Source organism: Bacillus sp. FAU18 (genome assembly GCF_056033885.1).
In genome coordinates this window covers 1,700,229-1,930,914 of the sequence record NZ_JBVYHZ010000004.1, presented here as the reverse complement: position 1 = coordinate 1,930,914, position 230,686 = coordinate 1,700,229, and the positions used below count along the sequence as shown (strand labels likewise).

At 44.9% G+C, this 230,686-nt stretch carries 224 protein-coding genes, 5 pseudogenes, 4 riboswitches and 4 other annotated features (2 of these 237 only partly in view); of the genes and pseudogenes, 157 read left to right on the top strand and 72 right to left on the bottom strand.

The genetic code is table 11. The features are described 5' to 3' along the window. From AC0OMU_RS20985 to dbpA, 32 genes and pseudogenes are all read left to right on the top strand, one after another. Window positions 1-179 carry the final stretch of a YwqH-like family protein gene (locus tag AC0OMU_RS20985; RefSeq protein ID WP_014478447.1) on the top strand. The gene continues 187 nt to the left of window position 1, outside the view, so the window shows 179 of its 366 coding nt (coding positions 188-366); its start codon lies off the left edge, out of view; the stop codon is at window positions 177-179. A gap of 11 nt (window positions 180-190) precedes the next feature. Further along, window positions 191-460, top strand: a complete 270-nt coding sequence (locus tag AC0OMU_RS20980) for a YwqI/YxiC family protein (RefSeq protein WP_003218942.1) — start codon at window positions 191-193, stop codon at window positions 458-460. A gap of 19 nt (window positions 461-479) precedes the next feature. Continuing rightward, window positions 480-2,210 carry a T7SS effector LXG polymorphic toxin gene (locus AC0OMU_RS20975; RefSeq protein ID WP_474241505.1) on the top strand — a complete coding sequence of 577 codons (1,731 nt, stop codon included), beginning with the start codon at window positions 480-482 and terminating at the stop codon, window positions 2,208-2,210. Window positions 2,211-2,235: 25 nt separating this feature from the next. Then, entirely contained in the window at window positions 2,236-2,649 is a 414-nt protein-coding gene (locus AC0OMU_RS20970) for a hypothetical protein (protein WP_015483915.1), read from the top strand. A gap of 162 nt (window positions 2,650-2,811) precedes the next feature. After that, the gene (locus AC0OMU_RS20965) at window positions 2,812-3,075 is read left to right on the top strand and encodes a DUF2247 family protein (protein ID WP_015483914.1); all 264 of its coding nucleotides are present in this window, start codon (window positions 2,812-2,814) and stop codon (window positions 3,073-3,075) included. 299 nt (window positions 3,076-3,374) lie between these two features. Continuing rightward, window positions 3,375-3,824 (top strand): hypothetical protein, encoded by a 450-nt coding sequence (locus tag AC0OMU_RS20960; RefSeq protein ID WP_474241503.1) that lies wholly within the window; start codon window positions 3,375-3,377, stop codon window positions 3,822-3,824. Window positions 3,825-3,834: 10 nt separating this feature from the next. Beyond that, entirely contained in the window at window positions 3,835-4,086 is a 252-nt protein-coding gene (locus tag AC0OMU_RS20955) for a hypothetical protein (RefSeq protein ID WP_163135992.1), read from the top strand. Between the two features lie 83 nt (window positions 4,087-4,169). Next, window positions 4,170-4,532 carry a hypothetical protein gene (locus AC0OMU_RS20950; RefSeq protein WP_474241502.1) on the top strand — a complete coding sequence of 121 codons (363 nt, stop codon included), beginning with the start codon at window positions 4,170-4,172 and terminating at the stop codon, window positions 4,530-4,532. A gap of 153 nt (window positions 4,533-4,685) precedes the next feature. Then, on the top strand, window positions 4,686-4,949 hold the full coding sequence (locus AC0OMU_RS20945; RefSeq protein WP_014665973.1) for a hypothetical protein: 264 nt from the start codon (window positions 4,686-4,688) through the stop codon (window positions 4,947-4,949). A gap of 112 nt (window positions 4,950-5,061) precedes the next feature. Next, entirely contained in the window at window positions 5,062-5,565 is a 504-nt protein-coding gene (locus AC0OMU_RS20940) for a hypothetical protein (protein ID WP_268548646.1), read from the top strand. Window positions 5,566-5,665: 100 nt separating this feature from the next. Further along, window positions 5,666-5,983 carry a hypothetical protein gene (locus tag AC0OMU_RS20935; RefSeq protein WP_474241501.1) on the top strand — a complete coding sequence of 106 codons (318 nt, stop codon included), beginning with the start codon at window positions 5,666-5,668 and terminating at the stop codon, window positions 5,981-5,983. Window positions 5,984-6,013: 30 nt separating this feature from the next. Further along, window positions 6,014-6,529, top strand: a complete 516-nt coding sequence (locus AC0OMU_RS20930) for a DUF2247 family protein (protein ID WP_474241499.1) — start codon at window positions 6,014-6,016, stop codon at window positions 6,527-6,529. 298 nt (window positions 6,530-6,827) lie between these two features. Continuing rightward, the gene (gene bglP / locus AC0OMU_RS20925; protein ID WP_041518130.1) at window positions 6,828-8,657 is read left to right on the top strand and encodes a PTS beta-glucoside transporter subunit IIABC; all 1,830 of its coding nucleotides are present in this window, start codon (window positions 6,828-6,830) and stop codon (window positions 8,655-8,657) included. Window positions 8,658-8,679: 22 nt separating this feature from the next. Further along, window positions 8,680-10,089 carry an aryl-phospho-beta-d-glucosidase gene (gene bglH, locus AC0OMU_RS20920; RefSeq protein WP_474241498.1) on the top strand — a complete coding sequence of 470 codons (1,410 nt, stop codon included), beginning with the start codon at window positions 8,680-8,682 and terminating at the stop codon, window positions 10,087-10,089. Window positions 10,090-10,191: 102 nt separating this feature from the next. Beyond that, complete coding sequence (locus AC0OMU_RS20915; RefSeq protein WP_003227162.1) at window positions 10,192-10,638, top strand: universal stress protein; 447 nt, start codon at window positions 10,192-10,194, stop codon at window positions 10,636-10,638. A gap of 152 nt (window positions 10,639-10,790) precedes the next feature. Next, window positions 10,791-11,726 (top strand): DMT family transporter, encoded by a 936-nt coding sequence (locus tag AC0OMU_RS20910; protein ID WP_046161098.1) that lies wholly within the window; start codon window positions 10,791-10,793, stop codon window positions 11,724-11,726. A 164-nt stretch (window positions 11,727-11,890) separates the two neighbouring features. After that, the gene (wapA, locus tag AC0OMU_RS20905; RefSeq protein WP_474241497.1) at window positions 11,891-18,895 is read left to right on the top strand and encodes a tRNA nuclease WapA; all 7,005 of its coding nucleotides are present in this window, start codon (window positions 11,891-11,893) and stop codon (window positions 18,893-18,895) included. Between the two features lie 61 nt (window positions 18,896-18,956). Further along, the gene (gene wapI / locus AC0OMU_RS20900; protein ID WP_003227169.1) at window positions 18,957-19,385 is read left to right on the top strand and encodes an immunity protein WapI; all 429 of its coding nucleotides are present in this window, start codon (window positions 18,957-18,959) and stop codon (window positions 19,383-19,385) included. Between the two features lie 321 nt (window positions 19,386-19,706). Next, window positions 19,707-20,177, top strand: coding sequence for a YxiF family protein (locus tag AC0OMU_RS20895; protein WP_003243092.1), 471 nt, complete (start codon window positions 19,707-19,709; stop codon window positions 20,175-20,177). Further along, window positions 20,171-20,539, top strand: coding sequence for a hypothetical protein (locus AC0OMU_RS20890; RefSeq protein WP_322839958.1), 369 nt, complete (start codon window positions 20,171-20,173; stop codon window positions 20,537-20,539). The genes AC0OMU_RS20895 and AC0OMU_RS20890 overlap by 7 nt, the downstream gene beginning before the upstream one ends. 50 nt (window positions 20,540-20,589) lie before the next feature. Beyond that, the gene (locus AC0OMU_RS20885) at window positions 20,590-21,006 is read left to right on the top strand and encodes a YxiG family protein (protein WP_322839990.1); all 417 of its coding nucleotides are present in this window, start codon (window positions 20,590-20,592) and stop codon (window positions 21,004-21,006) included. A gap of 119 nt (window positions 21,007-21,125) precedes the next feature. Beyond that, window positions 21,126-21,452: pseudogene (locus tag AC0OMU_RS20880) on the top strand (DNA-binding protein); the annotation flags it as partial. A gap of 72 nt (window positions 21,453-21,524) precedes the next feature. After that, on the top strand, window positions 21,525-21,977 hold the full coding sequence (locus AC0OMU_RS20875; RefSeq protein WP_072175368.1) for a hypothetical protein: 453 nt from the start codon (window positions 21,525-21,527) through the stop codon (window positions 21,975-21,977). Between the two features lie 17 nt (window positions 21,978-21,994). Next, window positions 21,995-22,483: a DUF2716 domain-containing protein gene (locus AC0OMU_RS20870; protein ID WP_080286160.1), complete on the top strand. Its 489-nt coding sequence runs from the start codon at window positions 21,995-21,997 to the stop codon at window positions 22,481-22,483. A gap of 25 nt (window positions 22,484-22,508) precedes the next feature. After that, entirely contained in the window at window positions 22,509-23,267 is a 759-nt protein-coding gene (locus AC0OMU_RS20865; RefSeq protein WP_087962066.1) for an Imm26 family immunity protein, read from the top strand. 20 nt (window positions 23,268-23,287) lie between these two features. Further along, window positions 23,288-23,770: a hypothetical protein gene (locus AC0OMU_RS20860; protein WP_124072589.1), complete on the top strand. Its 483-nt coding sequence runs from the start codon at window positions 23,288-23,290 to the stop codon at window positions 23,768-23,770. Window positions 23,771-23,796: 26 nt separating this feature from the next. Continuing rightward, window positions 23,797-24,120 (top strand): hypothetical protein, encoded by a 324-nt coding sequence (locus AC0OMU_RS20855; RefSeq protein ID WP_124072590.1) that lies wholly within the window; start codon window positions 23,797-23,799, stop codon window positions 24,118-24,120. An 18-nt stretch (window positions 24,121-24,138) separates the two neighbouring features. Then, on the top strand, window positions 24,139-24,435 hold the full coding sequence (locus AC0OMU_RS20850; RefSeq protein WP_322839959.1) for a YxiJ family protein: 297 nt from the start codon (window positions 24,139-24,141) through the stop codon (window positions 24,433-24,435). 15 nt (window positions 24,436-24,450) lie between these two features. Then, the gene (locus AC0OMU_RS20845; RefSeq protein ID WP_322839960.1) at window positions 24,451-24,906 is read left to right on the top strand and encodes a hypothetical protein; all 456 of its coding nucleotides are present in this window, start codon (window positions 24,451-24,453) and stop codon (window positions 24,904-24,906) included. Between the two features lie 17 nt (window positions 24,907-24,923). Then, a pseudogene (locus AC0OMU_RS20840) lies at window positions 24,924-25,052 on the top strand (hypothetical protein); the annotation flags it as partial. Between the two features lie 371 nt (window positions 25,053-25,423). Then, window positions 25,424-26,572: a rhamnogalacturonan acetylesterase gene (locus AC0OMU_RS20835; protein WP_047183428.1), complete on the top strand. Its 1,149-nt coding sequence runs from the start codon at window positions 25,424-25,426 to the stop codon at window positions 26,570-26,572. An 81-nt stretch (window positions 26,573-26,653) separates the two neighbouring features. Continuing rightward, window positions 26,654-28,093 carry an ATP-dependent RNA helicase DbpA gene (gene dbpA, locus AC0OMU_RS20830; RefSeq protein ID WP_474241489.1) on the top strand — a complete coding sequence of 480 codons (1,440 nt, stop codon included), beginning with the start codon at window positions 26,654-26,656 and terminating at the stop codon, window positions 28,091-28,093. A gap of 18 nt (window positions 28,094-28,111) precedes the next feature. On the opposite strand, the gene AC0OMU_RS20825 is transcribed toward dbpA, so the two are convergent. After that, the gene (locus tag AC0OMU_RS20825; protein WP_440156588.1) at window positions 28,112-29,398 is read right to left on the bottom strand and encodes an MFS transporter; all 1,287 of its coding nucleotides are present in this window, start codon (window positions 29,396-29,398) and stop codon (window positions 28,112-28,114) included. Between the two features lie 206 nt (window positions 29,399-29,604). On the opposite strand from AC0OMU_RS20825, the gene AC0OMU_RS20820 reads away from it, so the two are divergent. The 3 genes from AC0OMU_RS20820 to bglS all read left to right on the top strand — a co-directional run bounded on the left by AC0OMU_RS20820 (window position 29,605) and on the right by bglS (window position 32,239). Beyond that, window positions 29,605-30,285 carry a hypothetical protein gene (locus AC0OMU_RS20820; RefSeq protein ID WP_015483905.1) on the top strand — a complete coding sequence of 227 codons (681 nt, stop codon included), beginning with the start codon at window positions 29,605-29,607 and terminating at the stop codon, window positions 30,283-30,285. A gap of 95 nt (window positions 30,286-30,380) precedes the next feature. Beyond that, window positions 30,381-31,214, top strand: a complete 834-nt coding sequence (licT, locus tag AC0OMU_RS20815) for a transcriptional antiterminator LicT (RefSeq protein ID WP_377886084.1) — start codon at window positions 30,381-30,383, stop codon at window positions 31,212-31,214. 296 nt (window positions 31,215-31,510) lie between these two features. Continuing rightward, complete coding sequence (gene bglS, locus AC0OMU_RS20810) at window positions 31,511-32,239, top strand: beta-glucanase (RefSeq protein WP_024571825.1); 729 nt, start codon at window positions 31,511-31,513, stop codon at window positions 32,237-32,239. 157 nt (window positions 32,240-32,396) lie between these two features. Here the strand turns inward: bglS and citH are convergent, their stop codons facing one another. Further along, entirely contained in the window at window positions 32,397-33,677 is a 1,281-nt protein-coding gene (citH, locus tag AC0OMU_RS20805) for a citrate transporter CitH (protein ID WP_015385060.1), read from the bottom strand. Window positions 33,678-33,877: 200 nt separating this feature from the next. Between citH and AC0OMU_RS20800 the strand changes: the two genes are divergently transcribed. The 3 genes from AC0OMU_RS20800 to AC0OMU_RS20790 all read left to right on the top strand — a co-directional run bounded on the left by AC0OMU_RS20800 (window position 33,878) and on the right by AC0OMU_RS20790 (window position 37,094). Beyond that, window positions 33,878-35,938: a catalase gene (locus tag AC0OMU_RS20800; protein WP_474241483.1), complete on the top strand. Its 2,061-nt coding sequence runs from the start codon at window positions 33,878-33,880 to the stop codon at window positions 35,936-35,938. Between the two features lie 49 nt (window positions 35,939-35,987). Further along, complete coding sequence (locus AC0OMU_RS20795; protein WP_474241481.1) at window positions 35,988-36,278, top strand: hypothetical protein; 291 nt, start codon at window positions 35,988-35,990, stop codon at window positions 36,276-36,278. Between the two features lie 144 nt (window positions 36,279-36,422). Continuing rightward, a complete protein-coding gene (locus tag AC0OMU_RS20790) occupies window positions 36,423-37,094 on the top strand; it encodes a DUF3298 and DUF4163 domain-containing protein (RefSeq protein WP_474241479.1) in 672 nt (223 codons plus the stop codon). A 41-nt stretch (window positions 37,095-37,135) separates the two neighbouring features. On the opposite strand, the gene AC0OMU_RS20785 is transcribed toward AC0OMU_RS20790, so the two are convergent. After that, window positions 37,136-38,329 (bottom strand): NupC/NupG family nucleoside CNT transporter, encoded by a 1,194-nt coding sequence (locus AC0OMU_RS20785; RefSeq protein ID WP_003227216.1) that lies wholly within the window; start codon window positions 38,327-38,329, stop codon window positions 37,136-37,138. 127 nt (window positions 38,330-38,456) lie between these two features. Continuing rightward, window positions 38,457-38,558: riboswitch (purine riboswitch) on the bottom strand. Window positions 38,559-38,944: 386 nt separating this feature from the next. Here AC0OMU_RS20785 and AC0OMU_RS20780 point away from each other — a divergent pair. From AC0OMU_RS20780 to AC0OMU_RS20760, 5 genes are all read left to right on the top strand, one after another. Beyond that, a complete protein-coding gene (locus AC0OMU_RS20780) occupies window positions 38,945-39,793 on the top strand; it encodes a methyltransferase domain-containing protein (protein WP_474241476.1) in 849 nt (282 codons plus the stop codon). Between the two features lie 156 nt (window positions 39,794-39,949). Next, window positions 39,950-41,365: a GntP family permease gene (locus AC0OMU_RS20775; RefSeq protein ID WP_015385055.1), complete on the top strand. Its 1,416-nt coding sequence runs from the start codon at window positions 39,950-39,952 to the stop codon at window positions 41,363-41,365. Window positions 41,366-41,388: 23 nt separating this feature from the next. Continuing rightward, window positions 41,389-42,105, top strand: coding sequence for a CoA transferase subunit A (locus tag AC0OMU_RS20770; protein WP_014481335.1), 717 nt, complete (start codon window positions 41,389-41,391; stop codon window positions 42,103-42,105). After that, window positions 42,102-42,752, top strand: a complete 651-nt coding sequence (locus AC0OMU_RS20765) for a CoA transferase subunit B (protein ID WP_003243049.1) — start codon at window positions 42,102-42,104, stop codon at window positions 42,750-42,752. Before AC0OMU_RS20770 ends, AC0OMU_RS20765 begins: the two co-directional genes overlap by 4 nt. A 16-nt stretch (window positions 42,753-42,768) precedes the next feature. Continuing rightward, window positions 42,769-43,542 (top strand): 3-hydroxybutyrate dehydrogenase, encoded by a 774-nt coding sequence (locus AC0OMU_RS20760; protein ID WP_015483900.1) that lies wholly within the window; start codon window positions 42,769-42,771, stop codon window positions 43,540-43,542. A gap of 52 nt (window positions 43,543-43,594) precedes the next feature. Here the strand turns inward: AC0OMU_RS20760 and AC0OMU_RS20755 are convergent, their stop codons facing one another. From AC0OMU_RS20755 to AC0OMU_RS20715, 9 genes are all read right to left on the bottom strand, one after another. Continuing rightward, window positions 43,595-44,731 carry a 5-methyltetrahydropteroyltriglutamate--homocysteine S-methyltransferase gene (locus tag AC0OMU_RS20755; protein WP_047183418.1) on the bottom strand — a complete coding sequence of 379 codons (1,137 nt, stop codon included), beginning with the start codon at window positions 44,729-44,731 and terminating at the stop codon, window positions 43,595-43,597. 77 nt (window positions 44,732-44,808) lie between these two features. Further along, window positions 44,809-44,915: riboswitch (SAM riboswitch) on the bottom strand. Between the two features lie 68 nt (window positions 44,916-44,983). After that, on the bottom strand, window positions 44,984-46,117 hold the full coding sequence (locus tag AC0OMU_RS20750) for a 5-methyltetrahydropteroyltriglutamate--homocysteine S-methyltransferase (protein ID WP_327830236.1): 1,134 nt from the start codon (window positions 46,115-46,117) through the stop codon (window positions 44,984-44,986). An 81-nt stretch (window positions 46,118-46,198) separates the two neighbouring features. Continuing rightward, a riboswitch (SAM riboswitch) is annotated at window positions 46,199-46,305 on the bottom strand. 65 nt (window positions 46,306-46,370) lie between these two features. Beyond that, the gene (locus AC0OMU_RS20745) at window positions 46,371-46,859 is read right to left on the bottom strand and encodes an LURP-one-related/scramblase family protein (RefSeq protein ID WP_474241472.1); all 489 of its coding nucleotides are present in this window, start codon (window positions 46,857-46,859) and stop codon (window positions 46,371-46,373) included. A 127-nt stretch (window positions 46,860-46,986) separates the two neighbouring features. After that, the gene (locus tag AC0OMU_RS20740; RefSeq protein WP_041518123.1) at window positions 46,987-47,250 is read right to left on the bottom strand and encodes a hypothetical protein; all 264 of its coding nucleotides are present in this window, start codon (window positions 47,248-47,250) and stop codon (window positions 46,987-46,989) included. 289 nt (window positions 47,251-47,539) lie between these two features. Continuing rightward, window positions 47,540-47,668: a hypothetical protein gene (locus AC0OMU_RS20735; protein ID WP_003227241.1), complete on the bottom strand. Its 129-nt coding sequence runs from the start codon at window positions 47,666-47,668 to the stop codon at window positions 47,540-47,542. Between the two features lie 104 nt (window positions 47,669-47,772). Then, window positions 47,773-49,005: a peptidase T gene (pepT, locus tag AC0OMU_RS20730; protein WP_474241469.1), complete on the bottom strand. Its 1,233-nt coding sequence runs from the start codon at window positions 49,003-49,005 to the stop codon at window positions 47,773-47,775. A gap of 49 nt (window positions 49,006-49,054) precedes the next feature. Then, window positions 49,055-49,711: a two-component system response regulator YxJL gene (yxjL, locus tag AC0OMU_RS20725; RefSeq protein WP_327841021.1), complete on the bottom strand. Its 657-nt coding sequence runs from the start codon at window positions 49,709-49,711 to the stop codon at window positions 49,055-49,057. Next, window positions 49,698-50,918: a two-component system sensor histidine kinase YxjM gene (gene yxjM / locus AC0OMU_RS20720; protein ID WP_474241467.1), complete on the bottom strand. Its 1,221-nt coding sequence runs from the start codon at window positions 50,916-50,918 to the stop codon at window positions 49,698-49,700. Before yxjM ends, yxjL begins: the two co-directional genes overlap by 14 nt. Window positions 50,919-50,935: 17 nt before the next feature. Beyond that, entirely contained in the window at window positions 50,936-51,409 is a 474-nt protein-coding gene (locus tag AC0OMU_RS20715; protein ID WP_474241466.1) for a CcdC protein domain-containing protein, read from the bottom strand. Window positions 51,410-51,649: 240 nt separating this feature from the next. Here AC0OMU_RS20715 and galE point away from each other — a divergent pair, with 240 nt between their 5' ends. Beyond that, window positions 51,650-52,669, top strand: coding sequence for a UDP-glucose 4-epimerase GalE (galE, locus tag AC0OMU_RS20710; RefSeq protein WP_210215898.1), 1,020 nt, complete (start codon window positions 51,650-51,652; stop codon window positions 52,667-52,669). A 74-nt stretch (window positions 52,670-52,743) separates the two neighbouring features. On the opposite strand, the gene AC0OMU_RS20705 is transcribed toward galE, so the two are convergent. Then, window positions 52,744-53,286 carry a DUF4352 domain-containing protein gene (locus AC0OMU_RS20705; protein WP_120028571.1) on the bottom strand — a complete coding sequence of 181 codons (543 nt, stop codon included), beginning with the start codon at window positions 53,284-53,286 and terminating at the stop codon, window positions 52,744-52,746. A gap of 389 nt (window positions 53,287-53,675) precedes the next feature. Then, window positions 53,676-53,778: riboswitch (guanidine-I (ykkC/yxkD leader) on the top strand. Window positions 53,779-53,854: 76 nt separating this feature from the next. On the opposite strand from AC0OMU_RS20705, the gene AC0OMU_RS20700 reads away from it, so the two are divergent. After that, window positions 53,855-54,691, top strand: a complete 837-nt coding sequence (locus AC0OMU_RS20700; protein ID WP_181220309.1) for a YitT family protein — start codon at window positions 53,855-53,857, stop codon at window positions 54,689-54,691. Window positions 54,692-54,732: 41 nt separating this feature from the next. Here the strand turns inward: AC0OMU_RS20700 and AC0OMU_RS20695 are convergent, their stop codons facing one another. Further along, window positions 54,733-56,190: an aldehyde dehydrogenase family protein gene (locus tag AC0OMU_RS20695; RefSeq protein WP_474241464.1), complete on the bottom strand. Its 1,458-nt coding sequence runs from the start codon at window positions 56,188-56,190 to the stop codon at window positions 54,733-54,735. A 183-nt stretch (window positions 56,191-56,373) separates the two neighbouring features. Between AC0OMU_RS20695 and AC0OMU_RS20690 the strand changes: the two genes are divergently transcribed. From AC0OMU_RS20690 to AC0OMU_RS20680, 3 genes are all read left to right on the top strand, one after another. Further along, window positions 56,374-57,267 (top strand): PucR family transcriptional regulator, encoded by an 894-nt coding sequence (locus AC0OMU_RS20690; RefSeq protein ID WP_474241462.1) that lies wholly within the window; start codon window positions 56,374-56,376, stop codon window positions 57,265-57,267. A 120-nt stretch (window positions 57,268-57,387) separates the two neighbouring features. Beyond that, window positions 57,388-58,485 carry a maltodextrin ABC transporter ATP-binding protein MsmX gene (gene msmX / locus AC0OMU_RS20685; protein WP_003242648.1) on the top strand — a complete coding sequence of 366 codons (1,098 nt, stop codon included), beginning with the start codon at window positions 57,388-57,390 and terminating at the stop codon, window positions 58,483-58,485. Between the two features lie 104 nt (window positions 58,486-58,589). Continuing rightward, a complete protein-coding gene (locus AC0OMU_RS20680; RefSeq protein WP_038829093.1) occupies window positions 58,590-59,429 on the top strand; it encodes a polysaccharide deacetylase family protein in 840 nt (279 codons plus the stop codon). A 13-nt stretch (window positions 59,430-59,442) separates the two neighbouring features. On the opposite strand, the gene AC0OMU_RS20675 is transcribed toward AC0OMU_RS20680, so the two are convergent. The 3 genes from AC0OMU_RS20675 to cimH form a co-directional block, all read right to left on the bottom strand. Continuing rightward, entirely contained in the window at window positions 59,443-59,640 is a 198-nt protein-coding gene (locus AC0OMU_RS20675; protein WP_041520077.1) for a hypothetical protein, read from the bottom strand. 57 nt (window positions 59,641-59,697) lie between these two features. Continuing rightward, window positions 59,698-61,386 carry a M56 family metallopeptidase gene (locus tag AC0OMU_RS20670; RefSeq protein ID WP_181220305.1) on the bottom strand — a complete coding sequence of 563 codons (1,689 nt, stop codon included), beginning with the start codon at window positions 61,384-61,386 and terminating at the stop codon, window positions 59,698-59,700. Between the two features lie 121 nt (window positions 61,387-61,507). Beyond that, a complete protein-coding gene (gene cimH, locus AC0OMU_RS20665; protein ID WP_181220304.1) occupies window positions 61,508-62,860 on the bottom strand; it encodes a citrate/malate transporter CimH in 1,353 nt (450 codons plus the stop codon). Window positions 62,861-63,414: 554 nt separating this feature from the next. On the opposite strand from cimH, the gene cydA reads away from it, so the two are divergent. The 5 genes from cydA to AC0OMU_RS20640 all read left to right on the top strand — a co-directional run bounded on the left by cydA (window position 63,415) and on the right by AC0OMU_RS20640 (window position 70,366). Next, on the top strand, window positions 63,415-64,821 hold the full coding sequence (gene cydA / locus AC0OMU_RS20660; protein WP_474241460.1) for a cytochrome ubiquinol oxidase subunit I: 1,407 nt from the start codon (window positions 63,415-63,417) through the stop codon (window positions 64,819-64,821). Further along, complete coding sequence (gene cydB / locus AC0OMU_RS20655; protein ID WP_474241458.1) at window positions 64,805-65,821, top strand: cytochrome d ubiquinol oxidase subunit II; 1,017 nt, start codon at window positions 64,805-64,807, stop codon at window positions 65,819-65,821. The genes cydA and cydB overlap by 17 nt, the downstream gene beginning before the upstream one ends. Continuing rightward, on the top strand, window positions 65,821-67,524 hold the full coding sequence (cydD, locus tag AC0OMU_RS20650) for a thiol reductant ABC exporter subunit CydD (protein ID WP_474241456.1): 1,704 nt from the start codon (window positions 65,821-65,823) through the stop codon (window positions 67,522-67,524). Before cydB ends, cydD begins: the two co-directional genes overlap by 1 nt. Beyond that, complete coding sequence (gene cydC / locus AC0OMU_RS20645; protein WP_474241454.1) at window positions 67,521-69,248, top strand: thiol reductant ABC exporter subunit CydC; 1,728 nt, start codon at window positions 67,521-67,523, stop codon at window positions 69,246-69,248. The genes cydD and cydC overlap by 4 nt, the downstream gene beginning before the upstream one ends. A 287-nt stretch (window positions 69,249-69,535) precedes the next feature. After that, window positions 69,536-70,366, top strand: a complete 831-nt coding sequence (locus tag AC0OMU_RS20640) for an NAD(P)H-hydrate dehydratase (protein WP_181220301.1) — start codon at window positions 69,536-69,538, stop codon at window positions 70,364-70,366. Between the two features lie 14 nt (window positions 70,367-70,380). Here the strand turns inward: AC0OMU_RS20640 and AC0OMU_RS20635 are convergent, their stop codons facing one another. Further along, a complete protein-coding gene (locus AC0OMU_RS20635) occupies window positions 70,381-71,754 on the bottom strand; it encodes a cytosine permease (RefSeq protein ID WP_003244111.1) in 1,374 nt (457 codons plus the stop codon). A 211-nt stretch (window positions 71,755-71,965) separates the two neighbouring features. On the opposite strand from AC0OMU_RS20635, the gene sigY reads away from it, so the two are divergent. The 6 genes from sigY to AC0OMU_RS20605 are packed head-to-tail and all read left to right on the top strand — an operon-like array spanning window position 71,966 to window position 74,870. Beyond that, window positions 71,966-72,502 carry an RNA polymerase sigma factor SigY gene (sigY, locus tag AC0OMU_RS20630; protein ID WP_181220300.1) on the top strand — a complete coding sequence of 179 codons (537 nt, stop codon included), beginning with the start codon at window positions 71,966-71,968 and terminating at the stop codon, window positions 72,500-72,502. Continuing rightward, complete coding sequence (locus AC0OMU_RS20625; RefSeq protein ID WP_181220299.1) at window positions 72,495-72,815, top strand: YxlC family protein; 321 nt, start codon at window positions 72,495-72,497, stop codon at window positions 72,813-72,815. The genes sigY and AC0OMU_RS20625 overlap by 8 nt, the downstream gene beginning before the upstream one ends. Then, complete coding sequence (yxlD, locus tag AC0OMU_RS20620; RefSeq protein WP_015385026.1) at window positions 72,812-73,018, top strand: sigma Y negative regulator YxlD; 207 nt, start codon at window positions 72,812-72,814, stop codon at window positions 73,016-73,018. Before AC0OMU_RS20625 ends, yxlD begins: the two co-directional genes overlap by 4 nt. Next, a complete protein-coding gene (yxlE, locus tag AC0OMU_RS20615) occupies window positions 73,015-73,203 on the top strand; it encodes a sigma Y negative regulator YxlE (protein WP_003227293.1) in 189 nt (62 codons plus the stop codon). Before yxlD ends, yxlE begins: the two co-directional genes overlap by 4 nt. A gap of 6 nt (window positions 73,204-73,209) precedes the next feature. Continuing rightward, window positions 73,210-74,097 (top strand): ABC transporter ATP-binding protein, encoded by an 888-nt coding sequence (locus tag AC0OMU_RS20610; protein WP_181220298.1) that lies wholly within the window; start codon window positions 73,210-73,212, stop codon window positions 74,095-74,097. Continuing rightward, window positions 74,094-74,870 (top strand): ABC transporter permease, encoded by a 777-nt coding sequence (locus AC0OMU_RS20605; RefSeq protein WP_181220297.1) that lies wholly within the window; start codon window positions 74,094-74,096, stop codon window positions 74,868-74,870. Before AC0OMU_RS20610 ends, AC0OMU_RS20605 begins: the two co-directional genes overlap by 4 nt. On the opposite strand, the gene AC0OMU_RS20600 is transcribed toward AC0OMU_RS20605, so the two are convergent. Beyond that, complete coding sequence (locus AC0OMU_RS20600; protein ID WP_474241453.1) at window positions 74,867-76,069, bottom strand: MFS transporter; 1,203 nt, start codon at window positions 76,067-76,069, stop codon at window positions 74,867-74,869. The two genes, AC0OMU_RS20605 and AC0OMU_RS20600, sit on opposite strands and share 4 nt — an antisense overlap. Before the next feature lie 103 nt (window positions 76,070-76,172). After that, window positions 76,173-77,816 (bottom strand): catalase KatX, encoded by a 1,644-nt coding sequence (katX, locus tag AC0OMU_RS20595; protein ID WP_015385023.1) that lies wholly within the window; start codon window positions 77,814-77,816, stop codon window positions 76,173-76,175. Window positions 77,817-77,944: 128 nt separating this feature from the next. Between katX and AC0OMU_RS20590 the strand changes: the two genes are divergently transcribed. From AC0OMU_RS20590 to licH, 7 genes are all read left to right on the top strand, one after another. After that, a complete protein-coding gene (locus AC0OMU_RS20590) occupies window positions 77,945-78,535 on the top strand; it encodes a DNA-3-methyladenine glycosylase (RefSeq protein WP_003227303.1) in 591 nt (196 codons plus the stop codon). Window positions 78,536-78,563: 28 nt separating this feature from the next. After that, a complete protein-coding gene (locus tag AC0OMU_RS20585; protein ID WP_009968374.1) occupies window positions 78,564-78,722 on the top strand; it encodes a hypothetical protein in 159 nt (52 codons plus the stop codon). 162 nt (window positions 78,723-78,884) lie between these two features. Then, complete coding sequence (gene licR / locus AC0OMU_RS20580) at window positions 78,885-80,804, top strand: transcriptional regulator LicR (RefSeq protein ID WP_474241452.1); 1,920 nt, start codon at window positions 78,885-78,887, stop codon at window positions 80,802-80,804. A gap of 128 nt (window positions 80,805-80,932) precedes the next feature. Further along, window positions 80,933-81,241, top strand: a complete 309-nt coding sequence (gene licB, locus AC0OMU_RS20575) for a PTS lichenan transporter subunit IIB (protein WP_003218755.1) — start codon at window positions 80,933-80,935, stop codon at window positions 81,239-81,241. Window positions 81,242-81,256: 15 nt separating this feature from the next. Continuing rightward, window positions 81,257-82,615: a PTS lichenan transporter subunit IIC gene (licC, locus tag AC0OMU_RS20570; protein ID WP_251217805.1), complete on the top strand. Its 1,359-nt coding sequence runs from the start codon at window positions 81,257-81,259 to the stop codon at window positions 82,613-82,615. Window positions 82,616-82,633: 18 nt separating this feature from the next. Then, window positions 82,634-82,966 carry a PTS lichenan transporter subunit IIA gene (gene licA / locus AC0OMU_RS20565; protein WP_003227313.1) on the top strand — a complete coding sequence of 111 codons (333 nt, stop codon included), beginning with the start codon at window positions 82,634-82,636 and terminating at the stop codon, window positions 82,964-82,966. Next, window positions 82,963-84,291 (top strand): 6-phospho-beta-glucosidase LicH, encoded by a 1,329-nt coding sequence (gene licH, locus AC0OMU_RS20560; RefSeq protein WP_003244285.1) that lies wholly within the window; start codon window positions 82,963-82,965, stop codon window positions 84,289-84,291. The genes licA and licH overlap by 4 nt, the downstream gene beginning before the upstream one ends. A 32-nt stretch (window positions 84,292-84,323) precedes the next feature. Here the strand turns inward: licH and AC0OMU_RS20555 are convergent, their stop codons facing one another. The 7 genes from AC0OMU_RS20555 to AC0OMU_RS20525 form a co-directional block, all read right to left on the bottom strand. Then, window positions 84,324-85,415 (bottom strand): branched-chain amino acid aminotransferase, encoded by a 1,092-nt coding sequence (locus tag AC0OMU_RS20555; protein WP_181220295.1) that lies wholly within the window; start codon window positions 85,413-85,415, stop codon window positions 84,324-84,326. Window positions 85,416-85,555: 140 nt separating this feature from the next. After that, complete coding sequence (locus tag AC0OMU_RS20550; protein ID WP_474241451.1) at window positions 85,556-86,314, bottom strand: SDR family oxidoreductase; 759 nt, start codon at window positions 86,312-86,314, stop codon at window positions 85,556-85,558. Window positions 86,315-86,404: 90 nt separating this feature from the next. After that, complete coding sequence (dltD, locus tag AC0OMU_RS20545) at window positions 86,405-87,583, bottom strand: D-alanyl-lipoteichoic acid biosynthesis protein DltD (RefSeq protein WP_003227323.1); 1,179 nt, start codon at window positions 87,581-87,583, stop codon at window positions 86,405-86,407. After that, window positions 87,583-87,819, bottom strand: a complete 237-nt coding sequence (gene dltC, locus AC0OMU_RS20540; protein WP_003227325.1) for a D-alanine--poly(phosphoribitol) ligase subunit DltC — start codon at window positions 87,817-87,819, stop codon at window positions 87,583-87,585. Before dltC ends, dltD begins: the two co-directional genes overlap by 1 nt. A 16-nt stretch (window positions 87,820-87,835) precedes the next feature. Further along, entirely contained in the window at window positions 87,836-89,023 is a 1,188-nt protein-coding gene (gene dltB, locus AC0OMU_RS20535; RefSeq protein WP_003227327.1) for a D-alanyl-lipoteichoic acid biosynthesis protein DltB, read from the bottom strand. After that, the gene (gene dltA / locus AC0OMU_RS20530; protein WP_015385018.1) at window positions 89,020-90,531 is read right to left on the bottom strand and encodes a D-alanine--poly(phosphoribitol) ligase subunit DltA; all 1,512 of its coding nucleotides are present in this window, start codon (window positions 90,529-90,531) and stop codon (window positions 89,020-89,022) included. The genes dltB and dltA overlap by 4 nt, the downstream gene beginning before the upstream one ends. 17 nt (window positions 90,532-90,548) lie before the next feature. Next, complete coding sequence (locus AC0OMU_RS20525) at window positions 90,549-90,698, bottom strand: teichoic acid D-Ala incorporation-associated protein DltX (protein ID WP_003227330.1); 150 nt, start codon at window positions 90,696-90,698, stop codon at window positions 90,549-90,551. 149 nt (window positions 90,699-90,847) lie between these two features. Between AC0OMU_RS20525 and AC0OMU_RS20520 the strand changes: the two genes are divergently transcribed. The 3 genes from AC0OMU_RS20520 (at window position 90,848) to ywaC (ending at window position 92,855) form a co-directional block, all read left to right on the top strand. Beyond that, window positions 90,848-90,982, top strand: coding sequence for a hypothetical protein (locus AC0OMU_RS20520; protein WP_003227332.1), 135 nt, complete (start codon window positions 90,848-90,850; stop codon window positions 90,980-90,982). Window positions 90,983-91,145: 163 nt separating this feature from the next. Further along, on the top strand, window positions 91,146-92,081 hold the full coding sequence (locus AC0OMU_RS20515; RefSeq protein WP_015250916.1) for a 1,4-dihydroxy-2-naphthoate polyprenyltransferase: 936 nt from the start codon (window positions 91,146-91,148) through the stop codon (window positions 92,079-92,081). A 141-nt stretch (window positions 92,082-92,222) separates the two neighbouring features. Further along, complete coding sequence (gene ywaC / locus AC0OMU_RS20510; RefSeq protein WP_003222250.1) at window positions 92,223-92,855, top strand: GTP pyrophosphokinase YwaC; 633 nt, start codon at window positions 92,223-92,225, stop codon at window positions 92,853-92,855. A gap of 28 nt (window positions 92,856-92,883) precedes the next feature. On the opposite strand, the gene ywaD is transcribed toward ywaC, so the two are convergent. The 3 genes from ywaD to ywaE all read right to left on the bottom strand — a co-directional run bounded on the left by ywaD (window position 92,884) and on the right by ywaE (window position 96,413). Further along, window positions 92,884-94,251: an aminopeptidase YwaD gene (gene ywaD, locus AC0OMU_RS20505; RefSeq protein ID WP_015483881.1), complete on the bottom strand. Its 1,368-nt coding sequence runs from the start codon at window positions 94,249-94,251 to the stop codon at window positions 92,884-92,886. A 154-nt stretch (window positions 94,252-94,405) separates the two neighbouring features. Further along, window positions 94,406-95,647, bottom strand: coding sequence for a tyrosine--tRNA ligase (tyrS, locus tag AC0OMU_RS20500; RefSeq protein WP_080030703.1), 1,242 nt, complete (start codon window positions 95,645-95,647; stop codon window positions 94,406-94,408). Between the two features lie 41 nt (window positions 95,648-95,688). Then, window positions 95,689-95,903 (bottom strand) — a binding site (T-box leader). Further along, a complete protein-coding gene (ywaE, locus tag AC0OMU_RS20495) occupies window positions 95,898-96,413 on the bottom strand; it encodes a tyrZ transcriptional regulator YwaE (RefSeq protein ID WP_015385015.1) in 516 nt (171 codons plus the stop codon). (Overlaps the previous feature by 6 nt.) A gap of 149 nt (window positions 96,414-96,562) precedes the next feature. Between ywaE and AC0OMU_RS20490 the strand changes: the two genes are divergently transcribed. Further along, window positions 96,563-97,276, top strand: a complete 714-nt coding sequence (locus AC0OMU_RS20490; RefSeq protein ID WP_015483879.1) for a YwaF family protein — start codon at window positions 96,563-96,565, stop codon at window positions 97,274-97,276. Window positions 97,277-97,385: 109 nt separating this feature from the next. After that, entirely contained in the window at window positions 97,386-98,246 is an 861-nt protein-coding gene (locus tag AC0OMU_RS20485; protein WP_015483878.1) for a glycosyltransferase family 8 protein, read from the top strand. Window positions 98,247-98,298: 52 nt separating this feature from the next. Here the strand turns inward: AC0OMU_RS20485 and sacY are convergent, their stop codons facing one another. The 3 genes from sacY to epr form a co-directional block, all read right to left on the bottom strand. Continuing rightward, window positions 98,299-99,141 carry a transcription antiterminator SacY gene (gene sacY / locus AC0OMU_RS20480; protein WP_003244589.1) on the bottom strand — a complete coding sequence of 281 codons (843 nt, stop codon included), beginning with the start codon at window positions 99,139-99,141 and terminating at the stop codon, window positions 98,299-98,301. A gap of 53 nt (window positions 99,142-99,194) precedes the next feature. Further along, window positions 99,195-100,574 carry a SacY negative regulator SacX gene (gene sacX / locus AC0OMU_RS20475; RefSeq protein WP_474241450.1) on the bottom strand — a complete coding sequence of 460 codons (1,380 nt, stop codon included), beginning with the start codon at window positions 100,572-100,574 and terminating at the stop codon, window positions 99,195-99,197. Window positions 100,575-101,000: 426 nt separating this feature from the next. Continuing rightward, on the bottom strand, window positions 101,001-102,938 hold the full coding sequence (epr, locus tag AC0OMU_RS20470; protein ID WP_474241449.1) for a minor protease Epr: 1,938 nt from the start codon (window positions 102,936-102,938) through the stop codon (window positions 101,001-101,003). 227 nt (window positions 102,939-103,165) lie between these two features. Here epr and celB point away from each other — a divergent pair, with 227 nt between their 5' ends. Both celB and AC0OMU_RS20460 read left to right on the top strand, forming a co-directional pair. Then, window positions 103,166-104,500 carry a PTS cellobiose transporter subunit IIC gene (celB, locus tag AC0OMU_RS20465; RefSeq protein ID WP_474241448.1) on the top strand — a complete coding sequence of 445 codons (1,335 nt, stop codon included), beginning with the start codon at window positions 103,166-103,168 and terminating at the stop codon, window positions 104,498-104,500. Window positions 104,501-104,578: 78 nt separating this feature from the next. Continuing rightward, a pseudogene (locus AC0OMU_RS20460) lies at window positions 104,579-105,257 on the top strand (DUF2711 domain-containing protein). A gap of 238 nt (window positions 105,258-105,495) precedes the next feature. Here the strand turns inward: AC0OMU_RS20460 and glxA are convergent. Then, complete coding sequence (gene glxA / locus AC0OMU_RS20455; protein WP_015385006.1) at window positions 105,496-105,876, bottom strand: glyoxalase GlxA; 381 nt, start codon at window positions 105,874-105,876, stop codon at window positions 105,496-105,498. A gap of 120 nt (window positions 105,877-105,996) precedes the next feature. Between glxA and AC0OMU_RS20450 the strand changes: the two genes are divergently transcribed. Then, a complete protein-coding gene (locus AC0OMU_RS20450) occupies window positions 105,997-107,184 on the top strand; it encodes a class I SAM-dependent rRNA methyltransferase (RefSeq protein ID WP_474241447.1) in 1,188 nt (395 codons plus the stop codon). A 33-nt stretch (window positions 107,185-107,217) separates the two neighbouring features. On the opposite strand, the gene AC0OMU_RS20445 is transcribed toward AC0OMU_RS20450, so the two are convergent. The 4 genes from AC0OMU_RS20445 to AC0OMU_RS20430 form a co-directional block, all read right to left on the bottom strand. Beyond that, window positions 107,218-107,415 (bottom strand): YwbE family protein, encoded by a 198-nt coding sequence (locus AC0OMU_RS20445; protein WP_015385004.1) that lies wholly within the window; start codon window positions 107,413-107,415, stop codon window positions 107,218-107,220. A gap of 33 nt (window positions 107,416-107,448) precedes the next feature. After that, a complete protein-coding gene (locus AC0OMU_RS20440) occupies window positions 107,449-108,651 on the bottom strand; it encodes an MFS transporter (protein WP_367147445.1) in 1,203 nt (400 codons plus the stop codon). 102 nt (window positions 108,652-108,753) lie between these two features. Beyond that, on the bottom strand, window positions 108,754-109,431 hold the full coding sequence (locus AC0OMU_RS20435) for a CidB/LrgB family autolysis modulator (RefSeq protein WP_003227371.1): 678 nt from the start codon (window positions 109,429-109,431) through the stop codon (window positions 108,754-108,756). Then, window positions 109,413-109,799: a CidA/LrgA family holin-like protein gene (locus AC0OMU_RS20430; protein ID WP_003227375.1), complete on the bottom strand. Its 387-nt coding sequence runs from the start codon at window positions 109,797-109,799 to the stop codon at window positions 109,413-109,415. The genes AC0OMU_RS20435 and AC0OMU_RS20430 overlap by 19 nt, the downstream gene beginning before the upstream one ends. A gap of 105 nt (window positions 109,800-109,904) precedes the next feature. Here AC0OMU_RS20430 and cidR point away from each other — a divergent pair, with 105 nt between their 5' ends. From cidR to AC0OMU_RS20395, 7 genes are all read left to right on the top strand, one after another. Next, entirely contained in the window at window positions 109,905-110,810 is a 906-nt protein-coding gene (gene cidR / locus AC0OMU_RS20425; RefSeq protein WP_153529930.1) for a cidABC operon transcriptional activator CidR, read from the top strand. 7 nt (window positions 110,811-110,817) lie between these two features. Next, complete coding sequence (gene thiM / locus AC0OMU_RS20420) at window positions 110,818-111,636, top strand: hydroxyethylthiazole kinase (RefSeq protein WP_003244274.1); 819 nt, start codon at window positions 110,818-110,820, stop codon at window positions 111,634-111,636. Next, window positions 111,633-112,301 (top strand): thiamine phosphate synthase, encoded by a 669-nt coding sequence (gene thiE, locus AC0OMU_RS20415; protein WP_015483872.1) that lies wholly within the window; start codon window positions 111,633-111,635, stop codon window positions 112,299-112,301. The genes thiM and thiE overlap by 4 nt, the downstream gene beginning before the upstream one ends. A gap of 156 nt (window positions 112,302-112,457) precedes the next feature. Next, complete coding sequence (gene efeU, locus AC0OMU_RS20410) at window positions 112,458-113,903, top strand: ferrous ion permease EfeU (protein WP_015483871.1); 1,446 nt, start codon at window positions 112,458-112,460, stop codon at window positions 113,901-113,903. Further along, entirely contained in the window at window positions 113,900-115,057 is a 1,158-nt protein-coding gene (efeM, locus tag AC0OMU_RS20405) for an iron uptake system lipoprotein EfeM (protein WP_015384997.1), read from the top strand. The genes efeU and efeM overlap by 4 nt, the downstream gene beginning before the upstream one ends. Before the next feature lie 18 nt (window positions 115,058-115,075). Then, window positions 115,076-116,326, top strand: a complete 1,251-nt coding sequence (gene efeB / locus AC0OMU_RS20400) for an iron uptake transporter deferrochelatase/peroxidase subunit (protein WP_015384996.1) — start codon at window positions 115,076-115,078, stop codon at window positions 116,324-116,326. A gap of 89 nt (window positions 116,327-116,415) precedes the next feature. Beyond that, complete coding sequence (locus AC0OMU_RS20395) at window positions 116,416-117,036, top strand: DsbA family oxidoreductase (protein WP_014478353.1); 621 nt, start codon at window positions 116,416-116,418, stop codon at window positions 117,034-117,036. Window positions 117,037-117,048: 12 nt separating this feature from the next. Here the strand turns inward: AC0OMU_RS20395 and AC0OMU_RS20390 are convergent, their stop codons facing one another. From AC0OMU_RS20390 to slrA, 3 genes are all read right to left on the bottom strand, one after another. Beyond that, on the bottom strand, window positions 117,049-118,590 hold the full coding sequence (locus AC0OMU_RS20390) for a solute symporter family protein (RefSeq protein ID WP_167560656.1): 1,542 nt from the start codon (window positions 118,588-118,590) through the stop codon (window positions 117,049-117,051). Then, window positions 118,587-118,895, bottom strand: a complete 309-nt coding sequence (locus tag AC0OMU_RS20385; RefSeq protein WP_003222190.1) for a DUF485 domain-containing protein — start codon at window positions 118,893-118,895, stop codon at window positions 118,587-118,589. The genes AC0OMU_RS20390 and AC0OMU_RS20385 overlap by 4 nt, the downstream gene beginning before the upstream one ends. 442 nt (window positions 118,896-119,337) lie before the next feature. Further along, window positions 119,338-119,496 (bottom strand): transcriptional regulator SlrA, encoded by a 159-nt coding sequence (slrA, locus tag AC0OMU_RS20380; protein ID WP_003243648.1) that lies wholly within the window; start codon window positions 119,494-119,496, stop codon window positions 119,338-119,340. Between the two features lie 354 nt (window positions 119,497-119,850). Here slrA and slrC point away from each other — a divergent pair, with 354 nt between their 5' ends. The 4 genes from slrC (at window position 119,851) to galT (ending at window position 123,721) form a co-directional block, all read left to right on the top strand. After that, window positions 119,851-120,522 (top strand): transcriptional regulator SlrC, encoded by a 672-nt coding sequence (slrC, locus tag AC0OMU_RS20375; RefSeq protein ID WP_015384994.1) that lies wholly within the window; start codon window positions 119,851-119,853, stop codon window positions 120,520-120,522. A gap of 17 nt (window positions 120,523-120,539) precedes the next feature. Further along, a complete protein-coding gene (locus AC0OMU_RS20370) occupies window positions 120,540-120,923 on the top strand; it encodes a GtrA family protein (RefSeq protein WP_003227398.1) in 384 nt (127 codons plus the stop codon). Between the two features lie 80 nt (window positions 120,924-121,003). Next, window positions 121,004-122,176 (top strand): galactokinase, encoded by a 1,173-nt coding sequence (locus AC0OMU_RS20365; RefSeq protein ID WP_015384993.1) that lies wholly within the window; start codon window positions 121,004-121,006, stop codon window positions 122,174-122,176. Between the two features lie 3 nt (window positions 122,177-122,179). Beyond that, window positions 122,180-123,721: a UDP-glucose--hexose-1-phosphate uridylyltransferase gene (galT, locus tag AC0OMU_RS20360; RefSeq protein WP_015483870.1), complete on the top strand. Its 1,542-nt coding sequence runs from the start codon at window positions 122,180-122,182 to the stop codon at window positions 123,719-123,721. A 67-nt stretch (window positions 123,722-123,788) separates the two neighbouring features. On the opposite strand, the gene AC0OMU_RS20355 is transcribed toward galT, so the two are convergent. Beyond that, complete coding sequence (locus AC0OMU_RS20355) at window positions 123,789-124,034, bottom strand: GlsB/YeaQ/YmgE family stress response membrane protein (protein WP_009968363.1); 246 nt, start codon at window positions 124,032-124,034, stop codon at window positions 123,789-123,791. Between the two features lie 514 nt (window positions 124,035-124,548). On the opposite strand from AC0OMU_RS20355, the gene qoxA reads away from it, so the two are divergent. From qoxA to qoxD, 4 genes are read left to right on the top strand one after another with little or no spacing between them, the layout of a single operon-like run. Next, window positions 124,549-125,514 (top strand): cytochrome aa3 quinol oxidase subunit II, encoded by a 966-nt coding sequence (gene qoxA / locus AC0OMU_RS20350; protein WP_010886637.1) that lies wholly within the window; start codon window positions 124,549-124,551, stop codon window positions 125,512-125,514. 27 nt (window positions 125,515-125,541) lie between these two features. After that, a complete protein-coding gene (qoxB, locus tag AC0OMU_RS20345) occupies window positions 125,542-127,491 on the top strand; it encodes a cytochrome aa3 quinol oxidase subunit I (RefSeq protein WP_003227407.1) in 1,950 nt (649 codons plus the stop codon). Between the two features lie 13 nt (window positions 127,492-127,504). Next, complete coding sequence (gene qoxC / locus AC0OMU_RS20340; protein WP_015384990.1) at window positions 127,505-128,119, top strand: cytochrome aa3 quinol oxidase subunit III; 615 nt, start codon at window positions 127,505-127,507, stop codon at window positions 128,117-128,119. Between the two features lies 1 nt (window position 128,120). Beyond that, window positions 128,121-128,495, top strand: a complete 375-nt coding sequence (gene qoxD, locus AC0OMU_RS20335) for a cytochrome aa3 quinol oxidase subunit IV (RefSeq protein WP_015384989.1) — start codon at window positions 128,121-128,123, stop codon at window positions 128,493-128,495. 41 nt (window positions 128,496-128,536) lie between these two features. Here the strand turns inward: qoxD and ywcE are convergent, their stop codons facing one another. Continuing rightward, window positions 128,537-128,800 carry a spore morphogenesis/germination protein YwcE gene (gene ywcE / locus AC0OMU_RS20330; RefSeq protein WP_003227411.1) on the bottom strand — a complete coding sequence of 88 codons (264 nt, stop codon included), beginning with the start codon at window positions 128,798-128,800 and terminating at the stop codon, window positions 128,537-128,539. A 485-nt stretch (window positions 128,801-129,285) separates the two neighbouring features. On the opposite strand from ywcE, the gene rodA reads away from it, so the two are divergent. The 3 genes from rodA (at window position 129,286) to AC0OMU_RS20315 (ending at window position 132,497) form a co-directional block, all read left to right on the top strand. Next, window positions 129,286-130,467 carry a cell shape-determining peptidoglycan glycosyltransferase RodA gene (gene rodA, locus AC0OMU_RS20325; protein WP_015384988.1) on the top strand — a complete coding sequence of 394 codons (1,182 nt, stop codon included), beginning with the start codon at window positions 129,286-129,288 and terminating at the stop codon, window positions 130,465-130,467. 105 nt (window positions 130,468-130,572) lie between these two features. Further along, window positions 130,573-131,322: an oxygen-insensitive NADPH nitroreductase gene (gene nfsA / locus AC0OMU_RS20320; RefSeq protein ID WP_043858905.1), complete on the top strand. Its 750-nt coding sequence runs from the start codon at window positions 130,573-130,575 to the stop codon at window positions 131,320-131,322. Window positions 131,323-131,495: 173 nt separating this feature from the next. Next, a complete protein-coding gene (locus AC0OMU_RS20315) occupies window positions 131,496-132,497 on the top strand; it encodes an LLM class flavin-dependent oxidoreductase (RefSeq protein ID WP_015384986.1) in 1,002 nt (333 codons plus the stop codon). 37 nt (window positions 132,498-132,534) lie between these two features. Here the strand turns inward: AC0OMU_RS20315 and vpr are convergent, their stop codons facing one another. Further along, a complete protein-coding gene (gene vpr, locus AC0OMU_RS20310) occupies window positions 132,535-134,955 on the bottom strand; it encodes a serine protease Vpr (protein WP_474241446.1) in 2,421 nt (806 codons plus the stop codon). A gap of 529 nt (window positions 134,956-135,484) precedes the next feature. Between vpr and AC0OMU_RS20305 the strand changes: the two genes are divergently transcribed. After that, window positions 135,485-135,787: a hypothetical protein gene (locus AC0OMU_RS20305; RefSeq protein ID WP_080030757.1), complete on the top strand. Its 303-nt coding sequence runs from the start codon at window positions 135,485-135,487 to the stop codon at window positions 135,785-135,787. 39 nt (window positions 135,788-135,826) lie between these two features. Beyond that, complete coding sequence (sacT, locus tag AC0OMU_RS20300) at window positions 135,827-136,657, top strand: sac operon transcriptional antiterminator SacT (protein WP_003227423.1); 831 nt, start codon at window positions 135,827-135,829, stop codon at window positions 136,655-136,657. 38 nt (window positions 136,658-136,695) lie between these two features. Here the strand turns inward: sacT and AC0OMU_RS20295 are convergent. After that, a pseudogene (locus AC0OMU_RS20295) lies at window positions 136,696-137,465 on the bottom strand (formate/nitrite transporter family protein). Between the two features lie 301 nt (window positions 137,466-137,766). On the opposite strand from AC0OMU_RS20295, the gene scrA reads away from it, so the two are divergent. The 3 genes from scrA to AC0OMU_RS20280 all read left to right on the top strand — a co-directional run bounded on the left by scrA (window position 137,767) and on the right by AC0OMU_RS20280 (window position 140,930). Then, on the top strand, window positions 137,767-139,152 hold the full coding sequence (gene scrA / locus AC0OMU_RS20290; RefSeq protein WP_474241445.1) for a PTS system sucrose transporter subunit IIBC: 1,386 nt from the start codon (window positions 137,767-137,769) through the stop codon (window positions 139,150-139,152). Further along, entirely contained in the window at window positions 139,149-140,588 is a 1,440-nt protein-coding gene (sacA, locus tag AC0OMU_RS20285) for a sucrose-6-phosphate hydrolase (protein ID WP_474241444.1), read from the top strand. The genes scrA and sacA overlap by 4 nt, the downstream gene beginning before the upstream one ends. A gap of 93 nt (window positions 140,589-140,681) precedes the next feature. Continuing rightward, window positions 140,682-140,930: a hypothetical protein gene (locus AC0OMU_RS20280; protein WP_003243437.1), complete on the top strand. Its 249-nt coding sequence runs from the start codon at window positions 140,682-140,684 to the stop codon at window positions 140,928-140,930. A gap of 90 nt (window positions 140,931-141,020) precedes the next feature. Here AC0OMU_RS20280 and AC0OMU_RS20275 read toward each other — a convergent pair whose 3' ends face one another. Next, entirely contained in the window at window positions 141,021-141,836 is an 816-nt protein-coding gene (locus AC0OMU_RS20275) for a bifunctional hydroxymethylpyrimidine kinase/phosphomethylpyrimidine kinase (RefSeq protein WP_474222354.1), read from the bottom strand. Window positions 141,837-142,027: 191 nt separating this feature from the next. Between AC0OMU_RS20275 and AC0OMU_RS20270 the strand changes: the two genes are divergently transcribed. After that, window positions 142,028-142,834, top strand: coding sequence for a glycosyltransferase family 2 protein (locus AC0OMU_RS20270; RefSeq protein WP_047183375.1), 807 nt, complete (start codon window positions 142,028-142,030; stop codon window positions 142,832-142,834). 14 nt (window positions 142,835-142,848) lie between these two features. Then, window positions 142,849-143,526, top strand: a complete 678-nt coding sequence (locus AC0OMU_RS20265) for a uracil-DNA glycosylase (RefSeq protein WP_014478341.1) — start codon at window positions 142,849-142,851, stop codon at window positions 143,524-143,526. Window positions 143,527-143,550: 24 nt separating this feature from the next. Here the strand turns inward: AC0OMU_RS20265 and AC0OMU_RS20260 are convergent, their stop codons facing one another. After that, window positions 143,551-144,921: an aldehyde dehydrogenase gene (locus AC0OMU_RS20260; RefSeq protein WP_047183373.1), complete on the bottom strand. Its 1,371-nt coding sequence runs from the start codon at window positions 144,919-144,921 to the stop codon at window positions 143,551-143,553. 165 nt (window positions 144,922-145,086) lie between these two features. Between AC0OMU_RS20260 and AC0OMU_RS20255 the strand changes: the two genes are divergently transcribed. The 3 genes from AC0OMU_RS20255 (at window position 145,087) to AC0OMU_RS20245 (ending at window position 147,179) form a co-directional block, all read left to right on the top strand. After that, entirely contained in the window at window positions 145,087-145,404 is a 318-nt protein-coding gene (locus AC0OMU_RS20255) for a YwdI family protein (RefSeq protein WP_015483860.1), read from the top strand. Window positions 145,405-145,423: 19 nt separating this feature from the next. Then, complete coding sequence (locus tag AC0OMU_RS20250) at window positions 145,424-146,746, top strand: purine/pyrimidine permease (protein ID WP_021480922.1); 1,323 nt, start codon at window positions 145,424-145,426, stop codon at window positions 146,744-146,746. A 61-nt stretch (window positions 146,747-146,807) separates the two neighbouring features. Then, on the top strand, window positions 146,808-147,179 hold the full coding sequence (locus AC0OMU_RS20245) for a DUF423 domain-containing protein (RefSeq protein WP_003227446.1): 372 nt from the start codon (window positions 146,808-146,810) through the stop codon (window positions 147,177-147,179). A gap of 43 nt (window positions 147,180-147,222) precedes the next feature. Here the strand turns inward: AC0OMU_RS20245 and gerQ are convergent, their stop codons facing one another. Then, complete coding sequence (gene gerQ / locus AC0OMU_RS20240; RefSeq protein ID WP_014478336.1) at window positions 147,223-147,768, bottom strand: spore coat protein GerQ; 546 nt, start codon at window positions 147,766-147,768, stop codon at window positions 147,223-147,225. 319 nt (window positions 147,769-148,087) lie between these two features. Between gerQ and spsA the strand changes: the two genes are divergently transcribed. From spsA to bacF, 23 genes are all read left to right on the top strand, one after another. Beyond that, on the top strand, window positions 148,088-148,858 hold the full coding sequence (spsA, locus tag AC0OMU_RS20235; protein ID WP_047183372.1) for a spore coat dTDP-glycosyltransferase SpsA: 771 nt from the start codon (window positions 148,088-148,090) through the stop codon (window positions 148,856-148,858). Window positions 148,859-148,862: 4 nt separating this feature from the next. Further along, window positions 148,863-150,287 carry a CDP-glycerol glycerophosphotransferase family protein gene (locus AC0OMU_RS20230; RefSeq protein WP_047183371.1) on the top strand — a complete coding sequence of 475 codons (1,425 nt, stop codon included), beginning with the start codon at window positions 148,863-148,865 and terminating at the stop codon, window positions 150,285-150,287. A 20-nt stretch (window positions 150,288-150,307) separates the two neighbouring features. After that, the gene (locus AC0OMU_RS20225; RefSeq protein WP_327830259.1) at window positions 150,308-151,477 is read left to right on the top strand and encodes a DegT/DnrJ/EryC1/StrS family aminotransferase; all 1,170 of its coding nucleotides are present in this window, start codon (window positions 150,308-150,310) and stop codon (window positions 151,475-151,477) included. Then, window positions 151,478-152,347, top strand: coding sequence for an N-acetyltransferase family protein (locus AC0OMU_RS20220; protein ID WP_474241443.1), 870 nt, complete (start codon window positions 151,478-151,480; stop codon window positions 152,345-152,347). Further along, window positions 152,347-153,468, top strand: a complete 1,122-nt coding sequence (locus AC0OMU_RS20215) for an N-acetylneuraminate synthase family protein (protein ID WP_474241442.1) — start codon at window positions 152,347-152,349, stop codon at window positions 153,466-153,468. The genes AC0OMU_RS20220 and AC0OMU_RS20215 overlap by 1 nt, the downstream gene beginning before the upstream one ends. Then, window positions 153,461-154,183 (top strand): glycosyltransferase family protein, encoded by a 723-nt coding sequence (locus AC0OMU_RS20210; RefSeq protein WP_047183367.1) that lies wholly within the window; start codon window positions 153,461-153,463, stop codon window positions 154,181-154,183. Before AC0OMU_RS20215 ends, AC0OMU_RS20210 begins: the two co-directional genes overlap by 8 nt. A 2-nt stretch (window positions 154,184-154,185) precedes the next feature. Continuing rightward, the gene (locus AC0OMU_RS20205; protein WP_124059374.1) at window positions 154,186-155,205 is read left to right on the top strand and encodes a PseG/SpsG family protein; all 1,020 of its coding nucleotides are present in this window, start codon (window positions 154,186-154,188) and stop codon (window positions 155,203-155,205) included. Window positions 155,206-155,229: 24 nt separating this feature from the next. Further along, window positions 155,230-155,970, top strand: coding sequence for a sugar phosphate nucleotidyltransferase (locus tag AC0OMU_RS20200; RefSeq protein WP_014478328.1), 741 nt, complete (start codon window positions 155,230-155,232; stop codon window positions 155,968-155,970). Then, window positions 155,970-156,917, top strand: a complete 948-nt coding sequence (rfbB, locus tag AC0OMU_RS20195) for a dTDP-glucose 4,6-dehydratase (protein ID WP_474241441.1) — start codon at window positions 155,970-155,972, stop codon at window positions 156,915-156,917. The genes AC0OMU_RS20200 and rfbB overlap by 1 nt, the downstream gene beginning before the upstream one ends. Window positions 156,918-156,930: 13 nt before the next feature. After that, window positions 156,931-157,782: a dTDP-4-dehydrorhamnose reductase gene (rfbD, locus tag AC0OMU_RS20190; RefSeq protein ID WP_015250965.1), complete on the top strand. Its 852-nt coding sequence runs from the start codon at window positions 156,931-156,933 to the stop codon at window positions 157,780-157,782. After that, window positions 157,775-158,230 (top strand): dTDP-4-dehydrorhamnose 3,5-epimerase family protein, encoded by a 456-nt coding sequence (locus AC0OMU_RS20185; protein WP_003222100.1) that lies wholly within the window; start codon window positions 157,775-157,777, stop codon window positions 158,228-158,230. The genes rfbD and AC0OMU_RS20185 overlap by 8 nt, the downstream gene beginning before the upstream one ends. A gap of 323 nt (window positions 158,231-158,553) precedes the next feature. Further along, the gene (bslB, locus tag AC0OMU_RS20180) at window positions 158,554-159,018 is read left to right on the top strand and encodes a biofilm surface layer hydrophobin BslB (RefSeq protein WP_003227472.1); all 465 of its coding nucleotides are present in this window, start codon (window positions 158,554-158,556) and stop codon (window positions 159,016-159,018) included. A 176-nt stretch (window positions 159,019-159,194) separates the two neighbouring features. Continuing rightward, window positions 159,195-160,469: a glutamate dehydrogenase gene (gene rocG, locus AC0OMU_RS20175; protein ID WP_474241593.1), complete on the top strand. Its 1,275-nt coding sequence runs from the start codon at window positions 159,195-159,197 to the stop codon at window positions 160,467-160,469. Window positions 160,470-160,695: 226 nt separating this feature from the next. Further along, window positions 160,696-162,243, top strand: a complete 1,548-nt coding sequence (pruA, locus tag AC0OMU_RS20170; protein WP_474241440.1) for an L-glutamate gamma-semialdehyde dehydrogenase — start codon at window positions 160,696-160,698, stop codon at window positions 162,241-162,243. Window positions 162,244-162,316: 73 nt separating this feature from the next. After that, window positions 162,317-164,017 (top strand): M20 family metallopeptidase, encoded by a 1,701-nt coding sequence (locus AC0OMU_RS20165; protein WP_181220270.1) that lies wholly within the window; start codon window positions 162,317-162,319, stop codon window positions 164,015-164,017. Next, window positions 164,017-165,429 (top strand): amino acid permease, encoded by a 1,413-nt coding sequence (locus tag AC0OMU_RS20160; RefSeq protein ID WP_015483851.1) that lies wholly within the window; start codon window positions 164,017-164,019, stop codon window positions 165,427-165,429. The genes AC0OMU_RS20165 and AC0OMU_RS20160 overlap by 1 nt, the downstream gene beginning before the upstream one ends. A gap of 210 nt (window positions 165,430-165,639) precedes the next feature. Beyond that, window positions 165,640-166,878: an MFS transporter gene (locus tag AC0OMU_RS20155; RefSeq protein WP_015384960.1), complete on the top strand. Its 1,239-nt coding sequence runs from the start codon at window positions 165,640-165,642 to the stop codon at window positions 166,876-166,878. Between the two features lie 152 nt (window positions 166,879-167,030). After that, entirely contained in the window at window positions 167,031-167,645 is a 615-nt protein-coding gene (gene bacA, locus AC0OMU_RS20150) for a prephenate decarboxylase (RefSeq protein WP_009968341.1), read from the top strand. Beyond that, window positions 167,635-168,342, top strand: coding sequence for a 3-((4R)-4-hydroxycyclohexa-1,5-dien-1-yl)-2-oxopropanoate isomerase (gene bacB / locus AC0OMU_RS20145; RefSeq protein WP_113712951.1), 708 nt, complete (start codon window positions 167,635-167,637; stop codon window positions 168,340-168,342). Before bacA ends, bacB begins: the two co-directional genes overlap by 11 nt. 2 nt (window positions 168,343-168,344) lie before the next feature. Continuing rightward, window positions 168,345-169,106, top strand: a complete 762-nt coding sequence (gene bacC, locus AC0OMU_RS20140) for a dihydroanticapsin 7-dehydrogenase (RefSeq protein WP_322839986.1) — start codon at window positions 168,345-168,347, stop codon at window positions 169,104-169,106. Between the two features lie 18 nt (window positions 169,107-169,124). Further along, the gene (gene bacD, locus AC0OMU_RS20135) at window positions 169,125-170,543 is read left to right on the top strand and encodes an alanine--anticapsin ligase (RefSeq protein ID WP_063334837.1); all 1,419 of its coding nucleotides are present in this window, start codon (window positions 169,125-169,127) and stop codon (window positions 170,541-170,543) included. Then, on the top strand, window positions 170,540-171,724 hold the full coding sequence (gene bacE, locus AC0OMU_RS20130) for a bacilysin exporter BacE (protein WP_014481236.1): 1,185 nt from the start codon (window positions 170,540-170,542) through the stop codon (window positions 171,722-171,724). Before bacD ends, bacE begins: the two co-directional genes overlap by 4 nt. Then, on the top strand, window positions 171,725-172,924 hold the full coding sequence (gene bacF, locus AC0OMU_RS20125; RefSeq protein WP_173614351.1) for a transaminase BacF: 1,200 nt from the start codon (window positions 171,725-171,727) through the stop codon (window positions 172,922-172,924). Between the two features lie 15 nt (window positions 172,925-172,939). Here bacF and bacG read toward each other — a convergent pair whose 3' ends face one another. Both bacG and hemQ read right to left on the bottom strand, forming a co-directional pair. Continuing rightward, the gene (gene bacG / locus AC0OMU_RS20120; protein ID WP_038427997.1) at window positions 172,940-173,719 is read right to left on the bottom strand and encodes an NADPH-dependent reductase BacG; all 780 of its coding nucleotides are present in this window, start codon (window positions 173,717-173,719) and stop codon (window positions 172,940-172,942) included. A gap of 132 nt (window positions 173,720-173,851) precedes the next feature. Further along, window positions 173,852-174,616, bottom strand: a complete 765-nt coding sequence (gene hemQ, locus AC0OMU_RS20115) for a hydrogen peroxide-dependent heme synthase (RefSeq protein ID WP_003227507.1) — start codon at window positions 174,614-174,616, stop codon at window positions 173,852-173,854. 269 nt (window positions 174,617-174,885) lie between these two features. Between hemQ and pta the strand changes: the two genes are divergently transcribed. The 4 genes from pta (at window position 174,886) to AC0OMU_RS20095 (ending at window position 178,853) form a co-directional block, all read left to right on the top strand. Continuing rightward, complete coding sequence (gene pta / locus AC0OMU_RS20110) at window positions 174,886-175,857, top strand: phosphate acetyltransferase (RefSeq protein WP_015384952.1); 972 nt, start codon at window positions 174,886-174,888, stop codon at window positions 175,855-175,857. Between the two features lie 145 nt (window positions 175,858-176,002). Continuing rightward, window positions 176,003-176,902, top strand: a complete 900-nt coding sequence (gene cysL / locus AC0OMU_RS20105) for a cysJI operon transcriptional regulator CysL (RefSeq protein WP_014481233.1) — start codon at window positions 176,003-176,005, stop codon at window positions 176,900-176,902. Between the two features lie 48 nt (window positions 176,903-176,950). Next, a complete protein-coding gene (ywfL, locus tag AC0OMU_RS20100; protein WP_015483847.1) occupies window positions 176,951-177,796 on the top strand; it encodes an octanoyl-[GcvH]:protein N-octanoyltransferase in 846 nt (281 codons plus the stop codon). 166 nt (window positions 177,797-177,962) lie between these two features. Then, complete coding sequence (locus AC0OMU_RS20095; RefSeq protein ID WP_015384949.1) at window positions 177,963-178,853, top strand: carboxylate/amino acid/amine transporter; 891 nt, start codon at window positions 177,963-177,965, stop codon at window positions 178,851-178,853. Between the two features lie 143 nt (window positions 178,854-178,996). Here AC0OMU_RS20095 and rsfA read toward each other — a convergent pair whose 3' ends face one another. After that, window positions 178,997-179,773, bottom strand: coding sequence for a prespore-specific transcription regulator RsfA (gene rsfA / locus AC0OMU_RS20090; protein WP_015384948.1), 777 nt, complete (start codon window positions 179,771-179,773; stop codon window positions 178,997-178,999). Between the two features lie 213 nt (window positions 179,774-179,986). Between rsfA and AC0OMU_RS20085 the strand changes: the two genes are divergently transcribed. The 7 genes from AC0OMU_RS20085 (at window position 179,987) to AC0OMU_RS20055 (ending at window position 187,490) form a co-directional block, all read left to right on the top strand. Next, entirely contained in the window at window positions 179,987-180,211 is a 225-nt protein-coding gene (locus AC0OMU_RS20085; RefSeq protein WP_003222050.1) for a YuzB family protein, read from the top strand. 158 nt (window positions 180,212-180,369) lie between these two features. After that, window positions 180,370-181,671 (top strand): HD domain-containing protein, encoded by a 1,302-nt coding sequence (locus tag AC0OMU_RS20080; RefSeq protein ID WP_015483845.1) that lies wholly within the window; start codon window positions 180,370-180,372, stop codon window positions 181,669-181,671. Window positions 181,672-181,706: 35 nt separating this feature from the next. Beyond that, complete coding sequence (locus AC0OMU_RS20075; protein WP_003227524.1) at window positions 181,707-182,207, top strand: YwgA family protein; 501 nt, start codon at window positions 181,707-181,709, stop codon at window positions 182,205-182,207. Window positions 182,208-182,318: 111 nt separating this feature from the next. After that, window positions 182,319-182,789 (top strand): Rrf2 family transcriptional regulator, encoded by a 471-nt coding sequence (locus tag AC0OMU_RS20070; RefSeq protein ID WP_014478304.1) that lies wholly within the window; start codon window positions 182,319-182,321, stop codon window positions 182,787-182,789. Further along, a complete protein-coding gene (locus tag AC0OMU_RS20065) occupies window positions 182,789-184,198 on the top strand; it encodes an MFS transporter (RefSeq protein ID WP_015384945.1) in 1,410 nt (469 codons plus the stop codon). Before AC0OMU_RS20070 ends, AC0OMU_RS20065 begins: the two co-directional genes overlap by 1 nt. A 46-nt stretch (window positions 184,199-184,244) precedes the next feature. Then, window positions 184,245-184,473, top strand: a binding site (T-box leader). Between the two features lie 33 nt (window positions 184,474-184,506). Continuing rightward, window positions 184,507-184,728, top strand: a binding site (T-box leader). A 31-nt stretch (window positions 184,729-184,759) separates the two neighbouring features. Further along, window positions 184,760-184,981: a binding site (T-box leader), on the top strand. Between the two features lie 53 nt (window positions 184,982-185,034). Next, window positions 185,035-186,951: a threonine--tRNA ligase gene (thrS, locus tag AC0OMU_RS20060; RefSeq protein WP_015483843.1), complete on the top strand. Its 1,917-nt coding sequence runs from the start codon at window positions 185,035-185,037 to the stop codon at window positions 186,949-186,951. Between the two features lie 119 nt (window positions 186,952-187,070). Then, complete coding sequence (locus AC0OMU_RS20055) at window positions 187,071-187,490, top strand: MarR family transcriptional regulator (RefSeq protein ID WP_003227535.1); 420 nt, start codon at window positions 187,071-187,073, stop codon at window positions 187,488-187,490. A gap of 42 nt (window positions 187,491-187,532) precedes the next feature. Here the strand turns inward: AC0OMU_RS20055 and AC0OMU_RS20050 are convergent, their stop codons facing one another. Further along, on the bottom strand, window positions 187,533-187,721 hold the full coding sequence (locus tag AC0OMU_RS20050; RefSeq protein ID WP_003222038.1) for a 2-hydroxymuconate tautomerase: 189 nt from the start codon (window positions 187,719-187,721) through the stop codon (window positions 187,533-187,535). A gap of 108 nt (window positions 187,722-187,829) precedes the next feature. Between AC0OMU_RS20050 and AC0OMU_RS20045 the strand changes: the two genes are divergently transcribed. After that, window positions 187,830-188,489: a site-2 protease family protein gene (locus AC0OMU_RS20045; protein ID WP_003243167.1), complete on the top strand. Its 660-nt coding sequence runs from the start codon at window positions 187,830-187,832 to the stop codon at window positions 188,487-188,489. Further along, entirely contained in the window at window positions 188,471-189,022 is a 552-nt protein-coding gene (locus AC0OMU_RS20040; RefSeq protein ID WP_474241592.1) for a YwhD family protein, read from the top strand. Before AC0OMU_RS20045 ends, AC0OMU_RS20040 begins: the two co-directional genes overlap by 19 nt. Before the next feature lie 293 nt (window positions 189,023-189,315). Here AC0OMU_RS20040 and AC0OMU_RS20035 read toward each other — a convergent pair whose 3' ends face one another. Further along, complete coding sequence (locus AC0OMU_RS20035) at window positions 189,316-191,391, bottom strand: transglycosylase domain-containing protein (protein ID WP_474241439.1); 2,076 nt, start codon at window positions 191,389-191,391, stop codon at window positions 189,316-189,318. Window positions 191,392-191,593: 202 nt separating this feature from the next. On the opposite strand from AC0OMU_RS20035, the gene speE reads away from it, so the two are divergent. After that, entirely contained in the window at window positions 191,594-192,424 is an 831-nt protein-coding gene (gene speE / locus AC0OMU_RS20030; RefSeq protein WP_003227543.1) for a spermidine synthase, read from the top strand. A 60-nt stretch (window positions 192,425-192,484) separates the two neighbouring features. Beyond that, complete coding sequence (speB, locus tag AC0OMU_RS20025; RefSeq protein ID WP_003227545.1) at window positions 192,485-193,357, top strand: agmatinase; 873 nt, start codon at window positions 192,485-192,487, stop codon at window positions 193,355-193,357. A gap of 291 nt (window positions 193,358-193,648) precedes the next feature. On the opposite strand, the gene AC0OMU_RS20020 is transcribed toward speB, so the two are convergent. From AC0OMU_RS20020 to rapF, 6 genes are all read right to left on the bottom strand, one after another. Further along, a complete protein-coding gene (locus tag AC0OMU_RS20020; protein WP_015483840.1) occupies window positions 193,649-194,212 on the bottom strand; it encodes a hypothetical protein in 564 nt (187 codons plus the stop codon). After that, window positions 194,205-194,852 (bottom strand): ABC transporter ATP-binding protein, encoded by a 648-nt coding sequence (locus AC0OMU_RS20015; protein WP_015384940.1) that lies wholly within the window; start codon window positions 194,850-194,852, stop codon window positions 194,205-194,207. The genes AC0OMU_RS20020 and AC0OMU_RS20015 overlap by 8 nt, the downstream gene beginning before the upstream one ends. Before the next feature lie 1,476 nt (window positions 194,853-196,328). Further along, window positions 196,329-197,015, bottom strand: a complete 687-nt coding sequence (locus tag AC0OMU_RS20010) for a hypothetical protein (protein WP_236822444.1) — start codon at window positions 197,013-197,015, stop codon at window positions 196,329-196,331. 259 nt (window positions 197,016-197,274) lie between these two features. Then, window positions 197,275-197,751, bottom strand: a complete 477-nt coding sequence (locus AC0OMU_RS20005) for a hypothetical protein (RefSeq protein WP_015384936.1) — start codon at window positions 197,749-197,751, stop codon at window positions 197,275-197,277. Between the two features lie 227 nt (window positions 197,752-197,978). Continuing rightward, window positions 197,979-198,098, bottom strand: a complete 120-nt coding sequence (gene phrF, locus AC0OMU_RS20000; protein ID WP_041334633.1) for a phosphatase RapF inhibitor PhrF — start codon at window positions 198,096-198,098, stop codon at window positions 197,979-197,981. Then, complete coding sequence (rapF, locus tag AC0OMU_RS19995) at window positions 198,082-199,227, bottom strand: response regulator aspartate phosphatase RapF (RefSeq protein ID WP_047183349.1); 1,146 nt, start codon at window positions 199,225-199,227, stop codon at window positions 198,082-198,084. The genes phrF and rapF overlap by 17 nt, the downstream gene beginning before the upstream one ends. 2 nt (window positions 199,228-199,229) lie before the next feature. On the opposite strand from rapF, the gene AC0OMU_RS19990 reads away from it, so the two are divergent. The 3 genes from AC0OMU_RS19990 to AC0OMU_RS19980 are packed head-to-tail and all read left to right on the top strand — an operon-like array spanning window position 199,230 to window position 202,225. Beyond that, on the top strand, window positions 199,230-199,460 hold the full coding sequence (locus tag AC0OMU_RS19990; protein ID WP_047183348.1) for a hypothetical protein: 231 nt from the start codon (window positions 199,230-199,232) through the stop codon (window positions 199,458-199,460). Next, window positions 199,457-200,812, top strand: a complete 1,356-nt coding sequence (locus AC0OMU_RS19985) for a YncE family protein (RefSeq protein WP_047183347.1) — start codon at window positions 199,457-199,459, stop codon at window positions 200,810-200,812. Before AC0OMU_RS19990 ends, AC0OMU_RS19985 begins: the two co-directional genes overlap by 4 nt. 39 nt (window positions 200,813-200,851) lie before the next feature. Next, entirely contained in the window at window positions 200,852-202,225 is a 1,374-nt protein-coding gene (locus AC0OMU_RS19980) for a YncE family protein (protein ID WP_015483837.1), read from the top strand. Window positions 202,226-202,230: 5 nt separating this feature from the next. Here the strand turns inward: AC0OMU_RS19980 and albG are convergent, their stop codons facing one another. From albG to sboA, 9 genes are read right to left on the bottom strand one after another with little or no spacing between them, the layout of a single operon-like run. Then, window positions 202,231-202,932 carry an antilisterial bacteriocin subtilosin biosynthesis protein AlbG gene (gene albG, locus AC0OMU_RS19975; RefSeq protein ID WP_015384931.1) on the bottom strand — a complete coding sequence of 234 codons (702 nt, stop codon included), beginning with the start codon at window positions 202,930-202,932 and terminating at the stop codon, window positions 202,231-202,233. After that, window positions 202,929-204,209, bottom strand: a complete 1,281-nt coding sequence (locus tag AC0OMU_RS19970) for a M16 family metallopeptidase (RefSeq protein WP_015483836.1) — start codon at window positions 204,207-204,209, stop codon at window positions 202,929-202,931. The genes albG and AC0OMU_RS19970 overlap by 4 nt, the downstream gene beginning before the upstream one ends. Window positions 204,210-204,213: 4 nt before the next feature. Next, a complete protein-coding gene (albE, locus tag AC0OMU_RS19965; RefSeq protein ID WP_251217877.1) occupies window positions 204,214-205,374 on the bottom strand; it encodes an antilisterial bacteriocin subtilosin biosynthesis protein AlbE in 1,161 nt (386 codons plus the stop codon). After that, window positions 205,364-206,674 carry an antilisterial bacteriocin subtilosin biosynthesis protein AlbD gene (gene albD, locus AC0OMU_RS19960; RefSeq protein ID WP_063334822.1) on the bottom strand — a complete coding sequence of 437 codons (1,311 nt, stop codon included), beginning with the start codon at window positions 206,672-206,674 and terminating at the stop codon, window positions 205,364-205,366. The genes albE and albD overlap by 11 nt, the downstream gene beginning before the upstream one ends. Continuing rightward, window positions 206,667-207,386 carry an ABC transporter ATP-binding protein gene (locus AC0OMU_RS19955; protein ID WP_015384927.1) on the bottom strand — a complete coding sequence of 240 codons (720 nt, stop codon included), beginning with the start codon at window positions 207,384-207,386 and terminating at the stop codon, window positions 206,667-206,669. Before AC0OMU_RS19955 ends, albD begins: the two co-directional genes overlap by 8 nt. After that, complete coding sequence (albB, locus tag AC0OMU_RS19950) at window positions 207,383-207,544, bottom strand: antilisterial bacteriocin subtilosin biosynthesis protein AlbB (protein WP_003222006.1); 162 nt, start codon at window positions 207,542-207,544, stop codon at window positions 207,383-207,385. Before albB ends, AC0OMU_RS19955 begins: the two co-directional genes overlap by 4 nt. Before the next feature lie 12 nt (window positions 207,545-207,556). After that, complete coding sequence (gene albA / locus AC0OMU_RS19945) at window positions 207,557-208,903, bottom strand: subtilosin maturase AlbA (protein ID WP_474241438.1); 1,347 nt, start codon at window positions 208,901-208,903, stop codon at window positions 207,557-207,559. Window positions 208,904-208,927: 24 nt separating this feature from the next. Then, window positions 208,928-209,080: a bacteriocin-like protein SboX gene (gene sboX / locus AC0OMU_RS19940; protein WP_010886632.1), complete on the bottom strand. Its 153-nt coding sequence runs from the start codon at window positions 209,078-209,080 to the stop codon at window positions 208,928-208,930. Continuing rightward, on the bottom strand, window positions 209,037-209,168 hold the full coding sequence (gene sboA / locus AC0OMU_RS19935; protein WP_003222002.1) for a subtilosin A: 132 nt from the start codon (window positions 209,166-209,168) through the stop codon (window positions 209,037-209,039). Before sboA ends, sboX begins: the two co-directional genes overlap by 44 nt. A 312-nt stretch (window positions 209,169-209,480) precedes the next feature. On the opposite strand from sboA, the gene AC0OMU_RS19930 reads away from it, so the two are divergent. The 4 genes from AC0OMU_RS19930 (at window position 209,481) to fnr (ending at window position 213,712) form a co-directional block, all read left to right on the top strand. After that, window positions 209,481-209,909: a YwiB family protein gene (locus tag AC0OMU_RS19930; protein ID WP_003243604.1), complete on the top strand. Its 429-nt coding sequence runs from the start codon at window positions 209,481-209,483 to the stop codon at window positions 209,907-209,909. Then, window positions 209,906-211,576 (top strand): arginine--tRNA ligase, encoded by a 1,671-nt coding sequence (gene argS / locus AC0OMU_RS19925; RefSeq protein WP_015384925.1) that lies wholly within the window; start codon window positions 209,906-209,908, stop codon window positions 211,574-211,576. Before AC0OMU_RS19930 ends, argS begins: the two co-directional genes overlap by 4 nt. A 134-nt stretch (window positions 211,577-211,710) precedes the next feature. Continuing rightward, a complete protein-coding gene (narK, locus tag AC0OMU_RS19920; RefSeq protein WP_041518101.1) occupies window positions 211,711-212,898 on the top strand; it encodes a nitrate transporter NarK in 1,188 nt (395 codons plus the stop codon). Between the two features lie 97 nt (window positions 212,899-212,995). After that, complete coding sequence (gene fnr / locus AC0OMU_RS19915) at window positions 212,996-213,712, top strand: fumarate/nitrate reduction transcriptional regulator Fnr (RefSeq protein WP_003227573.1); 717 nt, start codon at window positions 212,996-212,998, stop codon at window positions 213,710-213,712. Between the two features lie 32 nt (window positions 213,713-213,744). Here the strand turns inward: fnr and AC0OMU_RS19910 are convergent, their stop codons facing one another. Further along, window positions 213,745-214,464, bottom strand: a complete 720-nt coding sequence (locus AC0OMU_RS19910) for a YwiC-like family protein (RefSeq protein ID WP_322839787.1) — start codon at window positions 214,462-214,464, stop codon at window positions 213,745-213,747. A 143-nt stretch (window positions 214,465-214,607) separates the two neighbouring features. Here AC0OMU_RS19910 and arfM point away from each other — a divergent pair, with 143 nt between their 5' ends. From arfM to AC0OMU_RS19865, 9 genes and pseudogenes are all read left to right on the top strand, one after another. After that, entirely contained in the window at window positions 214,608-215,084 is a 477-nt protein-coding gene (gene arfM / locus AC0OMU_RS19905; RefSeq protein ID WP_474241436.1) for a Crp/Fnr family transcriptional regulator ArfM, read from the top strand. 216 nt (window positions 215,085-215,300) lie between these two features. Then, window positions 215,301-218,987, top strand: a complete 3,687-nt coding sequence (locus AC0OMU_RS19900) for a nitrate reductase subunit alpha (protein WP_474241435.1) — start codon at window positions 215,301-215,303, stop codon at window positions 218,985-218,987. Further along, window positions 218,977-220,440, top strand: coding sequence for a nitrate reductase subunit beta (narH, locus tag AC0OMU_RS19895; RefSeq protein ID WP_038427984.1), 1,464 nt, complete (start codon window positions 218,977-218,979; stop codon window positions 220,438-220,440). Before AC0OMU_RS19900 ends, narH begins: the two co-directional genes overlap by 11 nt. A gap of 25 nt (window positions 220,441-220,465) precedes the next feature. Next, complete coding sequence (gene narJ / locus AC0OMU_RS19890; protein ID WP_181220262.1) at window positions 220,466-221,020, top strand: nitrate reductase molybdenum cofactor assembly chaperone; 555 nt, start codon at window positions 220,466-220,468, stop codon at window positions 221,018-221,020. Continuing rightward, on the top strand, window positions 221,017-221,688 hold the full coding sequence (gene narI, locus AC0OMU_RS19885; RefSeq protein ID WP_063334817.1) for a respiratory nitrate reductase subunit gamma: 672 nt from the start codon (window positions 221,017-221,019) through the stop codon (window positions 221,686-221,688). Before narJ ends, narI begins: the two co-directional genes overlap by 4 nt. A 191-nt stretch (window positions 221,689-221,879) precedes the next feature. Further along, window positions 221,880-222,085 (top strand): annotated as a pseudogene (locus AC0OMU_RS19880) (YitT family protein); the annotation flags it as partial. Between the two features lie 129 nt (window positions 222,086-222,214). After that, a complete protein-coding gene (gene cls, locus AC0OMU_RS19875; RefSeq protein ID WP_063334816.1) occupies window positions 222,215-223,717 on the top strand; it encodes a cardiolipin synthase in 1,503 nt (500 codons plus the stop codon). Window positions 223,718-223,805: 88 nt separating this feature from the next. Continuing rightward, window positions 223,806-225,533, top strand: coding sequence for an ABC transporter ATP-binding protein (locus tag AC0OMU_RS19870; RefSeq protein ID WP_047183341.1), 1,728 nt, complete (start codon window positions 223,806-223,808; stop codon window positions 225,531-225,533). 9 nt (window positions 225,534-225,542) lie between these two features. Beyond that, window positions 225,543-226,067 (top strand): dihydrofolate reductase family protein, encoded by a 525-nt coding sequence (locus AC0OMU_RS19865; RefSeq protein ID WP_003227595.1) that lies wholly within the window; start codon window positions 225,543-225,545, stop codon window positions 226,065-226,067. A gap of 41 nt (window positions 226,068-226,108) precedes the next feature. Here AC0OMU_RS19865 and AC0OMU_RS19860 read toward each other — a convergent pair whose 3' ends face one another. The 3 genes from AC0OMU_RS19860 to cls (AC0OMU_RS19850) all read right to left on the bottom strand — a co-directional run bounded on the left by AC0OMU_RS19860 (window position 226,109) and on the right by cls (AC0OMU_RS19850) (window position 228,633). Continuing rightward, window positions 226,109-226,381, bottom strand: coding sequence for a hypothetical protein (locus tag AC0OMU_RS19860; RefSeq protein WP_003227597.1), 273 nt, complete (start codon window positions 226,379-226,381; stop codon window positions 226,109-226,111). Between the two features lie 80 nt (window positions 226,382-226,461). Further along, on the bottom strand, window positions 226,462-227,424 hold the full coding sequence (gene uvsE / locus AC0OMU_RS19855) for a UV DNA damage repair endonuclease UvsE (RefSeq protein WP_474241434.1): 963 nt from the start codon (window positions 227,422-227,424) through the stop codon (window positions 226,462-226,464). Window positions 227,425-227,436: 12 nt separating this feature from the next. Further along, window positions 227,437-228,633 carry a cardiolipin synthase gene (gene cls, locus AC0OMU_RS19850; RefSeq protein ID WP_046340277.1) on the bottom strand — a complete coding sequence of 399 codons (1,197 nt, stop codon included), beginning with the start codon at window positions 228,631-228,633 and terminating at the stop codon, window positions 227,437-227,439. Between the two features lie 154 nt (window positions 228,634-228,787). Here cls (AC0OMU_RS19850) and AC0OMU_RS19845 point away from each other — a divergent pair, with 154 nt between their 5' ends. Further along, a protein-coding gene (locus tag AC0OMU_RS19845; RefSeq protein ID WP_015384910.1) for a heterodisulfide reductase-related iron-sulfur binding cluster crosses the window boundary here: on the top strand, window positions 228,788-230,686 show its 5' portion. 219 nt of this gene lie beyond the right edge of the window; the window shows 1,899 of its 2,118 coding nt (coding positions 1-1,899); it begins with the start codon at window positions 228,788-228,790; its stop codon lies beyond the right edge, outside the window.

Genomic DNA, 230,686 nt, shown 5'->3' with positions numbered 1-230,686 from the left:
TTGAAGATATTCGTGAAGGAATGAACAAAGCATATCAGCAAATCAAAAGCGATCAAGTCAGCGGAATCATCGAAAGCATAGAAGGAAAAATCCACTCATTAGAGGGCGATGTGTATTCTATAAGACGCCAAATCACGAGGATAGAGCATGAAATAGAGAAGGAAAAACATAAAAAGTGAGGTGAGCACAAATGGCACAGGAAATTAAAATGGTGTATGGCACAGTGAAGCAAGGGCTTTCTCAGCTCAAGAATTCAGCTGAACTCAAGTCCTCCTTGCCCGGCCATCTCTCAGGCAGAAACCATTTGAATGTTGTGAAGTCCATCGAGCAATTAAATAAGGACATCAAAGAGCTCACTGAAGCATATGCGTCTGTTCTGGCCAAGCATATCGCACAAACGGAAAGCGCGGTAAACGCCATGAAGGAAACGGACGAAAACATATCATCTTCCATGAAATAAAGCGCGGGAGGACAAGGGATTGAAAACATTAGATGTCCACGCTCTTCACGAGGGCATTCAGCATACGATTGAGAAACTGGACAAGCAAAAGCAACAGCTGGAGAAGCTGGAAAAAAGCGTTGAGCATCTGGCAGGCATGAAGGATGCGCTGAAAGGAAAAGGCGGAGATGCCATCCGGACCTTTTACGAGGAGTGCCACAAGCCTTTTCTCCTTTTCTTTGGCATGTTTATCGACGAATACAAAAAAGTGCTGAAACAAACACAGCATGCGATTTCCTCTGTAGAATCTGACTCCCACGGCATGATCGCAGAGGCTTTTCTCTCACACGATGCGAGACATGGGGTCAAGCATGCACGAGAAGTGACAGAGCAGCTCACTGACGCAGTCAATCGCCAGACATCAGCCATAGATCACATCGTCAGCCTGCCGACAGTCAATGATACCTTTTTCCGAATGGAAACAGAACAGGCTGAGCGACTGATTTCGGACACCCTGAATAAGCTCTTTCAATTTGACGGCCAGCAAACCCAAGCACTAGAAACCGCAAAATCAGATTTTCAAACGATGAAAAAATACATGGATCAGCTCGAAACGATGTACACAGGGCCGAAAATTGAAATCACAGGCTACAAAACCGGCTCTATTTTGAAATCACAGGAAGAAGAAAACATCAACCAAACCTTCGGCGGCATTAACTCTCAAATGAAGCAGCCGGATGATTCACCGATGGAGATGATGCTGAAGAAACTGGAGAAACATAAGCAATCAAACGTTGATTCTGTGATGATGGATGACAAACAACAGAAGATCGAGCGCGAGATTCATGCTGATGATAGTAATTTAACTGTATTACAGAAAGAAGCAGCAGCACACCCGAAAGTCTATGGAGACATACGGGTGATAAATGATAAAATATATAATCATAAAGGATTAAAAAAGATAGATACGATAGAAGTGATTGACGAACTAACTCGTGATACTGCAAGCATCGACTACGTCGGCGGCAAATATTATATATATGAAAACGGCCAAATTGTGAGAGAACTCTACGCTGGAGGGAAAAAGCGGCTAGAAGAAGTGTCTTACATTCCAGAGGATAAAGTAGGCGGAGCTAAGCCAATTGATTCGTTTCTTGCCGGAACTCAATATGAATTTATTGAGTGGGTAAGCCCTCAGGGTGCTGTTAAAAAATTGGCGGTCCGAGGCGGGAAGCGTGTTGTCACAGATGTGGCTAAACATGTTGCGGGGAAGGAAAGTAAGGGTGAGGTTAATAAGGTTGCTTCAAAGGGTGCGAGTGAAGGTAAGAAATTGGTATCTTCAAAGACGGTTATTAGCTCAGATATGGAAGCGAAAATATTGGAAGGACAACGTAAAGTTCCAAAAAATATTTTAATAGGTGGACATTCCTCAAGTATAAACAACGCTAATGATAATTTCGCAGTGGAAGTACTATCTACTAATGCAGATGGGACGAAAAGTGTTATGTTTACTAAGCAATTTGTAGATGGTAATATTTCTAAAATTAAAAAGAGTACATTATTTCCGGAATCGTGGAATGATGATCAGATTCTTAAGAGTATTATAGAGGTTGGAAATACACCACCTATATCTACAAGGTTGAGGGATAGATCAACTTGGCATAGAGCATCAAAAAATGGAGTGGAAATAGATGTTATCAAAAATGGTGACGAGGTAACTAGTGGTTACCCAACAGGAAAGGTAAATGCGCCTCGTCCATCAGGTTTTTGAGATGTAAATTGAAAGGTGATAAAAAATGTATAGAGAATTGGATAATCTTTTATCTGCTGAAACAACTGAGGACTCATGGTACGATGATGGTTGTATAATTGCAAGTGATATATTGTCAGACTTTAGAGCAGATGATTGGGGAAAATTAAAAAACGAAGCACTTACTAAACCTTTGGAATGGCAAAAAAAACTGGCATACTGTATGGATAATAACGGAAGTTCACATGAATTTTCAATATTACTATCACTACTTAGTATTGATAATGAAGAGCTATTTGAGGTATGCATAGATTCTCTAAGAAGCTTTGTGACTCCCGAGAGTAAACAAATGATATTGAACGATCCATCCATACTTCAGAGAATAAATGATAAGTTGCCAAAAGCAAGTGCTCCAGTAAAGAAAATACTTGAAGACTTCCTTGAGAAGGTTCATTCTTAATAATTTGTTATAGAATTGTTTATACAACAATGCTTAAAAGTCAATGATAACTTTTTAAAGCTTATTCTCACACAGTGATGTGAAGTGGAATAAGCTTTTCCTATTGCAGGATCAGCTTATAATTTTAAAGACTCAGGTAAAATAACCACAAGGAAGAGATAGATGGTGTATACAGTTGAGATAATCAAGAAAAACGAATTTGAATGTAACTGGATTACATTGTTTATTAGTAGGCAGTTTAAGTTAATTTCTTCACAAGAAGTAACAAATTATGCGGTTAATTATCTAGTGAATAATCCTAATATTAAAGATGAGAATATCTTTGAATTGGCGTGGGAACAAACTGAAGAAAGAGCAGATGCATTATTAGACCACATAGTCTCTAATAGCCGTTCTGAAGTCTTGAATAGAGAGTATCATAAGTAGTTATACACTGTTTTGAAGAATATATAATAATTCTTCTGATGATAGTATGTTTAGCGACATTGAAAACATTGCTTATATGTTTAACACAACTGAACATATGAACAATTTTTTTAGAACTGTATCGCCTGTTTTCTATTATCCTTCTGATTTGAAATATACAGTAAAAGAACTACTGAAAGAATTTTTGGAAACTGAGAGGAAAATAATTTCTAATTAATTATGATTGGGAAATACTCATTATATTGCTTGCGTTACCTCACACCATCTACCGGTGAATAAGAAATAACGGAGATAGTATATTGCTCAAATATAAATATGCAATTGAATATATAGATGATTATGATGAAGTCATTTTGGATTTGGAAAAAGAGAAAATACTTAAAAATGGTTACCTTATTAGTAATTCGTTAGGATCTGATATATTTAGTGATTTCGATAGCATAAAGGAAGAAATTGATGAATTATTAAAAGTATTGTCTGGGGAATTACCAATATTCGAAAGTGGCGGGAATTTAAATTTAATTAGTTCTGATAAACATAAAACAGTGATTGAAGATATTTTCGCAGATGAAGATGAAGGAGATTGTATATGCACAATAGAGACGGTGGAATATACCAAGATCATTTTAATCTGGGCAAAAGAAAGTATTAAGTACAAAAACAAAAGAGGCGTTCTATCAGCAGAAGAAGCTGATGAAAGAATAGGTTGGATAAAAGAAAAGTGGAGTGAATTGAATTTTACTAATTGAGGAATAAACAGTGGCGGTATACATTTTATTACTAAAAGAATATGAAGATAATGAAACTGTGGTTTACAAATTGGGGCCTCATGAAAATACTATGGGCAAAATGAAATTAAATAAAATAATTAGGAAGTTTTCAGAGTTAGAAGAAATTCCTGATAAAGATCTCCCGTCAACATTTTATTTTGATCTAGCTGTACAAAGATTAGCAGTTTGTTTAGAAAGAGAAGAGGTTGTATTTCCAGAAAAAACGGCTTTTGAGTCTTAGCAATAATAAAACCTTGATTGGCAACACCCCCTTTCAAGGTGTTAATCTGTATTCAATATAATAAAAAACAAAGAGGTTCTCCTATGATATATAATGCCTTTGTTAAAGGGCTTGATTCACATATAGAAGAGGAAGTGATTCTCGAAATAGTAGGGATAGAATTTACAGGTTTTTCTTCTGTCTGTCCGTATGAAATTGAAGCAGGGAAAAAATATCCTGTGTTAGTTGGTTTTACGATTTTGGATGAGTTAGTTATTCGTGAAAGTATAGAAAAATTAGGATATCAATATTATATTAGGGGAATTTTGCAAGAGGATTCAATTGATGCTGGAATCGTTCTTACTGATGAAGATGAGTATTTTTCTGAATATCCTTATTTAATTGGGAAAAATGTTGAGATGAAGGTTGACAGGATAAGTATAGAATTTTTAAGGGAGGCTGTTTAAATATAAAAAGTAAAATGATTATAAAAGTGGAAACTTAAATTTTTTTATGAGAAGGCTTTGTTCTTGGACATAATCAGAAAAAATTATGAAGGAAACTTTGATTGACACTGCCATAAATAATAGCTGAAGAAATACATAAGGTGATTGTAGAGAGTGAAGAAGATAGATGAGAAATTTTTATTGAGAAAAATAAATGAATCATTATTAATCATTCAGATTGTTTTGCCCCTAGCAGGAATAGTTCTAACTATCACGACAATATGGTTAGCAAATACCAATCAAGTTAACGATATAGAGTTATATGTAATTGCCGGTTTTTCATATGGTGTATTTTTCTTTTTGTTCCCTTTAGGTATTTATATATTTAGGAAAAGAATACTTATAAAAAAATTAAATGATTTAGACGGATATCAATAAGTTTCTAATACGTGAACGTACAGTCTAAGAGCCATTGGGTTGAAAAAAATCCATTCAAGAAAGTCATCCGGGAATAGGGTTTGAAACTATTATTAGAAGGTCATTTAAAATTATGTTAAAAACATTAGAATGTAGAGATAAAAAGCCTATGAAAGTAGAATTTGATGTCTATACACCAATTAATATAGAATTTGGAAATTGGGATATATCAGAAGATAAAACGGTATACTGGAGAACCGGAGATTTTAAAAAATCATTAATCGAAATAGGATTTGCACAAAAAACAGGAGAAATTCGTTCTATTACATTAACTCTGTGTGAAAGTGTTTATAAATCTAAAGAATGGAATATTGAAAACATTGAACCAATAAAAGGAGTTCCTGTTCTTAGCGTAGACCGACAACAGAATGAAACGTATATCGATGAAAAAGGAATATTAAACGTATATATAACAGATAAGACAGTTTATATTCAATTTTCAGCTCATGAGATAGAATCTCTTATAGAAAATAATCACGTATTATTTTGTTTGGATTGTGATGACAATATTTGTGGTGTCATTATAAACGATGTAGGAGATAATGAAATCAACATATTAGAACAGGCATTAAAATAATAATAAAAGAAAAACCTTGAAGGGTGAACCTTTCAAGGTTTTTGACAATTATCATCTTTTTCTAGCAACAACAAATAAAAAGTTAAGGGGCAGTTTAAAAATGTTCACTACTTACAATGAATATGATTTATTAGAACTATTTGAAAGTGAGCCAATAAGCGTGGTGAGTGATCCCCTTGCAGAAATATTCATATACTCTATCCAAGATATGAAAGGCTTTAAACTGATTCTGACAATGGATGTATACGCTTTGGAGTGCAATCTAAGTCTCACCTTCAATGAGTTGCTTGTTTTTGAATCTAAGTTTATAAATGTTACTCAATTAAAGAGATGTAATTCTGATCTATTTATATATATTCATAACGAACCAAAGGTAAAGGTTATATTTAAAAAGCAACTTGGAATTATTTTTGTTTAATGACATATATGAAAGCAAGGATGTTAGAAATTGAAAATCGCTTTAAATACTTTCAAAGTACATCATGTAAATGACGATTGGAAAACTCTTTACGTTGGGTTGAAGCAAGGGTGGATAAACAAAATTGGAGTAATGAATTATGCTGTTGAATATTTGATGAACCATCCCGGTGTACACCAAGAAGAAGTTCTAGAACTGGCTTGGGGAGACAAGGATGATATTGAAGAAGCCATTTTAAATATATTACGAGTTGAAGAAAATAGTTTCTATGCTATTGAAAAAAGAAAATGGAGATATGTTATTCTTCTTGAAGTAAAATCAAACTATAGTGATCATGCAATGGAACTTTTGAGTAAGCTTGCGGAAGTTTATGCAGATATGAATTACCCTGAAGATATGGCAGGTTTTATTCATTATCATCCTTTTAATAACGGATGTAACTCGCATTTACATTCCTATGAAAAAAATATAAATAGATTATGCAATTTGTTTCAAGATTTTTTAGTAAGGAAAAAACAAAATATACAAAATGGCTTCCCTCTATAACAAAGCAGTCCTCAATAAGTAATTCCCTTTAGTCAAAACTCAAAAATGAAAGCGTTGACATCTCGCAAATCTAGTGCTAAAGTATACCTACAAACAAATAAAACGACCCGTCAGGATTGTTACTGCGAAAGCAGGCAAAACCTAAATGGTGCAGGTGCAGGAGGAGACTCTCGCAATCTGTGTCATTTAGGTTTTTTTATTCTCTTTTAGGAGGTGATGCAGCATTTGATAGAAAAAAAGCTGGTGAAAGGCGGCCACCTTTCTTCCAGCAGTCCCCCCATAAAAAGGAGGTATATACATGGATTATGATAAATTATCGAAGGACATATTACAACTCGTAGGCGGTGAAGACAACGTTCAGCGCGTGATTCACTGCATGACGAGGCTGCGTTTTAATCTTCATGACAATTCGAAGGCGGATCGCAGTCAGTTGGAGCAGCTGCCTGGAGTGATGGGCACCAATATCAGCGGCGAGCAGTTTCAAATCATTATCGGAAACGATGTGCCGAAGGTGTATCAGGCGATTGTGCGGCACAGCAATCTCAGTGATGAAAAGAGCGCTGGTTCATCCTCTCAGAAAAAGAATGTGCTGAGTGCGGTCTTTGATGTGATTTCTGGTGTGTTTACCCCGATTCTGCCTGCGATTGCGGGAGCGGGGATGATCAAAGGGCTTGTTGCGTTGGCAGTTACGTTTGGCTGGATGGCGGAGAAGAGCCAGGTTCATGTCATTTTGACGGCTGTCGGTGACGGCGCGTTCTACTTCCTGCCGCTCCTGCTAGCGATGAGTGCGGCGAGAAAATTCGGAAGCAATCCGTACGTAGCGGCAGCCATTGCGGCGGCGATTCTGCATCCGGATTTGACAGCCCTGCTCGGTGCGGGGAAACCGATTTCCTTTATCGGGCTTCCTGTAACCGCTGCCACTTATTCGTCAACGGTCATCCCGATTTTGCTGGCGATTTGGATTGCTTCGTACGTAGAAAAATGGATTGACCGTTTTACACACGCATCTCTCAAATTGATTGTGGTTCCGACATTCACGCTATTGATTGTCGTGCCGCTGACATTGATTACAGTCGGACCGCTTGGCGCTATTTTAGGAGAATACTTGTCTTCTGGGGTCAATTATTTGTTTGATCATGCAGGGCTTGTGGCGATGATTTTGCTGGCTGGTACATTCTCTTTAATCATTATGACGGGCATGCACTATGCCTTTGTGCCGATCATGATCAACAACATCGCTCAAAACGGCCACGATTATTTACTGCCGGCTATGTTTTTGGCGAATATGGGGCAGGCGGGAGCATCATTTGCCGTCTTCCTTCGCTCCAGAAACAAAAAATTTAAATCACTCGCGCTTACCACAAGCATCACGGCGCTGATGGGGATCACAGAACCTGCGATGTATGGCGTGAATATGCGATTGAAAAAGCCGTTTGCGGCCGCTTTGATTGGCGGTGCAGCCGGTGGCGCGTTTTACGGCATGACGGGTGTTGCTTCCTATATCGTCGGAGGGAATGCAGGTCTCCCGAGCATCCCTGTCTTTATCGGCCCAACGTTTATTTACGCGATGATCGGCCTTGTGATTGCGTTTGCGGCGGGAACAGCAGCTGCGTATTTGCTTGGATTCGAGGATGTGCCTTCTGACGGCAGCCAGCAGCCGGCAGTGCATGAAGGCAGCAGAGAGATCATTCACAGCCCGATTAAGGGAGAAGTGAAAGCATTAAGTGAAGTCAAAGACGGAGTGTTTTCTGCCGGGATCATGGGAAAAGGATTCGCCATTGAGCCTGAAGAAGGAGAAGTTGTGTCGCCTGTTCGTGGAAGCGTTACCACCATTTTTAAAACAAAACACGCAATTGGCATTACGAGTGATCAGGGAGCTGAAATACTCATACACATTGGATTGGACACGGTGAAGCTGGAGGGACAATGGTTCACGGCTCACGTCAAAGAAGGCGACAAGGTCGCACCGGGAGATCCGCTCGTGTCCTTTGATCTGGAGCAAATCAAAGCCGCGGGATATGACGTCATTACCCCGGTGATCGTGACCAACACAGACCAATATTCATTTTCGCCGGTAAAAGAGATCGGTAAAGTGCAGACAAAAGAAGCGCTGCTTGCTTTATCTTGAAAAAACTAATGGGGTGATCAATATGAGTTCAAACGCAAAACGATTTCCAGAAGGATTTTTATGGGGCGGCGCAGTTGCTGCCAACCAAGTGGAGGGTGCTTATAACGAGGGTGGTAAGGGGCTTTCGACAGCTGACGTATCGCCGAACGGGATCATGTCTCCATTTGATGAATCAATGACTTCCTTGAATCTGTATCACAACGGGATTGACTTTTATCATCGTTATAAAGAGGATATCGCCTTATTTGCAGAAATGGGATTTAAGGCGTTCCGTACATCGATTGCGTGGACGAGAATTTTTCCGAATGGCGATGAAGAGGAGCCCAATGAAGAAGGCCTCAGCTTTTATGATGATCTGTTTGATGAGCTGTTAAGGCATCATATTGAGCCTGTCGTAACCATCTCTCATTATGAAATGCCGCTCGGTTTAGTGAAAAATTATGGCGGCTGGAAGAATCGCAAAGTCATAGAGTTTTATGAACGCTATGCCAAAACGGTTTTTAAACGTTATCAACACAAAGTGAAGTATTGGATGACGTTCAATGAAATTAACGTGGTGCTCCATGCGCCGTTTACCGGAGGCGGTCTTGTTTTTGAAGAAGGAGAAAACAAATTAAACGCGATGTACCAGGCGGCACACCACCAATTTGTGGCCAGTGCTCTTGCTGTTAAAGCGGGCCACGACATCATTCCTGATTCGAAAATCGGCTGTATGATAGCGGCAACGACAACCTATCCGATGACTTCTAAGCCGGAGGATGTCTTCGCGGCAATGGAGAATGAGCGCAAAACACTTTTCTTCTCAGATGTTCAGGCAAGAGGCGCATACCCGGGATATATGAAACGCTATCTGGCAGAAAACAATATTGAAATTGAAATGGCTGAAGGCGATGAAGAGCTCATGAAAGAACATACGGTGGATTATATTGGATTCAGCTACTACATGTCGATGGCGGCGAGCACAGATCCGGAAGAGCTTGCAAAATCAGGGGGCAACCTGCTGGGCGGAGTCAAAAACCCTTACCTCAAATCATCAGAATGGGGCTGGCAAATTGATCCGAAAGGCTTGCGCATCACGCTCAACACCTTATACGATCGTTATCAGAAGCCGCTGTTCATTGTTGAAAACGGCCTTGGCGCTGTAGACAAGGTTGAAGAGGACGGCACGATTCAGGACGATTACAGAATCAACTATCTGCGTGATCATTTAATTGAAGCGCGCGAAGCCATTGCGGACGGCGTTGAATTAATCGGATACACATCATGGGGGCCAATTGACCTTGTCAGCGCATCTACTGCGGAAATGAAAAAACGCTACGGTTTCATTTATGTGGACAGGGACAATGAAGGAAATGGAACATTTAACCGCATCAAGAAAAAAAGCTTCAACTGGTATCAGCAGGTCATCGCCACAAACGGAGAGAGTCTCTGACAAATTTTTGAAAACTCATGCGCTTCAATTGACAATAACGAAATGCAGGCGGACAATAAAAGAGAAAGATGAACCACCCACAGTCCGAAAGGCGGGAAGAGCATGTTTAACAAAATGTTAGTAGCGATTGACGGATCAGACATGAGTGCAAAAGCGCTTGATGCCGCAGTGCATTTGGCAAAAGAGCAACAAGCGGAACTAAGCATTCTTCATGTGGGGAGAGAAGCCGTCGTCACGACTTCTTCTCTGACGGGAATTGTCTATGTGCCTGAACACTTTATTGATGAAATCAGGAACGAGGTTAAAAAAGAGGGCCTGAAAATCCTTGAAAATGCAAAAGAAAAAGCAGCCGAAAAAGGCGTTCAAGCTGAAACCATTTACGCGAATGGCGAGCCGGCGCATGAGATACTAAATCACGCAAAAGAGAAAGGCGTCAGCCTGATCGTAGTCGGAAGCCGGGGCATCAGCGGCTTGAAAGAAATGATGCTTGGAAGCGTCAGCCATAAAGTGTCTCAATTATCAACATGCCCGGTTTTGATTGTTCGATAGATTTGTAAAAAAAGCGCCCTTGGGCGCTTTTTTTTATTTAGATATAGAAGTGTTATAATATCTACATGTAAAAAAGAGGAATTCTATGTGTAGATTTCTGAATTCATAAAAAACAGTTTATGCTATGCAGTACTGGAGGTAGAATACGGTTGATGCAACAGGATCTTTCCATATCGTCAAAACAAAAATCAACAGCCGTAATCAAAATGGTCATCTCCATGGTGATTTTTGGTTCTATCGGCTTTTTCTCAGAGCATACCAATCTGCCGTCATTTGAATTGGTCTTTGTCCGCTGCCTTTGCGCGACGCTGTTTTTAGGCCTTTGCTGGCTGGCGTCCGGCCAGTATAAAACTGAAAAATGGAGCAAGAGAGACGTGCTGCAAACATTGGCGTGCGGTTTCTTTCTTGTATTCAACTGGGTGTTCTTATTTAAGTCTTTTGAAGAAACGTCCGTTACAATTGCCATCTCCGTTTATCACCTAGCGCCGGTGCTTGTTCTTCTTCTGGGGAGTTTCCTCTACAGAGAGAAATTAAATGTGATCTCCGTCAGCTCCATTATCATCTGCTTTCTGGGAACTGCGCTGATTTCCGGGATTAACGGCAGCACTTCATTGACACAGCTGATGGGATCAGGGATCATATGGGCAGTTCTCGCCGCACTGTTTTATGCGTTCACCACTTTATTGGGAAAAGGCATTCACAATCTCAGTCCTTACACGACCACCTTCTTGCAGACGGGTTTAGGGGTTATCATCCTGATTCCGTTTATTCACTTTGGCGCTTTTGCTGACCTATCTCAGGGAAACTGGATTATGGTGGTATCTACCGGCATCATCCATACGGGTATTGTATATTTGCTGTTTTTTGACAGTTTGCGATTTTTATCTACGAAATTTATTTCAATCATTGTATTTCTCGACCCCGCTGTCGCGATCGTACTCGATACCGTCTTCACAGGCTTCCGCCCTGACCTCTATCAAACGCTTGGCATCGTAATGATCTTTGCGGGCATGGCCTTGACGCTTGTCAGGAGGCAGGGGAAGGCGAATGTGGCAGCTGAGGGTACGGATATTGAACAAATGCAATAATGGAAAATGTAAAAAGGCCTATGCGGCCTTTTTTTGTTTTAGGTCAATTGACTCTCGCTAATCCTTAAAATAAGATAAATTTTCTAGAAAAATATTGCAATAATATTTCAGTCTAGTTAAGGTTATTGAGTAAATATTACTTTTATTACAAAAGGAGAGAGAAAATGAAAAAAAGAAAGAGGCGAAACTTTAAAAGGTTCATAGCAGCATTTTTAGTGTTGGCTTTAATAATTTCATTAGTGCCAGCCGATGTACTAGCAAAATCCACAGAAGAAGAGAATGGAAATCGTATTGCTGCCGATGATCCAGAAGAAACTCTTCAGAAAGAACAAACTGAGGAAGCCGTACCTTTTGATCCAAAAGATATAAACAAAGAGGGTGAGATCACCTCTGAAAGAACAGAAAATACAAAACTCTATTATGAAGGTGACGGTGTCTATAAACAGGAAGTATACCTTGATCCTATTCATACAAAGGAAACACCTGATGCCGACTGGGAAGACATTTCTCCTGAGTTAAAAGAGTCGACAAGCAAACAAGTCGAGACAGAGAATGCCATTTTGAATTCAGATTTTCAAAAGCAAATGAAGAACGGGCTTTATGCGACTTTTGAGCATAATGACCATAAGGTTACATATTCACTTGTAGAAGCGAAAGGCCCGAATAAAACTTCACTTACTCCGAAAGATACCTCAGCAGATTATAAGACTGACAGTAATGAGATTGTGTATCCGGATGTTTTTCCGAATATTGATCTTCAGACTTTCACATTCAATGAAAACATAAAAGAAGATTTAGTCCTTCATCAGTATGATGGATACAACACATTTACATTTCAGTTAAAAACCGATTTGCAGGCTAAAGAACAAGAGGATGGATCCATTGATTTTTCTGATGAAAAAGGCAAAGTTGTTTTTTCTGTGCCTAAACCTTTTATGACGGATTCAAAACTAGATGAGCTTTCCGGCGAGGTTGAACGTTCAGACAAAGTCAGCTATAAGCTGGAAAAGAATGAAGGAGGGTATTTGCTTCATCTTACGGCAGACCAGAGTTGGCTGAAAGACCCAGAACGCGTATATCCAGTATCTATCGACCCGTCAACTTCTTTATCTGTTTCATCGGACACGTTTGTCATGAGTGCCTACCCGACGACGAACTATTCGGCCTCCTCACAAAAATGGGATGCTAATTTAAAGGCCTATGTACTGAAAACGGGCTATTATGACAAAACAACAGGCACAAACTATGCGTTCATGAAATTTAACAACCTAAAGCCAATTCAAAATATGACTGTCACTAAAGCTACATTAAAAACATACGTAGCCCATTCCTATTATGGAACAAAGGCAACCGGTCTTTGGCTGGATACGGTCAACAGCAATTATGATAATGCAAAAGTGACATGGAACACCAAACCGGCATCTAAAAATATCGGAAAAGCCGACGTCCATAAAGGACAGTGGGCGAGTTATGATGTGACCGCTGCTGTAAAGTCATGGAACTCCGGCGGGGCCAACTATGGGTTTAAGCTTCATACAAACGGAAACGGTAAGGAATACTGGAAAAAACTAATTTCTTCAGCGAACTCCGCCAATAAACCGTATATTGAAGTGACGTATACCATACCAAAGGGAAACACCCCTACAATTAAAGCCTATCACAATGGTGATTCCACTGGTTATTTCGATATCAGTTGGAAAAAGGTTGAAGGTGCGAAAGGGTATAAGGTATGGATTTACAATGGTAAAGAATATCAAGCGATTTCTACAGGCAACGTCACGTCGTGGAGCACAAAAGGGAAAAAAATCTGGCCTACGAGCGCAGAAATTGCTTCCAAGAGATATAAACTGCATCTGGACGGCAAGGACGGAGCCGAATTGGCACTAGACCCATCCCCGGTCTATAAGAACTCCGGCGGAAGCTATGCCACAAGCAAAAACTATTGGATTGGCGTCAGTGCAATATTTGACCAAGGTGAAGGAGCGATGTCCGCACCGGCAAAACCCGTTATCCCTAATGTAGGAAAAGCACAAACACCATCAGCAAAAGGCTACAACAATGGGAATGCCACAGGGTATTTCGATCTTTCTTGGAAAGCTGTATCTGGTGCAACCGGCTATAAGGTTCAGGTGTTCAATGGGAAAGGCTTTGAGACATTTGATCTGGGAAATCAGACGTCTTGGACCACCAAAGGGAAAAAGATTTGGCCGACAAGTGCTGAAATTAAGGCTGGGAAATATGCTCTTCATCTGAAAGACGGCAATGGTGCAGAGCTGCCGATCAATCCCGGACCAACCTATAAAAACGCCGGGGGAGATGGAGCCAAAAAAAATTACTCGTTTAAAATTATCGCATACAACAAAGATGGCGAAGCCATTGCATCCCCGGCTGCTAACCCGGCACTTCCTGATATCGCTAGGCCAAAGAATTTAACTGGCTATTTGTATACAAATACAAAATCGAGTCAAACGGGTTATGTGAATTTGATATGGGAAAAGGTTCAAAATGCGAAGGGCTATAAAGTTAACATTTACAACGGTAAAGAATATCAGTCCTTTGATGTTGGTGATGCTGATCATTGGACAACCCAAAATAAAAACATCTGGCCGACTTCTGAGGAAATCAAAGCCGGAAGCTATAAGCTTCATACAGATGGAAAAGGCGGGGAATTAGCCCTCGATCCATCACCTGTCTATAACAATGCAAATGGGAATTACAAAGGGAAGAAGAATTATTCTTTCACGCTTGTCGCCTATGATGCGAATGGTGAAACGATTCCAACGGCGCCCTTTAACCCAACGTTCCATGAAGGCGCAGAATTCCTTGGGACAGAAGAATACTGGTCTATCATTGATATCCCAAGCGGCCAGTTAAATGGTGCGACAGGCAATGTCATTGTGAATGAAGAAGATTTGTCAATTGACGGACGCGGTCCAGGACTTGGCTTATCGAGAACCTACAACAGTCTTGACAGCTCTGATCATTTATTTGGGCAAGGCTGGTATGCTGATGCAGAAACATCTGTCATCTCAACGGATGGCGGGGCAATGTATATCGATGAAGACGCTACGACACATCGATTCACGAAAAAAGCCGATGGCACGTATCAGCCGCCGACCGGTGTATATCTTGAATTAACAGAAACAGCTGATCAGTTCATATTAAAAACAAAGGATCAAACCAACGCTTATTTTAATAAAAAAGGCGGCAAACTCCAAAAAGTAGTGGATGGCCACAACAATGCAACTGTCTATACTTACAATGACAAAAATCAACTGACCGCCATTACAGATGCATCAGGCCGCAAGCTTACATTTACCTATGATGAAAACGGCCATGTGACTTCCATCACCGGACTTAAGAATAAGAAAGTCACCTACTCATATGAGAATGATTTGCTGAAGAAGGTTACAGATACAGACGGGACTGTCACAAGCTATGACTATGATGGCGAAGGGCGCCTTGTCAAACAATATTCAGCCAACAGTACCGAAGCAAAGCCTGTCTTTACCGAATATCAGTATAACGGACACCGTCTCGATAAAGCGATCAACGCTAAAAAAGAAACATATGTCTACAGCTATGATGCTGATAAAAAGACGCTTCTCATGACACAGCCAAATGGCCGGAAGGTACAGTATGGCTATAATGAAGCGGGAAATCCGATTCAGGTTATTGATGATGCCGAAGGGCTAAAAATTACAACGAATACAAAATATGAAGGCAATAATGTTGTAGAAGATGTCGATCCAAACGACGTCGGCACCGGAAAAGCAACGGAAAGCTATCAATATGACAAAGATGGCAACGTTACGTCTGTTAAAGACGCATATGGAACTGAGACATACGAATACAACAAAAACAACGATGTCACAAAAATGAAGGATACCGAGGGCAATGTCACGGATATTGCTTATGACGGACTGGATGCTGTATCCGAAACTGATCAGAGCGGAAAATCATCGTCAGCAGCTGTTTATGATAAATACGGAAATCAGATTCAATCCAGCAAAGATTTATCAGCTTCAACTAATATTTTGAAAGATGGAAGCTTTGAAGCACAAAAATCCGGCTGGAATCTGACTGCTTCTAAAGACAGCGGCAAAATCTCAATTATCACCGATAAAAGCGGGGTTCTTTCCGGATCAAAGGCATTGGAAGTCTTGAGCCAATCAACGTCTGCCGGAACAGATCATGGGTATTCGTCAGCAACACAAACAGTTGAGCTGGAGCCGAATACAACCTATACATTAAGCGGGAAAATCAAAACAGATCTAGCGAAATCAAGAGCCTACTTTAACATTGATTTGCGAGACAAAGATCAAAAACGAATACAGTGGATTCACAATGAATACAGTGCATTAGCCGGAAAAAATGACTGGACAAAACGGCAAATCACTTTTACGACTCCAGCGAATGCAGGAAAAGCTGTTGTGTATATGGAAGTCGATCATAAAGATAAAGATGGTAAAGGAAAAGCATGGTTCGATGAAGTCCAGCTGGAAAAAGGCGAAGTATCATCGAGCTATAACCCAGTTCAAAACAGCAGCTTCACATCAGCAACGGAAAACTGGAATGTAAGCGGGGCATCCGTTGATTCTGAAGAAGGCTTTAATGATGAAGTATCATTAAAAGTTGCCCGGACCAGTGCGTCCCAAGCTGGATCAGTAACAAAACAAACCGTTGTCTTAGGGCAAAGCGCAAATGACAAACCGGTTTATCTCACACTGACAGGCATGTCGAAAGCAAGCAGTGTCAAGTTCACAGATGAAAAAGACTATTCTCTGCAGGCTAATGTCACTTACGCGGACGGCAGCACAGGCGTATACAATGCGAAATTCCCTTCTGGAACACAGGAATGGAACCGCGCAGCTGTGGTTATACCAAAAACAAAGCCGATCAATAAAGTCGATATCAGCATACTGTTCCAAAAGAGTGCAACAGGAACCGCGTGGTTTGATGATATCCGTTTGATTGAAGGAAGCCTTCTAACAAAAAGCACGTATGACAGTAATGGTAACTATGTGACTAAGGAAGAAGATGAACTAGGATACTCTACTTCAACTGATTACGATGAAACTGGTAAGAAAACGTCTGAAACGGATGCAAAAGGTGAAAAAACAACCTATACGTATGATCAGGCAGACCAACTGACAAACATGACGCTCTCCAACGGTACGTCTATCCTTCACAGCTATGATAAGGAAGGCAATGAGATAAGCAAAACCATCCGGGCGGGGGCAGATCAAACCTATAAATACGAATATGATGTGATGGGCAAGCTTGTCAAAACAACTGACCCTCTCGGCAATGTGTTAGCAAGCGAATATGATGCCAACAGCAACCTGACCAAAACCATTTCACCGAATGGCAACGAAGTATCTCTTTCTTATGATGGAACAGACCGGGTGAAATCAAAGTCGTATAACGGTACAGAAAAGTACAATTTCACGTATGACAAAAATGGAAATGAAACGTCGGTCGTTAATAAAGAGCAGAACACCACAAAGAAACGGACATTTGACAACAAAAACCGTTTAACCGAATTGACTGACCGCGGCGGCAGCCAAACTTGGACATACCCTAGTGACTCCGATAAGCTGAAAACCTTCTCGTGGACTCATGGGGACCAAAAAGGAACGAATCAATTTACGTATAACAAGCTGGACCAAATGATTGAGATGAAAGACAGTACATCTTCATATTCATTTGATTATGATGAAAATGGAAACGTCCAAACCTTTATTACGGGCAACGGCGGCGGAACAAGTTTTTCATATGACGAAAGAAACCTTGTAAGCTCGCTGCATATCGGTGACAAAAACGGCGGAAGCATTCTGACGGAAAGCTATGAATATGATGCCAACGGCAATCGCACAACGATAAACAGCTCAGCAAGCGGCAAGGTGCAATATGAGTATGGGAAGCTGAATCAGCTTGTCAAAGAAACCCATGAAGACGGTACTGTTATTGAATACACATATGATGGATTCGGAAACCGGAAAACCGTTACAACTATAAAAGACGGCTCAAGCAAAACGGTGAACGCTTCCTTCAACATCATGAACCAGCTGACAAAAGTCAATGATGAAAGCATCTCTTACGATAAAAACGGCAACCGCACATCCGACGGCAAATTCACATATACGTGGGATGCAGAAGATAACCTGACCGCCGTTACCAAAAAAGGCGAAGACAAGCCATTCGCAACATATAAGTATGACGAAAAAGGAAACAGAATCCAAAAAACCGTCAACGGAAAAGTCACGAACTACTTCTACGACGGAGACAGCTTGAACGTCTTGTATGAAACAGACGCGGACAACAACGTCACAAAATCATACACGTACGGAGACAGCGGCCAGCTGTTATCCTACACAGAAAATGGTAAGAAATATTTCTATCACTACAACGCTCACGGCGACATCATCGCGATCTCAGACAGCACTGGAAAAACCGTTGCCAAGTATCAATACGACGCATGGGGAAATCCAACAAAAACCGAAGCAAGCGACGAAGTAAAAGACAACCGCTACCGCTACGCAGGCTACCAATACGATGAAGAAACCGGCCTGTACTACCTCATGGCCCGCTACTACGAGCCAAGAAACGGCGTGTTCCTATCACTCGACCCAGACCCGGGCAGCGACGGAGATTCATTGGATCAGAATGGGTATGCTTATGGAAATAATAACCCAGTGATGAATGTTGATCCGGACGGGCATTGGGTATGGCTTGTGGTAAATGCCGGATTTGCAGCCTATGATGGATATAAGGCATATAAATCAGGTAAAGGATGGAAAGGTGCTGCTTGGGCAGCTGCTTCTAATTTTGGTCCTGGGAAGATATTTAAGGGTGCTAGTCGCGCCTATAAGTTTACGAAGAAGGCAGTTAAAATCACAGGTCATACAAGACATGGACTTAATCAATCTATAGGAAGAAATGGAGGCCGTGGAGTCAATTTAAGGGCCAAACTGAATGCTGTGCGAAGCCCTAAAAAAGTAATAAAACAACCTAATGGGGCAACGAAATATGTTGGAAAAAAAGCTACAGTTGTTTTAAATAAAAGGGGTAAAGTAATCACAGCTTATGGAAGTTCAAGAGCTAAGGGTTCTAAACACGTATTCCATACACACGGAAAAGGAAATAAATCTAAGAGAAGGCGTTAATAAGGTTAAGCGAGGGGGGGATGACAACTACCCTCACTTAAACTTTAAATGAGGAGGAAATATGGCCAAAATAAAAGATGATTGTATAGAACTTGAATTAACACCGAGAAGGTATCAAGAGTTGGACGATGATCCATTTATTTTATCTGTATTTGAATTGTTGGAAAATAAGAAAGCCGTCGTTCGCGATTTTTCTGCTGTTTTATTAGAAAGTGAATATAAGGTGTTGATATCTGGGATCGAAACTATGATAAAAGGAAATCAAGACAGTATCAGTTTAGAGACTATTGAACCATTCTTATTTCTTAGTATTGATCAAGAAAACGGAAATTACAGAATTAAGATTAAAATTATATTTGATGATTATAAAGAAAGTAAGTCGAACTCCAACTTGTTCGAAATTAATTGTAATGAAGAAAAGCTAGAGTCTTTTGTGACCGCTTTAAAATTAAATCTTGAAAATACAAAAAATCCTTCTAAACTTCCTTAATTATAAATAATTTCTGCATTGGATAAAAATGGGGCATTTATTGATGGAACATTAAATAAGAGATGTTACCATCCTCTCTTATTTGTATGACAAAAGAATCTAAAAATATAGAATTGATTGGGATGAAGAGGATTTGCCAAAAAGGTTCCCAGCGTTTTGTGAAAAGCCCACTGGGTGAGTTTTAAGCAGTTGAAGATAAAGCTTGTATCAGCGATACAAGCTTTTTTAGAACAAATCTAAACATGAACGACAACGAAAACAAGAGAATGATGAATCGATTTAAAAGAACTTGAGAAATTGACAGCGGAGGGAATGCGGCTCATGCAAAAAAGATTGATCGAAAAACTCGCCGAGAATAAAAGACGTTTATTGATGAGCGAAATCAAAGAAAAACTAGTCCCTTGTGCAGAAAGAGGCTTCACTTATCGTTTTGCTGATCTGGCGCAAAGCAGGCAATTGCTTGAGCTGGTTTTATCAAATTCAATACCAGCCAACACCCGTGAGGTTGATGCCCTCGAAAAAACGGAAGCGAAACAGCTGATCTGGAAAATATCTCAGTCATATGTTGCTTACGATGACCGGGACGTTCTGCTGTTTCATCAATACAGCAGCGAAATTGGTGCGTTAGTTTGTTCTTTTGGAAAATGTCTCGAGCACCTTGACTGTTTATTGGAGTGTATTGAGTTCGATGAAGGGATTCTCAATCATAGTTTTATTTTGGTTGAGCCTAAGTGCCAGTTTGGTTTATGTATATTGCACACGGAATACGGATGTGAGCTTGTTTATTGGTAGATTGGAAACCTTTTGGAACATATCTTTTACGGAAAAAGCTTCAATATCTAAATATCAGTACGGTGCTTTGCATACTAATAACAAATCATTTAGTACTTGAATACGTGGTGATCAAATTGAGCGAGACAAATCTAATAGAATGCATAAATAAAATCAAAAGTGTCTTAAATGGACAAACAATAAGAGAAGAAGTGTCAGATTGGGCTGGAACTTATGTTCATGCGGATGACCCCGAAGTAGAAGATGATAGAGTCTGGAGTCTGTTAATCCTTCTAAGCGGGATTGATTTGAAAGATTCTCCTGAAACTTATTTGCATTCAACAGATGATTTAAATGATTGGATCAAACAATATACGGAGTAATTTGTTTTCTGCTTGGTGGCAAGGCGTTATTGATTAAAAAGAAGCAGGGGATGACAATGTATCAAACGATTAATGAATGGGTTGATTATATAGATGAGGGGTGCAGTGTCCTTCATTTAGATTTTAATGTGTTTAAAAAAGAACTCTCACTTGATATTAAGGTTTTTGAAGATGAGGGTGAATATACGCATAAAATTTCATTTCAAAATGTGGCATCCGCTTATTATAGTGCAGATGTTGGCGACATGAGATTGGAAAAAATAGATCCGGAAGAATACAATTGGCAAGTATTTGAGATGAGTTATCATCCAGAAGGAATCGGGAATCTATCAAATTCTTTAATTCCGGAGTATCAATCAAATGCTAACTTTCTCATTGACATGAACAGAATGCTGATTGCTATTGAAGCTGAAACCGTTCGCTTTGATGATCAATCGTTTTATGCATACCAATTAAACACTAAATGATTTAAGACTGAATTGGAAAGTAGCTTTATATCAAAACGATTAATGAAACTAGGCTGTCCGTTACTAATAGCTAATAAATGCTTAATTATCACTTCATTTCTAAACTGGGAGCATAACAAATGAAAAAATTAAAAATGAATAAAATTATCAACATGGACACCCAAGATTGTTTTTTCCATGCTGATCCACTGGGGCGTGTCTACATTGGAAAAGGTGTGAAAGGTGATGTGACCATCTCAATCTATGATCCTTCCGGTGATATTCGGGTTTTTAAAGTGAAAGAGCAGATTTCATACAGTGATATCCTGCTCTTTCAACAATGTGCAGATGGCTATATCTTCGTTTATTACGAATCGTACGAGCCGAAGGTAAAGGTTTTTTCAGAAGAGGGAAGGGTGAAAAGTGCTTTTCACTTGCCTTCAGGGGTTTCCTGCTGTCTTTTGGATGAGAAACAAAACCTTTGGGTCGGTTTAAATGATGAAGGCATTTATGATGATGAAAATCCCAACGGCCATAGTGTGTGGTGTTTTACGTTAGATGGTCAGCAGAAGGAAATACACATTGATAGAAAGCTCGAAGAAATGGATGCGCCGGCTGTAGATGATTGTTATGGACTTGCAGAAAAAAACGGCTTGATTTATATGCTGTATTACGGAGATGCAGTCATTGCCGCGTTTGACGACACGGTCGTGAGACGGGTATGGATTCTGTCGGATAAAGAGCCGAACTCAGAAGCATTTTATCAGCTTGCGATATCTGAAGAAGGTTTTTTGGTTGGGACGTTCAATTGTTACAGTGAAGAGCTTGAGTCGTCTCTTTATTTGATTTCTGCCGATGTGAGTCAAGAGATGGAAGAGATAACATGCTGTGACTCGAACGGTGAAGCCCTAGACGTTCAACAGCTGAAACTGACAAGTAACGCTGTTTACGCAGTGGCCTCATCTGGTGTTTATAAGCAGGATGTCCAATAAGGTGTAGGGATGAGATTATGATGAATTGGCGCGCTTTAAGTCAGACAAAACAAGACCGCATCTGGTCAGAAGTGAACAAGATCATAAAATGGAAACCCGGAAGCAGATGTCATCACATCATCCCGTCTGATCCATATCAAGTGTTTGATATTTCTAGCGGGATGAGCGGTAAAGCCAGTAATGATGATGTGGTCAGAGTGCTGAATGATTTAGAGACTTCGATTTTAAAAGCATTTCAATCATGTACTGGAAAACACGATGTGATGTACGCATTAGACTGGCAGCATGTCGGATATATCTTTAGCCCTCATCAGACAATGCCTCAGGATGAATTTGGCGAATGGCCTGTTCCCGTATTTCCAAATGGAGACTATTATTTCTTTTTTCATCAGGACTTCTCTTGGGGACTTTTGGGAGACCCGTGGAAATTGACAATCACTGTGTTTGGTGAAGAGCTGTTGGAGGCGATAGATAATGATCCGCCTATCCTGTTTCAAAATAGATGAGTGTTCTGAAAAACGGAGGTGAAACATGGGCTTTTGGGAAGAGAAATATAAAAATAAAAAGATATTCGTAAGTGATGATGGTTTGGATATTTGTCACGACGCCATCGAAGATTTTCACGCTGTGTTCCTTGAACAATTGGATCGTAAGCCTACTCTAAATGAATTTGTTTATACCCTCTTTCAGGTATTAAACTCAGACGGCGATTCGCTTTTTAAAGAATTAGAAGGAAAACAAGTCACTGACATCAACCTAAAGATGAAAAAAAGAACTACTTTAAGTGAAGTTAGGCCTGGTGTTGTCATTGAAATCCCTTTACGGAAAATCAATCAGTTCACATATGCATTAGTGGTAAAAGGAGATTTAGCAACAGATAAAAATGATGATCTTCTCATTCAGTATTTTGATATTTTTACAGATCAACGCTTGAGTAAAAAAGACATTTCTCTCATGATGGCAGAAAAGCAAAGAACCCTTTTTATTGCGAATACAGGATATACAGGCTTTCTTCAGGGGAATTGGAAGGTTGTTTCCAAGGTGCCGATAGATTTGATGAAAAAATTTGATCATTCTACTATAACATTTGTCATGTATGAAGATGGAAAATACCTCATTAGCCAAGACGATTCATTAGCGGCAGAGAGTGATTTAATAGAGGTTGATGAAAAACGGGGGAAGACCTTTAGCAACCCGATTGGGCTATTTGGTCACCTTAGTATTGAGGATATTCTTTATCAATATTTCAAGGGAACCTCGATGGAGGAATTGATTAAGTATGAGTTGTAAGAAGTTATGGTGGAGATCATATGAGCAGATTTTGTCTGGAATATACTGATTCTACTCTTTTTCATTTAAGTGATTTTTTTACCCAATTCCCCCTCCATATCACTGAGTATAATTGGGTTATTGGCGATATTTTGAATATGATGGATGTATCCGAGGATAAGGATCATTGGAACGATATCATTGGCGAGCGTGAAGATTATCTTTTTATCACAGGTGAGGAATTTCATCGTATATTAAATGAATATGAGATTTATGTGATATTTTCTATTTTAACTGCTGTGCCTAAAGAGACGATACTGTATGATATAACACAAGTTCCGTTTGTTGATGGGAATGCTGACTTTTATGAAGATGATTATATCTCCCCTGTGAAAGAATGTATTTTCGAAGTCGGTTTCTTTGATTCAACAGATATTATATTTACAGTGACCGATGAAAACATAGAAAGAATGTTGAAGGAGGCTTTTCCTGATTTGAAGCCTTACTGTGAGTATGAAGCATAGGGAAGCCATCAACGGAGGAATCGAAATTGGCAGATGAGTCGAGTATTTCAGGAGCTACTCCTATTTTGTTTCAACATATCAAGAAATGGCGTTTTTATCGGGAAACAGATCACGTTCTTGGTATCATTTATACGATTCAGTTAGCAGCTGTTTATCATTCACGTACGATTGTTGTCATATTCAAAGACGTTTCAGCCGTTACGATACGAGATATGGAGACCCTATCGGACCTGTCTGATGGGCTCCTCCATATTGAAATGCAGCCGCAAGGGATGTACCTTGTGGAAGAATGGGAGGAGCAAACGTTCCGCTTTTATTGCCGGCAATATGAGGTGAGGGAAGTTGAATAGGGTGAGGAGAGGATCAACGTGCTTCAAAAGCTGAGAAAAAGACAGCGAGAGCTTGAAGAAACGCCGTATCCTAGTGAATTGTACGGCTTTGAAGCGGAAATCTATGAGTTTTTTATGCTAGTTGATGGCAGTTTGGATTATGTACTGGCGAATAAAAGGATGTCCGGGCATCAGCGGCGTTCGTTGGAGAAAAGCTTTTTTGAGCTGTATCCTGACATACTTCCGGATATGATCAAAAACGAGAAGGATCTGTATCATCACATTCTCTTGTATGAACAAGTCAGACAAGAGATTTGCGTTGCGCTATCCAACTGATAAGGGGAAGATTTTATGGAAATAACCTCTATAAGCAGTATTGGCAATTTGGACATGATCGAGCTTAAGCCTGACCAAACCGTTATGTCATGCGAACTTGAAGATGCAGAGTCGTTTTATCGTTTTTGGGCAGGGCTTGCCTACGATCGAATCATGATACAGGTAATAACGACTGGTTCATTTATAGAAGACCTGTCAGAGTTTTTCAAAGGCTATGCTTACAAAGTGACGAAGCTGGCGAAAAGGCAATTCCATTTCCAATCCATATTACAGGAAGCAGACCGGGATATTGCAGATTTTCTCTTTCTGCTAGCTTCCTTCAATGACGATGTTTTTCTGATCACTGATCCTCAACCGGATAAAAGCTATTTTTCCGATGGGAAGCTCCAATGCCTAACAGACTCAGGCGAACGGATCATGTGGTTTGAATATGATACTGTTGACATTTATATGGTTAGCGATCACTCATAAAAATAGAGGGAATTCATTTGAATATCACACAATACGAGAAATTGAAAAAGCATCTTTCTGATGCGGATACAGGTCCATTTACATTAAACGAGTTTTCTTTCTATATGAAAGAAGATGATCGTTATATTCAAATTCCTGTGTTTGAATTAAAACTATCAGCTCAAACCTGTGACATTCATTTGCGGTTTGAAGACATTAGTGCATCAAAGCTGGATGACCTTGAATCCATCGATGCGGTTGAGTTGGAGATTGAACCGACTGACGATCAATGGGAAAGACTCCGTTATTATGTGTATGATCAAGAAGATCAGATGAGTTTCTATTGCGGAGGTTGGGATGTGATCAAGTGTGACAAGAAGTCACACTGATTTTCCCCTTTTTTGCTTGAGACCCCCCTTTTTAAATATGGCACATCAATTTTATTTTTCAACGCCATTTTTTTCTGCATTCAGTCATCATAAAGAAACAATCACCGAGTATGCATTAATGTATTCGTTTTCATAGAGGGGGAGTCTTGATGAAAAAATGGATGGCAGCGGTTTTTGTGATGATGCTGATGCTGTGTTTTGGCGGGAATGAGAGGGTGAAGGCAGCGGAGCCGAAGGTGTATCAGTTTGACTTTGGAAGCGGTTCAGTGGAGCCTGATTACATTGGTGTCAGGGCGTCTGATCGGTATGATCGGTCAAAGGGCTACGGTTTTCAAACACCGGAGAATATGAAGGATGTGGCGGCATCCGGGACTGGTGTGAAGAGGGATGCGGTTCAGTTTTTAGCGTATGGGACGAAAAGCAATAACACGTTTAATGTGGATCTCCCGAATGGGCTTTATGAGGTGAAGGTGACGCTTGGCAATACGGCAAGGGCCAGTGTGGCGGCGGAGGGCGTGTTTCAGGTCATTAATATGACAGGGGATGGCGCGGAGGATACGTTCCAAATACCTGTCACCGACGGGCAGCTGAATCTGCTGGTGACAGAGGGAAAAGCTGGCACTGCTTTTACGCTCAGCGCCTTGAAAATCAAGAAATTGTCTGATCAGCCGGTGACGAACCGAACCATTTATGTCGGCGGCGACTCGACGGTGTGCAATTATTATCCGCTCAACAGCAGCAAGCAGGCGGGCTGGGGGCAGATGCTGCCTCACTATATCGATAAACACACCTTTCAAGTGAGAAACATGGCGTCCGGCGGGCAGATCGCGAGAGGGTTCAGAAATGATGGACAGCTTGAGGCGATCCTGAAGTATATCAAGCCGGGGGATTATTTTATATTGCAGCTTGGCATTAATGACACAAATCCGAAGCATAATGAATCTGAAGCAGAATTTAAAGAGATGATGCGTGATATGATTCGTCAGGTGAAAGCGAAAGGAGCGGACGTCATCCTATCAACGCCTCAGGGCCGGGCGACCGATTTTACTTCTGAAGGCATCCATTCGTCTGTAAACAGATGGTACAGGGCCTCTATTTTAGCTTTGGCCGAAGAGGAAAAAACACATCTCATTGACTTAAATGTCCTCAGCTCGGCATACTTTACATCGATCGGTCCGGAAAGAACACTCGGGCTTTATATGGATGGAGACACGCTGCACCCGAACCGCGCTGGGGCCGACGCACTGGCACGATTGGCTGTTCAGGAGCTAAAACGCCAGGGAATCGATGGCTTTTAATACATCATTTTTCGACAAAACACATATGCCTTCGTCAATTAGAGTATAATGAGAACATCTGCAAGAGACAGGAGTTTATACATGAGTCATTTTAAAAACTATCAAATCAGTCATGACATTTTACGAGCATTGGAAGGACTGGGATATACAGAACCGACCAAGGTGCAGCAGAGCGTGATCCCCGCTGCTCTTGAACGAAAGGATCTTGTCGTCAAATCACAGACGGGAAGCGGGAAAACAGCTTCGTTCGGGATTCCTCTCTGTGAGCTGGCGGATTGGGATGAAAACAGGCCGCAGGCGCTTATTTTAACTCCAACCCGTGAGCTTGCGGTGCAAGTAAAGGAAGATATCACGAACATCGGACGATTTAAACGGATCAAAGCGACAGCCGTATTTGGAAAATCCTCCTTTGATAAACAAAAAGCTGAGCTTAAGCAAAAAAGCCACATTGTTGTCGGCACGCCTGGACGTGTTCTGGATCATATCGAAAAAGGCACGCTGCCGTTGGACCGTCTCTCTTATTTGGTCATTGATGAAGCGGATGAGATGCTGAATATGGGCTTCATTGAGCAGGTGGAGGCGATTATCAAGCATCTTCCGACTGAGCGCACGACGATGCTGTTTTCGGCGACGCTTCCGCAGGATATCGAGAAGCTGAGCCGTCAATATATGCAGAACTCCGAGCATATCGAAATCAAAGCGGCCGGGCTTACCACAAGAAATATTCAACATGCGGTGATTCAAGTAAGAGAAGAGAATAAGTTTTCATTGCTGAAAGATGTGCTGATGACGGAGAATCCCGACAGCTGCATCATTTTCTGCCGAACGAAGGAGCACGTCAATCAGCTGACCGATGAATTGGATGACTTAGGATATCCATGCGATAATATTCACGGCGGAATGATTCAGGAAGACCGATTCGACGTCATGAATGAATTTAAACGTGGCGAGTACCGTTACTTAGTCGCGACGGATGTCGCCGCGCGCGGGATTGATATTGAAAATATCTCCCTTGTCATCAACTATGATCTGCCGCTTGAAAAGGAAAGCTATGTCCACCGCACGGGCCGAACGGGACGCGCAGGGAACAAAGGAAAGGCCATTTCGTTTGTCACGGCCTTTGAAAAACGGTTTTTAGCCGACATTGAAGAATATATCGGATTTGAGATTCAAAAAATAGAAGCCCCTTCTCAAGAGGAAGTGGCAAGGAAGAAACCAGAATTTCTAGCTAAAATGAATGACCGTCCGGAAAGCAAAAAGGACAAAAGCGAAGAGCTGAATAAAGACATTATGAAGCTGTATTTTAACGGCGGAAAGAAAAAGAAAATCAGAGCCGTTGATTTTGTAGGAACGATTGCCAAAATTGACGGTGTGTCAGCTGACGACATCGGCATCATCACGATCATGGATAACGCCTCATACGTTGAGATTTTAAATGGTAAAGGCCCTCATGTTCTCAAAGTGATGAAGAACACAACCGTCAAAGGGAAAAAGCTGAAGGTGAATAAAGCGAATAAATGATGAATGACCTGCTCCCAGTTAAAGGGGCAGGTCATTTTGCTGCTGGCTGACATCTGTGCTGGTTTCCTCCGGAACAAAGGCAAGAATCACAATGCCAATTACAAACAGAATGATCAGACTGAACACCGCAGTCGAGGATTTCCCGGTCAGCTGGGCGGTCACGGCAATGAGCAGCGGCCCCATAATTGAGGCGAATTTTCCGAAAATGTTGTAAAAACCGAAGAATTCATTAGCGTGGCGCTTTGGCACAAGCTTGGCGAAATAGGAACGGCTTAGGGCTTGAATACCGCCTTGCGAGGTGGCGACAAGCATAGCCAGTATCCAGAAATCAAGCGTTGTCTCCATAAAATAGGCATACACGCAGACGATCATATAAATGACGATCCCGACGTACAGCATTGTCTTCCCCGTGAAGCGTTCTGCCAGTTTTCCGTATACAATCGAAAACGGCGCGGCGACTACCTGGGTGACAAATAGGATGATCAGAAGGCTTGAGGAGCCGATCCCTAAATCTGATCCATAGGATGTCGACATCGTAATAATCGTGCCGACTCCGTCGATATAAAAGAAATAAGCGAGCAAGAAGAGGAAAAGTGCCCGGTATTGCCTGATCCGTTTCATCGTCTGGCCGAGCCGCTTAAAGCTGTTGATGACAATATGAGGTTCTCTTTTGATGTAATAGCGTTGATGGACATGTTTAATCATTGGGATGGTGAACAGCCCCCACCAGGCAGCCGTTATGAAAAAGGACAGCTGGCTTGCGGCCGATACAGACACTGGAATAGTCTCTGCTTGTGCGAGCAGGATGACAGCAATACTGATGATAAATGGAATCGTGCTTCCAATGTATCCTAAGCCAAAACCCCGTGCCGAGACGAGATTCATCCGCTTCTCAGTCGTGACGTCAACGAGAAAGGCATCATAAAACACATTGGCGCCGGAAAAACCGATAGCCGATATCGTATAAAACAGCAACAATAGCAGCCAATGTTCACTAGGGATAAAGGCGAGCATCGCGGTGCTGGCGACACCGGCTGACACAAAGAAACCGAAGAACTTTTTCTTGCACCCTTCATAGTCGGCGATTGTGCCTAAAATAGGACCGAGCATCGCAAGAATAAACGTTGAAATCGCAATGGTATAGCCCAGATAGGCAGTCGATTGAGCGGCGCTGACACCGCTTTCCGCAGCTGCTGATTTATAAAATAACGGAAATACCGCGGTGGTCACGACAATTGAGTAAGCAGAATTTGCCCAGTCATATAATACCCAGCTGTTTTCTTGTTTCGTAAATCGTTTCATCATCAGAGCCCCTCTCCGGTAACGATACTTCTATTGTACGAGAAATGGGCCTGAAAAGAATGGAATGCACGTCAATTTTTACAAAATATTTATGTTTTTTCGCTTCAAATCATACTTTTGATTTATTGCTGGGGTTAGGTGCATCTGGTACCATTTAACTATATTTTATGGTATTTTCCAGAAGGGATTCAGCAGAGAGGAGACAGAGCATGAGGCAAATAGGCTTGTGTATAAGCCTGCTGGTCACAGTTCTTGTGATGAGCGCATGCGAAAGTGAAGGTGAGGCTCAGATGTTCGCAGACTGTGATCAAAAGACAGTAAAACAAACCGCAGCCAAACCGATGAACAGTAAGAAAAAGCAGGATTTCCAAGCCCTCGCAAGCGACAGGCAGCTGGCCATTGTGTTCAGTTCCATGATACAAGTGAGCGAAGCATTTGATTATGGGATCGGCAATCCAGAATACTTCGTGAGAAGCAGCATGACTGAAGAAGAAGCAGACATTGCGAAGGAGAATCTCGAATCGATTAAGCTTGAGAACAAATCACTCAAAAATCAAAACAGCGAGGCGGTCGCCTTGCTACAAAAAACGCGTAATCAAGACATGAGCCGCATCGAAATTCAGCAGCTGACAGAAAATAGAGCTGCTTTTTTTGAGACCGCAGACAGTATGATCAAACTCATCGGCCAAGTCACACCGAAAAACGCGAAGAAGACAAGACAGCAGCTGGATCAGCTGAAAAAACAATATACACAATACAGCGCCGAAAGCATCAAAATCATGAACAGCATTGTCAAAAAGCAGAAAGCTGACAAGGCAACATTTGAACGCCATCTGGAGGCGCTGCTTCAAAAACAGCCCGGGCAGCAGGTACGGAGTGAATTGTACTGACCAGCTTCCGTCTTTCCCTGATGATATTGACCTAGTACAAAAAGAATGTACAATCAAGATATAGTCTGTTCTTAGTAGATTTGGAGGGACATGCCATGAAAATTGCGAAGGTGATCAACAATAATGTGATCAGCGTGGTCAATGAACAGGGGAAAGAATTGGTCGTCATGGGCAGGGGGCTCGCGTTTCAGAAAAAGTCCGGCGATGATGTCGATGAAGCCCGCATTGAGAAAGTGTTCACGCTCGATAACAAGGATGTATCAGAAAAGTTCAAAACCCTTTTGTATGATATACCGATCGAGTGTATGGAAGTATCCGAAGAGATTATCAGCTACGCAAAATTACAGCTCGGCAAAAAGCTCAACGACAGCATCTATGTGTCGCTGACCGACCATATTAACTTTGCCATCCAGCGCAACCAGAAAGGGCTTGATATCAAAAACGCCTTGCTGTGGGAAACAAAACGGCTGTACAAAGACGAATTTGCGATCGGCAAAGAAGCGTTAATCATGGTAAAAAATAAGACTGGTGTGTCTCTGCCAGAGGATGAAGCTGGCTTTATTGCTCTGCATATTGTAAATGCCGAGCTGAATGAAGAGATGCCCAATATTATCAACATTACAAAAGTCATGCAAGAGATTTTGAGTATTGTAAAATACCATTTTAAGATTGAATTCAACGAAGAATCGCTTCACTATTATCGGTTCGTCACCCACTTAAAGTTTTTCGCGCAACGTCTTTTTAACGGCACTCACATGGAAAGCCAGGACGATTTTTTGCTGGATACAGTGAAAGAAAAGTATCATCGCGCGTATGAATGCACGAAGAAAATCCAAACCTACATTGAGCGGGAGTATGAGCACAAGCTCACAAGTGACGAGCTGCTGTATTTAACCATTCACATAGAAAGGGTAGTTAAACAAGCATAATGAGAGCGCTGACATTTTTATTTTCGTGTGTTCGTTTTTTTCTTACATTTCCATATGATGATGGTAGGATTGTTACTGATAAAGCAGGCAAAACCTAAATTACAATGAGTGCGGATCATCTCTGTCTGTGCTGATGGTAATTTAGGTTTTTATTTTTTTCAGGGGGAGGGTGATGATAGTTACAGGATTCAAGTAAGTAAGGTTCGGTATTATCATTATTTTGGCCGATGTTCCCTTTTAAAAGAATCATGTAAGATCAACATAGAAAACGCTTTCAACGAAAGGGGAATGCCAATATGCCTTATCTGAAACGAGTGTTGCTGCTTCTTGTCACTGGATTGTTTATGAGTTTGTTTGCAGTCACTTCTACTGCCTCGGCTCAAACAGGTGGATCGTTTTTTGATCCTTTTAACGGCTATAACTCCGGTTTTTGGCAAAAAGCAGATGGTTATTCGAATGGAAATATGTTCAACTGCACGTGGCGGGCTAATAACGTATCAATGACGTCATTGGGTGAAATGCGTTTAGCGCTAACAAGCCCAGCTTATAACAAGTTTGACTGCGGGGAAAACCGTTCTGTTCAAACATATGGCTATGGACTTTATGAAGTCAGAATGAAACCAGCTAAAAACACAGGGATCGTTTCATCGTTCTTCACTTACACAGGTCCAACAGATGGAACTCCTTGGGATGAGATTGATATCGAATTTTTAGGAAAAGACACAACAAAGGTTCAATTTAACTATTATACAAATGGTGCAGGAAACCATGAGAAGATTGTTGATCTCGGGTTTGATGCAGCCAATGCCTATCATACGTATGCATTCGATTGGCAGCCAAACTCTATTAAATGGTATGTCGACGGGCAATTAAAACATACTGCAACAAACCAAATTCCGACAACACCTGGAAAGATCATGATGAACTTGTGGAATGGCACGGGTGTCGATGAATGGCTTGGCTCCTACAATGGTGTAAATCCGCTATACGCTCATTATGACTGGGTGCGCTATACAAAAAAATAATGCCAAATGTGAAAGAGCCTGCTGCAATATAGCAGGCTCTTATGATTGTAATGAGGAGTTGTTGGCATGAATCTTCTATTCACTCATAATATCCTATTTGATCTTCTCCCCTCTGTAAATCACGTACTCACTCAATGCTACGATCAAGCTCATACATTTAGAAAGAAATAATCCCAATCAAAAGTGCCGCAATCGTCATCACAATCGTTGTTCCTACGGCCCATTTAATAGTGAATTTTTGATGGTCGCCAAAGCTGACGCCTGCCATTCCTACCAATAGATAGGTGGAAGGCACAAGCGGGCTGAGCAGATGCACAGGCTGCCCCAGCAAGGAGGCCCTTCCGATTTCAGCGGCGTCTATTCCGTAAGCGGAAGCGGCTTCGGCGATGATGGGAAGGACACCGAAGTAAAAGGCGTCATTCGACATGAAAAAGGTGAAGGGCATGCTGACGATCGCAGTGATCAACGGCAGGTGCGGGCCCATGGCATCAGGGATAAGTGAAACGAGAGAATGCGCCATGGCATCCACCATTTTTGTGCCGGAGAGAATGCCTGTGAATATGCCCGCAGCAAACACCATTGAGACAACGTTTAACGCATTACCCGCATGCGCCGAGATTCGTTTCTGCTGTTCTTTGACATTTGGATAGTTGACCATCAAGGCGACGGCGAACGCAGTCATAAAAAGAACAGGGAGCGGCAGCAGGCTGGTGATCAGTGCGGCCATCAGGACGACAGTCAGCAGCAGGTTAAACCATTGAAGAGCGGGACGCTTGAGCGGTGCGGCCTCCGGATCGGAAGACGGTGCGTGATCAATCGAAATGACGCCGAGCCGCTTCCGCTCTTTCTTTCCGAGGATATAAGCAACGGCGATCACCCAGAGAATGCCGGCGATCATAGCGGGAATCAGCGGCGTGAAGACCTCTGACGTGTCCAATTTTAAGGAGGCCAAAACCCTCGCAGTCGGCCCGCCCCACGGGATAATATTCATAACCCCCGAACCGAGCATTGCTATTCCCGCTAACACCAAACGGTTCATGCCGAGCCGTTTGTAAAGAGGCAGCATCGCAGCAATGGTAATCATATAGGTTGTTGTCCCATCTCCGTCCAGCGAAATGGTCATGGTCAGAACCGCTGTGCCTACGGCGATTTTTAACGGATCTCCTTTGACAAACGATAAGATTTTGGCAATGAGAGGATCAAACAGACCTGAGTCAATCATAATGCCGAAATACAGGATGGCGAATAACAGCATGATACCGGTAGGGGCGAGGTCTGTAACGCCCTGAATCATCATCTCGCCGAGATCTTTGCCAAATCCGCTGATCAGGGCGAACACAATAGGAACGACAATCAAAGCAATAAGAGCGGAAAGCCGGTTAGACATAATAAGGTACATAAAGACAATCATCATCACAAAACCGAGTATGGCAAGCATGATATGACCTCCCCTATTCAACAGCTATTTTGGTAAGCGCTTCCATCCTTTCTTTCTGTGAAGAAGGCTTATTTCAAATGTGTATGACCGCATATTTATATGTAGACCAAAAATCCTAATGAGAGGATTAGCAGTTTATATGAAGAACGCCACGGGTAAATATGCTGTAGAATGTTTCGTTTTAAAAAGGGGGAAGAGACATGAGTGATGACCAAAACAAACGTGTAAATGAACACTCAAAGGACGAGCAGCTTGAGCAGTACAGGGCCGATAACAGCGGGAAGAAAATGACGACAAACCAAGGCTTGCGGGTGTCAGAGGATGAGCATTCGTTAAAAGCCGGGGTTCGCGGCCCGACGCTGATGGAGGATTTTCACTTCCGGGAGAAAATGACGCACTTTGACCATGAGAGGATTCCGGAGCGCGTTGTGCATGCACGCGGGTATGGCGTGCATGGCTTTTTTCAGGTTTACGAGCCGATGACCGAGTACACACGGGCCAAATTTCTTCAGGACCCTTTGGTGAAGACACCGGTATTTGTCCGTTTCTCTACGGTTGCGGGTTCTAAAGGCTCCGCAGACACGGTGCGGGATGCCAGAGGCTTTGCGACTAAATTTTATACTGAAGAAGGAAACTATGACCTTGTGGGAAATAACATTCCGGTGTTTTTCATTCAGGATGCGATCAAATTCCCGGATTTGGTTCACGCGTTTAAGCCTGAGCCACACAATGAAATGCCTCAGGCCGCGACCGCTCACGATACGTTTTGGGATTTTGTCGCCAATAACCCTGAGTCGGCTCACATGGTAATGTGGACGATGTCGGACAGAGGCATCCCGCGCAGCTACAGAATGATGGAAGGCTTCGGCGTTCACACGTTCCGTTTTGTCAATGAACAAGGAAAGGCACGTTTTGTGAAATTTCACTGGAAGCCGGTGCTCGGTGTGCATTCTCTCGTATGGGATGAAGCGCAGAAAATTGCCGGGAAAGATCCGGATTTCCATCGCCGTGACCTGTGGGAAACAATTGAAAAGGGCGGCAAGGTTGAATACGAGCTCGGCGTGCAGATGATTGATGAGGAGGATGAATTCAAGTTTGATTTTGATATTCTTGATCCGACTAAGCTGTGGCCGGAAGAGCTTGTGCCGGTGAAGATCATTGGGAAAATGACGCTGAACCGCAACCAGGATAATGTGTTTGCGGAAACAGAACAGGTCGCATTCCACCCGGGAAATGTCGTGCCGGGAATCGATTTTACAAATGACCCGCTCCTGCAGGGACGGCTTTTCTCTTATACAGACACACAGCTCATCCGTCTTGGCGGCCCGAACTTCCATGAGATTCCGATTAACCGGCCGGTATGTCCATTCCATAACAATCAATACGACGGCTATCACCGGATGACGATCAATAAGGGACCTGTCGCTTATCATAAAAACTCACTGCAAAACAATGATCCGTCGCCTGCGACAGCTGAAGAAGGCGGCTACGTCCACTATCAGGAAAAAGTCGAGGGCAAAAAAATCCGGCAGCGAAGCGACAGCTTCAACGATTATTACTCACAGGCGAAGCTTTTCTGGAACAGCATGTCTCCTGTGGAGAAACAGCACATCATTTCTGCTTTCTGCTTCGAGGTCGGGAAGGTCAAAAGCAAGGACGTACAGCGGCAGGTCGTTGATGTCTTCAGCAATGTCGATGCAGATTTAGCGGAAGAAATCGCCAAAGGAGTAGGCGTGGCGGCGCCCGCGAAGCGTAAAGCATCTAAAGAAATCCTTACTTCGCCTGCGTTAAGCCAAGCCCGTACAGTGAAAACCGCGTCAACCAGAAAAGTCGCTGTACTCGCCGGAAACGGATTTTATGAAAAAGAACTGCAAACAGTGCTGGAAGCCTTAAAGCAAGAAGGAATCACAGTGGATATCATCAGTCAAAATCTGGGGTATATGACAAGCGGCAGCGGACAGCAGCTTGAGGCCAGCGGCACGTTCCTGACGGTTGATTCTGTTCTGTATGATGCCGTCTATGCCGCAGGAGGACTGGAGTTAAAAGACAACAAACAAGCGATGGCGTTTATCAGAGAAGCTTACAATCACTACAAGGCAATCGGTGCGGCAAATGAAGGAATTGACCTTCTTCAATCCTCTGTCGGGACAACAGAGGGGCCAGGCATCGTAACAGCTGAAGAAGAACCTGACTACACCGCTTTCAGCAAGGCATTTATCGATGCGGTTTCTGCTCATCGCCATTGGGATAGACGAATTTGATAGGCTCCTGTATCTTTAAGGAAGATACTTTTCATAAGGAGCATGACAAATGAACGAAAAACAGCTCGCTGAAGCTTACGAACGCGATGAAAATATGATGATTTTGGTGTTTGCCCAATGGTGTGTAAACCATGATCTTGATCCGGTGGAGATGTACGCCAAAGCGTATCCGCAGCAAAAGCTGAATGACAGCTTGAAAAAAACCATGGACGATCTGGTCGTGCCAAAACACGAAGCAGAGCACATTCCGGACCAGATTGTCATTGCGGTATTAGAGATGTTCGGAAATACAGATTTGGCACAAGCCGTTCATGAAGCGATTTCTGGGCGCAAACAGTAAAAAAAGAGACATCCTGTGTCTCTTTTTTTATTGGGAAAATCATGCTGTTAGACCTAGAAACTTCTTTCGATTTAATCAGTCTATAAAAGTGTGTATTGCTTAAATAAGGGAATGATAAACAACGACATCAAAGGAGGAGATTGTATGAAATGGAATAAAATGCTGAAAGCCGCGGGGATTGCAGTCTTGCTTTTTTCCGTAGTTGCATATGCGGCCCCATCTTTAAAAGCAGTTCAAGCGAAAACACCGACTGTCAGCACCCATACGTACAAAAAGATCAAGGAGTTAAAGTATCCACAAGTGCATCACGTCGGGAATGCCGCGTTTGAAAAGAAAATCAATCAAGAGCTGAAAGTCTACATTGAACAATCGTATCAGGAATACCTGAAAAACAAAAAAGCAGGCGAACAGCAGGGCTTTAAAACGGAATATCAAACATCCTTCAGCGTCAAATACAATGCGGCAGGCAAGCTCAGCATTCAAACACTCAATTATATCTATTCAGGGGGCGCCCACGGTTTAACGTCTGTCCAGTCCTTCAACTATGACTTGAAAGCACAAAAGCGGGTGACGCTGGATCAGATTCTGAACACCAAAACAAAAGTCAGCAAAACGAGAGATTATCTATATAGCTATATCAAAAAACACGATGAGCTGTTTTTCCCTGATGTTAAGAAAGAGGATATAACCCTAAACAAAGACACAATGTTTTACTTTACGGCAAACGGGATCGCCATCGTCTTTGGCCAGTATGACTTGGGGCCTTATGCAGCGGGAATCCGGGATGTGCAGGTTCCAGCCTCTATTTATCAATAATCAAAAGAGCCATATCCGAAAAGGGATATGGCTCAATGTTTCTACCACACAAACAGGCCGACAATCGCAGCACTTAATAAAGATACCGCAATTCCGCTGACGAGCAGTTTCCACACGTTTCTCCCGATGACCGTTGACTTTTCTCCGTCAAGGATCGAATTGTACGTGCCGTAAATCATGCCGACAGTACTGAAGTTTGCAAAGGATGTCAGGAATGTCGTCGCCACCGCAACGGTGTGAGGCGGAAGGGATTTGAGATTGTTTTTCAAGTCAAGCATCGCAACAAACTCGTTCGTTGCTAATTTCATGCCCATCAGCTGAGCAACATACATCGCATCGTGCACTGGCAGTCCAAGCAGGAATGCGAACGGACTGAACAGATAAGCAAAAATTGTCTGGATGGTCAGGCCGTGTACGAAAACGCCAAGAATGCCATTAACTGCTGACGTTAATGCGACATATCCGATCACCATTGCCAAAATAACGATCACCATGTTCATGCCGACAAGCATACTGTTAGAAATCGTAGAGAAAAAGTCTTTCTTCTCTTCTTTAGGCGGTGTATAGATGATATCTTCATCCTCCGGCACGTGAACAGGATTCAGCAGGTTTGCGATAATCAGCGCGTTTAAGCAGTTCAAAGGAATGGCTGTAAACACGTATGTCGCAGGCACCATTGAAAGATAAGATCCGATAATGGAGCCGCTGATGCTGCTCATGCTCATTAAGCCGAATGTGAGCAGGCGGTTGTTGCTTAAAACCGTTAGCTGCTGGCGGATAACCGCAAGTGCTTCGGTATTTCCAAGAAACATCATTTGAATAGAGAAAAAGCTTTCTAATTTCGGCAAGCGGGAAGCCTTTGAAATCACCCATCCGATTTTATCAATCAGCCAAGGCAAAATGCCGAAATACGTTAAAATATCAAAGAATGTGACGATAAAGATAATTGGAAGAAGCGCACTAAAGAAAAAGTCTACTGTTTCATTCGCCATCACTGACGGAAAGGCAAACGCGATACCGTCACTGGCGCAAGCAATCAGCCAAGTGAAGAAATCACCGATTTTACCGATGGCCCAGCTTCCGACTTTTGTTCCCAGCATAAACCAAGTAATCAGCAATTCCAGAACAATTAACGTAATGATCGGGCGCCACTTGATTTTCTTTTTCTGCGGAGAACATAGGAATACAACTGCCATAATCACAATGAGACCGACAAGGTTTAGTAAAAAGTACATGATAGCAACTCCTATGAGGGTTATTATGGAAACAAAAAAAGCTCTTATCCTTCACAAATTCTGGAAGTGCAGAAAGTGTGAAAAATAAGAGCAAACAGAAAAGAACTTGTCCTTTTCAACTCGTTCAAATTTATTCAAACTTTCTTGTAGTCTAGTTTTTTACGGTTACTAGGTAGAAACAATCAGACCATATTACTGATCATATACAAGAATGTCTTTTTTCTAAGATGATAGCAGTATTTTATCCTTTCACTTTTTGAAAATCAACCTTTTTAACTATTTTCACAATAATAAAATTTATATTCTAAAATGAGAAAATAAAGGAAAAACATACTGGATTGCTATGCTGATATGATGTTGGCGGGATACCAGCATGTCAGTACTGATTTTTCTTCACTATAAGGTTCCAGCTCCTGGATATTTGTTGTATGATGGAAACGGGGAAACCCATACAGCAGAAAGGGAGTTTTTTTCATGATTATCCAATTCATTCGTTATAGATAATGACAGGTGTAGACAAACTGCCAGACCTGGCCAATTTTTGAGATAGGCCTAGGTTTATTTGTCTATGCCTTTTTCATTTATCTAAAAATGAATGAATGAGGTGTTTTTATCATGAAGCGAACAGTTGATTTCAGCATGTTTCGATGCCCGCTCTGCGTTTCTTCTATGGATGCGGCATCAGGGAAAAGCTTGATTTGTACAGAACGAGGACATACATTTGATCTATCTCGGCACGGCTACGTGAACTTTCTGACCAAGCCGGTCAAAACCAGTTACGGTGCTGAGCTTTTTGAAGCGAGGAGCAGGCTGATTGGAGAATGTGGTTTTTTTGACCCACTCCATGATGCGATTGCAGAACTCATCAGTCATCCCACATCTGGTCATGAGGCATTCACCATCCTGGACAGCGGTTGCGGTGAGGGTTCTCATTTGAATGCGCTTTGCGGGTTTGATTATGCAGGGAAAGCAGCGATAGGAACCGGCATAGATCTTTCGAAAGATGGGATCTTAAAAGCTTCTAAGGCATTCAAAGATCAGATGTGGGCTGTTGCCGATGTGGCGCGTGCTCCTTTTCATGATCGCCAATTTGATGTTGTTCTGTCTATTTTTTCGCCGTCCAATTATGCAGAGTTTCATAGACTGCTGAAGAATGATGGCATGCTCGTAAAAGTAGTGCCGCGAAGCGACTATTTAATAGAATTAAGGCAATTTTTATATACTGATTCACCAAGGCTCACGTATTCCAATGCGGCAGCTGTTGAGCGTTTTACAGCAAATGCTGCACACAGCCGTCCTGTCAGGCTGCGCTATGTTAAAACGCTTGACCAGCAGGCGATCCACTGGCTTCTCAAGATGACGCCGCTTGCCTGGTCGGCGCCGAAAGATCGAATCAGCCTGCTGAAAGAGATGAAAACAGCCGATATTACGGTTGATGTTGATATCCTAATAGGAATGAAATGAATGGCAGAGGAAAGCTCCGAAAAAAGGGAGCTTTCCTTTTTTAATCGGAATAGTTGGCCCACGCTTCTCGTACATATATGGAAAGGGGACGGAAACAGCCGATGCGGACAGGTTTTTGTAAACGCTTTCTAGTTCGCGGAAACGGGGGATGTGTGTGTGGAACTGATCATCATTCTATTGGCGTTAGGTTTGCTGATGTTTACGGCGTATCGGGGATTTTCTGTCATATTGTTTGCGCCGATTTGTGCGTTATTCGCGGTGCTGCTGACAGATCCAAGCCATGTGCTTCCTTTTTTTTCATCAATTTTTATGGAGAAGATGGCGGGTTTTATTAAACTGTATTTCCCAGTGTTTTTGCTCGGTGCCATTTTTGGAAAGGTCGTTGAAATGGCCGGGCTTGCGGCATCAATCGCGAAAACAATTGTCCGGCTTGTCGGGGCAAAAAGAGCGATACTTGCCATTGTGTTGATGGGCGCTGTCTTGACGTACAGCGGTGTCAGCCTGTTTGTTGTCGTATTTGCCGTATATCCTTTTGCGAAAAACATGTTCCAAGAAGCAAACATACCCAAACGCCTCATCCCGGGAACGATTGCTTTAGGTGCTTTTACGTTTACGATGGACGCGCTTCCGGGAACGCCGCAAATCCAAAATGTCATCCCGACGTCGTTTTTCAAAACAGACATTTATGCCGCCCCTTGGCTGGGCTTGATGGGCGCAGTGATTGTGCTGGCAGCTGGGATGCTCTATTTGGAATCAAGGCGGAAAAAAGCGCAGGCATCTGGCGAAGGCTATGGCGGTTTTGATACGCAGAATGCTGCTCCTGAATCGATTGAGTCCGCGGCTGAACCGGACAAAAGCCCGATTCGGCACGCGCTTGCCTTTGTCCCGCTTATTCTCGTCGGTGCAGTGAATAAATATTTCACCATTTACCTGCCAAAGTGGTATCCGAATGGATTTGATTTTTCTTCCATAGGATTAAAGGAGTTCGGCAGGCTTGATATTTCTTCAGCGGCTGCTATTTGGTCGGTGGAGATTGCTTTAGTGATTGGCATCATCACAACGATTTTATTTGATTGGAGAAGTGTGTTTGCCCAATTGAAGGAAGGGCTTAATGAAGGGATTGGCGGCGCCTTGCTGGCATCTATGAATACGGGTGCCGAGTACGGGTTCGGCGGTATTATCGCCGCGCTGCCGGGGTTTCATAAGCTGAGCAGCGGAATTTCACATACTTTTACCGATCCGCTTGTAAATGGCGCCGTTACGACAACTGCGCTGGCGGGAATCACCGGCTCGGCTTCAGGAGGAATGGGCATTGCATTAAGCGCGATGTCAGAACAATACTTACAGGCGATTCAGGCTTACAATATTCCGCCAGAGGTGATGCATCGGGTCATTTCAATGGCATCAGGCGGGATGGATACACTGCCGCATAATGGCGCCGTTATCACGCTTCTGGCCGTGACGGGTTTGACCCACCGGCAATCCTATCGCGATATTTTTGCGATCACGCTCATTAAAACGGCTGCCGTATTTGCTGTGATCGCGATTTACAGCCTGACTGGTCTAGTGTAGAAGAAAACGAAAGGGGCATCAATATGGGAAAAGTGCTGTCATCAAGCAAGGAAGCTGCGAAACTGATTCATGATGGGGATACGCTGATCGCGGGAGGGTTTGGGCTGTGCGGCATCCCTGAACAGCTCATTTTGTCTATAAGAGATCAGGGAGTAAAGGATTTAACCGTTGTCAGCAATAACTGCGGAGTCGATGACTGGGGGCTTGGTTTGCTTCTGGCTAACAAGCAAATCAAGAAAATGATCGCTTCCTATGTCGGTGAAAATAAAATTTTTGAGCGGCAGTTTTTAAGCGGAGAGCTTGAGGTCGAGCTTGTTCCCCAAGGAACGCTTGCTGAGAGAATTCGTGCAGGCGGTGCAGGTATACCGGGATTTTATACGGCGACAGGCGTCGGCACCTCCATAGCCGAGGGAAAAGAACATAAAACATTCGGCGGCCGGACTTATGTGCTTGAGCGAGGCATTACCGGCGATGTGGCGATCGTCAAAGCGTGGAAAGCGGACACCATGGGCAATTTGGTTTTTAGGAAAACGGCGAGAAATTTCAATCCCATTGCCGCCATGGCAGGCAAGATCACGATTGCCGAGGCGGAAGAAATCGTGGAAGCAGGAGAGCTCGATCCAGATCACATCCATACGCCGGGAATTTACGTACAGCATGTTGTGCTTGGCGCGAGCCAAGAAAAACGGATTGAAAAACGAACAGTTCAGCAAGCATCGGGAAAGGGTGAGGCCAAGTGAAGGAAGCGAGAAAACGAATGGTCAAACGGGCTGTACAAGAAATCAAGGACGGCATGAATGTGAATCTCGGGATTGGAATGCCGACGCTTGTCGCAAATGAGATACCCGATGGCGTTCACGTCATGCTTCAGTCGGAAAACGGCTTGCTCGGAATCGGCCCCTATCCTCTGGAAGGAACGGAAGACGCGGATTTGATCAATGCGGGAAAGGAAACGATCACTGAAGTGACGGGCGCCTCTTATTTTGACAGCGCTGAGTCATTCGCGATGATAAGAGGCGGGCATATCGATTTGGCTATTCTCGGCGGAATGGAGGTTTCGGAGCAGGGGGATTTGGCCAATTGGATGATCCCGGGCAAAATGGTAAAAGGAATGGGCGGCGCCATGGATCTCGTCAACGGGGCGAAACGAATCGTTGTCATCATGGAGCACGTCAATAAGCATGGTGAATCAAAGGTGAAAAAAACATGCTCCCTTCCGCTGACAGGCCAGAAAGTCGTACACAGGCTGATTACGGATTTGGCTGTATTTGATTTTGTGAACGGCCGCATGACACTGACGGAGCTTCAGGATGGTGTCACAATTGAAGAGGTTTATGAAAAAACAGAAGCTGATTTCGCTGTAAGCCAGTCTGTACTCAATTCTTAATGGGAAGGTGTTTGACATGAGAAAACAAGTCGCCTTGGTGACAGGGGCTGCCGGCGGAATCGGATTCGAAATGGCAAGAGAATTCGCCCGGGAAGGCGCCAGCGTCATCGTTTCAGACCTCCGTCCGGAAGCATGTGAACAAGCAGCCTCCAAGCTTGCAGAAGAAGGCTTGGACGCGGCGGCCATTCCGTATGATGTGACAAAGGAAGCGCAAGTTGCTGATACGGTGAACGTCATCCAAAAACGATACGGCCGCTTGGATATTTTGGTGAACAATGCCGGTATTCAGCACGTCGCTCCGATTGAAGAGTTTCCGACAGAAACCTTTGAACAGCTGATCAAGGTCATGCTGACGGCGCCCTTTATTGCAATGAAGCATGTTTTTCCGATCATGAAAAAACAGCAGTTTGGCAGAATCATTAATATCGCGTCTGTTAATGGATTAGTCGGCTTTGCAGGGAAATCCGCTTATAATAGCGCCAAGCACGGCGTCATTGGACTCACAAAAGTCGGGGCGCTGGAAGGCGCGCCCCACGGCATAACAGTCAATGCGCTCTGCCCGGGTTATGTCGATACCCAGCTTGTACGCAATCAGCTTAGCGATCTATCGAAAACTAGAAATGTCCCTTACGACTCTGTACTTGAACAAGTCATTTTTCCGCTTGTGCCGCAAAAGCGACTGCTTTCCGTCAAGGAAATTGCGGATTATGCCGTGTTTTTGGCAAGCGAGAAGGCGAAGGGCGTCACTGGGCAGGCTGTCGTCCTTGATGGGGGCTACACCGCACAGTGACATAAAAAAACACACTTGCTCCGCTAGGGAATCAAGTGTGTTTTTTCTTTGCTTATTTCCAAACATCATTAGCGATCTCAACCACATGGCGGAGCTTCGCCCATTGCTGTTCTTCAGTCAGCTTGTTGCCTTCCTCAGTTGAAGCAAATCCGCATTGAGGGCTGAGGCAAAGCTGGTCTAAGCTTACATAACGGGACGCTTCTTCGATACGACGTTTCACGTCATCCGGATTTTCAAGCTCACCGAATTTAGATGTCACTAAGCCAAGAACAAGCTGAAGATCAGACCGTTTTACGTAACGGAGAGGCTCAAATCCGCCTGAGCGTGAATCATCATACTCTAAGAAAAGTCCGTCAAGATTCAAGCCGTCAAAAATGGTTTCGGCGGCTGCGTCATAGCCGCCTTCCGCTGTCCAAGTGGACTGGAAGTTGCCGCGGCAAATATGCATGGTTACCGTCAAGTCATCCGGGCGGTCTGCAATCGCGTCGTTAATCGATTTCGCAAACAGCTGGCGAAGCTCATCAGGCGTTGTTCCGAACGCTTCGATTTGTTTTAAGCCTTTTTCTGATAAGAAAACGGCCCACGCTGTATCATCAAGCTGGAGGTAGCGGCAGCCTCTGTCATAAAACGCTTGAATCGCTTTTTTATATGCTTTGGATACATCATGCTGGAAAAGGTGATAATCTTTTTTATACGCATCCTTTTCCAGTTTTCCGCGGAAAAACAGCATATTCGGGCTTGGAATCGTCATCTTTGGCGTCGCGTCACCGGCAATGCTATGGAGAAACGAATAATCTTCAAGCATTGGGTGAGTTGAAAAGTCGATATCACCTGTGACTTTAATGCCGCGTGCTTTTGTCTGTACGTTATGGAATTGGATTCCGTGCTCAGGAGTAAACGGCTCAACGCCATCTAAGTTTTCCAGGAAATCAAAGTGCCACCATGCTCTGCGGAATTCACCGTCTGTCACGACGTTCAGGCCGGTTTCCTTCTGTTTTTCCACAATGCGGATGATTTCATCGTTTTCAATTTGGCGAAGCTGTTCAGCGGTCATTTCGCCGGCCGCTTTTTGCAGCCGCGCTTTTTTAACGGGCTCAGATCTCAACAGGCTTCCGACTTGATCCGCGCGAAACGGCGGTTTTTTTCTTTGAAGTGATTTTTGTTCTGCGGGTGTTGTTTGGTGTGACATGTTGTCCATTCCTTCTTTCCATTCAAATATAAAAAAGCTCTTCCTTTGGATAAGGAAGAGCTTGCGTGACAATCTCAACCTTATCTTCAAGAGCAATCATTGCTCTAAAGGATTTAGCACCATTCTGTTAAACAGCGGTTGCCGGGTATCGCAGGGCCAGTCCCTCCACCTCTCTTGATAAGGAAAACCTTTTTATGAAATTTTCTGATAGTATCTATTATTCACACATTTTCTATTTCTGTCAATGATAGATTATCTCCACACATCGTTGGCAATGTCGATGACATGGCGAAGCTTTGCCCATTGCTGCTCCTCTGTCAGAAGGTTGCCTTCTTCTGTAGAGGCGAAACCGCACTGCGGGCTCAGGCATAGCTGGTCCAAGCTGACAAAACGCGCGGCTTCATTGATGCGGCGTTTCACATCCTCAGGATTTTCAAGCTCGCCGTATTTCGATGTGATCAAGCCGAGCACAATTTGCAGATCCTTGCGCTTCACAAAACGGAGCGGATCAAAGTTTCCGGAGCGGTCATCATCGTATTCCAAGAAAAGGCCGTCAAGGTTTAAGCCGTCCAAAATCGTTTCCGCTACAGCGTCGTACCCTCCTGATGCCGCCCATGTTGAGCGGAAGTTGCCGCGGCAAATGTGCATTGTGATCGTTAAATCGTCAGGCCGGTCTGCGACGGCATCGTTAATTGTTTTGGCAAATATGGCTGGCAATGTTTCTGGATCACCGCCGAGCGCCCGGACAACCTCTCTGCCTTTTTCCTCAAAGAAGAGAGACCATGACGTATCATCGAGCTGGAGATAACGGCAGCCAGCATCATAGAAGGCTTTGATTGCTTTTTTGTATGCTTGGGCCAGGTCATGAAAATATTCCTCTTGATCGTCATAAATCCCTTTATCCGCCTTTTCGCCAAAAAACAGCATATTTGGGCTGGGAATGGTCAATTTTGGCGTCGCGTTACCGGCAATCTCATGTAAAAATTGATAATCAGCAAGCGCTGGGTGGCTCGTAAAATCGAGTTTTCCCGTCACTTTGATGCTGCGCGCTTTCGTTTTTGTGTTATGGAACTGAATCCCCTCAGCCGGGATGAACGGTTCCACACCGTCAAGCCCTTCCAGGAAGTCATAATGCCACCAGGAACGCCGGAATTCCCCGTCTGTTACCACGTTGAGACCGATTTCTTTTTGTTTTTCCACGATGCGGGTGATCTCTTGATTTTCGATATCACGAAGCTGTTCCGCTGTCATCTCACCAGCCGCTTTTTTTTGCCGGGCTTCCTTCACCGGAACGGAACGAAGCAAACTGCCGACATGATCGGCGCGGAAAGGTGCTTTGCGTTGTTTTTCTGTTTTTTGTCCTGCAACATTCGTTTGTTGAGCCATGTTATTCGCCTCTTTTCTGAAATATTGAGCATGTAAAAAGCTCTTCCTTTGTGAAGGAAGAGCTTGAACGATCAAATCTCCGCCTCATCTGCAAGAACGCAATGTTCTTAAGGATTTAGCACCATTCTGTTTGAAACAGCGGTTGCCGGGTATCATAGGGCCAGTCCCTCCACCTCTCTTGATAAGGTACAACTTCATATTCAGATTTCAATTATCTTAATATTATTACTTTTGGATCAATTGTCAATGCTTTTTAGAAAATACTTTCATCTTCATCGTTATATAAAACCATATCAAGCAAGATAGCGATGGCAGTGCAAATTAGAACATCTTCCTCGTTTGCAATCTGCAAGTGATAGGAATCACCCCAGCTGAGCCACTTTTTGCTCACTGACATCCGGACATTTTCCCCGTCCGTCAGCTGGAATTCATCCCTCCATAAATCACCATCGATTTCCCAGTTAAGCCCGGAAATCACAAATTTCGGTTTGAAAAACGTTACTTTCTTCGTTACCTCACAAACTGTTTTCCCGCCAATTGAAATCTCATAGCGCGGCAATAAAGACATTAGTTTTTGTTCTATGGAAACGAGCGTTTTTCCGGATGTATCTGTCATTTGTAATGAGTCTCCTAACGAGAAAAAACGCCCCTCCACCTTGAATGTTTCTTGTTCGTCCCGGTCATAAATGTGAAATGCATCTTTAAATGAGAACATTTTTTGTTTCATAAATAACTCGATCATTGCTGAAGTCTCCTTTGGATTTGCCTTGTATGAAATTACGGATAGAGGGCGAAAAGGTTTCAGGCTCTAATCAAAACAATTTTAAAAGGCTGCGTGATTCAGCAGCCTTTTCGTTTGAAATATAGAATTAGGAAAGATGCATCCGGCGTTTTTGGCGGATGGCGTCAAGGTCGATTAGGTTGTTTTGATGAGGTGCGGCTGCTGGCAGAGGGCTTGTCTTTTGCGGTTTGCGGCGATTGTCCTTGCTGAAAGAAAAAAGAAGATAGCCGCATAATGCGATGATAATAAATAGGATCATATTACATACCTCCCAAAAAAAGTTTTGGTACTCTCTATTGTACGGATAAAATGCCAAAAAGTATTCAAAAAATTCTAAATCAATAAATAACAAGAAACTGTCCCTCTAAAACAGTATAACCTGATGACCTGAAAATAGTCTTGAATCACGCTGTTTGCTCTTGTTGATGAGTGGTTCTATAGTTACTATCGACGGTAAAATAAATTCCTTTATATAACTTTTAACCTAAGTTTACGTAATTCGAATTACCTGTTTATGGGTGCTGTTTTCTTGCTTGTTTGGTTTATACCCTATTTTTCGGAATTGAACACAAAAAACCCAAATTACGGAGCATTTGGGCGGTACGGGTGAATACGGATTGTATTTTGGGGATTTGAATGTTTTATTTGAAGAAGCGTTTGAACATTTTTCTGATTTTTTGAAATGGGCTGGATTTCTTTTGCATGTTAAGCGGCCTGGAAATGATCCATTTTTTCAAGAGACTCTTTGCAGCGATTGCATGTTTTGTCATTGTTTTTCCTCCTCATTTGTTGATACTTGTTTTACGGAGGACGTGTTTAAAATGTTTCATTTTCACACAGAAAAACCAGTCCTTTTTTGGACTGGCTTTTGGCATTACGCTTGCGCTTCAAACTGCTTTGCGATCTCAACGATGACATTTACGGCTTTGACCATGTTGTCAACTGAGATGTATTCAAATTTGCCGTGGAAATTTTCCCCGCCTGTAAAGATGTTTGGCGTTGGAAGCCCCATGTAGGACAGCTGCGATCCGTCGGTGCCGCCGCGGATGGGAGAAATCTTCGGTTCGATGCCGAGGTTTTCCATCGCTTGCTTGGCGATGTTGACGATTTCGATGACAGGTTCAATTTTCTCTCTCATGTTGTAGTATTGGTCGTTCATATCCAGCAGAATCCGGTCTTGCCCGTATTCGTTTTGAAGTTCTTCAACGGCACGCTTAATTGTTTCTTTTCTGTTTTGGAAATTCTCTTTGTCAAAGTCTCTGATAATGTAGTGGAGCTTTGATTCCTCTACGTCTCCTTGAATCGACAGCAGGTGGTAGAAGCCTTCATAGCCTTCCGTATATTCAGGCGCTTCGTCTGCCGGCAGCAGGCTGTTCAGCTTCATCGCGATTTTCGCAGAGTTGATCATTTTTCCTTTAGCTGTTCCGGGATGTACGTTGTTGCCTTTAATCGTAATTTTTGCGGCAGCGGCATTGAAGCTTTCATATTCAAGCTCGCCGAGCGGCCCGCCGTCAACCGTGTAGGCAAAGGATGCATTGAACCGTTTCACATCAAATTTGTGCGGCCCTCTTCCGATTTCTTCATCAGGCGTAAAGGCGACTCTGATTGTGCCGTGCTTGATTTCAGGGTGTTTGATGAGGTAATCCATGGCTGTCATGATTTCAGCGATACCGGCCTTATTGTCTGCGCCGAGAAGGGTGGTGCCGTCTGTGGTGATGAGTGTATGGCCCTTATAGCCAGACAGCTCAGGGAATTGATCAGGTGACAGGGTGACCTGCAGCTTTTCGTTAAGAACGATGTCTTTTCCATCATAGCTTTCGATGATTTGCGGATTCACGTTTTTGCCGGTAAAGTCTGTAGCGGTGTCGACGTGAGCGAGAAAGCCGATTGTCGGCACGTCTTTTTCAGTATTGGAGGGAAGAGTTGCCATGACATAGCCGTTTTCATCAATGGCTGCATCCTGCATGCCGATGGACTTCAATTCATCAACGAGCATGTTTCCTAATGTCAATTGGCCGGGTGTGGAAGGACAAGTGTCAACGGATTCATCGGACTGTGTGTCGACTTTTACATATGTAGTAAACCGTTCAATGATTTCTTCTTTCATTTCCAATCATCTCCTTTGTCTTATTTTAGCATGGCGGGATGAGAGATTTCTATCGCACAATACCGTTTCGAATGGCAAAAACGACTGCCTGTGTCCGGTCTTGGGCATTGCATTTTTGCAGGATGCGGTGCACGTGGGTTTTCACAGTGCTTTCACTGACGAAAAGCTTTTCAGCAATATCCTCATTTCTCAGTCCGTAGGCCATTTGCTGAAGAACCTCAAGCTCTCTTTTGGTGAACGGCTCTGCCAGTTCTTCTGGATGGGGCTGTTGCTTCGCCCGAAATGTCTCACTGATAATTTTAGCAGCTGTGACTGTACGGAAAATCGCCTCGCCTCTCGCCGCAGCGCGAATCGCATCTATCAACTCTTCAGGAAGTGTATCCTTCAGCAGATAGCCGACTGCGCCCGCACGGATGCCTTCAAATACGTATTCTTCCGTGTCAAAGGTGGTTAAAATGACTATCTTTGTATTTGGAAGTGCGGACATAATGTCTTTCGCCGCTTCGATGCCTGAGCAATGCGGCATCTGGACATCCATGAGGATAACATCGGGTTTTGTTTGTTTTGCGAGTGCTATAATATCGTGACCGTCGCCGGCCTCACCAGAAACCGTCATATCCGTCTGTGCGTTGATGACGTAGCGGAAGCCTTCACGCACAAGCGGCTGATCATCGGCAAGCGCGACGCGTATGTTATCTTTGTTCATCTTTTTGCTCCTTATTCGTTGTCATGAGCGGCAATGACAGCTCAATTTTCAGGCCGCTCGGCTGTACGGCACTGAAAGTAAGGGAACCGCCTGCTTTTTCTGCGCGCTCTTTCATTCCTGTCAGGCCAAATCCATAAGTAAGGCTGCCGGTGAATTGTCCGTCGTCGGTGATTGTGATATAGAGATGGGACTTGTCGTTAGAAATGACGGCTGCCGCATGAGAAGCGTCAGCGTGACGAATGATATTGGTCAGCGCTTCCTGCAAGATGCGGTAGATCGTTTCGCTCACGTTTGGAGGCCAAGACTCTTCTGACAGTCCGGCAGTATCTAAAGAAACGTGCAAGCCGCTCCGTTCCTCCACTTGATGAATGAGCCCCCGCAAAGCGGTAAGCCCCACCATCGATTCACTACGGCCCATTTGGTGAACGACAGACCGTACTTCTTGAAGACATTCCCTGGCGACACTCAGTACATTTTGAATGACTTTTTCTGAATCCTCCTTGCTGCTTTTGAGGATATAGGGAAGAGATTGAAGCTGAACAATCACAGAAGTCAGCTCGTGACCGATGCTGTCATGAATGTCGCGGGCAATTCTTGTACGCTCCTCAAGGACCGCGTACCTTAATGAAAGAACAGAAGCCTCCTGCAGCTCTGCATGCGCTTTCTGGAGTTCTTTATGAGCATGCTCCAGCTGCACATGCATTTTTGCCAATTCAGCATGATTCCGTTCAGCCTCCCTTCTCGCTTCTCGTCTGAAACGCATGGAGGAGAAGAGGACGTAGAGCCCGAGCATGATCGAGATGTTGCTGATGATGGTATTCAAGCTTCCTCCATATGAGGATAGGAGTAATATGTTGCCTCCAATTAAACATGCTGTGAAGATCAAGGATAGCCGTGAAGGGAGTCTAAAGGCGGCATATATCATTAAAAATACAATCAAAAAATAGGCGGCTCCCTGCTCTTGGCCGGAAACAGCCCAAAAGAAATCGGTCAGGAGCCAGAGTCCAATGAATATGCTCAAACTAACAGCAGTGGATGCCACATAGGGAATGATCCAAATGAATGCTAAGTATACCGCAAATACAAATGCTAACAAAATGGGATCAGCCTTAGTTGGATGAGATAAAAATTGTATGCAATTCAAAATGAGAATAAGGCTCGGCACAAGCTTCCTGTAGTAGTGCCGAGCCGGAGTTTGTCCGTTCATGCTGGTCCTTCTTTCGGTTATTGAATGGATACTTTGCCGGCGGTCAGCCGTCTGTATGCTTTGTAAAGCATAATGTTGCGGGCTGTAATGGTGCCGAGGGGAACGAAGAACATAGAATGAATAATGGCAATAAACATCTCGTTGCTCTCAGGCAGCCATGTTCTCGCGGCCATGCGCAAAGAAAGTATCACTAGAATGAGGATAACACTCCCAAGTGAGCCGCGTGAAGTGACCTTTCCGGTTTCCGGGTGAATCCGCACGTTTACCATCTTTCCAATGCCAAACCCGCAGGCCAGCCCGATCAGTAATAAAATGCCGCTGATCGCCACATGTAATACGGAATGAAAATACGCCGGCTGAAACGAAGCGGATACGCCCCATAACAGCAGCAGCGGAATGATCAGCAACTTCCCGGGTCTGACAGTTCTCTCCCGGTACATCGATAAAATAATAAGAATCAATACAATAAAAATATAAGGGCTCATCGCCATGTCATCAAATCCTTTCTGGATTAAGCATAGCGAAAATAGGAAAGAAAAACGTCAACCGGCAGATTGATTTTTCAGCTGCTAGACTTGTTCTCGCTGCATAAAGTCATGTAACATGGCGTGAAAATGCTGATAACATATGAAAAAACTATTAATAAACGATTAAACTTCTTAAAAATGGATGTGGACCGGTTCTAAACACTATATAATGAAAATAGGTCATTTTTTAGGAGGGTTTACATCATGGCAATACTTGTTACTGGCGGTGCCGGGTACATTGGCAGCCACACATGTGTTGAATTATTGAACAGCGGCTACGAGATTGTTGTTCTTGATAATCTGTCCAACAGTTCGGCTGAGGCGCTGAACCGTGTCAAGGAGATTACGGGAAAAGATTTAACGTTCTACGAAGCGGATTTATTGGACCGGGAAGCGGTAGATTCCGTTTTTGCTGAAAATGAAATCGAAGCTGTGATTCATTTTGCTGGGTTAAAAGCAGTCGGTGAATCTGTTGCGATTCCCCTCAAATATTATCATAACAATCTGACAGGAACGTTTATTTTATGCGAGGCCATGGAGAAATTCGGCGTCAAGAAAATCGTATTCAGTTCATCTGCGACAGTGTACGGCGTTCCGGAAACATCGCCGATTACGGAGGACTTTCCATTAGGCGCGACAAATCCTTATGGGCAGACGAAGCTCATGCTTGAACAAATATTGCGTGATTTGCATACAGCCGACAATGAGTGGAGCGTTGCACTGCTTCGTTACTTTAACCCGTTCGGCGCGCATCCAAGCGGACGGATCGGTGAAGACCCGAACGGAATCCCAAATAACCTTATGCCGTATGTGGCACAGGTAGCAGTCGGGAAGCTCGAGCAATTAAGCGTATTCGGAAATGACTATCCGACAAAAGACGGGACAGGCGTACGCGATTATATTCACGTCGTTGATCTCGCAGAAGGCCACGTCAAGGCGCTGGAAAAAGTATTGAACTCTACAGGAGCCGATGCATACAACCTTGGAACAGGCACAGGCTACAGCGTGCTTGAAATGGTCAAAGCCTTTGAAAAAGTGTCAGGGAAAGAGGTTCCGTACCGTTTTGCGGACCGCCGACCGGGAGACATCGCCACATGCTTTGCAGATCCTGCGAAAGCCAAGCGGGAACTGGGCTGGGAAGCGAAACGCGGCCTTGAGGAAATGTGTGCTGATTCCTGGAGATGGCAGTCTTCTAATGTGAATGGGTATAAGAGTGCGGAATAAGAATGGAGGCCTTCTCAATAGAGAAGGCCTTTTTTAAAGAACAAGGGTGCCTGTTCAGGCACCCTTGTTAGCTGTTATTTGATTTTCACAATAACATCATTACTGAATTTTAGTTTCCAAGTGCCTTTTGCATAAGCTTCCTTGTCCACCTCAAATGCTTTCACATCTGTTACTTTAATATTAGGATTTAGATCACTTAATATTTTAGAGTTGTCAACTTTTGTCTCAGTTGCATAGGTTGAAGAAGCATCGATATCTGCATCATAAGAAGTGCCATCAGCATCAACTAATTTAACAGTTGGAATTGAAAAAGAGCTAATCGGCTTTTTAGATACGTTTTTAATTGTATATTGAACTGCTACAATTGTACCACCATCAGATGCTTTCTTTTCAACATATTGAGTACCGACAGTATCTCTGTCCTCTACCTTCGTAACTGTTACTTCAGTTTTTTCAGTTTTTACGGTATCACCGATATTGTATGTTTTTTCAGTTTCTGCTTTGCTGCTGCTTGATGTTTTGGAAGTGGCTTCTGAGCCGCCTCCGCCGCCAATCATATTACCGATAATAATGATGACAACAACTGCGAGAATAAACGTAATGATTTTATGTCGCATAAAAAAGTTACGTTGATCCTTACCGCAGTTAGGACATTTTTTTACACCCTTTGCAATTTCTTGACCGCAAGCTTTACAGGGTACTAGTTTTCCTGCCATTATATTTCCTCCTATGTAATAAAATGTATGAAACATATGTACTATAATGCCTATATTATTTCACTTAGTCAATATAAAATTATGAATTTCTTATAATTATTATCATTTATAGTTAAATTCACTTGTAAAATATATGCTTTTTTTCTTATCGGTTATATCTGTTCTTTTTTTAATAGATAAATCGTATTTTCTTCCAGCTTATCTGATGAAAACTCCGCAAATACCCCTTGAACCAATTCGAACCGTCCCTTATAATGCTAATATTGGAAAGTGAAAAGGATATGATAAAAACAGTGGTTTTCTAGGGTTCCGCAATGCAAATTGGACTGTGACCGAGAGAAAACACATAGCAGCTTGGCTGTTATGACACGGTGGGATAAAAGCCCAGGAGTTTCTGCTCTTTTTCGAGAGCGTTCTCCTGGGTTTTTTTATTTGCTAGAACAGAACAATGAGAAGGAGTGTTTTCGTGATGAAAAAGAGAATGCTGGATGTACTTATGCTTGTGATTGGCGCTTTTTTCTTCGCGCTTGCGGTTAATTTATTTGCGATTCCCAATGATCTTGGGGAAGGCGGAGTCACTGGGATTACGCTGATTTTGTATTATCTGTTTCAATGGTCTCCTGGTGTCACGAACTTTACCTTAAATGCGTTTTTGCTTTTAATCGGCTACAAGTTTCTTGATGGAAAAACAACGGTTTATACGATCATTGCGGTTGCGGCAAATTCGCTTTTTCTTCATCTGACACATGGGTGGAGCATTCCGTCTGATGAATTGATCATTAATACGATTTTCGCAGGTGTATTTGCCGGAGTCGGGATCGGCATGATTATCCGGGTCGGCGGGACGACGGCTGGTTCCGCGATTCTGGCCAGAATTGCTAATAAATATTTAGACTGGAATATCAGCTATGCACTCTTGTTTTTTGATTTAATTGTAGTATTTAGCTCTTATTTTATTATTGGTGCAGAAAAAATGATGTTTACGATCGTGATGCTGTATATCGGTACCAAAGTGATGGATTTCATTATTGAAGGTTTGAATACGAAAAAAGCCATTACGGTCATTTCAGAAAATAAGAGTGAGATTGCAGAGCAGGTAAATACCTTGATGGATCGGGGCGTGACGATTTTATCAGGGAAGGGAAATTATACGGGCCAATCAAAAGAGATTTTGTATATCGTCATTAACAAACAGGAGCTGTCTATGCTGAAAAAAATCATTAGAAGCTGCGACAAAAAAGCGTTTGTGATCGTTCATGACGTACGCGATGTGTTTGGCGAAGGGTTTGTGGATATATCTAAATAAAGAAAAATCCCTCTGTACTTGAAGCAGAGGGATTTTTTCATTTAGAACGGATATTTGCGGTATTGCTTCTGTATCGAAATCCATTTGGTCACGGTAAATTCCTCGACGACCCACGGATTACCGAAGCGGCCGACACCGCTTGCTTTGTTTCCGCCAAAGGCAATATTCGGCGAATCATTGACGGACTGGTCGTTGACATGGGTCATGCCGCTGTCAATTTGCAGGGCGAACTTTTCGCCTTTTTCTAAATCAGAAGTGAAAACCGCAGAGCTGAGGCCGTATTCAGTATCATTTGCCATGTCAATCGCTTCCTGATCGCTACCAGATTTAATAATGGTCGCGATTGGCGCAAACAGCTCCGTTTGTGCAATTTTGCTGTTGTTGTGCGCACCGACAAAGACGTACGGCGTGAGCACGTTTCCGACACGTTTTCCTTCAACCGCAAGCTCAATGCCGTCTGCCTTTGCCTGCTCAATGATCTCTAGCGCTTTCTCGATTTGGCGCTCGTTGATCAGCGGGCCGACAACGGTTTTCGGATCGGTTTGATCGCCGTACGGAAGCTGTTTGACACGGGCGGTGAACTTTTCTACAAACTCATCGTACACCTCTTGATGAACGATGATCCTGTTGATAATCATACAGATTTGTCCCTGGTGAATAAATTTTCCGAAAATCGCGGCATCCACAGCACGATCGACATCCGCATCTGAAAGAACGGCAAATGGATTGTTGCCGCCGAGCTCAAGTGCCATTCGTTTGAAGGAACGCCCGGCGATTTCACCGATGTGGCGCCCGACTGCTGTTGATCCTGTAAAGCTGATTAATCTCGGGATTGGATTGGTGAGCATGCCGTCCCCGATTTCCTTTACATCCGTCAGCATGACGTTAAGGACACCGGCAGGAAGACCGGCGTGTTCAAACGCTTTCGCAATGATGGTCCCGCCGGAAATAGCAGTTTGGATATCAGGCTTGTGAACAACACTGTTACCCAGCGCAATTGCGGGCGCAATGGATCTCATAGATAAATTCATTGGAAAATTAAATGGAGAAATCGATGAAATGACACCTAGCGGAAGGCGGTAAATCTTATTGGTTTTCCCTTCAATGTCGGATGACACCTCTTTGACGCCGCCTAATTCACAAGTATACGTCATGGCTTCATCTAAAATCGCAATCGTTTGTTCCAGCTCGATCGTTGATTTAATAATCGTTCCGCCAGTTTCGCGGGCGATCATCATGATGATGTCATCACGGTTTTCCTGTAAATAGCCGCGCGCTTTTTGCAGGACGGCTTTTCGATCTTCCGTTGTGCTCTTGGCCCACTCTTTTTGAGCTTTCCTTGCAATGTCAAACGCATCCTCCAGCTGTTTGCCCGTTGCCAAAGATGCTGTTGTGATCACAGACTGGTCATACGGATTCAAAATGTCCTCCGTACGTCCGCTTTCTCCCTCAGTCCATTTTCCGTTGATAAAACTTTTGTTTAACGTTTCGAAACTCATAAGATGACCCTCCTTTGGTCCTGCATATCCTCTTCTATTTCCGCTGAAGCCAATATGTAAACGAATGAGGTTTCCCTTTCAGTTTCTCGTCTATCTATACCGGATATACTCTTTTTTAGTGGAGAACATGTGTGTTTCGCCTTATACTGAATATACAGATCCTTACATAAGAGAGGAGACTCTATGAAATCGCTGCTGGCTATTTATCCCGGTTCGATTGTGTCTGAGGAGCTTTGCATAAGGGAAGGCTGTCTATGTTTTTTTGATGAGAGCAATCAGAGATATATCTCCATTCCGAAAACAGAGATCAGTGAAAAAGAAGTATTGGTGCTGCAGTCATTTTTGACGCCTGCGGATGAGGGCAATCAACTGTCTATGAAATCACCTGAGGAAAACAAGTGGTTTTCATTCCTTTTTTCCAGAGGGGAATTGCCGGCGTATATAAAGAAACGGACGAGATTTGTTCACTTTCATTTATTCGGCAAAATAGAAAGGACGTCCTTTACGGAAGCGGTTCGCCATTTTTGGCCGGTGTCTTTGGTGATTGTGTGGATCCATGAGGACAGAGGCGTGATTGTCGAGCAGGAAAGTGAAGCGACGGCGGAGAAGGACGAACTGGAATCGCTTGCGAAGGTTCTTGAAAGTGATTTCTACTTCAGTGTCCGTTTTTACGCCGGAAGATTTTACGAGCCGGATGAGTGTCTGCGAAAACATTACGCTCGTGAACAGGCGTATTTCCTGTTTGCTGAAAAAAGGCTGCCTCAGGTGCAGAGTGTGACCTTTGAGATGATCTTTCCTTTTCTATTATTAGAAACAGAAAAAGAAAAACTGGAAACGCTGCTCTCTGAAGAAGCTGAGCTTTTATTTGGAAGTGAAGCTGAGCTAAGGAAGACCATTAAGCTGTTTATTGAAAACAACTCAAACGTCACATTAACAGCGAAAAAGCTGCATCTGCATCGCAACAGCCTGCAATATCGGATTGATAAATTTATTGAGCGGTCAGGGATTGATATTAAATCGTACAAAGGCGCGCTTCTTGCCTATTTTATCTGCCTGCAAAATGAAAGTTCAGAATAAATTGGAAATATGCACGAAAAATGGCTGGGTGATTTTATGAACGCTGCCCATTTTAGCGAGAGGGAATTGCTGTTACACTCAATATAAGAAAGCGTTTACAATAACAAAGGGGGATGTTAGATGGCTGAATTGCGGATGGAGCACATTTATAAATTTTATGATCAAAAGGAACCGGCGGTTGATGACTTTAACCTTCATATTGCCGATAAGGAATTTATCGTATTCGTCGGCCCGTCCGGCTGCGGGAAATCAACGACGCTGCGAATGGTCGCAGGACTTGAAGAAATTTCGAAAGGCGATTTTTATATTGAAGGAAAACGGGTCAATGATGTAGCGCCAAAGGACAGGGATATCGCGATGGTATTTCAGAACTACGCGCTCTATCCGCATATGACGGTCTACGATAATATCGCGTTCGGGCTCAAGCTTCGGAAAATGCCGAAGCCTGAAATCAAAAAAAGAGTAGAGGAAGCTGCTAAAATTCTCGGGCTGGAGGAATATTTGCACCGTAAACCGAAAGCGCTGTCAGGCGGACAGAGACAGCGGGTTGCGCTGGGCCGGGCAATCGTGCGGGATGCAAAGGTGTTCCTGATGGATGAGCCTTTGTCAAACCTGGATGCGAAGCTGAGGGTGCAAATGCGGGCGGAAATCATTAAGCTCCACCAGAGACTGCAGACTACTACGATTTATGTGACGCATGACCAGACAGAAGCGCTGACGATGGCGACACGGATCGTAGTCATGAAAGATGGGAAAATTCAGCAGATCGGGACGCCGAAGGATGTTTATGAATTCCCTGAAAACGTCTTTGTCGGCGGGTTTATCGGATCACCGGCGATGAACTTTTTCAAAGGAAAGCTCACGGATGGCTTAATCAAAATCGGTTCTGCGGCATTAACCGTCCCGGAAGGAAAAATGAAAGTGCTGCGTGAAAAAGGCTACATCGGCAAAGAGGTCATCTTCGGCATCCGTCCTGAGGATATACATGATGAATTGATTGTCGTGGAATCATATAAGAACTCTTCGATTAAGGCGAAAATCAATGTTGCAGAGCTGCTCGGTTCTGAAATCATGATTTATTCGCAGATCGACAACCAAGACTTTATTGCGCGGATCGACGCCCGCCTCGATATTCAATCGGGCGATGAGCTGACGGTCGCATTTGATATGAACAAAGGCCATTTCTTTGACAGTGAGACAGAAGTGAGAATTCGATAAGATCAAAAAAACCGGACATGGGGATGTCCGGTTTTTTGCTATTGAAAATCTCAGAATCAAACCGATGAAAAAGGAGGAAGAAATAGACAGAAAGCAGGAGAACGATGAAACGATTGTTTTTAAGCGTCTTTCTTTTGGGCAGCTGTTTGGCGCTTGCGGCTTGCGCTGATCAAGAGGCGAATGCAGAGCAGCCGATGCCAAAAGCGGAACAAAAGAAACCGGAAAAAAAGGCAGTACAAGTTCAGAAAAAAGAAGACGATACATCCGCATGGATCAAAACAGAGAAACCGGCAAAGCTGCCGATTTTGATGTACCACAGCATTTCTTCAGGAAACAGCCTCCGTGTGCCAAAAAAAGAATTCGAGGCGCATATGAAGTGGCTTCATGATAACGGCTATCAGACATTAACGCCGAAAGAGGCGTATCTCATGCTGACGCAGGATAAAAAACCGAGTGAGAAGTGCGTGCTGATCACATTTGATGACGGGTACACCGACAATTATCAAGATGCGTATCCGGTGCTGAAAAAGTACGGGATGAAGGCAACGATTTTTATGATCGGCAAATCGATCGGACATAAGCACCATCTGACAGAGGAACAAATGAAGGAAATGGCACAGCACGGCATATCGATTGAAAGCCATACGATTGACCACCTTGAACTGAACGGATTAACGCCTCAACAGCAGCAAAGTGAGATGGCTGATTCGAAAAAGCTGTTTGACAACATGTTTCATCAGCAAACCACCATCATCAGCTATCCGGTAGGGCGCTACAATGAGGAGACGCTGAAGGCCGCTGAAAAAACAGGCTATCAAATGGGCGTGACGACAGAACCGGGCGCGGCTTCGAGAGACCAGGGAATGTATGCCCTCCATCGTGTGCGCGTGTCCCCAGGCATGTCGGGCTCGGCTTTTGGTGCGTACATCGAATCAATGAAATAAAAAAAGGCGGCGTTTAATCGCCGCCCCCTCCGCCGCCACAGCCGGAATCGCTGAAACCTCCGTCACTGCCGCATCCATCATGGTGCGAGCTATGATCTGAATAACCGAAATACCCGCTGTCCGCCTGCTGGCGGCTTTTATTTTCCGATGACTGCGGCTGAATGACTGAAAGAAAAACAATAATAGCTATTATCAATAAGATCACTATCACTTCTGGTCACTCCCTTTTTTCACCATATCTGTTATACGGATGAAACGCTGACCGGTTTCATTTCAAAGTGATCGATTCTTTCAGTCGGTCTCTGAGCCAGCGCTTTAGCACCCCATGTCCTTTGTTTGACAATAAAGTGCCGACACGCCAATACATAGGGGGATGAGGAGCGAACTGAAAATCAATCAATCTGAAAAACCAGCTTTTATCACGGGTGAGAGAGTCAATTTGAAGCTCGTCTTCACCTGTTTCAGAGCTGTAGGCACTTTGTTTCTGTATGTCCTCATCCTGCCGAACCGCCAAGATTCTCAAGGCTTCAGCCATTTGTTTGTAACCGCCCTCCAGCAATGATGCGCCAAGGTTGTCAGCACGCACCTCCATCCATTGTGAACAAAAGGATTGATAGAGCTGGAACAGGATAATGATTGCCATAATGAAAGCCCAAAGCGCAATTTTGTGGGCCTCGGAATGGGTGATATGCTGCTCAAACAAGAGGAAAATCCCAACGACAGCTCCAAGAAATAGAAAACGCAAAAGCTGTGATGACAGAACGTCACGTTTTTTGATATGAATTGCCTCATGGGCCAGAATGCCTTCGATAACACGCTGTGGAAGTGTTAGTGTGGCGCTTGTCAGGATGACCATTGACCTCCCGACATTCATGCCTACTGCCATTCCGTTGTAATCATCACTCTCCGTTTCGTATATGCGGACATGGGAAATGCCGGCCGATCGGAAAATCTTATCGGCCGCTGCCTGTACATGCGGATGATGACAAGGCTTGGCGTCCATCGCCGCCCGCAACACACGGTCTGACATATACATGTTGAATACCCAATACAGGATTACGGCAACAGCCATGACCCATGGAGAGGCGTGTAATGCGTATAACGCGAGCACCAATAAGGCGTAAGCGGATACCCCTTTTACGCTGGCGGCAAAATAAAGCTTCCCGAGCAACCGCTTCACATTTTTTCTATGATAAAACGGCAAAACAGAAATCACATTGTCCACATCGTTTTCTGCATCTGTGTATTCCTGGAGAATTGTTTTCCATTTTTGCGGTTCCTTCACCGTCAAAAACAGTGTTTCGCCGGGAAGAGACAGTTTAATGACTTGCTGAAAGCTTGTTGTCAAATCTAAACGGGATGAATACATCGTCAGTAGCGGATGGAGCTTTAAGAGATCTGCCGTTGATTCAAGCTGAATGTCCTTCAAATCGGAAAGCGGGTATGTACGGGTTTCATAGTGTGAGCTGATATGCAATTTTTCTAAGGCAGCTGAATAAAAAACCTTTACGCTGAAAACATTCAGTATACGCTTCACCAGTGCCCCTCCGCCGGAGATCATGCCGAGAAGGATCACATATTTGAGAGGGCTTGTGTCAGGTCCATAGATGAAAAAAATAACACCCCCTGCAAACACAATGGCGGTCAGCGTAATGTCTGACAGGAGACGTGTTTTGTTTCTGGCCAGCTCGATTTCCTGCCAGTCTCCCGAAGGTTTTTCCACACGCTCTGAAACAATGAGATCCATTGCGGTCCAATAGCAGAAGAACATTGTCGCGATTGAGACAATGCCGTCCATGAATGAGAGATGAGAGAAGATGTAAACTGCAGCGCCGACCCAAAGAACAATATCGATCCAGAAGTCTACGGCCGGAATGAGTTTTGCTGCCAGGGCTGATATCAAATAAAATCCCAGCCCGAGAAGCATAAAGAGAAATAGATGAGTTCCCATAGGCATGCCATATTCCTTTCTATCTAGTATTTCCAACTATTACTATAGCATGAGGCGGGAACTTGCAAAAACATGGACATGCAAAAAAGCAAGCTCTTTCGTTTGACGAAGAACTTGCTTGTGGGGATTAATAAAACTGGTGAAGCAGCATAAAGGTTAAGGATACTGTAATCGCGCCCCCGATGCGGGTAGACACTTGGGCGAAAGGCATTAGCTCAAGCCTTTCAGCGGCGCTTAAAATGGCAACGTCACCCGTGCCGCCTTGCCCAGAATGGCACGCATTGATAATGGCGGTTTCAATCGGATACATGTTCAGCCATTTTCCAGTGAAGAAGCCAACGACCATCATGGTCACAACGACAGACAGAATCGTAATAATATTGCTGAGGTTAAAAGCGGCGACAAGCTTGTCCCACGGCGTCATGGATACCCCAATTGCAAAGAGAAGCGGGTAGGTCACAGCTGTTGAAAAAAAGCGGGACACTCCAAACGCGCCATTTTCAATTGAGGCAGGCACCAATCTGAACAGCTTGATTAGAACAGCCAGTAACAGCATGGCAACGGGTGCCGGAAAACCGAAAAAATCGTGAGCGAGCATGCCAACTAAGTATAAAGAAACAGCAAGGATACCGCCTGACGCAAATAAAGAAAGGTTGAACATTTGCTGTCCGCTTTGTGATTCCTCCAGCGCAGGGGACTCTTCTTCGGAGCGGTCCACTTTGCCGTTGCCTGTCCATTCCGGTTTTTTCTTTCCGATGCGGTTCAGCAATCCCGCTAGAATAATCGCGCACAGGCTGCCCAGCATAATCGATGGCAGAACAAGTGCAAACGCTTCCCCTTGAGAAATGGGCATGATGTCAGAATATCCGATGGACAGCGGGATAGCGCCTTCTCCGACTCCTCCAGCCATGATCGGAATGACAATGTACAGCAGGGTATGCTGAAATCCGAGTCCGAGCAATGTCCCGACAGCCAGTCCGACAATAGCGGCTGTGACAGAACCGACAATAAGCGGAATAAAGATTTTCATGAATGCTTTTACGAGTGTTTCTCTTTTCATGCCGAGAATGCTTCCGACGACAATACCGGCGATAAACAAATATAGAAAGTTTGAGTTTTCTGTAAATTCTGTGGTGGATTTGACGATATCATTAGGCAGCAGGTGATAGTACACGATAGCGGACGGAATAAAAGTAGCTAGGATGGCTGGGCCGCCGATAGAACGAACTATCGGTATCGATTTGCCGATTTGGGCAAAGGTAAACCCGAAAAACGCCATGACGGCGATGGATGTCAAAATGTCACTTTTTACATCGTGATGCATAACAAAAACAGTGATTAATATAAACAGCAAGGCATACACAGGAAGCGGTATGATGCCTACTTTTATATTCATGGCTTTCGCAAACCAATTCTCTTTTCGAACCCCTTCGTGAATTGTATCCGTTTGCAATTGCATGTGTGTTTGAAGCTCTCCCATTGAAAAACCTCCCCTATTCTTGATGCAGTGAAATTGTTCACTATGTTAAGTATACTAAAAAATTGAAATTATTAATATATTAAAAATTTACTATTCAACTTTTCTCCACTTGCCGTTTTAGTTGGAAAGAGGCATTCTGACTAAAATCGGTTTATGACGGAATGCTGGGAATCGAGTGCTGGTGCGGGGCAAGCATTTTGTTCGCAAGGAACGATGTGTTGATGTACGATAATAAAGGGTCATTTATCCTAGCAGCCGACATAAATAAGCAACAAAATAGACAAAAATCCGTCACATAGCGCGGGACTTTTTAGGTATTTTAGGCTTTATTTTTGAAATGAATCGTTGTAAAGTACTTAATATGAACCAGTCAGAGATTGTGTCATTTGGTCAGTCTAGCAATCTTGCATCATATTGAACGACTTTTTGACACATTTGTGAAATATTGAGCAATATTTTTTTCGTCTATTTTGTGAATTGCTGATCAAAGTTTTGGTTCTATTTGTGAAGTAGTGAGCAAATTAACAGTTTCAACCGGAAATGGAGGAGAAAGCATGAGTGAATTGGTATTAGCCCGCATACAATTTGCATCAACAACGTTGTTTCACTTCTTGTTTGTGCCGATGTCTATCGGGCTTGTGTTTATGGTTGCGTTAATGGAGACTCTTTATCTTGTAAAGAAAAATGAACTGTATCTCAAAATGGCAAAGTTTTGGGGACACTTATTCTTAATAAATTTCGCAGTCGGTGTTGTAACGGGGATTCTGCAAGAATTCCAGTTTGGACTGAACTGGTCTGATTACTCCCGTTTTGTCGGAGATGTATTTGGCGCTCCGCTTGCGATTGAAGCATTATTGGCGTTTTTCATGGAATCTATTTTTATCGGATTATGGGTTTTTGGCTGGGACCGCCTGCCGAAGAAAATTCACGCTCTCTGCATATGGCTCGTATCATTCGGAACGATCATGTCATCTTTCTGGATTTTAACAGCAAACTCCTTTATGCAGGAGCCGGTCGGCTTTACGATTAAAAACGGCCGCGCGGAAATGAATGATTTTGGCGCGTTGATTACAAACCCTCAGCTCTGGGTTGAATTCCCGCACGTCATTTTCGGTGCGCTTGCCACTGGAGCTTTCTTTATTGCCGGAGTGAGTGCTTTTAAACTGCTGAAGAAAAAAGAAGTGCCGTTCTTTAAACAATCTTTTAAACTCGCAATGATCGTCGGCCTTTGTGCCGGTCTTGGCGTCGGCCTTAGCGGACACATGCAGGCTGAGCACTTGATGGAATCACAGCCGATGAAAATGGCTGCCAGTGAAGGCCTATGGGAAGACAGCGGTGACCCTGCTGCTTGGACCGCTTTTGCGACGATCGATACAAAAAATGAAAAAAGCTCAAATGAAATCAAAGTTCCTTATGCCTTGAGCTACTTGGCTTATCAGAAATTCAGCGGAAGTGTCAAAGGGATGAAAACCCTTCAGGCTGAATACGAAAAAATATACGGAAAAGGCGACTACATTCCGCCAGTGAAAACGACATTCTGGAGCTTCCGCATCATGGTTGGCGCAGGCGTTGTCATGATTCTTGCTGCGTTAGGCGGCCTCTGGCTGAACCGCCGCAAAAAGCTTGAAAACAGCAAATGGTATTTGCGCATCATGATTGCTTTGATTTCCTTCCCGTTTCTTGCGAACTCCGCGGGCTGGATTATGACAGAAATCGGGCGTCAGCCTTGGACGGTCATGGGCTTGATGACAACGGCTCAATCCGTGTCGCCTAACGTAACAGCGGGCTCCTTGTTATTCTCAATCATCGCATTCGGTGTGATGTACATGATTCTGGGCGCGCTGCTTGTCTTCTTGTTTATCCGTGAGATTAAAAAAGGTGCGGAGCATGATAATCATCATGATGTGCCTGTATCAACAGATCCATTTAGTCAGGAGGTATACCATGGCATCTCTTCATGATCTTTGGTTTATACTCGTTGCTGTATTGTTTGTAGGATTCTTCTTTTTGGAAGGCTTTGATTTCGGGGTCGGCATGGCGACCCGTTTTCTTGGCCATAATGAATTAGAACGCAGAGTGCTGATCAACACGATCGGGCCGTTCTGGGACGCGAATGAAGTGTGGCTTTTGACTGGCGCAGGCGCCATTTTTGCGGCATTCCCAAACTGGTATGCAACGATGCTGAGCGGTTATTACATTCCGTTTGTCATAGTGCTGCTTGCGTTAATGGGCCGCGGGGTCGCGTTTGAGTTCCGCGGCAAGGTGGATCATTTAAAATGGGTAAAGGTTTGGGACTGGGTCGTTTTCTTCGGCAGTCTGATTCCTCCGTTTGTGCTTGGTGTGCTGTTCACGACATTATTCCGCGGGATGCCGATTGATGCCGACATGAACATTCACGCACATGTATCTGATTATATCAATGTATATTCTATACTTGGCGGTGTGACGGTAACACTTCTTTGCTTCCAGCATGGATTAATGTTTATCACGCTGCGTACGATTGGTGATTTGCAGCAGCGCGCCCGACAAATGGCGCAAAAGATAATGGGTGTTGTTTTTGTAGCGGTTCTTGCCTTCGCGGCCCTTTCTGCGTATCAGACAGACATGTTTACACGCCGCGGCGAGATTACCATTCCGCTCACTGTTTTGATTGTCATCTGCTTTATGCTCGCGGCTGTATTTATTCGTAAGAAAAAAGACGGCTGGACATTTGCGATGACAGGCGCTGGTCTGGCGCTGACCGTGGGAATGATCTTTATTTCCCTATTCCCTCGCGTAATGGTCAGCTCGCTTCATAGCGCATACGATTTAACAGTAGCTAACGCTTCTTCCGGAGATTATTCGCTTAAAGTCATGTCAATTGCAGCATTAACGCTATTGCCGTTCGTCATCGGCAGCCAGATCTGGAGCTATTATGTCTTCCGGAAGCGCGTCAGTCATAAGGAGCCTATGACTTATTAATGGGAAAAGACCTGTTTCGATATAAAGGAATGAAGCGGATTCTCACCGTGATTACTTGCTTAACGCTGATTCAGACAGCCGCTATTATCATGCAGGCAGAGTGGCTGAGTGAAGCCGTAACCGGGCTTTTCAACGGGAAGAGCATTGCCTCCCTGTTTCCGGTGATCGGCTTTTTCCTCATCGCTTTTGTCGCGCGGCACGGGGTGACAGTGGCGCGTCAGAAAATCGTCTATCATTATGCCGCCCGGACGGGAGCTGATTTGAGGAAAAGCTTTCTCGATCAGCTGTTCCGCTTAGGCCCCCGCTTTGCAAAGAAAGAGGGGACGGGGCAAATGGTGACGCTGGCGATGGAAGGCATCAGCCAGTTCCGCCGCTACCTGGAGCTGTTTCTGCCGAAAATGGTCAGCATGGCGATTGTGCCTGCGGCAGTTGTCATTTATGTGTTTTTTCAGGATCAGACATCAGCCATCATTTTAGTCGCTGCTATGCCGATTCTGATCATCTTTATGATTCTCCTCGGCCTTGTCGCGCAGAGAAAAGCGGATCGTCAGTGGAAATCCTATCAGAGACTTTCCAATCATTTTGTTGATTCTCTTCGCGGGCTGGAGACATTGCGTTTCCTAGGTTTGAGCAAGTCACACAGCAAAAATATTTTCTATGTGAGTGAGCGGTATCGCAAGGCAACGATGAGCACACTCCGGGTGGCGTTTTTGTCATCATTCGCCCTCGATTTTTTCACGATGCTGTCGGTGGCGACAGTCGCAGTATTTCTGGGCCTGCGCCTTATTGACGGCGATATTTTGCTTGGCCCTGCTTTAACGGCGCTTATTCTGGCGCCTGAGTATTTTTTGCCGGTGCGGGAAGTGGGGAATGATTATCATGCAACGCTGAACGGCCAGGAAGCAGGAAAAACCATTCAAGAGATTTTGTCACAGCCTGGTTTTAAAGAAGAGACGCCGCTTCAGCTCGAAGCTTGGTCCGATCAGGATGAGCTGAAGCTGTCAGGCGTGTCAGTCGGCCGTTCGGTGTCTGATATTCATCTCTCATTCAAAGGCAAGAAAAAAATCGGCATTATCGGTGCAAGCGGCGCAGGAAAATCAACATTAATTGATATTCTCGGCGGATTTTTAGAGCCGGATGGCGGGATGATTGAGGTTAATGGTACAAGCCGGTCCCATTTGCAGGACGGCAGCTGGCAGAAGAACCTTCTTTACATCCCTCAGCATCCGTACATTTTTGATGATAAGCTTGGGAACAACATTCGCTTCTACCATCCAAGCGCTTCGGCAGAGGAAACAGCCCGTGCTGCTGCTGCGGCGGGACTGGCGGAGCTGGTGGATAGCCTTCCTGAAGGATTAGAGGGGCGGATCGGGGAAGGCGGCCGGGCGCTCAGCGGCGGCCAGGCACAGCGTGTCGCGCTGGCCCGCGCCTTTTTGGGAAACCGTCCGATCCTGCTGCTGGATGAGCCGACCGCCCATCTTGATATCGAAACAGAATATGAAATAAAAGAAACGATGCTGGATTTATTTGAGGATAAGCTCGTCTTTCTCGCGACTCACCGCCTTCACTGGATGCTCGATATGGACGAAATTATCGTGCTGGACGGAGGCAGGGTTGCGGAAGTCGGGACTCACGATGAATTGCTGGCGAAAAACGGTGTGTATACCAAACTCGTGAAGGCACAACTGGGGGAAAGAGCATGAAGAAAGAAGAATGGATTTTGCCGTATATCAAGCAAAATGCCCGCCTGTTTGTTCTGGTTATCTTTTTGGGCGCGGTGACGATTTTTTCTGCTGCTTTTCTCATGTTCACCTCAGGGTTTTTGATTTCTAAAGCGGCGACAAGGCCGGAAAACATTCTGCTCATTTATGTGCCGATTGTCGCAGTGCGCACCTTTGGGATTGCGCGCTCTGTATCGCGATATGTGGAACGGCTCGTCGGGCATCACATCATTTTGAAAATCGTATCCGACATGCGCGTCCGCCTTTACAATATGCTTGAGCCGGGTGCTTTGATGCTGCGTTCCCGTTTTCGCACGGGGGATATGCTCGGCATTTTGTCTGAGGATATTGAGCATTTGCAGGATGCTTTCTTAAAAACGATTTTTCCTGCGATCTCAGCCTTGCTCCTGTATGCTGTGTCAGTTATAGCGCTCGGCTTCTTCTCTTGGCCGTTTGCCATATTGCTTGCGCTTTATTTGTTTGTTCTTGTTGTATTGTTTCCGGTTGTGTCTTTGCTCGTGACGAGAGCGAAGAATGCGAAGCTGAAAAGCGGACGGAATGTGCTGTACAGCCGTCTGACAGATGCTGTGATGGGTGTCAGCGACTGGATGTTCAGCGGACGCCGGCATGCGTTTATTGATTCCTATGAAAAAGAGGAACATGATTGGTTTGAGCTTGAACGGAAAAAGCAATGCTTTACGAGATGGCGGGATTTTGCTGCGCAATGCCTTGTCGCCGGCCTTATTTTGCTGATGCTGTTTTGGACAGCGGGACAGCAAGCGGACGGCGAGCTCGCTAAAACGATGATTGCCGCTTTTGTGCTAGTGGTGTTTCCGTTGACGGAAGCCTTTTTGCCGCTTTCGGATGCCTTAGGCGAAGTGCCGGGCTATCAGGATTCTATCAGACGCATGAACAAGGTGGCTCCTCAGCCGGAGGCGTCACAAACTGAATCAGGGGATCAAATGCTCGATCTTCAAGATGTCACCTTGGCCTTTCGTGATGCGACGTTTTCTTATGACAACAGCAGCAAAGTGCTTGACAACTTTTCCTTTACGCTGCGCCAAGGAGAAAAAATGGCGCTGCTCGGCCGAAGCGGCTCTGGGAAATCGACATCGCTTGCATTAATCGAAGGGGCCTTGAAGCCAGACTCCGGTTCTGTAACGTTAAACGGAGTGGAGACAGCGCTGCTAAAGGATCAGATTGCGGATGCGGTGGCCGTGTTAAATCAAAAACCGCACCTGTTTGATACAAGTATTTTGAACAACATCAGGCTCGGAAACGGAGATGCAAGCGACGAGGATGTGCGCCGCGCCGCAAAGCAGGTCAAACTGCATGACTACATTGAGTCATTGCCTGACGGATATCATACCTCTGTACAGGAAACGGGCATCCGTTTTTCCGGTGGAGAGCGCCAGCGGATCGCACTTGCGAGGATTTTGCTGCAGGATACACCGATCATCATCCTCGATGAGCCAACAGTCGGCCTCGATCCTATTACCGAACGTGAATTGATGGAAACGGTGTTTGAGGTGCTGAAAGGAAAAACGATTTTATGGATTACCCACCATCTCGCGGGAGTGGAAGCGGCTGATAAAATCGTATTTCTCGAAAACGGCAAAACAGAAATGGAAGGAACCCATGAGGAGCTTCTGGCGGCAAACGAACGGTACAGCCGCCTGTATCACCTTGATGTTCCTGTAAAATAGAAGACAGCCCTAAAAGGCTGTCTTTCATCGTGTCGACAAACCCTCGCATTCGTTGTCAGTCCTGCGCGTTGGTGCTCACGAATGATAACATTCGCTCCGCTCCAATGCTCGTCCTTTCTAGACTTCAAGGGTTTTCAATCACGCTGAAAAGATGACAACATCCTAAAACAAAAACCGTTTTAGGATGTTGTCAACAATCTGGAAGACAGCCCTAAAAGGCTGTCTTTTTTGTTTGAAAAAGAAAAGGTACAGGAAAAATAGGAAAAGAAAGCAGAGGAGGGATAGAGATGAATGTTCCATATTGGACGGAAGAGCATGTAAGGGCCACGCTTCCTGAAAGAGATGCGGAGAGCCATAAAGGCACGTACGGTACGGCTTTGCTGCTGGCGGGAAGTGACGACATGCCGGGCGCAGCGCTGCTTGCAGGGCTTGGGGCCATGCGGAGCGGTCTCGGCAAGCTTGTCATCGGTACATCAGAAAGCGTAATCCCGTTAATTGTTCCTGTTTTGCCCGAGGCGACCTATTGGCGTGACGGCTGGAAAAAGGCGGCGGAGGCTCAGCTTGAAGAGACGTACCGGGCCATTGCCATCGGATCGGGCCTTCCGCAAACGGAAAGCGTACAGCAGGCAGTCGATCATGTGCTTACGGCTGATTGTCCTGTTATTTTGGATGCCGGAGCGCTGGAGAAGCGCACATATCCGAAACGGGAGGCACCCGTCATCCTCACGCCGCACCCGGGCGAGTTTTCCCGAATGACAGGGATGCCCGTGAACGAATTGCAGAAAAAAAGAGCGGAATATGCAAAGGAATGGGCGGCTCAGCTGCAGACTGTCATTGTGTTAAAAGGAAACCAAACCGTCATTGCGTTTCCTGATGGAGACTGCTGGCTCAATCCAACCGGAAACGGGGCGCTCGCCAAGGGCGGAACCGGTGACACGCTGACGGGCATGATATTGGGGATGCTCTGCTGTCATGAAGATCCAAAGTACGCCATATTAAACGCGGTCTATTTGCATGGTGCGTGCGCCGAGCTCTGGACGGACGAGCACTCCGCTCATACGCTGCTCGCTCATGAGCTATCTGACATGCTGCCCCGCGTGTGGAAGCGATTTGAATGATAAAAAAGCTGTCTTCAGAGAGAAGACAGCTTTTCTTGATACCCCGCCCGTTTTTTCAGACGCGGTTTCATTAATACATAGTAAAGCACAGAAGGCACGGCCAAGCCGATAATCCATGCGATGTCTCCGCCGCCAAACATTTTGGCAAGCGGTCCGATGTAAAAGCTTGTGTTGATAAACGGAATTTCCAGCAAGATAGACAGAACGAACGCAATTGTGGTGATCCAATTGACCTTTCCATAAGGCCCGTTTACGTCGAACATGGCTTTGACTTGATACTTTCCGTGGCGGACGAAGTAGTAATCGACTAAATTGATTGCCGTCCACGGAATTAAGAAATAACTGATGAAAAAGATAAAATTCAAAAACAGCTCCATAAAATTGCTCTGTCCCAGTAGGCTTAAGACTGTGCCGACAAGCGTGACACCCAGGATCATGATGATTCTGACTTTGGGCGTGACTTTTAATTTCAGAAACGGCTCCAGCGTTGTTGTCGTGGACATGAATGCCCCATACAGGTTAAAAACATTGATCGCCATTTGCCCAAATAACACAATGATCAGCATAATAAACGAGAAGGGACCGAACAATTGGACAATCTGGCTGCCTGAGTTTGCCGTAAAGTCAGGAAGTGAGGTTGTCAGCAATGCGCCGAGCAGCATCATCCAGATGGAGCTGACAGATGTACCTGCATAGCTGTACCAAAATGTTTTTGAAGCCGGTGTTTTAACTGGCAGATATCTTGAATAATCGGCAACATACGGCGCGTAGGCAAGCTGCCACGTCGCAACTGCGCTGACTGCCACCAAGAAAATTGGCAGATCAATCGCTCCGGGAATCCAGCTGCCTGCCGGAATCGGCAATTGAAAAATGAGAATCGTTGCAGCAAAAAATACAGCAAAAGAGGTCCAAGAAAGGATTTTTTGCATTTTGTGAATCAAATCATGGCCGAAAATGGTGAGTAAAAAACATACGGCGCTTAAGCCTATAATGCTCCACGATCCCGGGATGGGAACAAAGCTGCTTAAGGTTCCGGCCGCCAGAATCGTGCTGCTTGCGAAGAAACCAAGGTAGATAAACATGACTAAGAAGAGGGGAAGAATCGCTCCGATTACGCCGAATTGGGCACGGCTTTGAATCATTTGCGGGATGCCAAGCTGAGGGCCTTGCGCGGAATGAGACGCCATAAATATGGCACCGATTAAGGTTCCGCAAATAATAGCGGCAACACTCCAAAACAGATTAAGTCCCATTGCAACGGGAATCGTGCCAGTCACTAACGTGGTGATATGCATATTAGCCCCGAACCATACGGGAAATAAATCTTTCGCTTTACCATGTCTTTCTTCATTCGGAATATATTCAATCGTTCGCCTTTCTACTTTCAATGCATCGTCCTCCATATTGGATGTTTTTTTGAAATCGACATAAAGTCATAGCTTAACAGACTATGAGGGGGTTTACAAATAAGGATATGCAGCCAAACGGCCGGGAAGCTTGATCTGTCAATGGCTGAAAAGAATTGTAAAAAAGATGAACGCTTTTGAATCCGGTGTCGTCTCATAAGGCAGAAAAACAAAAAAGGGGGGATCATGGTCATTGGATACACAAGAAGAACAGCGGCTGATACAGCAGGCGAAAGAGGGAAACGACGAGGCGTTTACAGCCCTTTTCCACTATCACTATTCTTTTTTATATAAATATTTGTTAAAGCTTTCCCTTCGCCCCGATCTCAGCGAGGAACTTGTTCAGGAAACCTTTCTGAAAGGGTACATCCATTTAAGAAGCTTTCAGGGCCGTTCAAAATTCTCCACATGGCTGATCTCCATTGCATCGCGGCTCTATCTCGATCACCAGAAAAAGAGAAAGAGAGAATGGAAACGGAATCAGACAGTTACGGAGGAAACAATCCGCAAGATCAAGTGGGACGTGTCAGTGAAAGGGGCAGAATGGAGCGAGACGCTTGATCTGTTTTCAAAGCTGGACCCTAAATTGCGCACGCCAGTTTTATTAAGGCATTACTACGGCTATACCTACGCCGAAATTGGGATGATGCTGCAGATCAAGGAAGGCACGGTGAAGTCTAGAGTTCATAATGGACTCCAGCAAATCAGAAAGGAGTGGGACGATGAATAAAGAAAAGCTTTCAATTCATTTCAAATCAGAATTGCAGAAAATTGATCAAACAGCCAATCCCTCTATACCGAATCAAAAAGAACTGCTTTACCAGCTGTTACAAATGAAAGCTGAACGCAGAAAAAAACTGATGAAAGAGATCATCTTATTTGTATTCTGTGCGCTGATGGTTGTGAGTGCGGCAATCCTGGCATTCACTCAAGCTCCTGCTGTGTTTATTGTGCTTCAAGTTTGTGTGCTTGCGGTGTTGCCGATTTTGATTGCGGCTGAGAAAAAAAGGCATCTCGGCGAATGTGAGGTGAAACGCAGATGACACAAACAGAAATTGTCATAACGGTTGCGGCTTGTCTCGTCGTATTGTCACAGGGAATCTTTTTATTTATTGATGCGAAAAAACGTAATCGCATGGCATGGGTTTGGGGGATTGTCGGATTGATTCAAGCACCGATGCCTCTGATTTGTTATTACTTTTTTGTCATTAGGCCGGATCGGAAGAAAAGGGGGATCAAGCAATGAATATTTCTTGGGAAATGATTTTGCCGCTGATTGTATTACAGCTGGCTTTGGCGGTGTTTGCCCTCATCAGCTGTATAAAAGAAGAGCGGACGAACGGGCCAAAGTGGATGTGGGCTGCAATCATCGTATGTATCAATATTATCGGGCCGATTTTATTTTTCACCGTCGGCAGAAAGCAAAGGTGAGCTGGCATGCTGTCTATTGAGTCATTATGCAAAACATATCGGCATCATGAAGCTGTAAAGAATGTCAGTTTTCACGTGAATGAAAACGAGTGTGTCGCACTATTAGGTCCCAATGGAGCCGGTAAAACCACAACACTGCAAATGCTTGCCGGGCTGCTTTCGCCATCCTATGGAACCATAAAGCTGTTAGGGGAGAAAAAGCCGGATCGGCGTTTGATTGGGTACCTCCCGCAGTATCCAGCTTTTTATTCGTGGATGACCGCAAATGAATTTTTAACATTTGCGGGGAGACTGTCCGGTCTTTCGAAGAGAAAATGCCAAGAGGAAATCGGCGAGATGCTGGAATTTGTCGGTTTGCACGAAGTGGCGAACAAAAGGATCGGGGGCTATTCAGGAGGCATGAAACAAAGACTCGGTCTGGCACAGGCACTGCTCCATAAACCGAAGTTTTTGATATTGGATGAACCGGTGTCTGCTCTTGATCCGACAGGGCGGTTCGAGGTGCTGGACATGATGCGGGAGCTGAAAAAGCATATGGCCGTTCTGTTTTCTACACATGTTTTGCACGATGCAGAGCAGGTGTGTGATCAAGTGGTGATTATGAAAAACGGTGAAATTTCATGGAAAGGCGAGTTACAGGAGCTGAAACAACAGCAGCAAACGAACGTTTTTACTCTTTCAGTGAAAGAGAAGCTGGAAGGTTGGCTTGAAGAGAAGCCTTACGTCTCAGCTATTGTCTATAAGAATCCGTCCCAAGCTGTTTTCGAGCTGCCTGATATACACGCTGGCCGGTCATTATTAAGTGACTGTATCCGAAAGGGATTGACCGTCACCCGATTTGAACAGAAAACGGAGTCTCTAGAAGACGTCTATCTAAAGGTGGTGCACGCATGAAGGTGATGATGGCGCTATTGCAGAAGGAGTGGCTGGAAGGATGGAAAAGCGGTAAGCTGATTTGGCTGCCGATTGCGATGATGATCGTCGGGCTGACACAGCCGCTGACCATTTATTATATGCCGGAAATCATCGCACATGGAGGGAACCTTCCTGACGGCATGAAAATCAGTTTTACGATGCCCTCCGGGTCTGAAGTGATGGTCAGCACGCTTTCTCAATTCAACACGCTTGGCATGGCTCTGGTCATCTTTAGTGTGATGGGCAGTGTAGCCAATGAAAGAAATCAAGGGGTAACAACGCTGATTATGTCGCGGCCTGTGACGGCAGCCCATTATATCGTGAGTAAATGGCTCATCCAAAGCGTGATCGGCATTATGTCGTTTGCAGCTGGATACGGGCTTGCTTATTATTACGTTCGGCTGCTGTTTGAGGACGCATCATTCAGCCGCTTTGCCGCAAGCCTTGGCCTTTACGCGCTTTGGGTGATATTTATTGTGACCGCCGGCCTTGCCGGAAGTACGATATTCCGGTCTGTCGGAGCAGCTGCCGCTTGCGGGATCGGGCTCACAGCAGCCGTTTCCTTTGCTGTTTCACTATTTCCAGATGGTGCGAAGTGGCTTCCGGCTGAGATTTGCAAGCAGGCGGAGCATATCCTTCTTCATGGAGAGCGGGCAGATTTTTTCGGATGGTCACTTACTTTCTCCATTCTGGGCATCATGCTTCTGGCCGTGTTTTCTGTGTGGCGATTCCGGCGGTATGAAAGCTATTAATTGATCATGTTACGTTTTTGCGCGAGCATCACAAAAAAGGCGGCAAATGCCAGAAACCCGGCTCCATAAAAAACTCCCGCAAGCCCGACAAGCTGTGCGATTTTTCCGGCAAGAAGGGGCCCGAGGAAGATGCCTAGCGCATAAAATGATTGATAAAACCCCATCACTGACATTTTTAAACGGGCAGAACTGATTTCGACGACATGGCTTAGCAGCAGAGGAAAAACGAAGCCGAGCGCCAGTCCGATACAGGCGTGTGTGATGCAAACCGTGAACAATGCAGCTGAATAAGGAACGTATAGCAAACAGACCCCGGTGACAGCGAAACTAATGAGCATCACGGAGTAAGCGATACGTCTTGTAAAGCGCAGAAACACAAAGCTTAATGTGGCGGCTGCGTGTGGGAGGAAAAAGGCGCTCATCACCCAAAGCAGCTCCGCGTCGCCCATTCCGAGCTGATTCATGTAAAGCGGCGTAAAACCAAACACTGTGATAAATAATACGGCATGGGCCGTCATAGACAGGATGGTGAAAAGCTTCAGCTTTGGCAGTCGTAATGTATCTTTGATGTATTGATTGACACGAATGGTGTCACGGTTTGCGGGAGGAGCAGACGGATCCTTAATAAAGCAGCAGATCACCAAACCTGCGGCAGAGGCTGCCAGCGCCATCCAAAATGGAAGCTGCCTGTCTAAATGGGCTACGGCGAGCTCGCAGAACACAATGCTGGCAAACTGAGGCATGACGGTAAAAAACTGCATGATGCCCATTGCTTTTGATGCATTGCCATTGTTGAAATAATGTGCGTATAAAATGGTCGCCATCACCCACATAGAAGCAGTGATTCCCGCGAAAAGCCGGGCGGCCAGCACGAAGAAGAAAGAATCAAACATCATAAAAAGCAGGCTGCTGAGGACAGAAAAGCCGAACCCGGAAATTAACAATTGCTTGCGCAAGGAAAATAGGATGTCTGACAAAAGGCCGAGTGGGAATCGCAGAAGGATTTGCGTGACCCCGTAGCTGCCGAGAATGATGCCGATTGCGCCATATGAAAAGTGCAGATCCTCCAAATACAGACTGAATACAGGAACGTAAATATAGCCTGAAAACCAGAAACAAAATACCATGCATAAAAAAACGGCGTGATCTAAAGCGCCGATTGTTTTTTTCTGAGGAATCAAGTCCTGCTGTAATTCCATCGTATCTCTCCACCCCTTTCCTTCCAGTACAACACAATTGTTGAAAGCGTTTCAATAGAAAAATAAAAAAACAGGGCTTCAAAAAAAGCCCTGTTCGCTGTTGTTAATACGGATCAGATGGGTGGCTCTCCTGTTCAGCCTGCTTTGCAGCCTGTTCCGTTTCAGTTGTGCCGATCGGCCCGTTGCTGTTGTTCTCGGAAACCTTTTTTAGCCCTTCTGCTACGCGTTTTCCGTAGTCAGGATCAGCTTTTGTGAAATTCTCAATCATTTGATCCTGAATTTCTTTTCGGCACGTAGAAAGCGTATTCACCAAATTCGTAATCAATTCGTTCCGCTCAAATTCAGTAAATCTCCGGTACGTTTCTCCAGCCTGTCCGAAGTTGTTTGTTCTGTCAATCGCTTCACGCTTTACATCACCTTCGACATGCGGCGTATGGTCTTTTCCGTCCTGCTTCGCTTCCTTCAGCCCGCCCATAATGGATGGCTCATAGTTGACGTGCGGGTTTTGTCCTTCTGCTCTATCGACCCGATATTGCATTTGCCCGCCTTCCTGGTTGGTGGCGACATGCTTTTTTGGCGAGTTGATCGGGAGCTGCAGGTAATTTGCGCCTACACGGTAGCGCTGCGTATCAGAGTAGGCAAACGTCCGTCCCTGAAGCAGTTTGTCATCGGAAAAATCAAGCCCGTCGACAAGCACCCCCGTTCCAAATGAAGCTTGCTCCACTTCCGCATGGTAGTTTTCCGGATTTTTGTTCAGCACCAATTTGCCGATCGGTTTCCATGGGAAATCGTCTTTATACCACAATTTTGTCGGATCAAGAGGATCAAAGTCCAGTTCAGGATGCTCATCATCGCTCATGATTTGAGCATACACTTCCCACTCTGGATAATCGCCATTTTCAATCGCGTCATATAAATCCTGTGTGGCATGGTTAAAGTTTTTCCCTTGAATCTCTTCTGCTTCCTTCTGTGTCAGGTTGCGGATGCCCTGCTTCGGTTCAAAATGGTATTTCACGAGAACGGCCTTGCCCTCCTCATTCACCCATTTATAGGCATGTACGCCTGAACCCTGCATTTGCCGGTAGTTGGCCGGAATGCCCCAAGGCGAAAACAAGAAGGTGATCATGTGTGTCGCTTCAGGAGATTGAGAAATGAAATCGAAAATACGTTCACCATCCTGGATGTTGGTCACTGGATCAGGCTGAAATGCGTGTACAAGATCCGGAAATTTCAGCGGGTCGCGGATAAAAAAGATTTTCAGGTTGTTTCCGACCAAATCCCAGTTTCCGTCTTCTGTATATAGCTTTACAGCAAAACCGCGCGGGTCTCTCAATGTTTCAGGCGAGTGTTTTCCATGATTCACAGTTGAAAAACGGACAAATGCCGGTGTTTTCTTGCCTTTTTCCTGAAAGAGTTTGGCCCGTGTGTATGTTGAAATCGGTTCGTCTCCGAAGCTTCCGTACGCTTCAAAATATCCATGTGCACCTGCTCCCCTGGCATGAACAACCCGCTCTGGGATGCGTTCTCGGTCGAAGTGGCTGATCTTTTCGAGAAAATCATAGTTCTCAAGTGTTGTAGGCCCTCTATTCCCGACGGTTCTCACATTCTGGTTGTCAGTAACAGGATGCCCCTGCCTATTCGTTAAGGTATCCTCTGACTCGTTTTTCCCGGATGTCTTATGAGAAAGCGCTTCCTCGCTCCCTTGGGCATTTGATTGGTGCTGCTTGTTTTGATGATCATCTTTCAATGGTTGGCCCTCCTTTTTTGAACGGTAACAATATTCCCTGAATGGAAAGATTTTAAAACAGCCGTTTTTTTTGATCTGCTTCGGGAATGGTACAATGTACAAAAATCGGGTAAAGGAGAGGTCGATTCGTGACAAGAGAAAAAAATCCGCTGCCCATCACGTTTTATCAAAAAACCGCTCTTGAGCTTGCCCCATCGCTTCTGGGCTGCCTTCTTGTAAAAGAAACAGACGAAGGCACAGCGTCAGGCTATATTGTGGAAACAGAGGCCTATATGGGGGCTGGAGACAGAGCGGCACACAGTTTTAACAACCGCCGGACGAAGCGGACTGAGATCATGTTTGCAGAAGCTGGGCGGGTATATACATATGTGATGCACACCCATACATTGCTGAATGTCGTTGCCGCGGAAGAGGATGTCCCGCAAGCGGTATTAATCAGGGCGATTGAGCCGCATGAAGGCCAGCTGTTAATGGAGGAGAGAAGGCCGGGCAGGAGTCCGAGGGAATGGACAAACGGGCCTGGAAAGCTGACGAAAGCGCTTGGCGTCACGATGAATGACTACGGACGCTGGATCACGGAACAGCCGCTTTACATCGAAAGCGGGTACACACCGGAAGCAATTTCAACCGGCCCGCGCATCGGCATTGACAACAGCGGGGAGGCACGCGATTATCCATGGCGTTTCTGGGTGACGGGAAACAGGTACGTGTCGCGTTAGCATGTTTAAGGAAGAGGCAATCAGGGGAATGGTTGAGAAAAAAGAAGGGAGAATCGGAGCTTTGAAAAAGATGATCAAAACCGTTATCAAATGGGCGCCGGTCATTTACCCGATTGTTCGAAAAATCATGAAGGACCGAAAGGCGTCTAAACAAAAGAATATGTCCGCATCTAGAACAGCCGGCTGACCCCGGCTGTTTTTTTATAGGTCAGTTTTCCCTCTAGTCCTCCGGATGTTCATTGACTTGCCATTCTCTCCATTATAGAATTTATATACATTTCGCATCCCTTCATCATCCTTTCTGCCTATTCACTGAATCCCTGCATCTACTAGATAGGAGGTTTTTCTCATGCTTCATGGGCGACTTCGTGATATTCTGCGCTTGCTGATGGCGGCTGAAGCCCCGGTGACAAGTTCGTTTTTTGCCGCGCAATTAAACGTAACGACGCGGACAGTCCGCAATGATATAAAGGAACTGCAAGGTGTGCTAAGCGGCCACGGTGCCTTTGTACAATCTGTAAGAGGCTCCGGCTACAAGCTCCGCATTGATGACGAGCAAGTATTCAGAACACTGCTGCAAGATGTATTTCAGCAAAAAAAGGGCCTGCCGGTATTGCCGGAGGAGAGAATGGCCTATCTTATGAAACGTCTGCTGCTGGCGGACCATTATCTCAAGCTCGATGAACTGGCTGAAGAACTATTTATCTCAAAATCTACACTCCAAACGGATTTAAAGGAAGTAAAGAAACGTCTGCTGCCTTACCGCATTGTCATGGAAACACGCCCGAATTACGGCTTCAAGCTGCGCGGGGACGAGGTACAGATGAGGTACTGTATGGCGGAGTACATTGTTGATGAAAGAGAAACGGAGATAGATGTTTTGAATGAAAAGGCTGATATTTTGCCAAAAGAAGAAATTGAGATCATCCGTTCCGCCATCTTGAAAAAAATGAAAAACGAACGCATCCCTCTGTCCAACATGGGACTGAATAACCTCATTATCCATATTGCTATCGCCTGTAAACGGATCAGAACGGAAAACTATGTATCTCTTTTCCCGAAAGATATGGATCATATCCTGCATCAAAAAGAATACCGGGCTGCAGAAGCCATCGTAAAAGAGCTGGAATCAGCGCTTGCCGTTACGTTTCCGAAAGACGAGACGGCCTACATCGCCATGCATCTCCTTGGCACAAAACGAATGACACAATGCGGAGAGGACACATTCTCAATAGAAGAAGAAACCGATCAGCTGACACTTGCCATGATCAAAGCTGTTGATCGTGAACTGAAGCTTGGCATCCTGCATGACAAAGAGCTGAAAATCGGCTTGGCCCTGCATATGAAGCCGGCGATCAGCCGCAACCGATACGGCATGAATCTTCGAAATCCGATGCTCGCAGCGATCAAGGAACATTATCCACTCGCTTTTGAAGCCGGGATCATAGCCGGAATCGTGATAAAGGAACAAACGGGTATTGAGATTCATGAAAACGAAATTGGATATTTGGCCCTCCACTTTGGCGCCGCGATTGAACGAAAAAAAACAGAAAGTCCGCCGAAACGCTGTATCATTGTATGCGCATCGGGTGCCGGAAGCGCCCAGCTTCTGCGCGAAAAACTGCGTTCCCATTTCGGCAAGCGGCTCGATATTCTTGGAACGGCTGAATATTATAGTCTTGATCAAATGTCCTACGAATCAATTGATTTTGTCATCAGCACCATTCCGATTAAAAAAGAGCTCCCTGTACCAGTACTGAAGGTTAACACCATCTTAGGCGGAACTGACTTTACAAAAATAGAATCTATTCTGAGTGATGAAAAGGAAAAAGCCAATCGCTACCTAAAAAAAGAACTCGTTTTTTTTCAGGAGGATCTGCGCTCAAAAGAAGAAGTGATTCAATTTTTAGGGCAGAAAGCGGTCGAATGCGGCTTTGCCGATGAAGAAATCATAGATTCCATTTTTGAAAGAGAAGACATGTCGCCTACGTGTTTTGGCAATCTTGTTGCCATCCCGCACCCGCTTGTTCCACAGACGAAAACAACGTTTTGGGCCGTTTGTACGCTCAAAAAACCGATCGATTGGGAGAGTCAGCGAGTTCAATTTGTCTGTCTGCTTTGTGTCGAAAAGGAGAACAAAGCGGATTTGCAAAGCATGTATAAACTGCTTGGCAGCATTTTGGATGACCCGGCGGCGGTGAACCAGCTGGTCAAATGCCGTTCATATCAAGAGCTTTCGGATGTGTTTGACCAAAAAATGCTGAGCTGACAGCCTGTATATACCTTTTTTCCGTTGCCTGCGGAAAAACCCTGAGTGTTTATGAAAGCGATTTCATAATATGATGATAGCAACAGCAGGACATTACAAAATTGATCAAACTCTAGGGGGTCTTTTACATGAATATATTACTCGTTTGTGCAGCAGGCATGTCTACTAGTTTACTGGTGAGCAAGATGGAAAAAAGTGCGCAGGAACAGGGAAAAGACTATACCATTTGGGCAGTTTCAGGCGATTCTGTACAAAATCATATCGATAAAGCGGATGTATTGCTTCTCGGTCCGCAAGTCCGTTACATGCTTCCGCAGCTCAAAAAATTAGGAGAGTCAAAGGGGGTTCCGGTAGACGTCATTAATACCGTCCATTATGGCACGTGCAACGGGGCGGAAGTGCTGAAATCAGCTGAACAGCTTGGACATGTGTCATAGAGAGGGGCGGGCTATGTGAATAAAGTCAATCAGATCTTAGAAGAAAAGGTCATGCCTATAGCGGGAAGAATTGCGGGACAGCGTCATTTGCAGGCGCTGCGTGATGGTATCATCCTCACGATGCCCCTGATTATCATCGGTTCCTTTTTCCTCATCATTGGCAACCTCCCGATCCCGGGATACGCTGAGTTTATGGCAAAAACGTTTGGCAGCTCGTGGTCTGAAAAACTGGCCTACCCAGTCGACGCGACCTTTGAAATTATGGGTCTTGTCGCCGCGTTCGGCATCGCCTACCGGCTCGCCGAGAAATACGGCGTTGATGCCTTGTCGGCCGGAGCCATTTCCCTTGCGGCATTTTTATTAGCAACACCTTATCAAGTGCCGTTTATGCCGGATGGCGCGACGAAAGAAATCATGGTTGGCGGCGGGATTCCGCTTTCGCTCATGGGAAGCAAAGGCCTGTTTGTCGCCATGATTATCGCAATGGTGTCCACAGAGATTTACCGCCTCATTATCCAGCGCAATTTAGTCTTCAAAATGCCGGACGGTGTTCCGCCGGCGGTAAGCAAGTCATTTGTCGCGTTAATCCCCGGCTTTGCCGTTATCTTCCTGATTTGGGCAGCCCGGCTGATTGTTGAAGCGACACCGTTTGAAAGCCTTCATAACATTGTAAGCGTTTTATTGGGGACTCCGCTTTCCATTCTGGGAGGAAGCCTGGGAGGAAGCCTTGTCGCCGAAGCCGTCAAAATGCTTTTATGGGCCTGCGGCCTTCACGGTGCAAACATTGTCGGCGGCGTCATGGCACCGATTTGGTACGGCGCAATGGATGCCAACCGAATCGCATTCCAAGCCGGTGAGGAGCTTCCTAAGATTTTCACCCAGCAATTTTTCGATATCTGGGTCAATATCGGCGGAAGCGGCGCCACATTGGCACTGGTTGTCACGATGTTCCTGCGCGCCCGAAGCAAACAAATGAAGCAGCTCGGGAAGCTTGCGGTCGGCCCGGCCATCTTCAATATTAACGAACCGATTATATTCGGTATGCCGATCGTCATGAACCCAATGCTCTTACTTCCGTTTATCATCACGCCGCTTGTCACAGTGACACTCACGTACATCGGAATGAGCACCGGCCTTGTCGCCAAACCGGCGGGTATCGCAGTGCCGTGGACCATGCCGCCGATCTTTTCAGGCTACTTGGCGACAGGAGGAAAAGTCTCAGGCGCGGTCATGCAAGCCATTAATATTACCGTGTCCTTTGTTGTCTACTATCCATTCTTCAGAATGTGGGATAAGCAGAAGCTGAAAGAAGAAAACGATCTGGAGCTGGTCCAAACGCCTGCAGCATCAGATGACAAAGAAGCGGCTCTGTAGAGAAAGGAAGTGAATCGCGTGAATGAGGAAATGGAACAAATCATTTTTCAAATCATCCTTCACGGAGGAAACGGTAGGAGCTCCGCAATGGAGGCCATTGCCGCTGCGAAAAGCGGTGACGCAGAAGAAGCGCGGAAAAAGCTTCAAGACGCTGCTGAAGAATTGTCAAAAGCCCATCATTATCAGACAGAGCTGATCCAAAATGAAGCGGGCGGAGAAAAGACAGAAATGACGCTTCTGATGGTTCATGCACAGGATCATTTAATGAATGCAATGACAGTGAAGGATATGGCTGCAGAGATCATTGAGTTATATGAAAAAATCACCGAGCAAAGGGGAGCAAGCATATGACAAAAGGATTGAAGATTGTAACGATTGGCGGAGGTTCAAGCTATACGCCCGAGCTAGTGGAAGGGTTTATTAAACGGTATGATGAGCTGCCTGTGCGCGAATTATGGCTCGTCGATATCCCTGAGGGCGAAGAAAAGCTGAATATTGTCGGCACACTCGCCAAACGGATGGTTGAAAAAGCTGGCGTCCCGATTGACATTCATCTTACGCTCGACCGGAGAAAAGCGCTGAAAGACGCAGACTTTGTCACGACTCAATTTCGCGTCGGACTTTTGCAGGCAAGAGCAAAGGATGAGCGCATTCCACTAAAATACGGAGTGATTGGCCAGGAAACAAACGGCCCGGGAGGCCTGTTTAAAGGATTGCGCACAATTCCGGTCATCCTTGAGATCGCAAAGGACATAGAAGAGCTTTGCCCGAACGCTTGGCTTGTTAACTTCACAAACCCTGCCGGCATGGTAACAGAAGCCTTGCTTCGCTACTCCAACCTGAAGAAAGTCGTCGGTCTCTGTAATGTTCCAATCGGCATCAAAATGGGCGTAGCCAAAGCGCTTGATGTAGATGTGGACCGCGTAGAAGTCCAATTCGCCGGACTGAACCATATGGTATTTGGGCTGGATGTTTTCTTGGACGGCGTAAGTGTGAAGGAGCAAGTCATCGAGGCGATGGGCGACCCGAAAAACGCGATGACGATGAAAAACATCTCAGGCGCCGAATGGGAACCGGATTTCTTGAAAGCGCTTAATGTCATCCCTTGCGGCTATCACCGTTACTATTTCAAAACAAAAGAGATGCTGGAGCACGAACTGGAAGCATCACAAACGGAGGGCACCCGCGCTGAAGTCGTACAGAAGGTCGAAAAAGAGCTGTTCGAGCTTTATAAAGATCCAAACCTTGCGATTAAACCGCCGCAGCTGGAAAAACGGGGCGGAGCTTACTACAGTGATGCAGCATGTAACTTAATCAGCTCCATTTATAATGATAAACATGACATTCAGCCGGTGAACACGATCAATAATGGTGCAATAGCGAGTATTCCAGACGATTCCGCAGTTGAAGTGAACTGTGTGATGACGAAAACCGGCCCTAAGCCAATTGCTGTCGGCGACTTGCCGGTGTCTGTCCGCGGCCTTGTCCAGCAAATCAAATCCTTTGAACGTGTCGCGGCAGAAGCGGCAGTTACAGGTGACTATCAAACTGCACTCCTTGCCATGACGATTAACCCGCTTGTCCCGTCCGATACTGTGGCCAAACAGATTTTAGACGAAATGCTGGAGGCGCACAAAGCGTATCTGCCGCAGTTTTTCAACAAAATTGAAGCGTGAAAAAAGCCGGCCTGTAATGGGCCGGCTTTTTTTTACTTGCTTTCAGTCAGCGCTGCGACTTCGGTCGTCCATCGGAATTCGTCTGCGACAGCGCCTTTTTGAATGCCTGTAATCGTGTCATATAGTTTTTTTGCGATTTCCCCTGTTTCGCCATTGTTAATTGACAGTGTTTCATCCTGCCAAATCAGCTCGCCGACTGGGGAAATAACTGCTGCTGTACCAGTTCCGAAGGCTTCTTCCAGGATGCCGTCTTTATGGGCTTGGATGACCTCATCGATCGCAATTTTTCGTTCTGAAACTTGAAGGCCCCAATGCTTAAGCAAGGCGATGACTGAATTGCGCGTAATGCCTTCCAGGATGCTTCCGTTCAGCATCGGCGTTACGATTTCACCGTTGATTTTGAAGAAGATGTTCATGCTTCCGACTTCTTCGATGTATTTCTTCTCAATGCCGTCCAGCCAAAGCACTTGGGAAAATCCTTTCTCTTCGGCGACCTGCTGCGCTTTTAAGCTTGAAGCGTAGTTCCCTGCGGTTTTAGCATTTCCTGTTCCGCCTTTTACCGCACGGACAAATTCACTTTCAACAGCGATTTTGACCGGCTTAATGCCTTCTTTGTAATAAGAGCCGACCGGAGAAAGAATGATCAAGAGCTTATACGTATGAGATGCCGCAACACCAAGGAAAGGCTCGGTTGCGATGATGAACGGACGGATGTAAAGGGACGTGCCCTCCGCATTTGGAATCCAGTCTTTATCAATTGCGACAAGCTGCTTTAAGCCTTCAAGAACCTGTTCTTCATCAATTTGCGGGATGCAGAGGCGGTCGTTTGATTGATTCAGGCGTTCCATATTTTTTTCCGGTCTGAAAAGCAGGACATGGTCATCCTCTGACACGTAAGCCTTTAACCCTTCAAACACGGTTTGGCCGTAGTGATAGACCATTGCGGCCGGATCCATTGATAAGGGCTGATAAGGAATGATTCTTGGATCGTACCAACCTTTATCTGCCGCATAGTCCATTACAAACATGTGGTCTGTAAACACTCTTCCGAACGAAAGCTGATTTGGGTCTGGTTTCGGTTTTTTTGTTGATGTCAATTCAACGCGAATCGTTTGTTTAGTCATGGTCAATCTCCCTGCTGTTAAATTGTTTATATTATCAAACTTATTTGAAAATAATTATATTCTATTGTATACCTTCAACAAATAATCGCAATAGGTTTGCTCAAATTTGTAAGAAATTCATATGAAAAAAGCAGGAGAAATTAATTCTCCTGCGTGTTCATTTGCTCGAATAACCTGTCATAATCGGCGCGAGTGGCATCCCGAAGACCTTCAACACGTTCATTTGTAATCTCCTGTTTGCCTTCCTTCAAGCCGTCCAAGAAATATTGAACATATTCTTCAGATGAAATGCCCCGGTACGTCAGGCCTTGTTTATCGCGTGATTTTTGGTTTAAGCTCGTGTCCACCATAGGCGGTGCCATTTCAATCACTTCCACGCTCGTGTCGCGGAGCTGGTGTCTGAGCGTAAGCGAGAACGAGTGAAGTGCTGCTTTTGTTGCGCAGTACACCGGATAAACAGCTAACGGGTTAAACGCAAGCCCGGATGTGACCTGAACGATTGCCGCCTCAGGCTGCTTCATCAAATGAGGTGTGAAAAGGGCGGATAAATGGACAGGAGCTTGGAAATTAAGTTCAATTTCATCGCCGTCCACAAAAAGCTCCTCTGTCCCTTTTTTAAAGTCAATTTCCTTTTGAATGCCGGCGTTGTTGACGAGAACATTCAAGTTCGGATATTCCTTTAAAGCCCATTCATACAATGCTTCCCGCTGCGAACGGTCTGCAACATCACATTGCTTTGTATGGATGTTTGGGAGCTGCTGCTTCGCTTCTGCAAGACGTGCTTCGCTGCGTCCGCAAATGATAACTTCATTGCCGAGCTCCAGCAGGCGCTTGGCAAGTTCAAGCCCAATGCCAGCAGAACCCCCTGTGATTAAAACCGTATTGCCAGTCATCTTCATTGGATGTAACACCTCTTAATTAAGTTGGCTGTGATTCCTTTACTATTTCAAATCTTAGCAGGAAATATGCAACCGCGTCCTATGAGATGCTCAGGATGAAGTGACTTTTCCGGTTTTATAAAATTCGTCAATTGCTTTATCGACATACACCCAGCCTTTCCAGCCGATGTGAATGGTGTCTTTCATGAAATACGGGTCATATTCATGCCCTGAGAAATCAGCAACCTGGAAGCCCTTCGCTCTGATTTGTTTATTTACCTTTTTGTAATAGTCAGTGCGTCCTTTTTTCGGGAAGCCCGTGTAATCGTACCATTTCCCGTTAACCGGAATGGTGACAAACATAGGCTCTGCGCCCGCATCCTTCAGGATATCGAGCATCATTTCAAAGTCGCCATATTCCGGTGACACCGCATACGATCTTCCTTTGTTTTTCCCTTTTAGCTTAGGCACTTTCGGCTTCAGCTTTTTATAGACAGGGTTGTCGATGTGAAAATCGTTAGAACCGGAGTGGCGTTTGCCTGATTGATCCGCTAGTTTATTCAATTCAGACCATGACTTATCCTTTACTGACTGCGAGATATAGCGCTTTGGCCCGGATGATTCTGTCGTTGAATAATACAGATCTTTCTTTTCCAGCATGCTGTAATACACTTTCGCCGCCGGTTTCAGCGCGTTCACTTTCCACGTCTGGCCGTTTACCATTGCTTTGTACAGCTCAGAAAGAATGGCATCGTTTTGCACAGCCTTGAAGCGCAGCATGCGTTTCATCATTTTCTTTTTAATTTCAGGGTCGATCTGATCGTTAAATGCCAAATCAAGCCCTTGCAGCGCAGAATAGTTCGGCGCGAAATGCTGTTCATCAGACCCGCGCTTAATAAACCATTGCGGAGACACGATGAATACGATTTTTTTGCCCTTCAGCTGATCCATATGGGCAGCGAAGTTTAAAGAATGAATCAATGACTGGGATCCGCCTTTGCCGACAAGGTATGGCGTGAATCCCTCATTGTTTACCTGAAAATAATTAGATGGGTGGAACTCGTCCAGCCGAGAAAGCTCAGAAGACCCGTAAATCGGAAGATATGTCGGATCTTTGAGCATCTGATCTTGTAAATATAGCCCTTGAAACATACTCGGATTCAAGGCTGTTGCTGACTCTTTCACACGCTTATCGGTGATGAAGCCTGTCAGCCATGAAGATGGAATTGCGATGGCGCCTGCGAATAGAATAAACGCCAAAATAATTGGACCGAAAAAACGCTTTTTCATTATTTCAACTCAGACAGCTGATTTACAATGTTGTTAGGTGTATTCCAAACGTCCCGGTCAAATTCAGTGATCGGCACTAAAATATCAAAACGGTTTTCAATCGCAAGCAGCAATTCTACTGTTCCAAAAGAATCAAGCAAACCTTCTTCAAAAATTTCAATATCAGGATTTTCCTTTACGATGTCATCCTGGCAAACCTCTGCTAAAACGTCTAATACCTCTTGTTTAAAATCCATAGCTTTCTAATCTCCTTTAATGGTGGTGATGAAATGGTTTTCCTGAGAAAATATAAAACCCGAAGCAAACGAAATGGAATGTGATCACAATCGCGAGAATGGTTGTCCAGCGGTTGGACGGCAGCCATTTATATTTCTTATTCCACTTCTCGAAAAAGTTGTAACACGTCATCAGAACGGCATGATAGAGGCCGTAAATGATATATTGCGGCGCGAGCCCGTGCCAAACCCCCATCAGCATAAACAGCAGGAAATACCCGATGTTTGAGACGGCCATACGGTTTTTGATCCACTTTTTCTTAGTCATCCAAAATACGAATCTCATAAACACATAATCTCTGAACCAAAATGACAGAGACATATGCCAGCGATTCCAGAAATCTTTAATATTTTTACTGATAAATGGTTTATTAAAGTTTTCTGGTGATTTAATGCCCATAATGTAGCTGACCCCGACGGCAAACATCGTGTAGCCGGCGAAATCAAAGAATAAATACATGCTGTAGCCGTACATGTACAGCAGGTTCCCAAGAATCTTATTGTGCGTGATTGCGGGAAGATTCATGATGAAGTACGTATTGATCGCGTAGCCGATAATAAATTTATACAGGAAACCGATGAAGATTTTATGGATTCCCGTATACAACAGGTCGGCGTATTCTTCTTTCGTCCAAGCCTTCTGTTCATCCTTGACGAACCGGCGGTATCTGTCGATCGGGCCGGAGGAAATCGTCGGGAAAAACAGGATGAAATACAGCAGGCGGTGCAATGGCAGCTGTTCTTTCAGCAGTCCGTCTCTTGCTTCCATAATCAGCTGAACGCCTTTAAAGGTTAAATATGAAATACCTAAAAAGCTGATCAGGTTATGCGGCGGATGATGCGGCTGCGGGTGTGAAAGAAACGGCCATATTTTTGACAGAAATAAAGGCAGAATAGACGCGATAACAGCTCCGCAAAAGACAAAGCCGCTGTTCGCTTTCTGCCGGTATGCCAGATAGCCGCTGATCAGGAGCACCTGCCATATTGTAAACAGGCACAGCGCGATGACCCCGTGTAAGTCGTGCGAAAAAATTAAAGCCAATATAATGATAGATATGAACATGTTGTATGCTTGAAATCTTTTTCCGTTTAAGCCGAGAATGATCGTCGGCAGAAGAAGAATGCCAAGCAGTATAAAGAATAAAAACGAGCTGTAAGGCGTCATACAAGAACCTCTTCGCCAATGCGTTTTCGGTCAATTTTGCCGTTAGCCGTCATTTGAATGTGATCCTGATAGATAAATTTTCTTGGGATCATATATGCCGGAAGAGAAGCGGCAAGCTCTTTTTTAATAGCGCTTGTCAGCTGGAATTCCTTCTCGAACTCATGCTCCTCAGGCACAATAGCAGCGATCAGGTACTCAACTGTTCCGTTTGGCTGATAAGGAATCACGACAGCAGAGCGAACGTACTGTGACTGTCTGACATGGAACTCGATTTCCTCCAGCTCCATTCGATAGCCGTGAAGTTTAATCTGAAAATCCAAACGTCCCTGGCAGAAAATCTGACCGTCTTGAATAAAGCCGGCATCGCCAGTTCGGTATGCCCACTGGCCTTCATGGGAGAAAAACGCTTTTTCCGTCAGCTCTGGCTCACCAAGGTAGCCTCGGCTTACACTCGGCCCTGCAATGACGATTTCTCCTTTTTCTCCATCAGGAAGCGGCTGTCCCTCTTCATCCATAATGAAAATATTCATATCTGGTTTGGCGAAGCCCACTGGAAGCGATTCGCTGCGGCTGATGACGTCATCCGTAATTTCAACCGATGTGACAGCCACTGTCGCTTCAGTCGGGCCGTACGTATTAAAAATCTTCGCTTTCGGAAAACGCTCAAGCAGCGCTTTTGCCACAGAAACCGGAAGAACCTCTCCGCAAAACATAAATGTGTCCGCATGAGGCAGCAGATCCTGTGAAAAACCCGGATCCATCAGGCACATTTGCACAAAGGAAGGCGTTGATGTCCACACATTCAGCCCGGACTTCTTCAGCTCTTCAAATAAGACTTTCGGCTTGTTCACAGCATCCTTTGTCACGCAATGTAAAGTCCCGCCTGATTGAAGGCACGGATATAGGTCCATGACAGACAAATCAAATGAGAACGGTGCTTGGTTTAAAAATATTTTTCCTCCGCTGACTGGAAAGTCTGCACAAATCCAGTCTGTGAAGCTTTGAAGGTTCGCAGCGGAAATCTGCACGCCTTTCGGATTTCCTGTGCTTCCGGAAGTGTAAATGATATAAAACGTTTCGTGTTCTTTGACCCATTGATCTTGGCTGACAGAGCTGCCTTCGTTTTCTAGCAGTTCTTCCGCAGAAACTGTCTGAATCTGCTGGCCGACTGCATCAATTGAGAGTCCTGCTGCATGGATCAGCAATTCTGCTCCAGAGCTTTCGATAATTTTCGCAATCCGTTCGGACGGAATGGACAGGTCAACCGGAATATAAGGATGTCCCGCTTTGACACTTCCCAAGAAGGAAACGATCATGTGCGGCTCCATGTGGCCGTACACAAGGATAGGAGATTTCTTTTCCCCAGAAATGCGTTTTTGGATCGCGGCAGCCGCGCGGTCAGACTGCTCCCATAATTCCTGATACGTGAGCGACTGGCCTTGAGAGCGGAAGGCATCGGTTTGCGGATAAGTTTCCGCATGTGTTTGAATAGCATGTAAAAGTTTCATAGTTATTCTCTCTCCAATTAGAAATCGTTATAAATATATGAACCGGTATTCGCGGTGTGAAAACCATACATAAAAAACAAAACAAGCAGTATCATCAAATAAAAGCCTGTATGACATGTCCACTTGACAGCGGGTTTTTCATACAGCTGTTTCATTAATTGCAGCATATCAAAAATTCCCTTCCCGTTTTTTCGACAATCACATGAGTATTTGACGATCAGATGCTCAAAAAGTTTCATTTTTTCCCTAATCTCCCTCAAATTAATATATCGGCGTATGTTTTTGAAAATGAATCTTTATACCTGCAAGGGCAAGAATGGAATGTTTCGAGCTGATTCATAATAAAGGAAAAGATACCTGGAGTCAAAAGATCTTTTTAACTTTTAAAAAGTGTAATGTACTTAAAAAAATTTTTCTGTACCTGTTCGTTCAAGTGAAAGCAGAAACCTAATGAAATCGGGGCGGAAGCGTATAATAAGAAAGAAAACGCCTTCTTGCGGTATCTTGTGAAATAGGGGAGAAGTCATTATGATAGATAAGGAAGCAAAAAAAGGAGTTTTTAACAAGCTGCCGGCTGAAAAAAAGTAAGCCTTTTAATAGAAAGGAAGAGGAAGATGAATCAAACAAATAAGGGTGAGGGTCAGACAGCGCCGCAAAAAGAAAGCATGGGGCAGATCCTTTGGCAGTTAACCCGTCCTCATACGTTAACCGCATCGTTTGTGCCTGTGCTGCTCGGAACCGTTTTGGCGATGTTTTATGTGAAGGTTGATCTGCTGCTGTTTTTGGCTATGCTGTTTTCTTGCCTATGGATCCAGATCGCGACGAACTTATTTAATGAATATTATGATTTTAAACGCGGGTTAGATACAGCAGAATCAGTCGGAATCGGAGGGGCAATTGTACGCCACGGAATGAAGCCTAAAACGATTTTGCAATTAGCTCTTGCCTCATACGGGATTGCCATTTTGCTCGGTGTCTATATTTGTGCGAGCAGCAGCTGGTGGCTCGCTTTGATCGGCCTCGTTGGCATGGCGATCGGCTACCTGTATACAGGCGGGCCGCTGCCGATTGCGTACACGCCGTTCGGTGAATTATTCTCAGGCATTTGCATGGGTTCGGTGTTTGTGCTGATTTCATTTTTCATTCAGACAGATATGATCAACACGCAAAGCATTTTGATTTCCATCCCGATTGCGATTCTTGTCGGCGCGATTAACCTGTCGAACAACATTCGTGATATTGAAGAGGACAAAAAAGGCGGCCGCAAAACATTGGCGATTTTGATGGGGCATAAGGGAGCTGTTACTCTGTTAGCTGCGTCGTTTGCTGTCGCTTATATCTGGGTTGTCGGCTTGGTTATTACCGGTGCCGCAAGCCCATGGCTGTTTGTCGTCTTTTTGAGCGTGCCTAAGCCGGTTCAGGCAGTGAAGGGCTTCGTCCAAAAAGAAATGCCGATGAATATGATTGTCGCAATGAAATCAACAGCCCAAACAAATACATTTTTCGGATTCCTGCTCTCGATCGGATTATTGATCAGCTATTTCCGATAATAAAAAAGACCGCTCGTTTCGTGCGGTCTTTTTTTGTTACAATCGACCGCATTTTGTAAAAAAATTCATAGAACCTTGCAGCAGACAGGGACGTCTAGTACATGGACAGCGGATAAAGTTCCGTTAAAGGAGATGACGAAAATGGATTTATCTGTAACACATATGGACGATTTAAAAACAGTAATGGAAGATTGGAAAAATGAATTATTAGTTTATAAATTTGCGCTAGATGCGCTTGATACAAAGTTCTCAATTATCAGCCAGGAGTATAACCTCATTCACGGACACAACCCGATTGAACATACAAAATCCCGTGTCAAAAGCTTTGAAAGCATCGTGAATAAGTTAATGAGAAAGGGCTGTGAGATTACGACGAAGGAAATGAAGGAGCATATCAACGATATCGCCGGTGTGCGTATCATTTGTTCCTTTATTTCTGATATTTACAATGTTGTTAACGTGTTAAAGCAGCATGAAGATTTGAGAATCGTAAAGGTGAAGGATTATATCCAGACCCCAAAACCGAACGGCTACCGAAGCCTGCATTTAATCATTGAGATGCCTGTGAATTTAACGAACCGTGTGGAATACGTCAAAGCAGAAATTCAAATCCGAACGATTGCGATGGATTTCTGGGCGAGCCTTGAACATAAAATTTACTATAAATTGAACAATGACGTTCCTAAGCAATTAACAGATGAGCTGAAGGAAGCTGCGGAGATCGCCCATTATTTAGATGAGAAAATGCTGGGGATTAAGAAAGAAGTGGATTAGAAAAGACGGCAGCAAAGTGCCGTCTTCTTTATTTGATATCTTCATAAATGTCGGAGGCTTTGGCCTTCATTTGTTTTTTAATGGCTTTTTGTTTCTTCTCTTTTTTCACAGCCTGATAGACAGCGGCTGTCACAAGATCGCCTGCTTGCTGGAGGCGTTCTTTGCTGATATGTTCGATCGAGTCTTCGGGGGTATGATACCATGGCTCAATTTCTTCTGTTTCCGGGTCTCCCCAAATAAAGTTGGCGGAATCAATGCCGGCTTCGTGGAATGGCACATGATCAGATGATCCTCCCTGTGTCAGAGACAGGCTGTCAAACCCAATTTTTTCAGCAGCCGTATGGCTGGATTCCCAAACATAGTTAGATTGGCCGTCCAATGTGTTGACATACAGCTCAGACGCTTTTTCCCAGCTTGTGCCTACCATATCTAAGTTGAAGTTCACTTCGCTTCGTTTCAGCTCTTTTTCCGATAGATGATCTACATAGTGAGAGGAACCGAGCAGGCCGAGCTCTTCGGCGCCGAAAGCGATAAAGCGGATTTCTTTATCAGATGGAACGCTTTTTAAGACACGCGCCATCTCCAGCATAACAGAGGTTCCTGAGCCGTTGTCATTTGCTCCGGGCGAAAAAGGAACACTGTCGTAATGGGCCGTCACGTACACAATGTCTGGATGTTTGATGTTCTTTGGTTTTTTGATTCCGATGATATTCTGGGAGGTTTGGTCTGTGAATGCTTTTAGTTTTAAGGTGGCTTCTTTTTGCTGGGTAAGCGCTTCGCCGTCTTCTTTCTTAATGCCGACGACCGGAATGCCGACTTTATTTCCCGACAGGTTTGGCGTCATAGGCACGAGGCTTTCTTTGTTGTTATAAATGATGACAGCTTTCGCTCCGGCGGCTTCGGCATTTTTGGCTTTCTCGTAATAAGTCAGGTCTCCTCTGGAAATTAAGGCGATTTTGCCCTTGGCGTCAGCGGTAAAGTCCTTTTGATAGCCCAATCCCGCATTGTAAAGCGGGGCCGTCAGCCCTTGTTCTTTAGTCGGAGCTGAACCGGACGCCGCTTGGAGAAGAATATCGCGTCCTGCTGAAGACAGTGTTCCCTCAAGCCGGTCAGGAATGTTGAATCGTTGAACCTTCACATCAAGCTTTAATTTTCTCAAGGATGAGGCGATCAATAGGGCACTCTTTTTTTCAGCTGCAGTTCCAGCTATTCTGGGGCCGATTGCTTCACTTAGCTGAGAAATGGTAGAGTACGCATGTTTTGCTTTGAATGGAAGCTCGCGCTCGCTATTTGATATTTGTACAGCGTGTGCGGCAGGGGTGACACTCTGTGCCGGCAAGAGCAGTGTGCCGGCAGTTAAAACAGCCATCGTCATGACAGTCAAAAGCTTTTTCATCAAAAATAAACCTCCCCTAAATGTATGGTTGGGGAATATTTCGGGATGCTAAAGGAGTTTCCTGCAAGATGAAGAGCGTTTTTGAAAAGACAGTGCTTTATACCTGCAAAAAACGCTTATGAATGAAGGGTCATAAGCGTTTCGGAATATCAGACTATTGGAGCTTTAAAAACTTGCGTTTGCCGACTTGGATGATCATATTCTCTCTTATCTCTGCTTTGGCGTGAACATCTGTTATTTTCTCTCCGTCGATGCGTACACCGCCGTTTTGAATCATGCGGCGCGCCTCGCTCTTCGAAGAGAGGAGCTTTAGCTTGACGAGCAGATCAATCATCGCTATCGTTTTTTCGCCTTTCCAGTTTACGGCCGGTATATCTTCCGGCAGGCTGTTTTCCTGAAAGACTGTTTTAAACGAGTGTTCGGCAGCTTCTGCTGCTTTCTCTCCGTGATACATTCGGACGATTGTTTTGGCTAAAAGCATTTTAGCATCACGCGGATGAACGGCGCCGGTTTCTAAGTCTTTTACGAGCTGTTTTTTCTCTTCAAGCTCTAAGTCTGTCGCCAAGTGGATGTATTTTTTCATCAGGCTGTCGGGCAGTGACATCGTTTTTCCGTACATGTCGTTTGGATGTTCGTTAATGCCAATGTAGTTGTGTTTCGACTTCGACATTTTCTCGACGCCATCCAAGCCTTCCAAGAGCGGCATAAGGATGACGACTTGTTTTTCTTTGTTGTATCGTTCTTGAAAATGCCGTCCCATGAGGACATTGAAATGCTGATCCGTTCCGCCTAATTCAATATCACTTTCGAGAACGACAGAATCATATCCCTGCATCAATGGGTAAAAGAATTCATGCAGTGAGATTGATTTTTGCATGGCGATGCGTTCTTCAAAATCGTCGCGCTCCATCAGGCGGGCTACCGTTATTTTCCCTGCTAATTCAATGACATCTTCCAGATTCAATGTTTTCAGCCATTTCGAGTTGTAGTGAAGCTCGACTTTTTCTGGATCAAGCACTTTTCCGAATTGCTCAAAGTAGGTTTTGGCATTGTGCTGAACTTCTTCATTAGTCAGTTGCTTTCTGGCTGCCGATTTTCCGGTCGGATCACCAATTTTTCCTGTGAAATCCCCAATTAACAGCTGGACAATGTGGCCGTTTTCTTGAAATTGGCGAAGCTTATTTAACACAACCGTATGGCCCAAATGTACATCCGGTGCAGACGGATCTAATCCGAGCTTAATTTTAAGCGGCGTGCCCGTGGAAATTGATTTCACGAGCTTTGCCTTTAATTCCTCCGGCGGTATGACTTCGTGGGCGCCTATCATGTATAGCTGAAGCTGTCTTTCTACCTCTTTTTGCTGTGACGCTGTGAGCTGCTCAAATGTTTTCATCACTCTTCCTCCTTTTTTTCAAACACAAAAAGAGCCCCATCCCGATAAGGGACGTGGCTCAATGCACGCGGTACCACCCTGGTTGAAGACATCGTCTTCCGCTCATTCGAATAACGGTTTCCCGTTCTTTGCTACTTTTAAGGTTCACAAAGAAAGCTCGGGGAGGTAATTCACGTTTGCTGTGTGCCGGCTCGCACCTTCCGCCGGCTCTCTGAAACAGGGAGACAAACCGCTACTGGATTCCCGTCAAAGCTTATGTTGTATGAAGATTGTCAGCTACCTTTCTAAGCAGCCCTGTCAATATTTTCTGTTCGTCCTTCGTCATTCCTGCGATGAGCTCTGTTTCCCCTTTGTGAAACTCCGGGTAGAGTTCTTCGATCGCTTGTTTGCCGGAATCTGTGATAGAGACAAACACGAGTCGCCGATCTCTTGTGTCCATGCTTTTACGGCAAAAACTCTTTTTTTCGAGCGTTTTGATCACGTTGCTTGCTGTAGCTGTAGATATCCCTGACAGCTCAGCGATTTTTCTCGTTTCGAGCGCTCCCCATACCCATAGATCATAAAGAATGGAGAAAGCGGTCCAAGAAAGGTTATAGGAAGAAAGAACCTCAGTCTCCATTTTGACACGGAGCCTTTGTGCAGACCGATACAGATTCGTAGCGATCGAAATGGCTTCCAGGTTGAGTGACTCGACGGGCATTTGTTTGAGCTTAGAAAGTGTATCGTGTTCTTCCTTCCGAAGCTGCTGATGTTGATGTGAACGTTCCATTTTTTAGGCCTGCCTTAAATTATCAGAATCATTAGCTATCAAACGAATTTTAACAGAGTCTGGTGTGAACTTCAAGCCCATATATCGGTTGAATAAAAAAAGCCCAAACAACGCCAAAATAAACAAAAAACCGCAAACGGGGTGCAATCTTGCAAAAATATGTTCAATCCGTCTATAAGCATGATCCGTTTCATCTGTTTTCGACAGAGCATGTAGTGACGTTAGCGATTATCGCCCTTTTGGCCATTCTGTTGTTTTTGTTCCAAGATGGGGTCAAGCAGCCGAGGGCCAGCCGGTTTTTGCGTTCTCTGTTTGTGTTTCTTTTGCTTGGTTCGCAAATCGGCTATCAAATATGGATGGTCGCCACGGGCAGGTGGTCGGTGCGCACTTCATTGCCTCTCCAGCTTAGTGACCTGTCGGTGTATTTGTCAGCTATTATGTTAGTGACAAAAAGCAGAAAGCTGTTTGTGTTTTTGTTTTTTGTCGGCATCGGCAGTTCGATTCAGGCTCTTGCCACTCCTGACCTTGGTATGTTTTCATTTCCGCATATCCGATATATCCTCTTTTTTATTTCTCACGGGTCTGTGTTTTTATCCTGTCTTCTGATGGCTGTGATTGGTACCTACAGAATGGGCCAGCGCTCGTTATGGGTGACAGTCCTGCTTGTTAATGTGTACGGCGTCTGTATTTTCCTGATTGATCGCTGGCTTGGCGCGAATTATATGTATTTGACGAAAAAACCGGGCGGATCCTCTCTCTTAGATGTTCTCGGGCCATGGCCGTGGTATATCGTCTCGGCTGAAGCCATCACAATCGCAAGCTTTTTCATTCTTTATTGGCTTTATCGCATCTTCAAAAAATGACACCTTTTTTGTTGTATCACACATTCTGTTTAAAAAAATGTCGGAGAACGTGTTTATTTTTTTGAAAAAGGGTATGTAACTTGTACAACAAAAAGGGAGATGAATACCATTGAGGAAAGATGAAATCATGCATATCGTATCATGCGCAGATGATAATTATGCTCGTCATTTAGGTGGGATGTTCGTTTCTTTATTGACTAACATGGATCAGGAGAGAGAGGCAAAATTATACGTCATTGATGGCGGAATTAAGCCTGATAACAAAAAAAGACTGGAAGAAACCACTTTGAAATTCGGAGTGCCGATTGAGTTTTTAGAAGTGGATACCAAAATGTATGAACATGCGGTAGAGAGCAGCCATATTACAAAAGCCGCGTATTACCGCATTTCGATTCCTGACTTAATTAAGGATGAAAGCATCAAACGAATGATTTACATCGATTGTGATGCGCTTGTCCTAGAGGATATTTCTAAGCTATGGGACTTAGACATTGCGCCATACACCGTAGCCGCTGTTGAGGATGCGGGGCAGCATGAACGCCTGAAAGAAATGAACGTCACTGATACAGGGAAGTATTTTAACTCAGGTATCATGATTATTGATTTTGACTCTTGGAGAAAGCAAAACATCACAGAAAAAGTCATCAACTTTATCAATGAACACCCAGACGAAGACTTTCTTGTGCTGCATGACCAAGATGCACTGAATGCGATCTTGTATGATCAGTGGTATGAACTTCATCCGCGCTGGAACGCTCAAACCTATATCATGTTAAAGCTGAAAACCCCACCGACTCTGTTAGGGCGGAAGCTTTACAACGAAGCGAGACAAAACCCGGCAGTCGTCCACTTCTGCGGCGGTGAAAAGCCTTGGAATTCTAATACGAAACACCCATATCGCGATCAGTATTTCCATTACATGTCGTATACGAAGTGGAATACGATCAGCAACCCGGCGATCAACCAATAATACAGGTATAAAAAAACGCTTTTGAGATGATCAAAAGCGTTTTTTGTTTGCCTCAGCGTGCGACTGACCGTTGGTAGAACCGCTGAATATGCATGGCGATGTAGCACAATTCTTTTTCAGGAAACTCAAAGCCGTATTCCTTCTTCACAAAGGTGCCGATGCTTAGGGCACACAGGAAGGCATCCTTAAACTTCTCTTTAATGATGTCGATCATTTCTGCGTCCAGCTCGTAAATGGATTCGCCTGCTTTGATATGCTGAATGGCAAAGCGGAGATGGGTCACGAGCCGTTCATAAGAGATGGTATCTTCAACGATATTAATAGACAGTTGAATTTCGATAATCTCGATAATATCACGGATCATGGTTGTAATATCAAGCGTTTGTGTCATATCGCCAGCATTGTTTCTTGCTGTGTGGATATGCATGGCGATATTGCCGATTTCATCATCAGGAATGTGAATCCCCAGTTTATCTTTAATCAGGGCTCTGGCCCATAAGCCGATCTGGAACTCCTTTGGATAAAGGACTTTGATTTCATTCAGCAGCGGATTTTTGATAACCATCCCATTGCTCAGGCGTTCGATTGCAAAAGAAAGATGGTCTGAAAAAGCGACATGAATGCGCTCGTTGATTTTGATGTTCAGCTCTTTTTCGGCATGAGAGATAATTTGCTCAGAAATCTGAATGTGGTCTTCAGGCAATGTTTCTAAAATCTCTTCGAACTGCTTATAGTCAGGTGTATCTTTTCTGATAAAGGTTTTTTCTATTTTTGACGGATCGACAATGTCATTCTTCTTTTTGTTAAACGCAATTCCTGCACCCAAGAGAATCTTCTCTTCATTTTGATCCTTTACGACGATAGCATTATGATTTAAGATTCTTTTAATTTTCATAGCTTTTTTGTCCTTTCATCCCCCGTTTTATGAATGAAATCGAATAAATCCAGTTATTCTGTCTCTTCTTTAAACCCGAGAAACAATGTAGCTATAAAAGCAGAGACGGCTGCGATCAAGAAACCGATCATATAATGAACAAAATTCGCGGCGCCAAACGGCAGCACAATTGAAATCATCGGAATGCCTGTCAGCCCGTATGAATTTGCCACAACTTGTACCGCAACCACGTATGCTCCGCCAATAGCACCGCCGATGGCTGCTCCGATAAAGGGACGGATCAGTTTGAGATTTACCCCGAATACAATCGGCTCAACAATGCCTAAAAACGCGGTCAGAGAAGCGGGGAGCGCAATTTTCTTCAGGCTTGATTGTTTCGTTTTGAGGAATACCGCAAGCCCCGCTCCGCCTTGGGCCACATTCGCCATCGACCATATCGGCACTAAAAAGTTGACACCGACATGCGGATTAGCAAGCAGCGTTGCCTCAATTGCATAAAAGCTATGATGCAATCCAGATAGGACGATGGTAGAGTAGATGCCGCCGAAAAGGGCTCCGGCGGCAATGCCGGCGTGATCATAGATATAGACGATCGATTGTGTCATGATCTGGCCGATGATGGACGCGGCGGGATTCATCACAATCAGCGCGAGGCATCCTGTCACCATGACCGTAATAAAGGGAATGATCACGACATCAAGCGACTTCGGCACAATCGATTTTAATAGCTTCTCAATTTTGCTCATGACAAAAACGGAAAGAAGAATCGGTATCATGGAACCCTGATAGCCCATCATTGGGATATGAAGCCCCCATATGTCTAAAGAAGACGGGGTTTTGCTGCCGAGCATAGACGGGTCCAGCAGATCAGGATGCGTCAAAAGCCCTGCAATCACTGCCCCTAGGTATGGGTTGCTGCCAAATTGCCGTGCAGCACTGAAGCCAACTAAAATTGGCAGTAAAATAAAGGCTGTGCTGGACACGAGGTCGAGCATTTTAATCCATGGGCTGCCGGCAGAGAACCAATGAAACACCTTAATCATGCCGATCAGCCCCATGAGCAGGCCGCTTGCTGTTATTGCCGGAATAATCGGCACAAAAATATCGGACAGTGTTTTTGCAAAAGCTGCGGCAGGGTTTAGCTTCCGGCAGGCTTTTTTCTGGTGGACAGGCTCTTCAGAAGGCGCGGTCTCCCATACATGAACGACTTCTTTATATATTTTGTTGACGACGCCTGCTCCGAAGATAATCTGGAAAAGGCCATAGCGGAAAAAGGTGCCCTGCACACCTTGCAGATTCTCAATGGCATGTATATCAATTTTCGTCTCGTCCTTTACATCAAAACGAAGACGGGTCGTACAATGGCTGATGCTGATAATATTGTTTTTTCCTCCTGCGAGCAGCAGTAATTCTTTTGCAATCTCTTTATGCAAGCAATCAAAACCTCCTTTGCTGAAGAAAAGTCGGCTTGTTCATCGTATCAAATGAAAAGTTGACAATCAAAATGAAAAAAGTGAGAAATACCGGCTGAAAATGACAAAAATGCCCGCGTCGACGACGGAGCATGAGAATAGGGGTTGTCCAAGGCGCCGTTATGAGCCCAACACGAAAAGAAGAGTTAAAATGCCCTGCTTTTTAGGCACTAATACTCCCTTTGCATCATTGGGTCTTGCCTGCCTGCCCAGTCACAATCCCGCCATATGTGGTGATAACTGTAATAACGTTCATTTTATGCTGTTCATGGCTGTATAGCAATAGTATGAAAAGCCTGTACAATAGATGGGAAAAAGGTTGTGTGCGATGTTCTTAGAATGTAAAAAACCTTTAAGACCTGGAATGCAAGTCTTAAAGGTTTTTGGTTACTTTTTCGGTTTGACGGCGTTCAGCCGTTTTTGCAGCTTTGTTTTTTCATTGGATGCTTTTAATTGATTCACTGCAGACTGAGCGGATGTCTTTGATTTCTTTGTTTTGTCTTTTTCCGCTTTCTTCACTTTTGCCTTGGCAGTTTCGACTTTTTTTGCTTCAGCCGCCGCCACCTTTTTCTTCACTTTGTCTAACCGTTTTTGCAATGCCGTTTTGTCCTTGCCTGCTTGAAGCTGATTGACGGCTGATTGTGCTTTTGCCGCATTTGCATCAGTTGATTTCTTTTCAGCCGCAGATACGGCTTGCTGTGCCGTCTTCAAGTTGGTGCTCTTCACTTTGTTAAGGCGTTTCTGCAGGGACGTTTTTTCTGAACTTGCAGGCAGCTTGCCAATTGCTGATTGTGCGCTGTCCACATCTGTTTTCTTTTTGCTTTTTTCCGCTTTCGCAACTTTGTCTTTCGCTTGCTTTGACGCGATGTAGCGTTTTACTTGGTCTAAGCGTTTTTGAAGGTTCTTTTTGTCTGTTCCGTTCGGCAGCTTGTTGACGGCAGTTTGTGCTGTATCAACGGTTTGCTGTGTTTTATATTTTTCTGCCTTTGCGACTTTGTCTTTCGCATCTTTTACATTTCTGTATGACTGTACTTTATCCAGTCTCTTTTGCAGGGCAGTTTTGGCGTCGGAGCCCGGCAGCTGGCTGACGAGTTCTCGCGCTTTGTTGATATCGATTTGTGCTTTTGTTTGTTCCGCTTTTTTCACCGCTTGCTCTGCTGCCGCGTACGCTGAATCTGTTGCCTGTGCTTTATATTGGATTAAGCCGTAGCCAAATTGCTGATCGCGTCCTGCGGTACCAAGATCAACGATATTTCTCCGCATTTCCTCGCGAAGCTGGACGTTCGTCTCGGCAGGATCACGCTGTTTTAACAAGGCAAACATGGCAGCGGCGTGCGGTGTCGCTTGGGATGTTCCGCTTCCCGTTGCATAATACTGGTTTAAGTAAGTGCTTGTGATGTTTGTCCCCGGTGCTGAAAATTCAACTTCATCTCCAGTTGTTGAAAAGGAGGCAAGCTGATTTTTTTCGTTTGTTGCTGAAACCGCAACGACACTGCTGTATGCCGCCGGATAATTCACTGGCTTGCCGTTTCCGTCGTTACCGCTTGCGGCAACAAGCAGAACGCCTTGTTCATATGCTTTGTTCACGGCCTCATGAAGTATTTTGCTGTCTGACGTCGTGCCAAGGCTCATATTGACGATGTCCATCCTGTTTGCGATCGACCAGTCAATTCCTTGGAGAAGGCTTTGAAGATCCCCCGAGCCGTTCTGATCAAGCGCTTTAACCGCGTATATTTGTGCTTCCGGTGCGATGCCGTCAATTCCGTAGCCGTTATGCTTGGCTCCGATAATCCCTGCGACATGTGTTCCGTGGCCGTTATCATCTTTGTAAGAAGAGGTATAACTGACAGCTGAATACCCGCCGGCAATCGACAGGTCATCGTGGGGGGAGATCCCGCTGTCAATGACGGCAATTTTGATATTTTTACCTGTCAGTCCTGCCTTCCAAGCCTGTTTCACCTGAATGGGCTCAAGGTTCCATTGCTCAAAGTTGTCAGAGGTGTCAGTGCCGTCTGACAGCACTTTGAAATCCGTACTGTCTGCAGCGGTAAATGATACGTTGTTTTCTACATACAAAATATCAGGATCCTGCTTTAATTCTTTTACTGTCTCCTGGTCTGCTGTGACCGCTACCGCGGGAAGATGCTTATACTGCTGTTCAACATCAGCATCACTGTCCAGGATGGTTTCCTTTCCGGCCTTGTTTTTATAAACCACAATAACCTCTTTCTCACTGTTGTTTTGCGCATGAGCGAGAGGGCCTATGGTGAGAAAACTGAAAAACAGAGTGACTGATACAACAAGTTTGCAAGACATGTTTTTCATGATTCATCTCCTTTTTCTATGATGTTTGATATATATATCGGAGAAAAAAAGAGAGATTGATAGTAAGAAGGAAAAAATTTTTCATGGGCAGGGTTGTTTAGCAAAATGCAGATTTTTTCCGCATGAAGAGGAAATTTTCCGAATGAATTTGTAAGCGTTTTCAAAATAAGATAAAGAAAACATTGCGGAGGTTGTTCACAAAGCAATGAGAAAAGGGGGCTTTTAAGATGAGCACATTCACTCGGGTGATGGAGGAAAAAATAATGCCTGTCGCCGGGAAAATTGCCGGGCAGCGGCATCTCAGCGCTTTGCGTGACGGAATTATCCTGACCATGCCGCTGATTATTATCGGGTCTGTCTTCTTGATTTTAACGAGCCTGCCGATTCCGGGGTATGTTGATTTCATGGCGAGTGTGTTTGGGAAAGAGTGGGCTGATAAGCTCGGATATCCTGTTAACGCTTCGTTTGATATTATGGCGATGATTGCCGCTTTTGGGATCGCCTATCGGCTGGCAGAAAGCTATGGTGTCGATGCCCTTTCTGCCGGAGCGATTTCAATTGCCGCATTTCTGCTGGCAACGCCGTTTGAGGTGCCGTTTACACCGGGTGGCTCAACGGAACCCATCATGGTAGAGGGCGGAATCCCGATCACGCTGCTCGGCAGCAAGGGCTTATTTGTCGCCATGCTGATCGCCTTGTTTTCAACCGAAATCTATCGGTACATTATTCAAAAAAATATCGTCTTCAAAATGCCAGACGGTGTGCCGCCTGCGGTAAGCAAATCGTTTGTCGCGCTGATTCCCGGCTTTATCATTGTGTTTCTTGTGTGGCTGGCGCGCCTTCTGATTGAAATGACACCTTTTCAGAGTCTGCACAATGTCGTAGGAGACCTGCTTGGCACACCGCTTTCCATCCTTGGCGGCAGTCTCGGCGGAAGCCTGATCGCTGAATTTGTGCAGATGCTGCTTTGGTCGTGCGGGATTCACGGGGCTTCCATCATTGGCGGAATCATGGCGCCGATTTGGTATGGCGCGATGGATGCCAACCGTCTTGCCTTCCAAGCGGGCGAGGCGCTGCCGAGTATTTTTACGACTCAGTTCTTTCAAATTTGGATCAATGTCGGCGGGAGCGGGGCGACGCTGGCGCTTGTCCTGACGATGCTTGTGCGCTCCCGGAGCAAACAAATGAAGCAGCTTGGACGATTAGGAATCGGCCCTGCGCTATTTAATATCAACGAGCCGATCATTTTCGGCATGCCAATTGTCATGAATCCGCTCCTTATTGTCCCATTTATCATCGCACCGCTCCTCGCGATTACCGCGACTTATATCGGCATGAGCACCGGGCTGGTGGCAAGACCGGCCGGAATCGCGGTGCCATGGACGATGCCGCCGCTCATATCAGGTTACCTGGCGACAGGCGGAAAGGTGTCGGGCGCCGTTATGCAGCTGGTGAATCTGCTGATCACCTGTGCCATCTACTATCCGTTTTTCAGAATATGGGATCATCAAAAATGGCGGGAAGAGAGTGCGGTTGAATCTGGGGATAAAAATGTGATGTGATAGATGATCAGCCTGTCATAGGCTGATCATCTTCTTTCAAATGAAAGGGAAATGTTAGAATATGTAAAGGAGGTGCGCATGCTAGATTATATATGGTTAGATGACGAATCACCGATCTTACAACAAGTACCAGTTGAATACTCATCTACCGCTATTATCTTTTCTCCTTTTATCCAAATGCCTGAAGGATGGGAGAAAGGAAAAAGAAAAAATGATTATGAGCATATTTATCCAAACGATGATGAAATAAGAGGAAAAGGCAAGGCTGTTTCCTGGAAGAAGGTTATGTCTTCTTGCGGCTTTCAAACACATGCTGAGCTGGCGCTGGCTTTAATGACGTCGATAGGCGCTGTAAGGGACGAGTGCGCAAGAGAGGATTTGGCTGAGGTGTTACATGAAAACATAAATGGAGACCTCTTATTATCCCAGTGAGGATCATATTTCAAATTTTCATATTCCGAGTTTGGTAAAGGTGTTAGGTGTGAACGGATCCAATCGGTTTTATTACGCAGAACCGATTGTGGAAAACCGCGGCGTTTTGGACATAACTGAGGCCAACTTGCGGACGGTTCTTGATGAAGCCGCAGCAGAGCTCGTTTTGACTGATGAGAAAATGGACTTTGTGTTTATGAGTGTATATGACTCATTCATTAATGTCTTTTTAGCCAAAGATGAAAACATCCATGAATTGGTTGAACGTATGGGCTGGGAAGCTATGATTTGCGATGAGTCAACGTATATCAGTTGGTATAGATAAAAAAAGAACGTACATCACAAAATGTACGTTCAGCGTGTCGACAAACCCTCGCATTCGTTGTCAGGCCTGCGCGTCGGTGCTCGCGAATTAGAACATTCGCTGTGCTCCGATGCTCGTCCTTCCTAGACTTCAAGGGTTTTCAATCACGCTGAATAGATGACAAAATCATAAAATGAAAACCATTTTATGATTTTATCAACAATCTAAACGTACATCACAAAATGTACGTTCTTTATTTTTATCGCTGAAAGAACTCAATCCACTCACCGTCAGGACCTTCGATATAGAAATAACGGTATCCGTTTGGAAGTGTTGTGATCTCCTCGTCAATAAATTTCGCGTTCATTCTTTCCGCTTTTGTATATTCAGCCGCGATGTCATCCGTCAGCAGGGCAATGTGGTGCACTTTTCCTTCAGCGGGAAGCTCACTGCTGTAGCCTTGAATCAGTTCAATTTCTGTTTCCGGGCCGTCTTCAAAGCCGAGAAAAGCAAGCTCGATTACACCGTTCGTGTGTGTGATGCGATCCTTCAATTTCATGCCGAGTACCTCTTCATAAAATGTGATGGACGCGTTAATATCTCTTACCATGATGCCTGTATGGTCAATTCGTTTTGGCATGCTGCTCCTCCTCGTAACTCTTTTTGTCTATCGTAGAAAAACCTTTCCTTTCTGTCAATGCAGACATCTTGGTGTTTTGTGGTACGATAAGAGAAAGCAAACGGAAAGAGGACGACATATATGAAGCTACTGACCCTAAAAAAAGCACATGCTGCCAAAATAAAAAAGGGCTATCCCCTTATTGAAAAAGAAGCTCTCGCAGGGAGTGCGGGGCACATGAAAGAAGGAGACCTCGTTGATATCGTGTCTGAGAGCGGCGAGTTTCTCGCGCGGGGCTATTATGGCCTGCAAAACAAAGGGGTCGGCTGGACGCTTACCCGCAATAAACATGACCAGGTTGACCAGGCATTTTTTCTCACCAAATTAACAAAAGCGGCCCAAGCGCGCGCCAAACTATTTGAGGCTCAAGATACAACAGCTTTCCGCCTGTTTAACGGTGAGGGCGACGGTGTCGGCGGCGTCACCATCGACTATTATGACGGCTACCTGCTGATTCAATGGTACAGCAAGGGGATTTACACCTTTAAAGACATGCTGATTTCCGCATTGGATAAGATGGATCTTGATTATAAAGCGATTTACGAGAAGAAACGCTTCGACACAGCTGGACAATACGTTGAAGATGATGACTTCGTGAAAGGGAGAAGGGGCGAGTTCCCGATCATCATCCAGGAGAATGGCATTCAATACGCGGTGGATCTGAATGAAGGCGCCATGACGGGCATCTTTTTGGATCAGAGACATGTGCGCAAGGCGATCAGAGACCGCTATGCAAAAGGGAAAACCGTTTTAAATACGTTTTCTTATACGGGTGCATTCTCCGTGGCAGCGGCGCTTGGCGGAGCAGAGAAAACAACAAGCGTCGACGTGGCAAACCGAAGTCTGGCCAAAACGATCGAGCAATTCAGCGTGAACAAGCTGGATTACGAAGCGCACGACATTAAAGTGATGGACGTGTTTAACTATTTTTCATATGCTGCAAAAAAGGATTTGCGCTTTGATCTGATTATTCTCGATCCGCCTTCCTTTGCGCGCACAAAAAAACGCACCTTCAGCGCGGCAAAGGATTATAAAAACCTGCTGAAGGAAACGATCGCCATCACTGCTGACAAGGGTGTCATTGTTGCCTCTACAAACAGCAGCGCCTTTGGCATGAAGAAATTCAAAGGCTTTATCGATGCTGCATTTAAAGAAACAAACGAACGCTACACCATCATTGAGGAATTTACGCTGCCGGAGGATTTCAAAACGATTTCGGCATTTCCGGAAGGCAACTACTTGAAAGTGGTCCTTCTGCAGAAAAAATAACGAAAAAGCTGCCCTGTTCAGGGGCAGCTTTTTTTATGTAGAAATGATCTGCTGGACGCGGCCGATGCGGCCATCTTCAAGACGGACTTTAATGCCATGCGGATGAAAGCTTGATTTCGTCAAAATATCCTTCACTGTCCCTCTCGTCAGTTTTCCTGTTTTTTGATCTGCTTTCAATACAATATCAACTTGCAACCCTTTCGAAATGCTGTTTCGCTCTTGCCCGTTCATAACGCACATCCTTTCTTTTGTTCATTATAGTCATTATGGTTTAAAAGTAACAGCCGGCTGATGAAGTGTATTTTTGTTTTTTTCAGCCTTCATTAAATATAATGTCAGGCCAAAGCCTGCTATGCTCAGAATGCCAAAAAGCAAGTAGACTGCGAAGATCGACACGTAGTCAAAAATGTACCCGCCTGCAAATGTGCAGAACCAGTTGCCGAATCCATTGCCGATGGCGGCGTACATGGTCAGTGCCGTCGCTTCAACGTGTCTTGGGGTAATCTTTTTCACATATTGAAGCGCCGCCGGGATAAATAAACCGATGGCCACTCCCTGAAGAAAGACTGTCGCATAAATGATCCATAATGAAGGCGCCGTGAAATAGAGTGCCCACCTAAATAATGAAACCCCGCCTGACAGCATAATGACGTTGAGCAGCCCCATTTTATCTATAAATGTTTGGGCGAATCTCATAAATGGAATTTCTGAAATGACACCGATGAAAAATAAAATGCCAATAGCGGAAAGTGACGCGCCGCTTTTGTCCAGAAAAAGACTGAAATACGTATTGTTCGCTAAGTTTGGAGCAAATGTCGTAAAGGTGATGATCATAAAGATGAGGAATGTTTTGTTGCTGATAAGCTCCCGGAATCCTTTGCGGATATTGACCTTTGTTGTTGTTTTCTGCTGGCCGGGCATTTGTGAAGCTAATATGGCAGCAATGCACAGAAAGGCACAGCCAAAGATAAAGATCACGTGAATGGGGTACAGCTGGTTCGTCACCTGTCCCATGGCAAACACCGCGACACCGAAGCCGAGAGAACCAAACAGCCGGATTCCGCCATAATTGCCGTTTGTTTCTTGTGTGTACCTTAGTGAAATGCTGTCCGAAAGTGGAATAATCGTGCTTTGAAAGGCTGCAAAACAGGCCGCAATCAAAATAAACAGAGGGAAACTGTCAAATGCAATATAGGCTAATCCAATGATGCCTGTGATTGATGTGCAAACCGCCAGCAGGCCTTTCGTTTTTTGCGTATAGTCGCTCAGCATGCCCCAAAACGGCTGAAAGAAAATCATCACAATCGGGCCCAGCGACATGATCAAGCCGACCTGTGATCCGCTTAAATGCTGTTCCTTCGTTAAATACATACTGAGTAAGGGAATTATGCTGCCCGTACCGAGAAAAGCAAACAAATAAAATCCTTTTAACGCGGCGTAATGCCGCCTCACCTGCAAGTTGTGCATCAGGGTGCCTCCTTTGGTATCCACAAATACATTATATTGGAATTCGCCAGCTTTTCAATAAGGGGAAGCACATAAAAAAACTGCCCTCGAGAGGACAGTTTTTTACATAAATGAAAGTAAAAACGGCGCCGCGCAAAGCGTCATAATCGCAGCTAAGATCATCGACACACTGGAAATCGTGCCGGACACAGAGCTAAGCTCAAATGCCTTTGACGTTCCCGCTCCGTGCGCGCTTGTGCCAAGCAGCACGCCCCGCGCGATTTCGTTATCAATACGGAAATAGCGGATGACCATCGGGCCGATCACTGTGCCGAGCAAAGCGGTTAAAATCACAAACACGGCTGTGACGGCAGGCATTCCGCCGATCATTTCAGATACGTTCATCGCGATCGGCGTTGTCACTGATCTCGGGACGAGGCTGTCAATTAAGCCGGTGCCGAGGTGAAGCCATTTCGCAATAAGAGCGGTAGAAATAATCGCGATGCATGAACCGACGGCCACATTCAAAATAATTTCCACTGCGTATTTCTTTAAAACAGGGAAATATTTATATAACGGGATCGCGAATGCCACGGTGGCCGGCTGTAGCATATCGGTCAGCAATCCGCCGCCGAGATTATAGGACTCGTACGGGACATTCACCAGCAGCAGCAGACCGACTAACACAGCGGGCGTCACCAATAGCGGCGACGTATAAACACGCGGAAAGCGTTGATATACCTTTTTTGCTCCTAAATACACCAAAACCGTTAAAAACAAACTTACAATTCCGATGAACACGTATGCTTTTTCTCCTTTCTCTTTGCGATGAGTTGTGTAAGCGTTCCTGTAGACACCATCACGACAAACGTGCTGATGATGACAACAAGCAGAATGCTGACACCAAATTTCGACATAATGTCTCCGTATTCAATCACTCCGACGGCAGACGGGATAAAAAATAAAAGCAGCTCCCCGAGAAGCCACGCTGCACCAAGCTCGATCCATTCAAGCTTGATAATGTTAAAGTGCAATAATGTGAAAAGAATCACAATTCCTATTATACTGCCGGGAATATTTATATGAAGAAGGGCTGTCACCCAATTAATCAGCCGAGCAAATATAAATAACAGAGCGATTTGAATAACGGTTAGCAACAGTTTTTTCATATTGATGCCTCCCTTATATACTTATTGTACATAAGGTCTCTCTATAGGTAAAATATATATTAAGAATAAGAAGTATTCCTTTTGTCTATAGAAAGGGTGAAGCACATGGATATCCGCCATTTAACATATTTCTTGGAAGTCGCCCGTTTAAAAAGTTTTACGAAGGCTTCCCAATCCCTTTATGTTTCTCAGCCGACGATATCAAAAATGATCAAAAATTTAGAAGAAGAGCTCGGAATTGAACTGTTTTACCGAAACGGCAGGCAGGTGGAACTGACTGATGCCGGCCATAGCATGTATGTGCAGGCGCAGGAAATCATTAAATCATTTCAAAACCTGACGTCAGAATTAAATGATATTATGGAAGTCAAGAAAGGGCACGTACGGATTGGACTGCCGCCGATGATCGGATCGGGGTTTTTCCCCAGAGTGCTCGGCGATTTCCGTGAAAACTATCCGAATGTCACCTTTCAGCTAGTCGAAGACGGTTCTATAAAAGTACAAGAAGGTGTCGGGGACGGCTCTCTTGATATCGGCGTTGTGGTCCTTCCTGCAAACGAAGATACCTTTCATTCGTTTACAATCGTAAAAGAAACCTTAATGCTTGTCGTTCACCCTTCCCACCGGCTGGCTGATGAGAAAGAATGTCAGCTGCGTGAGTTGAAGGACGAGCCTTTTATTTTCTTCAGAGAGGATTTTGTCCTGCACAACCGAATTATGACGGAATGTATCAAGGCTGGGTTCCGGCCCCATATCATTTATGAAACATCACAATGGGATTTTATTAGTGAGATGGTATCAGCCAACCTTGGGATCGGGCTTTTGCCGGAACGGATCTGCCGCGGCCTTGACCCGGAAAAAGTGAAAGTCATTCCGCTTGTCGATCCGGTCATCCCTTGGCACCTCGCCATTATTTGGAGAAAGGACCGGTACTTGTCGTTTGCGGCCAGAGCTTGGCTCGAACATACGAAATCGTATTTATGGGACCCGAAAAAAGATAGTAAAGGATGATGCAAACATGGATGCACAATCAGCAGCAAAATGTCTTACCGCTGTCCGCCGGCATAGCCCACTGGTGCATAGCATAACCAACAATGTCGTAACGAATTTCACAGCAAACGGCCTGCTCGCGCTCGGCGCATCGCCCGTTATGGCGTACGCAAAAGAAGAGGTCGCCGATATGGCGAAGATTGCGGGTGCACTCGTTTTAAATATCGGAACACTGAGCAAGGAGTCAGTCGAAGCGATGATCATCGCGGGAAAATCAGCTAATGAACATGGCGTTCCCGTCATTCTTGATCCTGTCGGTGCCGGAGCAACACCGTTCCGAACTGAATCGGCACGTGACATCATTCGTGAGGTTCGCCTTGCTGCAATCAGAGGAAATGCGGCGGAAATTGCCCATACCGTCGGTGTGACGGATTGGCTGATCAAAGGTGTTGATGCGGGTGAAGGCGGAGGCGACATCATCCGGCTGGCTCAGCAAGCGGCACAAAAGCTAAACACGGTCATTGCGATTACTGGTGAAGTTGATGTCATAGCCGACACGTCACATGTATACACCCTTCATAACGGCCACAAGCTGCTGACAAAAGTGACAGGCGCCGGTTGCCTGCTGACTTCCGTCGTCGGTGCGTTTTGCGCTGTGGAAGAAAATCCATTGTTTGCTGCTATTGCGGCCATTTCTTCGTATGGGGTCGCCGCTCAGCTTGCCGCACAGCAGACGGCTGACAAAGGCCCTGGAAGCTTTCAGATTGAATTGCTGAACAAGCTTTCAACTGTTACTGAACAAGACGTCCAAGAATGGGCGACTATAGAAAGGGTGACTGTCTCATGACTCGTATTTCTCGGGAAATGATGAAAGAGTTATTATCTGTTTACTTCATTATGGGGTCAAACAATACGAAAGCCGATCCTGTTACAGTTGTACAAAAAGCGTTAAAAGGCGGTGCCACCCTGTACCAGTTCCGTGAAAAAGGCGGGGATGCGCTGACAGGAGAGGCTCGGATTAAATTTGCTGAAAAAGCGCAGGCAGCTTGCCGTGAAGCTGGTGTTCCGTTCATTGTCAATGATGATGTGGAATTGGCTCTGAAGCTGAAAGCTGACGGTATCCACATCGGCCAGGAAGACGCAAATGCGAAAGAGGTAAGAGCTGCCATAGGTGATATGATTCTCGGCGTTTCTGCCCATACGATGTCTGAGGTGAAGCAAGCCGAAGAAGACGGAGCGGATTATGTCGGGCTTGGGCCGATCTATCCGACTGAAACGAAAAAGGATACGAGAGCGGTACAGGGTGTATCTCTTATCGAAGCAGTGCGCCGCCAAGGCATCAGCATTCCAATTGTCGGCATCGGCGGAATCACAATAGATAATGCCGCACCTGTTATCCAAGCGGGGGCCGATGGTGTCAGTATGATCAGCGCCATCAGTCAGGCGGAGGATCCTGAGAGTGCTGCACGCAAGTTTCGTGAGGAAATTCAAACGTATAAAACAGGAAGATAATCGTTCATTATCCTTCAAAGGGCTGTTCTGTAAAAGGACAGCTTTTTTGCTGTCCATCAAGGTTTTCAGACCTTCAAATTTTAATTGACAAAGGACAGGAACTGGCTATGATTATGTTATACAATGATAATCATTTTCAATTATAGGAGGAACATGATGGCTCGGGGGCTGGCACTTATTCTATTCAGCTTGTTGATGGTTTTCGGTTCTGCGGCACATGCGGAAGATGATCCGATCGCCGCATTAATTCAATTAAACAAGCAAATGATCAAATCCGTAAAAGACGGGGATATGGATTCGGCACAACAAACGTTTGACACCTTCAAAGCGAAGTGGAAAAAAGAAGAACCTTCTATTAAGAAAGAAAACCTTTCTTCTCACAGTGAAATGGACGCGAATATCGCGATGATTTCTCTTTCTTTTATCAATCAAGACGCAGGCAAGCTCAAATCACAGCTTGAAGAGCTTTCATCTCATTTAGAAACCTACCAGCAGGCTGTCGTGCTGAAAAAGACATCCTCAGGTCAATCAAGGGCGTCCTTAACAGCCTATATACACAGCTTGAAAGACACAAAACAGTTAATAGAAAAAAAACAATTGGATGAAGCGTCATCCGCAATCGACAATTTAGTTACATCCTGGCTCGCCGTTGAGGGAGACGTCGTGTCCCAATCGAAAGAAGCCTATACGACATCGGAGGAAAATCTGGCGCTGATGAAGGCGGAGATCGGCAGCCATCCCGAAAAGGTATCAAAGCAAATTGACGAAATGATTCAATTGCTCGAGCCGATCGCTTCTAGCAGCTACAGCTGGTGGGACGCGGCGCTGATCCCGATTCGTGAAGGAATGGAGGCTCTCCTTGTCATCGGAGCGCTACTAACCATGACAAAAAAAGCGCGGGTCACGCGCTCCTCGGCATGGATCTGGGGCGGGGCGTCCGCCGGCATGGCTGTTTCCTTAGCAGCCGGCATCGGTGTCACGGTTCTGTTCTCCTCCAGTGTATTCGGAGAAAACAATTTCTTGCTTGGCGGCATTACCGGCGTACTGTCTGCTGTCATGCTTTTGTATGTCGGGGTGTGGCTGCACAGAAACGCCTCAATGGATAAATGGAGAGAAAAAATCAATATCCAGAAGTCACAGGCACTAAAAAAACGAAGCCTGCTTTCCTTTGCGCTCATTGCATTTCTGGCAGTTGTAAGAGAAGGTCTCGAAACGGTCATCTTTTTCATCGGGCTTGTCGGGAAGCTCCCGCTCACTGAACTGATCGGCGGAACTGCCGCAGGGCTTATCGTTCTCGTCATCGTCGGTGTTCTGATGATCAAGCTCGGAATGCGCATTCCATTGAAGCCGTTTTTTCTTCTATCAATGGCGGTTGTCCTGTATATGTGCGTGAAATTTCTCGGAACCGGCGTTCACAGCCTTCAACTGGCGGGCATTCTTCCGTCTGATGCAGAAAGCTGGCTGCCGTCTGTATCGGTGCTAGGAATTTATCCGTCTGTGTACAGCACGATTCCGCAAATGCTGATTTTACTCTTTTTACTGATTGCGCTTGTTTCAGAAGCGGCAAAACATTTTACAAACAGAAAGGAACTGACAAAATGAATTTCACAAAAATCGCTGTATCAGCCGGATGCATCCTTGCGCTGTGCGCAGGCTGCGGAGCCAACGACACATCTTCAACCAAAGAAAAAGCTTCATCTGAAAAAAGCGGGGTCACTAAAGAAATCACCGCATCCGTAAATAAAATGGAAACCATCATTTCCAAGCTGAATGACTCAGCGGAAAAAGGAGACCAAAAAGAGATTGAAAAGAAGGGGAAAGAGTTAAACAGCTACTGGCTTTCCTTTGAAAACGACATTCGCAGCGACTATCCATTCGAATATACAGAAATCGAAAAACATCTTCAGCCAATCTACACAGAAGCGCAAAAAGACAAACCGGATACAGCAAAAATCAAGACAGAATCCGAGTCCCTGAAAGCGTCCTTAGAAGACCTGACAGAAGCGAAGAAGAGCGGCAAAAAGGCTAGCGATCAGCTGGCAAAAGCAGCGGATGAGTATAAAGGCTATGTCAAAAAGCAGAGTGGCCAGCTTGTCAAAGCGACTGAAGCATTTACAAGCGCTGTGAAATCCGGCGATATCGAAAAATCTAAAACGTTATATGCGAAAGCGCGTGTTTATTACGAGCGTATCGAACCGATCGCTGAAAGCCTTGGAGATCTTGACCCGAAAATTGATGCACGAGAAAACGATGTTGAAGAAGGAGACAAATGGACAGGCTTCCATAAGCTTGAGAAGGCCATTTGGAAGGATCAAGATATTTCCGGGGAAAAGGCAACAGCTGACCAGCTTCTCAAGGATGTAAAAGAGCTTGACGGTTCAATTCAATCACTGAAATTAACACCTGAACAAATTGTTGCAGGCGCGATGGAGCTTCTGAACGAAGCCGGAATTTCGAAAATTACGGGAGAAGAAGAGCGCTACTCACGAATTGATTTAGTTGACCTTATGGCAAATGTGGAAGGCTCCGAAGCCGTTTATCAAACAGTGAAAAGCGCGCTTGTAAAAGATCACTCCGACTTGACGGAAAAACTGGATACGGAGTTCAGCGAATTTGAAGTTTTAATGGCAAAATACAAAACAAATGATCAGTCCTATACGTCTTATGATAAATTAAGTGAAAAGCAAATCAGAGAGCTGAGCACAAAGCTGACGACTCTTTCTGAAACCATGTCGAAGATTGCGAATGTGCTATAAAAGGAGTTTTGTAACAGCATGAGCGATGAACAAAAAAAGCCAGAACAAATTCATAGACGGGACATTTTAAAATGGGGAGCGATGGCGGGGGCAGCCGTTGCGATCGGTGCCAGCGGTCTCGGCGGTCTCGCTCCGCTTGTTCAGACTGCGGCTAAGCCATCGAAAAAGGATGAAAAAGAGGAGGAACAGATTGTTCCGTTTTACGGAAAGCATCAGGCCGGAATCACAACTGCCCATCAGACGTATGTCTATTTTGCTGCACTGGATGTAACAGCAAAAGACAAAAGCGACATCATTACGTTATTTAGAAACTGGACAAGTCTCACACAGATGCTGACGTCTGGAAAGAAAATGTCAGCTGAGCAGAGAAATCAATATCTGCCGCCGCAGGATACAGGTGAGTCTGCTGATTTATCCCCTTCCAACTTAACGGTCACATTCGGATTCGGGCCTGGCTTTTTTGAAAAAGACGGGAAGGACCGCTTCGGGCTGAAAAGCAAAAAACCGAAGCACCTGGCCGCTCTTCCACCGATGCCCAATGACAACCTGGATGAAAAGCAGGGAGGCGGGGACATCTGCATTCAAGTATGTGCAGACGACGAGCAAGTGGCGTTTCACGCGCTGCGTAACCTGCTAAATCAAGCGGTCGGCACTTGTGAGGTCCGCTTTGTGAACAAAGGCTTTTTAAGCGGAGGAAAAAATGGTGAAACGCCGCGCAACCTCTTCGGGTTCAAAGATGGAACAGGCAACCAGAGCACGGAGGATGACAGCTTGATGAACTCGATCGTGTGGATTCAGTCCGGTGAGCCTGACTGGATGACGGGCGGCACCTATATGGCTTTTCGGAAAATCAAAATGTTCCTTGAGATATGGGATCGCTCTTCCCTTAAGGACCAAGAGGATACCTTCGGCCGCAGAAAAAGCTCAGGGGCGCCTTTTGGGCAGAAAAAGGAAACAGATCCCGTGAAGCTGAATCAAATTCCGTCTAATTCGCACGTCAGTCTAGCGAAATCTACGGGAAAACAAATTTTGCGAAGAGCTTTCTCTTACACAGAAGGACTTGATCCGAAAACCGGCTATATGGATGCAGGTCTTCTGTTTATCAGTTTTCAAAAAAATCCCGACAATCAGTTTATCCCGATGCTGAAGGCTCTTTCAGCAAAGGATGCGTTAAACGAATATACACAAACAATCGGTTCTGCTTTATATGCATGCCCAGGCGGCTGCAAAAAAGGAGAATATATTGCCCAGCGTTTGCTGGAATCATAAAAGAAGCCTAAATCGGCTTCTTTATTTAAAAAACAGTTGTAACTTTAATTGTTACAGTTTAAAATCAATTTATACGAAAGGAGATTATCATGACAGTACACATTAAAGTTTATTCAGATTACGTCTGCCCATTTTGTTTCGTTGGAAAAGCCGCTTTTGAAGAAGCGATAAAAGGAAAGGATGTTGAAGTCGAGTGGATGCCGTTTGAACTGCGCCCAAGCCCATCTCCTCAGCTTGATCCGGTCAATGATCCTTCCAAACAGTACATGTGGCAGACATCAATTCAGCCAATGGCGGAGAAATTAGGAGTCGAGATCAATTTTCCAAACGTCTCACCCCATCCGTATACAGACCTCGCGTTTGAAGGCTTCCATTTTGCGAAGGAATACAATAAAGGACATGAATACAACACCCGTGTCTTTCAGGCGTTTTTCCAGGAGGGCCAAAATATCGGCGACATTGACATCTTGACGAAGCTCGCCGAGGAAGTGGGATTAGACGGTGCATCATTCAAATCAGCACTGGAAACAAGAACATATCAGGACGTGCAGCGCCAAGCCTTGAAGCACGCTTATGAAGAGGCTGACATCACAGCCGTTCCAACCTTTATTATTGGCGACACTGTAATTCCGGGTGCTGCCGGCAAGGATGTATTTGAAAAAGCGATTTCTGACGAACAGAAGAAAAGACAAGGAAAAAGCTCTCTATAAAGAGAGCTTTTTTTATTCCTGTTCCATATGGACGCCAGTATGCGCCTTCACCTGTATTTCTGCAAACGTATCTTCATCAATTGTTTTATCAGACGACAGCACCGTTCCGAGCCACGCGCCGAGAAAGCCGAGCGGGATGGAAATAATCCCTGGATTAGACAGCGGAATGAGCGGATCACCGGTAAAAATAGCACCTCCGGCCGGGTCCCTCACACTAGGGCTCATTGACACCAGCACAAGCGCGCTGATCAGGCCTGTCAGGCTGCCCCATAAAGCGCCTGAGGCATTGAATCGTTTCCAGAAGACAGTAAACACAATCAGCGGAAGGTTTGCGCTAGCGGCTACCGCAAACGCGAGTGCAACAAGGAACGCCACATTTAAGGATTGTGCAAAAATCGCAAGGAGAATCGAGAGTACTGACACGGCGACAGAAGCCCATCTGGCCGCTTTCATCTGTTCTTTTTCAGTTGCTTCTCCCTTTCTGATGATCTGGCTGTAAATATCATGGGCAAATGCTGAGGCGGCAGACAGCACCAACCCTGTCACAACAGCCAAAATGGTGGCAAAGGCGATGGCTGATACAAACGCGAACAGAAAGTCTCCTCCGAGTGCTTTTGCTAAAAGCGGAGCCGCCATATTTCCCGCTTGATCAGCCGCCGTAATCGCGTCAAAACCGACAAATGCCGCGGCACCAAAGCCGAGAAACACCGTCATAATATAAAACACACCGATAATCCATGTCGCTGACACAACGGATGTACGGGCCGTCTTGGCATCCTTAACGGTATAAAACCGGATCAATATATGCGGAAGCCCGGCGGTTCCCAGCACGAGCGCCAAGTTTAACGACAAGGTCTCAAGCGGCACCTTGTATTTATTTCCGGGATTCAAAAAATCAGCGCCCAGCGGAGTAGCCGTTTTCATCTGTTCAAACATGGTATTAAGGCTAAAGCCGAATTTCGAAAACACGATAATCGAAATCACGAGTGTGCCGGCCATCAGCAAAACGGCTTTAATAATTTGAACCCAGCTTGTCGCGATCATGCCGCCAAACACGACATAAATGGTCATCAGCACTCCGACGATGAGGACAGCCGCGGTATAATCCAGCCCTAGAAGCAGTTTGATCAGCGCTCCCGCCCCCACGAGCTGGGCGATCATATAAAAAGTAGAGATGGCAATGGTATTGAGAGCCGCGACACCGCGGATTTTCTTTTCTTTAAAGCGAGCGGCAATCATGTCTGCCATCGTGTACTTTCCGAGATTCCGAAGCGGCTCCGCCACGATGTACAAGACAACAAGATAAGCCACCAGAAAACCGATGCTGTAAAAGAAGCCATCAAATCCATATAACGCAATCATTCCGGCAATCCCGAGAAACGAGGCGGCAGACATGTAGTCACCGGCAATTGCCAGTCCATTCTGAACACCGGTGAGCCCGCCGCCCGCCGTATAAAACTCACTCGTCGTTTTCGTCCGCTTCGCGGCAAAATACGTGATAATAAGCGTCAGGCCAACAATCGCCAAAAATAATAAAAAAGCAGTCATATTCATGTCTGTTCACCCTTCAGATCCTCTTTTAAAGCGCTTACATACCGATCGAAATGAGCGGCTCTCCGGGAATACACAGTACTCAGTATCCAGGTCATAGCGAATTGGGCGATGGCGAACAGCCAAGCCCATGAAACAGCTCCAATGGCCGGTGCATTCAAAAAGGTGAAATAAGATGTCAAAACAGGGAGTGAAAAATAAAAGACAAAAAAGAAAATCGCAGAAGGAACAATAAAAGCGCGTTTCTGCTTTAAAAAAGCTTGAAAAGACGGCGTTGCAGCAATCTGTTTATAATCAGCTTTGTACATGGCTTTCCTCCTTTTATTCGCTAAACGTAAGCAAAAAGGTACACCAATAGGTATGTACTGAAAGTCCGATTTATGCGTTGAACAATATCTGGAGGATGAAAAAAGAAGGAAGTCGTGAAGAGGTGAACACAGTGGTCTAAAGACAGGCGAAGGTTTTCAAGCTCGGCCGTGTATAAACGAGTTTGCTTTCAAAACCTCACCGAATGCAGCTTGTTCTCAGCAAAGCTGCTGTTTACCAGAGCACGGTTATCATGTTCGCATCACCTCTTTATGACAATGCATGTGCCAAGAGGTGATCGCATCACCGGCTGTCTGTCGTAGTTAGCTGACACACCGTTTGTCCTCAAGCTCAGCGCAGCGATTTGCTTTTGAATAGAGGATATGGTGAAAACTCAGATCAGGTGATAGAAAAGCCAGAGGTACATAGATCCGCCTGTTCGGACTAGTCTTGCCGGACGGTTTTTTTGTGGTTTTTCTTTCTCGATGCTGTCTCAGATTCTAAAAACTGCCTCACATCATGAATGCCTAATCCAATGGATCTAGCTTCTTGAATTAACATATGCCAACCTTTGTCCAAATCTTTTTTAACATGAGTTTTCATAGTAACCTCCAATTGTATAAAATGTTTTCCTGCAACATGCGGGCAATAAAAGACAAGCCAGCGCGATGATGAGGCGAGTACAACAAATTTCACACATAGTTGCTCGGTGTTCACAAACTGAAGGAAAAACCACCTACCTATTCCCTAAAAAAATGACTAATATAACCAATGGACCTTATTTATAATAATAAACAATTAAATACTGACTGGATAGTATGTAAATGAAAATAAATCATTTAGCCTATTAAAAATGACCCCTGGGAAACCGAATAGCATAACCGTTCAAAGAAATAAATACCGCTAAAGATTGATCCGGTGTAATATAAGGGTAATCATTACCGCCAGGAGAAAAATATGAAAAAAAACAAATTTCAAATTAAAAGAGAAGCAACATTTGAAAGTTTTATAGACGCTGGCGTGAATTTGTTGATTGACCGAGCGTATGATCCGGTTTCTGTAGAAGATATCAGCAGAGCCGCCGGATACAGCAAAGGAGCATTTTATGTTCATTTTGTCAGCAAAGACGATTTTCTGCTGTATCTTCTCGAAAAACGTCAGATGAAAAAAAAGATCATTATAGGGTATCTTGATCAAATGGAGCGGGAGTCAGTGAAATCGCTGACATTGGACGAGGCTGCAAAACACGCTGCAGAACTGCTTTATTCCTATTACATAAATAAGCCGTCGTGGGACATCACCTCGTTTGCCATGAACATGCCGACATATAAAGTTTTAAAGAAATGCAAGGCCTATGTCCGGCTGTACGAATTGTGGGTGGAAGAAAATGTGTTATATATTAAGTGGCTGAAGGAGAGAAAGCTGATTGACGCCTGTATTGATCCTGAATATACGGCTAAAATAATATGTGCAGTCCTCGACGGAATCATCAAACAATCATATGTATTGGGCCAGCCAGCCACCTTCCGCAGCTTTTTAGACGCACTCTCGGTATTTTTCACTTTAGACAGAGAGCACGAGAGGCCAAGAATTTTGAAAAGTTTTGCAGAAAGCGAGGAACATCAGTGAAGTATAGAGAAATAATTATGTATATCATTATGGGGGTTTTCACAACCATTGTGAATATCGCCAGCTTTTATATATTGGTAGAGATCATGAATGTGGATTACAAAGCCGCCACTGTCGCCGCTTGGATTTTGTCCGTGCTGTTTGCTTATATAACAAATAAATTATATGTGTTTCAGCAAAAAACACATGATCTGCAGAGCCTGCTGAAAGAGCTCACTGCTTTTTTCAGCGTTCGGGTCCTGTCTCTCGGCATAGATTTAGGCATGATGATCATTCTTGTCGGCCAGTTCAATACAAATGAAACCTTGGCCAAAATACTCGACAACGCGGTCATTGTTGTCGTCAACTATGTTGCGAGCAAATGGCTCGTCTTTAAAAAAACAAAAGAAGAAGGGGTATGAGAGGACTGCAGCATATGATCTGCCGTTTTCTATGGAGAAATAAGGGGAATAAAAAATAAAAACCAGAAAGGTGATTGCACATGCGGGAAGAGCTAAAGGGGATATTTGCAAGTGTATTCGGAGAAAAAGAGGGATTACGGTTTTTTTTCGCACCTGGAAGAGTGAATCTGATTGGAGAACATACAGACTATAACGGCGGGCATGTATTTCCGTGCGCGCTGACAATGGGTACATATGCTGCTGTTGCAGAAAGAAAAGACGGGCTTGTCCGGATGTATTCAGATAATTTTAAAAACGCAGGCATCAAGGAATGCAGCCTTGACGATATTCGCTATCAAAAAGAAGACGACTGGGCGAACTACCCAAAAGGCGTGATTTATGAATTTCAACAGAGGGGATATGCAGTTCCCCATGGCTTTGACATTGTATTTTCAGGGAATATTCCAAACGGGGCGGGGCTGTCGTCTTCCGCTTCTATTGAACTGCTGATGGGGGTCGTGCTCCAAAGCTATTTACATCCTGAAGTAGATGCGCTTGAGCTTGTGAAAATGGCGCAGCATGCGGAAAACCATTTTATCGGCGTCAATTGCGGAATTATGGACCAATTTGCAATTGGAATGGGGAAAAAACATCATGCGATGCTGCTGAACTGCGACACGCTTGACTATGAATATAGCAAACTCAATGTCTCAGGCCTCGCGCTGGTCATCGCGAACACGAACAAAAAAAGGACATTGGCTGACTCAAGCTACAATACGAGACGCCAAGAATGCAATGATGCATTGCTTGATCTGAAAAAAGGCCTCGATATTGCAGCACTGGGCGACATCAAGCCTTCTGATTTCGATGCGCATTCCAGCCTGATCCAAAATGAAACGAACAGACGCCGGGCAAAGCACGCTGTATACGAAAATCATCGTGCTATTAAGACGGCCCATATGTTCAAAGAGAACAATATAGATGAAATCGGGCAGTTAATGAAGGAATCCCACCTTTCATTGAAGGATGACTATGAAGTAACATGCCCTGAACTTGATGAGCTTGTGTTTGCGGCATGGGATCACGAAGGTGTAATTGGATCAAGAATGACGGGAGCAGGCTTTGGCGGATGCACCATCAGCATTGTAAAAGATGAGTTCGTTGATGATTTTATTCAGAAGGTTGGAGACAGATATCAAGAAAAAACAGGGCTCCGAGCGGACTTTTATGTCGCGGATATCGGAGAGGGAGCGAGAGAACTAAAGGGGGAGTGACATATGAGTATTATTGAACATCTGGAACAGCTGCTTGAGTATGGCCTGGAACGAAAATTGATTTCGATCTGGGATCGGGAATATACGAGAAACCGTCTTTATGAAGCGCTGGGCATCACACATCCCGAGCCGGTCTCCGGGACCAGCATCAAGCAGTCACAAAGCCTGCCGGACTTGCTTGCTCCCATCTATAAATGGGCTGCCGAAACCGGCCGAATGGAAGCGGATACAGATACGTACCGTGACCTGCTCAGCGCAAAGCTGATGGGCTGTTTTGTACCTGCCCCGTCCGAGGTCATTCGCAAATTTGAAGAGACAAAAGCATTATACGGCCCAAAACAGGCGACAAAGGAATTCTATCAATATTCAGAGGATGTCTATTATATACGGACTGACAGAATCGCCAAAAATGTTCATTGGACGGTGCCGACCGAATATGGCGAGCTGGAAATGACCATTAACCTATCAAAGCCTGAAAAGGACCCGAAAGCGATTGCGGCTGCAAAAGAGCAGGAACAGACAAATTATCCGATGTGTTTGCTGTGTAAAGAAAATGTCGGCTTCGAGGGAAGCGTGAATCATCCAGCCCGGCAAAATCACAGAATCATTCCGGTCATCCTTGAGGACGAACAATGGTTCCTGCAATTCTCGCCATATGTCTATTATCCAGAGCACTGTATTGTCTTAAAAGGTGAACATGAACCGATGGAGATCAGCAAAAAAACATTTGAAAGGCTGCTGTCATTTCTTGGCCAATATCCGCATTATTTTATCGGTTCAAACGCGGATCTGCCGATTGTCGGCGGCAGCATCCTAAGCCATGATCATTTCCAAGGCGGCGCGCATGATTTTCCAATGGCACGTGCAGAAGCGGAAGACGTTTATGAATTAAATGATTATCCCGGCGTGTCGCTGGGCTTAGTGAAGTGGCCGATGTCTGTGCTCAGGCTCCAAGGAGACGAACCGGGTCATGTCGCCGAAGCTGCTGACCATATCTTCCGCACGTGGCAGACGTATTCCGATGAAAAAGCCGGCATTGCCGCCTATACAGGCGATACGCCCCATAATACGGTCACACCGATTGCGCGGCGCAGGGGAGACTTGTACGAACTCGATATCGTACTGAGGAACAACCGGACGGATGAGGAGCATCCCTTAGGGATATTTCATCCCCATAAGGAAGTTCACCATATTAAAAAAGAAAATATCGGCCTGATTGAGGTCATGGGATTGGCGATATTACCGGGCCGCTTACAGGAGGAAATGAAAGAAACAGCAGCGGCGCTATGCTCTGCTGATCCGAAAACAGCTTTAGAACAAAATCCGCTCACGGCAAAACATAGTGAGTGGGCTATTCGGATGATGGAAAAAAGAACCATAACAAAAGAGAATGCAGATCTAGTCATAAAAGAAGAGCTGGGACATGTATTCGCTCGCATTCTTGAACACGCCGGTGTGTTTAAACAGACAACGGAAGGAAAACAGGCCTTCAGAAGGTTTATCGACCAGTTGGGCGTCAAACCAGTCAAAAGCCTCAACCGCTAGGGTTGAGGCTTTTTCGATTTTTATGGCAAAACAAACACCCAAAGCGCATACGCTTCGGGTGCTGCTTTTATCCTCTTTTTCTGGTTAACAGGCTTACTAGAAAGACAACAATGGCTGCGCCGATTACCGCTGGAATAATGGCAAATCCGGCTAGGTGCGGCCCCCATGTTCCAAGCAGCCCGTGTCCGATCCAGGCGCCAATAAGACCTGCGATCATAGACCCGATAATTCCTCCGGGCATATCTCCTTTTACAAACAGGCTTCCAAGCCATCCGATAATAATAGCGACGATAAGTGAAATAAGAAAACTCATCATTCAACACATCCTATTTTTTATTTATTTGCTTATATCATTCCTCTTTTTTGTATAAGATAAACAACTGGATGCTCTCATTAAAAAATACGGACAATTCAGAGCATATTGGCTCTTCATTGCGCCTTTTCTTTCAATATTTGATGCGTTAAAATGGTAACCGTGTGAAAAGATGCTAGACAAGGAAAAAATAATTCCTATCTAGAAAATTTAACAAAATGAAACTTTTGATTGACCTAAGTTTTTTATTGTGGTAAACCTTTATTTGTCAGAATTAGTTCTTCATCATCTTTTCTTACTTATATGCGGAAATAACTAGAAACTTTTCATCTTAAGCGATAGATGTGAATAAAGTTGGAGCGATTTTTGTCGATTTTATGACATTTAAGCGAAAATGGGATGAAGTTTATAAAAAAATAAAGCTAATATGTGAAGTTTTTGATAGCATAACAAAGTAGAGAAAAGATTTTGAGGAAGTATGCACTTCAGATTTATTACATCAATAGGAAGGATGGTGATCTTCTTGTTCAGAGCATTAAAACCGTTGCTTGTATTAGCGCTGTTAACTGTGGTTTTCGTCCTTGGGGGATGCAGCAATGCTTCAGTACTAGATCCGAAAGGACCTGTAGCTGAACAGCAAAGTGATTTAATCCTGTTATCTATCGGATTTATGCTGTTTATCGTCGGGGTCGTCTTTGTTCTATTTACCATTATTTTAGTAAAATACCGCGACCGTAAAGGCAAAGATAATGGATCTTATAACCCAGAAATTCATGGTAACACGTTTTTAGAAGTAGTCTGGACAGTGATCCCAATTTTAATCGTCATTGCACTTTCTGTGCCAACCGTACAGACGATATATTCGTTAGAAAAAGCTCCTGAAGCAACAAAAGACAAAGAGCCTCTTGTTGTTTATGCTACTTCGGTAGACTGGAAATGGGTATTCAGCTACCCTGAACAGGATATTGAAACGGTCAACTACTTAAACATTCCTGTCGACCGCCCGATCTTGTTCAAAATCTCATCTGCAGATTCAATGGCTTCGCTATGGATTCCTCAGCTTGGAGGACAAAAATATGCGATGGCAGGAATGCTGATGGATCAATACTTACAGGCTGACAAAGTGGGTACTTACGAAGGCCGCAATGCGAACTTCACAGGTGAACATTTTGCGGACCAAGAGTTTGATGTGAATGCAGTCACAGAAAAAGACTTTAACAGCTGGGTGAAAAAGACTCAGAACGAGGCTCCTAAGCTGACAAAAGAGAAGTATGATGAATTGATGCTTCCTGAAAATGTGGACGAATTAACGTTCTCTTCTACTCACTTGAAATACGTTGATCACGGACAAGACGCTGAGTACGCGATGGAGGCGCGCAAACGCCTTGGCTATCAAGCCGTTTCACCGCACTCTAAAACAGATCCGTTTGAAAACGTAAAGAAAAACGAATTTAAGAAGTCTGATGATACAGAAGAATGATATTGATCAGGAAAGGAGGAAGCCTGCATGAAATTCAAATGGGACGAATTTTTCGTAACTGGTGACCCATTAATTCTGGGCGCACAAGTTTCCATTGCGCTTTCAACCATTGCCATTATTTTTGTACTGACTTACTTCAAAAAGTGGAAATGGCTGTGGTCTGAATGGATAACTACTGTTGACCATAAAAAACTCGGAATCATGTACATTATATCTGCTGTAATTATGTTATTCCGCGGCGGTGTCGACGGTCTGATGATGCGTGCCCAGCTAGCGCTTCCGAATAACAGTTTTTTAGACTCAAACCACTATAATGAAATTTTTACAACTCACGGTACAATCATGATCATCTTCATGGCGATGCCGTTCTTAATCGGTCTTATCAACGTTGTTGTGCCTCTTCAAATCGGTGCCCGCGACGTTGCGTTCCCTTACTTGAACAACCTGAGCTTCTGGACGTTCTTTGTAGGGGCGATGCTTTTCAATATTTCTTTCGTTATCGGAGGTTCTCCGAACGCAGGCTGGACGAGTTATATGCCGCTTGCAAGTAACGACATGAGCCCTGGGCCGGGTGAGAACTACTACCTCCTCGGACTTCAGATTGCCGGTATCGGTACCTTGATGACAGGGATCAACTTTATGGTAACAATCTTAAAAATGAGAACAAAAGGCATGACATTAATGCGTATGCCAATGTTCACATGGACAACACTGATCACAATGGTTATTATCGTGTTTGCGTTCCCTGTACTTACAGTAGCATTAGCACTTTTATCATTTGATCGTTTGTTCGGCGCTCACTTTTTCACATTGGAAGCAGGCGGTATGCCGATGCTTTGGGCTAACTTGTTCTGGATTTGGGGACATCCTGAAGTATATATCGTTATTCTTCCGGCGTTTGGTATTTTCTCAGAAATCATCTCAAGCTTTGCAAGAAAACAATTGTTTGGTTACAAAGCGATGGTTGGTTCTATTATCGCCATCTCTGTATTGAGTTTCTTAGTTTGGACTCACCACTTCTTCACAATGGGGAACAGTGCGTCCGTTAACTCATTCTTCTCAATTACGACAATGGCAATCTCAATCCCAACCGGGGTTAAAATCTTTAACTGGCTCTTTACAATGTATAAAGGCCGAATCAGCTTTACAACACCTATGCTGTGGGCGCTTGCGTTTATTCCTAACTTCGTTATCGGCGGGGTTACAGGGGTTATGCTTGCGATGGCAGCAGCGGATTATCAATACCATAATACGTACTTCCTTGTATCTCACTTCCACTATGTGCTGATCGCGGGTACTGTATTTGCTTGTTTCGCCGGATTTATTTTCTGGTATCCAAAAATGTTCGGCCACAAGCTGAACGAAAGAATCGGAAAATGGTTCTTCTGGATCTTTATGATCGGGTTCAATATTTGTTTCTTCCCGCAATATTTCTTGGGGTTACAAGGCATGCCTCGCCGTATTTACACATACGGACCGAACGACGGCTGGACAACATTGAACTTTATCTCAACTGTCGGAGCTTTCATGATGGGTGTAGGATTCTTAATCCTTTGCTATAACATCTACTACAGCTTCCGTTACTCTACTCGTGAAATCAGCGGAGATTCATGGGGTGTGGGACGTACGCTTGATTGGGCGACTTCTTCTGCGATTCCGCCGCATTACAACTTTGCGGTGCTTCCTGAAGTCAAATCTCAAGATGCATTCCTGCATATGAAAGAAGAAAAAACTGAATTATACCCTGAAAGCAAATTCAAAAAAATCCATATGCCAAGCAACTCAGGCAGACCGTTCTTTATGTCTGTTGCCTTCGGTCTCGCTGGCTTTGGACTGGTATTTGAATGGTACTGGATGGGCGTAGTCGGATTGATCGGAGTCCTGCTCTGCATGGTTCTGCGTTCATTCGAATACGACAACGGCTACTACATTAGTGTTGATGAAATAAAAGAGACGGAAAGAAAGATTTCCGAATAAGGAGGCGTGAGTTATGGAACATGCAGAACACGGCAATTCTAACGCGCCTATGGAATATCAATCTGAAACCGGCAGACTTAATATTCTCGGGTTTTGGATCTTTTTAGGGGCAGAAATTGTGTTGTTCTCAACACTATTTGCAACCTTCTTCGTTCTTAAAAACAGAACAGCTGGAGGTGTCTTGCCAGACGAACTATTTGAAGTCAATCTGGTAATGATTATGACGTTCTTGCTGCTGATCAGCAGCTTTACCTGCGGGATCGCTGTTCATGAAATGCGCCGCGGAAGTTTAAAAGGCGTAGTCATTTGGACAATTATCACTCTTCTTCTCGGTGCCGGCTTCGTCGGGTGCGAGATCAACGAGTTTGTCCACTATGTACATGAAGGAGCATCTCTCGGTACAAGTGCGTTCTGGTCTGGATTCTTTGTTTTACTTGGAACTCACGGAACTCACGTAACAATCGGGATTTTCTGGATCACAGGAATTCTGATTCAGTTGAAGAAACGCGGCTTAACTCCGCAAACTTCATCTAAAATCTTTATCTCAAGCTTGTACTGGCACTTCTTAGATGTTGTATGGATTTTCATCTTCACAGGTGTCTATCTCATGGGATTGGGGGGTCTGTAAAATGGCAAACAAATCTGCTGAACACAGTCACTTTCCATGGAAGCACATTGTAGGTTTTGCACTGTCTATCGTTTTGACCCTGCTGGCTCTATGGGTTGCAGTGTATACTGACCTAAGCTCATCAGCAAAACTTTGGATCATTTTCGGCTTCGCCTTCATCCAGGCGGCGCTCCAGCTTCTCATGTTCATGCACATGACAGAGAGCGAAAACGGCACGATCCAAGTCGGAAACACGCTGTTCGGATTCTTTGGCGCGATCGTTATCGTACTTGGATCCATCTGGATTTTCGCGGCTCACTATCACCATGGTGACCATATGGACGGAAATCCTCCTGGAGGCGCTGAACACTCAGAGCATTCAGGCCATAACGAATAATACAAAAACCCTCTTCATTGGAAGAGGGTTTTTTGCTGTCTTCAGCTGCTTCGCTTTCTGCGAAGATACGGAAGGCCGTAAATGATAAATGCAGCGATATGAGCGACAATGACGTTGACGGCAAACAAGATAATCATGAGAGTGTGTCCAAGTGGAGAAAGGCTTTCTGTTGCGTAAAAGAAGAAGAATACCCACATTAAAATGATTGGCGGAATAGCTGAGAGTGCGACTTTTTTGTTATCAAGCCAAATAAAGAGAGGCGTTGCGCTAGCAACCAGTAAGTAAGCAAAAAACATGTCCATCATACCCGTCTCCTTTCATTTTGTGATAACGTTTACAAAAATGAAATAGAGGAACTGAGTTGTGTCTGTTTTGTGATTGTTTTTTGAACATTCTGTTACAATTATTATACCATGTTTTCCAGAAATTGATACGTGTTTTTGCAGAAATGGACTGGATCTATCGTCTTATTTTTTTCGTTCAATGTGCTAGGAGAATGTATGGGCATGGGGCTCTAAATTCTATATGAGGTATCACATTATTTGGGAACATAACACATTATCGCATTCGTTTTTTAACAAATTCTTTTGGTATGGCGTTTTTTTCATTTGAAAAGTTTTGTGTCAATCGAAACATTTCGGTTTATGATACGTCATATTTCGTGTAGCTGAAAAAGCGCCACAAATGCTGAAAAAACATAAAAGGAAGCGAGCTTCACGTGTCATCTTGAACGTGGTTCATGTATAATAAACATTAGTGATTTTCCGATGAAAATGTAAGGCGGGATAGAATGAGTCGATATAAGAAACAGCAAAGCCCCTTTTACCAGGGGGATTTGATTTTTATATTTGGTGTGTTTTTTATTATAAGCGTAGTATCAATTTATGCTGCCGGTCAGTTTGGGCAGTATGGGAACACGGATTGGATTCAGCAAATTGTGTTTTATCTTTTGGGGGCTGTTGCCATTACAGTTCTTTTGTACTTTGATTTAGAACAGCTTGAAAAGTTAAGTTTATATATTTTTATTATTGGTATTTTATCTTTGATTGTTCTTAAAATCAGTCCCGAGTCTATTGCACCTGTTATTAAAGGGGCAAAAAGTTGGTTTAGGATCGGTAGAATAACAATACAGCCGTCAGAGTTTATGAAGGTTGGTTTGATTATGATGCTTGCTTCAGTTATTGGAAAAGCAAATCCTAAAGGAGTTCGGACGCTTAGGGATGATATCCACTTGTTATTAAAGATTGCGGGTGTCGCAGTTATTCCTGTAGGTCTTATCTTGATGCAGGATGCTGGGACTGCGGGAATATGTATGTTTATCGTTCTTGTAATGGTTTTTATGTCAGGGATAAATTGGAAATTGATTGCGATCATAGCTGGTTCAGGTATCTTACTCATTTCATTAATTTTATTAGTAATGATAAACTTTCCTGACGTTGCTAAATCAGTTGGAATACAGGACTATCAAATTAAGCGGGTCACTTCTTGGGTGTCTGCTTCAAATGAGACACAGGAAGATTCAAATGACAGCTGGCAAGTTGACCAGGCCATCATGGCAATAGGATCTGGTGGTATTTTAGGTAATGGTATTTCTAATTTGAAGGTTTATGTTCCAGAGAGTACGACTGACTTTATCTTTTCTATAATAGGTGAGTCTTTTGGCTTTATAGGCTGTGCAATTGTTGTCATCATGTTCTTCTTTTTAATCTACAGGCTTGTCGTTCTGATAGACAAAATACATCCGTTTAACCGTTTCGCTTCTTTCTTTTGCGTTGGCTATACGGCGTTAATTGTGATCCACACATTCCAGAATATCGGAATGAACATCGGCATTATGCCTGTTACCGGGATTCCGCTGCTGTTTGTCAGCTATGGGGGAAGCTCGACACTTTCCACGTTAATCGGTTTCGGGATTGTATATAATGCAAGTGTGCAGCTGACGAAATACAGAAGTTATCTTTTTAATTCTTAATATGTAGACAGCCTTTACAGAGGCTGTCTTTTTTTGTGCAGAGCATTTCACTTTTGAGATCACTTTTTTTCGGATATGATAAAAAGTGATAAGGAGGTTTTTGTGATGAATAACACAATCGAAACCATTTTGAACCATCGGTCAATCCGGTCTTTTACTGATCAGCTTTTGACAGCTGAAGAAATTGATACATTAGTGAAAAGTGCGCAGGCTGCGTCTACATCCAGCTATGTGCAGGCATATTCGATTATCGGGGTTTCTGATCCTGAGAAAAAACGTGAGCTGTCCGTGCTTGCTGGGAATCAGCCTTACGTTGAGAAGAACGGACACTTTTTTGTATTTTGTGCGGATTTGTACCGCCATCAACAACTGGCTGAGGAAAAAGGTGAACATATTTCTGAGCTGCTCGAGAATACAGAAATGTTTATGGTTAGCTTGATTGATGCGGCGCTGGCAGCGCAAAATATGAGCATTGCCGCTGAATCTATGGGGCTTGGCATTTGCTATATCGGCGGCATTCGGAATGAGCTGGACAAGGTGACAGAGGTGCTGCAAACGCCTGACCATGTGCTCCCGCTTTTCGGACTGGCGGTAGGCCATCCTGCGAATCTTTCTGGCAAAAAACCGAGATTGCCAAAGCAGGCTGTTTATCATGAGAATACGTATAATGTGAACAAAGACGATTTCCGTCATACTATGAATACGTATGACAAAACCATTTCTGATTACTATAGAGAAAGAACAAACGGACAGCGGGAAGAAACGTGGTCCGATCAAATACTGAACTTTATGAAGCAAAAGCCGCGTACGTATTTAAATGACTACGTGAAAGAAAAGGGCTTTAATAAAAACTAAAGCAAACCTCTCCGTCTGGAGGGGTTTTTATGTTTCACGTGTAACATATTCCGACAAATAGGGACAGGCTTTCACAAATAAATGGCGAATGATAGGGGACACTGATAAGCAGTGTGAGCGGCTTTGGAGAAAAAATAGAAGATCAGTGATACGATGAGGATGAGGTGGTAGGGATGGTTTCATTAAGTATATTAGATCAATCTCCAGTATCAGAGGGCAGCAATGCAGAAACGGCCTTACAGCAAACCGTTGCGCTTGCCCAAGCTGCTGAGGACCTTGGATATAAGAGATTTTGGGTTTCTGAGCATCACTTTTCAAAACGGCTGGCAGGGTCCAGTCCTGAGGTGCTGATCAGTCATATAGCGGCGAAAACAAAGCGAATTCGTGTTGGATCAGGAGGAGTCATGCTGCCGCATTACAGTGCTTATAAAGTAGCTGAAAACTTTCGTGTTCTGGAGGGGCTGACACCAGGAAGAATTGACCTGGGGCTTGGCAGAGCACCGGGGGGAATGCCGATCGCATCATGGGCGCTGAATGACGGCGGAAAGCGCAATGCTGATCAGTATCCGCAGCAAATCAAGGAGCTGACCATGTATTTGCATGATTTGGCGGATGACAAACACCGTTTTCCGAATCTGACGGCTGCGCCGCATATTTCAACGGCTCCGGATGTGTGGCTGCTCGGCTCATCTGGAGAAAGCGCGCTGCTCGCCGCGGAATCTGGCGCTGGCTATATGTTTGCCCATTTTATCAATGGAGAGGGCGGAGAGGGTACTGTCAGACAGTATAAGAGACGATTCAAACCGTCTGTGTTAGGGAATACGCCCCGAGCGGCAGTTGCTGTTTTTGTTCTTTGTGCTGACACGGAGGAGAAGGCAGAGGAGCTTGGGGCTGTGCTCGATTTTACGCTTTTGGCAGGGGAGCAGGGTATTCCTTTAGAGGGAGTTCCTTCGTATGAAGCTGTTCGGAAAAATACGTATTCCCCTTATGAACAGAGACGAATTGCTGATAATCGAAATCGAATGATTGTTGGTACGAAAGAACAGGTTAAGAAGCAGCTGCTAGCTTTGAGTAAAGCGTATGAAACAGAGGAAATCATGGTGGTGACCATTACACATCATTTTGAAGACAAGCTCCGATCGTATCGCTTATTGCAGGAGGCGTTTGCTGACTGATCTTTAAAAAGCCCTGCCGATTCGGCAGGGCTTTTTCTTATTCAACAGTGAAAGGTTCTTCGGTCAAAACCTGGCTTGACTTGCCTTTGTTCGCGGCATATGCGAGCAAGTAATACTCTCCGGCCGGAAGTTTGGTTCCGTCATTAATCGTGCCGTCCCAGTCAAAGTACTGGTAACCTTTATCTTGGTTTTTATAAATGCCGGCTTGGCCTGCGAAATCAAGGTTGCTGTCATAGACGAGAAACGCCAGCTCTTCCGCTCCCGCAGGAAGGTAGGTTTCAATTTGATAGGTACCTTGTACAGACCCTTCGCTGACAGAGACAGATGTAACTCTCGGATAATCGGGCTCTTTCACAATCAGTAATGTAGGTACCTTAGCGACCGTTTTTCCGCCTTCTCTGACGATAACCGTTCCTTCATAGGTGCCAGCTTTTGTTTTCTTCGTATTGACCTTTACTTTAGCAGTGGCTTTCCCGGTTTGATGTGCCGGAATCACAACACGGCTTGTGCCGGATGTGGAGATGCCGCTGCCATTAAATGAGTATTCCAGTGTGTATGATTTTCTAATGGAAGATTGATTTTCAATCGTAAACGTTTCTTTTTTCGTTTCGTTTCCGTTTTCTTTCAAGAACGTGCCGTATGAATAGCTTCCAGGTGAGACGAGCGAATCGGCTTTGATTGCGTTCATGATTCTTGCGCTGCCTGCGCCTTGAGCGTTATGCGGATATACTTCCCCATCGCCATCCTTTAAAGTGACAGCGGTATTCATGATGGCGGCTTTAATCTGTTCAACGCTCCATTTTGGTTTGGCTTGTTTAATAACGGCAACCGCTCCGGCAATATGAGGCGATGCCATGCTTGTTCCTTGTTTTGATCCGTAGCCGTATGGATGGCCAGGATCGTGTGTTGGGATCGTGCTCACGATATTGACCCCTGGCGCGGAAATATCAGGCTTAATCATCCACGTATCCATAACAGGGCCGCGTGATGAGAAATCAGCGACTTGTTCACCGAGCGCTTTTGAGACCGTCAACTTGAATGTTGTTTTTGTCTCACCAGCTTTCAGGGCGCTGACGAGTTTTTCGCCGTCTTCTAATGAAAGCTTAATCGTTGGGACAGACATGCCTGGCACATTGGCTTCAATTTCTCCAGAGAGGTTGTTATACACAACCATGCCGATTGCACCGGCTTTTTTAGCGTTATCCGCTTTATCCACAAATGCAATGCTGCCTCGTTTGACAACGGCGACTTTGCCTGTCAGGTCTTTCCCTTGAAAATCCTTTTCTTCGCCGATTCCCGCTTCGACAAGCTCAACTTCTTTGTTATTGAGCGCTTTGACGTCGTCCTCTTTGTTATAGCCCATCACTTTTGCTGAAGAATAGGAGCCGAAAGTGACGGCGTATTCATTGAGCGGCAGCTGAGTCGCACCGACAGAAATCGCTTCTCTTGATGTGCCCGGCGATCCGACTGTCCAGCCGTTCGGTCCGCTGTTGCCGTTTGAGGTAACAGCGACAACGCCTTCTGACATGGCCCAGTCAAGCGCTGTGCTTGTCGCCCAGTCCGGGTTGTTTAAAGAGTTTCCGAGAGACAGGTTCATCACATCTGCCCCGTCCTGCACTGCACGTTCCACGCCCGCGATGACGTTTTCCGTTGTGCCGCTTCCGCCAGGCCCTAACACACGATAAGCAAGAAGTGTGGCATCAGGCGCTACGCCTTTAATCGTTCCGTTTGCAGCCACAGTTCCGGCTACGTGTGTGCCGTGGTCAGTCGCTCCGCCCCTCGGATCGCCTGTTGGTGTTTCTTTTGGATCGTAATCATTGTCCACAAAATCGTATCCTTTATATTGTCCAAAGTTTTTCTTCAGATCTGGGTGATTGTATTCAACCCCAGTGTCAATAATCGCCACCTTAATGCCTTTTCCTGTGTAGCCTAAATCCCATGCATCGTTTGCTCCGATATAAGGCGCACTGTCATCCATTAGCGGAGATACGGCGTCTTCGGAGATTGTGACGTCTTTATCCTTCATATTGTCTGTTTTATATGTGACGTTCGGGTACACTGCCTTAACGTCTTTTACCGCGAGAAGTTTTGGAATCTCATTAGCTGGAAGCTTCATAGAGAAGCCTGAGAATACCTGCTCATATTCCCGGTTTACTTTTCCGTTTTTCACCGCTTTGATTGCTTTGTTTTTTGCTTTTGTGCGAGCGGTTTTCAGCTTGCTTTTCGATTGGCTTTCTCCCGCTTCCTTCGCTTCTGCCAAGGATTTTTCTTTTAATTCCACTATAACGGTTGTTTTTTTGCTTGTCGTCATGTCGATATCACCGAATACCTCGGCTTTTTCCAGATCAGCCGACGTTTTTGAAGAAGCCGGAGCTGCCTGGACGCCCGTAATACCTGTGGATAACGCAAAAAATAAGACAAAACTTACAAGCAGAAAGCGAATGATCCCCTTTTTCAATGTGTTTCCCCCTTTGTGTTTAGAAAAAATGTGAAAGATCTAGTATATATTTCTTGAAAATTCAAAAAAATCCTTGTGTCATTTGGACCATTTATTGGATTTTGTTTGTGTATAACGAAGGAGTTATACACAGAACCCTGTGTATAAGTGAATAAACCTGTGTATATATATAGTTAGGAATGTACGTTCGTATACAAAATATAGATAGAGTTTGTGGACATGTGGATATCTCTTGTGATTAAGTTGTTCTTATCTTTGGGATAACTTGTGTATAAAGTTTTCAAAGCAGTTCTCCAATTTTCATTTCAATTCTTTCAGCTTTCAACAAAACTTCTAAAAACTAGTTGGTTTTTTCACTCATATTGTGACAAAGAATTCTCTTTCCACGGTCTATCATAGAGTCATGAGTTTTGCTAGAGCCGCTAGTTTGCGAGAAAAGAAATCGGCCGTCTTTTCTTGCGGGCCGCGGCTGAGAAAACGGGCTGCTAAAAAGGCTGCCTGCCAAAAAGAAGCGGAGGGATGTTTTTCTATGAAACGTTTGCTTGTATCTTTACGGGTGTGGATGGTCTTTTTGATGAACTGGGTGACGCCGGAAAGAAAAACTGCGGCTGCCGCGGTCTATTCGGCTCAGCGTACATACCAAAGAAAGGCGGCTGTGCAGGCCGCAGGACTCGTTTCGTTTTATGAGTGGCGGATGGCTGTGAATGAGGAAGAAAAGCAGAAAGCGAAAGCCGCCGCGCTTTATAAAAGAAGATGTTTGCAAGCCTTCAAGGAATCGCCAAAGCAGGAGAGAGCGGGCCCGCATCTTTACATGGCGGTCAAAAGGAGGTAAAATCCCAGTCAAAAGCAAATTGGCGGGAGAGATAACCTCTTGAAAATCTATAAAGTATTAAACAACAATGCGGCTTTAATAAAAGAGGATGATCAGGAAAAAATCGTGATGGGGCCGGGAATCGCTTTTCAAAAAAAGAAAAATGATCTCATCCCTATGAATAAAGTGGAAAAAATCTTTGTCGTGCGCGACGAGAATGAAAAGTTCAAACAAATCCTGCAAACACTGCCGGAGGAGCATATAGAAATAGCTGAGGATATCATCAGCTATGCGGAAGGAGAGCTCGCGGCGCCGCTGAGCGATCACATTCATATCGCGCTTTCCGACCATTTGTCCTTTGCGATCGAAAGGATTCAAAATGGGCTGCTTGTGCAGAATAAATTGCTGCATGAGATAAAGGCGCTCTATAAAAAAGAATACGAGATCGGCCTGTGGGCGATCGGACATGTAAAAGAGACATTGGGCGTGTCTCTGCCTGAAGATGAAGCGGGTTATATTGCCCTTCACATCCATACGGCGAAGATGGATGCGGAGAGCATGTATTCGGCGCTGAAGCATACGACCATGATCAAAGAAATGATAGAGAAAATAGAACAATACTTTAATCGAAAGGTGGATGAAAACAGCATTTCCTATCAACGCCTTGTCACGCATTTGCGATACGCGGTCAGCCGGTTGGAATCAAATGAAGCGCTCCATCGTATGGACGAGGAGATGCTTTATTTCATCCAAAAAAAGTATTCATTCGCCTATCAATGTGCGCTGGAGCTGGCGGAGTTTTTGAAAAATGAATATCAATTACATTTGCCGGAATCCGAGGCCGGCTATATCACGCTGCATGTCCAGCGTCTTCAAGATCTCTCGGAATAACCGCCTTGACTTGCAGGGAGTGATCTCTGGAAGTTTTTTTATTGATCAGGATTCAGTGTGTAGTACATCCAGCCCATCATGACTATTCCCGCGGTCAGATTGCCGAGCGTAACGGGAATTAAGTTTCTGACTGCTCCCATCAGTGTCACTGTATCAGGGTGCTCAATCAAAAGCGAGATGGCGAATGTGCACATATTGGCAATGCTGTGTTCAAAGCCGGAAATAAAGAAGCAGAAAACGAATAGCATCATGGTAAACAGCTTTGCTCCTTCTCCTTTGAGAGACATTGGAATGAAAAGGCGAGGCACACAAGCCAATTGCACAGCATTCCTCTGAAAAACAATTCGGAAGCCGGCGGTTCCATTTTGTGCTCTGCCAAATGAATCAAAAAGGAATGAACAGAAGGCTCCTCAAAAAGTCCCGTCGCGCTGATCAGGATGGCAAACAGAATGGCGCCGATTAAATTGCCGGCATAGCTTGACATCCACAAGTACAGGGTGCCGCGCCAGCTGAGTTTTTTCCGAAGCGCGGTATAGGTGAAATAAAAGGTGTTGCCGGTAAATAAATCTCCGCCTCCGTAAGCAATCATCAGAATAGCGGCCCCGAAAGTGACAGCAGCTGCCGGAAAGGCAAACGGAGAATCAGCCATAAAGAAATAGCTGCCTGTTTTGCTTGCGGCTGTAATGCCAAAACCAATAAACATACTGGCTAAAATGGACCGAAGCACATAACGGATTTTGCTTGAAGCGAATATGTTTTGTTTTTTCAAAGCATACTGTTCAACCTTTTGCAATGCTTGAGTTTCCATTGTCTTTTCCTGCTTTCTTTCATGATTGAGCATAGTATAGCACGATATTGTGAAGTATTTCACAATTAATTTTTGCGAATTTTTGTCTACATGTTTTATCAAACTATTTAACTAAAAAAATAGTTGACGAAAACGCTGTCATGTTTTATGATGAAAGCGTATTCTTAATCTGAATAAGCGGGATTGTGACTGGTAAAGCAGGCAAGACCTAAAATTTGCGTAAATGAAAAAGGATCGCTGTGTCCTTTATTCGTTGGCGAATTTTAGGTCTTTTTTGTTTAAATAAAAGGGGGAGAAATAGATGGATTACAAAGAGACTGCAAAACGCCTCATTGAGCTTCTCGGAGGGAAAGAAAATATTATCAGCGCGGCTCATTGTGCAACAAGACTGCGTTTAGTGATGAAAGATGAATCAAAGATAGATCAAGCACAAGTAGAAGAGCTTGATGGCGTCAAAGGGGCTTTCAGCAGCTCTGGCCAGTACCAGATCATTTTTGGAACAGGCCTTGTGAATAAAGTATTCGATGCCTTTTCTAAAGAAGCTGATATCGAGCGTGAAGAACACGTAAATCATCAGAATGCGGCAAAAGAAAAGCTGAATCCCGCTGCGAGATTTGCGAAAACGCTTTCTAATATTTTTGTTCCAATCATCCCGGCTATTGTAGCCAGCGGCCTATTAATGGGATTGCTGGGTATGATCAATGCGTTTCATTGGATGAGCAAGGATTCTGCGCTTTTGCAGCTGCTTGATATGTTTTCAAGTGCAGCATTCATTTTCTTGCCGATTTTAATCGGGGTCAGCGCTTCAAAAGAGTTTGGCAGCAATCCATACTTGGGAGCGGTCATCGGGGGAATCATGATTCATCCGACTCTTTTAAATCCATGGGGATTGGCGGAAGCAACACCTGATTACATGCATCTTTTCGGATTTGATATCGCGCTTCTCGGCTACCAGGGAACTGTTATCCCTGTCCTGCTTGCGGTGTATGTGATGAGCAAGGTAGAGAAATGGACGAGAAAAGTGGTTCCACATGCGGTAGATTTGCTTGTTACACCATTTGTTACTGTAATTGTTACCGGGTTTGTTGCTTTTATCGCGATTGGCCCTCTGGGCAGAGCGCTTGGTTCCGGCATTACGGTTGCTTTAACTTATGTATATGACCATGCCGGTTTTGTTGCGGGTCTGATTTTCGGGGGCACGTATTCACTCATCGTGCTGACAGGTGTTCATCATAGCTTCCATGCGATTGAGGCGGGGCTTATTGCAGATATAGGCAAAAACTACTTGCTGCCGATCTGGTCAATGGCGAATGTCGCACAGGGCGGCGCCGGGCTTGCCGTCTTCTTTATGGCGAAAAAGGCAAAGACAAAAGAAATCGCACTTCCGGCTGCATTTTCCGCTTTTCTCGGCATTACTGAGCCCGTCATCTTCGGAGTCAATCTGCGCTACCGAAAACCGTTTATCGCCGCGATGATCGGAGGCGCATTGGGTGGGGCATATGTCGTCTTTACACATGTAGCTGCAAACGCTTACGGGTTAACGGGTATTCCGATGATCGCCATTGCGGCTCCGTTTGGCTTCAGCAACTTGATTCACTATCTGATTGGCATGGCGATTGCGGCAATGTCAGCGTTCATTGCAGCATTTGTCATGAAGATTAATGAGGATGAGGAGAGGAAAAAATGACAGCACATGACCAGGAGCTTCGTCGCCGGGCTCATGAAGAAGTGGAGAAAAAAGAACCTATCGCTGACAGCGATCCGCATCGCCAGCATTTTCACATCATGCCGCCGGTTGGGCTGCTGAATGACCCGAATGGCGTGATTTATTGGAAGGGCAGCTATCATGCATTCTTTCAGTGGCAGCCGTTTCAGACAGGGCACGGCGCAAAATTTTGGGGGCATTATACGACACAGGATGTTGTGAATTGGAAGCGGGAAGAGATTGCGCTGGCTCCGAGTGATTGGTTTGATAAAAACGGCTGCTATTCGGGCAGCGCTGTCACGAAAGACGATCGGCTCTATCTGTTTTACACAGGAAATGTCAGGGATCAGGATGGAAATCGGGAAACGTATCAATGCCTGGCTATTTCTGATGACGGGCTGTCCTTTGAGAAAAAGGGTGTCGTCGCCCGCCTCCCTGAAGGATATACGGCGCATTTTCGCGATCCGAAGGTATGGGAGCATGAAGGCACATGGTATATGGTGATTGGTGCGCAAACAGAGAATTTGAAAGGGCAGGCTGTATTGTTTGCTTCTGATAACCTGACAGAGTGGAGATTTCTTGGCCCGATAACCGGAGCGGGCTTCAACGGGCTGGACGATTTTGGATACATGTGGGAATGCCCTGATTTGTTTTCCCTTCAAGGATCGGACGTACTGATTGTTTCGCCTCAAGGGCTTGAGGCTGACGGTTTCCGTTATCAGAACGTATATCAATCAGGTTATTTTGTCGGCCGTCTCGATTATAACAAGCCTGAACTGAAGCATGGTGAATTTACGGAGCTTGATCAAGGTTTTGATTTTTACGCGCCGCAAACACTTGAAGACGATCAGGGAAGGCGGATTTTGTTTGCATGGATGGCGGTGCCTGACCAGGATGAAGGGTCCCATCCGACGATTGACTATCACTGGATTCACTGCATGACGCTGCCGAGACAGCTGACGCTTTCAGGCCAGAAGCTGATTCAGCAGCCGCTGCCTGAGCTAAAAGCCATGCGCAGAAATGAGAAAAAAATACACATCAACATGCATGAATCATCTGGCGCACTTCCAGTGGAAAACCCTGAAAGAGCTGAGATTCTGCTGGAAGACATTCATACGGAGTCCGGTTTTTCAATCAGTATCCGCGGAACGGCTACGTTTTCCTTCTACAAAGACGAGGGGATTGTTACGCTGGAACGGACGAGCTTTGACGGAAAAAGAACAGAAGCGAGACATTGCCGCATCAAGGATTTGCATACCGTACACATGTTTCTCGACGCGTCATCTGTGGAAATCTTTATGAATAACGGAGAAGAGGTCTTTAGTGCGAGATATTTTCCTTTCCCGGGAAATCATGAAGTAACAGCCAGTTCGACCGGGAAATCTGAAATGAATGTCGGAATTTGGACACTTATGTAGAAAATCCTTCTATTTTCTTATGTGAAATCTGAGCCATCTGTGCTATTCTTCAACGATAACCTACTATTTTTTTCTGTAAAAGGAGTTGTTTTCTTGAATATACATGAACAGAAGATAACACCGGAATGTTTGGAAAAGGCTGCTAACCAAGTTGAAGATAAGCGGGAAGAATATAAGGATGTGCTGCTTCAGCTGAAAAAAATGCTTGGCGGAACAACGCCGCACAGTGAAACGGCGGAAATTCTCACGCGGGCATATGAACAAATGAAGGAATATGCACTTTTTGTTCAGTCGATAGAAACATTTTTGAGGAAATCTGCAAACAATTTAAAAATCAAATAAACAGGCTGCCGATGGGATCGGCAGTTTTTTCTGTGAAAAGTCTTCGGTGATTTAAAAAGGGCTGCCTCTCTGTAAGGCAGCCCCTTTTGTTTATGATTGTTGATTCAGGCGCAGTGCAGAATGCTTCGTAGGACCAACATACTGGTTTAGCGGGAAGGATTCTTTAATGGCCGCTGTGATGAATTCTTTTGCTGCGTAAATGGCTTCTTTGACTTCCGCACCTTTGGCGAGCTCCGCTGTCACGGCTGCTGAGAACGTACAGCCTGCGCCATGTGTATAAGGCGTATCGATCATTTCGCTTTCAAGGACTTCCGCTGTTTCTCCGTCATAGAGAACATCAACGGCTTTCTCATGTTTGAGTTTGCCTCCGCCTGTAATGACGACATATTGAGCGCCGAGTGCGTGAATTTTTTTCGCGGCTTCGATCATATCGTCAACTGTTTTTAGTTCATCCATGCCGCTGAGCTGGCTGGCTTCAAACAAGTTTGGCGTAATGACAGTGGCTAGCGGAGCCAATTGCTCACGCAGGGCTTGGGCGTGCTCCGGATAAAGGACTTCATTAGCACCTTTGCAAACCATAACCGGGTCAATTACCACATTTTTTAATTGTTTTTCTTTGATCGTTTTTGCCGCAAGCTCGATAATGTCAACGGTTGGCAGCATTCCTGTTTTCATGGCGTCCACACCGATGCCGTCCGTAATTGTTGAAAGCTGGGCGCGGATTGTATCAGTATCGATCGGGAATACCTGATGGTCCCAGCTGTTGTTTGGGTCCATCGCAACGATCACCGTTAAGGCGGTCATCCCGTATACGTTTTTTTCTTGAAATGTTTTTAAATCAGCTTGAATCCCAGCACCGCCGCTGGAATCTGAGCCGGCAATGGTGAGTGCTTTATGCATAGACATGTCTTGAACCTCCATCGTGTTTTGTCTTTCATTATAGTTAGATTTTCTCTGTATCACAATATAGAAGGCTTAGCAATTCATCTAGTATTTTCATTATCACCTTATCCTGTTTCAGTAGGATATTCCCACTGATCTCCCGTCCAATATATGTTTTAATAGTACATGACTATGAAAATGAGAAGGAGAGCATCATGAAGATTTCTATCGTAATTGTGACCTATAATCGGATTCCGGCTTTGTGTGAGCTTTTGGAGTCGATTTCCCGCCAGACCTTGAAGCCGTATGAAATTATTATTGTGAATGATGCCGGGGAATCGGTCGTGCCGGTCAAAGCACTTTATCCGGAGCTGCCGATTGCTGTCATCAATTTAGAAAAGAACTCGGGGCATGTGGCTGCGAGAAATGCCGGTGTAAAAGAGGCGTCTGGCGATTGCATTATGCTGTGTGATGACGATGATTTCTTTACGCCAGGGCATGTGGAAAGAATGGCGAAGGAAATAGAAACGGCAGATTTCGTTCATTCTGATGCGGAAATTGTCTCGTTTGAAGAGAAAAACGGAACAAGATATCCAGTGTCACGGAAATTGTTTGCTTATACCGCTGACTATGAGGATATGAGAGTGTTTTCTACATACGTGCCGTCGGGCAGCATGTACAGACGTTTTCTGCATGATGAAATCGGGTATTTCGATGCTGATGTGCACAATTACTGGGATTGGGATTTTTATCTGCGCGCAGCCAAGGATTACCGGGTGAAGCGTGTCCCTTGCGCCAGTGTGATTTATGCCTTCAGTGACGCGGGAGACAATCAGTCTGCGGACCTTGGCGCCAAGCGGAAGCAATATTTGGATCGGTTAAGTGAAAAGCACGGACTCGGGGAGCTGCCGACGAAAAACTTTGCCGTCCTGCTTGAAGAGCCTGAGATGAAGAGGCGGGAAGCAAAAAGTGAAATGGTTTGGGATGGCGAGCCTGTATATTCCAGACTTCATCGTTCGTAAGGGGGGCCTGAATCTTGAAACAGCTTTTACAAGACAGCTGGTGGAATCAGCTAAAGGAAGAGTTTGAGAAACCGTATTATCAAGAGCTCAGAGAAATGCTGAAGAGGGAATACGCGGAGCAAACGATTTATCCGGACAGCCGGGATATTTTCAATGCGCTGCATTATACATCATATGATGATGTCAAGGTCGTCATTCTGGGACAAGATCCGTATCACGGGCCGGGACAGGCTCAAGGTTTAAGCTTCTCCGTAAAGCCGGGTGTAAAGCAGCCGCCTTCGTTAAAAAATATTTTTCTTGAGCTGCAGCAGGACATCGGGTGCAGCATCCCAAATCACGGATCGCTTGTGAGCTGGGCAAAGCAAGGGGTTCTTTTGCTGAATACTGTGCTGACAGTAAGGCGCGGACAGGCGAATTCCCATAAGGGTAAAGGCTGGGAGCGACTGACGGACCGAATTATTGACGTGCTGAATGAAAGGGAGCGGCCGGTTATCTTTATTTTATGGGGACGGCATGCTCAAATGAAAAAAGAACGGATCGACACCTCCAAGCATTTTATCATTGAATCGACGCATCCCAGCCCGTTTTCGGCGAGAAACGGATTTTTCGGGAGCAGACCGTTTTCCCGGGCGAATGCCTATTTGGAGAAAATGGGAGAGGCGCCGATTGATTGGTGTATTAAGGATTTGTAAAAAGCGCAGGTTATCTGCGCTTTTTTATTTGAGTATTTTTCGAATCATTCGCAGCCCGTTTTTGGAGGAAGGATAACGAAATGCGAAGTCGAAGCGGTTCGTTTGTTTGACGACGCTTTTTTTGTGCGTGAATGTGTTAAAACTGTCAAACCCGTGATAGCTGCCGATGCCGCTTTCCCCGACGCCGCCGAATGGCAAATACGGCGTCGCCACATGCATTAACGTATCATTGACACAGCCCCCGCCAAACGACAGATTTCCTAAAACAGCGCGCTCAATTTCTTTGTTTATGGTGAAGAGATACAGGGCGAGCGGCTTAGGGCGCGATTGGACTTTTTCAATGACTTCCCCGATATTGCGGTATGTAAAGAGCGGAAGAATCGGCCCGAAAATCTCCTCCTGCATCACTGGAGAGTCATCTCTCACTTGTTCGAGAATGGTCGGCGCAATTTTGTGATGATTGGGATCAGATTGTCCGCCTGTGAGTGGGATGCCGTCATTCAGAAAGCTGAGCAGCCGCTGATAGTGGCGCTCACTGACGATTTTGCCATACTGCGGATTCTGTTCCGGCTGAGGGCCGTAAAATTCTATGATCGCACGCTTCATTTCTTCTGTGAGCTTCGTTTTGATGTCCTCGTGTACAAATAAATAATCCGGTGCGATGCAGGTTTGTCCCGCATTTGTAAATTTCCCGAAGACGATGCGTTTGGCGGCAAGCTGAATGTCAGCATCTTTATGGACGATGCAGGGGCTTTTGCCGCCGAGCTCCAAGGTTACGGGAATTAATTGTTTAGCGGCGGCCTCCATGACGATTTTTCCTACAGCTACACTGCCTGTAAAGAAAATGTAGTCAAAGGGCTGCTGTAATAATGCTGTGCTGACGTCGGGCCCGCCTTCTGCCATAGCGACATAATCGGTCGGAAAAACGCTGCTGATGAGTTTGGAAAGAATAGCAGAAACAGCCGGCGTATATTCTGATGGCTTGAGAACGACGGTGTTCCCCGCCGCAATGGCTCCAATCAACGGAGAAAGCGCCAGCTGCAAGGGATAGTTCCAAGGCGCAATCACCAAAACGGTTCCATACGGCTCAGGAATGATGATGCTTTTAGAGCCTAGATGAGTCAGCGGCGTTTTGACTCGTTTCGGCATGGACCATTTTCTCAGCCGTTTCATGACAAAGCTGATTTCCTCCAAGACGATTCCGATTTCTGTTGAGTATGCTTCTTGCTCGGATTTGTGGAGATCCTGGTAGAGAGCGGCTATGAGATCGGCTTCATGAGTTCTGACGGCTTGTTTCAGCTTCCGCAAAATGTTCAGTCTCGATTCAAGCGGTCTCGTATGTCCCGCCGCAAAATAGGCTTTATGCTTGCTGATGATAGAGGGGATGCTGTTCATTCCGTCTCTCCTTTTTGTAAGGTATGGTGATTTATTATGTGAAAAATCTCTTCTGCTTGTCAATCGCAAGGTTTGTCAGAAAAAATAACAAACTCATATCTGCGTTTACAGCAGGAATTTGATAAAATGCAGGAAGACAACATTTATTTTTTTGGAGGGTGCTTCATGAACATTCATATATCTGCATTAATTCAAAAGATGGAAGAGGAGCTGAAAAAAGCAAAAACAGCTGAACGGGATGAGGAGCTGAAGCGTTATGTAGCGGTTGTCCGTTCTCTGTGTGATGTCGTGCTTGATCAGCCGGAGAACGCGAGCGGGCCTCGCATACAGCCGAGCGTTACGACAAGTCCTGCCGCGCCGCCATCGACAGACCAGCTGATGATGGAAAAAATGATGGGGAGCGCGGGATTAAACAAATATCGAAAGCAAGAAAAAGAGAAGCAGGAAGAGGATGGAAACGGAGAGTCTTTATTTGATTTTTAAAGAGAGAGGTTGAGCTTACGTGAAATTGGTTCTTGGCGCGCTGCAATGGACAGCGTTTATTATTGCTGCGGCGATAGTTGTTCCGGTGGCGGTTGCCCAGTCGTTCCATCTGAATCACTCAGATTCTGCAAGATTGATTCAAAGCACTTTTTTTGTACTGGGAATTGCCGCCGTCATTCAGTGTTTGAAAGGCCACAGACTGCCGATTAATGAAAGCCCAGCCGGCTTGTGGTGGGGAGTGTATACGATCTACGCAGGGCTGACGGGAACTGTGTTTGCGACATATGGAGACACACTGCGGGGGTTGCAGGGAGCTCTTCTTGTAAGCGCTGTATGTTTCTTTTTGTTAAGTGTTTTCAAGGTCATTGACAGACTTGCAAAATTGTTTACTCCGGTTGTAACGGGCGTCTATTTATTGCTTCTTGTCATGCAGCTGAGTCAGCCCATTATAAAAGGAATTCTCGGAATCGGTTATCGACAGGACGGGGTGGACGGTCTTGTATTTGGTCTGGCGCTTGTTGTGATCGCTGCCGCCTTTATAATGACAAATTCGAACATCATGTTTTTTAAGCAATATTCTATTTTATTAGCCTTGTTCGGCGGGTGGGTGCTGTTTGCGGCTGCCGGAGCGGCAAAGCCGATTGAAATGCCGGACCGGCTGTTTCAGCTGCCTTCCCTGTTTCCTTTTGGGACCCCGTTATTTAACAGTGGCCTGATCATCACTTCTATTTTTATTACCATCTTGCTGATCGTGAATATGCTGGCGAGCATGAAGGTCGTGGACATCGCCGTGAAAAAATTCAGCAAACAGCCTGATGGAAAGCATCATGAACGCCATGCCGGTTTTGCCGCTTCATTCAGCCATCTGCTTAGCGGTTTGACGGGAGCTATTGCGCCTGTTCCGATTTCGGGAGCCGCGGGTTTTATTGAAACGACCAAAATGCCTTCTAAAAAACCGTTTATGCTCGGCAGTATTCTGGTTATCGTGATCAGCGTGATCCCGTTTTTTATGAATACGTTTGCGAGCCTGCCGTCACCCGTTGGATTTGCGGTGAATTTTGTTGTGTTCTCCGCAATGGGCGGTCTGGCCTTTGCCGAATTTGATTCATATGAGAAAGAAGAATCAAAAAGGGTGAGGTCTATCATCGGCATCTCGCTGCTGACAGGGGTCGGTATCATGTTTGTTCCTGAAACTGCGTTAAAGGGATTGCATCCGGTATTTATTTCTCTATTAAGCAACGGGCTCGTATTAGGGACGCTTGCTGCAATAGCAGCTGACCAGTTCCAGCTTTGGCGCAGGAGAAAATCCGACAATCTCGTGTCAACAGAGAACAAACATTGAATTTTGGTGCAGGTGCGATAAGATAAATGATATGAGTTTAACGAAAAGGCGGGAGAGATAGATGAAAGTTTTTATCATATTAGGGGCCATTAACGCCCTGCTTGCCGTGGGACTCGGAGCATTCGGCGCTCACGGATTAGAAGGGAAAATACCTGATAAATATCTTCAGGTTTGGCACACAGGCGTGCAGTATCATATGTATCACGCCCTTGGGCTATTCGTTGTCGCGTTTCTGGCTGATAAATTATCCGGCATAGGCAGTGTCACGACAGCCGGCTGGCTGATGTTTGCGGGAATTGTGCTGTTTTCCGGAAGCTTATATATTCTAAGTGTGACGCAAATCTCCATTCTTGGAGCGATCACCCCGCTCGGCGGTGTGGCGTTTATTATTTCTTGGATTATGATCGTTGTCGCAGCCGTCAAATATCTATAAACAAAAAAGCCAATCCTCATCATATGAGTGATTGGCTTTTTTCTTATCTTGGCGAATAGGACGCCATGGAATATGGATACGTATAAGCAATTTCTTCATCAAATGTAATGTAATCGAGGTAGATTGTCAGGAGCAGGTAGCGTGTTCCTGATTTCGGGTCGCTGATAATAATGTGATCCCGGCCCGCAGCTTCGATGACGCCGCGAAAAATCTTCGAGCCCCATTCCTTGCTGTTTTCAAATGTCATATAAATGGTGGCCGTTTTTCCCCGATTCAGGCGCAAAATATTCTCGATGTAAGATTCCTCAACAGGCAGCATGCCGGGAACGCTTTGGCCCGGTCCTGACGGTGTAGGCCCCGATGGAATTTGAAAACCGCCGCCCTGCTGCTGGCCCGGGAATCCAAATCCCTGCTGTCCTTGTTGTCCTTGCTGTCCCTGCTGCATTGGCATCATTGGCTGCATCCCCATTGTCTGCATTTGTGAGCCTTGGCCTTGCTGCGGGTACGGGTTGGCGCCAAACTGAGGCTGATACCCCTGCATATTATCAAATCCCTGCATTTGCTGATATTGATTTTTTTTCGGTTTCATATCGTTCCTCCTTTTTATGAAAACCATTCAAAACATGTTCTGGATGTATAGGTGAACGCTCCGCGATGACTCACCTCCGATGGAAAACGATCTTAGTCGCTGGTGCGATTTTTATCTCTTTCACCTTATGAGGCTGATGCTTGGATTATGCTGAAAAAGAACAGCGGACCGATCAGATTTCGCTCTGGGCAGCCGCTGTTTTTCAGAGACATACACAAACTTTTCGCATATTGGTTTGTATCCCTAGCGCAACTCGAGCATAAGCAACATAAGATAACGATAGTTTCAGGTGTGAAGTTCCAAGAAGGAGGTGTAGGATTTGCCTAAAGTATCAGTCATTATGACGAGCTATAACAAAAGCGATTATGTGGCAAAGTCCATTTCTAGCATACTCTCACAAACGTTTTCAGATTTTGAATTGTTTATTATGGATGACAACTCCAATGAAGAGACGCTGAATGTAATCCGTCCTTTTTTGAATGATAACCGAGTGCGTTTTTATCAAAGCGATGTATCTGGAGTGAAGGAAAGAACAGAAAAAACGAGATACGCTGCACTGATCAATCAGGCGATTGATATGGCGGAGGGTGAATATATCACCTATGCGACGGATGACAACATCTATATGCCGGACCGCCTCCTGAAAATGGTGCGGGAGCTCGATACCCATCCTGAAAAGGCTGTGATTTACTCAGCCTCCAAAACCTATCATTTAAACGAGAATCGCGACATTGTAAAAGAAACTGTCAGGCCTGCCGCTCAAGTGACATGGAACGCGCCGTGCGCAATCGATCATTGCTCGGTTATGCACAGGTATTCGGTGCTTGAGAAGGTAAAGGAGAAGTTTGGCTCCTATTGGGATGAAAGCCCGGCGTTTTACCGTATAGGAGATGCCCGGTTCTTTTGGAGAGTCAATCATTTTTATCCGTTTTACCCGCTGGATGAGGAGCTGGACCTGAATTATATTACCGACCAATCGATTCACTTTCAGCTGTTTGAATCAGAAAAAAATGAATTTGTCAGGAACCTTCCTCCGCAGCGAAATTGCCGAGAACTGCGTGAATCATTAAAAAAGCTTGGAATGGGGTGAGAGCTTGTCGGCCTATTTAAGCAATTATTGGGTGCTGTACCGGAAGTACGTGGAGCTTTTTGACAAACTTCGCTACAAAGGGATTCCGCTTGGGCTTATCAGTAATTTTTATCAATACATCAGTCCTGAGCTGAGGGTGATGATGGAAGAAGAACCGGAATTATTCGGATCGGTGGATCAGCATATCGATGAGGGACAGATTCAGCCGTTTTTTGAAGAAAGAATCCAAAAAATCGTAAAAACAAATGACGAACCTGTTAAAGGGAAAGTCATTTTGCACTTTGATTACCTGCGTTTTTCAAACGAAAATTACTATCAATTTGATCCTGAAAAAACGGCTGTTTTGGCCAGATGGAGTTTGCCGGATTATTGTGATCTGCCTGTAATTAGCAAGCGGGAGATTGCGGATTCATGCCAAAAAGGCGATTCGAAGCAGTATCTCGAAACAGCCTGTTCGCTTCTTGCCCCTTATGATGATCACCCGGCATTTGGTGATCAAGCGTTTCGCGACCGGCTTTTCAAAGATATTCCTTTATTTATAGAGGCCATTGATACAGTTGATGCGCTGTTTGAACAGGAAAAGATTTCAGCTGTTATTGTCGGAACGGCAGAAGACATTTACAGCAGGGTGCTCGCTCTCATGTGTCAAAGAAAAGGGGCCGTCAGTATTTGTCTTCAGCATGGCGCATTGATGGGAGATGAAGCCTTCATTCCTGTTTTTACAAGCTATCAAGCTGTTTTTGGTGCTTATGAAGCAGAGTGGTTCATGCGAAAAGGCTGTAAACCCGAGCAGATTCTCGTAACGGGACATCCCCGCTTCGATCAGATTTTTAACAGAACGCCTATGGATATGTCCATATTCTATCGAAAACTTGCTTTTCAGCCGACTAAAAAAATTGTGCTCATTGCCACTCAGCCCTTTTCAGAAGATTTTTATTCCGGTGTGCTGCAGGGGCTTTCTGATCAGAAGCAGCTGCAGATTATTATCAAACCCCACCCGTGGGAAATCGGAAAAAACAAGCTTGATCTGTATCACGAGGCGGCGAAAAAACATAAAGCATGCAGAGTCATCAAAAAGGAGCTGGAGCTTTATGATTTGCTGCCGTATGCTGATGCCGCAGTGACGCAAACCTCGACAGTCGGTCTTGAAGCCATGCTGTTTCAAAAGCCTGTGCTGATCGGAAAATCGTCCGGAAATCGCTCGTATCCGTATTATGAGTCTCTTGGCGATTTTATGTTTGACCAGCCGGATGAACTTGCGCAGACCTTGGTTGAGGTTCTTCGAAGTCCAGACGTGCATCAAAAAGCAGAAGAGGCGCGCTTGGCATTCATAGCGGCTAATTATCCGGTGGCAGAATCAACAAATGCTTTATTTGCGGAACTGAAAGCCAAAACAGGAGTTGATTACAGGCGGGAAGATACTGAATAAAATGATAGGAGCGCAAAGAAATGGTGCAAAAGAGAAATCATTTTCTCCCTTACTCATTGCCGTTAATCGGTAAGGAAGAAATTCAGGAGGTTACAGAAACGCTTGAATCGGGATGGCTCTCTAAAGGCCCGAAGGTTCAGCAGTTTGAAAAAGAGTTTGCCGCGTTTGTCGGGGCGAAGCACGCCGTGGCGGTGAATTCATGTACCGCAGCTTTATTTTTGGCTTTGAAAGCAAAAGGGATCGGGCCCGGGGACGAGGTCATTACCTCTCCGCTTACGTTCAGCTCGACCGCCAATACGATTATTCATACAGGAGCAACGCCTGTGTTTGCGGATATTGACGAAAACACGCTCAATATTGGCCCGGTAAAGCTTGAGGCGGCCGTCACACCGCGAACGAAAGCAGTTGTGCCCGTCCACTTTGGCGGGCAGTCCTGCGATATGGATGCAATATTGGCTATTGCCCAAAATCATGGTTTATTCGTGCTGGAGGATGCGGCACATGCGGTATATACGACTTATAAGCAAAGAATGATCGGTTCTATCGGGGATGCAACGGCATTCAGCTTTTACGCCACCAAAAACCTCGCGACAGGGGAAGGCGGCATGCTGACGACTGATGATGAGGAGCTTGCCGATAAGATCCGAGTGCTAAGCCTTCACGGCATGAGTAAAGCCGCATGGAACCGTTATTCTTCAAATGGCAGCTGGTACTATGAAGTCGAATCGCCCGGCTATAAGATGAATATGTTTGATTTGCAGGCGGCCCTCGGACTTCATCAGCTGAAACGGCTGGATGATATGCAGAAACGGAGAGAAGAGATTGCCAGCCGTTATCAAACCGCTTTTCAGCAGATTCCTGGGCTGATCACGCCGTTTGTCCATGATGACGGCAGGCACGCCTGGCATCTATATGTTCTGCAAGTTGATGAAAAAAAGGCCGGGGTTACGCGCAGCGAAATGATTACGGCTTTAAAGGATGAATACAATATCGGCACTAGCGTTCATTTTATTCCAGTACACATTCATCCGTATTATCAAAAGCAATTTGGATATAAGGAAGCGGACTTTCCGAATGCCATGAATTACTATAAACGAACCCTTTCTCTCCCGCTCTATCCATCAATGTCTGACGACGATGTACATGATGTCATTGAAGCTGTGCGGGATATCGTAAAAGGGGCTGATTAAGTGTATACGGTAAAAGAAAATGTCTCCAAAGAGGCGATTGAGGAATTTCTCCAAAGCCGACAGCTTACACTGGATGTTCCGTATCAATTTTCCCTCGGCCTTTTTGAAAACAGCAGGCTCCAAGGCGTATTGCTTTACGAAGATTCTTTGTGGGAAAGCAAGGTGCTTCAGAAGAAAGTCATGAACGTCAAACTTCTTGCGGCAAATAGTACCGGGCAGCTAAAGAGGCTGTTTGAAGCTTTTTATACTGTACGCCAAATGGATGAAACGGATTTTATCTTTGTCCGTATTCCGGCTGAAGATATCGGAGCCGCGCATGTGATACAACAGCAGCCATCCTCTTACTTTGTCGGGAGTTTGCTGAAGTTGGCGATGCCTCCGTCTTTTTATGACAAAACACCGCCATTTTTTGAACTGGGCCCGCCTGAGCCCGGAGACACAGAAGCGATATGTGAGCTGGCCCGAGACTCGTTTACAAAAAGCAGATATTTTCAGGATCCTCATCTCAGCCGCGATGCAGCAAACAAAATATTTCAGGAGTGGACACGAAACAATCTGAATGGAAGGGCGGCGGTCAATATTGTCGCTAAACACAATGGCGAGGTCATCGGCTATCTTCAGGGCTTATCAAGAGATGATGAATGCATTCTCGATTTGATGGCTGTAAAGCCGGGATTTGAAGGGAAACGTATTGCGTTTCATTTATTGGCGAATCTCATAGAACAACCGGAGACCCAGAAGCATAGAACGGTAACAGCGGGGACGCAGCTTCACAATGTAAGGGCGATCCGCCTTTATGAACGAATGGGCTTCACCGCTGAACAATCGTATTACTACTATCATATTTGGCCGGGCAAGGAGGCGAAATAATGGCAGCGTTTCAGATCGCGAATAAAACTGTAGGCAAAGACGCTCCTGTTTTTATTATTGCTGAGGCGGGGATTAATCATGACGGGAAGCTTGATCAGGCTTTTGCGCTGATAGACGCCGCGGCGGAAGCGGGAGCGGATGCCGTGAAATTTCAAATGTTCCAAGCTGATAGGATGTACCAGAAGGATCCTGGTTTGTACAAGACGGCAGCGGGCAAGGACGTCTCTATTTTTTCTTTGGTTCAATCTATGGAAATGCCTGCTGAGTGGATTTTACCGCTATTGGATTACTGCCGCGAAAAGCAGGTGATCTTTTTAAGTACGGTATGTGACGAGGGGTCAGCTGATCTGCTTCAGTCTACCTCACCGAGCGCTTTTAAAATCGCATCCTATGAAATTAACCATCTCCCGCTGCTCAAATATGTCGCCCGGCTGAACAGGCCGATGATTTTCTCGACAGCCGGAGCTGAAATCTCTGATGTTCACGAAGCTTGGCGCACCATCAGGGCAGAGGGAAACAATCAAATTGCCATAATGCATTGTGTGGCGAAATACCCAGCACCGCCGGAGTACAGCAACCTCAGCGTCATTCCGATGCTTGCCGCCGCTTTTCCTGAGGCGGTAATCGGCTTCTCCGATCATAGCGAGCATCCGACAGAAGCGCCGTGTGCCGCGGTTCGGCTCGGAGCAAAACTGATAGAAAAGCATTTTACGATCGATAAAAATCTGCCGGGTGCCGACCACTCGTTTGCATTAAATCCGGATGAATTGAAAGAAATGGTCGATGGCATCAGGAAAACGGAAGCTGAGCTGAAACAGGGGATCACAAAGCCGGTCTCTGAAAAACTGCTTGGCAGTTCATACAAAACAACAACCTCCATCGAAGGAGAAATCAGAAATTTTGCATACAGAGGCATTTTTACAACAGTTCCGATTCAAAAAGGTGAAGCCTTTAGTGAAGACAATATCGCAGTGCTTCGGCCCGGACAAAAGCCGCAGGGGCTGCACCCGAGATTTTTTGAACTGCTGACCAGCGGGGTTCGGGCTGTAAGAGACATTCCAGCCGACACAGGCATTGTCTGGGATGACATTTTAATGAAGGACAGCCCGTTTCATGAATGATATTCTCTTTATCATCCAAGCGAGAATGGGTTCAACAAGGCTTCCGGGAAAAGTGCTTCGGCCGCTCGGATCGAATCGTTTACTTGACATTCTCGTTCACCGTGTCCGGCAAAGCGCGTTTTACCAAAAGAATCGGGATAATCTTGTCATCGCCACGTCTGACAAAGAAACTGACGACATATTAGAGGCGCACTGTATCAAACAAGGCTTTCGTGTTTTCCGCGGGAGCGAAGAACGTGTCCTCGATAGGTTTGTGAAGGTCATAGAAGCTGTTAAACCGTCAGTCATCATCCGGTTAACGGGTGATAATCCGTTTGTCGATCCGGAGCTGCTCGATGTAATGATTAAGGCGCATTTTGATCAAGGATCGGATTATACGTATATCCTGAATGCGCCATTAGGGATTTGCGGCGAAGTGGTCAACGCCAACCTGTTAATTGACATCAGCCGTATTCAGGCTTTGGAGGATCAATATCAGGAGCATGTCACGTTATATATAAGGAATCATCCAGCTCTTTATCGTGTTCAGTTTTTAGAGGCGCCGGAACGATTTCGCGCCCCTCAATATCGGCTGACCATTGATACAAAGGAAGACTATGAATCGATAAAGGCCCTCTATCAAAAAGCAGGCGAGCGCCCCGATGTATCCGCCTCAGAGCTTATCACCCTTCTGAACCGGAACCCCGATGCGGCAACCGAACGAGAGGCTGACTAGCCATGCATGTTGGGATCTTCGCAGACGGCGGCTATGAAAAGGGAATGGGCCATGTTGTCCGGATGAAGAGACTTGCGGAAGAACTCAAACAGAGCTGCTTGATTACGTTTTACACGAATCAGGAGTCTGAAGCGTTTCTTCATGAAGAGCATTGGCGTGTCATCGTAAAGCCGGAGCTGCAGCAGCACGAATTTATTCTCCGGGAAATAAAAAGCAAGAAGCTTGATTTGCTTTTGTTTGATATTCTAGGCGCGCCTGCAGAGCTGTTAAAGAAAATAAAGACGGAGACAGATGCGAAAATTGTTCTTTTTGAAGAGAAAAACGGTAAATCAATTCAATATAGTGACGCTGTCATTAACGGAATTTACGGTGACATCAGAGGCAGGGTGTACGTTCAGGGAAACACACGCATCTATGAAGGTCCGGACTATCTTATTCTTCACCCCGCCTTTCAGGCCGCAAGAGAGGATTACACACTTAAGAAAGACTGCCGCAATATCCTTGTTGCATTAGGAGGAAGTGATCCGAAGCAGCTTATTTTTAAAGTGCTGGCTGCCGCTGATCAAGTCCCCGACATAAAAGACAAAAACATGATGTTTGTAATGGGGAGCGCTTCACCGCATCAGGAGGCAGTCCGAAGGCGGATCGAAAAGAAGCCGCAGTACAAGATGATCGAACAGACAAATGATATGGCAGGTTTGATGAAACAAGCGGACGCAGCCATTGTCGCCGGCGGCATCTCTCTATATGAAGCCATTTGCATCGGCGTGCCGTGCCTTGTTCTTTCTCAGGTTGAGCATCAAACGGCAACAGCAAAAACATTTGCTGGCCAAGGCGCCGCTCTTGATCTTGGTTTGGGTGAGCTTGTACCGGATGAAACACTCATCTATCAGATGTCACGCATTATGAGCAGCTATCCTCTTCGCCTTTCTTTGCACAAGGGAGGAAGGCCGCTCGTGGATGGCAAAGGCATTATACGGGTAACAGCTATTCTTCAAGATTTATATGAACAAGAGATATAAAAATGCATGTAAGGAAGTGTTAATGTGAAAGGTGTTATTTTAGCCGGAGGAAACGGCTCACGCCTTATGCCCTTAACGAAAGCCGTCAACAAGCATTTGCTTCCTGTAGGCCCGTATCCGATGATATACTGGTCGATTATGAAGCTGGAGGAAGCCGGAATAAAAGACATTTTACTCATCAGCCAAAAAGAGCATATGCCGCAATTTTATAAACTGCTTGGGAACGGAGAAGAGCTTGGCGTTACAATCACTTATCAAGTACAGCCTGCCGCCTCGGGCATTTCGGATGGGCTGTCTTATGCAAAGCGCTTTACGAAAAAAGAGTCTTTCATTTTATTATTAGGTGATAATATATTTGAAGATTCATTAAAGCCTTATACAGAACGCTTTGAACAGCAGGGGAAAGGAGCAAAAGTGCTTCTGAAAGAAGTTGATGACCCGGAACGCTTCGGGATTGCTGAGATTGATGAGAAAAACAAGCGGATTCGTTCCATCATCGAAAAGCCCGAACAGCCACCGACTAACCTTTGTGTTACCGGCATTTATATGTATGATGCAGAGGTGTTTTCGTATATTGAACAAATATCACCATCAAAGCGCGGCGAGCTGGAAATCACCGATGTGAATAATCTATACATCGAAAACAGCCAGCTTACGTATGATGTGTTATCAGGCTGGTGGGTAGATGCCGGAACTCACGAATCGCTTTATCTCGCTTCCCAGCTTGTACACCAGGCTTTACGGAAAGGACAGGACGAAAAGTGATGGCAAAATCATATTTAATTACAGGCGGGGCCGGCTTCATCGGGCTCACGTTTACAAAGCTCATGCTAAGGGAAACCGATGCGCGCATTACCGTTTTAGATAAACTGACGTACGCCAGCCACCCGGAGGAAATGGAAAAATTACAGCAAAACAGCCGATTTCGCTTTGTAAAAGGGGACATCAGCGTTCAGGAGGATATCGACCGGGCGTTTGTAGAGACCTACGATGGCGTCATTCACTTCGCAGCAGAATCGCATGTGGACAGAAGCATTTCCCAAGCGGAGCCGTTTATCACCACAAATGTCATGGGGACATACCGATTGGCGGAAGCGGTCTTGAAAGGAAAAGCCAAGAAGCTGATTCATATTTCAACAGATGAGGTATACGGGGATTTAAAAGCGGATGATCCCGCGTTTACAGAAACGACGCCGCTTTCTCCTAATAACCCATACTCAGCCAGCAAAGCAAGCTCAGATTTGCTCGTGTTGTCTTATGTGAAAACCCACAAGCTTCCGGCCATCATTACACGATGCAGCAACAATTACGGACCTTATCAGCACAGCGAAAAAATGATTCCGACGATTATCCGTCATGCGAAGCAGGGCCTGCCTGTTCCGCTGTATGGCGATGGACTCCAGATCCGAGACTGGCTGTTTGCGGAGGATCATTGCCGCGCGATCAAGCTGATTTTAGAAAAAGGAACCGACGGCGAGGTGTATAACATCGGCGGCGGAAATGAACGCACGAATAAAGAGCTGGCGAGTGCCATTTTGAAGCATCTGGGCTGTGAGGAATTGTTCGCCCACGTGGAAGACCGAAAAGGGCATGACCGGCGCTATGCGATCAATGCATCAAAGCTGAAAAACGAACTGGGCTGGCGGCAGGAAGTGACGTTTGAAGAAGGCATTGCGCGTACGATTCAGTGGTATACAGACAATGACCGATGAGAAGGTGATCTGATTGACAAAGGTATTGGTGACTGGGGCGGGAGGACAGCTTGGCTTGGAACTATGCCGCCAGCTGAAGCAAGCCGGATATGAGGTCATTGCGTTAACAAAGAAGATGATGAACATTGCTGACCAGCGCTCAGTACGGCATTCGTTTGGCCATTATCAGCCGGATATCGTGGTCAATAGCGCCGCGTTTACGTCGGTTGATCAATGCGAGAAAGAGCTTGATAAAGCGTACTTGATTAACGGAATCGGCGCTTATTATACAGCGCTTGAGTCAACCCGCATCGGAGCTCAATATGTTCATATCAGCACGGACTATGTATTCAATGGGAAAGGAACCCAGCCATATAGGGAAGACGATCCCCTCGATCCGAAAACCATTTATGGCAAAAGCAAAAGGCTCGGAGAAGAACTGATACGATTAACGACAAAAGACAGCACGATCATCAGAACATCGTGGGTGTACGGACATGGCGGCAGTAATTTCGTTGAAACCATGCTTAAGCTTGCTGAAACGAAACAAGAGCTTCGGGTTGTCAGCGATCAAATTGGTTCGCCGACTTATACGAAGGATTTAGCAGAAGCGGTCATCAAGCTGTTCAGCCATCCGCCGGGCATCTATCATGTCAGCAATTCAGGCATATGCAGCTGGTATGAGTTTGCGACGGCAATTATGGAAGAAAGCGGGCTGGAAACAGCCATTTTGCCTGTAACGACAGAGGAATACGGGAACAAAACGCCCCGCCCGGCATACTCTGTGCTGAGCCATCGGGCCATTGAAGAAGCCGGCATCCGCCCCCGCCACTGGCGGGAAGCGTTACGAGAGTATTTGCAGGAAAGGAGCAGTGCATGTGATTGATGGAGTCAAGGTGAAAAAATTGACGAAGCATAGCGATGACAGAGGCTTTTTTGCTGAGCTGGTCCGGGACGATGAGAATCTCCTTGAGCATTTTGGGCAGGCTTCTTGGTCGAAAAGCTATCCGGGTGTGATTAAGGCATTTCATTATCATGAGAAGCAGGATGATCTCTGGTTCTTCCCAACCGGCCACGCTCAGGTTGTCCTATACGATCTTCGAGAGGATTCAAAGACAAAAGGAGAAACGGACGTCTATTATATGGGCGAAGACAACCCGATGCTGTTATTAATCCCAAAAGGGGTGGCTCACGGATATAGAGTGCTGGGAGAGACGCCGCTGACAATTATCTATTTTACCACCATGTCGTATAACCCGGATCAGCCTGATGAAAAAAGAATTCCGTGGAATGATGAGACGATCGGTTTTAACTGGAACACTGAATTCAGATAAAAATAGGAACGTGATCAATCGAAGAGCAGAGGCATCTTCGACTTTTTTTGCCCTTTTTTAAAATAGGATAAAAGATAGAAAATGCCAGGCGGATGTTACTAGAAAAAGAGAGAGAAATCGTCCATTTGAACCTTGTATAAACAGGAAGTAATTCTCATTGAATTCCAAGTGTTAATATTCCTTAAAAAACATTTACTTCCATGGAAAATGATGATAGATTAATTTTTAAGAAAAAGAACTGGTAATTCGCGAATTATGAAAAAGCGCTTTTTCTGCAGAGGACGCTCTGGCCAAATTTCAACAATCAATTAGGGGGAAATGTCATGCTAAAAAGAACTTCATTCGTATCTTCATTATTCATCAGTTCAGCTGTTTTACTATCAATCTTACTTCCTTCGGGCCAAGCTCATGCACAGTCTGCATCAATCGAGGCAAAAACAATTAACAGCACGAAAGAGTGGACCACTTCTGATATTGAAGTGACATATAAACCAAATGCGGTGCTTTCTCTCGGAGCGGTAGAATTTCAATTTCCTGACGGGTTTCATGCTACGACAAGAGATTCAGTGAATGGAAGAACACTGAAAGAAACACAGATTTTAAACGATGGAAAAACAGTCAGACTCCCGCTTACGCTTGATTTGTTAGGCGCATCCGAATTTGACCTCGTCATGGTGCGCAAAACGCTTCCTCGCGCAGGCACTTACACGATTAAAGGCGATGTAGTAAACGGTTTGGGAATCGGCAGTTTTTATGCTGAAACGCAGCTGGTGATTGATCCCCGTTAATCGATAGATTTGTAGTCAGAGACTGAGATGTTTTCAGTCTCTTTTTTTGTGGATTCAAAAGCTGGTACGGATCTTGCATGATGATAAGGGTGAATCCAATGCAGAAAGGAATTGGCGGGCTGATTTTTAAAAGCGCTTACATTACAGCCGGTCAAAAAAACAATGAGGTGAAAAAGATGTCAGCAAAGCAAGTCTCGAAAGATGAAGAAAAAGAAGCTCTTAACTTATTTCTGTCTACCCAAACAATCATTAAGGAAGCCCTTCGGAAGCTGGGTTATCCGGGAGATATGTATGAACTCATGAAAGAGCCGCAGAGAATGCTCACTGTCCGCATTCCGGTCAAAATGGACAATGGGAGCGTCAAAGTGTTCACAGGCTACCGGTCACAGCACAATGATGCTGTCGGTCCGACAAAGGGGGGCGTTCGCTTCCATCCAGAAGTTAATGAAGAGGAAGTAAAGGCATTATCCATTTGGATGACACTCAAATGCGGGATTGCCAATCTTCCTTACGGCGGCGGGAAGGGCGGTATTATTTGTGATCCGCGGACAATGTCATTTGGAGAACTGGAAAGGCTGAGCAGGGGGTATGTCCGTGCCATCAGCCAGATCGTCGGTCCGACAAAGGATATTCCAGCTCCAGATGTATACACAAATTCGCAGATTATGGCGTGGATGATGGATGAGTACAGCCGGCTGCGGGAATTCGATTCTCCGGGCTTTATTACAGGTAAACCGCTTGTTTTGGGAGGATCGCAAGGACGGGAAACGGCGACGGCACAGGGCGTCACGATTTGTATTGAAGAGGCGGTGAAGAAAAAAGGGATTAAGCTCCAAAGCGCGCGCATCATCATACAGGGCTTTGGAAACGCGGGTAGCTTCCTGGCCAAATTCATGCACGATGCGGGCGCGAAGGTGATCGGGATTTCTGATGCCAATGGCGGGCTCTACAACCCGGACGGCCTTGATATCCCTTATTTGCTCGATAAACGGGACAGCTTCGGTATGGTCACCAATTTATTTACTGACGTCATCACAAATGAGGAGCTGCTTGAAAAGGATTGCGATATTTTAGTGCCTGCCGCGATCTCCAATCAAATCACAGCCAAAAACGCACATAACATTCAGGCGTCAATTGTCGTTGAAGCGGCGAATGGACCGACAACCATTGATGCCACTAAGATCCTGAATGATAGAGGCGTGCTGCTTGTGCCGGATATCCTGGCGAGTGCCGGCGGCGTCACGGTTTCTTATTTTGAATGGGTGCAGAATAACCAAGGATATTATTGGTCGGAAGAAGAGGTTGCAGAAAAATTGAGAAGCGTCATGGTCAGCTCGTTCGAAACAATTTATCAGACAGCGGCAACACATAAAGTGGATATGCGTTTGGCGGCTTACATGACGGGCATCAGAAAATCGGCAGAAGCATCGCGATTCCGCGGATGGGTCTAATTTGAGAAGCCTCCGCAAAATAATTTTGCGTTTGTTTTTTGCCTAAAGAGCAAAAATCGCAAAAAAAATTTGCGTTCAAGATCGGAAAAAGAGACAGGTGATCACCTGTTAGACAAATTTCTGTTCGATTTAACAAGTTTTTTCAGTAAAAGACAAGAAAATGGCATGATTCTTGCATTTTTATTCATATGCGAAGATATATTTCATAACACGAGGGGGACTACATATGACAGTCACATACGCGCACGAACCATTTACCGATTTTACGGAAGCAAAGAATAAAACTGCATTTGGGGAGTCATTGGCCTTTGTAAACACTCAGCTCGGCAAGCATTATCCGCTTGTCATAAATGGAGAAAAAATTGAAACGGACCGCAAAATCATTTCTATTAACCCGGCAAATAAAGAAGAGATCATTGGGTACGCGTCTACAGCGGATCAAGAGCTTGCTGAAAAAGCGATGCAAGCCGCATTGCAGGCATTTGATTCCTGGAAAAAACAAAGACCGGAGCACCGCGCGAATATTCTCTTTAAGGCAGCGGCTATTTTGCGCAGAAGAAAGCATGAATTTTCAAGCTATCTTGTGAAGGAAGCGGGAAAACCGTGGAAGGAAGCAGATGCGGACACGGCTGAAGCGATAGACTTTTTAGAGTTCTATGCGCGCCAAATGTTAAAGCTCAAGGAAGGGGCTCCGGTGAAGAGCCGTGCTGGCGAGTTCAATCAATATCATTACGAAGCGCTTGGCGTCGGCATCGTCATTTCTCCATTTAACTTCCCGCTCGCGATTATGGCGGGAACAGCGGCGGCAGCGATTGTGACAGGAAATACGATTCTCTTAAAACCGGCTGACGCAGCCCCGGTAGTGGCAGCAAAATTTGTCGAGGTCATGGAGGAAGCGGGTCTGCCAAACGGCGTTCTGAATTACATTCCGGGAGATGGAGCGGAGATCGGTGATTTCTTAGTTGAGCATCCGAAAACACGGTTTGTCTCATTTACAGGTTCCCGTGCAGTCGGCTGCCGGATTTATGAGCGAGCCGCCAAAGTGCAGCCGGGCCAAAAATGGCTCAAACGGGTAATTGCTGAGATGGGCGGAAAAGACACAGTGCTTGTTGACAAGGACGCTGATCTTGACCTTGCTGCATCCTCTATCGTGTACTCAGCATTTGGATATTCAGGACAGAAGTGTTCTGCGGGCTCCCGCGCGGTTATCCATCAGGATGTTTATGATGAAGTGGTGGAAAAAGCTGTGGCGCTGACCAAAACGCTGACTGTCGGCAATCCAGAAGATCCAGATACGTATATGGGTCCCGTGATTCATGAAGCATCCTACAACAAAGTGATGAAATACATTGAAATCGGCAAATCTGAAGGCAAGCTATTGGCCGGCGGAGAAGGCGATGATTCAAAAGGCTACTTTATTCAGCCGACGATCTTTGCAGATGTTGATGAAAACGCCCGCTTGATGCAGGAAGAAATTTTCGGCCCGGTTGTTGCGATTTGCAAAGGGCGTGATTTCGATCATATGCTGGAGATTGCAAATAACACGGAATACGGATTAACAGGTGCGCTTCTGACGAAAAACCGTGCGCACATTGAACGGGCGCGCGAGGATTTCCATGTCGGAAACCTATATTTTAACAGAGGATGTACCGGAGCAATTGTCAGCTATCAGCCGTTCGGCGGTTTTAATATGTCAGGAACAGACTCAAAAGCAGGCGGTCCCGATTACTTAATTCTTCATATGCAAGCCAAAACAACGTCCGAAGCTTTTTGATTTGAGAGAAATAAAATCGTGCGATTCTTTAGCAGATCGCACGATTTCAACTTTTTGATCAGGAGGACAATTTATGCAGTATACAAAAATCAGTCACATGAATCCGGCTGAAAGAGTGGAGGCGCTGACAGCATCTCTGGTCAGCCTCAGCAGCGTGAACGGTACTGTTGGAGAAGGGACAAAAGCAGATTTCATCAAAGAAGTGATCACGAGCTATCCTTATTTTCAGGAAAACCCCAGTCATGTGTGGGAACAGGCCATTCCCAATGACCCATACAATCGCAAAAATATTTTTGCGTTTATTAAAGGACATGGAGAAAGCCGTAATACAGTCATTTACCATGCCCATCTGGATACAGTTGGAATTGAAGATTTCGGCCCTTTAAAGGATATCGCTTTTGATTGTGAGAAATTGGCCGAGTATTTCAGCCGCTATGAGTTCGATCAGGATGTTCAGCGGGATGCCGAATCAGGCGATTGGATGTTCGGAAGAGGATCTGTCGATATGCAAAGCGGCATCGCCGTGCATTTAGCCAATCTCCTGCATTTTTCGGAGAACCTTGAGACGTTGCCGGGAAATGTATTGTTTATGGCCAATCCCGATGAGGAGAGTCAGCATTCGGGCATTCTCGCGAGCATTTCAGAGTTGAACCGGCTAAAAAAAGAAAAACAGCTTCACTATTTGGCTGCTATTAATACGGATTTTATTACCCCGCTTTACGATGGTGATCAGACAAGATATATCTATACCGGAGCCGCGGGAAAACTGCTGCCTTGCTTTTACATTTACGGGCGTGAAGTCCATGTTGGCGATACACTGGCAGGGATTGACCCAAATTTCATTTCATCTGAAATCACAAGCCGTCTCCACAATAACATCCATCTGGCAGAAAAGGTTGAAGGGGAGTTGGTTCTGCCACCATCCTGTTTGTATCAGCGTGATAACAAGGAATCCTATAATGTGCAAACGGCTGTCAGCACCAGCTTGTATTTCAATTGTTTTATTTATGAAAGAACAGCAAAAGAAATGATGGATTTGCTTATTGCAGTCACTGAGGAAGCGTGCCGAGAGACAGAACAAAAATTATCAGATTATTATGAAGAATATGTAAAAAGAGCCAACCTGCCAAAGAAACATTTATCATGGGGCATTCAAGTGTATAGCCTGGAACAATACTTAGAAAAGCTGAGAAACCGGGGGATAGATCCTGAGCAGTGTATCGAGCAGACATTCAAAGCCAACGAGCACCTTGAACTTCGCATGAGATGCTTTCAGGCAATCGAAGAGCTTCAAAAGCTTGACCCCGATCAAGGCGCAAAAGTCATTCTATTTTACGCACCTCCTTACCTGCCGCATAACTATTTGAAAGAAGATAGCGCAAGAGATCAGCTTTTGCAGCATGTGATTAAAGAAGCGGCTGACAAAACCGCTGAATCGACAGGCGAAACATTTGTCTTCAAAAAGTTTTTCCCCTACTTGGCAGACGGCAGTTTTTTATCACTGCACGAAACCGATGGCGAAATTGATTCTTTTATCAGGAACTTCCCTGGGTGGAATGTGATTGGGACCATTCCGTTCAAAGATATACGCAAGCTGAATATTCCATCCATTAATATGGGTGTGTACGGAAAAGACGGCCATAAATGGACAGAACGAGTCTATAAACCGTACACATTTCATGTATTGCCTCTCCTCATACAGCAAACCACCGTTCACCTTTTGCAGAGCTACCGGATGACCATCACGGCAAAAGAACCAAAGGGGGAAGGATGATGCAGAATCATAAAAATGAATTGCAGCGCAGCATGAAAAGCAGGCATTTGTTTATGATTGCTTTGGGAGGGGTGATTGGCACTGGGCTGTTTCTAGGCTCTGGCTTTACCATTAGCCAGGCGGGACCGCTCGGCGCCATTGCCGCTTATATCATCGGCGGATTTTTAATGTATCTCGTCATGCTTTGTTTAGGAGAATTGGCTGTTGCCATGCCGGTGGCCGGATCGTTTCAGGCTTACGCCACTAAATTTCTGGGACCGTCGACAGGCTTTATGATTGGCTGGCTGTATTGGTTCAGCTGGGCGAATACAGTGGGGTTAGAGCTGACGTCAGCAGGCATTTTGATGCAAAGGTGGCTGCCCTCCGTTCCGATCTGGATATGGTGCCTCGTGTTCGGCATCGTCATCTTTTTGATTAATGCGCTCTCTGTCAGAAGCTTTGCAGAAATGGAATTTTGGTTTTCAAGCATCAAAGTGGCGGCGATCATATTATTTATTGTGATTGGCGGAGCCGCTGTGTTTGGCTTGATTGACTTTAAAGGCGGACAGGAAACACCCTTTTTGTCTAACTTTATGACTGATAGAGGGCTTTTCCCTAATGGGGTGCTGGCCGTTATGTTTACGCTGGTCATGGTGAACTTCTCGTTCCAGGGAACGGAGCTTGTCGGCATTGCGGCAGGGGAAAGTGAAAGCCCGGAAAAAACACTGCCAAAGTCCATTCGAAATGTCATTTGGCGCACGCTGTTTTTCTTTGTGCTCGCTATGTTCGTCTTGGTTGCCATCCTTCCGTACAAAACGGTGGGGGTGATTGAAAGCCCGTTTGTGGCGGTACTCGATCAAATCGGCATCCCATTTTCGGCAGATATCATGAACTTTGTCATCTTAACGGCCATTTTATCTGTTGCTAATTCGGGATTGTATGCGGCGTCGCGCATGATGTGGTCACTTTCATCAAATCAAATGGGTCCATCCTTTCTCACCAGACTGACAAAAAAAGGCGTGCCGATGAATGCCCTGCTGATTACGCTAGGCATTTCAGGCTGTTCGCTGCTGACAAGTGTCATGGCCGCAGAAACAGTGTATTTATGGTGTATCTCAATCTCGGGCATGGTGACAGTTGTCGCGTGGATGTCCATTTGTGCGTCGCAATTTTTCTTTCGCAGACGTTTCCTTGCTGAAGGCGGAAATGTGAATGATCTGGAGTTCAGAACGCCGCTTTATCCGCTAGTCCCGATTCTCGGATTTTGTTTATATGGCTGCGTGTTGATCAGCCTTATTTTCATTCCGGATCAAAGAATCGGCTTATACTGCGGTGTGCCGATCATTATTTTCTGCTATGCATACTATCATCTAAGCATCAAAAAGCGTATAAATCATGAACCGATTGAAAAAAAGCAGACAGAGGCGCAATAAAAAAAGCTCTCCGGGAGGCCGGAGAGCTTTTTTTACGCGTTACATCCTCATGTATTTTTTGAATGAAATATAGAAATATATAATGGGGTTTAAATGAAAATAATAAAACTTATAAATATTTCGTTCGAATTGTAAATAGTGAAAAAACAATGCTAAACTATAATACAACTTTTATGATAAGAAGATTATGGAAGAGGTGTTTGAGAAAGAATGAACAGCAATCAAAACAATGACATCAAAACAAAACATCATTTTCCGTTATTGTTGGCATTGGCTTTAACGATGGGGGTATTTGCAGCCGGATCTGAAGAGCTTGTGATCTCACCGCTGCTGCCGGATTTAGCAAAAGCCTTCAGCTCAGATGTCAGTGTCCTTGCATTATCTATCAGTATTTACGGCATTATGATTTTTATCGGTGCGCCGCTTTTGGTTCCATTAGGCGATAAATACTCCAGAGAACTGAGCTTATTGGCCGGGCTTATGATCTTTATCATAGGAACGGTGATATGCGCTCTGGCTCAAAATATTTTTTTCTTCTTTTTAGGCCGGGCGCTTTCGGGATTGGCTGCGGGAGCGTTTGTTCCGACCGCTTATGCAGTTGTCGGTGATCGTGTTCCTTATACATACCGGGGCAAGGTGATGGGACTGATCGTTTCAAGCTGGTCGCTGGCGCTGATTTTCGGAGTGCCGCTCGGATCATTTATCGGCGGCGTCCTGCATTGGAGATGGACGTTTTGGATTTTCGCCTTGATGGGCGTTTTAGTTGTCCTGCTGATTCTCCTTGAAATGCGCCGCCATGCCCAACATAAAAACAGCGGCAAGGAAGAAATAGAAGAGCCGGCAGGAACATTCCGGGATGCGCTGAAAGTCCCTCGTGTACCTGTTTATATCACGATAACCTTTTGTAATATGATTGGTTTTTACGGTATGTATTCCTTTTTAGGCACCTATCTTCAGGACGTTTTTACCGGAGGAAACACGGCTGCGGGCTTATTTATCATGATTTATGGAATCGGGTTTTCCATGAGTGTGATTACAGGAAAGATAGCCGACCGCATCGGAAAAATGCGCTCCCTTTTGATTGCGCTGGGGGTCATCAGCGTTCTGCTGGCGTGTTTACCATATGCGCCGGCGTCAATGTTTCTGTTAATCGTCAGCCTATTTATTTGGGGATTAATGCAAAGTTTGACGGTGACGCTGCTCAGCACCATTTTGAGTGACTGCTCAGAGCGTCATCGCGGAAAAGTCATGGTGTTTTACAGCCTCGCCTCGAATCTGGCCGTGACATTAGGTTCTGCTTTAATGGGACCCGTCTATGTGGCATACGGCTATGCAGCTGTCGGATTGATTTGCGCAGCCATCACAGTCCTCGGATTTGTGCTCAGTATATTCGCATATAAAAAGTACGGCAAACTTGAGCAGAAGGCCGATCAGTCCTTATCTCAATAAACAAAGTTTCTAAATTCCTATAATTAAAAACCCTTTATAAAGGGTTTTTTTTGTTTGTATGGGAATAATTATCAATATTTTCAAAAAACATTGACAGTTCAATTGCCGCTGGATAAAATTTACTTAAAATTTTAAAAGATTGGTTGGTGCTCATGATTATATTGGATAATAGCATTCAGACAAAAAAAAGAACTGATTCACTATCCAAACTCATTACAGTCAACACGCTCGGCCCTGAGGGGACAAGCAGTGAGTACGCAGCAAAGCATTTCATTTCCAATTTTACTCTTCTACAAGGGCTGAACAGTAAATTGTCCTTGCATGATACTTTTGAATCATGCATCGAAAGGACGCTCCAAAGCCCGCTGGAATATACCATCGTCCCACATGCTTACGATGGCATTAAGCATTTCTACATGAGGCCGGATTTGCAGCTATTGCAGATCTTCAGGTGCGATACACCGATGTACGGCCTGGCTGTTCGTCCTGATTTTGAATTCAGAGACGATATGCTTGATACATCTGTTATTGTTTCACATCCTTCACCTATTAATTTAATCAAATATTTTACCCGCAAAGATGTTCGTTTCAAACTAGTCAATTCAACCAGTCAAGCCGCAAGAAAAGTAAAAGAAGGTTTGTATGACATTGCCTTAACCAATGAGCTTGCACGGCAAAAGTACGGGCTAACCTTTGTAAAAACATTCAAAAGCATTCCAATGAGCTGGTCATTATTTGGAAAAGGAGACGTTGATGATGAAAACTAAAGAAGATATGCAGGAGCTTTATTTCCCGACACCGAAATTAATTGAATGGGAAAACGGAGTGAGGCAGTATTCAACCGTACGAGGGGATACTGAAGTATTAATGTCTTACGTCCCGCCGCATACCAATGTTGAACCCCATCAGCATAAGGAGGTCCAAATCGGCATGGTCGTTTCTGGCGAGCTGATGATGACTGTCGGAGATGTGACAAGAAAAATGACAGCCTTGGAATCTGCCTATATCGCGCCGCCGCATGTGCCTCACGGGGCAAGAAACGACACAGACCAAGAAGTGATTGCTATTGATATCAAGCGGCTGAAAGCTGATGAAACATATACAAGTCCTGAGGACTACTTTTTGGATATTTTCAAAACAAGAGACCTGCTGCCGGGCATGGAAGTCACGTTCTTTGTTGAGGATTGGGTAGAAATTATGCTTGCCAAAATCCCTGGAAATGGCGGAGAAATGCCTTTCCATAAACATCGGAATGAACAAATCGGCATCTGCATCGGCGGCGGCTATGACATGACGGTCGAAGGCTGCACAGTCGAGATGAAATTCGGCACAGCCTATTTCTGTGAGCCTCGTGAAAATCACGGTGCCATCAACCGTTCGGAAAAAGAATCAAAATCGATTAATATCTTCTTCCCGCCGCGCTACAACAGAGCAAAAGCAAAAAAAATGAAGGCGGATGAATGATCATGAACCTCACCGATAAAACCGTCCTCATAACAGGAGGCGCATCAGGCATTGGTTATGCTGCGGTTCAGGCTTTTTTGGGCCAGCAGGCCAATGTGGTTGTGGCGGATATTGACGAGAAGCAGGGAGAAGCAATGGTACGAAAAGAAAATAATGACAGGCTGCACTTTGTGCAAACGGACATCACAGACGAAGCTGCCTGTCAGTATGCTGTTGAATCGGCGGTTCATACATTTGGCGGGCTGGATGTATTGATTAATAATGCAGGCATCGAAATCGTGGCACCTATTCATGAGATGGAGCTCAACGATTGGAACAAGGTGCTGCAAGTCAATTTGACCGGCATGTTTTTAATGAGCAAACATGCACTCAAGCATATGCTCGTCGCCGGCAAGGGCAACATTATTAATACGTGCTCTGTCGGCGGACTCGTGGCATGGCCTGATATTCCTGCCTATAACGCCAGCAAAGGCGGGGTTTTGCAGCTGACTAAATCAATGGCCGTTGATTATGCGAAACATCAAATTCGTGTGAACTGCGTATGCCCGGGGATCATCGACACACCGCTGAATGAAAAATCATTCCTTGAAAATAATGAAGGCACACTTGAAGAGATCAAAAAAGAAAAGGCGAAGGTAAATCCGCTGCTGAGGCTTGGGAAACCTGAAGAAATCGCAAACGTGATGCTGTTTTTAGCCTCGGATTTATCAAGCTATATGACCGGAAGCGCCATCACCGCAGACGGAGGATACACCGCACAATAGAGAAGGAGTGTTTTACATATGGAGAGAAAAACAGTATTGGTCATCGCTGATCTTGGAGGCTGCCCGCCGCACATGTTTTATAAAAGCGCTGCTGAAAAATATAACCTGGTCAGCTTTATTCCAAGACCTTTTGCAATTACAGCCTCCCATGCAGCATTGATTGAAAAATACTCGGTCGCGGTCATAAAAGATACAGACTATTTTAAGAGTTTAGCTGATTTTGAGCATCCTGACTCCATTTATTGGGCGCATGAGGATCATGACAAGCCTGAGGAAGAGGTCGTCGAGCAAATCGTCAAGGTTGCCGAAATGTTTGGGGCGGATGCCATCACAACAAACAATGAATTATTCATTGCTCCGATGGCGAAAGCCTGTGAACGTCTGGGCCTGAGAGGTGCCGGCGTGCAGGCAGCCGAAAATGCCAGAGATAAAAATAAAATGAGGGACGCTTTTAATAAGGCCGGAGTCAAATCGATCAAAAACAAACGAGTCACAACTCTTGAAGATTTCCGTGCTGCTCTTGAAGAGATCGGCACACCTCTTATCTTAAAGCCTACATACTTAGCGAGTTCAATCGGTGTAACGCTGATTACGGACACTGAGACGGCAGAAGATGAATTTAACAGAGTCAATGACTATCTGAAATCAATTAACGTGCCAAAGGCGGTTACGTATGAAGCGCCGTTTATCGCTGAAGAATTTTTACAGGGTGAGTACGGAGACTGGTATCAAACAGAAGGGTACTCCGACTATATCAGTATAGAAGGCATCATGGCTGACGGTGAGTATTTCCCGATCGCCATTCATGATAAAACGCCGCAAATCGGGTTTACAGAGACATCCCACATTACGCCGTCCATTCTGGATGAAGAGGCAAAAAAGAAAATTGTCGAAGCTGCCAAAAAGGCAAATGAAGGGCTTGGCCTGCAAAATTGCGCAACACATACAGAGATCAAGCTAATGAAAAACAGAGAACCGGGTTTAATAGAATCAGCAGCCAGATTTGCCGGCTGGAATATGATTCCTAACATTAAAAAGGTTTTCGGCCTTGATATGGCGCAATTATTATTAGATGTCCTCTGTTTCGGAAAAGACGCCGATCTGCCGGACGGATTATTGGATCAAGAGCCTTATTATGTTGCCGACTGCCATTTGTACCCGCAGCATTTCAAACAAAATGGCCAGATTCCAGAAACTGCTGAGGATTTGGTCATTGAAGCGATCGATCTGCCTGACGGGCTTTTAAAAGGGGATACTGAAATCGTTTCTTTTTCGGCCGCAGCACCAGGCACTTCAGTTGATTTGACATTGTTTGAAGCTTTCAATTCCATTGCTGCATTTGAACTGAAAGGCAGTAATTCACAGGATGTGGCTGAATCAATCAGACAAATTCAGCAGCATGCGAAGCTGACGGCAAAGTATGTGCTGCCAGTATGAAACAGCTGAAACCCAACTCTAAATACTTGCTTTACGGGCAGGCGCTATCGTTCATGGGAGACTATTGTGTTCTCCCTGCCCTGCTCATTTTATCTACATATTATCACGATTATTGGGTGACGTCCGGGGTCATCGTGGTCAGAAGCATTCCGATGGTGTTTCAGCCGTTTTTGGGGGTTCTGGTCGACCGGTTAGACAGAATTAAGATCATGCTGTGGACGGATATCATCAGAGGTATCATCTTTTTGGGGCTCACATTTCTTCCAAAAGGCGAGTATCCGCTGATTTTTCTGGCCCTGCTGTTTATTTCTTATGGAAGCGGCGTGTTTTTTAATCCCGCCCGTCTCGCTGTCATGTCGTCCTTGGAATCAGATATTAAAAGCATCAACACGTTATTTGCAAAAGCGACAACCATCTCTATTATCGTTGGGGCGGCTGCCGGAGGGCTCTTTCTGTTAGGCGGATCTGTAGAGCTGGCTGTTGCCTTTAACGGTGTGACATACCTGGTTTCGGCATTTTTTATCAGCCGTATCAAGCTGCAATTTGTGCCGATTCAATCTGAAAACATAAAAGAGGCCTTTCAGTCTTTTAAGGAAGGGCTCAAGGAAATCAAAACCAATGCATTCGTTTTAAACGCCATGTTTACGATGATTACAATGGCTTTGCTGTGGGGAGTCGTGTACAGCTATTTTCCGATTGTCAGCCGCTTTCTGGGTGACGGGGAAATCGGCAACTTTATCCTCACATTCTGCATCGGCTTCGGCGGGTTCATCGGAGCGGCGCTTGTCAGCAAATGGGGCTTTAACAACAATAGAGGCCTTACGTACTTTACCGTTTTATCCATTGTCTCACTGGCGCTGTTTTTATTCACGCCGATTTTCGCTGTTTCTGTCATCGCGGCGATCCTCTTTTTCATCGCGATGGAATACGGGGAAGTGCTTGCAAAAGTGAAGGTTCAGGAAAATGCGGCAAACCAGATTCAAGGGCGCATTTTTTCAGTGGCCGAAGCGTCTATCGGATTATGCATTTCTATTGGTTCAATGTTCATTAACATCCTAAGCGCTCCGGTCATTATGGGGCTGATTGTCGTGATCGTATGCGGTTTGTTTCTGCATACGAAGCTCGTCAACAAATCGTTTTTGGAACGGGATAACAAAACGGAGCAAAAAGGAGTCTTTTAGATGGAAATAACACCGTCCGATGTCATCAAGACACTTCCAAGGCAGGAGTTTTCTCTCGTTTTTCAAAAGGTAAAGGAATTGGAAAAAACGGGGGCCCACATCATTAATCTCGGACAGGGGAACCCTGACCTTCCCACTCCGCCGCATATTGTGGAGGCTTTGCGGGAGGCTTCTCTGAATCCTTCGTTTCATGGATACGGCCCTTTCAGGGGCTATCCTTTTTTAAAGGAAGCGATCGCTGCTTTCTATAAAAGGGAATACGGAGTGACAATCAATCCTGAAACGGAGGTCGCGCTTTTCGGAGGCGGGAAAGCAGGCTTGTATGTGCTGACACAATGCCTGCTCAATCCGGGAGACATCGCTTTAGTCCCGAATCCAGGCTACCCTGAATATTTATCAGGGATTACGATGGCGCGAGCTGAGCTTTACGAAATGCCGCTGTATGAAGAAAATGGCTATCTGCCGGATTTTGAAAAGATTGATCCAGCCGTGCTGGAAAAAGCGAAGCTTATGTTTTTAAACTATCCGAACAACCCCACTGGAGCTGTGGCTGATGCGGCTTTTTATGCAAGAGCTGCTGCTTTTGCGAAAGAGCATAACATCCATTTGATTCATGATTTTGCATACGGAGCGTTTGAATTCGATCAAAAACCGGCCAGCTTTCTTGAGGCAGAGGATGCCAAAATTGTCGGAGCAGAGCTTTATTCATTTTCAAAAACATTTAACATGGCCGGCTGGAGAATGGCGTTTGCGGTTGGGAACGAAAAGATCATTCAGGCCGTCAATGAATTTCAGGATCATGTATTTGTCGGCATGTTCGGCGGGCTGCAGCAGGCAGCGAGTGCGGCGCTTTCTGGAGATCCGGAGCATACGGAATCGTTGAAACGAATTTATAAGGAACGAATTGACTTTTTTACGGCGCTTTGCGAAAAGGAACTGGGCTGGAAGATGGAAAAGCCAAAAGGAACCTTTTACGTATGGGCTGAAATTCCGAATACGTTTGAGACATCTCACCAATTTTCCGATTACTTGCTGGAGCATGCCCATGTCGTAGTCACACCGGGCGAAATTTTTGGAAGCAACGGAAAAAGACATGTCAGAATATCAATGGTGTCGAAGCAGGAGGATCTGAGGGAATTTGTCATGCGGATTCAAAAGCTGAACCTGCCGTTCGGGTCATTACAAGAAACATCCCGCTAAAAAGCGGGATGTTTTTTATATGCTTTTCATGCTGCCGCCATCAGCGGAAATTTGCTGTCCCGTGATGTAGGAGGCTTCCTCAGAGGCAAGAAACGCAGCGAGCGCTGCGGTTTCTTCGGCTGATCCGACCCGTTTCATCGGAATCCCGGAAGCAATCTGTTCCTCTGCTTCCTGTTTGGATATGCTGTTCTTTTTCATCACATTTTCCACAAATTGATGATAACGGTCTGTAGCGATAAAACCAGGATTCAGACAGTTGACAGTAATGTTGTGAGGAGCAAGCTGGATGGAAATATTTTTACTGGCGTTAATTAAAGCGGCATTCATCATACTGTTTGTGAACATGTTGGCGCCGGGTTCCTTCCACAGATTTCCGACAATGTTGATGATTCTGCCAAACTCGTTTTGTTTCATCAGTGAGGAAGCACGCTTGATTGCGTCAATATAGGCAACGGTCTTTTGAGTGAACGTGGCCGTCATATCGTCTATATTGCAGTTATCAAATGTATCAGGCGCGCCGCCCGGGATATTATTAATCAGAACATCAAGCCGTCCGCATTGAGATTCGATTTCCTGAAAAATGCCCGCTCTCGTATGCCGGTCAGACATATCTCCCGCAAGGACAATGACGCTCGCCTCAGGATGCTTGGCCAAAATGTCTTCTTTGACAGATTCAATATTATCCAAATTTCGCGAATTAATGACGAGGGAAAAATGCTGGTCTGCTAATTTCAGAGCGATTGCTTTCCCGATCCCTTGACTGGCTCCCATAACAAATGCGGTTCGTTTTGACAAATAACTGCACCCCTTTGAAAAAATTGGATTATTATCTACATCGTAAGAAAAAACGAAGAAAATAGCAAATTTTATTTAAATTCTGATAAAGGGGATTTGAAAAACTCCCGCCGGATAGGGCGGGAGGGGATATTATACATATAGGAATTGAGGAAGTGTATCAAGCGAAAGGTGATTGCCGACAAAGAATGAACCAAATTCGCCATAGCGAGCGCTGACTTCGTCAAAACGCATTTCATACACTAACTTCTTGAATTGAAGGACATCATCGCTGAATAATGTAACGCCCCACTCGTAATCGTCAAAGCCGACAGAGCCGGTGATGATCTGTTTGACTTTGCCCGCATAGCTGCGGCCGATTAAACCGTGGCTTCTCATCAAGTTTCTGCGTTCTTCCATTGAAAGCATGTACCAGTTGTCATTGCCGGATCTTCTTTTATCCATTGGATAGAAGCATACATATTTTGATTCGGGCAGTTCAGGGTAAAGGCGAGCGCGCACATGCGGATTTTCATAAGGATCGCCGTCACCGCTTGCCAAGTAGTTGCTCAGCTCTACCACTGAAACGTAGGAGTATGCCGGAATGGTGAACTCAGCAAGTCTTGATTTGTTGAATTCAAGCTCAATTTGATTTAATTCTTCCATTGTAGGACGAAGGATCATCAGCATAAAATCAGCTTTTTGGCCGACGATGCTGTAAAGAGTTTGCGATCCTTTTCCTTCTTTTTGGGCTACGCCCCATTTTTCAAGCAACCCGGTGAATTCATGTATGATAGATTGGCGCTCATCACTGGACAGCAGCTTCCAGGAAGTCCAATCCATTGTGCGGAAATCATGAAGCGCATACCAGCCGTCAAGCGTTTTTGCCGCTTCATTTGTCATTTGCTGTTCACTCATTTATCTTCACTCCCATTATCTTTTCATGATTGCCTTCACTATACCATAGTTTATCCGATTCTACTGTGGAGAAACCTTGAACATCCCTTCCGTATAACTCCATCAAAATAGAAGAACCTATAAGGGTAGATTGAGTCACTTAAATTAGTTAGAAAAATAAGATTTTTTTATGAAAGCGCTATAATGAAAGTTGGCTGTTTGAATTTGATTGGAAGAAGAGTATGCTAGTAAAAGAAAGCGTTTTTGTAACTTTTTGAGGAGGTTTTATTGTGGCAGATTTATTTTCAACAGTGCAAGAAAAAGTAGCTGGAAAAGACGTTAAAATTGTATTTCCTGAAGGCTTAGACGAGCGTATTTTAGAAGCGGTCAGCAAGCTTGCAGGAAACAAAGTGCTGAATCCGATTGTGATCGGCAATGAAAATGAGATCCAAGCAAAAGCAAAAGAATTGAACCTTACGCTGGATGGCGTTAAGATTTATGATCCTCATACATATGAAGGCATGGAAGACCTTGTACAAGCATTCGTAGAACGCCGTAAAGGCAAAGCGACAGAAGAACAGGCTCGTAAAGCGTTATTAGACGAGAACTACTTCGGTACAATGCTGGTGTATAAAGGCCTTGCAGACGGACTCGTAAGCGGAGCTGCTCACTCGACAGCTGACACTGTCCGCCCGGCTCTTCAAATCATCAAAACAAAAGAAGGCGTGAAAAAGACTTCAGGCGTGTTCATCATGGCTCGCGGGGAAGAGCAATACGTATTCGCAGATTGCGCGATCAACATTGCGCCTGACAGCCAAGACCTTGCCGAGATTGCGATCGAAAGTGCCAATACGGCAAAAATGTTCGACATTGAGCCTCGCGTGGCAATGCTCAGCTTCTCTACAAAAGGCTCAGCAAAATCTGATGAAACAGAAAAAGTAGCGGATGCAGTGAAAATCGCGAAGGAAAAAGCGCCTGAACTGACACTTGACGGCGAATTCCAATTTGATGCTGCATTTGTTCCATCTGTAGCTGAGAAAAAAGCGCCGGATTCCGAGATCAAAGGGGACGCTAACGTATTCATATTCCCAAGCCTTGAAGCAGGAAACATCGGCTATAAAATCGCTCAGCGTTTGGGCAACTTTGAAGCGGTAGGACCAATCCTGCAAGGTTTAAATATGCCTGTAAACGACCTTTCAAGAGGATGTAACGCTGAAGATGTTTACAATCTCGCATTAATTACAGCGGCGCAAGCACTGTAATAAAAATGAAGACGATGGCAGCTCTCGACCGAGGGCTGCCTTTTTTGCGCTTCCGTATAGCCTTCTTTACCAAGACGGATGATATGAGTACAATAAAGAAAACTAATCATAACCATATATTTCATTAATGACAGGGGTGGGGTTTTTGTATTACGACGTGCTGAAAACGTTTATAGCGGTGGTAGAAGAAAAAAACTTCACAAAAGCGGCAGAAAAGCTGATGATCTCCCAGCCCAGCGTCAGTCTGCATATCAAAAATCTTGAGAAAGAATTTCAAACGGCTCTTCTGAACAGGTCGCCAAAACACTTTACGACAACGCCGACAGGAGACATTTTATATCAAAGAGCAAAGCAAATGGTGTTTCTCTACGAACAAGCCAAGGCTGAAATCTATGCGCATCATCACTATGTGAAGGGCGAATTGAAAATAGCTGCAAGCTTTACAATCGGTGAGTATATTCTTCCGCCGCTATTGGCCCAGCTGCAAAAGCTGTATCCAGAGCTGAACCTCGATGTCATGATTGGCAATACAGAGGAGGTCAGCGAGCGTGTGCGTATGCTTCAGGCTGATATCGGGCTGATTGAAGGACATACAAACGAGAATGAGCTGGAAATTGAACCGTTCATGGAGGATGAAATGTGCATTGCCGCTCCAAATCAGCATCCGCTCGCCGGGCGGAAAGAGATTTCGATCAGCGATTTGCAGAACGAAGCGTGGGTGACAAGAGAGAAAGGCTCAGGGACGAGAGAATATCTCGATCATGTACTCAGTTCAAATGGACTTCGGCCGAAATCAATGTTCACCATCAGCAGCAATCAAGGTGTAAAGGAAGCGGTGATCAACGGCATGGGACTTTCGGTTCTATCCAGAAGCGTGCTGCATAAGGATTTGATCCACCGCGAAATTTCAATTCTTCATATTAAAGATTTCTCGTTAAAGCGCAAGCTGTCTTACATTCATTCTCCTCTCATGGAGAATACAAAAAATAAAGAAATTTTTATTACGATGCTGAAAAGCAATTATCAATCACAGCTGCTGAAATGATATAATAGTTTTCGTTCAATAAGCCTAACATGAAAGGGTTTTACATAGATGGCAAACCAACCGATTGATTTACTGATGCAGCCGAAATGGAGAGTCATTGACCAATCCAGCCTCGGCCCTTTATTTGATGCGAAGCAATCCTTCGCAATGGATGATACGCTGTGCATGTCCGTCGGAAAAGGCGTGTCGCCGGCGACAGCGCGCTCATGGGTGCACCACGATACAATTGTCCTTGGAATACAGGATACACGCCTCCCGTTTTTGCAGGATGGCATCTCCTTGCTGGAGAGTGAAGGATACCGTGTGATCGTACGCAATTCCGGCGGTCTTGCCGTCGTATTGGATGACGGTGTTTTAAATATCTCTCTCATATTCGAGGACGAAAAGAAAGGCATCGATATAGACAAAGGATATGAAGCGATGGTTGAGCTGATGAGGCGAATGCTGAGACCGTACAACGCAAAGATCGAAGCCTATGAAATTGAAGGGTCTTATTGTCCCGGCAGCTATGACCTCAGTATAAATGGCAAAAAGTTCGCCGGCATCTCTCAGAGACGCGTTCGCGGCGGAGTCGCTGTTCAAATTTATCTCTGTGCGGATAAAAGCGGCAGTGAAAGGGCCGACTTGATCAGACGATTCTATCAAGCGGCGCTGAAAGACAAACAAAACGATAAAAAAGGCGTCTATCCGGAAATACGTCCGGAAACGATGGCGTCCTTAAGTGAGCTTCTGCAAAAAGACATCTCCGTACAAGACTTAATGTTCGCTTTATTGACGGAATTAAAAGTGTTAAGCACCCATCTTTATTCAGCTGGACTGTCCATTGATGAGGAAATGGAATTTGAGAAAAACCTCGTGCGGATGGCTGAGCGGAATGCAAAGGTATTTGGGTGAACGTTCTTCGCATGCCGGCTGTATATGCCGGCATGCATTTTTTATTTCAAGCGGCATTTACCCCAATAATCTTATTTTCAGATAAATCCTTCTTACATAAAGATAACCACGACAAAAAGAAAAACGATAAAATGACATCAGCATCCATATTAAAGGGGAGAGGCAGATGAAGGGGAATATTTACAGCCTTTTTGTATTGATTGCGGCTTTTTTCTGGGGGACCACGGGAACCGTTCAGGCGTTGGCTCCAGAAAGCGCCACACCGCTGGCATTTGGAGCGTTCAGGTTATTAATAGGAGGAAGCGCCATGCTGCTTGCGGTTTGGATCAGCCGGGAGCTTCACGTGAAAAATTGGTCATGGCCGCTCGTATTTTTAGCCGCTGTTTGTATGGCGTGTTACCAGCCGCTGTTTTTCACAGCTGTTAAAGAAACGGGAATTGCGGTGGGAACTGTGATTGCCATCGGCAGTGCGCCTATCATTGCCGGGACCCTCGAGTGGGCCGTATTGAAGAAACGCCCGCGAAACTCCTGGTGGATTGCGACTGTGCTGGCTTTAGCGGGTTGCTGGCTTCTGTTTTCCGACAGTTCCAATGTTCGGATTGATGTGGCTGGTGTTCTTATGGCGCTTGGAGCTGGTGCTTCTTTTGCGGGCTATACGCTCATCAGTAAAGCGATGATGATAACCCAGCCTCCGCGAGCGACCTCCGCTGTTGTCTTTATGATCAGCGCCATCTTGCTGACGCCGCTACTATGGCAGTCAGATATCTCGTGGATATTGACCCCTAGAGGACTGGGAACAAGCCTTTACATCGGGTTAATTGCAACATGCTCCGCATACTTTTTGTTTGCGAAAGGGCTTACAGGGGTTCCGGCTTCGGCGGCGGTCACGCTGTCTTTAGCTGAACCGCTGACGGCTTCATTGCTTGGCGTGTTTTTCATAGGGGAAATGCTTTCGCCTTCCTCGTGGCTGGGCATTGCGCTTATGATGCTGGGTCTTTTGGTCATTTCTGCTGCGCCTCGGAAACAAAAAACGGCCGAGGCAGCTCACATGTCTTAATAGATTCACATAAGCTTGGCCTCATTTTACAAGAATAGCTGATCCGGCTGCAAAATGAGGGAATTCTCTTTTCTCAATAGAAAAGGGAATTTTGCACATGGCGAAAATCCCAAAACAGCTGCCCGTTTTGGGATTTTTCTATGTCATTCCGCTAATTTTTCTAAATTGCCGTTCCGGTCCATTTTGAAGGACGGAGAGGCATGTTCATCTTCTTCAAATAAAACTAGCTTTCTGGCTCTGTTCATAATTTTCACCAAGGTTTCATAATCTTCTTGGATCGTTTTTTGGTCTTTTTCAAGCTTTTGAACTTCTGCCTCAAGCTGCTCTGTTTTGTTTTGCAATTCCTGATTTTCTTTCTTTAAACGCTCGTTTTCCATTTTTAATGCTGATGATTGCTCGTTATTGCCTTCGTAATTCTGAAGGAAGCGGATCACATCATTCATCGTCATCTCAGGCGCAGCTGCAGGCGTTTGAGGAGACAATAAGTGTGATAGACTAGCTAACTCTTCCTTAAAGCTCTCATCAACAAAAGGCATATGTTCGCCAGACATTAAAGGTTGCTCATTTTCGACAGATGGTGTTTCCGTTTTAACCGGCTCTTCTGCAGCGGTTTCTTGAGTGATTTCAGGATCAACGGCAGGAGGCTGATATAATAATCTTTTTTTCGCAGGCTGCCCGTTTCCGAGCGCTCTCATCCGCTGCTTTCGTTGTTTCTTCGCAAGCTGAAGCGCTTTTTCATATTGATGGCGGACCACTGCGTTCCATCTGAATCCGCAGGCTGCGGATGTCCGGTTTAATTTATCGCCGACTTCTTCAAAGGCGTTCAGCTGAGTGCTGCCCTCCCTCACATGCCGAAGCACTGTTTCGGCTAAAAGCAGATCGTTTTCCTCTGACCAAGCGTCTTGTCGCTGTTTTGTCATTTATCTCAACTCCCATTTTTCTTTTCATGGTATTAGAATGTCCAGGTTGGAAAATATTTATACAAATTGGCTGAAAGAATAGGAGATACGAAGGATGGAGCGGCTTGCAGGAACAGTCGAATCCTTGTAAAATGAAGAGTGATGTGATTTTTTTTTAAAACGATTTTAGGTTATTCACATAGATGAACATAGAAATGAAGGGAAGCGTACGTCATGGCTAATGAATTTCGAGTGTGTGATGATTGCCAAGCCACTAATATCAAAACATTGCTGCCGCGTTTGAAAGAAGTGGACCCGGACGCAAAGGTTGAGGTAGGATGCCAATCTTATTGCGGGCCCGGACGGAAAAAATCATTTGCTTTTGTGAACAATCGCCCGCTGTCAGCTCCGACAGAGGATGAGCTGATTGACAAAGTAAAAAAGAAAATAAAAAAGTAAACATATTTTTTCTTAGCCTCGGCCCTCAGGTCAGGCTTTTTTGCTTCACAAGATGTGTTTTTCATGAAGATGGAACAAATCGCCGGGCAAATTCAAGGATGTTTTCAAAGAATAGAGTCGATATAATAGAAACACGGCTAAAAAAAGAGGTAATGACGATGGCGTATCCAAATGGAAAATTATCAGAAGAAAAAGTGTTTAAAGATCCGGTGCACCGCTATGTTCATGTTCGGGACAAGCTGATATGGGATTTAATCGGAACCCGTGAATTTCAGCGTCTCCGCAGAATTAAGCAGCTCGGCACGACCTATTTGACGTTCCATGGGGCTGAGCACAGCCGGTTCAACCATTCTCTCGGTGTCTATGAAATTGTCAGAAGAATGGTTGATGACGTCTTTAAAGGCCGCCCTGAATGGGATGACAGTGAGCGCGAACTCTGTTTGGCCGCGGCGCTGCTTCATGACCTCGGGCACGGGCCGTTCTCGCATTCATTTGAAAAGGTCTTTCACCTTGACCACGAGGATTTTACAAGAGATATCATTTTGGGAGACACGGAGGTTAATCAGGTGCTCAGAAAGGTGAGCCCGGGTTTCCCTCAGGATGTTGCAGAAGTCATTGCCAAAACATATAAAAACAAGCAAGTGGTCAGCCTGATTTCGAGTCAGATTGACGCAGACCGCATGGATTACCTCCAGCGCGACGCATATTATACGGGCGTCAGCTACGGCCATTTTGATATGGAGCGGATTCTTCGGGTGATGCGGCCGCGCGAGGATCAGATCGTCATTAAAGAAAGCGGAATGCACGCTGTCGAAGACTATATCATGAGCCGTTACCAAATGTACTGGCAGGTCTACTTCCATCCTGTGACTAGAAGTGCAGAGGTTATTTTAACGAAGATTCTTCACAGGGCGAAGCAGCTGCACGATGAAGGCTATGTCTTCACTCACGCTCCGGTTCATTTCTATTCTATTTTTGAAGGGAAATTGACACTGGAGGATTATGTAAAGCTGGATGAATCTATTATTTTGTATTACTTCCAGGCCTGGGAGGAGGAAGAAGACGCGATTTTATCCGACTTGTGCCGCAGATTCATTAACCGCCAGCTGTTCCAATACGTTGAATTCAATCCGAATGAAGAAATGTCGGCTTATTTTGAGCTGACCTCATTGTTCAAAGAGGCGGGAATCGATCCGAGCTATTATTTGGTCGTTGATTCTTCATCAGATCTGCCATACGATTTTTACCGACCGGGAGAGGAAGAGGAGCGTCTGCCGATCCATCTCTTGACGCAAAACGGCCAAATTAAAGAGCTGTCCAGGCAGTCGGCTATTGTGGAATCCATCTCAGGTAAACGGCGGACGGACCACAAGCTTTACTATCCAAAGGACTTGATTTGTGACGGCTCTAAACATCCGGAAGCGAAAATGAAAATCCGGCAGCTGCTGGGACTGACATAGAAATTGGAAAGAAGGAAAAAGGAGATGTCGGGAATTTGTTGAAAGAACATGCAAAACTGATGAAGGTGTTCTCGGATTCTGGAGAAATCATCGGGCGAAAGAAGCTGCAGAAAATGATTTATATCGCCAAGAAAATGCAGTTTCCTTTCTATGAGAAATATGATTTTCACTTTTACGGACCATATTCAGAGGAACTGACGCTCCAGATTGAAGAGCTGTGCAACCTTGGATTTCTGCATGAGGTGAAGGAAAAAAAGGGCGGCTACTTTCAATACCGGTATTCGCTGACTGAGACAGGCTCCGCATTTTTAGACCATGCTGATCTGGACATGCCGGATATGAAAGGCTATATTGACAGTGTAAACAGCCGTTCATCACGGTTTTTAGAGCTTGTTTCCACGATCCTTTACTTTGACGGGCTTGAGGATGAGGAAAAGAAAGAAAAAGTCTTTACCATCAAAAGCAAGCAAAAATATACAAATGAAGAATATGACGAAGCGCTTCAATACATAGAGGAACTGAAGCAGATTTGTTAACCATACCAAGCAAAAGAAATGATCCGTTTCTTTTGCTTTTTTTATTGACAAAATCTGCTAAGAGATTCATTATGGATAATAGTTATCCATAATGAATCAGGAGTGAATAGGATGAAAATGAAATCAGGAATGGAGCAGGCGGTTTCTGTGCTGCTGTTACTGTCACGGCTGCCGGTACAGGCTTCTTTGACGTCAGAGGCTATAAGCCAGCGATTGCGTGTGTCTCCGTCTTACTTGAAGAAGCTGATGAGAACATTAGTTCAAGCCGGTTTGGCAGAATCCTTACCAGGGACGAAGGGCGGTTTTACCCTGACGAAGCCTTTGGCGGACATTACGCTTTATGATGTTTATCAAGCGGTTGAAGGCAGAGGTTCGATGTATCAGGGGAAAGGCCTGCTGCAATCTGTATTTGAGGGAGAAAGTCACTGTGTGCTGGAGACAGTCATGGGGGAAATCGAGGATAAATGGGCCAATCTCATGAGAGAAGAATCCTTGCAGCATGTCATGGACAGAGTCGGGGAATTGTATGATCTTGAAAAAATAGATGATTGGGTAATCAAGCAAGTGAAAGGGCAATTGTAATGAAAAATAGCGGATCTTTACACAAAACAGATTCATCTACAGGAATATCTGTACTGATCGTGCTCGCACTTGGTTTCCTCATGGCAACTCTTGATGTGACCGTTGTGAATGTGGCGATGGCGGATATGAAAAACACTCTTTCAATGTCACTTTCAGGTGTAACATGGGTTGTGGACGGGTACATTCTTACTTTTGCGTCGCTTCTGCTGGCGGGCGGAGCCTTGGCTGACCGTTTCGGCTCGAAGACGATCTATATCTTAGGTCTAGCCGTTTTTGTTCTGGCCTCCTGTGTATGCGCTGCATCTATAAATGGGCAGATGCTGATTGCCGGACGTCTCATACAGGGAATTGGAGCAGCTTTGTTTATGCCAAGCTCACTCAGCCTTTTGGCTGCCTCTTATCCTGATGAGCGGGTGCGGGCGAGAATGTTTGGGCTGTGGGCCGCGCTTGTTTCCGCCGCTTCAGGCCTTGGGCCCTTTATCGGGGGAGTGCTGGTACAGTTGGCGGGCTGGCAGAGTATTTTTCTGATCAATGTGCCAATAGGGGCTGCTGCGCTCATTTCAGCTTACCGAATCCTCAGCCGCGTTCCGGGAAAAAGCAGCCGCGTGAACATCGTTGGGCATCTGCTTGGCATGATGGCTCTCGGGTTTCTTTCCTATGCTTTGATACAGGGGCCTTCAGTGGGCTGGCGCTCGCCAGTGATTCTTGTAGCATTTACTGCAGCGATTTTGGCATTTGTGCTGTTTTTGCTGCGGGAAATTTCTGCAAAAGCACCCATCCTGCCGGCGTCCTTATACAAAAGCGGCCGCTTCTCAGCTGCCCAATTTATCGGGTTTTTGCTGAATTTCGCCCTTTTTGGCGGCATGTTTATGCTCAGCCTTTTTTTGCAGGAAGCAGGAGGCGCAAGTTCCTTTATGGCTGGAGTGGAGCTGCTGCCGATGATGGCGGTCTTCGTGATCGGCAATCTGCTGTTTGCCCGTCTGGCGAATCGGTTTGAAGCCGGGCAGCTTATGTTTGTATCAATGGCGGTCAGCTGTATCATTGCATTGCTGTTGTTTGTGCTGATTTCTCCGGATTTTCCTTATTGGCAGCTGGCGGTATTGATGTCTGTTATGAACCTCTGTACCGGTATTACAGTTCCTGCCATGACAACTGTGATCATGCAGGCTGCCGGGCAAAGACATGCGAATATCGCCGGTGCGGCGTTAAATACAAACCGGCAAATCGGAGCCTTGGTCGGCGTAGCGATAACCGGGGTGATTATTCATCTGTCCGCCACTTGGTATGCCGGTGCCGGGTTTACGTTTTTGATGATGGGAGCGGCATACAGCCTCGCTGCATTGCTTGTATGGCTGTTTCTGGTTGCCCATAACGGAACTGTTGCGTCAGAAAAAAATGTAAATCACTGATTGCGCTTTGTGGGAATATATAGTAAGATATAAAAAATTATTGAAACAACAGGCACTGATAAGGACACGAGATGCTTTTTACGGTTTCCAGAGAGGGAAGGACAGCTGAGATCTTCCTAACGCAGGGAAAGCAGCTTACCGCCTTTGAGCCGTATCGGGGAAAACAAGTATCTGATACCGTCATGCTGCGTTACAGCATCTTCAAGCCGATCACCATGTGTAATTGATCGGGAATTTGGGTGGAACCACGGATGATCAACACATTCGTCCCTTTTAGAGGGATGGGTGTGTTTTTTTATATGAACTACATAAATGCGTTGAAAAGGACACGAATGATAGTTACGGTTTTCAGAGAGGGAAGGAAAGGTGAGAGCTTCCCAGCTTAGGAATATCATTTACCGCCTTGGAGCAGCATTGGGGAACTGAAGTATCCAATGCCGTCTATGCTGCGTTACAGCACCGAGCCGACAATATAGTATTTGTCGGGAACTTGGGTGGAACCACGGGTTAATCACACACTCGTCCCTATCTGTGGGACGGGTGTGTTTTTTTATGAATTGAATACATGCGATGAAAAGGACACGAATGATAGTTACGGTTTTCAGAGAGGGAAGGAAAGGTGAGAGCTTCCCAGCTTAGGAATATCATTTACCGCCTTGGAGCAGCATTGGGGAACTGAAGTATCCAATGCCGTCTATGCTGCGTTACAGCACCGAGCCGACAACATAGTATTTGTCGGGAACTTGGGTGGAACCACGGGTTAATCACACACTCGTCCCTATCTGCGGGACGGGTGTGTTTTTTTATATACAACAATGAATAAGGAGTGTTCTAAAATGAGTAAACATGTACACATTCAGCTTCCGGACGGACAGATCCAGGAATATCCGAAAGGCATCACAATCAAAGAAGCGGCTGGTTCTATCAGTTCCAGTCTGCAAAAGAAAGCGGCCGCAGGTCAGGTCAACGGCAAGCTTGTTGATCTCAGTTTCAAGCTGGAGGAAGATGCTGAGCTTTCGATTGTCACACTCGATTCACAAGAAGGCTTGCAGGTGCTTCGCCACACAACAGCGCACGTGCTGGCCCAAGCAGTAAAACGGCTGTACGGCGAAGTGTCATTGGGGGTAGGGCCTGTGATTTTAGACGGCTTCTACTATGACATGAAGCTGGGGAAAAGCTTGGCATCAGGAGACTTAGAGGCCATCGAAAAAGAAATGAAAAACATAATAAATGAAAACCTTGAAATCAAACGTATGGAGGTTTCTTACGAAGAGGCTGAAGAGCTGTTTGCACAAAAAGACGAGCGGCTCAAGCTTGAGATTTTAAAGGATATTCCGCGTGGGGAGGATATCACACTGTACCAGCAAGGGGAATTCGTTGACCTGTGCCGCGGGCCGCACCTCCCTTCTACAGGAATGATCAAGGCGTTCAAACTGACAAGAGTATCAGGCGCTTATTGGCGCGGAGACAGCAAAAATGAAGTCCTGCAGCGGGTGTACGGGGTTGCGTTTCAAAAGAAAAAAGATTTGGATGCGCACCTGCATATGCTGGAAGAAGCGGCAAAACGAGACCATCGCAAGCTCGGCAAACAGTTAGGGCTGTTTATGTTTTCTGAAGAAGCGCCGGGGATGCCGTTTTATTTGCCGAAAGGGCAGATTGTCCGCAATGAGCTGGAGCGCTTCTCGCGTGAGCTGCAAACAAATGCCGGCTACGATGAGGTGCGTACGCCGTTTATGATGAATCAGCGGTTATGGGAGCAGTCAGGCCATTGGGACCATTATCGCGACAATATGTACTTTTCAGAAGTGGATGATACAAGGTTCGCAATGAAGCCGATGAATTGTCCCGGCCATATGCTCATTTTTAAAAACAGCCTGTATTCTTATCGGGATCTGCCGATTCGCATGGCGGAATTCGGACAGGTGCACCGCCATGAATACAGCGGCGCTTTAAACGGAATGCTTCGCGTTCGGACGTTCTGTCAGGATGACGCCCATATTTTCGTTCGGGAGGATCAGATTGAGAGTGAGATCAAAGAAGCGATTCGGCTGATTGATGAGGTATATCGGACATTTGGTTTCGAGTATTCAGTTGAGCTTTCGACTCGCCCGGAGGATTCATTAGGCGATGACAGCCTTTGGGAAGCGTCGGAATGTGCCTTAGCACGCGTCCTTGAGGAGCTTGGCCTCTCTTATGAGATCAATGAAGGTGATGGGGCGTTTTACGGGCCGAAAATTGATTTCCACATAAAAGATGCCCTGAAACGGAGCCACCAATGCGCGACAATTCAGCTTGATTTTCAAATGCCGGAAAAATTTGATTTAACATATATCAACGAACTCAATGAGAAGGTTCGTCCCGTTGTCATCCACAGAGCGGTTTTCGGCTCAATCGACCGTTTCTTCGGCATTTTGATCGAGCATTACGGCGGGGCTTTTCCAGTCTGGCTCGCACCGCTCCAGGTTCAAATCATACCGGTTTCGCACGTTCACTTAGACTATTGCAGAAAAGTGCAGGCGGAGCTGAAGCAGGTGGGGATAAGAGCCGGCATTGATGAGCGCAATGAGAAGCTGGGCTATAAAATCAGAGAATCGCAGGTGCAGAAAATCCCGTACGTGCTGGTGCTTGGAGATCATGAGGAGCAGGAGGATGCGGTAAACGTCCGCCGATTCGGACATCAGCAGAATGAACATGTTCCTTTTCAGACATTCAAAGATAAGCTTGTGAAACAGGTGGAAAATCGAGGCATGTAGGATAAAAGCTGTGAATTCACATTTTGCTTTTTTGACTTTCCCTATTCGGAATCAGTAAAATAATAAGTAAATCATATCGTTCGTATGTTATGAATGCATCTCGAAATGGGGAAATTGACATGGACCATGACAAACTGGAAGCAAATTTGCTGGATCACGCACTTACAAAATATTTGAAAAGCACGAAGCAATTAGATGAAGCCACCGTTCCGAAACACGTGAATAATGTAAGAGGGTTTATTCTGCGGATCATATACAGACATGGGAGCTGCACCATAAAGGATATTTTGAAGGAGGTCACACTGTCTCCCTCTGCCACGACCACAGCTCTGAATCATTTAGAGCAGGAAGGGTTTATTGAGAGATCCAGAAATAACAATGACCGCCGCACTGTATGGATTACGCTTTCTGAATCGGGCCGGGGAGCGGCTGAACAAATGATCGAAAACCGCCAGCAGCTGATTGACGGCATGTTTGAACGTTTAACAGCCGAAGAGAAAGAGACGTTCTTGGCGATTATTGCGAAGCTGGCTCAATAGGGATAATAAAAGCCGGTGCGCGAAGCGCCGGCTTTATAGAGATTATTCCATATCGCTCAGGCGTTTGCCTGCGACGGCATAATGGTCTTTTCTCATTTCTTCTATAAAGACAACAATTTTTTCTTCAGAAGCACCGGTTGTTTCCTTTACGGCTTCTGTTACTTTCTCGACAAGATTGCGTTTTTGCTCGTCTGTACGGCCTTCGAGCATTTTGACAGTTACGTATGGCATGGGTGCTGAATCCTCCTTTATCTCGTTTCCTCTCTTTAGAAAAAGAGGCTTCTTATAGTATACTGAATAAAGTAAATTCTTGCATTTTGAGAAAGAGGGATATCTCACTTGGACCGTTTCTTATATTATCCGTTATCTTTAATGCCATACCTCGTCATCACGCTAATTGTGTCGTTTACGATGCACGAGCTTGCCCACGCTTATGTCGCATACAAATTCGGTGACGATACGGCGAAAAAACAAGGAAGACTGACGCTGAATCCCATTAAACACCTTGATCCGTTCGGAACCATTTTGATTTTGGTGGCCGGCTTCGGGTGGGCGCGCCCCATTCCCGTGAATCGCCGCTTCTTTAAGAAACCCCGGCTTGCCGGTGTGCTCGTATCTATAGCCGGGCCCGTCAGTAACCTGATTCTTGCGTTTATTGGTTTCTTTTTGTTAGTGTTGATGCATGCGTACGGAATGGAAATGCTTGCGGCGTTCAGCACGGGGCTGGATCAGTTTTTTTCTATTTGGATACAGCTGAATCTTGTCTTGTTTTTATTTAATCTGCTGCCGCTTCCTCCGCTCGATGGCTATCGAATTATAGAAGATCTCGTTCCGCCGGGCGTGCGTGCCAAAATGACGCAGGCGGAGAGCTACGGCTTTATCGTATTTTTGGTGCTGTTTGTGACACCGCTCGGATCTTACGTGCTGTGGCCGATGCTCAATGCAGGAAGAGATTCGATTTTAAAGCTGTTTTCAGCGATATTTCAACCGCTTTTGTAGGAGGTAGAACTTCATGGAAGAAAAAAAAGAAAAAATCAATCGGGTTTAATATTATCAAAAGTGATCCGACAGACGGACACGGTGGTTTTGGCGTAGGGGCACTCAGCCTTGATAACATTTCTCCCGTATTCGTTGATGTAGAGGAAAAAGAAGCGTTCGTAGACATCGGCGCCATGCATGCCCGCAGCACCGTTGAAAAAGGAATTAAATTTCTCCCGAATAAAGAAGAAGTTCCGAACGGAAAACCATACTGGCTTGTGTGGGTAACGATTGACAGAAAAGAAGAGGGGCCTTATTACGCTGGTGTGACAGCCTGTGAAATGACGGTCGACAGAAGCATCAGAAGAGGCTACAAGTCGCTGCCTGAGCATGTGAATTTGATGGATAAATCCATGAAACGGAAAATCATCGTTGATAAAATGGACGACAGCTCGAAGCGTGTACTAGGCGAATTTCTGAAAAAGCATGATCAGGGCCTATGGGACCGTTCCTCAGATGAGTTAAAAACGAGCCTGCTTCCGGAAAACAATTAATTTATGAATTTTCTGTGAACTTTTAAAGTATTTGAGATATTTTTCGTAAACATTGAGTAAACTGGTGATACAGAAATAGGACATGGAAAATCCCGAGCCGAAACAAGACTCGGGGTTTTTCATTTTTTAGGGGGATATGAGTCGGCGACTGGGAGATGAAAGCCGGCGTCGAAGAAATAAGAAATTCACCACTTTATCCCAAAACTGATTGTTCAGCTCGATTGTCTAACATTCTTCCATCGATTATGAAGGAACCATACGAATAACCCGGCCTCCGAGGAGCCGGGTTATTTTCAATGATGTCGCCCCAGCCATTTGTCCCACCACTTTTTCTCGGAAGCGGGCTTTTCTTTGGATGGAAGCCGGTCTTTTGTTTGTTTTGCGGGTTCTGCCCCGTAGCACACGTTTGCTGGTTCTGTGCCTTTCACAAAATATGTGTAATGCTTAGCGGCACAGCCGGGACCTGATGAGTAGCCTGTTTCCGGATCAATGTACACACCGGTTACGCCTTTTGGCGGCTTGAACGCGGTTTCTGGTTCGCCTTTGAGCGCGTCCTCCATGAAGTCCGCCCAAATGGTTTTAGCATAGCTTTTTTCTTCGACCGAGTCGATGGTGCTGTTTTTGTCATAGCCGGTCCAAACACCTGCGGCCAGCTTCGGATTGAAGCCGATCATCCAGCTGTCTGCGCTGGTGGTTCCTGATTTTCCGGCATACGTTCTTGTCAGGCGGTTGGCTATCGTTCGCCCCGTAACCGACGTATATCCATTTAAATCGGTATCAAACATGCCTGTCATCATACTCGCTGTGACAAAAGCGGCTTTTTCATCAAGCACCTGTTTATGCTGATTCGGGTTTTCGTACAGCACGTGGCCGGCTGCGTCCGTTACCCTTGAAATAAAAGTCGGTTCGATTTTCTTTCCGCCATTTGCGAGCATGGCATAGGCGTTGACCATCTCAATCGGGCGTACGGGTTCGGTGCCGAGTGCCAGAGACGGCAGTGCTTGAAGATGGGCGGTAATGCCAAATTCCTTTGCCGTCTTTACAAGTTTGTTCGTGCCGAGAAAAAGATGCGTTTTCACAGCGTAGATATTGTCGGAAAGCGCCAGCGCCTGCAGAAGCGTAATCGGCTTGTTGGCATAGTATCCGTTATAGTTGCTTGGAGAATAGGTTTCTCCCTTTGCGTCAATTTGAAACTCGGTTTCTTCGCTTTTCATCAAAGTGACTGGCGTAAATCCGCTCTGAATCGCTTTATAGTACAGCAGCGGCTTGATCGTCGAAGCAGGCTGGCGCTTCGCCTGTGTCGTCCGGTCAAACGGGCTTTTTTGATAATCCCTGCCGCCGACAAGAGCGAGAACGTTTCCGGTGCGGGGATCAATGGCTGAAAACCCGACTTGAATGTCAGAGCCCGCGTTAACCGTTTCGGTAATGGTCTCCTCGGCGATGCGCTGCATCCGTTTATCTACCGTTGTATAGACGTTTAACCCGCTCGTTTCAATATGCTCCCGTGTCATGCCGAGCTTTTTCTCCAGCTCTCTCATCGCATTGTCATAGAAATAAGGAGCCTTTCTCTTGGAAACTTGTTTATTCAAAGGCTGATAGGAAAGAGGTTCCTTGATCAGTTCATCCGCTTTCTTTTGGCTGATCATCTGCTGCTTTTCCATCATCCGCACAATCGTTTTCTGGCGCTCCTTGGCCTTCGTCTCATTGACATACGGTGAATAGCCGGAAGGTCCTTTCGGGATTCCTGCCAGAAGCGCCGCCTCCGCATCCGTCAGGTTTTTGGCATGCTTGCCGAAATACAGGCGGGAAGCTGCTTCAATGCCGTAGGCGCCGTGTCCGTAGTAAATCGTATTTAAATAGCCTTCTAATATCTCGTCCTTAGAATAGTTTTGTTCCAGACGGATCGTATAGAACGCCTCATTCCATTTCCGTTTCCACGTTTTGTCGTGTTCAAGGTATAAGTTTCTCGCATATTGCTGGGTGATGGTGCTTGCACCCTGAACCTTGGCAAATGCTTTCAGGTCAGCAAGCGCCGCGCCGGCCATGCGTTTATAATCAAAGCCGTGATGATCGTAGAAATTCTGGTCCTCAATCGCCACTGTCGCTTTTACGATCGTCGGATTCATGTCCTTTAAGGGGACCCAATAGCGCTTTTCGCCGTAGTTCGTTTCCCCGAGCTTTGAGCCGTCACTCGCATACAAAATCGTGGATTGCGGCACTTGCACCGAGGGAGCGCCCTGGTATTTGGCTATCAAAATGACAGTCATAAACACGGCAGCTGCCGCCAAGGCCGCAAAAGCCCCTAAAAAGATAAAGGCGCGAACGGTTTTCAGCGTCAGTCTCAGCCGTTTATTTGTCATTGCATCCACAACGGGTTCCCCCCTTTTTTTATGTTTCTACTATTATGAGAAAAAAAGATCGTTTTTAAACATCGCAGAACAGGACGCATCTTTACTTTTTCCCCGCCATCCTCTATACTTTTTCCTTAGGTGAAAATGAGATTTCAACCGAGAATAAAAGCTGATAAGACGCTTACAATAAATGAATACAGCCTCGAAAGGGAGATGACAATTGAGCGAACTTTGGTACACAGAGAAGCAGACGAAAAACTTTGGCATTACGATGAAGGTTAACAAGACGTTACATACAGAACAAACGGAGTTTCAGCATTTAGAAATGGTGGAAACAGAAGAGTTCGGCAACATGCTGTTTTTGGACGGCATGGTGATGACATCTGAAAAAGACGAATTCGTTTATCACGAAATGGTGGCGCATGTGCCATTATTTACGCACCCAAATCCGGAGCACGTTCTTGTAGTCGGCGGCGGTGATGGCGGCGTTATCAGAGAAATCCTGAAGCATCCAAGCGTGAAAAAAGCGACACTTGTAGATATTGACGGCAAGGTGATCGAATACTCTAAAAAGTTCCTTCCTTCTATCGCAGGCAAACTGGATGATCCGCGCGTTGACGTGCAGGTAGATGACGGATTTATGCACATTGCAAAATCTGAAAATCAATACGACGTCATTATGGTAGATTCAACTGAACCAGTCGGACCGGCTGTAAACCTGTTTACAAAAGGATTCTACGCAGGAATCGCAAAAGCGCTGAAAGAAGACGGTATTTTCGTTGCGCAGACGGACAACCCATGGTTTACACCCGAATTAATCACAAATGTACAGCGCGACGTGAAGGAAATCTTCCCGATTACGAAGCTGTATACGGCGAACATTCCGACATATCCAAGCGGTTTGTGGACATTTACAATTGGCTCGAAAAAATATGATCCGCTTGCAGTGGAAGACAGCCGTTTCTTCGATATTGAGACGAAATATTACACAAAAGATATTCATAAAGCGGCATTTGTTCTGCCGAAATTTGTGAGTGACCTGATTAAATAATGAAGGTATGGCGCAGGAGCGAATCTTGCGCTTTTTTACAGGAAAGCGAGGGTATTATAGATGAGATTTGATGAAGCTTATTCAGGAAAAGTATTTATCGCGAGCCGTCCCGAGTGGGAAGAGGCGGACGCCATTCTTTACGGCATGCCGATGGACTGGACAGTCAGCTATCGCCCGGGCTCACGCTTTGGTCCAAGCAGAATCCGTGAGGTGTCAATCGGCCTTGAGGAATACAGCCCATATTTAGACCGCGATCTGGCTGACTTGAACTTCTTTGACGCCGGCGACATTCCGCTGCCGTTCGGAAATCCGCAGCGAAGCCTGGATATGATTGAAGAGTACGTGGACAGCATTTTAGAAAAAGGGAAGTTCCCAATGGGTATGGGCGGGGAGCACCTCGTGTCATGGCCTGTCATTAAAGCAATGTACAAGAAATACCCAGACCTTGCGATTATCCATTTTGACGCACATACAGATCTTCGTGTTGATTATGAGGGAGAACCGCTTTCTCACTCCACGCCGATCCGTAAGGCGGCAGAATTGATCGGACCGCACAATGTGTATTCATTTGGAATCCGTTCCGGCATGAAAGAAGAGTTTGAATGGGCGAAGGAAAACGGCATGCACATCTCAAAATTTGAAGTGCTTGAACCGCTGAAAGAGGTGCTTCCGAAGCTGGCGGGCCGTCCGGTTTATGTCACAATTGACATTGACGTATTAGACCCTGCACACGCACCGGGTACAGGAACGGTTGACGCCGGCGGCATCACGTCTAAAGAATTGCTTGCATCCGTCCATGAAATTGCGCGTTCAGAGGTAAACGTAAAGGGCGCTGATTTAGTGGAAGTAGCACCGGTGTATGACCACTCAGAGCAAACGGCAAACACAGCCAGCAAAATCATCCGTGAAATGCTGCTTGGGTTTGTGAAATAAGAAGGTAGGCCCGTGTTGACTGGTATAAGCCATTCAGTACGGGCTTGTTTTATTTTTTTCAATCTTAATAGGTGCTTAAAGTGGAATGAATTAAGGAGATAAGAGGTTTTGAATTATTATGATTTTCAATGAAAATTATTGAAGCGGTGTTGGCAATCATAATATCAATATAGATGAAAATTAAATTGAAAGATATTGAATTCTATAATTTAACTTTTCAGGAGAGAAGGAAGAGAATATAAAAATACAATTCAGGAAATATGAATTGATTTCCTGAATTGTAATACAAGATTAATTAAGTGGGAATTTATATGTTATCCTTTTATTTGATTTGTTTATCAAGGAATAATAAACAAATAATTTAGAGGTTGTGGGATCAAAATTTTTATAGTTAAAGTTTACGTCTTTGCCTTTTGTCATTTTCAAACCGACATAGCCTCGTATAGTTTTCCCAGCAGGAATTGAAGTATTGAATTGATACTTTTCTGGAAGATCTAAATTATACGCCATTAAATTGTAATAGTGATCAAAGCCACCAAAAAAAAGATATTTCATTCCATCAGGTGAGAGCTGTTCCAGCGTTATTTCGTGCTTGGATGTATTTGTTATATCCAGCGGCAAAATGTATAACAATCTTTTCATATTAAGATCCTCATCCATAAATTCAATTGGTTTTAATGGTTTGAGAACATGATAAGTAATCCCGGCACCCGTATCGATCATACGATTTTTCGGAAGGTTTGTGATATGAGGAGAGTAATTATCATTATGATTATTCAGTTTATAATAACGAAAACTACTACCAGCAACAATAATTAAAAAAATGGTTATTAACAATATTGCTCGTTTATTCATTATCCTCACCCAGTCTACCATTGCTAATATGTATAACTCTGTCTACAATATTATTTTCAGTCAGGGTTTCATCATGACTTGCAACGACTATTGTAGTTCCCTTTTCTTTTTCTTTTTTCAATAAATCAGTGATTAGCTGAATTCCTTTTTTGTCGAGTGCGTTAGTCGGTTCATCTAAAAGCAGCAGTGATGGAGACTCCATTAGTGCTTGTGCTAGGCCTAAACGTTGCTTCATTCCTAAGGAATAACGTTTTACCTTACGGTTGTCTTCAGGATCTAATCCTACTTGCTCTATCATTTTTCGGATCTCTTGGTCTGAAACTTTCTTATTAATTGAAGCTAAGAATTTCAAATTTTGATAACCGGTATAGACAGGTATAAAACTGGGATATTCAATTAATATCCCAGTATTTATAGAAAAATCTGTATCTTTCCCTATAATGAGATTATTGACAATAATTTGCCCTTTGGTTAATTTTAAAAGCCCTGCGATTGCTCTTAAAATCATTGTTTTTCCAGAGCCATTATGTCCTTTTAATACTACAAACTCATTTTTTTTGATAGTTAAATTAATATCATTAAGTACAAGATTTCCTTTTAACTTCTTATATACATTTGTACATTCTATAAATGCAGTCATAATTAATCTCCTAAAATGTCTATTTTTTTTTATGCGAATCATTCCTACAAAGCAGCATGAGATGCAAAATAAAGCAATTACACCAATAAATATTGGCAAATGAATAGCAGAGCCATTAGAATAACTCATATTTATTGATGAATGATCGGCGAAATACCATCTGCCTGGTATGGCTAACGAGGTAAAAAAGAATTTTGAATGAACAAATATGGATATGATGAGATACACAATTGAAATAACTAATGAAATAATAAACGAAAAGAAATACGTTAATGTTTCAAAAACTAGAGTATAAACAGCTGTCACTGAATATTGAATTAACATTAAAGAAAGAACAGGTTTGATCTCTCCAATTGTTATTGTACCTTTGAATATTAGAAAGAAAATGAAATAGAATGAAAACCAGACAATCCAGATTATCAAGCAAAAAAACCATAAGGAAAACACTTTGCTTAACCAAAAAGCTAATTTATTGTTTAATTTAGGTATTAATAAAGTTCCTGATTTTTGAAAGTCATTATATGAAAAATGCCCAATAATAAGTAAAGGGAATAGCTGAAGGCAAATCCACGTAAAGGGGATTGAAAATTTATGTTGTGAATAAAGCTCATGTAATTCAAAAAAGTTTAGTGAATGAAAGACATTCATATAATTATTTAAAAGATTGTGCTGGTCTAGTTGGCCAGATTTATAACTATTCCAAAAAGAAACAAAATAGACTAGCAAAGCTGCTAAACTTATAAAAAGAAAAGTTGCTTTACAATCATGCAGCCTCATCATAATATCCCTTTTTAACAAATGAAAAATAGAATGCATTAGTACGTTCCTTTCTGGTCGTTAGGCCTCAAATAGTCTTGTTTTTTAACTATTTGAATACACACTCCGAACAAAATAAACATCAGCCCTACTCTGAATACCAATAGATCCTTTAAATCATCAAAATTTAATAAAAATCCGTTTAAGAAGAGAATGCCGTTACATTCTAGATAATCAAACAAAAATAAAATTATTTCTATTATTACAACTAATATTTGATTTGTTAAAAGGATTAAAAACGATGTCAAGTAAGCAATGAATATATAGGCGAATACATGAGTTGAAAAATTACTAACAGTTAACAGATTATTATCAATATTATATGTAAAGCACAATATATAGATTTCTCCCATAACAATAATGCCTAGTATAGCTGAAAAAGAAATGCTTTTAAGGAAATAGTACCCTACTATCTTAAATGAACTATTCAGCCGAATCACGGCATGATCCATGAAATAATCGGAAGACACTAATAGAGTAAATACTACAATTAATGGAGCTATCAATAATACAAGGTGCTGATATGTAAAGATTTGATCGATAATATGGTCATTTTGCGTCTGTATTGATCTCTTAAAAAATATAAATATAATTATAGCATTGATAGAAAAGAGTATAGAAAAACCAAAATATTTGCTTATGAATTTTTGTTTTAAAAGATTATAATAAAACACGGCGCTTTTTACCCCATAAAAATATTAAAAGACCTAATATAATTAATACTAAGTTTAATAAAGAAAAAATTTGTAAATTAAAAAAACCATTTTTATTAATAATATATCTTTGAGGATTATAATCTGGATTCAAGATAGTAATGCCAAGTAAATTCACAACAAACGGTATAATATATACAAAATAAGTTTTTTTAATGAAAAAAGAAAAAGATAGCCCGACTGTTGATAAGATAGCACCGTATAGTCCATTTATAAGTATTAGGATTAACGTATAGAGCAGTGGATGTTCATAATAAATGTTAGCAAGGTCACTACCATTAGAAACCACATTTTGCATGTAATTTATGATTCCATCAGGTTTAATGGATGGATAAGTCATCAAAAATAAATATAAATTAATACTTAAAGGAATTATAATAATCAAAAAAGAGCACAAGAAATTAAACACGATAAGTGTATTAAAGTATTTGCTTTTAGTTGTTTTTATTATAGTGTTCATAAAATATCCAGAATTCACATCAAATCTATATATACTTGTAATTGGCAAGGTAGCCAAAATAGGAAGTATCATCAACCATACTGTTGAAGGAATAACAGAATTACCCTGTAATATGTTCGATAAAAAAGGTGATTTGTGAACTTCGTAAGGCAGATTTGAATGATTATTAAACACTACAATATCCAAGTACTGGTATAGTACTATGAGAGTACTAAATATAAGTGAAAAATATAGTGTCTTGCTTTTTAGAAGCCTGTAAATGAAAAAATAGGTCATATTTATACCTCCTGTTATTAAAATGAATTAAGGTAATCATTTTCATATATTACCACATTTATAAATCATCATGATTAATTTAAGGGAAAAATAAACTTTAAAAAGCGGTTTTACATATCGTAAAACCGCTCAAACCCTATTTAGAAGCAAAATTCCATTAATATTCTATGTATTTGCCTTTAGGTTTAACACTGTCAGGACTCCAATTTGTTTTGTACGCATTATTTTCCCAGCTGTAACCACCAAATCGAACGGGAACATTTTTACCATAACTTTCAACTGCTGTGTTCACAAATAAATAAGTGTTTCCTGGCTTTACCTCTCCTTCATGTTTTTTTCCAGATACGTTTTTCCAGTCTCGTCCTTTAGAGTGAACGTTAGCATCTGCTTCAGTCCAAACATTAAAACTGCTGTTCTTGTCAGAGCTTATCACTTTCATATACATAGAGCTTTTGTTCTGTTTTCTGCGTGCAGTTGTATAATCATAAGGAGACCATACTCTAAAAGTAAAATGGACAGTTGAATCAGAAGTATTGGCAGCGGCATGCACAGCACTTGTGACTCCAAAAGATGAAACAGCAAGCCCAAATATTATAAACATTTTACTTATATGTTTTTTAACTGTAAATTTCATTTGTTATTATTCCTCCGAGTATTCTTCAATTGAAGATTAAAGATAACTTAAGTCCTATATATAATAATGTATAATACAGGAAAAGTAAATGAAATTTAAGGAAAAAATTCATTTGTTTATTAATATTTAATTTAAAGGAAGTGAAAAGACTGATAAATTTCTAAGTGAATAAATATAAAAAGGGAAATGTTAACGAAATAACATTTCCCTTTTTATATTTTAAGTGTTTAAATCATTCCTCGTTGTGCAACTTCAATTTGGTGTGTAGGTGCATTTGCAATAGTTGTTGCCACGAACACAGTGCATAGAGCCAGACAAGAGAGTAATAGTTTAGACTTCAATTTCATACAAACTCACTCCTCCTTGAATAAGTTGCCTTACTTGTTCCACCTTCAAAAAATAAGCAGAAGCTTTTTGAAAATTTTTACGTTCATGATAATATTTTGCCACATCAATAGCGAAATCTTCAAGATCAGCATACAACATTTTACTTTCGAGAAAATCAAAAAATCCTTGAATTGCTTCTTCATCCGGGCCTGATAAGTATAAAGATTTCAAAAATTCAAACTCTGATAAATATATTACATCTTCGGCCTTTTGTGAATAAGCCATTCCCTTACTATGATATTCATGAGCTTTATCCATTTTTCCTAATTTATAATGGATCTGTGTAATTAAAAAATACGCTTGAGGTAAGGAAGGAAGAATATTTGATTCTTCAAAAACAGCTATTGCTCTTTTGAAATAAGTTATGGCATCCTCATATTGGCTTTGGCTGTTTTTACAAAGCCCGATATTGTACAAAGTTCTTCCCATTAATTGGGGCTGCTTTTCAGCTTCTGCCATAGAATAAGCTTTTTGAAAATGTGAGATGGCATCCTCATACTGTTTTAAATCTAAAAAATTGGTGGCAAATAAAGAATGACACTGCAGCAATCTTATATTATAAGCTTCATTTTCTTTGTATATTTCATATGCTTGCCGTGCATAGTCCATTGAAAAATACGTTTGTTTCATATAGTAATAAGATTCAGACATCTTAAAGAAAAACTCAGCTTTCTCTATCCGATCCTTAACGAATATCAGCTTGCTTTCGGCCTTCTTGAAAAATTTAATAGCCGACAGATATTCCCGCTGGTCCAGCTCATACATGCCTCTGAAGAAATTAAAATAGTACTCAAGCAGACCAGTTAAACGAGCCTGTTTTTTATCAATCTCAAGCAGCAGATCAGACAGTCTCGGCTGTTCCTCAATCCTCATTTTTTCTAACGGTTCAAGGTACTCAAGCATCAGGTTGTGCCGAAACTCCATTAGTGAATAGTACAAATGAAGGTCTTGATCTTCTTCCATGTGATCCAGCTCTTGCTTGATTTCTCGTCGCAAATATTCTGCATCGGGTATGCTAAATCGGCGTATGTACATATACCATTCGTTAATCTTTTCTCCGATGGAAGAAGAAGATATGACACCTGTCACGTTTGCAAATCCCTCCCTTCATAATTCTATATATGTCATATTTTATCATCAACATTCTTGTGAGAAGCGCAAAAAAACCGCAATTTTTTCTTTCGTTACACCGCATGTTTGGAAATATATTTTCAAAAAGAAGCGTTTACCCTCAGCAATTTGTACAAGCAAACACGTTTTCCTTCCATATTCTGTTATATCTGCGTGAGCAGTGTATGTCTGAAAAGGAAGTGAAGGAATGAGAAAAAACAAGCTTTCCTTTAAAGAAAAAGCAGGAGCAGAACAAGAAGAGTGCTTATGTTTTTGTGAGGGAGAAGCAAGCCGAGAAGCCATGTTTCAAGCACCGGTTGAATTACCTGAAGGGTTTGTCGTTGATCCGGCTGAAGCTGTTGCAAACGTGACGTGGAATGCAGACAGCCTTTCTTGTGTCAGTGACCGTTGCTTAATTCAAACGGGGCCTGAGCCTGATGAGGTCGGTGTTCAATTTGCAGTGCGCCTGCAGGGAACCGTTACGCTACTCGTCAGTGTCTCACCTGTGCGAAATCAATATGGACAAGGGGACGGGGCTGTTTCCGTCATTCACAATGCAGAGATCGATCAAGTCGTCTATTATTCCGATGAACCGGATGATTGCCCGGATATCAGTGACATCACGATTGAGAACCTTGTTGTTGTTCCGCCGTTTTACGGCAGTCCTTTATCGGTGACGGGGACGATTGTGCTTGTGCCGGAGCCGGAACCCGTCTATGCGTTTACAGCGAATTCAAATGATCAATCAGTTTCTGTGATTGATACAAACACTCATTCTGTTGTGACAACGATTGCTCTTCCGTACAATCCGGCAGGTATTGAAATTACCCCAGATAAAAGCGCTGTGTTTGTCTTACATCCCAACAATAATGTGATTTCTGTCATCGATTATGACACATTAACAGTGACAGCATCTATATTGCTGGATCAGCCGCCTCGATTGATTAGATTTATCCCTAATCATGAGTTTGCTTATGTTTTCACCGGTACTGCGGTTTCTGTGATTGGAATTGATACGTTAACTGTGGATAGGTCGATTCCTGTGGAAGGGTATGATGTTGCAATCGATCCCAATGGGTTATTTGCCTATGTTCTAAATTTTGGCATCGTGCAAAAAGTGGACCTAACTACCGGTGAAGTCACAGGAACAATTGAACGAGAGCTTATCGTATCAACCATAGAAACAAATTGGCCGGAGCGGTATGCCTATGTATTAGAACAAGAATTCTTTTTTAATTATTTGACGGTTATTGATTTAAATACGTTTACCATCAGCAGCACCCAAGAGCTGGAGTATGAAGGGGAATATCGAATGTTTACGAGTGGAGCAGAGGTGTATTTATATGACGGCTTCACTGGCAATTTATATTCTGTCAGTCCAAATGGAGCAGGCGTTATAGGAAATGTTCCGCAGTCGGCAAGAGACTTTGCGTTTACCCCGAATGGCGAATTTCTGTATGCAACTCATGTTCTAGAACAGAGCATCACTGTTTACAACACGGAGGATTACTCCGTGGAGACTGTCATATCTCTTGGGGTTTCACCGGGAGCTATTGCGATTTAATCAACTATGTGTGGTGCATTTCTAAAAGGACGTGAAATCATGAAAAAGAATGATCTTTCTGCTTTACAGGAAAATTGTTTCTGTTTTTGTGATGAGGAAATTAGCCGGGAAGCGCCGTTTCAAGTGCCGATAGATATCCTTGAGGGCTTCAAGGTTGATTCGGCCGAAGCGTCAGCGGCTGTTACATGGAGTACAGACAATTTGTCCTGTATCAGTGAGCCTTGCTTAATCCAGACTGGGCCGGAACCAGATATCGGTGTTCGATATGCCGTGAGAGTACAAGGGACCATTACGCTTCTTGTCAGTGTGTCGCCTGTACGAAATCAATATGGACAAGGGGACGGGGCTGTTTCTGTGATTCATACTGAAGAGATTGATCAAGTTGTTTATTATGCAGCACAGTCTGACCGCTGTCCTGATTTTAATCAAATGACAGTGGAAGATCTTCTCATCGTGCCGCCTTTCTACGGCAGTCCGCTCACGGTGGCCGGGACACTTGTTTTACCGCCATCGCCAGACCCTCAATCGTATGTGTTTACTGCCAATACTGGAGACAGCATGGTTTCGGTCATTGATGCAGATTTAAACACTATTGTAAAAACAATCCCGTTTTCTGCTGTGCCAACTAATCTAGGCGTTACTTTCGATAAAGCATTCACGTATGTTCTCCATGGGAATACCAACCTTGTCTCAGTGATTGATAATAAAACATTAACCATCATAAATACTATCACTGTTGGAGGAGGGCCGAGAAAGATTGAATTTGATCCAACAGATGAGTTCGCGTACGTGATGGCAGCCGGATCTATATATATGATTAACACGGCCTCTCAATCGGTCATTGATGTCATTCCGATACCCGGCGCTTTAGACTTTGCTCTTGATCCGAATGGACAGTATGTCTATACCGCTAATGGAAGCAGTTGGTCGGTTGATAAATATGATGTAAATACTGGGCAGTTGGTAGAAAGTATCATAGATACATTTGAATTTCCCAGTTTAATTGCAACTCCTTACGCTGGAAATTTTGCGTACGTGTTGAATGGTGAGCTGTGGCCGAAAGGTGTAACGGAGATTAGTTTGTCACCATTAAGCAGGGGAGGGGACTTCAGCCGTTTATTTGAAACGCTGAGGACGATTGTATTTTCTCTCGATAGTACTAGAGCTTATTTTCTAGAGCCATATAGTGAACCGTTTCTCATTAATAACTTATACGTAGTTAATACGGCCAGACAGAGGATCATTGCAAACGTGTCTCTCCCCGGCGCTTTTGACCTCGCCGTAACGCCGGACAAACAGTATATTTATGCGGCACAGCCCAACGACAATGCTGTGACCGTGTACCGCACAAGTGATTATACAGCCGTGACGGTGATTCCGGTTGGCGCGGGTCCGTCTGCGATTGCGATGTAGCTATTTTATAGATCAAGAGAAGCGGTGCTGCGATAAGAGAATCGTTTATAAATAAATGATCCGATTTGCTGGATGGCAGCCAGGATAATCAGAAACAGCAGTTCACTTATAGAGAAACTGAGCATCCACCAAAGCCCGGCTGCTGCCAGCACTCCCGCAAACACTTTTCTGAACAGGCTGCCGTGCCGGAAAAGCTGCCGCAAATACGTTCGCATGCAAAACAATAAATACAGGATCAGTAGCATCGCAAGTCCCATTGAAAGGGCAGGGGGCGTGTGAAGGCGGAAAGGGACGGCTTTAACGATTTCGAACATGCAGCCGAATATGATGACTTGGCACAACACGGCAGCCATCACGTATGTTTGGCGGACGTTTTTATAGCTGTCACGCAGCGATTTGACGTCTTCTGCATATCGGCTGCACAAGTTGTGTTGCTGAAAGTCACAGCAGCTTTGATGAGACTGTGTGAGTTTCTGAAAAGCTGCTGTCATGTTTTTCACGGATTGGGTGACATAATGAAGATAGAGAAAAGCAGGCAGCATCAGGAGGGCAGCGGTACAAGCCAGCAGTCCGAGCCGCACAGCATCATTGTTGATCATCTGTACATATTGGGCGGCGGCTTCGGCAACGGCCTGAACCCAGCCGAAGGAATAAGCCGCCATACCTATAAGCAGCAATGAAAGGGTAAAGACAGTGTTTTTCTTCATTGTCTGATCGCCTCTTTCTGAGAAACGTGAATGATCGCTTTGTTAGAAGATGCCATTGCATCAATGAGAGACAAGAAAACCTGCGTATCCATATCTTGAATGATGTGGTACATGTCAAGAAACGAGCAATCGCACCTGTCACACTCGGCTGCCCACTCGAAGCATTTACGCACATAATCGCTGTCATAAATGATCGCGTAAGTCAAAGAGTCCTTGCCGTATTGAAGCCAGGCGGCAACCTGTTCTTTCTTCTGTGTGACATAGTATGAAGCCACATCGATATAAGCTGAAGAATGGGTCCCTTGACTGTGAAGGATCAAGAAACCGCCATCCTCATATATATAAGTCTCGGCTGACAAGCGATCGATTTCCAGACGGTACGTTTGCTGAATCTCTTGAAAAAACGGTGAATCTAATTGAAATAGAATACGAGCCGCGATATCCCAATAAAGCTTTATCGACAACAGATCGTTTTGCCCGGGAAGTGCGCCGATCTGTAATCCGGTCCATGTATCATTCATCCGCTCCTCATCACCCAGCACCATTTTTTGTGAGAGGGCTGGAGGGCATGCCGGGATGATTTTTCTTTCAGCATGATAATCCGGACGCTTTTCCAGCTGGAGGTGAGGAGGCAAAAGCGTTTCTGTATTTTCTGAGCCCCCAATCAAAAACAGCGTCATCCGATGGGCTTGGTAGGCAGCCTTATAGGCTTTTTGTAAATCACTGATGTCCAGCGCCTCAATATCTTCGATTCTGCCTGCGGGGAAAACGGCAGCTGGTGAGGAGGGAGAAAGCATGCTGATCAGCTGATAATGATATGAGAGCTGATGGTTAAGGTGTGCTGTTTGAATTTCGCTTGTAATCACAGCTTTTTCCTGAGCGATAATCTTCTTGTCAAATGAGTGGTTCCATAAAGCATCAAGCAGGATGGGGATCGTTTGTCTGAGCCGATCCGGTAATGAGGTAAACATGAAATTGGTATCGGTGTAGGTAGTGAATGCGTTTAAAAGCGCGCCATGCGCAAAAAAATCACTGTACAGATTGCGGCCGTTATGCCAGAAGAGAAGATGCTCTAAAAAATGCGCTGTGCCATACGGAAGCAGTGTATCACCGGATTCTGCCCGTATACATACATCCCGGCTTCCAAAATTGATTTTTACATTGCACAGCCGCAGGTGGGCGCGGGGGAATTTCAATCTGAATATTTTTAGTCCGCTGTCTGTGTATCTGATATCGGTTCGTTCATCCAGTTGTTGAAAAAAGGCTTTCTTTTCCATCTCTTCATCCCCTTACTACATGAGCTCCGATATAATTGATGGTCGCTATGAATTGCAATACATCACGGCATGTAACCGCTGAGATGCCATCCAGCAAGGCTTCTTTGGTGCAGGAGAAGCGGCGCAGGATCCCCATATAGGCCAATAGACCTTCGGGAGAATCGAATTGCAGCAGCAATTCATTGCGTAAAAACTGCTTTGCCTGTTCTAGTTCCCTCTCATCTGTATGAAAAGCTGAAACAGCTTCCAAAACGCGCGGGGGAATGTCTATCTCATGAAGCTGATCTGTACATATTGAAACAAGCAGCAAATTGTTCATGACATCGTAACGGGTGATAACGTGATAGACTGCCAGATCCTTCTCTCTGAAGTGCTTGAATAAAGCGGAATGGCCGTACTTTCCCAGTAATCCGTCTATTAGCTGTATTTTGATATAATCGCTGGCATCTTTCATCTCTCCGCAGTCAAATCCGAGTGTCAAGACGGAAGGACCTGCAGCGCTGCGTGTCTCTGTTTCAAAAACATGCCGGTTTACGGGTATTCTTCCGGACGTTACAGCGGACGTTTGCGGGGCATGTCCCCGAACATCACATGCTTGTACTTGTCCCAATATGTTCAGCTGTTTTTGCTGGGACACTAAATCAACGATAAAGTCCGTTGCGTCGAGAAACCGTTTAGGATGAATCGCCTTTATCCTGTCTTTCCGGCCAAACATGCCTGTGCCGTACATCGGGTTTCCGAAGACCTCCTCAGCCAAGCGCGCCGCCGAGTAGGAGAAGGGATCAGTGAATTTCTTTTCGATTCTCAGCAGCAGCTCATTCCTGGCCTTTTCAACTGCTTCGAATGAAAGAGAAGAAGGGAAAGACAAGTCTGCAAAAGTTTTCATCAGGGCGTCAACATGAAGATTCCCGTTATATAATGGGTGAATCAAACGGGTCCCGCAGGTTTTCAGCTGCTGATCAAAAAAGAGATTCGCTGAGTACATGAAACGGCTGCCGGCAGCATAACCAAAAGCGTCAATCATCTGCTCCTTCAGGTATGCAGCGGCGCCGTAAAAATAAATCGTTTCTTCCTCAGGTTCCGCCGCGCTTTCGATTGGTTTCAGAAAGCTCGCGGCGATTGAAATAGTTGAAAATTGATGAGTCTTCAGCAGGTTAACTTCCAAGCCGTTCTCTTTTGCTTGTATCAAAGAAACCACCATCCTGTTTTTGCAGGTAATAGACTATGACCAGACCGGCTATCGGAATGACCGCCAAGGATACAGCGGTGCCGGCTAATGTGGCTAAGAATAGGGGAAGACAAAACAGATAAGACCGATATTTTGAGAAACCGCTCCATAGCTGCTGCTCCGTCTGCCAGCTGAAGGAGGGCCTTTTTTCATCCGCAGTTAACCTGATATACGCTCCCGCCAGCAGCAACTCAATGCACTGCAAAAAAGTGAGAACTGAAATCGGACGGCCGCTGATGAAACCCACAATCATCACGACAAGGAGAAATCCGCCTGCCAATAGGCCTGAATAAAAGCGATATTTCGCCCAAAACATCGTTTTCCGCTTGATCGGAAGCGTGATGAGCAGCATCCGGTCATTTTTTTCAATCGAGTACAAAAGGGCGATCGGCGAGCAGATGAGCAAAAGCGCGGAAATCACGATATAAATCACTTGCTGATTGAAGATGCCGGTATTCATCATCTGGAACGAAAAGAAGCCGCTGAACGCCGCCATTACCGCGTAATTTAACAGCATCGCTTTAGAAGAGATAAATCGGTTCCATTCTCTTTTGTAAAACGAAAATTCAGATCGCCGCATAAATGAATGCATCTTGCTCTGCTGCGGAGGCGCCTGCAGAAAGACAGGAAAGTCAATGATCACCGCCCACAGCATATGCACCGCGCAAAGCGGAAGCGTGGCGGCCGGCATCAAAGCGGCGCTGAGACATACACAGGCGAATATCGCCGCATGCAGCAGAAACATCCAGTTCTTCTTTTTGACGAAATGGTTGCTTAGCACAACTCCGAAAATAATGGAGTAAACGGTAAAAAACGAAAACCTGCCGAGCCAAAACAATGTTTGCGCCCCTGACAGCGTTCCGTTTCCAAATAAGAACAGCGGTAAAATAAAAAAGAATAAAGTTCTTCTCAAACAGGTATCGACAAACAAAACGACACTCTGGGCGAGCCAAAAGCTCCGTGAAGAAATCGGCAGCAGGCAGCTCAGTTTCATATAAGATTCCTTCCATTGAGATGTCACAGAAAGAAACACCATATATGCGTTCATTAAGAGAAGCGCGAGTATGATATACGTTTTGCGCAACACCGATTCATCAATGCCGGCCTGGCGGATCAGCCCGATTTCAAACACGGCGAGAATGACAAGGCCTGCGGCAATGCGGATGGCGTCCTTTTTCCCTTGCCGGCTGTAAAGCTGTTTGAACAGCAAAGACATGATGGGGATTATGTTATTCATGGCCGATCACCTCGAAAAATTCCCGCCGCAGATCGGTCTCCTCTCCAATCGGAATGACCTTTTGGATCTGTTTGTTGTGAAGAATGGCCGCATAATCACAAAATCTTTGCACGACATCGAGCAGATGAGAAGAAAACAAAATGGTCCCGCCTTCTTCACAGTACTCACGCATTTTTTGATAAAAGACCTCTATCGATTCCACATCCAAACCGACGAGCGGCTCATCCAAAATAAACAGGGGAGCGCGCAGCAATAAGCCTGTCATCAATACAACCTTTTGCCTGTTCCCCAAGGACAGCTCTGAAATTCTCCTGTTGATGTATTTCGAAAAATGAAAGGCCTCGGCCAAACTGGCAAACTGCTGCTCTGAAAAATCCTTTTGATAAAGCGAATGGACGAAAGACACATAGTCCTTCGCCGTAATTTCTGTAAATAGCAGCGGGTAATCGGCGGCGAAGTAACGGTGAGTCTTCAGCTGATCTGATGTTTTCTGCGGCATGCCGGCCTCCGCTTCAATTCCGCACAGTGTAAAGCGCCCGCTGAAATTGCGGTTCACGCCTGTCAGCGTATTAATCAGTGTCGTTTTTCCGGCGCCGTTTACCCCAAGCAGCCCGTAAACGGCGCCTTTTTCTAAATGTAAATCCACTTGTTCTAAGATGACGTTGTCCCGTTCATACCAAACGGATACATCGTGTATATCCAAAATGCTCATCGCGAGTCAGCCTTCCGCGCGCGCATCCCGAACAGAATGGCAATGGCAATGAAAATCAGCGTAAACAGATAATCGCTTTTGACAAAATAGACGACTGCGCCGATGACAAAGATAAATGAAAGGATATACAGTAAAATTCTTCTTTGTGCTGGTGACAAATCGTTTCCCTCCTAAATAAGCTGGACCACGTCTTCTAATTGTTCATTTTTCGCCCAAGAGCAAATGTTTTTTCGGTGATATTTGTTAGAGTTCAGCCCTTTTAAGTAACAGCCTCCGCAATAGCCGCTGAACGGGCATTTGTCTTTCATGCAATGTTCGCTGAACCGCGGCGCTTGCGCTTGCCACAGTTTATGGACGAGAGGGGAGTTAAAGATGCTTTCATAGGAATCTTGAAAAATATTTCCCAATGAAAATTCCTTTGGAAAGAGGGCGCAAGGACGTACTTCGCCGAACGGGCTGATCACAATGGACTTCCAGCCAGCGCCGCAATTTGCCGCGCGTTTTCTCTCATAGGGAATAATCGGAATCAGGTCTTTAAACTCATCAATCACATTTTGCTCGTATTCCATAAACTTGCGGTGCTGCTCGGCGTCTTTCGTTGGATGGACAATATCCCTGCCTCTTCCGAAATCGTCAACCCAATTGTAAGAAAACGCCTTCGCCCCGAGATCCCGAACCTTTTGGGCCATATCGTGGATTTCCCACATGTTTTTTTCGAAGACAGACATGGCGACTCTGACAAATATACCGTGGTCACTCAACAATTTTATCGTTTTACAAGTTTGGGCAAAAGAGCCTTTTCTCCCTCTAAAGGAGTCATGGACCTCGGAATTGACACTATCAAGAGAAATGCCGACGATGATTTTTTGCTTGTAAGCCTTCAAAAGCTCCAGGCTCTCTTTTCGCATGAGTGTTCCGTTTGTTAAGACAGCGACTTTTTTGAACTTTTTACACACATAGTCAAGAATCTCATTGGCGTTTGGATGGACAAAAATTTCTCCGCCTGTGATTTCGCATGTCAATACACCGTTATCAAACAGCATATCAGCCGTTTTTTTGAATTGCTCAATCGACACGGTGCCAAGCGCTTCAGGTGAGCTTTCCAAATAACAGTGGGCGCATTTCAAATTACAGCGGTGCGTCAGTTCAAAGGTGGCGTGCAGGGGCATCGGAAATTCATTGCTTCCGCTCGTGGTGATTGTATGGCGGCTTGCCCGGTTTCCAAGCTGAATAACCTGCTTGTTCTGGAGCATGTTGAGCATGTCGTAATACCAATCTTTATGGTCTTCCGGTGATTCATCATACACTGCACATTGCTCAGCTAAAATCTGCTCAGCTGTTTTTTGGCCATCCATGCGCATGCAGAGCTCGTAAGCCGTTTTGTTGAGATCCAAATACTCAAAGTCAGAAATGGAGACATTATCGCGCAAGTAGTCGATTTCTAACACGCCGCCCTCAGGAAGCTGGTGAACTCTTACACTTTCATTAATAAATGGAAACATCTGCTCTATAAACAAAATACCATCCCCTATACATATGATTCAAATGAAAAACGGTTGTGTATGTATATCCAAGAGGTAGATTTTAGTTAAAAATTGTAATTTACTTAAAAAGGGCATAGTAGAATGACTATGCCCTTTTGGGAGATCCTTACCCCCATAGACCGAATAGACCTGTTGCACCGGCAATTTCAAAATCAGGGATAGGACCGTCCACTAGACAAGCGGCTCCGATCGAGCATGTTGCACAACCTTTGTTTTCTACAATGACAGCTTTTTTCATAATTGAATCCTCCCTTTTTTTGTTTTTCTAGCAGATCTATGTTGTACTTTTATCTTAAAACTATCAAATTACTAATTCAATACATATAATTTGAAAAAAATGTGAAAAGGAAATGATAGATTTCGGAAAAATGTAACATTTCCTAAAGGTAATTAGTGATATGATTTTCTCTTCTATATAAGGAAATGCTTTTTATGAGGTTTATCTTCAAATCTGATGAGCAATGATGGTAAGATAGAAGCAGTTGAAGTTTACAAACCGAATGATTATACTATTCAAGTCAAAGTGGAATGATGAAAAGGACGTGTCAGAATGAAGCAAGAGACACCGATAACACTCCATGTGAAGTCTGTGATCGAGGATGACGGAAACCAAGAAGTCATCGAATTCCGCACCACCGGATTTTACTATGTAAAACAAAATAAAGTGTATCTATCTTATTATGAAGAACACGACTTAGGCAAAGTCAAAACGATTGTGAAAGTAAGCGAAGGCGAAGTCCTGGTCATGAGGTCAGGCGCTGTCAAAATGAATCAGCGTTTCGTAACGGGAGCTTCCACAATTGCTAAATATAAAATGTCATTTGGTGAGCTTGAGCTGAAAACAAGCACAAAATCGATTCAATCTGATCTCGATGAAGAAAAAGGCCGTATCAGCATCGCATATGACATGCATGTCGGAGACGAGCAGGAGCATTTACATAATATGACGATCACGTATGAGGGAGGAACTCACGCATGAACATTGCGGAACAAATGAAGGACGTGCTGAAAGAAGAAATCAAAGCGTCCGTTCTGAAAGCGGGACTGGCTGAAGAAAGCCAGATTCCTAATGTTGTTTTAGAAACACCGAAAGATAAAACACACGGCGACTACTCAACGAATATGGCGATGCAGCTGGCAAGAGTGGCAAAAAAAGCGCCGCGTCAAATCGCTGAAGAGATTGTCGCCCATTTTGATAAAGGAAAGGCTTCGATTGAAAAACTGGATATCGCCGGCCCGGGTTTTATCAATTTCTATATGAACAATCAATATTTAACAAAGCTGATTCCGTCTGTACTGGAAGCGGGGGAAGCATACGGGGAAACAAACATCGGAAACGGTGAACGAGTTCAGGTAGAATTCGTATCAGCGAATCCGACGGGAGACCTTCACCTCGGGCATGCGCGTGGGGCGGCTGTCGGCGATTCCTTGTGCAACGTGCTTTCAAAAGCGGGTTACGATGTAAGCCGCGAATACTACATTAACGATGCGGGAAACCAAATCAACAATCTGGCGCTATCTGTTGAAGTCCGTTACTTTGAAGCACTCGGATTGGAAAAACCGATGCCGGAGGATGGCTACCGCGGTGAGGATATCATTGCGATCGGAAAGCGTCTCGCTGAGGAATACGGTGATCGTTTCGTTAACGAAGAGGAAAGTGAACGCCTCGCGTTTTTCCGTGAATACGGCCTGAAATACGAGCTGGAAAAGCTTCGCAAGGACTTGGAAAACTTCCGTGTGCCGTTTGATGTGTGGTATTCAGAAACTTCACTGTACCAAAATGGAAAAATCGACAAGGCGCTTGAAGCGCTCCGCGAAAAAGGCCATGTCTATGAAGAAGACGGCGCGACTTGGTTCCGTTCCACGACGTTCGGCGATGATAAAGACCGCGTATTGATCAAGAAGGACGGCACGTACACGTACCTGCTTCCTGATATCGCGTATCATAAGGACAAGCTTGACCGCGGCTTTGATAAGCTGATCAACGTTTGGGGCGCCGATCACCACGGCTACATCCCGCGTATGAAAGCGGCAATTGAAGCGCTGGGCTATGAAAAAGGAACGCTTGAAGTAGAAATCATTCAGCTCGTTCACCTTTACAAAAACGGCGAGAAAATGAAAATGAGCAAACGGACGGGTAAAGCGGTAACGATGCGCGACCTGATTGAAGAAGTCGGCTTGGATGCCGTGCGTTACTTCTTCGCGATGCGAAGTGCGGACACCCATATGGATTTTGACTTAGATCTTGCTGTATCAACATCTAACGAAAACCCTGTGTATTATGCACAATACGCGCATGCCCGTATTTGCAGCATGCTTCGCCAAGGGGAAGAGCAGGGACTTAAACCGGCGGCAGATCTTGATTTCAGCCATATTCAATCAGAAAAAGAATACGATCTGCTGAAAACGATCGGCGGCTTCCCAGAGGCAGTGGCGGAAGCAGCGGAAAAACGAATTCCGCACCGTGTCACAAACTATATTTATGATCTGGCTTCTGCTCTGCACAGCTTCTACAACGCAGAGAAAGTCATCGACCCTGAAAATGAAGAGAAAAGCCGCGCGCGCCTGGCTTTAATGAAGGCAACGCAAATTACGCTGAACAATGCGCTTCAGCTGATCGGCGTATCGGCTCCGGAAAAAATGTAATCACGATCAAAAGGACAAAGTCTTCGGGCTTTGTCCTTTTTTATGAGAAAAACGTGTGATGTAATTCACAATCCTGGTTGCCGGGTTTTTGTATGATAAGACTGATTATTGAATCATTGAAAGGGGCAAGCCAAATGATCAACCGTCAACACATTCAATTATCGTTACAGTCATTAAGCTTGGTGGCAGGGTTTATGGTTTGGGTGCTGATTTCATCACTCATTTCCCAAATCACATTAGATATTCATTTAAGCAAGGGTGAGATTTCTTTGGTGACGGCGATTCCTGTGATCCTCGGGTCGCTTCTCCGCATTCCTTTAGGGTATTTAACGAACAGGTTTGGCGCGCGGCTGATGTTTATGATCAGCTTCATCCTGCTTTTATTTCCTGTATTTTGGATCAGTATCGCGGATTCTCTGTTTGATTTAATCGCGGGAGGCTTTTTCTTAGGGATCGGGGGAGCGGTGTTTTCCATTGGAGTGACCTCCCTCCCGAAATATTATCCGAAAGAAAAGCACGGTGTCGTCAATGGGATTTACGGTGCAGGAAATATCGGGACAGCCGTTACGACATTTGCAGCGCCGGTTATCGCTCAAGCCGTCGGGTGGAAATCAACCGTGCAGCTGTATCTGGTTTTGCTGGCTGTCTTTGCCTTACTGCACGTTTTGTTTGGCGACAGGCATGAGAAGAAAGTCAAAGTTTCTGTTAAGACTCAAATCAAAGCCGTTTACCGAAATCATGTGCTGTGGTTTCTGAGCCTGTTTTATTTTATTACGTTTGGCGCTTTTGTCGCCTTCACTATCTATCTGCCGAACTTTCTGGTGGAGCATTTTGGGCTGAATCCTGCAGATGCCGGCTTGCGGACGGCTGGCTTTATTGCGGTTTCTACGCTGCTCAGGCCTGCGGGCGGATTCCTGGCTGATAAAATGAGCCCGCTTCGCATCTTGATGTTTGTTTTTGCCGGGCTTACATTATCAGGCATTATCCTATCGTTCTCGCCGACAATCGGGCTTTATACGTTTGGATCATTAACCGTGGCCGTCTGCTCAGGCATAGGAAACGGGACTGTTTTTAAACTTGTGCCTTTCTATTTTTCGAAGCAAGCGGGGATTGCCAATGGGATTGTGTCTGCCATGGGCGGATTAGGCGGCTTTTTTCCTCCGCTCATATTGGCGAGTGTATTTCAGGCAACAGGCCAGTACGCGATCGGGTTTATGGCGCTTTCAGAGGTGGCGTTAGCCAGCTTTGTCCTTGTCATATGGATGTATTGGCAGGAAAGAATGAAAACACACACGGAGAGAAACAGCCAGAGCATCAACTAACACTGGGCATTCACAAGATTGTTAGTTTTTTCTCGATGGGTACAAATCAATTCACGTTACAATAAACACACAACGTGACTTTCTTCGAGGTGAGCTCATGAATTTTCTCTCTGTTCGACCATCTGATAGTGATCTTATATCCAGCGATCTGCATGAATTGCTGGAATCGATCAGCACGAAAAGAAAAATGGAAAAACACACGTATTTGTTTCGGGAAGGAATGGATGCAGAAGAGCTTTATCTGATTCAATCAGGACTCATTGAAATCGGCAAGCTGACATCTGACGGAAAAGACCTGACGCTTAGAATCTGCCAAAAGCATGATATCGTCGGAGAATTAACACTTTTCACTGAAGAACCGAGGTATATGCTCAGTGCAAAAGTGCTAGAGGATGGCGAGGTGCTCGTCATTAATAAAAATAAGCTGGAAAAAGAATTAATCCAAAACGGCGCTTTGACATTTGAGTTCATGAAATGGATGAGCACGCACCTCCGGAAGATTCAGTCCAAAATCAGGGATCTGCTTCTTCATGGCAAAAAGGGGGCGCTCTATTCCACCCTTATCCGTTTATCAAACAGCTACGGAGTGGAGCGAAGCGACGGCATTCTGATTAACATTGTCCTGACAAATCAGGATTTGGCAAAGTTTTGCGCGGCTGCACGGGAAAGCGTCAATCGTATGCTCGGAGATCTCCGCAAAAAAGGGGTTATTTCGATAGACGAATCCGGAAAAATTATTTTGCACAAGCGGGACTATTTACGATGTGAGATTGAGTGTGAAAATTGCCCGCTGGAGATTTGCAATATTGACTGAAAAAAACAAGGACAGCGGTGTCCTTGTTTTTTTCACCTTGTGATAAACAGGCACATGACGGCAAGAAAGAAGCAGGCATTCACGATTTCCAGAATGCCAATCGTTTTTACGGGCCAATCCCTTCCATGAAAAAACCATGCCCGCAAGCTGCTCGGGATAAAAGCGAGAAACGCCCATCCTGCTCCGAAAAGAGCGGATAAAAAGGGGAGCAGCAGGTGATATCCCCATGACCAGTATGCAAATGCCCTGTTTTTTCTTTCACGAATCACCGATTTCACATAAAAGGAACTCCCGATAAAAAATAAAGCAGACTGCAAGAAAATAAACCAAGCCCAGCCGTCGAGGGTTCCCATCCCCAGCCAGCAGCTCGCAAACCCGCCCGAACAAAAGAACAAGACACCTGCAACATCATTCGATAGGGCCCGTTCGTTTTTTCGGCGGGCAAAATACATATGTATGAAAAACAGCGGCAGTAAAGAAACGCCCACCCAGATGAGAGGCGGCTTATGAAAGACCGAGATCATCAAAAAGCAGCAGGCGGGAAAACCGTAATAACACATCCACTTTTGATATGGTTTGCTTTGTTTCTTTTTTAAGGCAAGCGTAACGGGATAAACCGCTAAGTATAGGAAAAGCCAACCAAGGAAGAGCGGAATATGCCAAATAACGGGGCCTCCCTTGACCATGCCGAGTAAAAATGGGATCAGCAGCATCGCCCACGCGCCGTGCTGCTTCGGAATCAGCGCCTTCATCGAAATCCTCCTTTTTTCTTTCATTATAAATGCAGTCACCCTCCTGATAAGTGACATTCATCATACAGGCTGTGAAATACATCACTGCTGTACAGGCTCGATCGAGCTACACTAAAGCTATCCTTAGCACAGGAGGTTTTCCTATGAATCAGTGTGACTATTTATTATTTCTGAAACAACTTCCTATGTTTAATGAAGTGCCTCTATCCATTGTCGAAACCTTGCTGAAAAACGGCACGTTTATCCGCGGCTCATGTGATCAGTCTCCATCTTTTCTTCATTCTCAATCTGTTTATATTGTATTAAAAGGCAGTGTCCGTTTCATGGACAGCAGGCTCCCTGAAGGGTCGAAAACCGTTGCGCTGTGGGAAAAAGGCGATGTGTTTCCGATTGATGAAAAAGGCGGGCTTTATTTATCGCCCTTTATCTCAGTCAATGCCACTTCAGACATTCTGATTCTCAACATCCCATATTACATATTTAAGAAAATGATGTCTTATCATCCGCAGCTGCAAATGAACTTTTTGGCTATGCTTCAGCAAAATGTTTTTTGTTCCTATCAATTATTTTTGCGGTATCTGCATACATCACAGGATGAAAACGCTGAGTCCGGTTCTTAAATAGAGCCGGTTTTTTTGATCTTTGAATGAAAGGCGGCTAATGACCCAAGTGTCCTCCTGAACGCAGCCTTCCTCACATCCTGTGAAAATCCTTCCTTCTCCTTTGTGTGAACGTTTTGTGAAAAAAGCAGAGTGTGTGACATAGTTCACAAGGAAACACGCTGTCTCTGTTTATAGTGAACTTAGCATCACCTGACTCGGAAGGAGTGAACTCTCATGAAGAAAAAGAAAATGAGTCCGTTGTTTAGGAGATTGAATTATTTCTCTCCTATCGAACACCATTCAAATAAACATAGCCAAACCACCCGCGAAGATCGCGATTGGGAGAATGTATACAGAAACAGATGGCAGTACGACAAAGTCGTTCGCTCCACCCACGGCGTCAACTGCACGGGTTCCTGCAGCTGGAATATTTATGTGAAAAATGGAATTGTCACATGGGAAGGACAAAACTTGAATTATCCTTCAACAGGCCCGGATATGCCTGATTTCGAACCGAGAGGCTGTCCGCGGGGGGCCAGTTTTTCATGGTATATCTACAGCCCGCTCCGTGTGAAATATCCATACGTGCGCGGTGTGCTGATCAATTTGTGGCGGGAAGCACTGCAAGAACATCAAAATCCATTGGAAGCCTGGAAATCGATCGTCGAAAACCCTGAAAAAGCGAAGTCCTATAAACAGGCGAGAGGGAAAGGCGGTTTTGTGCGCGCTGAATGGCCGGAGGTGCTGAAGCTGATTTCAGCCTCTCTGCTGTATACAGTGATGAAATACGGGCCTGACCGAAACGTCGGTTTTTCTCCGATTCCGGCCATGTCCATGATCAGCCATGCATCAGGCTCTCGGTTTATGTCGTTAATCGGAGGCCCTATGCTCAGTTTTTATGACTGGTATGCGGATCTTCCTCCGGCATCCCCGCAAATTTGGGGTGACCAGACGGACGTTCCGGAAAGCAGTGATTGGTACAATTCCGGCTATATCATCACATGGGGCTCCAACGTTCCGTTAACGAGAACGCCTGACGCGCATTTTTTGGCGGAGGCCCGCTATAAAGGCGCTAAGGTCATTTCGATCAGTCCGGATTTTGCGGAATCCTCAAAGTTCGCGGATGACTGGCTGAGTATTCGCCAAGGGACTGACGGGGCGCTTGCGATGGCGATGGGTCATGTCATTCTGCAGGAATTTTACGTGAACCAAGAAACTGAACGTTTTATTGAGTACGCGAAGCAATACACTGATTTTCCATTTCTCGTCACCCTGTCAAAAGAAAATGGCGTATACACAGCGGGACGGTTTCTGCATGCGAAGGACATCGGGCGGCAGACAAAGCATGATCAGTGGAAGCCTGCGGTTTGGGATGAACAAACAAGTTCATTTGCCATACCCCAAGGGACAATGGGATCGCGCTGGGACGGGCAGCAGAAATGGAACCTGCACATGATTGATGAAGAAACCGGGGAACCGATTGAACCCCGTCTCTCTGTGCTGGGAATAGAGGACGAAATCGGCACGGTGCGCATCCCGTATTTTTCAAATGACGGAAACAAAGTGCTCGAGCGGGATCTTCCTATTAAAAAAATGAACCTGAACGGTGAAGAAACGTACATCACGACCGTGTTTGACTTGATACTGGCTAACTACGGCGTGAACCGGGGCATCGGTAAACGATCGGCTGTCTCCTATGATGATCCTGAGCCGTTTACGCCTGCCTGGCAGGAACAAATGACAGGAATCAAAAAAGAAGCTGTCGTTAAGATTGCCAGAGAGTTTGCCCAAAATGCGATCGATACAGACGGCCGGTCCATGATTATCGTAGGGGCCGGCATTAACCACTGGTTCAACTCCGACACGATCTACCGAGCGGTGTTAAATCTTGTTTTACTTGTAGGCGCCCAAGGCGTAAACGGCGGAGGCTGGGCCCATTACGTGGGGCAGGAAAAGCTCCGACCTGCTGAAGGGTGGCAGACGATTGCAACTGCAAAGGACTGGGAGGGCGTGCCCAAGCTGCAAAACGGCACCTCATTTTTCTACTTTGCGACAGATCAGTGGCGTTATGAGGACCAGCCGATCAGTGATTTGGCATCACCGATTGCTTCTTCATCCCGCTACAAGCACCACGCTGATTACAATGTGCTGGCCGCGCGGCTGGGGTGGCTTCCGTCTTACCCGACTTTCAATCAAAATGGCATCGATCTGTATAAAGAAGCTGAAAAAGCAGGGGCAGCAACACCCGAAGACGTAGGTGCGTACGTGGCCTCACAGCTCCAAGAGAAAAAACTGAAATTCGCGATTGAAGATCCTGATAATGAAGTGAATTTCCCAAGAAATCTCTTCGTATGGCGGGCAAATCTGATCTCAAGCTCAGGAAAAGGGCATGAATATTTTCTCAAGCATTTGCTGGGGACGACGAACGGTTTAATGAATGACGATAGCGACAGCATCCGCCCTGAAGAAATCAAATGGCGGGAGCAGGCGCCGGAAGGAAAGCTCGACTTGTTAATCAATCTTGACTTCCGAATGGCCGGTACGGCGCTGTATTCCGATATCGTGCTGCCGGCGGCGACATGGTATGAAAAACACGATCTCAGCAGCACAGATATGCATCCGTTCATTCATCCATTTGCTCCTGCGATCTCGGCTCCGTGGGAATCGAAGTCAGACTGGGATATTTTCAAGGCGCTGTCAAAAGCCGTTTCCGATCTGGCAGAAGAAGTCGATATGGAGCCGGTGAAAGAAGTGGTTGCGACGCCGCTCCTCCATGACACCATGCAGGAATTGGCCCAGCCATTCGGCAAAATCAATGACTGGAGCAAAGGCGAATGTGAAGCCATTCCGGGAAAAACGATGCCGAACATCCAAGTCGTTGAACGGGATTACAAACACATTTTTCATAAAATGACTGCACTTGGTCCGAACGTTGCTTTAAAGCCGAGCGGAACAAAAGGGATGAGCTGGTCAATAGCCGATGAATATGAATTACTCAAACAGAGATTGGGAGAAATCACCTCGGACAGTGTCGCAAAGGGTTGTCCAAATATAAGTGAAGCAAAGCAGGCAGCAGAAGCGATTTTAACCCTATCATCCACTTCGAATGGAAAGGTCGCAGTAAAAGCATGGGAATCACTTGAAAACATCACGAACCTGAAGCTGAAAGACCTGGCGGAAGAACGCGAGGAAGAATGCTTTACGTTCGAACAAATTACAGCCCAGCCGAAAACGGTGATCACGTCTCCAGCGTTTTCCGGCTCTGAAAAAGGAGGGCGCAGGTATTCGCCGTTTACAACGAATGTTGAAAAATTAATTCCGTGGCGGACGCTGACAGGCAGACAATCCTATTATGTCGATCATGAACTGATGATGGAATTCGGTGAAACGATGGCGACATTCAAACCGATCCTCCAGCATCGCCCGTTTCTGAGCAAGCGGCCTGATCAAGAGGGAAAAGAAATCGTCCTCAATTATTTGACGCCGCATAATAAATGGTCTGTCCACAGCATGTATTTTGATTCTCTGCCGATGCTGACGCTGTTCCGCGGCGGGCCGACCGTGTGGATGAATAAAGATGATGCAGAGGACACGGATATCAAAGACAACGATTGGATTGAATGCTTTAACCGAAACGGTGTTGTCGTCGCGAGAGCCGTTTTGTCTCATCGGATTCCTAAAGGAATGGCGTTTATGCACCATGCCCAAGACCGCCACATCAACGTGCCCGGCACAAAGCTGACGAATAACCGCGGAGGCACCCATAACAGCCCGACAAGGATACACGTCAAGCCGACCCAGATGATCGGGGGCTATGCCCAGCTCAGCTACGGCTTTAATTATTACGGTCCAACGGGGAATCAGCGCGATCTGAATGTCGTCATCCGCAAGCTGAAGGAGGTCGATTGGCTTGAAGATTAAAGCGCAAATCGGTATGGTCATGAACTTGGATAAATGCATCGGCTGCCACACGTGCAGCGTCACCTGCAAAAACACGTGGACAAACCGTTCCGGTGCGGAATATATGTACTTCAATAATGTAGAAACAAAGCCGGGCATCGGCTACCCGAAGCAATGGGAGGACCAGGACAAATATAAAGGCGGCTGGACATTGAAAAAAGGAAAGCTCGAGCTGAAATCGGGCTCGAAAACCAATCGGCTTGCAGGCCTTTTCTATAATCCGAATCAGCCGTCGATTGATGATTACTATGAGCCCTGGAACTATGATTATGAAACATTAACGAACAGCCCGCAGAAAAAACACCAGCCGGTAGCACGCCCGAAATCGTCCTTGACGGGGGATTTCATGAATATCGAATGGGGACCGAACTGGGAGGATGATCTCGCGGGCGGCCACATAACGGGACTTGAAGATCCCAACGTACAAAAGATGGAGGAATCGATCAAAACAGAATTCGATGAGGTCTTTATGATGTATTTGCCCCGTATTTGCGAGCACTGCATCAACCCGGCGTGCGTCTCATCCTGTCCATCCGGCGCCATGTACAAACGCGAGGAGGACGGCATTGTGCTTGTGGATCAAAACGCATGCCGTTCATGGAGATATTGCGTCTCATCCTGTCCTTATAAAAAAGTCTATTTTAACTGGCAAACGAACAAAGCGGAAAAATGCACACTCTGCTTTCCGCGTTTGGAGGCGGGACTGCCGACCATCTGCTCTGAGACGTGTGTTGGCAGAATCCGCTACCTCGGCGTCATGCTGTATGACGCGGACAAAGTGGAGGAAGCGGCATCGGTTGAAAACGAAAAGGATCTTTACCATTCCCAATTGGACATTTTTCTTGATCCAAATGATCCTGAGGTTGCCAAACTGGCAAAAGAACAAGGCATTCCGGCTGAATGGATAGAGGCTGCGCAGCAATCGCCGATCTATAAAATGATCATTGACTGGAAGATTGCGCTGCCGCTTCATCCAGAGTACCGCACGCTGCCAATGGTGTGGTACATTCCGCCGCTCAGTCCGATTATGAATCTCTTTGAAGGAAAAGGCAGCCGGCAATCCGCAGAAGATATTTTTCCGGCTATCGACCAAATGAGAATCCCGATTGATTATTTGGCGCAGCTGTTAACAGCCGGTGATACGGATCATATTCGGTCAACGTTAAAGAAAATGTCTGTCATGCGCCAGTATATGAGAGCGATCCAGACGAATAAATCAATCGACCCGGAACTGATCTCCAGTGTCGGCTTAACAGAACAGCAAATTGAAGATATGTATCGGCTGCTTGCGATTGCCAAATATGATGACCGCTTTGTGATACCGAGCAGTCATCGAGAAGAAGTTTCAGATTTATATGCTGAACAAGGGAGCTGCGGCTTATCATTTTCAGGCGGCCCCGGCTCCTGTTTCTAACTTTTGATAAATGAGGTGTAACAAGATGAACACCACAGACCGGCAAATGACGTTCTCCGCTCTTTCCTCTCTTCTCTCTTATCCGGATGAAGAGTGGAGAGCTGAGATTCCCGATTGGAAGGCTCTTATCCATGAAATCAGCAACCGGCAAATCCGGGAGAAGCTGCTGCACTTTTTCGAGGCGTCAGCTAGCTTTTCACCGGAAGCGCTGATTGAACACTATGTCTATACATTCGACTTTGGGAAAAAAACAAATATGTATGTCACCTACTTTAACTCGGGCGAGCAAAGGGAACGCGGCGTTGAATTGCTGCATTTAAAAAACACATACGAGCAATCCGGTTTCCTGCCGACAGAGAAAGAGCTGCCTGATTATCTGCCGCTGATGCTGGAATTTGCTGCGGCTGCAGAAATTGAAGCAGCGAGAAGCGTGTTTGAGAAATATCTGTCCAATGTGAGGGAGCTGGCATCCCGTCTCGAAAAAAATGATAGTATATACGCTGAACTGCTGCACGTGCTGCTGTCCGCGCTTGAAAACATCGGCGTACGTGAAAGCGTTGAAGGGGCTGTTCAGGCATGAGCGGGCAGATCCTCTGGGGTATTATGCCATACATTGTATTGACAATCTTTATCGGCGGGCATATTTACCGCTACCAGCATGACCAATTTGGCTGGACGGCGAAATCAAGCGAGCTGTTAGAAAAGAAAAAACTCGCCGCGGGCAGCACACTTTTTCACTGGGGACTGCTGTGCGTTGTCGGCGGGCATGTCATGGGGATTCTGATCCCGGAAGGCGTGTATGCTTCCCTTGGCATTTCAGAGCATATGTATCACAAAATGGCGATTAGCGCTGGCTTGCCGGCGGGCATTGCGGCATGTACCGGACTTGTCATCCTGACGTACAGAAGGCTGTTTGACAAAAGGATCCGCAAAACGAGCTCGCCATCCGATATCCTTACGCTCCTCCTGCTGCTGTTCATGATGCTGTCAGGCGTTGCGGCCACGTTTCTCAACATTGATTCGAAAGGATTTGATTACCGGACCACAGTCGGGCCCTGGTTCAGGGAAATCGCTTTGTTCCGGCCTGACCCCTCGTTGATGGAGAGTGTCCCGCTATGGTTTAAGTTTCATATTGTGATAGGATACGTCGTTTTTATCCTGTGGCCGTTTACGAGATTGGTTCATGTGTTCAGTCTGCCGCTCAAGTATCTGACCCGCAGCTACGTTGTATATCGAAAACGCTCGTGAAAATCCCCCTTGCAAGAGGGGGATTTTTTTATCTTGATGAAAACATAAGATATCTTCTGCCAAGGTAATGGCTGGGCGGCCGGGAATCCTGTTGTGTTTGTATTTGGAAATAACATCAAGAATGAAACGGATTTTACTCATTTTAAACCGGGGAACAGCCAGATTATGACTCAGCCTGACTAACTTGTTTCATTCCTTTCTTTCTGATCAATATCCCGTTTTATATATTTTCTCTCATCAGAATGGGTATCAAATTCACTCTATCCACCGTATTTGCAGTCACAGCGCCGCCTCTTTTTCGGCGCTTGCCGGAGTGCTGAGCGGGTTCGGCCTGCCGCTCATGTTGTCACTCGGCGTTGCCAATAGTCTTGCTTTATTTCTGCAGAAACGATGCGGATGAATTCCGTGACAGTTAGTTTTCTCTAAACTTCTCCTCCTTGGCGGAGAGGTTTTTTACTTACAAGGTTTATCGATTAGAAAAAAGAGGTAATACAGAGGTAATTGAATCAGATTGGAGAGAATCAGGATGCTGAAAAGGAGACTGGAATTTTTCTTTTTATATATGATGCTCATCGGGGCATATGTCATTTGGTTTTTTCCGGTTTCCAGGCTTGAGTTTTACGGAGGATTGCTTTGCTATATAAGCATTATTTTGTTCAGCATCTATTCATTAATTCTTGAAAACCGCACCTCGCAGCACACGCTGCTATGGATCCATATTCTTGTCTTTTTTCCAATCGTCGGCTACGTGTTTTATCTGTTTTCGGGACAGCTTTATGTAAAGGGAAAGCTATTTAAGACAAAACGAATGTACAACAGGGAAAAGCTCAGGAAGCTGTTTGACAAGGAGGAAACGCCCGAAGTGACAGGGCTTAAGGACAACCAAGAGAGGTTCTTTACATATTCCATCAGGGCTGCCCATATGAATATCAATACGAAAAGCAACATCAAAGTGCTGAAAAACGGCGAAGAAACCTTCCCGGACATTTTCAAAGCAATGAGAAAAGCGGAATCTTACATACATATTGAATACTACATGTTTAAATCAGACATGCTCGGACGCGGCATGATGGACATTATGATGGAGAAAGCGCGCCAGGGTGTCGAGGTGAGGTTTTTATACGATGCGGCAGGAAGCATTAAACTGGCAAGAAGAGATATTATGAGAATGAAACAAGCGGGGGTGGACATCGTACCGTTTTCTCCGCTGAAATACGGGTTTTTCAACCAGAAGCTGAATTTCAGAAATCACCGGAAAATCGTGATCATCGATGGGAAAACCGGTTTTGTGGGCGGATTAAATGTTGGGAAGGAATATATCAGCAGAGATCCGTACATCGGATTTTGGAGAGATACACACCTGCGGCTTGAGGGGGAAATTGTGCAAACGCTCCACGCTATCTTTATGCTGGATTGGGAATACGTCTCCAATGAAGTGCTAATTGATCAAGAGGAGTACAATACCCCGGTTCCCGTGGAAGGAGGAGGCATTTATCAAATTGTCGCGACAGGCCCTGACATGAAGGAAAGCATGAGCGACCTTTATTATGAAATGATTTCTTCAGCGCAGAAATCAATATGGATCGCCACGCCCTATTTTGTCCCCAATGAATCCATTCGCACGGCGCTAAAAGCAGCGGCGACAAAGGGGGTAGAGGTAAGGGTTATGGTGCCGGAGAAGAACGACAGCTTTTTGACCCAATACGCTTCGAGATCCTATTTCCCGGAGCTGCTCCTTGAGGGCATTGAAGTGTACTCCTACCAAAAAGGCTTCATGCATCAAAAAGTCATGATCATTGATGGCGATCTCGCCTCCGTCGGTACCGCGAATATGGACATGCGCAGCTTTCAGCTCAACTTTGAAGTGAATGTGTTCTTCACGGATGCCGAAGCGATCCGAACCCTTGAGGCCCATTTTGAAGAGGATATGCAGGAAAGTGAAAAGCTCAGCCCTGTCGGCTTTTATAAAAGAGGCGTGGCTGACCGGACAAAAGAGTCGTTTGCCCGCCTGTTTTCAGGTGTTCTGTAAGAAAAAAGAAATCTGATCTTTCAAAACAGCCCGTGTATAGTATAATTGAGAAATATTATCAGTTATTTATACATTGGGGGAAGATAGGGTGCTGCGGCAATTTTTTTCATATTATAAACCATATAAAACGTTGTTTTTTCTCGACTTTTTCTCAGCGATCGCGGGAGGTTTAATGGAGCTGAGTTTTCCTTTGATCGTCAATTATTTTATTGATACCTTGCTGCCGGGCAGGGACTGGGGGCTGATCATCGCGACCTCAATCGGCTTATTTGCGGTGTATGCGCTTAGCTCGGCTCTTCAGTATATCGTGACCTACTGGGGACACATGCTTGGTATCAATATTGAGACTGATATGAGAAAGTCGCTTTTTGACCATTTGCAAAAGCTCTCGTTCAAATTTTACGACAACAACAAGACGGGAACGCTGATGTCGAAGCTCACGAACGATTTAATGTATATCGGTGAAGTCGCCCATCATGGTCCGGAAGACTTATTTATTGCAGTCATGACCATTCTCGGGGCGTTCGGAGTGATGCTGTTTATTAACTGGCAGCTTGCTTTATTAACGTTTATCATTATGCCGATCGTCATTTGGCTAGCGCTTTATTTCAACAAAAAAATGACCAAAGCATTTACCACGCTGAACAAGGATATCGGAGACTTCAGCGCGCGTGTAGAAAATAACATCGGCGGCATCCGGCTTGTGCAGGCGTTCGGAAATGAAGCGTTTGAAAAAGAACGTTTCGCCGTCAATAACCAGCGTTTCCGTGCCACAAAGCTTTCTTCCTACAAAATCATGGCGAAAAACGGTTCAATCAGCTATATGCTGACCCGGTTTGTCACGCTGTTTGTCCTTTTGTGCGGGACGTGGTTTGTCATTCGCGGCTCCTTATCGTACGGGGAATTCGTGGCGTTTGTGCTCCTGACAAATGTGCTGTTCAGGCCTATTGACAAAATTAATGCCATTATCGAAATGTATCCGAGGGGGATCGCGGGTTTCAAAAGCTATATGGAGCTCATGGAGACGGAGCCGGACATTCAGGATTCACCTGATGCGAAAGATGTTTCCGGCCTGAAGGGCAATATCCGCTATAAACATGTTTCGTTTGGCTATGATGGCCATCACAATGTCCTCAATGACATCAACCTATCCATTCAAGCGGGGGAAACGGTGGCGTTCGTCGGTCCGTCAGGTGCGGGAAAATCAACGCTTTGCAGTCTGCTTCCGCGTTTTTATGAAGCATCGGAGGGCTACATTACGATTGACGGGATCAGTATAAAAGACATGACGCTTTCTTCGTTGCGCGGGCAGATTGGCGTCGTGCAGCAGGACGTTTTCTTATTCTCGGGCACGCTTAGAGAAAATATCGCCTACGGCCGACTAGGCGCATCAGAAGAAGACATTTGGCAAGCTGTGAAGCAGGCGCATCTGGAAGAGCTCGTCCATAACATGCCCGATGGGTTGGATACTATGATTGGCGAACGCGGCGTGAAGCTTTCCGGCGGGCAAAAACAGCGTCTGTCAATTGCAAGGATGTTCTTGAAAAATCCGTCGATCTTGATTCTCGACGAAGCCACCTCAGCCCTTGATACAGAGACGGAAGCGGCGATCCAAAAGGCGCTTCAAGAGTTGTCTGAGGGGCGCACGACGCTTGTCATCGCCCACAGGCTGGCGACGATCAAAGACGCGGACAGAATTGTAGTCGTCACAAACAACGGTATTGAAGAACAAGGCCGTCATCAAGACCTGATCGAAGCCGGAGGCCTATACAGCAGGCTGCATCAAGCGCAATTCGGGCAAATTGTGCAGCGATAGGAGGAGAACATGGAAAGAAAAACTGTGCTGTACATTGCTGTTTCATTGGACGGGATGATCGCAAAAGAAGATGGAAGCATCGATTGGCTGGATGAATTTGAAGGTGAAGGTGACAACGGCTACAGTGATTTTTATCAGACTGTTGATACAGTCATTCTAGGGCGGAGCACATATGAGCACGTTAAAGTGCTAACACCGGTTTTCCCGTATCAGGATAAAACCTGCTATGTTTTTACAGGATCGCCCGACAGTTATCAAGATGAACATGTGACGTTTATCAATGAGGGAGCCAGAGCCTTCACTGCCCGTTTGAAACAGGAAAAAGGCTCAAACATCTGGATAGCTGGCGGGGCAGAGCTTGTGAATGACTTTATGAAAGAAGATGCCATCGACGAATTCATCATCACTGTTATTCCCGTCGTTTTAGGAAGCGGCATCCCGCTGTTTCACGAACTAACAAATGAAACAAAACTGCGGTTAAAAGGGACAAAACAATTTGGACAAGCGGTTCAGCTCCATTATGTAAGAGCATAAGAAAAAGGATAGACAGATGTCTATCCTTTTTTGTATGTAAGTTAGAGCGCTTCTCTCTCAGCAGGCTCGATGAGATTTTGGAATTTTTCAATGAGCTGTGATGCTTTTGTTCCTTCAACTACGATCAGATATTCCTTTTCATTATGAGCCATGCGGAATGTTTCAAGCTCAATTAAGCTTTTGATTTTGCACATCGTTTTCTTTGAATAAATATAAACCTCGTGGCTTCCGGAATGGCACATTTTATAAAGATGAATCAAATTTCTTAAAGTAAAGGCCTGTGCAGCTACTTTCAGAGACTTGATATTTTTCATGATCTTTCTCCTCCATCGATTGTTGTCTTATATAGCCTAAGTTCCCAAAGCGGACAAGTAGTAAACCTATTTTTGCACATTTATGATTTCCATTGCAGCGCACCGCCCCCGAGGCGTTTGACACCGCGGATGGAGCTTAATTCATCCATCAAGCGGAGAAGCGCCTTGTCTTTCTGCTTTGCTTCAATCATGAAATCAATATTAGTTCCCCATTGCCTAAAGCGTTCCAACAGCGGCAGCAAAAAGTTAGCATCAACATAATCGGCATGGCTGCGTATCGCTTGCTCCGATTTTGGGGAAGACAAGTGAACCTTTGGCTGAAGGCCGATCCGCTCCCACGTTTTGATCATGCGGGGCAGTGCTTCATTCAGGTCGGCGTGATCGTCTGGATTGGCATAAAAATGATGAAAGTCAAAGACAAACGGAACATCCTCCTGCTCACAGACCTGAAGCGTTTCTTCCGTTGTATATGTTTTATCATCATTTTCAAGTGTCATCCGCTCTTTGATCTCCTGCGGCAGCTGTTTTATATTTTGATGAAATTGTGCAGTGGCGGTGTCTTTATTTCCGTAAGCGCCGCCAATATGAATGTTGATAACGGAGCGATCAACAATGCCCATGGCCTCAAGCATGCGGTAGTGATACGCCATATCGGTTACCGCATTTTTTGTGACGGATTCCTTCGGGCTCGTAAACAGAGTGAATTGATTTGGATGAAAGCTTGTTCGCAGTTGATGTGTTTTAACAAGCTCTCCAATCTCCCGAAACTCTTTTTGAAACGGTGTTACAAAATCCCACATCACGTCGGGATGCGTAGCCAGCGGCACAATCGAACTGGAGAAACGGTACAAAGGAATGCCGTGGCCGATGATATAGTGAAGGGTTCTCATCGTATTGCGCAAATTGGCTTTTGTCACAGTCAGAAGCGCTTCTTTTCTTTCAGTCTTTGAAAGCTTTGAATAACGCGCGAATGTCAATGTTTTAGCGGGAGACGCATCCCAAAGGCTCATCGCATTTGAAACGAACCCGAATCTGAAAATCATAGGAACTCTCCTTTATAAGAAATAAGATAATGCCCTGCCGAGCCATTCCGCCGGGCGCTGCCTGAATGTGCGCTTGCTGAAATCCTCCATGGTCAGCCGCTCCGACTTTTTCATATCCTCCTCAATCGTGGCATAGACTTCACTTGTAAACGCTTCGTCATCAATTTCGACATTCACCTCTTCATTTAAAAACAGGCTTCGTTTATCGAAGTTGGCTGTTCCGATAATGCTAAGATGGTCGTCTATGATGAGGGCTTTTACATGATAAAACCCTTGATAATAACGATAAATAAGACAGCCGGCATCCAAGAGCTCCGAATAATACGTAAAAGCTGCTTCTCGTACCAGCGGATGGTCTGATTTCATCGGTACAATGATTCTCACGGATACGCCGTTTTTTCTTGCGTTAATGAGGGCCTCTTGAAGCGGCTTTGATGGAATGTAATAAGGCGTGCAAACCGTAAGGCGATTCTTCGCTTGGGCAATATTGACCAAGTATTTGTTTTCAAGGGAATAACCGTCGGTCGCATATATCTTGTGAGAAATAGTCCCTTGCTGAAGCTTTGGCCAAACATCCGAACCCAGTTCGATTCCGGTATTTCGTTTTAGATCAGAAGCAAAAAGCGTTTGAAGATCATGTACGCCTTCTCCCATCATGCGCAGATGATAATCCTCCCAATTGCCGAACTTCGCCTTCTTTCCAAGATATTCTTCGGCGATATTAAACCCGCCGATATAACCGATTTTTCCGTCTATCACCGTAATCTTCCGGTGATTTCGTTTTTGCATGTGAAAAAAGAAAAAAGGAAAACGGGGACGATTCATCACATGGACATGGACGCCGGCATTTTTCATCGTCTGCAGCGCCGTTTTTTTAATTGCCCGGCAGCCCGCCCAATCCAGAAGCAAATAAACGGAGACGCCAGCTTGGGCTTTTGTTTTCAGCAAGGTATACATATTGTGGCTGACCTCATCATTTTTCATAATAAAAAACATCATGTGAACAGAAGAGGCGGCCTGGCGAATATCATTCATCATCCGCTCAACGAGATCAGCGCCGCAGTGGATCAATTCGATGTCACTCTTCTTTTTTGAAAAAACAGGCTCGTACGCCTTTTTTCTGTATCCGGCACGGCCCATGAAGATATCAAGCAGAATCAAGGCAAAGAAAATAACGACAATGATCATAATCACGATAAATACCTTCATACCGGCACTCCTTTCCGTAGTAAAGGTAGTGTGCCCGAACAGCAGGAATTTAATTATTGACTGAACACTCATTCATTATTTATCATAAAGATAATCTTATACAGATTCGGGGGTAGGGGATCGCGGTCTTTATCAGTAAAAAGGGGGAATTGGAATGAGCGGCTTTCTCATCGCAAATGCATTATTATTTCTGATTGTAACCGCTTACGCTGTCTATTTGTTTGTGTACTTGGTCAAAACGAGACTGGCCTACATCAAGCTCGGCCAGAAAGAACAATTTGATCAACGGTTCAAGGAACGGCTTCACGCCATATGGGTGAATGTATTCGGACAGAAAAAACTGCTCAAGGACAAGAAAAGCGGAATCATTCACGTCATGTTTTTCTACGGATTTATATTGGTTCAGTTCGGAGCAATTGACTTTATCATCAAAGGACTGGCTCCCGGCCGGAATCTGCCGCTTGGCCCGGTCTATCCCGCCTTCACCTTTTTTCAGGAAATTGTTACGTTTCTCATTTTAATTGCTGTTGGGTGGGCATTCTACAGACGTTATATCGAAAAGCTCGTGAGGCTGAAACGCGGTTTCAAAGCCGGACTCGTTCTCATTTTTATCGGAGGATTAATGCTGACCGTTCTGCTTGGGAACGGGATGAATCTGATTTGGCATGAGCATGGGCTTTCTTGGAGCGAGCCAATTGCCTCAGGTATTGCGTTTATGCTTAGCGGTGTCGGGAAAACAGGCGCGGCGGTGATTTTCTATATCGCATGGTGGATCCATCTCCTGTTCTTGCTTAGCTTTTTAGTGTACGTGCCTCAGTCGAAGCATGCCCATTTAATCGCCGGCCCGGCAAACGTCTTTTTCAATAGAATGGAATCTGCCGGAAAACTTGAAAAAATTGATTTTACCGACGAAACGAAAGAAAGCTACGGAGCGGGAAAAATTGAGGATTTCAGGCAGTCTCAGCTGCTTGATCTGTACGCGTGTGTCGAGTGCGGCCGCTGTACAAATATGTGTCCTGCAACAGGCACCGGAAAAATGCTTTCTCCCATGGACTTGATTTTGCGTCTCAGAGACCATCTCACGGAAAAAGGCGCTGCCGTCACCTCGCGCTCCCCATGGGTGCCCGCAGCAGCGTTTCGGCATACGAGAGGCAATCAGCTGGCTGCGGCGTCAGCGGGCAGCGGATCGCAGGAAGCCGCAGCGGCGCTTGATTACAATCCAAGCTTGATCGGCGATGTCATCACAGAGGAAGAAATTTGGGCATGCACCACTTGCCGGAACTGTGAGGATCAATGCCCGGTCATGAATGAGCACGTGGATAAAATCATCGATCTCCGCCGCTACCTCGTACTGACAGAAGGAAAAATGGACAGTGACGCCCAGCGCGCAATGACAAGTATTGAGCGGCAGGGGAATCCGTGGGGACTCAACCGCAAGGAACGTGAAAATTGGCGTGACGAGGCGCCGGATGCTGAGATTCCGACTGTAAAAGAAATGAAAAAAGAAGGAAAAGAATTTGAGTACCTTTTCTGGGTAGGCTCCATGGGGTCTTACGACAACAGAAGCCAGAAAATCGCAATTTCCTTTGCCAAGCTGCTCAATCACGCGGGCGTGTCCTTCGCGATCCTAGGCAATAAAGAAAAAAATTCAGGAGACACGCCGCGCCGCCTCGGAAATGAATTTTTGTTCCAAGAGCTGGCTGAGAAGAATATTTCTGAATTTGAAAAAAATGATGTCAAAAAAATCGTTACGATCGATCCCCATGCATACAATTTATTTAAAAATGAATATCCGGATTTCGGATTTGAAGGCGAGGTTTATCATCATACAGAAGTGCTGGCCGAGCTTGTGAAAAACGGAAAATTAAATCCGCAGCACCCGCTTCATGAGACGATTACCTTCCATGATTCGTGCTATTTGGGCCGGTACAATGAAGTCTATGATCCGCCGAGAGAGATTTTGAAAGCCATTCCGGGCGTGCAGCTTGTTGAAATGGAGAGAAACCGGGAAACCGGCATGTGTTGCGGAGCTGGCGGGGGATTAATGTGGATG

What these genes read in the sequence shown, in the direction of transcription:
- bacE (WP_014481236.1), top strand. Translation starts at nt 170,540, where the DNA reads ATGAAACAGCTGAAACCCAACTCTAAATACTTGCTTTACGGGCAGGCG.
- AC0OMU_RS20260 (WP_047183373.1), bottom strand. Translation starts at nt 144,921, where the DNA reads ATGAACAGCATCCCCTCTATCATCAGCAAGCATAAAGCCTATTTTGCG.
- AC0OMU_RS20820 (WP_015483905.1), top strand. Translation starts at nt 29,605, where the DNA reads ATGAGGCAAATAGGCTTGTGTATAAGCCTGCTGGTCACAGTTCTTGTG.
- AC0OMU_RS20785 (WP_003227216.1), bottom strand. Translation starts at nt 38,329, where the DNA reads ATGTACTTTTTACTAAACCTTGTCGGTCTCATTGTGATTATGGCAGTT.
- yxlE (WP_003227293.1), top strand. Translation starts at nt 73,015, where the DNA reads ATGAATATTTCTTGGGAAATGATTTTGCCGCTGATTGTATTACAGCTG.
- AC0OMU_RS19860 (WP_003227597.1), bottom strand. Translation starts at nt 226,381, where the DNA reads ATGAAAAATATCAAGTCTCTGAAAGTAGCTGCACAGGCCTTTACTTTA.
- citH (WP_015385060.1), bottom strand. Translation starts at nt 33,677, where the DNA reads ATGCTTGCCATACTCGGTTTTGTGATGATGATTGTCTTTATGTACCTT.
- AC0OMU_RS20305 (WP_080030757.1), top strand. Translation starts at nt 135,485, where the DNA reads ATGAAACGTTTGCTTGTATCTTTACGGGTGTGGATGGTCTTTTTGATG.
- AC0OMU_RS20610 (WP_181220298.1), top strand. Translation starts at nt 73,210, where the DNA reads ATGCTGTCTATTGAGTCATTATGCAAAACATATCGGCATCATGAAGCT.
- AC0OMU_RS20935 (WP_474241501.1), top strand. Translation starts at nt 5,666, where the DNA reads ATGTTCACTACTTACAATGAATATGATTTATTAGAACTATTTGAAAGT.
- wapA (WP_474241497.1), top strand. Translation starts at nt 11,891, where the DNA reads ATGAAAAAAAGAAAGAGGCGAAACTTTAAAAGGTTCATAGCAGCATTT.
- slrC (WP_015384994.1), top strand. Translation starts at nt 119,851, where the DNA reads ATGAAAAAAAACAAATTTCAAATTAAAAGAGAAGCAACATTTGAAAGT.
- AC0OMU_RS20020 (WP_015483840.1), bottom strand. Translation starts at nt 194,212, where the DNA reads ATGAATAAACGAGCAATATTGTTAATAACCATTTTTTTAATTATTGTT.
- cls (WP_046340277.1), bottom strand. Translation starts at nt 228,633, where the DNA reads ATGAAGGTATTTATCGTGATTATGATCATTGTCGTTATTTTCTTTGCC.
- ywaE (WP_015385015.1), bottom strand. Translation starts at nt 96,413, where the DNA reads ATGGAACGTTCACATCAACATCAGCAGCTTCGGAAGGAAGAACACGAT.
- yxjL (WP_327841021.1), bottom strand. Translation starts at nt 49,711, where the DNA reads ATGAACAAAGATAACATACGCGTCGCGCTTGCCGATGATCAGCCGCTT.
- AC0OMU_RS20440 (WP_367147445.1), bottom strand. Translation starts at nt 108,651, where the DNA reads ATGCACAACTTGCAGGTGAGGCGGCATTACGCCGCGTTAAAAGGATTT.
- licT (WP_377886084.1), top strand. Translation starts at nt 30,381, where the DNA reads ATGAAAATTGCGAAGGTGATCAACAATAATGTGATCAGCGTGGTCAAT.
- AC0OMU_RS20695 (WP_474241464.1), bottom strand. Translation starts at nt 56,190, where the DNA reads ATGAGTTTCGAAACGTTAAACAAAAGTTTTATCAACGGAAAATGGACT.
- AC0OMU_RS20700 (WP_181220309.1), top strand. Translation starts at nt 53,855, where the DNA reads ATGAAAAAGAGAATGCTGGATGTACTTATGCTTGTGATTGGCGCTTTT.
- AC0OMU_RS20085 (WP_003222050.1), top strand. Translation starts at nt 179,987, where the DNA reads ATGGCTAATGAATTTCGAGTGTGTGATGATTGCCAAGCCACTAATATC.
- rsfA (WP_015384948.1), bottom strand. Translation starts at nt 179,773, where the DNA reads ATGACAAAACAGCGACAAGACGCTTGGTCAGAGGAAAACGATCTGCTT.
- narK (WP_041518101.1), top strand. Translation starts at nt 211,711, where the DNA reads ATGATCAACCGTCAACACATTCAATTATCGTTACAGTCATTAAGCTTG.
- thiM (WP_003244274.1), top strand. Translation starts at nt 110,818, where the DNA reads ATGGATGCACAATCAGCAGCAAAATGTCTTACCGCTGTCCGCCGGCAT.
- AC0OMU_RS20915 (WP_003227162.1), top strand. Translation starts at nt 10,192, where the DNA reads ATGTTTAACAAAATGTTAGTAGCGATTGACGGATCAGACATGAGTGCA.
- thiE (WP_015483872.1), top strand. Translation starts at nt 111,633, where the DNA reads ATGACTCGTATTTCTCGGGAAATGATGAAAGAGTTATTATCTGTTTAC.
- AC0OMU_RS20750 (WP_327830236.1), bottom strand. Translation starts at nt 46,117, where the DNA reads ATGGCTCAACAAACGAATGTTGCAGGACAAAAAACAGAAAAACAACGC.
- pruA (WP_474241440.1), top strand. Translation starts at nt 160,696, where the DNA reads ATGACAGTCACATACGCGCACGAACCATTTACCGATTTTACGGAAGCA.
- AC0OMU_RS20370 (WP_003227398.1), top strand. Translation starts at nt 120,540, where the DNA reads ATGTATATCATTATGGGGGTTTTCACAACCATTGTGAATATCGCCAGC.
- AC0OMU_RS20950 (WP_474241502.1), top strand. Translation starts at nt 4,170, where the DNA reads ATGATATATAATGCCTTTGTTAAAGGGCTTGATTCACATATAGAAGAG.
- AC0OMU_RS20205 (WP_124059374.1), top strand. Translation starts at nt 154,186, where the DNA reads ATGCATGTTGGGATCTTCGCAGACGGCGGCTATGAAAAGGGAATGGGC.
- dltB (WP_003227327.1), bottom strand. Translation starts at nt 89,023, where the DNA reads ATGACGCCTTACAGCTCGTTTTTATTCTTTATACTGCTTGGCATTCTT.
- AC0OMU_RS20680 (WP_038829093.1), top strand. Translation starts at nt 58,590, where the DNA reads ATGAAACGATTGTTTTTAAGCGTCTTTCTTTTGGGCAGCTGTTTGGCG.
- efeU (WP_015483871.1), top strand. Translation starts at nt 112,458, where the DNA reads ATGGCTCGGGGGCTGGCACTTATTCTATTCAGCTTGTTGATGGTTTTC.
- dbpA (WP_474241489.1), top strand. Translation starts at nt 26,654, where the DNA reads ATGAGTCATTTTAAAAACTATCAAATCAGTCATGACATTTTACGAGCA.
- AC0OMU_RS20795 (WP_474241481.1), top strand. Translation starts at nt 35,988, where the DNA reads ATGAACGAAAAACAGCTCGCTGAAGCTTACGAACGCGATGAAAATATG.
- AC0OMU_RS20910 (WP_046161098.1), top strand. Translation starts at nt 10,791, where the DNA reads ATGCAACAGGATCTTTCCATATCGTCAAAACAAAAATCAACAGCCGTA.
- AC0OMU_RS20445 (WP_015385004.1), bottom strand. Translation starts at nt 107,415, where the DNA reads ATGAACGGGCAAGAGCGAAACAGCATTTCGAAAGGGTTGCAAGTTGAT.
- bglS (WP_024571825.1), top strand. Translation starts at nt 31,511, where the DNA reads ATGCCTTATCTGAAACGAGTGTTGCTGCTTCTTGTCACTGGATTGTTT.
- cydB (WP_474241458.1), top strand. Translation starts at nt 64,805, where the DNA reads ATGGCATCTCTTCATGATCTTTGGTTTATACTCGTTGCTGTATTGTTT.
- sboA (WP_003222002.1), bottom strand. Translation starts at nt 209,168, where the DNA reads ATGAAAAAAGCTGTCATTGTAGAAAACAAAGGTTGTGCAACATGCTCG.
- AC0OMU_RS20970 (WP_015483915.1), top strand. Translation starts at nt 2,236, where the DNA reads ATGTATAGAGAATTGGATAATCTTTTATCTGCTGAAACAACTGAGGAC.
- AC0OMU_RS20365 (WP_015384993.1), top strand. Translation starts at nt 121,004, where the DNA reads ATGCGGGAAGAGCTAAAGGGGATATTTGCAAGTGTATTCGGAGAAAAA.
- AC0OMU_RS19980 (WP_015483837.1), top strand. Translation starts at nt 200,852, where the DNA reads ATGAAAAAGAATGATCTTTCTGCTTTACAGGAAAATTGTTTCTGTTTT.
- AC0OMU_RS20155 (WP_015384960.1), top strand. Translation starts at nt 165,640, where the DNA reads ATGAACAGCAATCAAAACAATGACATCAAAACAAAACATCATTTTCCG.
- AC0OMU_RS19910 (WP_322839787.1), bottom strand. Translation starts at nt 214,464, where the DNA reads ATGAAGGCGCTGATTCCGAAGCAGCACGGCGCGTGGGCGATGCTGCTG.
- AC0OMU_RS20080 (WP_015483845.1), top strand. Translation starts at nt 180,370, where the DNA reads ATGGCGTATCCAAATGGAAAATTATCAGAAGAAAAAGTGTTTAAAGAT.
- AC0OMU_RS20605 (WP_181220297.1), top strand. Translation starts at nt 74,094, where the DNA reads ATGAAGGTGATGATGGCGCTATTGCAGAAGGAGTGGCTGGAAGGATGG.
- rocG (WP_474241593.1), top strand. Translation starts at nt 159,195, where the DNA reads ATGTCAGCAAAGCAAGTCTCGAAAGATGAAGAAAAAGAAGCTCTTAAC.
- AC0OMU_RS19955 (WP_015384927.1), bottom strand. Translation starts at nt 207,386, where the DNA reads ATGAGCATTTTGGATATACACGATGTATCCGTTTGGTATGAACGGGAC.
- licR (WP_474241452.1), top strand. Translation starts at nt 78,885, where the DNA reads ATGCTTCATGGGCGACTTCGTGATATTCTGCGCTTGCTGATGGCGGCT.
- celB (WP_474241448.1), top strand. Translation starts at nt 103,166, where the DNA reads ATGAGCACATTCACTCGGGTGATGGAGGAAAAAATAATGCCTGTCGCC.
- AC0OMU_RS20860 (WP_124072589.1), top strand. Translation starts at nt 23,288, where the DNA reads ATGAGCAGATTTTGTCTGGAATATACTGATTCTACTCTTTTTCATTTA.
- argS (WP_015384925.1), top strand. Translation starts at nt 209,906, where the DNA reads ATGAACATTGCGGAACAAATGAAGGACGTGCTGAAAGAAGAAATCAAA.
- AC0OMU_RS20885 (WP_322839990.1), top strand. Translation starts at nt 20,590, where the DNA reads ATGACAATGTATCAAACGATTAATGAATGGGTTGATTATATAGATGAG.
- AC0OMU_RS20095 (WP_015384949.1), top strand. Translation starts at nt 177,963, where the DNA reads ATGAAGGGGAATATTTACAGCCTTTTTGTATTGATTGCGGCTTTTTTC.
- AC0OMU_RS20390 (WP_167560656.1), bottom strand. Translation starts at nt 118,590, where the DNA reads ATGAATATGACTGCTTTTTTATTATTTTTGGCGATTGTTGGCCTGACG.
- AC0OMU_RS20940 (WP_268548646.1), top strand. Translation starts at nt 5,062, where the DNA reads ATGTTAAAAACATTAGAATGTAGAGATAAAAAGCCTATGAAAGTAGAA.
- AC0OMU_RS20780 (WP_474241476.1), top strand. Translation starts at nt 38,945, where the DNA reads ATGAAGCGAACAGTTGATTTCAGCATGTTTCGATGCCCGCTCTGCGTT.
- AC0OMU_RS20245 (WP_003227446.1), top strand. Translation starts at nt 146,808, where the DNA reads ATGAAAGTTTTTATCATATTAGGGGCCATTAACGCCCTGCTTGCCGTG.
- uvsE (WP_474241434.1), bottom strand. Translation starts at nt 227,424, where the DNA reads ATGATTTTCAGATTCGGGTTCGTTTCAAATGCGATGAGCCTTTGGGAT.
- bglP (WP_041518130.1), top strand. Translation starts at nt 6,828, where the DNA reads ATGGATTATGATAAATTATCGAAGGACATATTACAACTCGTAGGCGGT.
- AC0OMU_RS19985 (WP_047183347.1), top strand. Translation starts at nt 199,457, where the DNA reads ATGAGAAAAAACAAGCTTTCCTTTAAAGAAAAAGCAGGAGCAGAACAA.
- qoxD (WP_015384989.1), top strand. Translation starts at nt 128,121, where the DNA reads ATGGCAAACAAATCTGCTGAACACAGTCACTTTCCATGGAAGCACATT.
- licB (WP_003218755.1), top strand. Translation starts at nt 80,933, where the DNA reads ATGAATATATTACTCGTTTGTGCAGCAGGCATGTCTACTAGTTTACTG.
- AC0OMU_RS20690 (WP_474241462.1), top strand. Translation starts at nt 56,374, where the DNA reads ATGAAATCGCTGCTGGCTATTTATCCCGGTTCGATTGTGTCTGAGGAG.
- cimH (WP_181220304.1), bottom strand. Translation starts at nt 62,860, where the DNA reads ATGGGAGAGCTTCAAACACACATGCAATTGCAAACGGATACAATTCAC.
- AC0OMU_RS20550 (WP_474241451.1), bottom strand. Translation starts at nt 86,314, where the DNA reads ATGAAGATGACTGGCAATACGGTTTTAATCACAGGGGGTTCTGCTGGC.
- cls (WP_063334816.1), top strand. Translation starts at nt 222,215, where the DNA reads ATGCTGAAAAGGAGACTGGAATTTTTCTTTTTATATATGATGCTCATC.
- AC0OMU_RS20055 (WP_003227535.1), top strand. Translation starts at nt 187,071, where the DNA reads ATGGACCATGACAAACTGGAAGCAAATTTGCTGGATCACGCACTTACA.
- rodA (WP_015384988.1), top strand. Translation starts at nt 129,286, where the DNA reads ATGAGTCGATATAAGAAACAGCAAAGCCCCTTTTACCAGGGGGATTTG.
- ywfL (WP_015483847.1), top strand. Translation starts at nt 176,951, where the DNA reads ATGGCAAACCAACCGATTGATTTACTGATGCAGCCGAAATGGAGAGTC.
- AC0OMU_RS20165 (WP_181220270.1), top strand. Translation starts at nt 162,317, where the DNA reads ATGCAGTATACAAAAATCAGTCACATGAATCCGGCTGAAAGAGTGGAG.
- bacB (WP_113712951.1), top strand. Translation starts at nt 167,635, where the DNA reads ATGAAAACTAAAGAAGATATGCAGGAGCTTTATTTCCCGACACCGAAA.
- rfbB (WP_474241441.1), top strand. Translation starts at nt 155,970, where the DNA reads ATGGCAAAATCATATTTAATTACAGGCGGGGCCGGCTTCATCGGGCTC.
- AC0OMU_RS20355 (WP_009968363.1), bottom strand. Translation starts at nt 124,034, where the DNA reads ATGAGTTTTCTTATTTCACTTATCGTCGCTATTATTATCGGATGGCTT.
- thrS (WP_015483843.1), top strand. Translation starts at nt 185,035, where the DNA reads ATGAGTAAACATGTACACATTCAGCTTCCGGACGGACAGATCCAGGAA.
- arfM (WP_474241436.1), top strand. Translation starts at nt 214,608, where the DNA reads ATGAATCAGTGTGACTATTTATTATTTCTGAAACAACTTCCTATGTTT.
- AC0OMU_RS20065 (WP_015384945.1), top strand. Translation starts at nt 182,789, where the DNA reads ATGAAAAATAGCGGATCTTTACACAAAACAGATTCATCTACAGGAATA.
- AC0OMU_RS20895 (WP_003243092.1), top strand. Translation starts at nt 19,707, where the DNA reads ATGCAAAAAAGATTGATCGAAAAACTCGCCGAGAATAAAAGACGTTTA.
- AC0OMU_RS20745 (WP_474241472.1), bottom strand. Translation starts at nt 46,859, where the DNA reads ATGATCGAGTTATTTATGAAACAAAAAATGTTCTCATTTAAAGATGCA.
- ywaC (WP_003222250.1), top strand. Translation starts at nt 92,223, where the DNA reads ATGGATTTATCTGTAACACATATGGACGATTTAAAAACAGTAATGGAA.
- fnr (WP_003227573.1), top strand. Translation starts at nt 212,996, where the DNA reads ATGAATTTTCTCTCTGTTCGACCATCTGATAGTGATCTTATATCCAGC.
- narJ (WP_181220262.1), top strand. Translation starts at nt 220,466, where the DNA reads ATGAACACCACAGACCGGCAAATGACGTTCTCCGCTCTTTCCTCTCTT.
- bacF (WP_173614351.1), top strand. Translation starts at nt 171,725, where the DNA reads ATGGAAATAACACCGTCCGATGTCATCAAGACACTTCCAAGGCAGGAG.
- msmX (WP_003242648.1), top strand. Translation starts at nt 57,388, where the DNA reads ATGGCTGAATTGCGGATGGAGCACATTTATAAATTTTATGATCAAAAG.
- AC0OMU_RS20705 (WP_120028571.1), bottom strand. Translation starts at nt 53,286, where the DNA reads ATGCGACATAAAATCATTACGTTTATTCTCGCAGTTGTTGTCATCATT.
- yxlD (WP_015385026.1), top strand. Translation starts at nt 72,812, where the DNA reads ATGACACAAACAGAAATTGTCATAACGGTTGCGGCTTGTCTCGTCGTA.
- AC0OMU_RS20210 (WP_047183367.1), top strand. Translation starts at nt 153,461, where the DNA reads ATGAATGATATTCTCTTTATCATCCAAGCGAGAATGGGTTCAACAAGG.
- AC0OMU_RS20395 (WP_014478353.1), top strand. Translation starts at nt 116,416, where the DNA reads ATGACAGTACACATTAAAGTTTATTCAGATTACGTCTGCCCATTTTGT.
- AC0OMU_RS19930 (WP_003243604.1), top strand. Translation starts at nt 209,481, where the DNA reads ATGAAGCAAGAGACACCGATAACACTCCATGTGAAGTCTGTGATCGAG.
- AC0OMU_RS20255 (WP_015483860.1), top strand. Translation starts at nt 145,087, where the DNA reads ATGAACATTCATATATCTGCATTAATTCAAAAGATGGAAGAGGAGCTG.
- AC0OMU_RS20640 (WP_181220301.1), top strand. Translation starts at nt 69,536, where the DNA reads ATGAATGTTCCATATTGGACGGAAGAGCATGTAAGGGCCACGCTTCCT.
- glxA (WP_015385006.1), bottom strand. Translation starts at nt 105,876, where the DNA reads ATGCCAAAACGAATTGACCATACAGGCATCATGGTAAGAGATATTAAC.
- AC0OMU_RS20870 (WP_080286160.1), top strand. Translation starts at nt 21,995, where the DNA reads ATGATGAATTGGCGCGCTTTAAGTCAGACAAAACAAGACCGCATCTGG.
- AC0OMU_RS20385 (WP_003222190.1), bottom strand. Translation starts at nt 118,895, where the DNA reads ATGTACAAAGCTGATTATAAACAGATTGCTGCAACGCCGTCTTTTCAA.
- AC0OMU_RS20070 (WP_014478304.1), top strand. Translation starts at nt 182,319, where the DNA reads ATGAAAATGAAATCAGGAATGGAGCAGGCGGTTTCTGTGCTGCTGTTA.
- hemQ (WP_003227507.1), bottom strand. Translation starts at nt 174,616, where the DNA reads ATGAGTGAACAGCAAATGACAAATGAAGCGGCAAAAACGCTTGACGGC.
- AC0OMU_RS20770 (WP_014481335.1), top strand. Translation starts at nt 41,389, where the DNA reads ATGGGAAAAGTGCTGTCATCAAGCAAGGAAGCTGCGAAACTGATTCAT.
- AC0OMU_RS20005 (WP_015384936.1), bottom strand. Translation starts at nt 197,751, where the DNA reads ATGAAATTTACAGTTAAAAAACATATAAGTAAAATGTTTATAATATTT.
- bslB (WP_003227472.1), top strand. Translation starts at nt 158,554, where the DNA reads ATGCTAAAAAGAACTTCATTCGTATCTTCATTATTCATCAGTTCAGCT.
- ywcE (WP_003227411.1), bottom strand. Translation starts at nt 128,800, where the DNA reads ATGATGGACATGTTTTTTGCTTACTTACTGGTTGCTAGCGCAACGCCT.
- AC0OMU_RS20315 (WP_015384986.1), top strand. Translation starts at nt 131,496, where the DNA reads ATGGTTTCATTAAGTATATTAGATCAATCTCCAGTATCAGAGGGCAGC.
- dltA (WP_015385018.1), bottom strand. Translation starts at nt 90,531, where the DNA reads ATGAAACTTTTACATGCTATTCAAACACATGCGGAAACTTATCCGCAA.
- AC0OMU_RS20835 (WP_047183428.1), top strand. Translation starts at nt 25,424, where the DNA reads ATGAAAAAATGGATGGCAGCGGTTTTTGTGATGATGCTGATGCTGTGT.
- cydA (WP_474241460.1), top strand. Translation starts at nt 63,415, where the DNA reads ATGAGTGAATTGGTATTAGCCCGCATACAATTTGCATCAACAACGTTG.
- AC0OMU_RS19970 (WP_015483836.1), bottom strand. Translation starts at nt 204,209, where the DNA reads ATGGAAAAGAAAGCCTTTTTTCAACAACTGGATGAACGAACCGATATC.
- sacA (WP_474241444.1), top strand. Translation starts at nt 139,149, where the DNA reads ATGACAGCACATGACCAGGAGCTTCGTCGCCGGGCTCATGAAGAAGTG.
- yxjM (WP_474241467.1), bottom strand. Translation starts at nt 50,918, where the DNA reads ATGAACGGACAAACTCCGGCTCGGCACTACTACAGGAAGCTTGTGCCG.
- gerQ (WP_014478336.1), bottom strand. Translation starts at nt 147,768, where the DNA reads ATGAAACCGAAAAAAAATCAATATCAGCAAATGCAGGGATTTGATAAT.
- AC0OMU_RS20525 (WP_003227330.1), bottom strand. Translation starts at nt 90,698, where the DNA reads ATGCTGCAATTAATGAAACAGCTGTATGAAAAACCCGCTGTCAAGTGG.
- AC0OMU_RS20600 (WP_474241453.1), bottom strand. Translation starts at nt 76,069, where the DNA reads ATGGAATTACAGCAGGACTTGATTCCTCAGAAAAAAACAATCGGCGCT.
- AC0OMU_RS20790 (WP_474241479.1), top strand. Translation starts at nt 36,423, where the DNA reads ATGAAATGGAATAAAATGCTGAAAGCCGCGGGGATTGCAGTCTTGCTT.
- efeM (WP_015384997.1), top strand. Translation starts at nt 113,900, where the DNA reads ATGAATTTCACAAAAATCGCTGTATCAGCCGGATGCATCCTTGCGCTG.
- albD (WP_063334822.1), bottom strand. Translation starts at nt 206,674, where the DNA reads ATGAATAACATAATCCCCATCATGTCTTTGCTGTTCAAACAGCTTTAC.
- galT (WP_015483870.1), top strand. Translation starts at nt 122,180, where the DNA reads ATGAGTATTATTGAACATCTGGAACAGCTGCTTGAGTATGGCCTGGAA.
- AC0OMU_RS19900 (WP_474241435.1), top strand. Translation starts at nt 215,301, where the DNA reads ATGAAGAAAAAGAAAATGAGTCCGTTGTTTAGGAGATTGAATTATTTC.
- qoxB (WP_003227407.1), top strand. Translation starts at nt 125,542, where the DNA reads ATGAAATTCAAATGGGACGAATTTTTCGTAACTGGTGACCCATTAATT.
- AC0OMU_RS20225 (WP_327830259.1), top strand. Translation starts at nt 150,308, where the DNA reads ATGGTGCAAAAGAGAAATCATTTTCTCCCTTACTCATTGCCGTTAATC.
- AC0OMU_RS20450 (WP_474241447.1), top strand. Translation starts at nt 105,997, where the DNA reads ATGAAGCTACTGACCCTAAAAAAAGCACATGCTGCCAAAATAAAAAAG.
- AC0OMU_RS20755 (WP_047183418.1), bottom strand. Translation starts at nt 44,731, where the DNA reads ATGTCACACCAAACAACACCCGCAGAACAAAAATCACTTCAAAGAAAA.
- AC0OMU_RS20275 (WP_474222354.1), bottom strand. Translation starts at nt 141,836, where the DNA reads ATGTCTATGCATAAAGCACTCACCATTGCCGGCTCAGATTCCAGCGGC.
- AC0OMU_RS20670 (WP_181220305.1), bottom strand. Translation starts at nt 61,386, where the DNA reads ATGCCTATGGGAACTCATCTATTTCTCTTTATGCTTCTCGGGCTGGGA.
- cydC (WP_474241454.1), top strand. Translation starts at nt 67,521, where the DNA reads ATGAAGAAAGAAGAATGGATTTTGCCGTATATCAAGCAAAATGCCCGC.
- AC0OMU_RS20555 (WP_181220295.1), bottom strand. Translation starts at nt 85,415, where the DNA reads ATGACTAAACAAACGATTCGCGTTGAATTGACATCAACAAAAAAACCG.
- AC0OMU_RS20965 (WP_015483914.1), top strand. Translation starts at nt 2,812, where the DNA reads ATGGTGTATACAGTTGAGATAATCAAGAAAAACGAATTTGAATGTAAC.
- AC0OMU_RS20585 (WP_009968374.1), top strand. Translation starts at nt 78,564, where the DNA reads ATGGTTGAGAAAAAAGAAGGGAGAATCGGAGCTTTGAAAAAGATGATC.
- speB (WP_003227545.1), top strand. Translation starts at nt 192,485, where the DNA reads ATGAGATTTGATGAAGCTTATTCAGGAAAAGTATTTATCGCGAGCCGT.
- AC0OMU_RS20845 (WP_322839960.1), top strand. Translation starts at nt 24,451, where the DNA reads ATGGAAATAACCTCTATAAGCAGTATTGGCAATTTGGACATGATCGAG.
- cydD (WP_474241456.1), top strand. Translation starts at nt 65,821, where the DNA reads ATGGGAAAAGACCTGTTTCGATATAAAGGAATGAAGCGGATTCTCACC.
- licH (WP_003244285.1), top strand. Translation starts at nt 82,963, where the DNA reads ATGACAAAAGGATTGAAGATTGTAACGATTGGCGGAGGTTCAAGCTAT.
- AC0OMU_RS20520 (WP_003227332.1), top strand. Translation starts at nt 90,848, where the DNA reads ATGGAATGTTTCGAGCTGATTCATAATAAAGGAAAAGATACCTGGAGT.
- AC0OMU_RS20760 (WP_015483900.1), top strand. Translation starts at nt 42,769, where the DNA reads ATGAGAAAACAAGTCGCCTTGGTGACAGGGGCTGCCGGCGGAATCGGA.
- bacD (WP_063334837.1), top strand. Translation starts at nt 169,125, where the DNA reads ATGGAGAGAAAAACAGTATTGGTCATCGCTGATCTTGGAGGCTGCCCG.
- AC0OMU_RS19865 (WP_003227595.1), top strand. Translation starts at nt 225,543, where the DNA reads ATGGAAAGAAAAACTGTGCTGTACATTGCTGTTTCATTGGACGGGATG.
- wapI (WP_003227169.1), top strand. Translation starts at nt 18,957, where the DNA reads ATGGCCAAAATAAAAGATGATTGTATAGAACTTGAATTAACACCGAGA.
- narI (WP_063334817.1), top strand. Translation starts at nt 221,017, where the DNA reads ATGAGCGGGCAGATCCTCTGGGGTATTATGCCATACATTGTATTGACA.
- albG (WP_015384931.1), bottom strand. Translation starts at nt 202,932, where the DNA reads ATGAAGAAAAACACTGTCTTTACCCTTTCATTGCTGCTTATAGGTATG.
- AC0OMU_RS20825 (WP_440156588.1), bottom strand. Translation starts at nt 29,398, where the DNA reads ATGATGAAACGATTTACGAAACAAGAAAACAGCTGGGTATTATATGAC.
- dltD (WP_003227323.1), bottom strand. Translation starts at nt 87,583, where the DNA reads ATGAAAAAGCGTTTTTTCGGTCCAATTATTTTGGCGTTTATTCTATTC.
- AC0OMU_RS20050 (WP_003222038.1), bottom strand. Translation starts at nt 187,721, where the DNA reads ATGCCATACGTAACTGTCAAAATGCTCGAAGGCCGTACAGACGAGCAA.
- bacA (WP_009968341.1), top strand. Translation starts at nt 167,031, where the DNA reads ATGATTATATTGGATAATAGCATTCAGACAAAAAAAAGAACTGATTCA.
- AC0OMU_RS20865 (WP_087962066.1), top strand. Translation starts at nt 22,509, where the DNA reads ATGGGCTTTTGGGAAGAGAAATATAAAAATAAAAAGATATTCGTAAGT.
- bacC (WP_322839986.1), top strand. Translation starts at nt 168,345, where the DNA reads ATGAACCTCACCGATAAAACCGTCCTCATAACAGGAGGCGCATCAGGC.
- AC0OMU_RS20015 (WP_015384940.1), bottom strand. Translation starts at nt 194,852, where the DNA reads ATGACTGCATTTATAGAATGTACAAATGTATATAAGAAGTTAAAAGGA.
- pepT (WP_474241469.1), bottom strand. Translation starts at nt 49,005, where the DNA reads ATGAAAGAAGAAATCATTGAACGGTTTACTACATATGTAAAAGTCGAC.
- ywaD (WP_015483881.1), bottom strand. Translation starts at nt 94,251, where the DNA reads ATGAAAAAGCTTTTGACTGTCATGACGATGGCTGTTTTAACTGCCGGC.
- AC0OMU_RS20715 (WP_474241466.1), bottom strand. Translation starts at nt 51,409, where the DNA reads ATGGCGATGAGCCCTTATATTTTTATTGTATTGATTCTTATTATTTTA.
- AC0OMU_RS20625 (WP_181220299.1), top strand. Translation starts at nt 72,495, where the DNA reads ATGAATAAAGAAAAGCTTTCAATTCATTTCAAATCAGAATTGCAGAAA.
- AC0OMU_RS20980 (WP_003218942.1), top strand. Translation starts at nt 191, where the DNA reads ATGGCACAGGAAATTAAAATGGTGTATGGCACAGTGAAGCAAGGGCTT.
- nfsA (WP_043858905.1), top strand. Translation starts at nt 130,573, where the DNA reads ATGAATAACACAATCGAAACCATTTTGAACCATCGGTCAATCCGGTCT.
- scrA (WP_474241445.1), top strand. Translation starts at nt 137,767, where the DNA reads ATGGATTACAAAGAGACTGCAAAACGCCTCATTGAGCTTCTCGGAGGG.
- cidR (WP_153529930.1), top strand. Translation starts at nt 109,905, where the DNA reads ATGGATATCCGCCATTTAACATATTTCTTGGAAGTCGCCCGTTTAAAA.
- AC0OMU_RS20215 (WP_474241442.1), top strand. Translation starts at nt 152,347, where the DNA reads ATGGCAGCGTTTCAGATCGCGAATAAAACTGTAGGCAAAGACGCTCCT.
- sacY (WP_003244589.1), bottom strand. Translation starts at nt 99,141, where the DNA reads ATGAAAATTAAAAGAATCTTAAATCATAATGCTATCGTCGTAAAGGAT.
- AC0OMU_RS20430 (WP_003227375.1), bottom strand. Translation starts at nt 109,799, where the DNA reads ATGAAAAAACTGTTGCTAACCGTTATTCAAATCGCTCTGTTATTTATA.
- AC0OMU_RS20735 (WP_003227241.1), bottom strand. Translation starts at nt 47,668, where the DNA reads ATGACAAAACATGCAATCGCTGCAAAGAGTCTCTTGAAAAAATGGATC.
- epr (WP_474241449.1), bottom strand. Translation starts at nt 102,938, where the DNA reads ATGAAAAACATGTCTTGCAAACTTGTTGTATCAGTCACTCTGTTTTTC.
- AC0OMU_RS20160 (WP_015483851.1), top strand. Translation starts at nt 164,017, where the DNA reads ATGCAGAATCATAAAAATGAATTGCAGCGCAGCATGAAAAGCAGGCAT.
- slrA (WP_003243648.1), bottom strand. Translation starts at nt 119,496, where the DNA reads ATGAAAACTCATGTTAAAAAAGATTTGGACAAAGGTTGGCATATGTTA.
- phrF (WP_041334633.1), bottom strand. Translation starts at nt 198,098, where the DNA reads ATGAAATTGAAGTCTAAACTATTACTCTCTTGTCTGGCTCTATGCACT.
- qoxC (WP_015384990.1), top strand. Translation starts at nt 127,505, where the DNA reads ATGGAACATGCAGAACACGGCAATTCTAACGCGCCTATGGAATATCAA.
- dltC (WP_003227325.1), bottom strand. Translation starts at nt 87,819, where the DNA reads ATGGATTTTAAACAAGAGGTATTAGACGTTTTAGCAGAGGTTTGCCAG.
- galE (WP_210215898.1), top strand. Translation starts at nt 51,650, where the DNA reads ATGGCAATACTTGTTACTGGCGGTGCCGGGTACATTGGCAGCCACACA.
- AC0OMU_RS20270 (WP_047183375.1), top strand. Translation starts at nt 142,028, where the DNA reads ATGAAGATTTCTATCGTAATTGTGACCTATAATCGGATTCCGGCTTTG.
- efeB (WP_015384996.1), top strand. Translation starts at nt 115,076, where the DNA reads ATGAGCGATGAACAAAAAAAGCCAGAACAAATTCATAGACGGGACATT.
- bglH (WP_474241498.1), top strand. Translation starts at nt 8,680, where the DNA reads ATGAGTTCAAACGCAAAACGATTTCCAGAAGGATTTTTATGGGGCGGC.
- AC0OMU_RS20515 (WP_015250916.1), top strand. Translation starts at nt 91,146, where the DNA reads ATGAATCAAACAAATAAGGGTGAGGGTCAGACAGCGCCGCAAAAAGAA.
- AC0OMU_RS20800 (WP_474241483.1), top strand. Translation starts at nt 33,878, where the DNA reads ATGAGTGATGACCAAAACAAACGTGTAAATGAACACTCAAAGGACGAG.